The following is a 223,920-nucleotide window of genomic DNA, read 5'->3' on the forward strand; positions in this document are numbered from 1 at the left end:
AACGTCGGACGGGGCAGGGGCGATCGAACTTCCGCTTGTGCCGGGTTGTCGAGCCGCCCGCAGCGCTACGCCGGTTGCTGTTGCGTCGTACAATGGATGCCGCCGCCGCCCGCCGCGATGCCGTCGATGTTCAGCTGGATGATCTGGCGGTCCGGAAACAGATCGGACAGCACGTCGCGGGTGTTTTTGTCCGCGTCGCGGTCGCCGAACTCCGGCGCAATGACCGCCCCGTTGCAGACGTAGAAATTGATGTAGCCCGCAGCGAAATCCCGGTTCTCATAATCTTCGCGGATCTGTTCCGGCCCCGGCAGGGTGACCACCTTCAGCCGCCGGCCGCGGGCGTCGGTCGCGTCGCGCAGGATCTCCAGGTGCCTCCGCATGACGTCGTGGTCGAAGGAGTCCGGATCATTGTCCAGGCCGGCGACGACAACGCCGGCGCCGGCAAAGCGCGCGTAGAAGTCGGTATGGCCATCCGTAATGTCCATGCCGGCAATGCCGGGCAGCCAGATGATCTTTTCCAGGCCGAGGAGCCGGAACAGCTCTTTTTCGCAGGCGGCTTTGCTGACGCCCGGATTGCGGTTGGGATTGAGCACGCAGCTTTCGGTGATGATCGCCGTGCCGTCCCCGTCCACCTCGATGCCGCCGCCTTCCAGAACCAGTTCGGTCTCGATCAGGTGCGCCTCTGCCTCTTGCGTCACTAAACCGGCAACCTTGGCGTCCCTGGCGTGGCTTTGCTTCTCGCCCCAGCCGTTGAAATTGAAGTCGACGCCAGCAAGCTCGCCGGACGCGCTCTTGACGAATACCGGACCGGTATCGCGCATCCACAGATCATCGATCGGCTGGACGACGAGATTGACGCTCGGCCCGCAGAGCCGCTCGGCCAGAGCCTGGTCTTCCTCGCGAACGAGCATGTTGACCGGCTCATGCGCAGCGATGGCCTTGGCGATCTCCGCCAGGTTTTCCTGTGCGACAGACTTCAGCCGCTTGCCCCAGATCCTGTTGCTGGGGCCGAACGCCATCCAGGTTGCGGCGTGGGGTTCGCCTTCCTCCGGCATCCGCCACCGCCCCGTCTCTCCCTGTGCCCGCGCCGGGCCGCCTTCGGCGCTCGCCGTGAGCATGCCGCCTGCGGCCAGTGCGCCCTGCGCAAGTACGGCTCTGCGTGACAGCATTCTTTCCTCCAACGTGCGCGCTGCGCCTTCATAAATTGCGTCGGTGCTTTTGACGTGAACCGGAACAAAGCGGCAAAATTTCTATCGCGACGACCGCAAGCCATACGTCAACGGGTCGGTTTCAGACATGTCAGCCGGTGGGACGCCTTCAAAGCCCGAAGCATCGCCCTTTCGGGTGAGGTGCTGTTCCCAAGGGAACAGCATTCCACCGCTTGGCTGTCGCAAGTTTCAAATCGATGGATTGACAATAGTGAGGTGCCATCACAAATTCGGCATCCTCGTGGTTTGAGCCGTGCCACCGCTTGCAATTTGCCACCACAATAGTCCATGCTATAAGCTGGAGAGACAGGGATTCTCGCATGTCATTCTGGGATAGCCTCCTCAAGATCGTTACCGCCACCGGCAATGCGCTTGCCGGCGTGGTCGAGGCTGTGCGCACTCTATTTGAGGGCGACCCGGAGACACGGCGCAAGGTTGCCTTCTCCGTGGCGATGATCGCGCTTTCGGCCAAGATGGCCAAGGCCGACGGCATTGTCAGCGAGGCCGAGGTCGCCGCCTTCCGTGACATCTTCCAGTTCCCGCCCGATCAGGCGCAGAATGTGGCGCGTCTCTACAACCTCGCGCGCCAGGACGTCGCCGGCTACGAGGCCTATGCCGAGAAGATGGCGTCGCTGTGCTCGTCCTGCGAGCACAACTGCCCCATCCTCGAGGACATCGTCGACGGCCTGTTCCACATCGCTAAGTCCGACGGTGCCGTGCATGAGCGGGAGCTCGCCTTCCTGCTGCGGGTCGCCGACATCTTCGGCATGGACGAGGCGCATTTCGAACGGATCATGGCCCGTCATGTGCATGGCGACGGTCGCGACCCCTATCAGGTGCTCGGCGTTTCGCGTAAGGATGATTTCTCCGACATCCGCAAGCGCTACCGTGTGCTGGTTTCGGAAAACCATCCCGACATGCTGGTCGCCCGCGGCGTGCCGCATGAATTCCACGCGATCGCCAATGATCGCATGGCGGCGCTCAACGCCGCCTACGAGGCGATCGAGAAAGAACGCCGAGCTGCATGACTTCTAGATACTGCGACTATCCGGGGGCCCGCTTCATGCCGTCGCCGAATTTCGGCGACCGCGTCGGTGAGCGCGCCCCGGATATGATCGTGCTGCACTATACCGGCATGCCGACCGGCGCTTCGGCGCTCGAATGGCTGTGCCGGGAAGAGAGCCAGGTCTCCAGCCATTATTTCGTGCACGAGGATGGGCGCGTCGACCAGCTCGTGCCCGAGGCGCGCCGTGCCTGGCACGCGGGCAAGAGCTTCTGGAAGGGCGAGACCGACATCAACTCCTGCTCGATCGGCGTCGAGATCGCCAATCCCGGCCATCCCGGCGGATTGCCGGACTTTCCGGAAAAGCAGATCGAGGCGGTCGTCGAATTGTGTCGGGACTGTGGCCAGCGGTGGTCGATCGCGCCTGAAAGGGTGCTGGCGCACAGCGATATCGCTCCCATTCGCAAGGTCGACCCCGGAGAAAAATTTCCCTGGCACGTGCTTCATCGCGAAGGGGTCGGCCACTGGGTCGAACCGGCTGCGATCGGCGGCGGGCGCTTCTTTCAGCGCGGCGACCGCGGCCAGCCGGTGGAGGCCATCCAGTCGATGCTGTCGCTCTATGGTTACGGCATTGATGTGACTGGTGATTTCTGCGAAAAAACCGAGGGCGCGGTGGCCGCGTTCCAGAGGCATTTCCGGCAACAAAGGGTGGACGGCATCGCCGACATCTCAACCCTCGATACGCTGCACCGCCTGCTTTCCGGACTGCCGCAGTTCATCGCCTGAGGCGGAAGATTTTTTCGTCCCTATCCGGCTTCCCGGAACGTTCTTTGCGCATTTTTTTAGCTTTGCCACATGTTTACCATGATGCGCCGTTCATTTCCCGATCATTGGAACTGCAGGAGCATCAGGGCGCAAGGCTCACTTCCTGTGAATGAAACGATCGGGAAGTGAGGCTCGAAGCGGGGTGCGCTTCGCTCCATTCCCCAGACCGGAGAATTCAAACTACATGAGAATTTCGTCTGTTGCTGCGGTGGCGGCATGCCTTGGCATGTTCTTCGCCGGGATGGGTACGTCGTATGCGGGGAACGTCGACAAGACCATCAAGACCTCATCCATCCCAACCGTCACCCGGACCACAGGCTTTCCGAAACCGGACCTGCCGCAGAACGTCAAGTACACGGCCCTCATCAAGAGCTACGCCAAGCAGTACGGCGTTCCGGTCGACCTGGCGCATGCGGTCGTCAAGGTCGAGAGCAACTTCAATCCCAAGGCACGCGGCAGCGCCGGCGAAATCGGCCTGATGCAGATCAAGCCCGCAACGGCTCGCATGATGGGCTATTCCGGTTCCTCCAAGGGTCTCTACGACCCGGAAACCAACATCAAGTTCGGCATGATGTATCTCGCCAAGGCGCACGATCTGTCCGGCGGCACCACCTGCGGCACCATCCTCAAGTACAATGCCGGCCATGGCGCCAAGCGCATGAACCCGGTTTCCAAGCGCTACTGCGGCAAGGTCCAGGACATCATCGACTGAGCGGTCTGATGTCTGGCGCAGGCGAAGCTTCGCCCGCGCCGCAAAAGCTTCGTCCGCCTGCGGCCATTGTGGTCGGGGCGGGTGCTCTTGTCGGACAGGTCTCGCGTTCCGGCACTTGCAGGAAAAGGGCGCATTCGGCGCGCCGCGGTTGAATTTCTTCCACCGTCACAGTGTCATGCCGGCGACGGCGTGCTATCTCCGCTGAGCAATACGGACGGGAGAAGGGCATGTCGGAGAGCTTCGATTTCATTGTCGTCGGCAAGGGCATGATGGGCGCCGCCGCCGCCCGCCACCTGGCTTTGTCAGGCGCGCGCGTCGCGCTCGTGGGTCCGGATGAGCCGATCGACCGGGCCAGCCATTCCGGCGTCTTTTCCAGTCACTACGACAATGCCCGCATCACCCGCACGATCGACGGCGATCCCGTCTGGGCGCGGCTTGCCAGGCGTTCGATCGAACGCTACCGCGAGATCGAACGCGAAAGCAACATCCCCTTCTATCACGAGGTCGGTTGCCTGATGGCAGGACCGGCGCCCGGCTCGAGCTACGACTATATCGAGCGAGTGGAAAGAGCGCGTGATGCGCTTGGCGTCGAGGCGCCGCTCCTGGACGGGGATAGGCTCTCGCGACGTTTTCCCTGGTTCCGTTTCCCCGTGGGAACCGCAGGCATCCACGAGCGCTTCGGCGCCGGTTACGTCAATCCGCGCGCGCTCGTCGCGGCGCAGGTCGTTTGCGCCGAATGGGCAGGCGCCAGGATCGTGCGCGAAGAGGTCCGCTCGATCTCGCAGACTGCGGGCGGCGTGGTCGTCACCACGCTCAACGGCGACCGACTGGCAGCTCCCCGGGCCATCGTCGCTGCCGGTGGTTTCTCTCTATCCGATACGCTGTTGCCGCGGCCGATCGATCTGACCGTGAAGGCCCGCACGGTGTTTTTCGCCGAAGTCGCGGAAGGCGACCTGCACGACTTCGAGGGCATGCCCTCGCTGATCGGCGCGGCGCCGGAACAGGAGAAGAGCTATTACCTGCTGCCGCCGGTCGTCTATGCGGACGGCAAGAGCTACATCAAGATCGGCGGCGATCCGACGGACCGGATCCTCGACGACGAGCCGGCGATACGGCACTGGTTCCGCGGGCCGGGCGGTGCCGTGGCGGCCGAGCATCTGCGCGGGCTGCTTTGCGAAGTGATGCCTGACTTCCAGCCCGTCTCCACCCATTTTTCGCCCTGCGTCACCGCGTTTACACGGCACGGGCTGCCCTATATCGGCTTTGCCGAGGGCGATCGCATCGCCGTCGTCACGGGCGGCAACGGCCAGGCGGCAAAAAGCTCCGACGAGATCGGCAGGCTCGGTGCCGTACTCGTGCTCAACGGCCGGATCGACGAGCCCGAATACGACGCGGATTTCGCCGTCGCCTTTCGCTAGGCCGGCGGCAACGACCCAAATCACTTCGATCTGTCCTGTTGGCCGCTGAAAACGGCTGCCGTTTTTTGTGGCGCAGGGCGGAGGCTTGCGTTAAGGAGCGCCTGCCAGTTGGCCGGGCAGCCGCGCTCCGCAAGTGCCGAAAGGCCGCGGGGGGAGGAAAGTCCGGGCTCCACGGAAGCACGGTGCCGGATAACGTCCGGCGAGGGTGACCTCAGGGAAAGTGCCACAGAAAGCAAACCGCTCCGCTTGCGGAGTAAGGGTGAAAGGGTGGGGTAAGAGCCCACCGCGGACATGGCGACATGGACGGCACGGCAAACCCCACCGGGAGCAAGACCGAATAGGGATGACGCGGGCGCGCAAGCGTCCAGCCTGTTTCCGGGCCAGTCATCCGGGTGGGTTGCAAGAGGCTGCGTGCAAGCGCAGTCCCAGATGAATGGCTGCCACGTTCCGTTGCTTTCGGGCAGCGGGGCCATACAGAACCCGGCTTACAGGCCAACTGGCGATTTCTTCTCTTTCTCCGATGAGGCGCGCGTGCGTCGCGGGCCCGGTCCAATGCGGCGGCTGTTTTCAGATTGCCCAAGGGAACGCCGTCGCCTGCCGCCGGCCGGACGAGTGCCCGGATCCCGGCAATTGTTCGGTTCCGCCATCCTGATTTGGCCTCGTGCGCCACGGCGGCGCTGGCTGCGGACGCGCCCGTTTTCTTCGTCGGGCGGTTTTCCCCGCCACCTGGGCGGTGCGCGGGCTCCCTGTTTCTGCACTTTTTCTCACATTCTGATTTTTCAACGATTTGAAGCTGTTCCGCCGTCGCATTCCCGGACAGTGGGGGTCTCTTCGTAACCCTTCGTTAAACTTAACAACCTATCAATATTTGATCAGCCCGACGGCTGTTTACGATCCATTCCCATTGACGCCCATATGGTCCCATGATATCCCATAATGGCACTGCGCAGGGGCTGCTTCGCGGCCCGACATCGCAAGATTCCAGTACCTTCCGGCTTCGGAAGGTGGTCGGGCATTCTACTGTCCGGCGGGGCTGTCTTGTGTGCGTGGTGACGTGTTCTCGCGGGTCGATGATCGTGGCCCGTCAGTCTTGGGCGGCCGTTTCGCGTCATGAACCGCTTCTTGTCACATGCCACCAATCGGATCGATGCGAAGGGGCGGGTCTCCGTTCCCTCGGCGTTTCGTTCCGTGCTGTCGGATGGGGGCGTTCGGGAGCTATACTGTTTTCAGGATTTCGTCTTTCCGGCGATCAGCGTCGGCGGACCGGAACTCCTGGATCGGTTCGAGAGGCAGATGGCGGCCGAGGATCCTTTTTCCCCGGAGGCCAACGAGATGTCGCTGCTGGTTCACGGCGGCGGGGTCTTCGTGAAGCTCGATCCGGAAGGCCGGTTGATGATGACGGATTTCATCCGCGACTTCACCGGGATCTCGACCGACGTGATGTTTGTCGGGCGGGGCGATTATTTTCAGCTCTGGGAGCCGCAGGCCTTTCAAAAGGCGCAGGCGGCGGCCCGGGAAGGGCGCAAGTCACGGGGGTTGCGTCCAGAATAGAATGGAGAGAGGGAATGGTGACGGATCAAGGCGGAGGTATTCCTGAAGCCGAAGGCGGACCGGTTCGTCACATTCCCGTCCTCTTGCCGGAAGTTCTGGCGGCCCTTGAGCCTGCGCCCGGCAAGGTCATTCTCGATGGCACCTTCGGTGCCGGCGGCTACAGTTCCGCAATCCTGAAAGCCGGCGCCGACGTGATCGCGCTCGACCGCGACCCGACGGCGATTGCCGCAGGGCAGGCGCAGGTCGCCGAATGGGGCGGTCGGCTGAAGCTCATTCACGCACAGTTTTCCGAACTCGCCGACCATGCGCCCGAGGGCGGGCTTGACGGTGTCGTGCTCGATATCGGCGTCTCCTCCATGCAGATCGACGAGGCCGAACGCGGCTTTTCTTTTCAGAAGAAGGGGCCGCTCGACATGCGCATGTCGGCGTCGGGCGTTTCTGCGGCCGATGTCGTCAACCGCGCCAAGGTCTCCGATCTCATCCGCATCTTCGGTTTTCTCGGTGAAGAGAAGCAGGCGGGCCGCATCGCCCGTGCCATCGAGAAGCGCCGCGCCGAGCAGCCCTTCGAGACGACCCGCGATCTTGCCGGCCTGATCGAGGTGGTGACGCCGCGCAAGGCCAAGGACAAGATCCATCCGGCGACCCGCGTGTTCCAGGCGCTGCGCGTCTTCGTCAACGACGAACTCGGCGAACTGGCAGAGGCGCTGTTTGCCGCCGAGCAGGCACTGAAGCCCGGCGGCCGTCTCGTCGTCGTCTCGTTCCATTCGCTCGAAGACCGCATCGTCAAAGCCTTCTTCCAGGATCGCTCCGGCAAGGCCGGCGGCTCGCGCCATCTGCCGATGGTCTCGGCGCGGGCGGCAACCTTCACGCCAGTTGGCAAGCCTATGGTGGCAGCCAGCGAGGAAGAAGCGTCCCTCAATCCGCGTGCCCGCTCCGCCAAGCTGCGCGCCGGCATCCGCACGCAGGCCGCGTCGCCGGGAAACGATCTGTCCATTTTCAATCTGCCGGAACTGGCAAGCCTTGCACGGCTGGGGGGCTGACAAGACATGCTGCGAACGTTCGATATCGTTCTGATCGTCGTCATGACGGCCGCCGCGACGGTCACCTACACGATCAAGCACCGCGCCGAAAACAAGCTTGAGGAAGTCCGCAAGCTCGATGTGGCGATCAAGCTGGAAGAGGATACGATCGACCTGCTCCGCGCGGACTGGGCGCTTCTGACCCAGCCGAACCGGTTGGAGCGCCTCGTCGGCGCCTTCGGAGCCGACCTGCAGCTCGTGCCGACCCCCTCGACGCAGATCGCCCAGCCGCAGGAACTGCCGATGCTGAAGGCGGACCTGCCCGTGCCGGAGGACAAGTCGGCAAAGGACGGCGTTGCCGCCATCATCAACAAGACCGATAACATCGCAACTGGCTCGGTGGCGCGCTGATGTCGTTTCTCTCCCGCATCATGGTGTTGAAAAGCAAGGCGCATTTCTCGGCGGGCGGCAACAACCGGCCGGCCGAAAGCGGCGTCAACGTCACCTTCCAGGGGACGCGGAAGAAAACCACGAACCAGGCGAAGAACCGCGTCGCCATCGTGATTGCCAGCTTCGGCATCGTCTATGCCGTCATCGGCGGCCGCCTCGTGCAATACGGCATGGCGGCTCCCGAAACGGTTTCCAGCATCGGCCGGGCCGACAACCTGATGGCGTCGCGCCCCGACATTCTCGACCGTAACGGCGAGATCCTTGCGACCGACATCCGCACCGTCTCGCTCTATGCCGAGCCGCACAAGATCGTCGATGCCGACGAAGCGGTCGAACGGCTGTCGACGGTTCTGCCCGACATCAACGCCCGCGAGATCTACAACAAGCTGAAGTCGAAATCGCGCTTCCAGTGGCTGCGCCGCCAGCTGACGCCGAAGCAGCAGTCCGACATTCTGGCGCTCGGCATTCCCGGCGTCGGTTTCCGTCCGGAAAAGCGTCGCTTCTATCCGGGCGGCCACACGGCTGCGCACATCGTCGGCCATGTCAACATCGACAATCGCGGCGTTGCCGGCATGGAGCGCTATATCGACAGCCAGGGTCTCGCCGACCTTGCCGCGATCGGCATGACCAGCGACGCCAAGCTCGAGCCGGTCAAGCTTTCGATCGACGTGCGCGTGCAGAACATCGTGCGCGACGTCATCGACGCCGGCATGAAGAACTATCAGGCGCTCGCCGCCGGCGCCGTCGTGCTCGACGTGCATACCGGCGAAGTGCTTGCGATGGCGTCGGTTCCCGACTACGACCCGAACAAGCCGGCCGAAGGAGCGGAAGAGGGCTGGATGAACCGCATGTCGAACGGCACGTTCGAAATGGGTTCCACCTTCAAGACCTTCACCATCGCCATGGGGCTCGATTCCGGCAAGGTGACGCTCAACGACAGCTTCGACGCCTCGGCGCCGATCCGGATCGGCGGCTTCACCATCAAGGACTTCCACGGCAAGCGCCGCGTGCTGACCGTCCCGGAAATCTTCCAGTATTCGTCCAACATCGGCACCGCGAAGATCGCCGACCTCGTCGGCATCCCCGGCCACAAGGAATTCCTGACGCGCCTCGGCCTGCTTTCGAAGCTGCCGACCGAACTGCCGGAGGTCAAATCCCCGACCCAGCCGCGCGAGTGGAAGAAGATCAACTCGGTCACCATCTCCTTCGGCCACGGCGTCTCGACGACGCCGCTGCAGACGGCGGTTGCGGGCGCTGCACTCGTCAACGGCGGCAAGCTGATCGAGCCGACCTTCCTGCCGCGCACCGAGGAAGAGGCCAACGCCGTCGCCACGCCGGTGGTCAAGAAGAGCACCAGCGACGACATGCGCTTCCTCTTGCGCTGGAACGGCATTGCAGGCTCCGGCAAGCGTGCGCTGGTGCCGGGCTTCAACGTCGGCGGCAAGACCGGCACGGCCGACAAGGTGGTCAACGGTCGCTATGCCAGCGACCAGAACTTCAACGCCTTCCTCGCGGCCTTCCCGATCGACGACCCGAAATACATCGTGCTGACCTTCATCGATGCGCCGAAGACCGGCGAGGGTGGCGGGCGCACGGCAGGCTCGAACGCGGCTCCCATGGTTCGCGACATCATCAGCCGCTCCGCGCCGCTGCTCGGTGTCGAACCAAAGTTTGGAGAAGACGGTTCTGCCTTGCTTGTGTCTTATTAGACATGAAATGAGAAAGCGGACGATTCGCGATTCTTGCGGATCGAAATCGATGCGAGACGTGCGTTCATGAAGATCAAAGACCTGGCGGGACCGAACTTCCCGGAACTTTCGGCGCAACTGAGCGGCGCTGCCGCCGATATCGACGTTGCCGGACTGACGGCCGATAGCCGGCAGGTTCAGCCAGGGGATCTCTTCGTCGCGGTCACCGGCAGCAAGGCCAACGGCAGCGCCTATGTCGCCGACGCCCTGAAGCGCGGAGCGGTTGCCGTCGTCACCGAAGCCGGCTCGGACATCGACGCCGCGTCGGCACCGGTGCTGAAACTTTCTGAACCGCGCGCCTTTCTTGCGCGCGCCGCCGCCGCCTTCTACGGCCGTCAGCCGGAAACCATGGTTGCCGTCACCGGCACCGCCGGGAAGACCTCGGTCGCCTCCTTCACCCGCCAGATCTGGGCGCATTCCGGCTTCGCGGCAGCGATGATCGGCACGACGGGCGTCGTTGCCCCCGGGCGCAACGACTACGGCTCGCTGACGACGCCCGATCCGGTGTCGCTGCACAAGCTGCTCGCCGAACTCACTGACGCCGGCGTCACCCATGCGGCGATGGAAGCCTCAAGCCACGGGCTCGACCAGAGCCGGCTCGATGGTGTGCGTCTCGCCGCTGCGGCCTTCACCAATCTCGGCCGCGACCACATGGACTACCATCCGACGGTCGAGCACTACATGGCCTCCAAGATGCGGCTGTTTAATGCGCTGCTGCCCAAGGGCGCGCCGGCGGTCATCTTTGCCGACGACCAATGGTCGGAGCAGGCGATCGCGGCTGCCCGCAAGGCCAAGCTCGAGGTGCGCACCGTCGGCCGCAAGGGCGATTTTATCTCGCTGAAGCGGGTCGAGCATTTCCGCCACAAGCAATCGGCCGAGGTGCATGTCGGCGACGACATCTTCGAAATCCACATTCCGCTCGCCGGCGATTTCCAGGTGGCGAACGCGCTGGTCGCAGCAGGCCTTGCCATGTCCACCGGCATCAGCGCCAAGGCGGCCTTCTCCGCGCTCGAAAAGCTGCAGGGGGCTTCCGGCCGTCTTGAACTGGTCGGCCAGACCAGGGACGGCGCGCTCGCCTATGTCGACTACGCCCACAAGCCGGATGCACTGGAAAACGTGCTCGCCTCGGTGCGCCCGTTCACGACCGGCCGGGTCGTCGTGGTCTTCGGCTGCGGCGGCGACCGCGACAAGGGCAAGCGTCCGATCATGGGCGAGATCGCCACGCGGCTTGCCGACGTGACGATCGTCACCGACGACAATCCGCGCTCGGAAGTGCCCGAGGTAATCCGCGCCGAGATCATGGCCGCTGCCAAGGGCGCGATCGAGATCGGCGACCGCGCAGAGGCGATCCGCACGGCGGTCGGCATGCTGAAGACCGGCGACACGCTGATCGTCGCCGGCAAGGGGCACGAGGAGGGCCAGACGGTCGGCTCCGTGACGCTGCCCTTCTCGGATCATGCGGAGGTCCGCAAGGCATTGGGAGGCTTGTGATTTGAACTGGCTCTGGACAAGCAGCGATCTCCTGGCCGCCATGAATGGCCGGCCGGTCGGCAACCTGCCTGAAGGCATCTCGGGGATCTCCATCGACAGCCGCTCGATCGGCAAGGGCGAAGCTTTCTTCGCGATCAAGGGCGATCGCGTCGATGGCCACGACTATGCCGGTATCGCGCTCGCCAACGGCGCGGCGGTGCTGGTCGTCAGCGAAGGCAAGCTGCCGGCGCTCGGGCGGCTCAACGCGCCGCTGATCGTCGTCGACGACGTTCTCGAAGCGATGATCCGCCTCGGCTGTGCGGCGCGCGACCGCAGCGCCGCCAAGATCATCGCCGTCACCGGCTCGGTCGGCAAGACGACCACCAAGGAGATGCTGCGCCACGTGCTCAAGCCGCAAGGCCGCGTGCATGCGTCGGTCGCCTCCTTCAACAATCACTGGGGCGTGCCGCTGACGCTGGCGCGCATGCCCGAGGCAACCGATTTCGGCATCTTCGAGATCGGCATGAACCATCCGGGCGAGATCCGGCCGCTGACCGCCATGGTGCGCCCGCATGTGGCCATCGTCACCAGCATCGCTGCCGCCCATCTCGGCAATTTCGAGAGCCTCGACCAGATCGCCGAGGCGAAGGCCGAGATCTTCGAAGGCGTCGTCAATGGCGGTCATGCGTTGATCATTCACGACAGCCCGCAACACAAGCTGCTCGAAAACGCCGCGGCTGCAGCCGGCGTCAGCCATATCCATTCCTTCGGCGCCAATCCCAAGGCGGAATTCCGGCTGGTCGAGTTCAGCGGCGGTCCGGAAGGCTCCGTTCTCTGGGCTGGCATCGGCGGACGGACGCTGGAAGTGGCGATCGGTGCGCCCGGACGGCACATCGCCGAGAATGCCGTTGCGGTTCTGGCCGCTGTCAAACTCGCCGGCGGCGACCTCGACTATGCGGCCTCGGCGCTTGCGACCATGCAGGCCGAAACGGGCAGGGGGCGGCGCCACACGCTTTCGATCGGCGGCGGCACGCTGAAGCTGATCGACGAGAGCTACAACGCCAATCCGAGCTCGATGCGGGCGGCGATTTCGCTGCTTGCCGACAGCGAGCCGCCTGAAGGCGGCCGTCGCGTCGCCGTGCTCGGCGACATGCTGGAAATGGGTGAACACGCGGTCGACGTACATGCAGCACTCGCCCGTCCGCTCGCCGAAGCCGGCATTGCTGATGTCTGGCTGGCCGGACCACTGATGGCGCATCTGCGCGACGCGCTTCCTCCCGAGGTTTCGGTGGTCTACCGCGAGAGCGTGGAGGACCTGAAGACCTATGCGCTGGCAGCCGTCGCGCCGGGTGACGTCGTCATGATCAAGTCGTCCAAGGGGACCGGCTGCGCCAAGATCGTGCAGGCGCTGATCGAAGCCTATCCGGCAGCCGATGTCGACGCGGCCGGGGGATCGCCGGCGGATTAGGCCGGCGACGCCGCCCATGACGGCTGCGGTGGATACAGTCTGGAGTTAGGTGGGCGCGCCCTAACGCTTTCGCATGTTAGCGCGTATCGTTTTTCAGATGATTCTGTTGGACGAGTTTCGAATTCTACGGCGCCACGGGTCTCGTGAGACCAGTAAAGGCCGCTGTAACACTTTAAATTGCTGCCCCTAAACCGATGCCGGTTTAGGGAATTATGCAGGAAACCTTTGGGGAAAGGTCCCTTATGCTCATTTGGCTCGTGGAACTGGCGGACCACTTTCAGTTTTTCAATCTATTTCGCTACATCACGTTCCGCACCGGTGCGGCGCTCTTCACCTCGGCCCTGATCGTGTTCCTGTTCGGGCCGGCGATGATCGCATCGTTGCGCATCCGCCAGGGCAAGGGCCAGCCGATCCGCGCCGACGGGCCGCAGACGCATTTCAAGAAGGCCGGCACGCCGACCATGGGCGGCCTGATGATCCTGGCCGGCATCGTCGTCTCGTCGCTGCTCTGGGCCGATCTTTCGAGCGTCTACGTGGTCTCGACGCTGCTCGTTACGCTCGGCTTCGGTGCGATTGGCTTCTACGATGATTACCTCAAGGTTACGAAGCAGTCGGACAAGGGCTTTTCCGGCAAGGCGCGCCTCGGCATTGAGTTCGTGATCGCGGCGATCGCCGTGTTCTTCATGATGCAGGCCTCGCTTTCCGGCGGTGCGGCTGGCTCCACCTTCGGCTCCTCGGTCACCTTCCCCTTCTTCAAGGATCTCGTTCTCAACCTCGGCTACTTCTTCGTGCTGTTCGGCGGCTTCGTCATCGTCGGCGCCGGCAATGCCGTGAACCTGACGGACGGTCTCGACGGTCTCGCGATCGTGCCTGTGATGATTGCGGCGGCCGCCTTCGGCCTCATCGCCTATCTCGCCGGTAACGCCGTCTTCGCCAACTACCTGCAGATCCATTTCGTGCCCGGCACGGGCGAGCTTGCCGTCATCCTCGGCGCCGTCATCGGCGCCGGCCTCGGCTTTCTCTGGTTCAACGCGCCGCCGGCCGCCATCTTCATGGGCGACACCGGGTCGCTGGCGCTTGGCGGCCTGATCGGCACCGTAGCCGTTGCCGTCAAGCACGAGATCGTCATGATCATCATCGGCGGCCTCTTCGTCATGGAGACGCTGTCGGTCATCATCCAGGTCTTCTGGTTCAAGCGCACCGGCCGCCGTGTCTTCCTGATGGCGCCGATCCACCACCACTTCGAAAAGAAGGGCTGGACCGAGAGCCAGGTCGTGATCCGTTTCTGGATCATCGCCGTCATCCTGGCGATGGTCGGTCTCTCCACCCTCAAGCTGCGGTGAGCGGACGATGATCCCGGTCACCTCCTTCAAGGGCAGGAAAGTCGCTCTCTTCGGTCTCGGCGGCTCGGGGCTCGCGACCGCGCAGGCGCTCGTGGCCGGCGGCGCCCAGGTCACCGCCTGGGACGACAATCCCGACAGCGTCGCCAAGGCGTCTGCGTCAGGCGTGCCGACGGCGGACCTGCGCACGGTCGATTGGGCGGCCTTTGCCGCCTTCGTGCTGTCGCCCGGCGTGCCGCTCACGCATCCCAAGCCCCACTGGACGGTCGATCTTGCCCATGCGGCCGGCGTCGAGATCATCGGCGACGTCGAACTCTTCGTGCGCGAGCGCCGGGCGCATGCGCCCGATTGCCCCTTCATCGCGATTACCGGCACCAACGGCAAGTCGACGACGACGGCGCTGATCGCGCATATCCTCAAGGAAAGCGGCCGCGACACACAGCTAGGCGGCAATATCGGCACGGCGGTGCTGACCCTCGACCCGCCGAAGGCGGGCCGTTTCTACGTGGTCGAGTGCTCGTCCTATCAGATCGATCTGGCGCCGACGCTGAACCCGACGGCCGGTATCCTGCTCAACCTCACGCCGGATCATCTCGATCGACACGGCACCATGCAGCATTACGCCGACATCAAGGAGCGGCTGGTCGCCGGCAGCGCCACGGCCATCGTCGGTGTCGACGACAGCTTTTCGGCGCTGATCGCCGATCGCATCGAGCGCGCCGGCACCAGGACGGTGCGGATTTCGCGCCGCCACGTGCTGGCGAGCGGCCTCCATGCAGAGGGCTCGCGCATCTTCAAGGCCGAGGGTGGCACGTCCGGGCTGTTCGTCGATCTCGACGGCATCCAGACGCTGCGCGGCGGTCACAACGCCCAGAACGCGGCGGCGGCCATCGCGGCATGCCTTGCGGTCGGCGTCAGCGCGGCGGAAATCCACGCCGGCCTGAAGAGCTTCCCCGGTCTCAAGCACCGCATGCAGCCGGTCGGCCGCAAGGGCTCTGTCGTCTTCGTCAACGACAGCAAGGCGACCAATGCGGATGCGGCAGCACCGGCGCTTTCGAGCTATGACCGCATCTACTGGATCGCCGGTGGTCTGCCGAAGGAAGGGGGCATCACGACGCTTGCACCCTTCTTCCCGAAGATCGCCAAGGCCTATCTGATCGGCGAGGCCGCACCGGCTTTCGCCGCTACGCTTGGCGAAGCCGTACCCTATGAGATCTCGGGCACGCTGGAGCAGGCGGTGGCGCACGCCGCGGCCGATGCCGGCAGGGACGAGACGGGTGGTTCGGCGGTGATGCTGTCACCGGCTTGCGCAAGCTTCGACCAGTATAAGAACTTCGAGGTACGCGGCGATGCCTTCGTCGGCCATGTGCGCGCGATCGAAGGCGTGACGATGCTGATTTGATCCCTCGCCTGGCGCAATTGCGCGCCGGTCGATGCGGCAGGTGGTGCGGGAATTCGGACGTGGGCGCAATGGGCGCCGGAGAAGGGGACTGACAAGATGGTAAGCCGAGCCGAACGTGGCCCCGTGGCCGACTGGTTCTGGACGATCGACAGGTTCTTTCTGGCGACCTTCATTTTGTTGATGGGCGTCGGCTTCATGCTGTCCTTCGCCGCAAGCCCGGCGGTTGCCGAGCGCATCGGCCTCGACAGTTTCCACTTCGTCCGGCGTCATGCGCTCTTCCTCTTGCCGTCGCTGGTGGTGATGGTCGGCATCTCCTTCCTTTCGCCGCGCCAGGTCCGACGCGCGGCGATCCTGCTTCTGGCCGGCTCGCTCGGGATGATGGTTCTGGTGCTCTTCATCGGCGAAGAGGTGAAGGGCTCGATGCGCTGGATCTCGATCGGCGGCATCTCGATCCAGCCGTCCGAATTCATGAAGCCGGCCTTTGTCGTCGTCTGCGCCTGGCTCTTTTCCGAACATGCGCGCCAGCCGGAAATCCCGGGCAACCTCTTCGCCATCCTGCTTTTCGGTATCGTCGGCGCGCTCCTCGTCGCCCAGCCCGACCTTGGCCAGACGATCCTGACCACCGCCGTCTGGGGCGGCATGTTCTTCATGGCCGGCATGCCCTGGCTGTGGATCATCCTGCTCGGGGGCGCAGCCCTTGGTGGCTTCTTCGTCGCCTATACGATGCTGCCGCACGTGGCCGCACGTATCGACAAGTTCCTGACCGGCGAAGGCGACACCTTCCAGATGGACACTGCCCGCGAGGCGATCATCCGCGGCGACTGGTTCGGCCGGGGCCCGGGCGAGGGCATCGTCAAGCGTATCATCCCGGACAGCCATACCGACTTCGTCTTCTCTGTTGCGGCCGAGGAATTCGGCATCGTCTTCTGCATGGTCATCGTGCTGATCTTCGCCTTCCTGGTGATGCGCGGCCTCAACCATGCCTTCCGCGAACGCAACGACTTCAACCGGTTCGCCGTTGCCGGCCTGGTCCTCCAGATCGGCATCCAGTCGATGATCAACATCGGCGTGAACCTCGAACTGCTTCCGGCCAAGGGCATGACCCTGCCGCTGATCTCCTATGGTGGCTCGTCCATGGTGGCGATCTGCGTCACTGCCGGCTTCATCCTGGCCTTGACCCGTCACCGTCCGGAGAAGCGCGCCGTGGAGCGCAGCCTGTTTCGGTCCGGCATTGGCGTGCCGGCGGAGTAAAATATGACTAAAGGCATCATCCTGCTCGCCGCCGGCGGAACCGGCGGCCATCTCTTTCCGGCAGAAGCGCTGGCGCACGAACTGAAGGCCATGGGCTACTCGGTGCACCTCGTCACCGACAGCCGCGCCGAGCGCTATGCCGGCAAGTTCCCGGCCGACGAAGTGCATGTCGTGCCTTCGGCAACCATCGGCTCGAAGAACCCGATCAGCGTCGTGAAATCGCTGTGGACGCTGTGGACCGGCATGCGCGCCGCGCGCAAGCTGATCGCGCGGCTGAAGCCCAAGGCCGTCGTCGGCTTCGGCGGTTACCCGACCGTGCCGCCGCTGCTTGCCGCCACCGGCATGGGCGTGCCTTCGATCATCCACGAGCAGAACGCCGTCATGGGCCGCGCCAACAAGGCGCTCGCCTCGCGCGTCAAGGCGATTGCCGGCGGCTTCCTGCCGGAAGGCACCGGCGCCTTTGCCGAAAAGACCGTGACGACAGGCAATCCGGTTCGCCCGGCCGTGCTCGCCGCTGCCAATGTGCCCTACACGTCGGCTGTCGGCGACGCGCCGTTCCATCTCGTCGTCTTCGGTGGCAGCCAGGGCGCGCAATACTTCTCCAAGGCCGTTCCCCAGGCGATTTGCCGCCTCGAAGACGACGTTCGCCAGCGCTTCAAGGTCACGCAGCAGGCGCGGCCAGAAGACAAGGACGGCGTGATCGCCACCTATGAAAAGCTGGGCGTTCCGGCCGAGGTTTCGCCGTTCTTCACCGACATGGCCGAGCGCATCGCCGGCGCTCAGCTCGTCATTTGCCGCTCCGGCGCCTCGACGGTATCGGAGCTTGCGGTCATCGGCCGGCCGGCGATCCTCGTGCCCTATCCCTATGCACTGGATCATGACCAGGCGGCCAATGCGGCCGCCCTTGCCGCCAAGGGCGGTGCGCGGGTGATCGCGCAAGCGGAGCTGACCGCCGACCGTCTGGCCGGCATCCTCAAGGATGCGATCGGCAAGCCGCAATCGCTCGCCGATATGGCGGCAAATGCGCGGGAAACCGGCAAGCCGGACGCTGCAAGCTTGCTTGCATCCCTCGTAGAGGCTATTGCCAGCGGTTTGACAGTCGAGAAATTCAGGGAAACACGCTCATGAAAATGCCGAAAACCATCGGGCTGGTCCACTTCATCGGTATCGGCGGCATTGGCATGAGCGGCATTGCCGAGGTGCTGCACAATCTCGGCCACAAGGTCCAGGGTTCCGACCAGTCCGACAGCGCCAATGTCCAGCGCCTGCGCGCCAAGGGCATCGAGGTCTTCGTCGGCCACAAGGCGGAAAATCTCGGCGATGCCGAGGTGATCGTCGTTTCGACCGCGATCAAGAAGGACAATCCGGAGCTGATCGCCGCCCGCGAGAAATTCCTGCCGGTCGTGCGCCGCGCCGAGATGCTGGCCGAACTCATGCGCTTCCGCAACGCGATCGCGATCGGCGGCACGCACGGCAAGACGACGACGACCTCGATGGTCGCGGCACTGCTCGAAGCCGGCGGCCTCGACCCGACCGTCATCAACGGCGGCATCATCAACGCCTATGGCACCAATGCCCGCATGGGCGAGGGCGAGTGGATGGTGGTGGAGGCCGACGAATCCGACGGCACCTTCCTGAAGCTGCCGGCCGACGTTGCCGTCGTCACCAATATCGACCCCGAACATCTCGACCACTACGGCAATTTCGATGCGGTGCGCGCCGCCTTCCGCCAGTTCGTCGAGAACGTGCCCTTCTACGGCTTCGGCGTGCTTTGCCTCGACCACCCGGAAGTGCAGACCATGGTCGGCAAGATCGAGGACCGCAAGGTCGTCACCTACGGCGAGAACCCGCAGGCCGACGTGCGCTTCCACAACATCCGCATGGACGGCGCCACCTCCGTCTTCGACATCGAGATCCGCCGCCGCCGCACCGGCCAGGTGATCCCGATGAAGGACCTGCGCCTGCCGATGCCCGGCCGCCACAACGTCTCGAATGCGACTGCGGCCATCGCGGTTGCCCAGCGCCTGGGCGTCAGCCCGGAGGCGATCGCCAAGGGGCTTGCCTCCTTCGGTGGCGTCAAACGTCGCTTCACCCTTACCGGGGAGTGGAACGGCGTGCGCGTCTATGACGACTACGGCCACCACCCGGTCGAGATCAAGGCGGTGCTCCGCGCTGCGCGCGAGGCCTGCCAGGGCCGAATCATCGCCGTGCACCAGCCGCACCGCTACTCGCGCCTTTCGAGCCTGTTCGAAGATTTCTCCGCGTGCTTCAACGACGCCGACACGATCCTGATCGCGCCGGTCTATGCAGCCGGCGAAGACCTCATTCCGGGCGCAACGGCCGAGGAACTGGTCGATCGCATCAAGGCTGGCGGCCATCGTGATGCGCGCTATGTCTCCGGTCCGGAGGCAATCGCGCCGGTCGTCAGCAAGATTGCACAGCCCGGCGATTTTGTGGTTCTCTTGGGGGCTGGCAGCATCACCTACTGGGCGGCTGCCCTGCCTAAGGAACTCGCGGATATTTCAGGAAATTGAGCATGAAACAGGTCAACGGTCAGAAACTACTGGAATCGCTCGGAAGTGGCGTCAGCGCTGTGCGCGGCCGCATCACGCCGGATGCGCCGATGGATCGTGTCACCTGGTTCCGCGCCGGCGGCCTTGCCGAGCTGATGTTCCAGCCGCACGACACGGATGATCTCATCACCTTCCTGAAGCTCGTGCCGGCGGACGTGCCCGTCATGGTTGTCGGCGTCGGCTCGAATCTTCTCGTGCGCGACGGCGGCATTCCCGGCGTCGTCATCCGTCTTTCGGCCAAGGGTTTCGGCGATCTGGAACTTGTCGGCGAAAACCGCATCAAGGCCGGCGCCATCTGCCCTGACAAGAACATTGCGGCCATGGCGCTCGATCACGGCATCGGCGGTTTCTATTTCTACTACGGCATTCCGGGCTCGCTCGGCGGCGCACTGCGCATGAACGCCGGCGCCAATGGTGCCGAGACCCGCGAACGCGTGGTCGAGGTCCATGCGGTCGACCGCCAGGGCAACCAGCATGTTCTGTCGAATGCCGACATGGGCTACGCCTACCGCCATTCGGCGGCGGCGAAGGACCTGATCTTCACCCACGCGGTGTTCGAAGGCTATGCCGAGGACAAGAACAAGATCCGCACCGACATGGATGCGGTGCGCCAGCATCGCGAGACCGTGCAGCCGATCCGCGAGAAGACCGGCGGCTCGACCTTCAAGAACCCGGAGGGCCACTCGGCCTGGAAGCTGATCGACGAGGCCGGCTGCCGCGGCATGATGATCGGCAGCGCGCAGATGTCGCCGCTGCACTGCAACTTCATGATCAACACCGGCCAGGCGACCGGCTACGAGCTCGAATACCTCGGCGAGACCGTGCGCCAGCGCGTGCTCGAACATTCCGGCGTCCGGCTGGAATGGGAAATCAAGCGCATCGGCACCTTCATGCCGGGCTACGAGATCAAGGAATTCCTCGGCCGCGGCATCGCCTGAGGCTGGGTTGCGACGTGATCAGGGGGCCGTGGCGGAAGCGCTGCGGCCCTTTTCTTTTGGGGCGATGAGAACCGACGAGGGACCCATATCCTCCGTCATGCTCGGGCTTGAGCCGAGCATCCGTGCTCCAGCCGCGGCATGGGTTTGCCTTGGGAATGGATCCTCGGGTCGAGCCCGAGGATGACGGTGGAAGGGGCGGGGCGATCAAAGAAAACGCCCTTCACGTTACCAAACAAAAAGGGCCGCAGCGTCGCCGCTGCGGCCCTTTTTGTTCGTGATCGGCCGGCCGCTCACGCAGCCAGACCGATGTCAGGCCGAAACCTCGTCTTCCGTCGAAAGCACCAGGCAGATGAGCGTGATGGCGGCGGCGGCGAGCAGATAGTAGCCGACGTAATCCAGGCTGTAGTTGGTGGCGAGCCAGGTGGCGATATAGGGCGCCAGCGACGCGCCGAAGATGCCGGCGAGGTTGAAGGTCATCGAGGCGCCGGTGTAGCGCACCGAGGTCGGGAAGGGGGAGGCCAGCGCTGCCCCGATCGGACCGTAGGTGAGGCCCATGAGGCCAAGCCCGATGATCGAGAACAGGAACGCGCCGCCGATGCCGCCGGCAAGAAGCGGTGCCATGAACAGGCCGAAGACGCCGATGCCGATGGTGGTGATGATCAGGATCAGTCGGCGGCCGTAGCGGTCCGACAGGATGCCGGCAACCGGGATCATCAGGCCGAAGAAGACGACGCCGGTCATCTGCACCACGAGGAACTGCTCGCGGGAATAGCCGAGCTTGGCCGTGCCCCAGGAGAGCGAGAACACCGTCATCAGGTAGAACAGCACGAAGGTGGCGAGCGCCACGAAGGTGCCGAGCACCAGGCTGCGCTTGTGGAAGCGGAAGATCTCGGCGATCGGCACCTGCACGCGCTCGTGCTTGTCGACGGCCTTCTGGAATTCCGGCGTTTCGGTGATCTTCAGGCGGACATAGAGGCCGACGGCGACGAGCAGGATGCTGGCGATGAACGGCACGCGCCAGCCCCAGGCGAGGAAGGCCTCGTTGCTCATGATTTCGCCGAGGATGAGGAAGGTGCCGGCCGACAGGATGAAGCCGATCGGCGCGCCGAGCTGCGGGAACATGGCATACCAGCTACGCTTGCCCTCAGGCGCGTTTTCGGTGGCGAGCAGCACCGCGCCACCCCATTCGCCGCCAAGGCCGAGGCCCTGGCCGAAGCGGCAAAGGGCGAGCAGCAGCGGCGCTGCGACGCCGATCGTCGCATAGGTCGGCAGAAGGCCGATGACGACGGTGGAAATGCCCATGGTCATCAGCGCTGCAACGAGCGTCGCCTTGCGGCCGACCTTGTCGCCGAAATGACCGAAGATCACGGCGCCGAAGGGGCGGGCGAAGAAGGCGATCGAGAAAGTCGCGAAGGATTGCAGCATCGCCGAGGTCGGATCGGCGGAGGGGAAGAACAGGTGCGGGAAGACCAGCACCGCGGCGGTGGCGTAAACGTAAAAGTCGAAGAACTCGATGGTCGTGCCGACGAGGCTTGCGAACAGCACCCGGGCAGGGGAGTTCACTGCCGCGTGCTTTGACGCATTGTCCTTCGGCGACAGGGAGGTTGTCGCGTCTGTCATTATCATTGTTCCTATGGATGTAAGACCGTCTTGGGAGGCGGGTGCGGGCGTCTTAACGCAAGTTTCGGCATGGCGAAACCCCGAATTCGTAAGATATGCGAACGATATCGGCGCGATGCGCAGGATTATTCTGCGTGCGCATGGCCCGCTTCAGCGACGCCCCGGGCGCCTCGCTCTCGCCGGCCCGTGCTTTCGCCGCGCGCTTTCGATTTCGTCTTCCGCGTGCGCTCGAAGGAGTTCGACAACCCGGATTGACGGGAATCAAATTGTGGCAAACTCTCGGCAACTGAAGCGATCGGCTTCGTTTTTCAGGAGCGAATGCATGTTCAAAAGGCTTTCAGCGGAATTTCTCGGTACATTCTGGCTCGTTTTCGGTGGTTGCGGCAGCGCCGTGCTGGCGGCTGCCCTTCCTGAGGTCGGTATTGGCTATCTCGGCGTCTCCTTTGCTTTCGGCCTGACGGTGCTCACCATGGCCTATGCGGTCGGCGGCATTTCCGGCGGGCATTTCAATCCCGCCGTCTCTGTCGGGCTGCTGGTTGCCGGCAAGTTTCCGGCGCACAAGCTGGGCGGCTATGTCATCGCCCAGGTGCTGGGCGCCATCGCCGCCGCGGCGGTTATCTATCTGATCGCCAGCGGCAAGGGGGATTTCCAGCTCGGCGGTTTTGCCGCCAACGGCTATGGCGACCATTCGCCGGGCGGCTACTCGCTGACGGCGGCACTGGTTGCCGAGGTGGTGCTGACCGCCTTCTTCCTGTTCATCATTCTCGGCTCCACCCATGGCCGCGTGCCCGCCGGCTTCGCGCCGATCGCCATCGGCCTGGCGCTGACCCTGATCCATCTTGTCTCGATCCCGGTGACGAACACGTCGGTCAATCCGGCCCGCTCGACGGGGCAGGCGCTCTTCGTCGGCGACTGGGCGATCGCGCAATTGTGGCTGTTCTGGGTGGCGCCGATCGTCGGCGCGGCGATCGCCGGCATCGTCTGGAAGATCGTCGGCGACGACGATTGATCCAGGTTCGAATGCGGTTGCGCATGAACCCGCCGCCCCGGTTGCGGCGGGTTTTTTCATCTTTTCTTCTGTTTATGCATTAGATTCAAGATCGCTCCGCAACCCTTTGATCTCTCGCTAAAATGCCTTGTTCCACATGCGCTTGCGCCTGCGAACGGCGTTTCATTTCCTGACCAGGGTTAACGAAAGTAAACGGTTCGTTAACCTTAATGACGTTCTAGTGACCCCAATGGCACAGCTGACTCGCGAGGGCGGGAGCCAGCCAGACGCAAGGAAACCTTGCGATAGTGGCGTATTGTCTGGGGGTTTTGATGAACGGCAAGCATGTGGCTGTCCTGATGGGCGGATTTTCTTCGGAGCGACCGGTTAGCCTGTCGTCCGGGGCTGCCTGCGCGGATGCCCTTGAGGCTGCCGGCTATCGCGTCACCCGGATCGACGTCGATCGCAGCGTCGCGGAGACGTTGGCCGCCTTGCGGCCTGACGTCGCCTTCAATGCCCTTCACGGTCCGTTCGGTGAGGACGGCACGATCCAGGGTATCCTCGAATATCTGCAGATTCCCTACACCCATTCCGGCGTGCTTGCCTCGGCGCTCGCCATGGACAAGGCGCAGGCCAAACACGTTGCGGCTGCGTCGGGCATTCCGGTCGCGGATGCGCAGGTGATGGATCGTCATGCCTTCGGTCCGAAGCATCCGATGAAGCCGCCTTACGTCGTCAAGCCGGTTTCCGAGGGTTCCAGCTTCGGCGTCGTCATCGTCAAGGAAGATCAGTCGCATCCGCCGCAGGTGGTGACTTCGAGCGAATGGCGCTACGGCGACCGAATCATGGTCGAGCGTTATGTTGCCGGCCGCGAACTGACCTGTGGCGTCATGGGCGACAAGGCACTTGGCGTCACTGAAATCATCCCGCAGGGCCATGCCTTCTACGATTATGATTCCAAATACGTAAAAGGTGGTTCGCGCCACGTCATTCCGGCACAGATTTCACCAAATATTTACCAAAAAATACAAACACTCGCTCTGAAGGCGCATCAGGCAATCGGTTGCCGGGGCGTCAGCCGATCCGACTTTCGTTTCGATGACAGCTCCTCCGCCGAGGGTGAGCTCATCTGGCTGGAAATCAACACCCAGCCCGGCATGACGCCAACATCCCTGGTGCCCGAGATGGCCGCGCATGCCGGCTACAGCTTCGGTGAGTTTTTGAGTTGGATGGTGGAGGACGCGTCGTGTTTGCGTTGAGGGGCAAGAGGGGCAAGAGGGTTCGTCACCTCGATGGCGCCGCCGCCGTCGATGTGGACGGCGCGCGCGTATTGCCGCGTCCGCTCCGTCGCGTCGTTCGCTTCTTCGTCAGCCTCGGTGCCGGCCGCGTTCGCTTTCCCGCCCATACCGGCACGCTGTCGGCGCTCGCCTTTTTCGCGGCGACGGGCTTTTACGGCATGTCGCTCGGCGGCCATACGCAGAATTTCGCGCAGGCCTCGACCACGGCCGCAGGCTTTGCGATCGAAGACGTCAAGGTCTCCGGCAATGACCAGACCTCGGAGATCGACATTCTCCAGCAGCTCGGCCTCGACGGCACCACGTCGCTGGTGGCGCTCGATATCGCCGAGGCGCGCAAGCTGATTGCGGAAATGCCCTGGGTTCAGGGCGTGACGGTGCGCAAGGTCTATCCCGGCACGATCGAGGTCAGCCTCACCGAGCGCAAGGCCTTCGGCATCTGGCAGCACGGATCGGACCTGTCTCTGATCGAGCGCAGCGGCAGCGTGATCGCGCCCTTGCGCGACAACAAGTTTGCCGCACTGCCGCTCTTCGTCGGTCGTGACGCCGAGACGGCGGCTGCCGATTTCTACGACGAATTTTCCCGCTGGCCGGAGATCCGTTCGCGGGTCAAGGCCTTCGTTCGCGTGGCCGGCCGCCGCTGGGACCTGCGCCTCGACAACGGCATCGTCGTCAAGCTGCCGGAGCACGACGTCGCCCGGGCGATGAAGGTGCTCTCCGACATGGAAAGCCAGCACCAGCTCCTCGAGCGCGATATCGCTGCCGTGGACCTGAGGCTCGAAGACAGAACCACAGTTCAGTTGACGCCGGACGCAGTGACCCGGCGCGAAGTTGCCTTGAAGGCGAGGGACAAGATGCTGAAGGCGCAGGAGACCGAAAAGAAGAAAGAAGGCCGCATATGAGTCTGTTCGGTTCCTCCAGCTTTGGCCTGCCGCGCCTGAAGCCGCTTTCCTCGAAGCGGTCTCATGTCGTCTCGGTGCTGGATATCGGTTCGACCAAGGTGGTCTGCATGATCGGCCGGCTGACGCCGCGCGCCGAAAGCCAGATCCTGCCGAACCGCACGCATAGCGTCGAAATCATCGGCATCGGCCACCAGAAGTCCCGCGGCGTCAAGAACGGCGTCGTCGCCGACCTCGATGCGGTGGAAAGCGTCGTCCGGCTCGCAGTCGATGCGGCCGAGCGCATGGCCGGCCTCACCATCGACAGCCTGATCGTCAATGTTTCCGCCGGCCGGCTGCAGAGCGATGTCTATACCGCGACCATCGATCTCGGCGGCCAGGAAGTCGACGCCAACGATCTGCGCAAGGTTCTCTCCGCTGCCGGCCAGCAGTCGCTGCGCTCCGACCGCGCCATCCTGCATTCGCTGCCGACGGGCTTCTCGCTCGACGGCGAGCGCGGCATCCGCGATCCGCTCGCCATGTTCGGCGACGTTCTCGGCGTCGACATGCATGTGCTGACGGCCGAACGCGCGGCGCTCAAGAACCTCGAACTCTGCGTCAACCGCGCCCACCTTTCGGTCGAGGGCATGGTGGCGACCCCCTATGCCAGCGGTCTTGCCGCCCTCGTCGACGACGAGGTCGAGCTCGGCTGCGCTGCGATCGACATGGGTGGCGGCACGACGACGATCTCGGTCTTTGCCGAAGGCAAGCTGGTTCACGCCGACGCCGTCAGCCTCGGCGGCCATCACGTGACGACCGATCTGGCTCGCGGTCTTTCGACCCGCATCGAGGACGCCGAGCGGCTGAAGGTCGTGCACGGCTCGGCGCTGCCCAACAGCGCCGACGAACGCGACATCGTCTCGGTTCCGCCGATCGGCGAGGACGACCGCGACCAGCCGACGCATGTGCCGCGCGCGCTCGTGTCGCGCATCGTGCGCGCCCGCATCGAAGAGACGCTCGAACTCATCCGCGATCGCATCCAGCGCTCGGGCTTCAGCCCGATCGTCGGCAAGCGCATCGTTCTGACGGGCGGTGCCAGCCAGCTGACCGGCCTGCCGGAAGCGGCACGCCGCATCCTCGCCCGCAATGTTCGCATCGGCCGTCCGCTCGGGGTTTCCGGGCTGCCGGCGGCGGCCAAGGGCCCGGCCTTCTCCACGGCGGTCGGCCTGATGATCTATCCGCAGGTCGCCGACCTCGAGACCCATGCCTCCCACGGCGGCATGTTCTCGGCGCTCGGCGCCGGCAACGGCCGCATCGCCCGCATGGGCCAGTGGCTGAAGGAAAGCTTTTGAGTGAAGACCGGCGCCGACAGGGACGGGGCCGGGTGAAGATAAACTAGGACTTTGAAAGATTTGGCCGGCTCGGCAAGGCGGCCAGAAACCAGAAGGAACGGGTACTATGACTATCAACTTGCAGAAGCCGGATATCACGGAGCTGAAGCCCCGCATCACCGTCTTTGGTGTAGGTGGCGGCGGCGGCAATGCTGTCAACAACATGATCACTGCAGGCCTCCAGGGCGTCGATTTCGTCGTCGCCAACACCGACGCCCAGGCGCTGACCATGACCAAGGCCGAGCGCATCATCCAAATGGGTGTCGCCGTTACCGAAGGTCTCGGCGCCGGTTCGCAGCCGGAAGTCGGCCGTGCGGCCGCCGAAGAGTGCATCGATGAGATCATCGATCACCTCAACGGCACCCACATGTGCTTCGTCACCGCCGGCATGGGCGGCGGCACCGGCACCGGTGCGGCCCCGATCGTTGCCCAGGCCGCCCGCAACAAGGGCATCCTGACCGTCGGCGTCGTCACCAAGCCGTTCCACTTCGAAGGCGCGCGCCGCATGCGTCTCGCCGACCAGGGCATTGCCGAACTGCAGAAGTCGGTCGACACCCTGATCGTCATCCCCAACCAGAACCTCTTCCGCATCGCCAACGACCGCACGACCTTTGCCGACGCGTTCGCGATGGCCGACCAGGTTCTCTATTCGGGTGTTGCCTGCATCACCGACCTCATGGTCAAGGAAGGCCTCATCAACCTCGACTTCGCTGACGTTCGCTCGGTGATGCGTGAGATGGGCCGCGCCATGATGGGCACCGGCGAAGCTTCGGGCGAAGGCCGTGCACTGGCCGCCGCCGAAGCCGCGATCGCCAACCCGCTGCTCGACGAAACCTCGATGAAGGGCGCCCAGGGCCTCCTGATCTCGATCACCGGCGGCCGCGACCTCACCCTGTTCGAACTCGACGAAGCGGCAACCCGTATTCGCGAAGAAGTCGACCCGGATGCCAACATCATCCTCGGCGCGACTTTCGACGAAGACCTCGAAGGCCTCATCCGCGTCTCGGTCGTTGCCACCGGCATCGACCGCACGGCCGCGGAGGTGGCGGGTCGTTCCGCCGACTTTCGTCCGGTAGCAGCAAAGCCGGTCGTCCGTCCGTCCGCCGCCGTTCCGGCCCAGCAGCCGCAGCCGGTTGCCCAGCACCAGCCGGCCCCGGTTCACCAGCCGGTCATGCAGCAGCCGGTCGCCCAGCCGGTGCAGCAGCCGATGCAACCGCAGGCAACTGCCGATCACATCGCCGCTGCCATCCGCGAAGCCGAAATGGAGCGCGAGCTCGACATTGCGACCCGTGCCGCTCAGGCCCAGGCTCCGGTTCACGTTCAGCCGGCTCACGAGGATAACTTTCGCCCCCAGAGCAAGCTTTTCGCCGGTGCCGCACCGGTAGAGGCCGCTCCGGTCATGCGCCAGCCGCAGCCGCAGATGCAGCCGGCTCAGCCCCAGCCGCAGCCGGTGATGCGCCAGGAGCCCGTCGCTCCGGTGATGCGCCAGCAGCCGGAACAGGTTCGCATGCCGAAGGTCGAAGACTTTCCGCCCGTCGTGAAGGCGGAGATGGACCGCCGCGCCCAGCCGGCTGCCCCGATCGCGGAAGAACGCGGCCCGATGGGTCTCCTCAACCGCATCACCAGCTCGCTTGGCCTGCGTGAGCGCGAACAGGCCCCGGCGGCCGCCGACATGACGGCTTCCGCACCGACCGCTGCCTCTCAGCAGCGCCGGCCGCTCTCGCCGGAGGCGAGCCTCTATGCGCCGCGTCGCGGCCAGCTTGACGATCACGGTCGCGTTTCGCAGCAGGCGCGCCCGCAAGAAGATGATCAGCTCGAAATCCCGGCGTTCCTGCGCCGTCAATCGAACTGATTGGAAGGCCCGTTCCTTCACCTTGCCGAATGCCCGGGCAACTGCCCGGGCATTTTTGCGTTTTCTTCATCATTTCAGGTGTTTGTTTCCATGTTACGGACCGTCGCAAATGCGTAACAAAGCGAAACGAACAGTGATTTGGAATGGTGCCTCCAAACTCCTATTTTCAGACTCGGAATTGGGGACGCATGCGATTCGATCAAACGCTGTCTGTTCGAAACGCAGAGGATCGACCTTTGTGTCGAGACTCTCGGGCGCCTTTTTTGCGCTCTTGATAACGCTGCGTCCGCCAGCAGGTTTGGCCATCGGCCACAGGTATTGAAAGTGACGAGAATGGGAATCGAATTGCTCGGGTTTCAGACGACGATTGCAAGCCCGGTAACGCTCAAGGGAATTGGCGTTCACTCCGGTGCTGAGGTGTCCATCACCTTCCATCCGGCCGAGGCCGATGCGGGCGTCGTTTTCCAGCGCGTTCTTTCCAACGGACGGGTCAGCGAATACAAGGCGGTTTCCTCGCAGGTCGGCCCCACCGATCTCTGCACCGTTCTCGGCATGTCGCCGGCCACCTCGATCGCCACGATCGAACACGTGATGGCTGCGATCTACGCGCTCGGCCTCGACAACCTCACGGTCGAGGTGCATGGCGCCGAAATGCCGATCATGGACGGCAGCTCCGAACCCTTCATCGACGCGATCGAGCAGGTGGGCATTCGCGCGCTTGCGGTCAAGCGCCGCTATATCCGCATCGTCAAGCCGGTGCGCATCGAATCGGGCGCCTCCTGGTCGGAGTTCACGCCCTATGACGGCATGCGCTTCGAGGTCGAGATCGATTTCGATTGCCCGCTGATCGGCCGCCAGTCCTGGAAGGGCGACATGACGCCGTCGGTCTTCAAGCGCGAACTGTCGCGTGCCCGCACCTTCGGCTTCATGCGCGACGTCGAGCGCCTCTGGGCCGCCGGCTTTGCGCTCGGCTCGTCGCTCGAAAACTCGGTCGTCATTTCCGACGACAACACGGTGATCAACGTCGAGGGCCTGCGCTACACCGACGAATTCGTGCGCCACAAGACGCTCGATGCGGTTGGCGACCTTTCGCTTGCCGGCGCGCCGTTCATCGGCTGCTACCGCTCCTATCGCGGTGGCCACAAGATGAACGCCAATGCGCTGAAGGCGTTGCTCAGCGATCCGACGGCCTATGAAGTCGTCGAAACGGCGACCCCGCGCCAGCGCACCCGCGCGCGCGATATGGTTGCAGTTGCAGCTCCGGGCTTCGCGCCCTGGTCCGCATAACAAGAAAAGTCATCATCTCCTCCAGTCGCCGGCCGAAAGGCCGGCATTTTCATGATAGAGCTGCCACAAATTTGCATGAATCACCGATCATGACGTTGCGGTCTCAAGGTAACTTGCTCTAAAAGCGCATGTCTGGCGGGGTCCATGCCCGCAGAGTGGAACGGGAATATCCGATGGTTCTTGCAGTTTCTGTGGATTTGAAAAAGTCAGCGCGCGTCGCCGCCGTCATCGTCGCGGCCGTCGCCGGCAGCGCCCTGATTACCGCCTGCCAGAACGATCCCGATATCGACATCACCAAGCTGACGGCCGAGACCGATCCGCCGGAGGTGCTCTACAATCAGGGTCTTGCCAACCTCAACGCGGGCAAGACGACGGAGGCGTCGCGCAAGTTCGAAGCGCTCGACCGCCAGCATCCGTTCTCGGAATATGCCCGGAAGGCGCTGGTCATGAACGCCTTCGTTTCCTACCGCAACGGCCAGTACCAGGAGGCGATCAACGCCACCGGCCGTTACCTCAATCTCTATCCGCAGTCGGAAGACGCAGCCTACGCGCAATACATCCAGGGTCTTGCCTACACCAAGCAGATCCCGGCGGTGACGCAGGACCAGAAGCCGGCGTTCAAGGCGATCGAGGCCATGCAGGCGGTCGTCGACCGCTATCCGGACTCCGAATATGTCGACGACGCCAAGTCGAAGATCCGTTTTGCCCGCGACCAGCTCGCCGGCAAGGAAATGCAGGTCGGACGCTACTATCTGGAGCGCAAGGAATACCTTGCCGCCGTGTCGCGCTTCCGTGTCGTCGTCGAGCAGTACCCGAATACCAACCAGGTGGAAGAGGCGCTGGCGCGCCTCACCGAAGCCTACTTCGCGATGGGTGTGACCCAGGAGGCGCAGACCGCTGCCGCCGTTCTTGGCCACAACTATCCGGACAGCCAGTGGTATGCCGATTCGTTCAAGCTGCTGCAGTCGAGTGGCCTCGAGCCGCGTGAAAGCGGCAACTCCTGGATTTCGCGTGCCGCCAAGAAACTCGTCGGCGCCTGATTGTCATCGGCGCCCTTCAAGGAAGATATGACCCCGGATGCTTGCTCAGCTTTCGATCCGCGATATCGTCCTGATTGAACGGCTTGATCTCAATTTCGACGCCGGGCTCTCGGTGCTGACCGGTGAGACCGGGGCCGGCAAATCCATCCTGCTCGACAGCCTGTCGCTCGCCCTTGGCGGGCGCGGCGACGGTTCGCTTGTGCGCCATGGCTCCGACAAGGGGCAGGTGACGGCCGTCTTCGACGTGCCGGCCGGCCATCAGACGCGGCTGATGCTCAGGGAAAACGGCATCGACGACGACGGCGACCTGATCTTCCGCCGGGTGCAGTCGGCCGACGGCCGCACCAAGGCCTATGTCAACGACCAGCCGATCAGCGTCCAGCTGATGCGCCAGCTCGGCCAGACGCTGGTTGAAATCCATGGGCAGCACGACGACCGTGCGCTCGTCGATATCGACGCGCACCGCACGCTGCTCGACGCCTTCGGCGGGACTGCCGACGAAGCGGTACATGTCAGCGAACTCTATCGCGCCTGGAAAGATGCCGAGCGCGGCCTGAAGAAGCATCGCGAGCGGGTCGAGGCGGCGGCGCGCGAAGCGGACTATCTGCGCTCCTCCGTCGAGGAACTGGAAAAGCTCAGCCCCCGTGACGGCGAAGAGGACGAGCTTGCCGAGAACCGGGCGCGGATGATGAAGGCCGAGCGCATCGCCGGCGACATCAACGAGGCCTCGGAGTTCCTCAACGGCAATGCTTCGCCGGTTCCGCTGATCGCCTCGCTCGTGCGCCGTCTCGAGCGCAAGAGCCAGGAAGCGCCGGGCCTGCTCGAAGAAACGGTCGAGTTGCTCGACGGTGCGCTCAACCAGCTTTCGGATGCGCAGATGTCGGTCGAGCGGGCGCTGCGCAACACCGAATTTGACCCGAAGGAACTGGAGCGGGTGGAGGAGCGGCTGTTCGCGCTGCGCGCCGCCAGCCGCAAATATTCGGTTCCGGTGACGGAATTGCCGGCGCTGGCCGTCCGGATGATCTCCGATCTCGCCGATCTCGATGCCGGCGAGGAAAAGCTGAAGCAGCTTGAGGCGCAGGTGGGAGTGGCGCGGGTGGCGTTCGACGCTGCAGCCCGCTCGCTTTCGGAAAAGCGCCGCCATACGGCGACCGCGCTTTCCGACGCCGTGATGGCCGAGTTGCCGGCGCTCAAGCTCGAGCGCGCGCGCTTCATGGTCGAAGTTCAGAGCAATCCGTCGCTGCCAACCGTCGACGGCATCGATCTCGTCGAGTTCCACGTCCAGACCAACCCCGGCACGCGGCCGGGGCCGATCATGAAGGTGGCTTCGGGTGGCGAACTCTCGCGCTTCCTGCTGGCGCTGAAGGTGGCGCTTGCCGACCGCGGCTCGGCGCCGACCCTCGTTTTCGACGAAATCGACACCGGCGTCGGCGGTGCGGTTGCCGATGCCATCGGCCAGCGGCTGAAACGGCTTTCCGGCACGGTGCAGGTGCTGTCCGTCACCCACGCGCCGCAGGTTGCCGCGCGCGCCGCGACCCATCTCCTGATCTCCAAGGGCCCTTCGGCCGAAAAGGCCGAGATGATCGCAACCCGTGTCGCCCGCATGGACGACAAGGCACGCACCGAGGAAATTGCCCGCATGCTCGCTGGCGCCTCGATCACCGAAGAGGCGAGAGCGGCCGCCGCGCGCCTGCTTTCCGGCAACGGCTAGATCATCCTGCCGCCAGGTGGAAACATTGGCGGCCGAAGGATGCGACGTCCCTAGGGTGTTCATCCGATGCCACGGCCTTGCGCTTCCTAAGCCTTTTGGTTGAATTGTTGCACCGCTGCACCCGTGTTCTATTTCCTCTGCGGTTGGGGCACCTTGGGCATGTGGGAGAAACTGCGGCATAGGCTGGCGATCCGGTTTGCGCAGATGCGTGCGCATCCGGAACTGATCCTGCTTATCGCGCTCGCCTATGCCGGCCTCATCCTGACGATAAAGGAAGCGAACCAAAAACTGGGCGGCTTCGGCGTGTTCGCGTCCGCTGCGATCGCCGCCATCGCAATATCCCTTGTCGCAAGGCTAAGCCACGCGTCGCCGTTCGTGACGGCGCAGGAGGAGGTCGATCCCCAGCCGCCGAACGCGGAAGAGGCCTTGCCGCCGGCGCTGGTGGCGCCGTGCGCGCACGAAGGCCGTCCCTATCTGAGGCGGTCCGCAAGGCACAGTCTGTCTTTCGCAGCGATGCGGTCGGCCCTGAGGAAGACATGAAGGCTTTCCTCTCCGACCCCTACAGCCTGATCTGCCTGCAGGATCAGGACGAGCAGATCTTCGCTTTCATCGACTACTATGCGTTTGAGAGAAACCACTTCAAACTGTTTCTGCAGGGCGACTACACGTTCGACAGCCTGCTCATGGGCGGGCTGCTCGCCCACCCGCAGGCGCGAAAGGCCAAGGTCGTCTATCTCGCGACCATCCTCAACCTCAGCTTTCTGCTCGATTCCATGCGTGCCGAGCGCCGCCGCCAGAACGGTATCCTTGTCTGGGCGACGGTTTCGGCCATTCTCGAACACCACACCTTCCCGCCCGATGGCATCGACATCTACAGCATCGGCTGGGACAAGGGGGGCGCAGCGATCCTGAAGATGTTCGGCCTGCAGCCGGTGAGCCGGGTGATGCGCGGTCAGGCGGAAGGCAAATGGATCTATTGCAAGCGTGGCGTCCACAAACGGGATCTGGAGGCCATACGCTGCCGTTACCAGAAGCGCTGCGAACGCTGGTGCGAGCTCGATGTGAGGCCGCCTGCCGGGCCCGCGCCTCGGATGGCCGATGCCAGGGGCGTGTGAACGGGCGGCGCCGGGTGGTCTTTTCTTTCCCACCGGTTGCTCTACAAAACGACTCCGAATCCGGAGTCTTTGCGTATGTCCCAAGAACTGAAACCCGTCGAGAATCTCAACGAAACGGAAGCGGCAGAAGAGCTCGCGTTTCTCGCGGCCGAACTGGCGCGCCACGATGCGCTCTATCACGGCCAGGACGCGCCGGAGATCTCGGACGCGGACTATGACGCGCTGAAGCGGCGCAACGACGCGATCGAAGCGCGCTTTCCGGCGCTTATCCGCGAGGACAGCCCGTCGAAGAAGGTGGGGGCGGCGCCGTCCGTCACCTTCCAGCAGGTGGTGCACGCCCGGCCGATGCTGTCGCTCGACAACACCTTTTCCGACGAGGATGCCCGCGACTTCGTCGCTTCGGTCTATCGCTTCCTCGGGCAATTGCCCGATAATTCCATTGCCTTTACCGCCGAGCCGAAGATCGACGGGCTCTCCATGTCGCTGCGCTACGAAAACCGGCGCCTCGTGACGGCCGCGACCCGCGGCGACGGAACGACGGGCGAAAACGTCACCGCCAATATCCGCACCATCGGCATGATCCCGCAGACGCTGCCGGCAGGCGCCCCTGACATCGTCGAGGTGCGCGGCGAAATCTACATGGGCAAATCGGACTTTGCAGCACTCAACGCGGAGATGGCAGCGCAGGGCAAGCCGCTCTACGTCAATCCGCGCAACACCGCTTCCGGCTCGCTTCGCCAGCTCGACGCCAAGGTGACGGCGAGCCGCAAGCTGCGCTTCTTTGCCTATGCCTGGGGCGAGATCTCAGAAATGCCTGCCGACACGCAGATGGGCATGGTCGAGGTGTTCAAGAGCTGGGGCTTCCCGGTCAACCCGCTGATGCAGCGGCTCTCCTCGGCCGATGCGCTGCTGGAACATTACCACCACATCGAGCGTGAACGGCCGGATCTCGACTACGACATCGACGGCGTCGTCTACAAGGTCGATCGGCTCGACCTGCAGGCCCGCCTCGGCTTCCGCTCGCGCTCGCCGCGCTGGGCGACGGCGCACAAGTTCCCGGCCGAGCAGGCGTTTACGCGGCTGACGGCGATCGACATCCAGGTCGGCCGCACCGGTGCGCTGACACCGGTTGCAAGGCTGGAGCCGATCACCGTCGGCGGCGTCGTCGTCACCAATGCGACGCTGCACAACGAGGACTACATCAAGGGCCTCGGCAATTCCGGCGAGCCGATCCGCGAGGGCAGGGACATCCGCATCGGCGACATGGTGATCGTCCAGCGCGCCGGCGACGTCATCCCGCAGATCGTCGATGTCGTCATGGACGAGCGCAAGGAAGGCTCCGAGCCCTATCGCTTCCCGAGCACGTGCCCCGTCTGCGGCAGCCATGCGGTACGCGACATCAACGAGAAAACCGGCAAGGTGGATGCGGTGCGCCGCTGCACCGGCGGCTTCGTCTGCCGTGCCCAGGCGGTCGAGCACCTGAAGCACTTCGTCTCGCGCAATGCCTATGACATCGAAGGGCTGGGTTCGAAGCAGATCGAGTTCTTCTTCGAGAGCGAAGACCCGACGCTCAACATCCGCACGGCGCCGGATATCTTTACGCTGGAGAAGCGCCAGGAGGCATCGCTCACCAAGCTCGAAAACATCGACGGCTTTGGCCGCGTCAGCGTGCGCAAGCTCTACGACGCCATCAATACGCGCCGTTCGATCGCGCTACAGCGTTTCATCTACGCGCTCGGCATCCGCCATGTGGGTGAGACGACGGCGAAACTCTTGGCGCGTTCCTATGGCAACTACGAGCACTTCGGCGCGGCGATGAGCGAAGCTTCGACGTTTACCGGCGACGCCTGGAACGAGCTCAACAGCATCGACGGCATCGGCGAGGTCGTCGCCCGCGCCATCGTCGAGTTCTACAAGGAGCCGCGCAACCTCGAAGTGGTCACGCGGCTGCTCTCCGAGGTGACGCCGGAGGCGGCGGAAGCGCCGGTTGCAAGCGACAGCCCGGTCGCCGGCAAGACCGTCGTCTTTACCGGCTCGCTCGAAAAGATGACGCGCGACGAAGCCAAGGCCAAGGCCGAAAGCCTCGGCGCCAAGGTGGCGGGTTCGGTGTCGAAGAAAACCGACATCGTCGTTGCCGGTCCGGGCGCGGGATCAAAGCTCGACAAGGCGCGTGAACTCGGCGTCCAGACGATGGACGAGGACGAGTGGCTGGCGCTGATTGGCGGTTAGGGGTCGCCATCGCACTGAACACTGTCTTTTCGCGGCGCGGACGCGCCGCGGCTGGATTCCTGTGACGAGCACAGGAATGAGGGAGAGGGGGAACGGTCCCAAGCCACCGCTCGTTGTGGCAGCTGCCAGGCGACTGTCCTTGTGAACGGCAAGCCGACAATCTTGCACTCGCTCTGATCCCAAGCGAGGAGATTTCCCAATGGACGGCCCAAGCTTCGTCCCCATTCCTGTGCTGGTCACAGGAATCCAGCAGCGCGGCGTCGGCCGCGCGAGAAGCCACAGTCACGTCCGAGAAAATGCTGAGGCATCAAAAAAAACCGCCCGGAACATCCGAGCGGTTTCTGAAGCCGTGAACGCTTTGGCGATCAGCCCTGCTGCTGGGCCGCTTCCTGGTCCATCCACATGAATTCCCAGACATGGCCGTCGAGGTCCTGGAAGGAGATGCCGTACATGAAGCCGTAGTCGATCGCCGGCTTCCACGGCTTGGCGCCGGCAGCGAGCGCCTTGGCAAGCATGTCGTCGACTTCGGCGCGGCTGCCCGCGGAAAGGGCGGTGATGACTTCGGTGCCCTTCCTGGTGTCGCTGATCTCGCCGGTGATGAAGTCGCGGAACTTCGGCTCCGTTAGAAGCATGACGAAGATATTGTCCGAGATCACCGTGCAGGCGGCCGTGTCGTCGGAGAACTGCTCGTTGAAGGTGTAGCCCAGCGCGGCGAAGAACGCGCGCGAAGCCTTCAGATCCTTGACCGGCAGGTTTACGAAAATCATGCGCATGAAATGCTCCTTGGGAATGGATTTGTGTTTTACGAACTAAGGACGAATGCCGATCGGAGATCCCGACACCGGCTCAAAGATTTTTTTGAGCCGGGCTGATGTGGGGCGCAACCCTTGGTATTCAAGGGTATTCAACCGAGACTGCGGGCGACAGGCGATCGCCTGCTGGAACGGCTCGCATGATGGCCACGCCCGGTCAGCTCGCAAGAATAGACGTTGCCGGTGCACGGATGGCGGCGATGGCGACGAGTGCCGCAAGGCCGTTCGCCACCGCGCCCGCCAGGATGGGCAGTGTGTAGCTGTGGCTGACATCGAAGGCAAAACCGGCGGTGCTTGGCCCAACGAGCGTGCCGATGGCAACGCTCGTGTAGAGCGCGCCGATGATGCTGCCGACCTGGCGTCCGCCGAAATAATCCATCACGACGGCGGGCAGAATGGCGACCCATCCGCCGTAGGTGATGCCGAAGACGAGCGCGAAAATCGCAAGCGGCACGAAACTCCCGGCAAAGGCCCAGAGGGCGAGGGAGGCGGCCATGCCGGCGAACATGGCGACGAGGAAGACCCGCCTGCCAATGCGGTCGGCAAGACCACCGAGCAGGAAGCGACCAAGCGTGCTTCCGACACCGATCATTCCCAGCAGCATCACGGCAGAGGCCTGGGTGACGCCATGATCGAGCGCATAGGGCACCAGATGCACGAAGGGCACGAAGACGCCGAGGGCCGAGAGCAGGCAGGCCGCGTAAAGGCCGATGAACCGCCGGGTCCGGATGGCCTGGCGCATGGGGATGCCGGAAGGTGTCTTCGCCGTTGCCTGTACGTTGATCGGGGCGCCGTCCGGGCCGGTGCCGCGGTCTCTCGGGTCGTCGGCGATCAGGGTGGACATGCCGATGCCGACGATGGCGGCGAGCGCGCCGAGAACGAGATAGGTTTCCCGCCAGCCGAGTGAGGCGATCAGCCAGGTGGCAAGCGGCGGCATGACCAGCGTGCCGACGCCGATGCCACTGACCGCAAGCCCGGAGGCGAGCCCCCGGCGCGCCACGAACCAGCGCTGGACCGCGCCGATCGTCGGCACATAGGCAAGGCCGACGCCGAGGCCGATGCCGAGACCGTAAGCGGCGTAGACCTCGGCGATGCTGCGCGCCTGGCCGGCGAGCGCCAGACCAAGGCCGACCAGAAGCATGCCGAACATGGCAAGCGGCCGCGCGCCCCAGCGGTCGGCAAGCGGGCCGGACACGATCCCCAATGCGAAATAGAGGAAGCCCGCCAGCGAGAAGACCAGCGCCACCGAGCCGCGCGACGCGTGGAAGTCACGCTGGAGCGGCTCGACGAATGCGCTGAACGTATAGGCGCTGCCGAAGCCGACAAAGGTGATGGTGAAGGCGGCGGCGACGACCACCCAGCCATAAAAGACGCGTTTATGCGATGTGTTGGCGTGCATGTCAGATCTCCGGATGCCGCTGATGCCAGGATGTTGTCGCCTGGAAGGCGGCGCCGCCCGCCACAAGGTCGGCCTCCTTCAGGCGACCTGCCACGAGCTGAAGCCCGATCGGCATGCCGGCGTTGCTGAAACCGCCGGGAAAGGTCAGCGTCGGGTGTCCGCTCATGTCGAAAGGGCAGGTGTAACGCTGCAGCATCGCGATGAGCTCAGGTTGTTCGCCAAGCGTTGCGATGGCCTTCAGCGTCAGCGGCGCGAATGGCTGCACCGGTGTCAGCAGGAGGTCGACTGCGGAAAAGAGCGCGTCGACCGCACCGCGAAATGCCGCGCGCCGCAGCAGGATCTTCTGATAATCGAGACCGAAAAGCGCGGCGCCGGCTTCGATGACGCCGGCCAATACCGGGCCATACTGATCCCTGTGCGCGGCAAAGCTTGCCTCGTGGGCAACCGCCGCCTCGACCGCGCAATTGGGTACCCAGTCGGCGACGATCTGGGCCACGTCGGGAAACCGGACGTCGACGATCTCGGCACCGAGATCGGCAAAGACGCGCAGAGCCTCTCCCAGTGCTGCCTGCGTCTCAGGATCGACGTCGGCGCTGTTCCACGCCCGGTCGACGCCCACTCTCAGGCCACGCACGCCCGTGTCGGCGGCGGCGCGGTAGTCCGGCACCGGATCTTGAAGCGCGGTCGGATCGCGCGGGTCGCGTCCCGCGATTGCGGCGAGGACGGCGGCCGCATCGATGGTGCTGCGCGCCATGGTCCCGACGTGATCGAGCGAAGGCGCAAGCGCAAAGGCGCCGAAGCGGCTGACGCGGCCCCAGGTCGGTTTCAGCCCGGTCACGCCGTTTGCGGCCGCCGGCCAGCGGATGGAGCCGCCGGTGTCGGAGGCGAGTGCGCCGTAGCAAAGCCCCGCGGCCGTCGCCACGCCCGAGCCGCTTGAGGAAATGCCCGGCCAATAATCGTCGTTCCAGGGGTTTTTGGGCGGCGTTACCGAGGGATGGTGATCCGAGTAGGCTCCTTCGGTGAGCTCAGTCTTGCCGATCAGCACGGCGCCTGCGTCGCGCAGACGCTGGACCACGGTCGCATCCACGTCCGGTACGAAGGTCCGGTGGACCGCGGTTCCTGCGGCAGTCGGCGCGTCCTTCAGCCAGAACAGATCCTTGACGGCAATCGGGACGCCATGGAGCGGCCCGCGATGCCGCCCTGCAGCGATTTCCCTGTCGGCCTCATCGGCCTCGGCCCGGGCCGAAGCCTCGAGCACGAGGACGTAGCCCTTGAGTTCCGTGTCGCGTTCCGCGATGCGCCGAAGCTGGGATTCAACCACGTCTCGCGATGTGATTGCCCGATCTGCGATCAGGGCTCCGACCTCCACAAGGCCGAGATAGGCAAGCCCTGTGGCATTCTCTGTCGTTCCTGTCGGCGCGGGCGGCGCGCAAAGGTCCTGCGAGGTTCGCATTATATTTCCTCATTTCAGTATCAGGCTTCTGTCCGGTACGCTCATGTTGCATGAGGCTCAATATTTCGGTTATCCTGGTCGCGCACAAACCATTATTGCTACGGGTTTCAGATTAGAATTTCTAAATGATAGAGGCGAAGATCCCACCCCTGAACGCCCTTCGCGCATTCGAGGCTGCTGCCCGCCACCTCTCGGTGAAGGATGCGGCAGAAGAGTTGTGCGTGACGCCGGGTGCCGTCAGCCAGATGCTGAAGGTGCTGGAGCAGCATCTTGGTGTCAGGCTCTTCGTCCGGGTCAATCGCGGTATCTTCCTGACCGATGTCGGGCGGGACTATCTGCCGCCGGTGCGCAATGCTTTCCGGCAGATCGCGGACGCTTCAAGACGGGTCGCCGCGGCGACGGACAGCGGCGTTCTGACGGTCAGTGCCACGTCGTTCTTCGCGTCCGCCTGGCTCGTGCCGCGTATGGCCTCATTCCGCGATCGCCATCCGGAGATCGATCTGCAGGTCGTCACCAGCAATGCGCTCGTCGATTTTTCGCGCAGCGGCGTCGATGTCGCCTTCCGCCACGGCTATGGCCACTATCCGGGCCTGCGCAGCGACCATGTGCTTGCGGTCGCGATGGTGCCTGTCGCTGCACCGTCGCTGGTTGAGCGCCTGGGGCGGCCTGCAGGCCCGGCCGCGTTGGCGACCTGGCCGAAGGTGCAGGATGCCGACAGGAAGGGATGGAGCCTCTGGCTGCAGACGAACGATATGGCCGAGGCGACGTTGCCGACCGGACCGTCCTTCGACGATACGGCACTGCTCCAGCAGGCGGTGCTCGCCGGCCTAGGCGCCGGCCTGCTTCCTGCCGCGATGGTGGCGCCGGAGATCGAAGCGGGACGCCTGGTCCAGCTGGCGAGCGAAACGCATATCGAGGCCTTTGCCTATTATCTCGTCTATCCGGAAGCGAAGGCGGAGCAGCCGAAGATTGCCGCGTTTCGAGAATGGGTCCTGGAGGCCGCCCGAGCGAGCGCCGTCGGTTCTCACCCACGATAGCGCAGCGCCTCCACCATCACCGCAAAGGCGGGCGAGGACTGGCGGCGGCTGGGGTAATAAAGGTGGTAGCCCGGAAACGGGTCGCACCAGTCTTCGAGCACGCGGATGAGGCGACCCTCGGCAATATGGGTGAGCACCGATTCCTCGGGCACGAAGGCAAGGCCGAAGCCGGCGAGGCAGGCGGTGAGGCGGTGCGCGAGGCGGCTGAAAACCAGCTGTCCGTCGACGCGGACCTTCAGCTCGCGCCCGTCCTTTTCGAACTCCCAGCCATAGATGCCGCCATAGGTGGGTAGCCGCAGATTGATGCAGCTGTGCTGGGTCAGGTCCTGCGGCACGATCGGCTGCGGGTGCTTCTCGAAATAGCCGGGCGTGCCGACGACCGCCATGCGCATATCCGGTCCGATGCGCACGGCGATCATGTCCTTGGCGACCTGTTCTCCGAGCCGCACCCCGGCGTCGTAGCGCTCGGCAACGATGTCGGTGAGGCCATAGTCGATGATGATCTCGACCTTGATATCAGGGTAATCGGGCAGCAGTTTTTCGAGCTTCGGCCAGAGCACGGTTTCCGCCCCATGCTCGGCGGTGGTGATGCGCACCGTGCCTGCGGGCTTGTCCCTGATCTCGCTCAGCGCCGTCAGCTCCGTTTCCAGCTGTTCGAAATGCGGGACGAGGGTTGAGAGCAGCCGTTCGCCCGCCTCGGTCGGCGAGACGCTGCGGGTGGTGCGGGTGAGCAGACGCACGCCGAGCCGTGCTTCGAGCGCCCGCATCGCGTGGCTGAGCGCCGATTGCGATACGCCAAGCTGGGCGGCGGCCCGCGTGAAGCTGCGCTCGCGCGCAACGGCTGCGAAGGCAAGCAGATCGTTGATGTTCTCGCGCAGCATTCATGAATCCTTCTCATAGGTCCATGCCGTTTATACCATCTAATCGCAAGCGGCAGCCATGGCTAGATTGTGCACAGCAACAAGGCAGACGCCGGGTCTGCCAAGGAGAAGAAGCCATGGAGATCAAGAGAAGCGGCTCACAGCCCTCGGCCAGGGGACCGGAGGACTGGTTCAGCGGAACGGTGCGCATCGACCCGTTGTTTGCCGTCAGCGAGCCGGCGCGCGCCGCCGGCAACGCCGTCACCTTCGAGCCCGGTGCTCGGACTGCCTGGCACACGCATCCGCTCGGCCAGGTGCTGATCGTCGTTTCCGGTTTTGGTCGCGTGCAGCGCAAAGGCGGGCCGATCGAGGAAATCCGGCCCGGTGACGTCGTCTGGTTCGAGCCGGGCGAGAAACATTGGCACGGCGCCGGACCGACGACGGCGATGACCCATATCGCCATCCAGGAGGCGCTCGACGGCAAGGCGGTCGACTGGATGGAAAAGGTGACCGACGCTGAATATGGCGCCGAGGCGGAGTAGGCGTGATCATGGACATGACTTCGGCAACACAGCTCTCGTCCCGCAAGACCGCGGTGCTGGCGATCATCATCGTCAGCTACCTGATGATCGTGCTCGATATTTCGATCGTGATCACTGGCCTGCCAAAGATCCGCGACGAGTTGCAGTTCGGCGATGCCGGGCTTTCCTGGGTGCACAGCACCTATACGCTGGCCTTCGGCGGCTTCCTTTTGCTTGGGGCGCGGGCCGGCGACATTCTCGGCCGGCGCCGGATGTTCATGACCGGGCTTGCGATTTTCACGGCGGCTTCCGTGGTCATCGGCCTTGCCCCATCACCGGCCTGGCTGCTGGCCGCCCGCGCCGTGCAAGGCTTCGGCTCGGCAATCCTGGCGCCGGCGACGCTGGCGCTGATCCAGACGCACTTTTCCGAAGGGCCGGAGCGTACGCGGGCGGTCGCCTATTACAGCTCGGTCGCCGGCATCGGCGCGAGCTTCGGCATGGTGCTTGGCGGACTGCTTGCCGGCTGGCTCAGCTGGCGGGTCGGTTTCTTCATCAACCTGCCGATCGGCATCGCCCTCATGCTGGCCGCGCGCAAATATGTCGGCGAGACGGAGCGGCGCACCGGCGAGTTCGACCTTGCGGGTGCGGTGACCTCGACGCTTGGCATGACGGCGCTCGTCTTCGGCATCGTGCGCTCGGCGGAGGAGGGGGCGCATGACCCACTGACGCTTGTGACGCTTGTGCTCGGTCTTCTCCTGCTTATCGCCTTCGTCATCAACGAGCGCCGCGCGAGCCAGCCAATCATGCCGCTCAGGCTGTTTGCCAGTCGCGAACGGGTCGGGGCCTATCTGGCGCGCGTCTTGTTCCTCGCGGCGATGATCGGGTTCTTTTTCTTCTTTACCCACTATCTGCAGGGCGTTCGAGGCTTCGATCCCCTTGCCTCCGGTCTTGCCTTCATCCCGGCGACACTTGTCAATTTCGTTGCCGCGATCTCGGTTCCGAGGCTGACACCCCGGTTCGGCAACCGGCGTCTGCTTGCCTTCGGCCTGATTTCGGCGCTGGCCGGTATGATCGTCATCGGCCAGATCTCGGCCGATACGTCCTATCTCTTCGGCATGGCGCTGCCCTTGATGCTGATCGGGCTCGGCCAGGGCTTCACGCTCAGCCCGTTGACCGTTGCGGGCATTGCCGGTGTTGCGCCCGGCGATGCGGGCGCTGCCGGCGGTGTTGTCAATGTCGCCCACCAGCTCGGCAATTCGCTTGGTCTCAGCGTGCTCGTCGTCGTCGCGGCCATCGGTGCCGACGGTCTTGCAGGCAGCGCGCTGCTCGCCCACCGGGTGGATAATGTTCTCATCGGCTGCACGGCCTTGCTGGCGCTCGCACTTACCGTCGTCGCGCTGGTCGTGCGGCCTCAAACCGTGGGGCGGGTCGAGCGTTCGGCGACGGCCCGTTCACGCGCCTGCCAGAATTGCCGCTCGCCCTCCCTCGACGTCGCGGCCTGATCAAGGAGCATGACAATGCAGAAACGCAAGCTTGGAAAAAGCAATCTCGAAGTCTCGGCCATCGGCTTTGGCTGCATGGGCCTCAGCTACGGCTACGGCCCGGCAACGGAACGGTCCGAGGCGATCAAGCTCATCCGTGCCGCGCATGACCTCGGCGTCACCTTCTTCGACAGCGCCGAAGCCTATGCCGGCAACGAGGATCTGGTCGGGGAGGCGCTTGCGCCGATCCGCGACGAGGTGGTGATCGCCACCAAGTTCGGCTTCGTCAACGGCGATGTCGCCCAAGGTCTGGACAGCCGGCCGGAGCGTATCCGCGCGGTCGCCGAAGCGTCCCTGAAGCGGCTGAGGACCGACCGGATCGACCTCTTCTACCAGCACCGCGTCGACCCCAACGTGCCGATCGAAGATGTCGCGGGTGCGGTCAAGGACCTGATCGCCGAGGGCAAGGTCGGCCATTTCGGAATGTCCGAGGCGGGCGCCGCCTCGATCCGGCGCGCCCATGCCGTGCAAAAGGTAACGGCGCTGCAGAGCGAGTATTCGCTCTGGTGGCGCGAGCCGGAGGCCGAAATCCTGCCGCTGCTTGAAGAACTCGGCATCGGTTTCGTGCCTTTCAGCCCGCTCGGCAAGGGTTTCCTGACCGGTGCGATCGACGAGACCACGACCTTCGATAAAAACGATTTCCGCATGATCGTGCCGCGCTTCTCGCCCGAAGCGCGTCGGGCCAACCAGGCGCTGGTCGATCTGCTCGGCGCGATTGCCGCGGCCAAGGGCGTGACGAAGGCGCAGATCGCCCTTGCCTGGCTCTTGGCACAGAAGCCGTGGATCGTGCCGATTCCCGGCACGACGAAACTGCATCGGCTGGAGGAGAATCTCGGTGCGGCGGGTGTCGCGCTCACGGCAGAGGAGCTTGGACAGATCCAGGCGGCGCTCTCAACTGTCGAGGTGCAGGGCGCCCGCTACCCGCAACACCTGCAGCAACGCGTCGGGAAGTAGGCCGTCTGCAGCAAGGTGCGAGCGGCCCTGGACTGCCCATCTCGTCCTCGGCGCAAGCCGTCACCATCCTCCTCATTCCTGTGCTTGTCACAGGAATCCAGTCAGCCCAAGTCCTTGGGCTGAAAGGTTCTTTGACCCGACGGACGTCGGGTCGCTGGATCCCCGCCACAAGGGCGAGGATGAGGGAGAATGGGGCGCCATTCGCTCCAAACAGCCATCGTAGGGGCTTTAGGCGAGGCGCCGGGGAAAAGGGAAATACCTCGCGCCTTGCCCATTACTTCACCGTGCACACCCCATTGACGCCGCCCTTGCCGGTGTAGGAGACGCTGGGCGAGCCGTCGGGATTGACGCTCAAGGAGATGACGACGCCGGCGCCGTGCGCTTCGTAATAGGTGTCGTTGAAGACCTTCAGCCTGGCTTCCTTGCCGTTGATATAGATCGGGCCGCCTTCGTCGGCGTGGACCTCGATCTTGCCGGGGCAGGTGGCATTGACGAGCGGGATCTTGGCTTCGGCGAGACCGGCGAAGGCAAGCGTCGGGACAAGAAGGCCGAGAAGGCGTAGGCCGGGTCTTGCTCTCCAGCGAGGGTTGCAGGTGGCATCGATCACCAACCGTGACAGGCTGGCGGTGGAAGTCAACCACGGCCGAGCGTCATGAAGCTGTCATCAATCCGATTGTTTTTTTGCGCTGCACAAGATAGAGGATTGCAGCCGAATTTTATGCAAATGCCTTTTCGTGGAGCAGGTCGCGGCCAGTCTCCGAAGGCAGCGCGTCAGCATCCAAAAAGGGCAGGGCGCCGGCGCGGATTGGAGGGTCCGGAGATGAAGACGTTCACCACCATCGCCGAGCTGCGTGCAGCGCTTGCCGAGCATAGACGCGCTGGCAAGTCGGTCGGCTTCGTGCCGACCATGGGCTACCTGCATGTCGGCCATATGGAGCTGATGCGCCGGGCCCGCGAGGCAAACGACATCGTCGTCGCCAGCATCTTCGTCAATCCGCTGCAGTTCGGCGCCAACGAGGATCTCTCCAAGTATCCGCGCGATCTTGCCCGCGACCAGGCGATGCTTGAAAAGGGCAATGTCGACTATCTCTTTGCCCCGGGTGTCGCCGACATGTATCCGCGCCCGATGGAAACCGTCGTCGACGTGCCGACGCTTGGCAGCGAGCTCGAGGGTTCGGTCCGCCCCGGTCATTTCGCCGGCGTCGCCACCGTCGTCACCAAGCTCTTCAACATCGTCCAGCCGGACCGGGCCTATTTCGGCGAGAAAGATTTCCAGCAGCTGCAGATCATCCGCCGTATGGTCGACGATCTTGCCCAGCCGGTCACCGTGATCGGCGTGCCGACGGTGCGCGAGGCCGATGGGCTCGCCTGCTCGTCGCGCAATGTCTATCTGACCGCCGAGGAACGCAGTGCTGCGGCGATCGTGCCGAAGGCGCTGGACGAGGCGACGCGACTGGTCGCCTCCGGCGTCAGCGACGTGGCGGCGCTTGAAAAGGCCGTGACCGAATTTCTGGCAAGCGAACCGCTCGCCAAGCCCGAGGTCGTGGCCGTGCGCGATCCCGAGACGCTGGAGACCCTTGAGACCATCGGCGACCGACCGGTGCTGCTCCTGCTCTTCGTCCGCTTCGGCACGACCAAGCTGCTCGACAACCGCGTGATCGCCCCGAAATCCGCATCAATTGCGAAGGTTGCCTGACATGAGCGTGCAATCCCAGAAGCGCCGCCTCAGCCCCGCCAACATCGAAGCCTTGAAGGGCGAGCGCCCGATCGTCAGCCTCACGGCCTATACGACGCCGATCGCAAGGCTGCTCGATCCGCATGTGGACTTTCTGCTCGTCGGCGATTCCGTCGGCATGGTGCTCTACGGTCTCGATACGACCGTCGGCGTGACACTCGAAATGATGATCGCCCATGGCCAGGCGGTCATGCGCGGCTCGCAGCAGGCCTGCGTCGTCATCGACATGCCCTTCGGCTCCTATCAGGAATCGAAGGAGCAGGCGTTCCGCAGTGCGGCACGGATCCTGAAAGAAACCGGCTGCAGCGCAGTGAAGCTCGAGGGCGGGGCGGAGATGGCCGAGACGGTCGCGTTCCTCGTCAGCCGCGGCATTCCGGTGCTTGGGCATGTCGGGCTGATGCCGCAGCTCGTCAACACGACCGGCGGCTATCGCTCGGTCGGCCGCAACGACAAGGAAGTGGCCAAGATCCGTCGCGACGCCAAGGCGATCGACGATGCCGGCGCCTTTGGGATCGTCATCGAAGGCACGGTCGAGCCGGTTGCCCGCGAGATTACCGCCGAACTGCGCTCGCCGACCATCGGCATCGGCGCGTCGCCGGCCTGCGACGGACAGATCCTCGTCTCCGACGACATGCTCGGCCTCTTCAACGACTTCAAGCCGCGCTTCGTCAAGCACTTCGCCGAGCTGGCGCCGGCGATCTCGAAGGCTGCCGAAGACTATGCGGCCGAGGTGAAGGCGCGCAGCTTCCCGGGCATCGAGCACACGTTCCAGGTCAAAAAATAGAGAGCGGCCGTCCGCTCTGGCATACGAATTTCTGATGCAATGCGCACCGGTTTCTCGATCGGTGCGCATTTTGTTCAAGCCTTGTTCGGCCAAGGCATCATAAAATTCAATCATTGTATCAGTTGATTTGAATTGTTGCCGGGGGCGCGAGCGCCTATCAGTCCGGCACCGGCCGTATGGCGCGTCATCGCCTCGGCCGGCGGAGGTTTCCATGAAAAAAGATGAATTCTGGGAAGGGGTCCGCGGCGGCTTTCCCATCATGCTGGCAGCATCGCCCTTCGGTGCGCTCTTCGGGGCGCTTGCGGTCGACAACGGCTTCACCATTGCCGATGCGGTGTTCATGAGCGCGACCGTCTATGCCGGCGCCAGCCAGATGGTCGGCATCGAGCTCTTCGGCAATCACGTCCAGCCCTGGCTGGTGGTGCTCTCGGTCTTTGCGGTCAACTTCCGCCACGTGCTCTATTCGGCCTCGATCGCCAAATATGTCCGCCACTTCACCTTCGGGCAGAAATTCCTGGCCTTCTTCCTGCTGGTCGATCCGCAATATGCCGAGACCGAGAAGCGCGGAGAGCGCGGCCTGCCGATCACGTTTTCCTGGTATCTCGGCTTCGGCCTCGTCATCTACATTCCCTGGATCATCAACACGCTCGTCGGCGCGATCTTCGGCCAGATGATCGGCGATCCCAAGGCGATCGGCCTCGACGTGCTTTTGCCGGTCTATTTCATGGGGCTGGTCATGGGCTTCCGCAAGCGTGACCGGTTCCTGCCGATCGTCGCCGTCTCGGGGCTTGCCTCCGTTGCCGGCATGCACTTCGTCGGCTCGCCCTGGCATGTCAGCATCGGCGCGCTCGCCGGCATCGTGCTCGCCGCCTTGCTGCCGCCGAGCAATCAGGCGCCGGCACCGACCGGCATCGAGAAGGAGGCGTGAGCATGGATCCGCAACACCTCAACCTCATCTACCTGATCATCGCGGCAGCGGTTGCAACCTTCCTGACGCGCGTCGGCGGCTACATCCTGATTACCCAGATGAAACAGATCCCGCCGCGGCTGGAGGCGGCGCTCAACGCCGTTCCGGCTGCCGTGCTGACGACGCTGGTGGCGCCGGCCTTCGTCTATGGCGGGCTCGACGTGACGATCGCCATGTTCATCGCCTTTGCCATCGCGCTCGGGCTCAATCTCTCGACGCTACGCATGCTGGTCATCGGCTGGGTGGTGGTGATGGTGATCCGGCATCTGGTGATGTAGGCGCGTGATCCGTTCGCGTCGCGTCAAGGGCCGCGCGGACGGCGAGATCTGTCGCCAACATTGGCGATAGGCGTGCGCTGGTTTATTATTCCCCGGTTGCCGGAGAGGCACGCCAGCGACGCACGGCGCCAAGTGGCGCAGGTGCAATGCCGCTGCCGCATGACGCCTCCCGGCGGTGGAGGAGCGACCATGTTGACCAGGATTTCTATTGCCCTCTTGCTGGCGCTCGCGCCGGCCACGGCCTTTGCCAATCAATGCCCGACGATGATGAAGGCGATCGATGCGGCCATGCAGACCGCCTCACTGTCGCAGGCCGACATGACCAAGGTCATGGAACTGCGCAAGAAGGGCGAGGAACAGCACCAGGCCGGCGATCACGCCGGTTCGGAGGCAACGCTTGGCGAAGCGAAGAAGCTTCTGGGCATCTGAGCGAGGAACCGGGATTTCCCGAAACTGAAGCGCGTCGCGATCTTTCAGATTCGCTCCGTGCGCTTTGAGTTATTGATTTAGCGCATGTCGTTATCGCAAAACCTCTGCGCACTTTTGCGCGACATGCTCTAGGGTCTGGCAGGAGAGGGCGCTGCACGCAACCGGCAGCACGGCGCCTCGTTGTCTGGGCTCCCGCGACAGCAGGAGCCCAAGTGAGTGCATGACTCAGCGTGAGAGCGCTTCCGTCGCGGCCTTCAGCCAGTCGCGGGTCTCGTCGCTCGCAAGCACCGGCATCAGCTTTTCGCGCGTCTCGGCATGATAGGCGTTGAGCCAGCCGAGCTCCTCGTCGGTGAGCAGCGCCGGCAGCACCAGGCGGCGGTCGATCGGGCAGAAGGTGATCGTGTCGAAGCCGAGCATCGGCAGGTCGCCGCCTTCAACCGTCGCCGCCGGCTGCACAACGATAAGGTTTTCGATGCGGATGCCAAAGGCGCCGGGGCGGTAGTAGCCGGGCTCGTTGGAAAGGATCATGCCGGGCAGCAGCTCCTGGGTCGAAAGGCGGGCGATGCGCTGCGGGCCTTCATGCACCGAGAGATAGGAGCCGACGCCGTGGCCGGTGCCGTGGGCATAGTCGGCGCCCGCCTTCCAGAGCGCGATGCGGGCGAGCGGATCGAGGTCGACGCCGCGCGAGCCCTTGGGGAAGCGCGCGAGGCTGATCGCAATCATGCCCTTCAGCACCAGGGTGAAGAAGCGCTTCTGCTCTTCGGGCACGGCGCCGACAGCGATCGTGCGGGTGATGTCGGTGGTGCCGTTGATGTACTGTGCGCCGGAATCGATCAGGAACATCGTGCCCGCTTCGATCGCCTGGTCGGTGGCGGTGGTGACGCGGTAGTGCATGATCGCCGCATGGGCGCCGGCGCCGGAGATCGTGTCGAAGGAGATGTCCTTGAGCGGGTTCTGCATGCGCTCGCCGACGGTGGCGCGGGCGGCTTCGAGCTGGTTGGTGGCGCCGATCTCGGTGACCGTGCCGGGCTGCTGGCTGTCGAGCCAGGCGAGGAACTCGACCATGGCCGCACCATCCTGCAGATGGGCACGGGTCGAGCCTTCGATCTCGGCCTTGTTCTTCTGGGCGCGCGGCAGGCGGGCAGGGTCGACCGCTTCGACGATCTTGCCGCCCTTGGAACGGATCAGCTCGGAAATGGCGAAGGAGGCGAGATCGGGATCGATCATGACCGAGGTGCCGGCAGCGCCGAGCGCGCGCAGACGATCGTCGAAGGTCGACGGCGCGACGATGTCGGCGATCTGGGTGAGATAGGCCTCCTGCTCGATGCCGGTCTTGCGCTTGTCGAGGAAGAGCTCGGCGCGGCCGTCGGCGTGGATGATGGCGCGAGCGAGCGGATGCGGCGTATGCGGCACGTCGGACCCACGGATGTTGAAGGTCCAGGCGACGGAGGAGGGGTCGGTCAAGACGACGGCGTCAGCGCCTGCCTTGGAAAGGCCGGCGGCGATCGTCGCGATCTTGTCCTTGGCAAGCGTGCCGGCATGCTCGATCGGCTGGATCGTCACCTTGCCGAGCGGGGCGGCCGGGCGGTTGGTCCAGATCCTGTCGAGCGGGTTATGGTCGAGAAAGACGAGGGAGCCGCCGAGCGTGGCGAGTGCCTTCTCCAGCCGGCGAACCTCGGCGCCGGTGTGCACCCAGGGATCGATGCCGAGCTTGAAGCCCTTGGATCCGTGGTTTTCCAGCCAGAGATGCGGCGGCTCGCCGATGAGGTCGCCACCCGTAAAGACGGAGCCGTCGACCTGTTCCTTGAGCTGCGTGACGTAACGTCCATCGACGAAGACGACTGCTTCACGCTGCGTGATGAGGGCGACGCCGGCCGAGCCGGTAAAGCCCGTCAGCCACGACAGGCGTTCGGAGGAGGCGGGCACGTATTCGCCCTGGAACTCGTCGGCGCGCGGCACGAGAAAGCCGTCGATGCCAAGAGCTGCGAAGGACGCACGCAGGGCTTCGGTGCGCTCCTTGCCGAATTGCGGCGTGGAGGTGACTTCAAAAGACTGAAACATGAGGGAATTCCGGTAGATTGAGCGGCAAACCGCGGGAAAAGATGGGCCATGTTAGCGGAAATCGCCCTTGCCGGGAAAGAGGCGATATCCTGTAAAGGTGGCCCGCCCACGGTTCTCGCAATGCCTCAGGTTGCAAGCCGAGAGGAGAGCAATTGCTCATTCACCATACATATGCGCTCAGTGCATGGCACCCATGCTAAGAAAACCCTTTCTCTATCGGAATAATAGTTTATAAGCCGCCTCAACGAACACGGACGAACATCCGGTGGTTCAAAAAGCTGCGGTTCCGAGAATAGTTGGTCACTCTGTTCTCCTCCTCCCTCAAGGGTGGTCAGCTTCGGAACGGTAGACGCCCGCTCGAGCACTCCTCCTCCTCAGGCTCGCGGGCATGGTTGGTCACAAGCCAACCAGCAGGCGATGCCTCTGGCATCGCCTTAGTTTCGAAAGGCCGCCCGTCATGATAGACGAGGCGGCCTTTTCGTTTTTCCGATCTGGATTGTCACGGCAAGAAGTATCATTCCAGCCGAATCGATACGGTCGTGGGGTAGTTCGCTTGCCAAGCTTGACCTTCATACAGCTCAACGACAACTGGAACGCTGATCCGAATGTTCCGGCGGTGGAAGTCCGCGCGGCAGGAAGCGTAATCCAGCTTTGCTTTCGGCTGGCTCATTGGGGGCATCCGGCACGCGAGGATGAGATCGGTTATCTCACTTTCGACGGATGCCAAGCCTGGCGGCTCGGAGCGACCAATGACGAGGGCTGGTTTCGCGGCCAATGCCGTTACAGCAGGCTCGCGCCCAAATGGGGTGAGTTTTACGAGTTGGTGGGCGACGATCCGCTCCGCGACCAGGTATCGGGTTGGCGCCCGGCACCGATGCCGGAGCCGACGGACAGGCATTTCCTATTCTATCTTCGCGACGACACTTTCGAGTGCCTTGCGCGGCATTGGTCGTTCGAGCGTGAGACGCCGACGGTGTTGATTGAGGATGTCGTGGCCGCGCAGGATTAGCGGCCGCGCCCTCACTTCTCCAGATGAATCGTCACCCAGCCGTTGCGCCAGATGGTGCGCACGTGGCGCAGGTGCTGGCCGTTGTAGTGGGCAAGCACCTTCCAGCGCTGTTCGGCGAGGATACCTGACAGGATCACCGAACCGCCGGGGGCGAGGTTGGCGACGAGCTGCGGCGCCATCTTCATCAAGGGACGGGCGAGGATGTTGGCGATGATGAGGTCGAAGGGGCCGTTGGAGCTGAAGGCTGTCGAGTGAAAGCCGGGCGCGGTTGCAAAGGTCATGCCGGTGACGACGCCGTTGACCCGGGCGTTTTCTTCCGCCACGCGGGTGGCGATCGGGTCGATGTCGGTGGCGAGCACCGGCACGTGCATCAATTTCCAGGCGGCGATCGCCAGCACGCCGCTGCCGGTGCCAAGGTCGAGCACGTTCTTCACGGTGCGGGTGCGGGCAACAGAAGCGAGCACTTCGAGGCAGCCGGCGGTCGTGCCGTGGTGACCGGTGCCGAAGGCCTGGCCGGCGTCGATCTCGATGGCGATCTCGCCGGTCTTGACCTTGTCGCGGTCATGCGAACCGTGCACGACGAAGCGGCCGGCGCGCACCGGCGCCAGGCCTTCGAGCGACTTGGCGATCCAGTCGATATCCGGCAGCACTTCGCGCGCGATCGGAAGATGGCCGAAGTCTTGCGTGAGCGCTTCGGTGAGGCGTTCGTTCACACCCTCCTCGTCGACCGCCATCATGTAGATCGAGGCTTCCCAGATGTCGCGCTTCTCGTCGACTTCCGTCGTGCCGATCGCAAAGTCCTCTTCGCCGAAGACCTCGCTCATGCGGTCGAGCACGGCTTCCGCCTGCTTCTCGGTGGTGGTGACGAAAAGTCTGATCTCGCTCAAGGGTCCGTCCTTCGGCTGGCAAATCCGCCGCCCGCATCACCGTAGAAGACAGGCGCTCAAGCGGCGGCAATCGTGTGCTGTGCGCTATCACGATTGCCCCACAAAGGCAAAGCGCCGGACGGGGCCGGCGCTTGCAACTTCACGGTCACGAACGAAGGGCTCAGCCCTTGGTCAGGTTTTCCAGTTTCTTGACCGCGGTCTCCGGGTTCTCCTCATAGGCGATCGTGCCGGAGAACTTGCCGTTGGCGTCAAGCAGGAAGACCGACGCGGTGTGGTCCATGGTGTAGTCACCGTCCGGCTTTGCAGCGTCGACCGGAACCTTCTTGGCGTAGACGCGGAAGCCCTTGACCATCTCCATCACCTTGTCAGCCGGGCCGGAAATGCCGGTGATGCGCTTGGAGACGTTGGAGACGTACTGGCCGAGGATTTCCGGCGTGTCGCGCTCGGGATCGACGGTGATGAAATAGGCCTGCAGCTTGTTGCCCTCGGGGTCGACCTTTTCCAGCCAGCCGTTCAGCTCGAACAGCGTCGTCGGGCAGACCTCGGGGCAATGGGTAAAGCCGAAGAAGAGCGCGGTCGGCTTGCCGGTGAAGGCCTTCTCGGTGATTTCCTTGCCGTCCTGGGCAACCAGCGTGAAGGGAACGCCGAAGGGGCCGGAGGCGGCCTGCTGCTTCGACTGGGTCATTTCATAGCTCAGCCAGCCCAGGATGCCTGCCATGACGACGACGGCGGCCCAAAGGACGATGCGGATGGTTTTCATGCGTGCTACCGATTTTGTTGGGGCCGAAGACGGCCATGTCCGGTTGATCGGCCCTTGATACCGCCTTCACGGACCCCGCGCAAATGGGACAATTGCCGCAGGTTGTGGCGGCGGCTTCTCGTCGCGCCCCTCATCCCGCTGCCGCGACCTTCTCCCCGTCATGACGGCGAGAAGGAGCCGTGTGGCGATTTCCCGCTCTGACAATGAGCCCCCGGTGCCCCAACACCCACCGCAGAATAACCGCGCGGTGACGTCTCGCTCGCTCTCGTCCCTCTCCCTGCTCGCGGGGAGAGGGTTAGGGTGAGGGGCAAAACTTAGGAGCGTGGCCGCTCTAAAAACACCAGGAAAGGCCCGATTGAGCGAGGGCGAGGAACATCTCGGCGCCGTTTTCCATCCAGCCGCGGAAAGCGAGCAGGAGGACGACGGCGATGCCGGCCGCAAGGGTTGCGGCAAGAGGCAGGCGGATCGAGCGCTGGGTCTTCGTGTTCATGGACGCAATCATACCATCTCGCGCAGGAAGGGGAAGCCGGCCCGACCCCTCGCGCGTGATTGCGGCGGGCGCCGGCCCGAGACCGGGCAAGGGTGGAAAACCAAGGCTTGCCGAGCCGTTCGATTGTGCCCCTGGTTGCCGGGAAAACCGGCGCTTGCAGTAAATATGCGCGATCTCGAAAATAAGATGCTTTCCCTGGGGATCGGCGGGGCGCCTTAGCGAATGTTTAAGGTCTGTTTGACAGTGTTTTGCCAGCGCGGGGGGAGCGTTTGGCTCCGACATGACATGAGGTCATCCGGTTTGATCGAGCCCGGTTTTCCGCATCGATCCTAACGGAGGATCCGGCCCGCGCCGGGTCCGTGAGCATGGACTGTCTATGACTGCCTCGTCTTCCCCATTGAAGCGCAATCTCTCCGTAAGCCAGCGGCTTGCGACCCTTGCCGGTGCCGCTTTCGTCGGTTTCGGCTCCGTGCTCGGGGTCGGCTGGTACGAGGGCGGCCGCGCGAACGATGCGCTCAAGGGGGCGATCGCCGCGCAGAACGGCCTGACCACGGTCGACGAGATCCGGCTTGCGACCACCAATCTCGTGCTCAATGCGATGGACAGCATCATCGACCGCGAGGAGGGAGCGATCCAGCCGGCGCGCGCCGCCAGCATCGCCCAGATCTTGCAACTGCTCGAGACGAAGTCCGCCGATATCAAGGCGCTTGCTGGCCTCATCGGCCGTAGCGACGCGCTTTCGAGCTTTGACGCCGACGTGGCCGAACTGCGTCAGGCGATCGGCACCGACCTGAAGACGCTGATCGAAGGCAAGGCTTCCGCCGACGACTTCGGCAAGATCGACGACGCCATCGATGGCGCCGGCGAGCGGGTCGCCGCAGCACTTGCCAGCCTTTCCGAGGCGGCAACCACGCTGGTCCAGACACGCGTCGCCGAAGCGCGCGCGGTCTCCGACCAAGCGTTCCAGCTTCAGCTCGCCTCCGGCCTGCTCGCCATGGCGACACTGCTCTATCTGCTCTGGTTCCACGGCAGCACGCTCCGGCACGGCATCCTCGCCCTGCGCGACGGCATGCAGCGGATCCAGAAGGGCGAGCTCTCGGCCAAGGTGGAAGCGCTCGACCGTGGCGACGAAATCGGCGCCATGGCGCGCTCGGTCGATCTTTTCCGCCTGTCGGCGATCGAAAAACACTCTCTTGAGCAGAGCGCAGCGCTGAGCCGCCGCGAGATCGAGAGGGAGCGCGAACAGCAGCAGAACGAGCGCGAGGCGGCGGTGCACCGCATCCAGACGGCGATCGACAATCTCGGCCGCGCCATGACGCAGCTTGCCGATGGCAATCTGGCCGTTGCGATCGACCGGCCCTTCGACGGCAACCTTGACCAGCTCCGGCAGAACTTCAACCAGACGGTCGAACGGCTGCGCGTCGTGCTATCGAGCGTCAAGGACAATGCGCTCTCCATTGAATCGAATGGACGGCAGATGCGTACGGCCGCCGACGACCTGGCGCGCCGCACCGAGCGGCAGGCCGCTTCGCTGGAGCAGACCTCGGCAGCACTCGACGAAATCACCGTGACGGTCCGCACCGCGACCCAGCGCGCCGAAGAGGCGAGCCAGATGGTCGACCAGACCCGCACCAATGCCGAGGAGTCCGGCCGCATCGTCGGCGAGGCGATCGCCGCCATGGCGCGCATCGAGGGCGCCTCGAACGAAATCGGCAAGATCATCAACGTCATCGACGAGATCGCCTTCCAGACCAATCTTCTGGCGCTGAACGCCGGCGTCGAGGCGGCGCGGGCGGGCGAGGCCGGCAAGGGCTTTGCCGTGGTGGCGCAGGAAGTGCGCGAACTGGCGCAGCGTGCCGCCGGTGCTGCCAAGGACATCAAGGCGCTCGTCAGCCGGTCCGGCAACGAGGTCGGCACCGGCGTCAAACTGGTGCGGGCGACCGGTGAGGCGCTTGGGCGGATCGGCACCGATGTCGCCCGGATCAATGAACTCATGACGTCGATCGTGATGGCGGCGCGCGAGCAGTCGACCGGCCTCAGCGAGATCAGCACCGCCGTCGGCCAGCTCGACCAGATGACCCAGCAGAACGCCGCGATGGTCGAACAGACCAACGCCTCCAGCCATACGCTGGCGCAGGACGCCGAACGCCTGACGGATCTCGTCGGCCAGTTCCGCGAAGGCCAAACGATGCAGCGTGCCATGCCCGCTCAGACAGCGACCCCGATAGCGCCGCCGAAGATCGCATCGCCAAAGGCGACGGTTCAAGCGCCGCCGCGCGCCGCTCCGGCAGCGCCCGTCCAGCGGCCGGTCGCCAGGGGCACCAACGAAGCGGTGCCGCTGCGCAAGATCGGCGCTGCCAAAATGGCCTCGTTTCCAACTCCATCTCCCGCCAAGGCCCTGATGGGCAAGCTTGCGGGCGCATTCGGCAACAAACCGGGCTCGGTGCCGTCGACGACGGCCTCCGGTGAAAACTGGGAAGAATTCTGAACATGAGCAACGCAATCAAGCAGTCCGGCGCCTATCTCGAAATCGTGTCGTTCCACCTCGGCGACCAGGAATTCTGCATCGACATCATGGCGATCCGCGAAATCCGCGGCTGGGCGCCGGTGACGCCGATGCCGCACACGCCGCCCTACGTGCTTGGCCTCATCAACCTGCGCGGCGCGGTGATCCCGGTCATCGACATGGCGGCCCGCCTCGGCATGAAGATGACCGAACCGTCCGAGCGTTCGGCGATCATCGTCACCGACATCGCCGGCAAGCTGGTCGGTCTCCTGGTCGAACAGGTCTCCGACATGATGACGATCAAGAGCGAGGCGCTGCAGCCGGCGCCAGAGATCATTCCGGAAGCGCAGCGCGCCTTCTGCCGCGGCATCGTCGCGCTCGAAAAGACCATGGTCTGCTTCCTCAACCTCGATACGGTCATTGCCGACGAGCTGGCGCAGGCCGCCTGACGCAAACCCGTTCCTTATCAGAGAAAGCCCCGGCGCACCGGCGCCGGGGCTTTCTCGCGTTTCGGCATGATTTCAGAGCCTTTCCGCAGATACGGGAACGATAGGGTCAAGTTAAACTTCGGCAATGAACTTCACGCTTGGGCGATGCCATTGTGACAAAACGTCAAGTGGCTGGGCGGGTTACTTGTACTACTTTACCGGTGTTGCCGGGTGCCCGAACGGAGGCCGGGTGCCTGGTCCCGACAACAGGAGTTTAACCTATGACAATCTCCCCAAGGAAACTCATCGCCGCGCTCTCCGTAACGATGGTCATGGCGTCGCCGGCTCTGGCCGATAGCTACTATCAGGGCATCGACGTCAACAATCCTCCCGGAACGCAGAACACGCACAAGGCGATGACGCCGATGACGCGGCCGTCCGCAACCGTTGACAGGATGTCGACGGGCAGCATCAACAGAACGTCCACACCGACCCCTGTTTACCGCGATCGAAGCCCCTATGGTGGGTACCAGGGTGGTGATGGCGACTATTATCAGGGCATCGTTCCGCCGACGTCCTACTAGAGCATCCCGCTTTCGAGTGAAATCACCGGAGGCGGAAAGGTATTCTAGAACCAAAGTGCCAGAGCGTCGTTGGTGCGTTCGACTGAACGCACGGCGCTCTAGGAGCGATCAGGAGCGGAGTGGCTCCTCCCAGCCTTCCAACACGCACCGCTCTGATGCGGCTTTTGAAGCGCCCGTGAAGGGCGCTTCAACCGTGTTGCGGAAAGGGGGCCTTAAGCCACCAGCGATTATTGCGGCTTGCCGTTCTGCCAGGTGACGGCCTGCCCGTAGAGCGGGATGGTGGTGATCGACATCTTGGCCGAGCCATCCGTCAGTTCGCGGGAATGGGCGAGGTAGATCAGCGTGTCGTTCTTGCGGTCATAGATCCGGGTGACCAGGAGGTTCTTCCAGACCAGCGACAGCCCGGCGCGAAAGACCTCTTCCCCGTCCTTCGAAAGATCGATGTCGCCGATCTCGATCGGGCCCGTCTGGCGGCAGGCGATCGAATTGTTGGACGGATCCTCGAACCAGTTACCGTTCTTCAGCCTGTCGATGACGCTGCGGTCGAAATAGGTGACATGGCAGGTCACGCCCTTGATTTTCGGGTCGCTGACGGCATCGATCATGATGTCGTTGCCGAGCCAGTCGACGCCCACTTCGCCGACCGTTTCGGCGCGGGCGGGCAGGGCGGCAGCGGCGAGCGCGGCAAGGCCGGCAAAAAAGAACGCACGAAGCGAACGCGACATCAGTGTCCTCCTGCAGCGCCCGGCGCTTCACGCAAGGTCGCCGTAGCATCTTGAATTGCCGCATGTTTTGCCGGGGCGGCGCCCCTGAGAAACCATGCGGTCGGGCAGCGAGCTTCACATAGGTGCGGGAAATCGCTTTACAAGGCGGGGATACCGCCAGCTTCAGCCGGTGCTGCGAAGAAGCTGCGGCTCGAGGTTCCGGTTTTCGGCTGCCCGCATCTGCGCGGCGGCGGCGGCAAGCGCCCGTGCACTGGCCTCGGGCTGGAAGCGGCCGGCGATGGTGCAGCGGTCGCGGCCATCGGCCTTGGCGTCGTAGAGCGCCATATCCGCACGGATCATGATGTCGCTGATCGTATCGCCGGGCCCGGCTTCGGCAAGGCCGATGCTCACCGTCAGCCGGATCGGGCGGTCGAAGCGGCCGATCGGCGTATCGCGCACCGTGCGGCCGATCTCTTCGGCGACCGCAAACGCGGCATCCTCCGAGTGATTGGGCAGGACGATGCCGAACTCTTCGCCGCCAATGCGCCCGAGCGTGCCGCGGTTTCCGAGACAGGCGGCGACGGTGCCGGCGAAATGGCCGAGCGCGGTGTCGCCGACCGCGTGGCCATAGCGGTCGTTGATCTGCTTGAAATAGTCGAGATCGAGCAGCAGGAAGGTGACAGGCCTTTGCCGCGCGAAGCTCACCGCCAGCGCCCGCTGCCCGAGGTCGAGCAGGGCGCGGCGCGACAGGGCGCCCGTCAGCTCGTCGCGGGCGATCGCGCTCTTGAGGTCGGTGATCACCCGGTTCTGGATCATCAGGATCACGCCCAGGAACAGCACAGGCAGGTAGAAATACTTGAGGAGGACACAGGCGAAATCCCAGCGCGCCGACGCAAGCGAGGTCTCGGGCGCTGCGTGGGCGATCGGTGAGAACACCGTGATCGCCATCAGCGCCGAGCAGCCGATGGCGGCGCAGGCGATGACGCAGAGGCGCTCGATCGGACCCGGAGCCGCGCGTCGATGCTGCGAACAGACGGCGATGACCAGCACGAAGGCGGCAGCAATACCGACGGCGGAGAGGGCGTGCAATGTCGCACGCTGCGGGCCGAAGGCGGCAATGAGCAACACCACGGCGGAAACCGAGGCGGCAGCGACCAGCGGCGTCGACATCGGCCTTGCGACACCGAGCGCACGGTGAAAGCCCGAGAGCACGAACAGACAGGCGCCCGCAAGCACGACGATGCCGATCAGCGACAGCGGCTGCAGCGCCGGGATCTCGGCCAGCATCAGGAAGAAGGTCGCCGCGGCCGCAACCGCGCAGGCGGCGGCAAAGTCCGTGCCCCCCTCGACCATCGAGGCTCGCAGGGAAATCAGCACAGGGAGCATCGCCAGAAGGGCGATGATCGATATGGCAGGGAGAAAGCTCATTTCGAAACGGCCTGTCGTGCTAAAATCAACAAAGGCGGCTTGCGTCTCAGCCAGATATACAACGCCAATTGGTAGCGATGGCGCCTTAACGAAACCCGGCGAAATCCGTTGCAATTTTAGCGATTGGCGGTGTTTGGGGGCGGTTGTTCACAGCGGCGCCGGATCAACCGAAGGATGGCATGCCGGCGGGCGGGGAGGCGTGCAGGAACGGTGCTGCAGGCGACCTCGGGCAAGGCTCTTCGCGCGGCGCGATCCGCGCCGCAGTCCCGGCATGCGGGGCGTGCCTTCAGGCCCGATGTTCACGCAGGACGACGAACCGGGAGAGGCGACATGTTCACGGCAGCGTGGCTCTTCGAGGACAGGGCGGACGCCGGACGCCAGCTGGCGCGCGCGGTCGAAGGCGAGAGCCTCGACAAGCCGCTCGTCATGGCCCTGCCGCGCGGCGGCGTGCCGGTCGCCTATGAAATCGCCGCCCATATCCGGGCGCCACTGGAAATCCTGATCGTGCGCAAGATCGGCGCGCCGGGGCATTCCGAATTCGGTCTCGGCGCGCTGGTCGACGGCGAGGAGCCCGAACTCGTGCTCAACCGCCAGGCGATCCGGCTGGTCCGCCCGCCGAAAGGTTATCTGGACGCCGAAGCCGGGCGCCAGCGCGCCGAAATCCTGCGGCGCCGCGCGCTCTATTTCGGCGACCGCGTGCCGGCCTCGCCGCGGGATCGCGACGTGATCCTCGTCGATGACGGCATCGCCACCGGCGGCACCGTGCGGGCGGCGATCAAGGCGCTGAAGCGGATGGGGGCAGGGCGTCTGGTGCTCGCCGTCCCGGTGGCGCCGAAAAACGAACTCGCCGACCTTGCAAGCCAGGTCGACCGCCTCATCTGCCTCGCCACGCCCTTCGCCTTTCGCGCCGTCGGCCTGTACTATCGCAACTTCGAGCAGACGGCGGACGAGGAGGTGCTGGCGCTGATGGAGAAGGCGCGGCGGGAGAACGAGGGCTGATGCGGACGCCGGGCCAGATCGGCCCGCTGGTTGATCCGAACGCCGAACCTGTCCGAATAGTTGCGTGAAGCGCTCCGGCCATATTGCAACCACGGGCATCACGCGCCACATTCCGGCGCGAGACGTCGGCGGAGCGGCGCCAGAGGAGGCGCCGCAGAGGAGAGGCTATGGCCACGAAGCTGGAAATCGGAAGGACGCTCGAGGATTTCTGTCGTCCGGATCGCATGGCGCTTGTTGTCTATGACATGCAGGTGGGGATCACCAGCCAGGTCAAGAACGGTGCGGCGATCCTTGCCGAGGTGCTGAAGGTGCTGGCGGCGGCGCGCGCCGGCGGGTTTCCGGTGATCTTTCTTCGGCATCTGTCGATGCCGAAACCGCTGATGGGGGCGTTCCAGACGCGCCAGGCGATGACCTGGCAGCGCACCGACGACCCGGATGCGGTGCACCCCTGGTTCCTGCGCGGCACGCCGGGCTTCGAACTGGTGCCGGAACTCCAGCCGCGCGCGGACGAAGCGATCCTCGACAAGATCACGTTTTCGGCCTTCGAGGGCACGCCGCTCGCCATGATCCTGCGCGATCTCGGGCTCACCTCCTTTGCCATCTGCGGTATCGCCACCGAGATCGGCATCGACCCGACGGTGCGCCATGCGAACCGATCTTGGCCTGGTGCCCGTCGTCGTGCGCGACGCCTGCGGGGCAGGGCACCACGAGGCCGGCGAACGGTCGATGGACAACATCGTCTTCATGGGTGATGCGATCGTGACCGACGTTCAGGCGATTACCGCGGCGATGGCCAGAGGCTGAGGTCACCCAGCGCTTCGGTACGCAGCGACGCTGGCCGGCCCAGCGCCAAGCGAGCGCTGCCTCGCTAGAGCATGTCGCGCAAGAATGCGCAGCGGTCTTGCGATAACGACATGCGCCAAATCAACAACTTGAGGCGCACGGAGCGGATCTGAAAGATCGCGGCGCGCCTCAGGCGCGCCTTGTCATTCTCCAGGTCTCGGTCTCGCCGAAGCCCTTGATGTTGGCGCGTTCTCCAGGCTCGAAGCTGTATTTTTCCTCGAGCATCGCCTTGATCTGACCGGTCGTGATGATGCATCCGGCCTGGCCGATCGCCTCGAGCCGCGCTGCAAGGTTCACGGGCGCGCCCCAGATGTCATAGGCATAGCGGGTGCGACCGAGCACGCCCGCCGTCACCGCCCCCGATGCCATGCCGATCCGCAGCTCAAGGGCAACGCCATGCGCCTTGCCGACATGGCCGGCGATCTCAAAGGCGGTGAAGCCAAAGCTGGCAGCGGCTTCGACCCCGTTCGGATGGGCGCTTGGAACCCCTGCCGCCGCCAGATAGGCATCGCCGATGGTCTTGATCTTTTCCACGCCGAAGCGGGCCGATGCCGCATCGAGGGCCGAGAAGAAGGCATCGAGCAGCTGAACCGTCCGTTCCGGGCCGATCTCGTTGGAGAGCCTGACGAACTGGACGATATCGATGAGCAGCACGGTTGCCATGTCGAACTTCTTGACCGTCGCGGCATGGTCGTCGCTGTGCAGTTTCTCGACGATTTCTGCCGGCATGATCGACAGCATGAGATTGCTAAGCCGCGTCTGGGCTTCACGTGCGAGCGACAGGGCATAGTGCATTGTGGCGAACATCAGAAGCGTGACGGTGAGCATGGTCGAGGTGTTGATCAGGAGCAGGAAGCTCTCGTCGTGGTAGACGCCGGCCTGAGGCTCCGGAAAGGCGGCAATGCCGACGACGATGATGGCGGCGGAGGCAAGGCCCAGGCCGGCGACCAGTCGCCAGTGCTCGAGCCCGAGGATCGCGAACGCGACAGGCGTGACGCCGAGCAGATTGAACAAGACGCCGGACCGTCCGCCGATATGGGCGCTGATCACCGAGAGCGCCACGGCGCAGATGGCGAACTCCCAGAGGGCCGACGCGATCTTGCCAAACCGGTGCAAGAGCGGCGTCATGGTGGCTGTTGCCGCCAAGAGCACATTGCAGATCACCAGCTTCTTGAGGCTCGGCTCCTGGTAAAGCGCGTAGAGGATGGCAAAGCCGATCGAGGAAACGGCAATGACGGCCGCCGCCAGGTTTGCCACCATTATCCCTTGCCGGTCGGCCTCTCGCGTCTGCGTCAGGCCCAGTTCCGCCAGCCAGCGTGTCGTGCTTGTCCAAGACATCTCATCGCCCGCCCTCGGTCGTTGAACATCCTGTTATTTTAGGTGGGTGTAATATTCGCAATTATCGGGGGAAAAGTCAGTCGCAAAGATGCGCCTTGCGCGCAAATCCCAGATGCTGTCCGGTAAACGCCATTCGCCGCGAACGAGCAGGAACCGATATGACCGACGCCCTTTTGATCCGCCCGATATCCAGGACCGACTATGAGCAGTGGCTGCCGCTCTGGGACGGTTACAACGCCTTTTACGGTCGCTCCGGCGAGACCGCTCTCGATCCTCAGATCACCGCCATGACCTGGTCACGCTTCTTCGACGCCTACGAGCCAGTGCATGCGCTGGTGGCCGAAAGTGAAGGGCGGCTGATCGGGCTGACCCACTATCTCTTCCACCGCAGCACGACGATGATCCAGCCGAACTGCTACCTGCAGGACCTCTTCACCAATGCCGAGGCGCGCGGCAAGGGCGTCGGGCGAGCGCTGATCGAGGGCGTCTACGAGGCGGCACGGTCCGTCGGCGCGCCGCGCGTCTACTGGATGACGCACGAGACCAACGAGACGGCGATGGCGCTCTACGACAAGGTGGCGGAGAAGTCGGGCTTTCTGGTGTATCGGAAGATGTTTTGAGAGGAGATTATGACTTCGGGCGGTGGTCGCGATGGTAGGCGAGGACTAGCGCCTCTAGCTCGGCGAAACTGATCGCCAGCTCGAAGGAAGCTATGTAAATCCCTTTGAAGCTACCCAGCACGCCGCCGGCCAACATCGAGGCAATTCCCTTGCGGAGAGGACCAGTGAAGCCTGGATCTAGCTTCAGCTGGATTATCTTCCGTCTATGAATCCGGACTAGGCGGACTTCGGCGATTGCCGTCCAAGGAATTGTGCTCCGCGCCTGTCGGCGGTCACGGAAGCCTTCAGGCGAAAGAGTGACCAGAGGACCACGAAACCGGATGGCGCCGAAGAGGCCGGCCAGAATACCGGCCGGAAAGAACACCAAGCCGAAATAGCCAGCAAACTCGATGAAGCTGCCAGAGCGAACTTGAGGGGACCAGTGCAGCGCAATATCGAGCGAACACCATGACAGTCCGATACCTGCGGCCAAAATGCCGATCGTTTTTGGCCAAGACCTGGCTATTTCAACTGTCCGGGAAGTGTTGATCACATCAGGTTGGTTCGTTCCCACCAAGGAGGACACTGGACGTTGCCGCGGTCGCCCTGCCATGTCTGCGCCTCACGCCTTCTCGACAAACCCGTCGAGCACCCGCTTCTGGCCGGCGCGGTCGAAGTCGATGGTGAGCTTGTTGCCCTCGATCGAGGCGATGTTGCCGTTGCCGAATTTCATGTGGAAGACGCGGTCGCCGACTACGAAGCGTGAGGGTTCGGTGGCCGTCGATTTTGCCACCAGCTCGCCGTCGATGGTGCGGCCGCGCGGGCCGCTTTCGCCGTAGCCGATGCGCTCGACCGCGTGACCAGAGCGGGTGCCCCAGTTGTCGCGGGTGGCGTCGGAGCGGTGCTGCTGGGCGCGCTTCCAGCCGGGCGTGGAGTAGTTGTTCTGGAACGGATCGGCCTTGTCGAAGCGCGACTGGCCGTAGCCGCCGCGGCCATAACCGCCGTAGGATTGTTCGTTTTCGGCCACGTCCACATGGGCGAGCGGCAGCTCCTCAAGGAAGCGCGAGGGCATGGTCGACTGCCAGAGGCCGTGGATGCGGCGGTTGGAGACGAACCAGATGTGGCAGCGGTGCTTGGCCCGGGTAATGCCGACATAGGCAAGGCGCCGTTCTTCTTCGAGGCCGGAGCGGCCGCCCTCGTCGAGCGCGCGCTGGTGCGGGAACAGGCCTTCCTCCCAGCCGGGCAGGAAGACGGTGTCGAACTCCAGGCCCTTGGCCGAGTGCAGTGTCATGATCGAGACGGCGTCGAGGTTCTCGTTCTGCTCGGCATCCATGACCAGCGCCACGTGTTCGAGGAAGCCGCGCAGGCTCTCGAAGGCTTCCATCGAGCGGATGAGTTCCTTCAGGTTTTCGAGCCTTCCGGGGGCCTCGGCCGACTTGTCGGCCTTCCACATGTCGGTGTAGCCGCTTTCCTCGAGGATCTGCTCGGCAAGTTCGGTGTGAACCGTGGTCTCAAGCAGGGTCTGCCAGCGGCGGAAATCGGTGACGACGTCGAACAGCGCCTTGCGCGCCTTCGGCTTCAGCTCGTCGGTCTCGATGATCTCGGAGGCCGCGGCCAGCATGGGCACATCGCGGGCGCGGGCATAGTCGTGCAGCGTGCGCACGGTGGTGTCGCCAAGGCCGCGCTTCGGCGTGTTGATGATGCGCTCGAAGGCGAGATCGTCGGCCGGCTGGCAGACGAGGCGGAAATAGGCCATGGCATCGCGGATTTCGAGGCGTTCGTAGAAGCGCGGGCCGCCGATGACGCGGTAGTTGAGGCCGAGGGTGACGAAGCGGTCTTCGAACTCGCGCATCTGGAACGAGGCGCGCACCAGGATCGCCATGTCGTTCAGATTGTGCTTCTGGCGCTGGAGTTGCTCGATCTCCTCGCCGACGGCGCGGGCTTCCTCTTCGGAATCCCAGGCGGCGTGCACCTGCACCTTCTCGTCATCCGGATTGGTGCGGTCGGTAAAGAGCGTCTTGCCGAGGCGGCCCTCGTTGTGGGCGATCAGGTGGCCGGCGGCACCGAGGATATGTTCGGTCGAACGATAGTTGCGCTCGAGCTTGATCACCTTGGCGCCCGGGAAATCCTTCTCGAAGCGCAGGATGTTGTCGACTTCGGCGCCGCGCCAGCCATAGATCGACTGGTCATCGTCGCCGACACAGCAGACGTTCTGGGGCACGCCCTTCGGCCGCTGCGCCAAGAGCCGCAGCCACATGTACTGCGCGGTGTTGGTGTCCTGGTACTCGTCGACGAGGATGTAGCGGAACTTGTCGTGATAGTCCTTCAGCACGTCCGCATGCATGCGGAAGATGCGGATCGGGTGCAGCAGCAGGTCGCCGAAGTCGCAGGCGTTGAGCGTCAGGAGCCGGTTCTGATAGGCGGCATAGAGTTCGCGGCCCTTGCCGTTGGCAAAGGCGCGAGCGTCGCCCTCGGGGATCTGGGCGGGATCGAGCCCCTTGTTCTTCCAGCCGTCGATCATGCCGGCAAACTGCTTGGCCGGCCAGCGCTTGTCGTCGATGCCTTCGGCCTGGATGAGCTGCTTGATCAATCTCACCACGTCGTCGGTATCGAGGATGGTGAAATCGGACCGCAGGCCGACGAGTTCGGCGTGGCGGCGCAGAAGCTTGACGCCGATCGAGTGGAAGGTGCCGAGCCAGGGCATGCCTTCGACCGCATGGCCGACGAGCACGCCGATGCGTTCCTTCATCTCGCGCGCCGCCTTGTTGGTGAAGGTCACCGCCAGGATCTGCGAGGGGAAGGCGCGATTGGTCGAAAGGATATGGGCGATGCGCGTCGTCAGCACCCGGGTCTTGCCGGTACCGGCGCCGGCAAGCACCAGCACGGGGCCGTCGAGGGTTTCGACCGCTTCGGCCTGCTCCGGGTTGAGGCCGGAGAGATAATCCGGGCGCGGCTGGACGCGATCGCGTGCCGCCATGGCGCGCGCTGCAATGCCGCCCGTTGCCGGAATACCTGCGGGGGCGGGCTGCTGCTTGCGCGGCGCCGGCTCCTCGTCGAAGAAGGGAATATCGTCGAAACCACTCATCATGCGGCTCAATGTAGTGATTCGGTGGGGAAAGGCCAGAAAGGATGTTCTTCTTTTATTCCGTTTTCTGCGCCAGCGACACCAAGCCTGTGGAAAGACAGGCGATTTCGAGACCGCTTATTCTTGATCGCGTGGTCTATTCCTTTGTCTTGTCGAAGGCGGCATCCACAGGCACCTGCAGAGCGGTCGCCAACTGGTTGGTGCGGGCGGCAAGCGAGATCACCCGAAGCAGGTCCGCATGCTCGGCGTTCGTCATGCCCTTCGCCTTTGCCGCAGCCGCATGGGAATGGGCACAGTAGCCGCAGCCATTGGTGACGGAGACGGCGATATAGAGCATTTCCTTGACCAGCGGATCGAGCGCCGACGGCGTTGCCATCACCGCTTTCACGTCGCGCCAGGTCTGTTCCAGGAGCTCCGGGTCGAAGGCGAGCCACAGCCACATGTTGTTGATGAAATCGGACTTGCGGGTGGTGCGAATGTCATCGAACACGGCTTTGACGCGCGGATCGGCTTCCGGGTTCGGGGGCGGGGTAACGGTGCTCATAGGGCTCCTGCGAATGGTTGCCGGCGGCCTTGGCGCCGCCGGATCGGGGTGCGAGATCAGGCGAGCGCGAAGACGCGGGCCGGGCCGCCGGTGCCGCCGCGGTGCTTCGGCGCGCCGAGAATGAGCGTCGCGCCCTTGACCGGCAGCTTGTCGAGATTGGCGGCGGCCTCCAGGCCCCAGCGGCCCTCGGGCAGCCAGGCATAATGCGTGGCGAAATCGGGCGAGGGGCCATGGTCGAGCGACAGCGTGTCGACGGCAATGCCGGCAGCCTTGCTCTCTTCGATGAGATACTTCGCCGCCTCCACGTGGAAGCCGGGAAAGTGCAGCTTGCCGGCGCCATCGGCATTGCGGAACTTGTCCGTGCCCATATGCGCACCCCAGCCCGACAGCATGGCGACGCAGGCGTTTTCCGGGATCGCGCCATTGGCGGCGACCCAGGCCTTGAGGTCGTCGGGCGTCACCTGCGCATCGGCATCTTTCTCGGCCTTCTCTCTGATATCGACGATCACGAGCGGCACGACGAGCTTTTCGACCGGCAGTTCGGCGACCGAAAGGCCGTCGGCGGAGAAGTGCAGCGGCGCGTCGACATGGGTGCCGGTGTGTTCGTTCACCCTAAGCTCGAACATGTTGAACTTGTCCTTGGCGTAGTTGAACTTCTCCTCGCGGAAGAACTGCTGCTGGCCGAAGAAGGTCGGGAAATTCTCATGCAGCTCGTGGGTCAGGTCGGTGACGCTTGCATGTCCCTGGGCGAGGGCAGGAGGTGCCGCGCCAACGCTTGCGGCGGCAAGGCCCGCCGTTCCGACCGCGGCGGCTTTGAAGAAGCTGCGGCGCGAAAGCATGCGCGCCTTGACCGTTTCCATGACGCAGGCATCGCACATCGTCTTTGCTCCTTCTCAAGAGGACTGAAGTTAGTCGGCGAAATCGGCCGGAAGTCGTAGCCGGTGGTTGCAAGATAGCGCAGTCCTCGCGGCTGTAAATGTCGATTGCCCATGGAGTCTCCGTGTGAAGCTCGGCGGGCTGGCGCGCGCGATCGACACGGTGCTTCGATCGTGAATTTCTATTTTCTAATATTTCTCCGCGTGCTATTTATAGTTGCGGGTAGGGGGCGGAAATCACCTTCCCCGTGAAGCGGAGATTGCCGATGGCCAAGCGTTCCTGGTCGGACAGGGAAAGGGTTCTCCTCGTATATGGATTGGCGGTCGTATTGTTTCTTCTCTGCTTGACTCTGGCCCTTGCTGCGGTGGTTTTATCAGCGGACAGGGACATCGTTGAAAAGGCAGGCAAATTTCACACTGTTCTCAAGAACTACAATGTTTATATGTCGTGCGCTTTCAATCTGTTCGTTTCCTTTATGTATTATAGGCTCGTTGTTGAGTTCGATTCAATCAAGCTTCAAATGAAGCCGCTTGAACTGTATATGGATTTCTTCGCCTTTATTGTATTTTTTACGGCGATGGTGCTGCTGACCATGGCGATGATGTTGGTGCCGACAACCCTGCTTGCGTATCTTGTTCTTGCTCAATCGTGAGGGGCGAAAATAGGCCGGCAGTGCCAGAAGGTGCCGCTGAAGAGCCTGCAAAATCAGGGGCCGCTCACGCCCGAGGCAGGCTTGAACGCCATCATGCCGCCAACAAAATCGCTTTTATTACAATTGCGTAATGATGGCATTCGGTCATTGCCCCGACGCGCGCGAACAGGGATACTCCGCGCTAACGGAACGAACCGCCGGCCGCGCCGCGCTGGGGCGTGTTTATGCTTTATTCGGAGACTTGAATGCGGGTTTGGAAACAGCTTGCGGTGAGCGCCGCTGTGCTTCTCGTGGGCGCAACCGTCTGGGTGCGGTTCGTGCCCGGCGCCGGTGAAACGCTGGCCGCCATTGGCGTTTCGCACCCGCTGATCGATGCCTTGTCCAAGCCCGGCGCCGCAGGCGGTGCAGGCGGCGAGCGCGGCAATGGTCGCGGCCAGGGCGGCAACAATGCCATTCTCGTCATGGTCCGGCCTTCAGGCACTTCCGTCGTCAACGACCGGCTGAACGCCATCGGCAACGGCGAGGCGATCCACTCCGTCACCGTCACGCCGACGGCAACCGGCAACCTCACCGAAATTCTCGTGCGCTCCGGCGAGAAGGTGGCGCAGGGCCAGGTGATCGCCAAGCTCGACAGCGACGACCAGAAGATCGCCGCCGACCAGGCACGGCTGACGCGCGACAGCGCGCGCGAGAAGGTGGAACGCTACCGCAACCTCAGCACCGCGCGCGCGGTGACGGCCGTGGAAGTGCGCGACGCCGAAATCGCCATGCAGACGGCCGAACTGGCGCTGAAGACGGCCGAGCTCGATCTCAAGCGCCGCGACATCGTTGCGCCTTCCAAGGGCGTCGTCGGCATCATTACCGTCAATGTCGGCGACTACGTCACGACGACGACGCCGATTGCCGTCGTCGACGACCGCTCAGAGATCCTCGTCGATTTCTGGGTGCCGGAGCGCTTCGCCAACAAGATCACCGTCGGCCAGCCGGTCACGGCCTTCGCCATCGCCCAGCCGGGCAACCAGCTCGACGGTGCGATCCACGCGATCGACAACCGCCTCGACCAGGCGAGCCGGACGCTGCGCGTGCGCGCAAGGCTCGAAAACCCCGATGATATGTTGAGGGCAGGCATGTCCTTCTCCGTCACCGTCGCCTTTGACGGCGACACCTATCCGACGGTCGATCCGCTGGCGATCCAGTGGAGCTCGGAAGGCTCCTATGTCTGGCGCGTCTCGGGCGACAAGAGCGAGAAGGTGCCGGTGAAGATCATCCAGCGCAATCCGGACAAGGTGCTGGTGGATGCGGCGCTGTCGGAAGGCGACGAGGTCGTCACCGAAGGCGTGCAGCGCCTGCGCGACGGCGGCGACGTGCGCATCGCCGGCCGCGAGCGCAGCCAGGATACGGCTCAGAAGGTCGCGGAGGAAACCAAGTGAGCGGCGGCGACAGTCAGGCAAGCGGCCACGGATCTGGCCACGGCAGCGGTGGCGGCCAGATGTCGGCGCGCGAGCGCGGCAAGACCGGCTTTACCGCACTCTTCATCCGTCGCCCGATCTTCGCGCTCGTCGTCAACACGCTGATCGTCGTGGCCGGGCTTGCCGCCTGGAACGGCATCGAAATCCGCGAGCTGCCGCAGGTCGACCAGCCGGTCATTTCGGTGACGACGACGCTGGATGGAGCGGCACCCGAAACGATGGACCGCGAGGTGACCTCGGTGGTCGAAGGGGCCGTGTCGCGCGTCCAGGGCATTCGCGACATCTCGTCCACCTCCAATTTCGGCCGCAGCCGCGTGACGCTGCAGTTCTCCGACACCACCGATATCGGACAGGCCGCCAACGACATTCGCGATGCGCTCGGCCGGGTGCGCAACCAGCTGCCCGAAGACGTCGACGAGCCGAGCATCGTCAAAGCCGATGCCGACAGCCAGCCGATCATGCGCCTCGCGCTCACCTCCGACACCATGTCGATGGAAGACATGACGCTGCTCGTCGAAAACGAGATCAGCGACCGGCTGGCGGCGGTGGAAGGGGTCGCCGACGTTGCCGTCTATGGCGACCAGGAGAAGATCTTCCGCATCGACCTCGACCAGGCGAAACTTGCCGGGCGCGGGGTGACGGTGGCAAATCTGCGCACGGCGCTGGCGAATGCTTCCTACGACGTGCCGGCCGGCAAGTTGACCAGCGCCAGCCAGGACATCTCGGTGCGCGCCACGGCCGACCTGCAGACGCCGGAGCAGTTCGAAAACCTGATCCTCGTCAACAATGTGCGCCTGCGCGATGTGGCGACCGTCACGCTCGGTCCCGATACCGGCACGACGGCGCTGCGCTCCAACGGCCGCCAGGGCATCGGGCTTGGCATCGTGCGCCAGGCGCAGTCCAACACCGTCGATATTTCCGAGGGCGTGCGCAAGGTCGTCGATACGATCCAGACGCAGATCCTGCCCGAGGGCACGCAGCTCCGGATCACCAGCGACGACGCCGTCTTCATCAACGGCGCCATCCACGAGGTGGAGATTGCGCTGATCGTCGCCGTCTTCATCGTGACCTTGGTCATCTACCTGTTCCTGCTCGACTGGCGGGCGACGCTGATCCCGACGATCTCGATGCCGATTGCGCTGATCGGCACGGTGGCGGCGATCTATCTCGCCGGCTTCTCGATCAACATCCTGACGCTGCTCGCCATCGTGCTTGCGACCGGGCTTGTCGTCGACGACGCGATCGTGGTGCTCGAAAACATCGTGCGCCGCCGCGCCGAGGGGTTGGGGCCGCGGGCGGCGGCCGTGCACGGCACGCTCGAAGTGTTCTTCGCGGTGCTGGCGACGACGGCGACACTGGCGGCTGTCTTCGTGCCGCTCTCCTTCCTGCCGGGCCAGACCGGCGGTCTCTTCCGCGAGTTCGGCTTCGTGCTCGCCTTCGCGATCCTGCTTTCGTCCTTCGTGTCACTGACGCTCTGCCCGATGCTCGCCTCGCGCATGCTGACGAAGGAGACACATGACGTTCCGGGGCCGATGGCGCGCTTCGGGGCGCGGGCGGCCGGCTTCTACCGGGTGACGCTCCGAGCCTGCCTCAACTCGCCGCTGCTCGTCTTCGTCGTCGCGGGCTTCTTCACCGTCATGGGGGGCGCCGGCTTCCTGACGCTGAAATCGGAACTGACGCCGACGGAAGACCGTTCGCAGATCATGATGCGCATCAACGCGCCGCAGGGCGTTTCGCTCGAGTACGCGCAGGCGCAGATGCGCCGCATCGAGGACGGCCTGCAGCCGCTCGTCAAGTCCGGCGAGATCGACAATATTTTCTCGATTTCGGGGCAGGGCGGTTCGGTCAACAGCGGCTTCATGGTACTGACGCTCGCCCCCTGGGAAAAGCGTGACCGCAGCCAGCAGGAGATCGTCGCCGACATCAATAGGATGACGGGGCGGATTCCGTCGGTCCGGGTCTTTGCGATCCAGCCGAACAGCTTGGGCATTCGCGGCGCCGGCAGCGGCCTGCAGGTGGCGCTCGTCGGCAACGACTACAACAAGCTCGGCGATGCGGCGGCAAAGCTGGTGCGCCAGATGGAAGACACCGGCCGCTTCGAGAACGTCCGCCTCAACTATGAGGCCAACCAGGCGCAGCTTTCGATCACCATCGACCGCGAGCGTGCCTCCGACATGGGCGTCGATATCGGCGGCCTGGCCTGGGCGCTGCAGGCGATGCTCGATGGCAACAGCGTCGTCGACGTCTATGTCGACGGCGAATCCTATCCGGTGAAGCTGCTGTCCTCGACCAACCCGGTCAACGACCCGACCGACCTGCAGAACATCTTCCTCAAGGCCGGCGACGGCAAGATCGTGCCGATGTCGACGATCGCCAGCGTCGAGGAGATGGCGGTGGCGCCGCAGCTTTCGCGGGAATCGCAACTGCGTGCCGTGTCGCTTTCGGCCGGCCTCAAGTCCGATCTGGCGCTCGGCGAGGCGCTGACCATGGTCGAGCAGATGGCAGAGCCGCTTCTGCCGCCGGGCTCGCGCATCATGCCGCTTGCCGAAGCCGCGACCCTCAACGAAAACGCCAACGGGCTGTTCGTCACCTTCGGCTTTGCGCTCGTCATCATCTTCCTGGTGCTTGCCGCCCAGTTCGAAAGCTTCGTCAGCGGCTTCATCATCATGTCGACGGTGCCGCTCGGGCTTGCCTGCGCGGTCTTTGCGATGATCATGACCGGCAATACGCTCAACATCTACAGCCAGATCGGCCTCGTCATGCTCGTCGGCATCATGGCGAAGAACGGCATCCTGATCGTCGAATTCGCCAACCAGCTGCGCGACCGCGGTGAGGACGTGCGCTCGGCGATCGAGAACGCCGCCAATATTCGTCTGCGTCCCGTCATGATGACGATGATCGCCACCATCGTCGGCGCGGTGCCGCTGGTGCTCGCAAGCGGAGCAGGCGCGGAAGCGCGCATCGCGCTCGGCTGGGTGCTCGTCGGCGGTCTTGGCCTCGCGGTGATCGTCACGCTCTACCTGACGCCGGTCGCCTATCTGGTGATCGCGCGCTTCACCAAGCCGCACGCGGACGAGGAGCGCAAGCTGCACGAGGAAATGGACGCGGCGGCGGCGCTGGAGGCGCGCTAACCCGAGGGGCTGTCCCTTCTATGTTTCGAGGGCGGCGGCAATGAGATAAATCGCTGCCGCCAACCCGCCGAGCGCGCTGCGCCCGGCGTGAAGCCTGCCCCAAAATTGAAGCAGCTCGCGGCTGGCGTCGCCGGCGTCCTCCGGCCGGACTGCCTCCAGCTGGCGATTGACCGGCATGACGAAGAGCAGCGTGTAGGGCCAGTTCATGATGATGATCGCGGCGCCCAGTCCCCAGAGCACGTGGCCGGTCTGACCCCAGGCGCCGGCGCCGAGCAGGCCCGAGACGAGCGCGAGCGTCGCCTGCATCTCGAAGCCGCGGCGATACGATGGGAGCCACTGCACGAGTGCTGCCCGATCATCGAGATGCAGCCTTGCCGGCTGCTCGGCCCAGGTGATGTAGATGGCGGCGCCGAAAAAGACCGACGCGGTGAGCAAAGCGGTGAGACCGATCATTTGCCCCTCCTTCCTTCCCGCAACCATCATAATCCAAGGCCGGCGAAACGGCAGGTGTTTTCTGGCGCTTCGCTCTCATACGTAGCAATGTTTTCCGGTCCGCAGGGCAGAAGGGCGGGGCTGGCGAGCGCCCGGATGCGAAGGGCGAAAGATTGCCGCGGGCCAGCACGAGGCAGGATCTTGGCGGCGTTCGACGCATGGAGGGGGCTTCCCGCGTCAGTGAAACTGATTCCGATTGATGCGACAGTGTCTTGAAATGGAATGGCTTTTCGGTCCTGACGGTGTCAGTCACGGCGTTGCGCCAGGCCTGCGACGATCGTTGCGAGACCCTGTTCGAACGTGGCGTCCGGGCCGGCCCGGTCAAGCTCCGCCATTGCCGCGGCAAGCAGCGGCGCGTCGGGCATGGCTGCCGGTTTGGTCCCGGTTCCGTCGTCCGCCGCTTCCTCGGCCGTCTGCTGCTCCAGCACCGAGCCGACGACGAAGTGGCTGACCAGGAGAAGCGACGAGGCGGCATCGGCTGGCGCAAATCCGGCCTCGTGCAAGAGCGTCATCTGCGCTTCCACCGCCGTCATCTGTGATGCACTCGGCCTTGTGCCGGCGTGGATGCGGGCACCGTCGCGATAGGCAAGCAGGCTTCTGCGGAAACTGCGAGCATTGGCGGTGAGAAAGGCGCGCCAATCCTCGCCCGGCTGCGGCAAGGCGTGATCGTGGTTTTCCGCCATCATTGCTTCGGCAAGTGCGGCGATCAGCGCCTGCTTGCTCCTGAAATGCCAGTAGAGCGCCGGCTGCTGCACGCCGAGCCGCTCTGCCAGCCGCCGGGTCGTCAGCCCGTCCAGTCCCACCTCGTTGAGCAACGTCAGGGCGGCCCGCACCACCGCGTCTCTTTGCAGTTTCGTCATCTCTCGCTCCATCCGTCGCTTGACAATTTATCATCGATAAGTTTCCTGTGCATTAATTTATCAATGATAAGGAATCGTGACATGACGCAGGGGGCTACGAAGGCCGCGACCGGGATCGAAACCGGCCGTGGCGCAAGGGCGGGGCGCAAGGCGCTCTCGGCGCTGTTTGCGGCGGTGGCACTCGATGCGTTCGGCATCGGCCTCGTCATGCCGGTTCTGCCGGGCCTCCTGCACAACCTTGCCCATGCCGACGATGTCGCCGGGCACTACGGCGTCCTGGTCTCGCTCTATGCGGTCATGCAGTTCGCCTTCGCTCCCGTGCTCGGCCTCCTTTCCGATCGTTATGGCCGGCGGCCGGTGCTGCTCGTATCGCTCGCCGGTGCGGCGATCGACTATGCGGTGATGGCGAGCGCGCCGACGCTGACGATCCTCTATCTCGGCCGCATGATCGCCGGCATTACCGGGGCGACCGGCGCGGTCGCCGGTGCGGCCATTGCCGACACGACCGAAGGGGAGGCGCGGGCGCGGCACTTCGGTACGCTCGGGGCCTGCTTCGGTATCGGCATGATCGCCGGGCCGGTCGTCGGTGGGGTGCTCGGTTCCCTCGGGCCGCATGCGCCCTTCGCGGCTGCGGCTGTTCTGAGCGGCCTCGGATTTCTCATGGCCTTGCTGTTCCTGCCGGAAAGCCGGCGGCCGATCGTGGCGGGCGAAGCGGCAAGCACGCTCGATCCGCTTGTCGGATCATTCGCAGGGCCGCTGGCGGGGCTGCGCCGGACCTTCGGTGCCCCACTCCGGAAGTCGCTTCTGGCCGTGTTCTTCATCGTGCAGCTCGTCGGCCAGGTGCCGGCGGTGCTCTGGGTCATCTTCGGCGAGCGCCGTTTCGGTTGGGATGCGACGGCGACCGGGTTTTCGCTTGCCGCTTTCGGCCTGCTGCATGCGCTGGCGCAAGGGGTGGTCGCCGGGCCGGTCGCGACACGGCTTGGCGAAAAGCGGGCGCTGCAGCTCGGCATCGTGCTCGACAGTCTCGGCTACGGGCTGCTGGCGCTTGCCACGGAGAGCTGGATGGTATTGCCGATCGTGCTGCTGCTTGCCGGCGGCGGCATCGGCACGCCCGCTTTGCAGGCGCTTTTGTCGCGCGCCGTCGACGAGGCGGGCCAGGGCCGGCTGCAGGGCGCGCTTGCCAGCCTTGCCAGCCTGGCTTCGATCATCGGCCCGCTGCTTTTCGTCGGCCTCTATTCGTGGACGCTCGCCTCCTGGGACGGCTGGGTGTGGATTGCCGGCATCGCGCTCTATCTCCTCTGCGTGCCCGTGTTGAGGCGCCTGCCGGGGTGAAAGCCGGCCGTTTTCCACGCTCTCATGCAGTCTTGTGACACTCCGGTCTCACGTCAGGCGTTTTCCTGCGCTACTGTGACCGGGAAGTGCGCGAGCGTCTGGACAAAGTGATTCCGATTTGCACAGTAGCGCCTTGAAATGACTGCGCTTCCCGGGCGTTTCCCCCAAGGCTAAGGCGCAGATGCAAGAGGAAGGGCGTTTTCCGTGGCATTGAAGGCAATCAGGGCTGGCGTGAAAAATGAGACCGGCATAACGGCGGCGAAGGCGGACCTTTCCGCTCGCTTCGGCGATCGGTTCCAGACGGGCGAGGCGATCCGCGCCCAGCATGCCCACACCACCACCTATATTCCGGCGCAGCTTCCCGATGGCGTGGTGTTTGCCGAAAGCTCCGAGGACGTGCGCGAGATCGTCGCGATCGCCGCCCGCCACAAGGCGCCGCTCATTGCCTTCGGCACGGGCTCGTCGCTGGAAGGGCATATCAACGCGCCCCATGGCGGCATCTCCGTCGATCTCTCGCGCATGAACAAGGTGCTCGAGGTCAATGCCGAGGATCTCGACTGCCGCGTCGAGCCGGGCATCACCCGCGAGGAGCTCAACACCTATCTGCGCGACACCGGGCTGTTCTTCCCGATCGATCCCGGCGCCAACGCCTCGATCGGCGGCATGGCCTCGACGCGGGCGTCGGGCACCAATGCGGTGCGCTACGGCACGATGAAGGACAATGTGCTGGCGCTGACGGTGGTGACAGCGGACGGCCGCGAGATCCGCACCGCCCACCGGGCGCGCAAGTCGTCCGCCGGCTACGACCTGACGCGGCTTTTCGTCGGCGCGGAAGGCACGCTCGGCATCATCACCTCGATCACGCTCCGGCTGCAGGGCATTCCGGAGGTGATTTCCGGCGGCGTCTGCCCGTTCCCGACGATCGAAGACGCCTGCAACGCGGTGATCCTCACCATCCAGTCGGGCATTCCGGTGGCGCGCATCGAACTTCTCGATGCGCTGCAGATGAAGGCCTGCAACGGCTATTCCGGCCTTTCCTATCAGGAGACGCCGACACTCTTCGTCGAGTTCCACGGCAGTCCCGAAAGCGTTGAATTGCAGGCGCGCCAGTTCGGCGAGATCGCCTCGGAGTTCGGCGCCAGCGATTTCCTGTGGACCACCAATCCGGAGGAGCGGGCGCGGCTCTGGAAGGCCAGGCACAATGCCTACTGGGCGCAAAAGAGCCTGATCCCGGGCGCGGCGATCCTGTCGACCGACGTCTGCGTGCCGATCTCGCGGCTGGCGGAATGCGTGGCGGCAACCCAGGAAGACAGCGCCGCCCATGGACTGACTGCGCCGATCGTCGGTCACGCGGGCGACGGGAATTTCCACGTCGGCTTGCTGTTTGACGACAAGGATCCCGCCGACGTCGCGCGCGCCGAGGCCTTCGTCGACCGTCTCAATGCGCGGGCGCTTGCGATGGATGGAACCTGCACCGGCGAACATGGCATCGGCCAGGGCAAGATGCCGTTTCTTCAAGCCGAACTCGGCGATGCGCTGGACCTGATGCGGCAGGTCAAGCGCTCGCTCGATCCGGACAACATCTTCAACCCCGGCAAGATCTTCGCCTGAGGCGGATGAGGGACGCGGCCGTCGGGCGTTGCGCTTTTTGGGGCGATGCGCCGGGGCCAAAGTGTGATACTGCATAGTTCCGATGTCGGCATGGACGCCCGGCGAATTATGCGGCAAATCAAGATGCTACAGTGCCAGAGATGGTGCTGTCAGCGGGCGCCAGGTCCTGGCGTTCCAATCGATGCGCGGCGCGGGCATGCGCCGCTGAACGGAATGGGAATATAGGCACGGTGCTTTCGCGAATTCTGCTTGGCTTCGGTGGACTTGTGGTCGTTGCGCTCTTTGCGGCGCTGATCGCCCCGTGGTTCATTGACTGGACGGACTTCCGCAAGGAATTCGAACGCGAGGCGAGCCGCATCATGGGCAAGCCCGTCGTCGTGCACGGCAGCGTCGATGCGCGGCTGATCCCGTTCCCGACGGTGACGCTCAACGACGTGCGCGTCGGCGCTGCCGAGGACGGCGAACCGCTGATCCAGGTGGCGCAATTCTCGATGAGCGCCGAGCTTGCACCGTTCCTGAGCGGCGAGGCGCTGATCTTCGACATGAAGCTCGACCGTCCGCGGGCCAAGGTGCGCCTGTTGCCCGATGGCACGCTTGACTGGGCGCGGGGCCGCCGGGCGTCGATCCCGGCCAAGACCGTCGTGCTTGAAAACGTCGAGATCTCCAATGGCCAGATCGAGTTCGTCGACGAGCAGACCGGCCGCACCCGCCGCGTCAGCGACCTTGCCGCCGACGTGTCGGCCCGCTCGCTCGCCGGGCCCTGGAAGGTCGAGGGGCGCGCAGCACTCGATGGCGAAGCCGGCAGCTTCTCCTTCACCAGCAACGAGGTGGACCAGGCGGGCGCGCTCAGCCTGAAGGCGCGGGTGACGCCGGACAAGCGCCCCTTTGGCGTCGAGACCGACGGTTCGCTGCGGATCGTCGATTTCAGGCCGGTCTATAGCGGCCGCTTCACGCTGACGGAGAACCGGCCGCAGGGCGAGGCCAAGGAGGCGGACCAGAGGGCGCCGCTGCGCATCAACGGCGACTTCCAGCTGACCAACGAGAGCATCCGTGTTCCGGAGTACCGCTTCGAAATCGGCCCGTCGGACGATCCCTACGTCGTCACCGGCGAGGCGACGCTCGATACCGGCAAGGACCAGAAGTTCCTGCTGATCGCCGACGGCCAGCAGATCGACGTCAGTCGTATCGGCCCGAGCCGCAACAACAAGACCGGCCGCGATCCGGCGATTTCGATGCGCCAGCGCCTCGAAGCGATGCTGACGATCGTCGCCGACATTCCCATCCCGCAGGTGCCCGGCCGCGCCAGCCTGAAACTGCCGGCGATCGTCGTCGGCGACACGACGGTGCGTGACGTGCGCATCGACGTGCAACCCGACGGCCCCGGCTGGGTGATCGACAATGTGGTGGCGCTCCTGCCGGGGCGCACGCAACTGGAGGCCAAGGGGCGGCTGAACCTGAACGGTCAGCGCAGCTTCCGCGGCGACCTCTTGCTCGCCTCCAACCAGCCTTCCGGCCTTGCCAACTGGCTGGCGGGCTCGGTCGATCCGGCGATCCGCAAGCTGAAGACGGCCGGCTTTTCGGCGAGGGTCAACCTCACCGACACGCTGCAGCAGTTCGAAAACCTCGAAGTCGCGGCCGACGAGGCAAGCCTCAAGGGGCGTCTTGAGCGGCAATCCTTCGCCGACCAGCAGCCGAACCTCTCGCTGCAGCTCAAGGGCAACCGCATCGACTTCGAGGCGCTGCAGGCGCTGACAGGCCTTGTGGCCGGTGATGCTTCCACCGAAACGCTGCTGCAGCATGCCATTGCCGCCGATCTTTCGGCCGATCAGTTTTCCGCCTTCGGCGAGGAAGCGCAGGACGTGCAGGCGGTTCTGACCCTGAAGAACGGTCAGTTGCAGGCCGAGCGCCTGGCGATCGGCTCGCTCGCCGGCGCTCAGCTCGCCTTTTCCGGCAGGGCCAGCGGCGATCTGGATAAGCCCGTCGTTTCGGCCAAGATGAAGCTTGCCGCCAAGAACCTGACGCCGTTCCTGGAAATGATCGGTCGCCATGCGGTCGATCATCCGGCGCTGAGGCAGCTGATCAAGGCCGGCCCCTACTACAGCGACACGGCCTTCGACGTGACGCTGACGGCCGGCAACAAGGAAGGCAATGCGCCGGCGACCTTCGGCATCTTCGGAACCGCCAACGGCACCAAGATCGCCGCCAGCTACCAGGCGCCCGACATTGCACAGGCGCTGACTGGCAAGGCGATGCTCTTGGAAGCGACGCTCGAAAACCCCGAGACGCGCCTGCTTCTCGGCCAGACGGGCTTTGATCCCCTGCCTTTCGATGCGGATGCCAACGGCATTCTCTCGATCAAGCTGCAAAGCACCGACGGCCCGACGGCCAACGGCACGGTCACCTTTACCACCGAAAAGACGTCGCTCGCCGCCAAGGGCAACGTCGATCTTTCCCGCGACCATTTCCTCGAAGGTCAGGCCAAGCTGACGCTGCAGACCCAGGATCTCGAGCCTTACCTCCTGCTTCAGGGCGTGGCGCTGCCGCAGATGGGCAGCGGCCTGCCGCTGACGGTCTCGGCCGATGTCGCCGCCACGCCGGAAACGATCGCGCTGACCACTGTCGAGGGCAAGGCCGACCACAACGGCTTTACCGGCAATCTGACGATCGACCGCAAGACGCCGGGGGCGGCCAGCGGACAGCTGACGCTCGACACGCTCGATCTGGCGTGGCTCGGCGAGGGTGTCCTCGGCCCGATCGAGGATACGAACGGGGCCTTCTCGAAGGGGGCTCTGGCGCAACCTGCCTGGACCGGGCTCAACGTGGCACTGGACGTGCAGGCGCAGAAATTCTGGCCGGGCGTCTACGGCGCGGTCACCAGCTTTGCCGGCAAGATGGAATGGAAGGGCGACGAGATTTCGTTGACCGATGCGACCGGCGACTGGCTGGGCGGCAAGCTCGCCGGGCGGGTGCAGATCGGCAACGCCAACGGTTCGGGCTTCCTGCGTTCGCGCCTGGACGTCAAAGCCGGGGACCTTGGCCAGGCGGGATGGACCCATGCGGGCGCGCCTGTGGCGACCGGGACCTTCGACCTTTCGGTTGCGCTTGAGGCCTCGGGCGCGACGCCGGAGGCGATGGCGCATTCGGCAAGCGGTTCGGGCACTGCCACCTTCAACGGCATGACGCTTGCCGGGATCAACAGTGCGGCGCTGCCGCAACTGATCGCAGCGGCCGATGCGCTGAAGACGCAGATCTCGGCGGACGCGATCCGAAGTGCCGCGGAAGCGGCCGTATTTTCCGGCCAATCGCTTGTCGGCGTCGTCAAGGCGCCGTTCAGCATTGCCGGCGGGGTGCTCAGAGCGCAGAATGTGACGGCCGGCGACGGTAATGCCGCGATGACCGGCGAGGCTTCGCTCGACCTTGCGGCGGGCCGTATCGACGCCGGCATCGACCTGACCTTCCGGGCCGGAGACGAGGCGCTTGCGGGCGCCGAACCGCGTGTGCACATCGGTTATGCCGGCCTGCTGGACGCACCGGGCGTCGATCTCAACGTTGCCGATCTCGCGAATTTCCTGTCGCTGCGGGCTTTCGAGCGTGAGCGCCGGCGCGTCGAGATCCTGCAGGCGAACGTGCTGGAGAAGCAGCGACTGCGGCGCGAACTCGCGCTCTACAAGGCGCGGGCCGAGGCAAGGGAACTGGAACGCAAGCGCGCGGTCGCCGAAGAGCGCCGGCGCGCGGCGGCAACTGCCGAGGCCGCACGCGTCAAGGCGGAGGCCGAAGCGCGGGCAGAAGCGGAACGCAAGGCAGAGGCGGAGCGCAGGGCCGAGGCGGAGCGACAGGCAGAAGCCGCACGCCGGGCGGCAGAGGCCGTGCGCGGAGCGGGCCAGGGCCAGTCGATCCCGCAGGCCGGGCCGGATGGCGCGACCGGCGGAGGCGCCGGTGCCACCCCCGGCCAGAAGCTCAACTTCGACGTTCTGCCCGACGTTACGGTGCAATAGCCGGCGATCACTTCTCAAGCATCACGGTTCCGGCGCTCAGCGACCGGAGGGAGCGCCGTCGTTTGCGCATGCGAACGCCCGTGCCGTGATCCGTTCCATCGATGGCGACGCCTTCACACTACGACGTGCCTGGCGGCGGGCCGGCGTCAGGCCGGTTCCCTCGGCATAGTGGCGAAAAAGGGGGATCGGCAGAGTTTTAACGAATTCTGAAGCACATATTCCACCATTGAGCTCTAAATTAGCGATTTGCACTGAATGAGGCAGGGGGATGCGGCTTGCGAGCCGCGTTTTCGTTCGGCGCATGGGAACGATGACGTTGACCGCTCCGGAGCCACCCGAGCGGAGGCGCCGCCGTCTGCTGAGGGGGCAATGATCAGAGATGCGCTACCATATGAAGGAGACGGCCGCTCGTATCCTTGGGGACGAGAACGGCAACTTTACCGTCCTGACCGCGCTGATCGCGGTGCCGCTGCTGGGCGCCGCGTCGATCGCCATCAACCTGGCGCGCATGAACCTGGAGGCCGCCAAGATGCAGGCGGCGCTCGATGCGGCCGCGTTCTCCGCGGTCAAATCCTACGGCGAGGGTGAGACCGAGGCCGGCGCCAGGGATCTGGCCAACAATGTCTTCCTCGCGAATTTCGGCCTGCCGGAGATCGTCGATCCGGTCACCCCGGAAAGTGGCGTGTCGGTGGCGGCCGGGCCGATCCAGGTCGCCTTCGGCGCTGCCGGCGTCGAGACCACGGCGACGGCCGCTTACGCGCTGACATACAATCCGCTCTTCTTCGGGCTGCGACCCTATACGATCGGCCGGGAAAGCGTCGCTGCACGCATGCCCGGGCGGGAGGCCTGCATCCTGGCGCTGCACCCGACGGCAAGCCGGGCCTTCGAGGTCAGCGGTGGGGCGAGTGTCGATACATCAGGCTGCACGATCACATCCAACTCGACCGATACGCAATCGATCTATCTCAGCGGCTCGGCCACGCTCAAGGCGGAATGTCTCTATGCCGCCGGCAAGGTGTCGGCGACGCTCGCCAATCTGGCGCTTGCCTGCGGCCATGCCGTGGAGGACGTGGCGCCGCTTGCCGACCCATTCCGGTCAAAGAAGATGCCGGCGACGGCAGGTTGGGTGAGCCTTGCCGGATGCGGGCAGAACTTCGTCGGCGGCGGTGGCGGCAATGGGGACTGCAACGGCACCGGCAAGACGCCGAACAATGCGCCCGACAGCTACCGTGTCGAGCTGAAGCCCGGCACCTATGGTAGCCTCGAAATCAAGGGCAAGGTTCTTCTCCGGCCGGGCAACTACATCGTCGATGGCGGCAATCTGAAGTTTACCAGTCAGTCGGTGGTGACGGCGGACGGGGTTACCTTCTTCCTCCTGAACGGCGCCCAGCTCGACATTCACGGTGGCGCTACCTTCCACGTCAGCGCGCCGACGACAGGCGACTGGGCCGGATTCTCGATCGTCGCCGGCCGCAACAACACGGCGACCGCCACCATCAACGGCAACAGCGCCTCGTCGCTCGCCGGCATCATCTACATGCCGGCGTCGCGCGAGATCCAGTATGCCGGCAATGGCGTCACCGGAGGCGAATGCGTGCGGGTCGTCGCCCAGGAGATCACCATGATCGGCAACAGCAGCTTCAAGCTGGATTGCAAGGCGGTGCTCGCCAACACCACCATCAACAATCCCGGCGCAATCCGTCTGGTCCGATGACCAAGGGACGCGTCTTGCCATCGGGGTGGCCGGCGGCGCGATGGCCGGCTTGCCCCGCGATGCGGTCTGCCTTCAGAAGCGGATGGAAAGTCCGAGGATCGGGCCCTGCTGCACCACGTCGAAGATGAAGCCGTCATTGTCGTAGTCGACGCCAAGGGCCCGATAGCCGGCAATCGCCGAGATCGTGTCGTTGAAACGGTAGCCGAGGCCAAGGCCGACGTCCCAGTCGATGTCGGCGCCGCCGCCGCCGACCATGCCCCAGCCGGTCAGGTAGATCTCCGGGGTGAAGAAATAGTTGCCGCGCACGCCCACCATGCCGTCGACCCAGGTCTTGCTGTCACTGCGGCTGACACCGTCGAGCGGGCCGCCCTGGAAGGATATGGTGGTGTCGACGGACCAGACCTTTACGCCGCCGACGACATCGAGATGCGATTGCTGATCTTCAAACACCGTGTAGCCAACGCCGATGAGGCCGGCGAAGGTCTCGGATTCCACATCGACCGTATCGGTGAGGATGCCGCGCGCTTCGCCGTCGCCGGAGAGTTTCGTGTAGATGAGGTCGCCAAAGATGCTGAACCGGTCCTTGCGCGCCTCGACGATTGCCATGGCGGCGAAATCGAGATTGCTCCAGATGTCGCTGAAACTGGAGTCGATATGAACGGTCGGAAGCCCGAATTGCGCGGTGTCGCCCGACAGGCCCGCCATCCAGAAATAGGGCGCGAAGGTGAATTGCCAGCCGCTTTCGGTTTCTTCCACGGGGGCCGCGGGGGCCATCAGCGGCGTGATATCGGCCGCATGAACAGGCAGAAAGGGAACCAGGCTCAGGCAGGCCGCAAGGCCCAGTCGCGTAGAGATACTCATGAAACGCCTCCCGCTGTGCAGTTCCCAGGAAAACCACTTGCGCGTTTTCCGTTCGGTCCCGCTTACTCTCAGAGCTATGCGTGTCGACGGCAGAAGCCGCCGCCTCCAACACAGTGATCATTATATAAGCGATGACGAAAACAACCGATTTCGACCGATAGTGGAATCCGGGGCAGACGAAATGGCTGCTGCTGTTGCATGCGCCACACAGTCACGCGGTCTGGCTCAGCCGTATCTGGCCGTGATCGCCGGTATTGCTTCGGGGTCAGCGCGGCTCGGAAGAGGGGGCGGCAGATAGCTTCGACTTCAGCCATTCGAGCACGTGGACCCGCAGCGCCGAAGAGAGGTTGCTGTCGGGCGTGCGCTGGTCGTCGATCTCGGCGATCAGTTGCGCAAGGGGGATCGCCCGCGCCTCGGCGATCGCCTTCAGTTCATGCCAGAAGGCATCTTCGAGCGAGAAGCTGGTGCGGTGGCCGTGGAGCGTCGCGGAGTGCTTACGGATCATCGCCCGGCCTTACAAAAATGATTCAAGGAGTTGGCGTTTCGATTCCGGACGTTGCCGCAAGTCCTTGCTCCGGAATCGCTTTTGGCTGGGCTCAGTCCTTGCCGGCGTCGCCTTCGTCTGCGGCAGGGCGCTCGATGCGGCCCTGATCGAGGCGGCTGTCCGCCTTGTCGTTCAGCGCCTTCGTCAGGGATTTTTCGGCCTTGGTGCGGCCGAAGGAGATGCGGTTCTGCTCGGCCTGCTTTTCCTTTTCCGTGCGCTCGCGGCGCTTGCGGAACTGGCGCAGATTGACGACATCGCCGGTCATGGTCCGAGGCTCCTTAAGGCGCGGCGCGATCCGTCAGATTCGCTCCGTGCGCTTGAAGTTATCGATTTGTCGCATGTCGTTCTCGCAAAACCGCTGCGCAACATGCTCTCGCCTTGCGCGTCCGCCTGGACACGCAAGGCGGCGCTGTATCAGTTCTTCTTGCGGAAGGAATCGAGCGAGACGACGGAGCCGCCGCCATTCTTCGGCTCGGTGGGCTTGTCGTCCTTTGCCGCGGTCTCGGCATTTTCCTCAGGCACCGGGTAGGCGGTGATCTCAGCCGATTCCTGTTCTTCTTCCTCGCCGGCGGCCACGTCGAACTCCAGCTCGAAATTGACCGAGGGATCGTAGAAACCGCGAATCGCGTTGAACGGAATGACCAGCCGCTCGGGCGTGTCGGAGAAGGAAAGGCCGATTTCGAAGCCGGCTTCGGTCACCTTCAGCTCCCAGAACTGGTGCTGGACGACGATCGTCATCTGCTCCGGATATTTCGCCTTGAGATGCTGCGAGATGCGTACGCCGGGCGCGCCGGTGAGGAAGGTGATGAAGAAATGGTGCTCGCCCGGCAGGTGGCCGGTGGTCGCGACCTCAGACAGAACCTTGCGGATGACGCTGCGGAGCGCGTCCTGTGCCAGAATGTCGTAGCGGATATGGTCCTGGCCCATGAGCGTCCCGTCTTTCCTCGAACTCAATCTTACTTGTCTGCTGCCGGCGCGACGTCTTGCCGTCGGCTTTTCATTGCCCGTCTGAAGCAGACGAGTCAATTATTCAAGCATCTATAGACCATTTCGAAGCGGGGGAGAAGGTGAAGGCTTCTGTTGCCAGGTGCCTTCGGACCCCGCCTTACGGTGCTACCCGGAAGGACTTGATTTGAAGTGTCGCACCGCGATTAAGCAGCGAGACGTGCTTCAGCATAGTTGTCGTTTGCAACTATAAGTTTAGCCCGATAACGGTGGTACAATGCCGAGCAAAAAGTCGATCTTTACGCCCTTGTCGATCCTATTTCGCCCCCATCAAAAGCCGATCGGAAGAGATCGGTTTTTGGTGGAGGCGCCGGGTACCGCCCCCGGGTCCAATGGGTTTATTTCATCGCCCGTTTATTGCCATAGCCGCCCGAAGACGGCACCGTTCATATAGGTCTTTCCGGCGTCCAAGAAAAGGGGGATGTGTCGGATATATGACTTTCTCCCGGGCGGCGCGGCGCTCAACTGCCTTGACTTGCCCGGCATCCATGAAAAACTCCCGCTGCTCCCACGCGGCCGGCGTAATCCGGCCGCCGTTTCGAAAAACAGACAAGCTGGAGGCATCATGACGGACTACCTCGCAGACGTGCAGAAATACGACAGCGGCGCCGACGAAGCGATCGTGAACAAGATCGTGCGTCATCTCGGCATCGCGCTGCGCAACAAGGATTCCTCGCTCGTTTCGGCGACCGATCCGAAGGAGCTTGAGCGGGTCAGGGAAAAATGGTGCGAGAAGAAGCTCGGCATCAGCGGTGCGGACGCGGACAAGGCGATCGAGGCCACCGTCAAGGCGATGTCGGCCGACCGGTCGAAATCGCGCGTTACCTTCTACTATCTGGTGGCGAAGAACCTCGGCAAGCTGCAGACCTTGTAAACTCCCGCCGAATTATCCGGGATAATCCGCCCTTGGTCATTGGTTCGCCGCCGGCTTCGTCCTAAATTTGAGGAAAGTACGAATCGGCGGCGCCAGACCATGCAGCAATATCTCGACCTTCTCGACCATGTGATGACCAACGGATCCGACCGGGGCGATCGGACGGGAACGGGCACGCGCTCGGTCTTTGGCCACCAGATGCGCTTCGACCTCTCCGAGGGCTTCCCGGTGCTGACGACCAAGAAGCTGCACCTGCGCTCGATCATCCATGAACTGCTGTGGTTCCTGAAGGGCGATACCAACATTCGCTACCTCAAGGAAAACGGCGTCACCATCTGGGACGAGTGGGCCGACGAGAACGGCGACCTCGGCCCGGTCTACGGCTACCAGTGGCGCTCCTGGCCGGCGCCGGACGGGCGCCATATCGACCAGATCGTCGGTCTGGTCGAAAGCCTGAAGACCAACCCGAATTCGCGCCGGCACATCGTTTCGGCCTGGAACCCGGCGCTGGTCGACGAGATGGCGCTGCCGCCCTGCCATTGCCTGTTCCAGTTCTACGTCTCCGACGGCAAGCTCTCCTGCCAGCTTTACCAGCGCTCGGCAGACATCTTCCTCGGCGTGCCGTTCAACATCGCCTCCTACGCACTCCTGACGATGATGGTGGCGCAGGTGACGGGCCTGAAACCCGGTGATTTCGTGCACACGCTCGGCGACGCGCATATCTACCACAACCACTTCGAACAGGCCCGCCTGCAGCTCACCCGCACGCCGAAGGCGCTGCCGCGGATGGAGATCAATCCTCAGGTGAAGGACCTGTTTTCTTTCCGCTTCGAAGACTTTACGCTCGTCGGCTACGAAGCCGATTCAACCATCAAGGCGCCGATTGCCGTCTGATCCGGGCGGTCCAGCCGACGCAGCAGGCCGCAATCGGGCTGTCGGGTGGCTGGCCGGCGTGGCGAGGTCGCCGGCGCATTGCCCGCCTGTTGATGCGCCGCGTGCGGCCCCGTGACGGATGGGGTGTGCAGGAACGGCGCAAAGCCGCTGGGCGGCAGATGCAGCGGAGGGCCTTGCCGGGGAGGGCGGCCTTCGAGGAGGTATTGATGCTCACATTGATTCATGCGCCGCTTTCCCGCTCGTCGCGCATCGTCTGGCTGCTCGAGGAACTGGGCGCGGAATACGAGATCCGCTACGTCTCCATCCGCCGCTGGGATGGCTCCGGCGCACCCGACGACAGCAATCCGCACCCGCACAAACAGGTGCCGGCGCTCATCCACAACGGGACGGTGATCTGGGAGTCGGCGGCGGTCGTGCAGTATCTCACCGATCTTTATCCCGATTGCAGCCTGGGGCGCCCGCCGGGGCATAAGGAGCGCGGCGCCTATCTTTCCTGGCTTGCCTATTATGCCGGGGTGATCGAGCCGACGGCGCTCGCCCACATCTCCGGCGCCACCATCAACAATCCGGCGCAGGCGCGGCTCTACAGCGAAATGTGCGCCCATGTGATCGACGTGCTCACCCGCCGGACCTATCTGCTCGGCGAAACCATGAGTGCTGCCGACCTGCTTCTGGCAAGCGCGCTGCAGTGGATGCGCAAGATCCTTCCCGAAAGCACGGTGGTCGATCGCTACATTCGCGTCGTGACCGACCGGGCGGCCTATGACCGGGCGCGCGAAATCGACAGCAAGCCGCAGGGTTTCCATGACTGAAAAGAGTTCCATGACCGAGACGAAGACCAACCATCCGAAGATATCGATCGTCGTTGCCGTTGCCGCCAACGGCGTCATCGGTCGCGACGGCGATCTGCCCTGGCGGCTTTCAACCGACCTCAAGCGCTTCAAGGCGCTGACGATCGGCAAGCCCGTGATCATGGGGCGCAAGACCTGGGCGTCGCTCGGGCGGCCGCTGCCCGGCCGCTTGAACATCGTCATCACCCGCAACGCCGATTTCGTCGCCGACGGCGCAAGCGTCGTGCCGTCGCTCGACGCCGCGATCGCGCTTGCGGGCCGTGAAGCGGCGGCGGCGGGCGTGGACGAAATCTGCGTGATCGGTGGCGGCGAGATCTATCGCCAGTCGATCGCGCAGGCCGATGTCCTGCATGTGACCGAAGTGCAGGCGACGGTGGATGGCGATACGCGCTTTCCCGATATCGATCCCGAGCGCTTCGAGAAGGTGTTCGAAGAGGATCTGCCGCAGGGCGAAAAGGACAGCCACGCCATGCATTTCGTCACCTACAGGCGGCGTGCGACAGCCTGACGCGGCGGATCGTCAACTATTTTGAACCATTTACGGTGAACTCGGGTCTATCGCGTTGAAAGCGGTGCGGGGGATACCTATAACGGTTTCACATCATGAACGACCGTGCGGTGGCGCGGCCGTTCTGCGTGAGAAGTATTCAACAGAGAGGTTTTGATGCCCTGGAGCAATCAGAATGGCGGCGGCGGTGGCCCATGGGGCGGCGGCGGCGGTGGCAATCAGGGAGGGCCCTGGGGCCAGGGGCCGAACCGGCCGCGCGGTGGCGGCAAGGGCGGCCCGCCGGATCTGGAAGAGATCATTCGCCGTGGCCAGGACCAGCTTAAGAACGTCGTTCCCGGCGGCTTCAACGGCGGCGTCTTCGCCATTGTCGGCCTGCTGATCGTCGGCTTCGTGCTGATCAATTCGATCTACACCGTCCAGCCGGACGAGCGTGGCGTCGAAATGCGCTTCGGCAAGCCGAAGGACGAGATCTCGATGCCGGGCCTGCACTATCATTTCTGGCCGTTCGAGACCGTCGAATTCGTCAAGATCACCGAGCAGCAGCAGAACATCGGCGGCCGCTCCAGCGGCCAGTCGAATTCCGGCCTGATGCTCACCGGCGACCAGAACATCGTCAACGTCCAGTTCTCGGTTCTCTATTCGGTCACCGACCCGAAGGCTTATCTCTTCAACGTCGAGAATCCGTCCGACACGCTGCAGCAGGTCGCCGAAAGCGCGATGCGCGAAGTCGTCGGCCGCCGTCCGGCACAGGACATCTTCCGTGACAACCGTCAGGCGATCGCTGCCGACGTGAAGAGTACGATCCAGGCAACGATGGACACCTACGGTACCGGCGTTTCCGTCAACACGGTCGCGATCGAGGACGCCGCACCGCCGCGCGAAGTGGCCGACGCGTTCGACGAAGTACAGCGCGCCGAGCAGGACGAGGACCGCTTCGTCGAAGAAGCGAACCAATATGCCAACCAGGTGCTCGGCAAGGCACGCGGTCAGGGCGCGCAGATCCGCGAAGAGGCAGCCGCCTACAAGGACCGCGTCGTCAAGGAAGCGCAGGGTGAGGCGCAACGCTTCGTCTCGGTCTATGACGAGTACTCCAAGGCACCTGACGTGACCCGCAAGCGTCTCTATCTCGAAACCATGCAGGGCGTTCTCGGCAAGTCGAAGAAGGTCATCATAGACGAGAAGAACGGGCAGGGCGTTCTGCCGTACCTGCCGCTGAACGAAATCGGCCGTCCGACCACGTCGGGTGCCGCAGCAGTGTCGGGAGCAGCCCAGTGATCAACAACCGTACCTCCGTTATCCTGATCCTGCTCGCCGTCGTCTTCGTCGGCATCTATTCCTCGGTCTTCGTCGTCAACGAGCGCCAGCAGGCGATCGTTGTGCGCTTCGGTCAGATCAAGGACGTCAAGAGCGAGCCCGGCCTCTACTTCAAGCTGCCGTTTGCCTTCATGGATGCTGACCGCGTGCAGTATGTCGAAGACCAGGCGCTGCGCTTCGACCTCGACAACATCCGCGTCCAGGTCTCGGGCGGCAAGTTCTATGAAGTCGACGCCTTCGTCGTCTACAAGATCTCCGATCCCCGTCGCTTCCGCGAAACGGTCTCGGGCGATCGCGATGCCGCTGAATCGCGCCTCAGGACCCGTCTCGACGCATCGCTGCGTCGCGTCTACGGTCTTCGTGGCTTCGAGGCCGCGCTCTCGGACGAGCGCGCGTCGATGATGCGTGAAGTGCGCGCCGACCTCAAGAACGATGCCGAGTCGCTCGGCCTCAACATCGAGGACGTCCGCATCCGTCGCACCGACCTGACGCAGGAAGTCTCGCAGCAGACCTACGACCGCATGAAGGCCGAGCGCCTGGCGGAAGCGGAACTCATCCGCGCCCGCGGTAACGAAGAAGGCCAGCGCCGCCGCGCGATTGCCGACCGCCAGGTCGTCGAGATCGTCGCCGACGCCCAGCGCGATTCGGAAATCCTGCGCGGTGAAGGCGAAGCCGAACGGACGAGGACCTTTGCCGACGCCTTTGCGCGCGATCCGAAGTTCTTCGAGTTCTATCGCTCGATGAGCGCCTACACGCAGTCGATCGGCAGCCCGGACACGACGCTCGTTCTGTCGCCGCATTCGGAATTCTTCCGTTACTTCAATAATTCGGAAGGCACTGCGCCGGCTGAAGCACCTCAAGCAGCGACCGGAAACTAGGCGGGCGATGTCAGACTTTCTGACAGGATTTGCTTTCTTCCTGATCATCGAGGGGCTGGTGTACGCACTGGCCCCTTTGGTTTTGGTGGAAATGGCGAAGCGTTTGCCGTATGTCCCCGAACATCAGCTTCGACTGGCGGGGCTCGTTTCAGTGGCTGCCGGGGTCGGACTTGTATGGTTGCTTCGAGGATAATGCGAAATGCCACGTAAACTGCTGATCCGCTTGGTCGATGCCGAATATGCCATCACCCGTCTCAACATCGGCTCCAGCATACCGGAATGGTTGCCGGGGCCCGGCTTCTGGACCGTGTCGAGCTCGCGCGAAGAAATGACGCTCGTCTGCCGCGCCGCGCGCGTGCCTTCCAGCGTCCAGAGTTCCCTCGGCTGGCGCTGCTTCCGGATCGAGCAGCACTTTGCCTTCGACGTGCCGGGTGTCCTTGCCTCGGTGCTTCAGCCGCTTTCGGATGCCGGCGTCGGCATCTTTGCCAACTCGACCTTCAGCACCGACTACATCTTCGTTGCCGGCTCCGACCTCGACAAGGCGGTACGCGCACTGAAAGAGCATGGCCACGAACTGACGACCTGAGCGGCCACGTCCTCCTTTTCATGAATGCGTGCCGGCATCTTTGAGACCTTTCGCGCCGTAGCGCGAAAGGATCAGGAAATCGTGTTTGGACGCTTCCGAATTCCGCCTTATCCTGCAGACAAGATCAGGTGTCGCGGGATCGATGAATTGTGTCGAGGATCGCGCCGCCCACGCGCCGCCACGGTTTCGACCGAGGCGAAAGTGTGCGAAATCAAAGTGCTATGGCGCAGGTGGGCCATAGGCAGGAGAGGTGGCGGCCAGAAGCGGTTGCCCGCTGAACAGCCAGAGGAGCTTAAGCGAATTGTCCACGCGAACGAAATCCCGAGCTCACTCGCTTGGCACCACCCTGGGCGTTCTGGCGCTCGCAGGCACGCTCGCTTTCAGCAGCACGGCGCTTGCCCAGAACACGGCGATCCGTCCGCCGACCAATGGCCCGGCCTCCGTTGCCGATCTTGCCGCAGGCCTGCTTGACGCCGTCGTCAACATCGCGACCTCGCAGAAGGTCAAGAACGACGACGACGCGCCGGCGCCGCAGGTGCCGGAGGGATCGCCCTACCAGCCCTATTTCGACGAATTCTTCAAGGGCCAGCGCGACCAGAGCAACCGCCAGCGCACGGTCGAATCGCTCGGCTCCGGCTTCGTCATCGACCCGACAGGCTTCATCGTCACCAACAACCACGTGATCGAGGGCGCCGACGACATCGAGATCAACTTCGCCAATGGCAGCAAGCTGAAGGCCAAGCTCGTCGGCAAGGACACCAAGACCGATCTAGCGGTGCTGAAGGTCGAGCCGAAGGCGCCGCTGAAGGCCGTGCCTTTCGGCGATTCCCGCAAGATGCGCATCGGCGACTGGGTGATGGCGATCGGCAACCCGTTCGGCCTTGGTGGCTCGGTCTCCGTCGGCATCATCTCGGCGCGTGGCCGCAACATCAATGCCGGCCCCTATGACAACTTCATCCAGACCGACGCGGCGATCAACCGCGGCAACTCCGGCGGGCCGCTGTTCAACATGGCCGGCGAAGTCATCGGCATCAACACGGCGATCATCTCGCCGACGGGCGGCTCGATCGGCATCGGTTTCTCGGTGCCGACGGAGCTTGCCGCCAATGTGGTGCTGCAGCTCAAGGACTTCGGCGAGACCCGGCGCGGCTGGCTCGGCGTGCGCATCCAGCCGGTGACCGACGACATCGCCGAGAGCCTGAAGATGGAGGCGCCGCGGGGTGCGCTCGTTTCCGGCATCATCGAAGGCGGACCGATCGCCCATGAGGAAATCAAGGCCGGCGACGTGATCGTCAAGTTTGACGGCCGCGACATCGGCGAGATGCGCGACCTGCCGCGCGCGGTTGCCGAAAGCCCCGTGGGCAAGGCGGTCGACGTGGTGGTGATCCGCGACGGCAAGGAACAGACGGTCAAGGTGACACTCGGGCGTCTCGAGGATGGCCAGCTTGCAAGCGCGCCGGCAGCAACCGGCGAAGACCAGCCGAAGGCGGACAAGCCGGAGGCAGCACCGCTTCCTGCGACCGACGTCGTGCTCGGCATGAAGCTTTCGACGCTCAACGAAGAGGCGCGCAAGAAATACGGCATCGACGAGGGTGTGGATGGCGTTGTCATCACCGAGGTCGCTCCGAACTCTGTGGCGGCCGAACGGCGGGTGGAACCCGGCGACGTCATTGTCGAGGTCAGCCAGGAGGCGATGGGTACGCCCGACGACGTGGCCGACCGGGTCGAGGAGCTGAAATCCAGCGGCCGGCACAATGCGCAGCTGTTGCTCGCCAACAAGACCGGCGAGCTGCGCTTCGTGACGGTCAGGGTGGATTAGGGCGCATTGCACCTTTCCTGATCCTGCGGTCGCGGCAGTGAAATCGGTGTCGCGACGCCGCCTTGCTCGGAAGGCGATTGCCTGAATCTTTTCAAGGCTATCGCCTGCGGGGCTCAGAAGCCGAATCCGTTTCTTCAGGTTTTGATTCAGGCGCCGGCTTCTGCCGCTCTTGCCAAGGGATGGGTGCGCGCGGCCGCCGCTCATCCCGCTGCCGCGACCTTCTCCCGCAGGCGGGCAGAAGGGACATTGCCGCAGCCGCTCGCGATCCTGCCGCAGCCTCCCCATTTTTCCGTCGCCGAACGGAATTCAGGACGATGGAAAGCCGTGTCTCGCGCTCCCTCTCCCCGCGGGCGGGGAGAGGGCCAGGGTGAGGGGAAAAGCTTGGGAGACATGTGGGAACCGCCCGCACCGGAATTGGCATCAGATCTCATGGCTCGGGCAGGCTGCCACGCGCGGGTGTGGCCTGCGCACCGGCTGGAAGGTCGCCAGCCGCAGCGCTTCGAACAGGATTTCGATGATCGCAAGCATGGCTGCACCTCCTTTCTGACCGCCATTTCACTCCACTTGCCGGCACCCCTCAAACGAGTTTACAGTCATTTTCGGATAACTTGAGGTTATGCATGAAGCGCGGCCGGCTGCCCCTGACAGCGTTGCGGAGTTTCGAGGCGGCCGGGCGGCTGGAGAGTTTCACGCTGGCTGCATCGGAGCTTTTCGTCTCGCAGGCGGCCATCAGCCGGCAGGTGCGCGAACTCGAGGAGTTGATCGGCCGACCACTGTTTGAAAGGCTCCACCGCGGCGTGCGGCTGACGGACGATGGCCAGGCGCTGCTCGGCACGCTGACTGCCGCCTTCGACATGGTCGGCGAAGGCCTGGATGCGCTCTCGGGGCGGCGCCAGTCGCAGACGCTGAAGGTCAGCGCCGAACCGTCCTTTGCCGGCTGCTGGCTGGTGCCGCATCTGCAGGAATTTCAGCAGGCGCATCCGGAGATCGATCTGGTGATCGATGCGGAGTCGCGGCTCGCCGAATTCCGCGGCGGAGACGCCGATATCGCCATCCGCCACAGCCTTACCGCCCGCTCCTGGCCACGGGTGGAGACGCGGCCCCTGGCCGAGGTGGAAATGGTTCCGGTGATCGCGCCGCCGCTCGCCGCCGCCGGGCGGCCACTTCATCGGCCTGACGACCTGTTGCAGCATCCCTTGCTGCACGAGGACAACCGTGCGCTCTGGGAGCAGTGGTTTTCGGCCGCCGGCTCTCCGCCGGTCAAGCTTGCGCGCGGCGCCATCTTCGCCGACGGCTCGATGGTGCTGCAGGCGACGCTGCGCGGCAGCGGCGTCGGCCTGATCGACCGCGATCACGCCCGCGACGACATTATCGCCGGCCGGCTGATCCAGCCCTTCGATGTCTCGGTACCCTATGGCGCCTTCTTCCTCGTCGCCCGGCGTTTCGAGGCGCTCTCGGATGCGGCGAAGGCCTTTGTTGGCTGGATCGAACGGAGCTACCCGGGGGCGGGGCGGGCCAGTTGACGACGCGGCACATGCCCGTTGCACTGCCACTGCCACTGCGACGGTCCGCGCATGAGCACGGGTACCGTCAGATCCGTCAGCGGAACAGTTGCAAGATCGCCTGCGGCGTCGTGTTGGCAATCTGCAGCGCCTGAATGCCCAGTTGCTCCTGCGCCTGGAGTGCCTTCAGTCGGGTCGACGTCTCGTTCATGTCGGCATCAACCAACTGCCCGACACCTTTTTCGAGGGCGTCGGAACGCTTCTGGTTGAACGCGTCATAGGCTTTTAGGCTTGACGTGAATGCGCCGATCGTTGCCATGCGATCGACGAGCCGTTCGATTGTGCCGTCAAGCGACGATATGGCCTCGTCGTAACGTGATGCGCGAAGGGCGGGATCATTCTGGACGTTGAACTCGATGGTCGCGAGCAAAGATGTGCTTGGTCCGAGCGGTTCTGTTTGTCCAATGCCGGGATAGAGATGGTACTTCAGCGGAGGCAGCGAGTAATAGTGGCCGGGATAGGTAATCGCCGCGTCGAGTAACCCCATCGTCCCGAGGGCGCCGGCCGGAAAGTTCTGCAGATTGGCGTTATAGAGTGTCGTGTCGGCCCGATCGATACGGGCGGTCTGAACGGCGCCGTCCGCGTATCCGACGACAAAATCGAGATGCGAGTAGCTTGTCTCTGTATCGTCGTAAGAGTTCACGAGCAGGTTGACGCCGTTGAAGCTCGAGGACTTGGCAATGGTCCACGTGGCGGCCGCGTGCTGGTCGATTTCCGCGTCGATCTTGGCGAGCGTGCTGCCTTCGAAAGCCCGCAGGAAGTCGCTGAAGCTCAAGGGGGCGCCGTTTGATGTACTGAGCGGCAGATCGCGCGCGGTGATGAGATTGTTCTTGAGCGCTTCTAGATGCGTTCGCACGCCGTCCATGCCCTGGTATGCGGTGTCGAGAATTGCCTGGCCGATTGCGATGCTGTCGCCGACGGCCGATAGCGCCTTGTTGTCCGATCGCATGGTTGTTGCGATCGACCAATAGGCCGCGTTGTCGGACGCCCTGTTGACGCGCAAACCGGTGGCGAACTGATCCTGAACTCTGACCATGTCGGAATTGATCGACCGCAATGTGTGGAGCGCAGATATCGCCCCAGCGTTCGTAAGAATGCTGGACATTATGAAACTCTAAATCAGGGAAGGTGCCCTTCATGGGCGAATGGAGCAGGGCATTTCAACCATAAATCTGGTTAACAAACTATGGTTAATCTCTGTCATTCGCGCCGAGAAGGAGGCGGCGACGGGATGCGGGCGCCGCCGGGCTTCGACCTAGGGGAGCCGGTGCGTTTCCCATTCCCCGGCGCTGATCGCATAAAGCACGTGTCTCACCAGCGCCGGCTGGTCGGTTGGCACACGCGGATGGTCGAAATCGCGGCTCGGATCGCGGCGCATGCCGAGCCGCTGCATCACCGCGGTCGAGCGGGTATTGGCCGCGACGGCGAAGGAGACGACCTCCCTCAACCCCTTTTCCTCAAAGCCGTAGCGCAGCAGGTCTGAGGCTGCTTCGGTGATGTAGCCCTTGCCCCAGTAGGGTGGGGCCAGTCGCCAGCCGATTTCGACCGTTCCTTTGGGCAGGTGCGGTTCCAGATCCGTGAGCGCCAGGCCACAGAAGCCGATCGGCCGGTCGTCGCCCTTGAGTGCCACGGCGAAGAAGCCGAAGCCGGTTTCGGCGATGCCCTTGCCGACGCGGTCGAACAGCGCGTCCGATTCCGCGCGGCTGCGGCGGAAGGGAAAGAATTCCATCACCGTGGGATCGCTGTTGATCGCGAAGAAGAGATCGCGATCGCTTTCCTTCCAGGCGCGAATGCGCAGCCGCTCGGTCTCGCAGATGATCATCCGACGAAATCCGTCTTGCGGTAGCCCTGGAGATAGAGAAGGGCGGTGAGGTCGCCGTGGTCGATGCGGACCTTCGCCTGCTCGGCGACGACGGGCTTTGCGTGCAGCGCAACGCCGGTGCCGGCAAGCTGGATCATGCCGAGATCGTTGGCGCCGTCGCCGACGGCAAGAGCCTCGTCCGTCGCGATACCGAGGCGGCCGGCGATATCGATGAGGGCGTCGACCTTGGCCTGCTTGCCGAGAATGGGGGAGGCCACTTCGCCCGAGAGGATGCCATCCTCCGCTAGCAGCGTATTGGCGCGGTTCTCGTCGAAGCCGAGCATCTCGGCGATCGGGCCGGTAAAGACGGTGAAACCGCCGGAGACGAGCGCGGTGTAATGCCCCTTGCTCTTCATCGTCGCGATCAGCTGCTTGCCGCCCGGCGTCAGCGTGATGCGCTTGGAAATCACCTCGTCGACGACACCAAGCGGCAGGCCCTTCAGAAGGGCCACGCGTTCGATCAGCGCCGGCTCGAAGGCAATCTCGCCGTTCATGGCGCGGGCGGTGATTGCGGCGACCTTGTCCTTGAGGCCGACTTCGGCGGCCAGTTCGTCGATGCATTCCTGGCCGATCATGGTCGAATCCATGTCGGCGATCAAAAGCCTCTTGCGGCGGCTTTCGGCGTCCTGCACGGCGACGTCGATTGCGGCGTTTCCGATCACACCGCGCAGCAGGGCTTCTGCGGCATCCGGGTCGGTGCCGTCGACAAGCGCGATGTCGCAGGCGACGCCATCGGCGAGCCAGTAGAGGCCGGATGCCTTGACGGCGTCTGCCGCGGCTTCCGCGAGTGCTGGCGTCAGAACAGGATTTGACGGATTGGCGATAAGCGTGGCAACGAGAGCCATGGACAACAACCTTGATACCGAGAGCGACGCGATCCTGATAACCGGGCCGACCGCCAGCGGCAAGTCTGCGCTTGCCGTCGAACTGGCGCGGCGGCACGGCGGCGTGGTCGTCAATGCCGACAGCATGCAGGTCTATGACACGCTGCGACTGTTGACGGCCCGGCCGGACGTCTCCGAGATGGGCGGCATCGAGCACTGTCTTTACGGCCATGTGCCGGCGACATCAGCCTATTCCACCGGGGCCTGGGTGCGCGAGGCGCAGGCGCTGGTCGCGCGGCTCAAGGGCGAAGGCCGCCTGCCGGTCTTCGTCGGAGGCACCGGGCTTTACTTCAGGGCGCTGACGGGTGGTCTCTCGGACATGCCGGAGATCCCGGCCGCGATCCGTGAGCGCTTGCGCGAGCGGCTGAAAATGGAGGGGCCGGAGGCGCTGCATCGCGACCTTGAGGCCAGGGACCCGGAAACGGCGGCGACGCTGAAGCCCGGCGATGGCCAGCGCATCGTGCGGGCGCTCGAGGTGGTGGAGGCGACCGGCAAGCCGATCCGCTTCTTCCAGAAGCAGACCGGGCCTATGATCGTCGATCCGGACCGGGCCGCAAAATACGTGGTGCTGCCGGAGCGCAAGCTCCTGCACGACCGCATCAATCGCCGCTTCGGGCTGATGCTGGCCGGAGGCGCGATCGACGAGGTCAAGGCGCTGCTTGCGCTCGATCTTCCACCGGAGATGCCCGTGATGAAGGCGATCGGCGTCAGCCAGATCGCCGCACTTCTAAGGGGCGAGCTCGACGAGGCCGAGGTGATTGAGCTGGGTGCCGCGGCGACGCGACAATATGCCAAGCGGCAGATGACCTGGTTTCGCAACCAGCTCGACGAAAGCTGGCAGCGCATCGAGAGCGGAGAGGCCGTGTTGTCGAGGGGAGGAGCCGGCGCCCGACCATGAACAACGAGCAGGAATCACGACCCGACAGCGCGGAGATCCGCCTTTCTCCCGATGAAGCCCTCGTACTTTTCGACCTTCTTTCCCGTTGGTGCGAGGAGAATGATGCTCCGACGCCAGCTGCGGAGTGCTTCGAAAGCACCGCTGAATGCGCGGTGCTGCACGGGCTGCTTGCGGATCTGGAAAAGCAACTGGTAGCACCTTTTCGGGCAGGCTACGCCGACGCCGTCAAAGGGGCCCGTCTCCGGCTTGCGGCATCGTGGGACTATGCCGATTTGAGGGGCTGACGCTTCAGTCTCGCTCGACGGGGCTGCGATCAGTCCGCCAGGTTCAACTGCCAGGACACGCCGAAGCGGTCGTTGACCCAGCTGAAGCGCTGGCTGAAGCCGTAGTTGTCGAGCGGCATCAGTACCGCGCCGCCTTCGGCGAGCATGCCTGAGAGCGTGATGATCTCGTCCTCGCTCTGGCATTCGACGAAGAAGGAGAAGGACGGCGTGAAATCGAAGGCGTGCCTGACGGGGCTGTCGATGCATTTGACCCTTTGCGCGCCGAGCCGGAAAAGCGCCACCTTGACGCTGCCTTCGGGCCCCTGTTCGTCCGGGCCATAGCGCTCGACCTCCAGCACCTCGGCATTCGGAAACAGCGAGATGTAGAAGGCCATGGCGGCGTCGGCGACGCCCTCCTGGAACATCAAAAAAGGGGTGATGCTTGTGACCATGGCGCGCTCCCGTCTTCGTCGGTCGTTCGGCAGACCTTTTGAGCGATCCTACCCCAAGGTGTCGCCACGACAACGGGCGGCTTGCCCGATTGTTCCCGCGTTGCTCCCGTCCACTGCAATCAGGCCAGAAGCGGCCACAGCATCAAGGCGATGCCGAGGATGCTGACCGCAAACAGGATCGAGCGGAGCACCGGGATGCCGATTGCATAGACCAGCCAGAAGGCGAGCCGCGCCGAAAGCCAGACGATCGCGCCGATCGCTGTCGTCGCGTTGCCCGCGCCGGTGATTTCGACCGCAAGCAGCGCGGAGGCGGCGAAGGGAAATGTCTCGAGGAAGTTTGCCTGCGCGCGTTTCAGCCGCCCGACCAGGGGTGTCGGCGGCGGTACGGCCGCTTCGCGCGAGGAGAGCGACCAGGCCAACCCGTTCTGGCGGGTCTGGAGTTGGGCTGCGACGAAAACCTGGACGATGCCGAAGATGCAGCCGAGCGAAAGAACGGTCATCTCCACACTCATGGCCGCGCTCCGAAAACCGTCTCGAACCGCGCCTTTCCGAGTGCCAGTGCCGTTGCAGCCATCGTGCTTTCCTCCCGCATTGATTGCTGAAAGCACGCTAACTCTCTGGTACGATATCGTAAATACGGACAAAAAGGATAGTATGGAGGGTAAGCGGCATGACGGAACAAGCCGTGGCACCGGACCGGGGCGTCGGGCCCAAAGTCTCCAGCCTGACCGGTCTCGACATGCGCCATATCCGGCTCTGCCCTGCCATCGCCTTCAACCAGATCGTCGGGGGGCGCTACAAGCTCCACATCCTCTGCGTGCTCGAAGGCGGCACGCACCGCTATGGCGAAATTGGACGCTCGCTGCTTCGCGGTGGGCTCGGAAAGCCGATCACCCCGCGCATTCTCAGCCGAGAACTGCGGGAACTGGAGGAGCGCGGCCTGATCAGCCGCCGGGACTATCCGGTGGTTCCGCGCAAGGTGGAGTACAGCCTGACCGAAAAGGGGCGGGCGCTGATGCCGATCCTTGCCGAGATCGTGCGCTGGGGCGCAACCGGGGCGCACGAGCAAATCCTCGGGATATGATTTCCTCCTGCCGGCCCCTAATGCGCTTTCACAGCCGAGAACCAACCGAAAGCGCTTCGGCGTCGGCGACTGTGAGCCCGACGCACCCATCGGTCATTGTCCGCAAATTGTGGGTGTCCGAAACGGCAAATTCTGCGACTTTGCGAAAGTCAGGGAAACAAGTTTTGCTTTAATCAGGATTTTTGCGATACCACCACAAGTTAGGTACTCTCTCAATCGCGATTACAAATCGACGAGAGGAACGACAATGACCGATCAGCAAGCAAACGCCCCATTTGATGGCCCTCAAATGCAGGGAACGCGTTACGAGCGTGCCGATATGTCAGGCGCTAACTTCGATGGCGTAAATCTCGCAGACGCACGATTTTACGCTGTTTTGACGAACGCGAAATTCATCGACACCAATTTATGCGAGGCGGAATTTGACGATGTGAACCTTGCGGGGGCACGCTTTGATAACGTCAATCTGTCTGGAGCCGCCGTCACGAATGCAAACCTATCGCGATTGACCATAAGCGGTGTCACATTGGCAGATTCGGACATCAAAGATGCCGATTTGACCGGAACGCGGATCAATGGCGTTCTCGTTACCGATCTATTCGAGGCCTATAATCAGGCGAAAAGCTGAGGGTCAGTTGCTAGGTCGACGATAGGCAAAGCTCGAAAGTGACATTTCGGAGCAATCTGAAACATGATCAGCTCACGCAGTGTGATCCCAAAGCCGGGTAAGGAAAGTGGCTTGCTTGATCCGTCCCGGTTGGTAGCAGCCTAAACCGCGCAGTTTTGCGGCTAATTTTTGCGACGCCCAATGTCCGCAATGGGCCAGAAGCGGACACCGGTGGCATTTGCTACATAATCCCGTAATTGTGCGCGCCCGTTGAGGCGTCGACGGGCGATGTCCAGAAGACCGGCGCTCCCAGAGTTGTTCACGCACTGCCGCCCGCAGCGCATGTCTAGACGAAACGCTTTTACATCTCTGGTTGTCATCGGGCAAATGGAGCGCCCGCCGTTTCACGCCTTCGCTGCCTAGGGCTTGCGGATGATGCTGCCGAGGGGCCGCTTCAACAGGCTTTCGCGCAGCGACCCTTGGCGTGGCCGTTCGCCGGACGCCGGGTCGGCCGGCGGCGGACGGCGTTGCGCCTGATCGGTCGCCGGCGGCTCGTTCAAGAGCTGCTGGCGGATCTGGTTGAAGCGTTCCAGTTCCGGATTGACGGGGGCAGCGGCGCGCGGAAGCATGTCCGGCCGATAGGGCTCGATCTCAGGCTGCGGCTCGCTGAAGCCCTGTTCCGGCTCCTCCTCTGCCGCTGCGCCGAGTTCCGTCTCCCAGCGCTGCGCCTCGCTGACGCTCTGCGCCGCCAAGTAGCTCTGCTGGAAGCTCGAGATGTCCGGCCCGTTGATGGCGCGCATGCGGCTGACGATCGCGCGCAGGTCGACGGTCGGCGGGTGGTCTTCGTCGATGCGGTCGGTGATCCCGTGGGCGCGCGGCAGCCGCTCCTCGGCGATGCGGGAAAAGCGCATGCGCATCGGTACGGAGACGGCTTCGCCGAAGGCGATCGCTTCGCCGTTGCCGATCGAGGAGATGAAGCTGGTGGTCGATGTCGACGAGTTCGGAATGGCCGAGCGGATGATGTCCTGGTCGCGGTCGTTGGCAAGCCGCATGGCAAAGACCGTCGAGCACTGCGACAGGATCGTCGGGTCGAGTTCGCCGGGGCGCTGGGTGACGATGCCGAGCGAGACGCCGTACTTGCGGCCTTCCTTGGCGATGCGGGCGATCGCCTGGCGCGTCGGCAGGAAGCCGAGCGAGGGGTCGGCGGGCACGTAGCGATGCGCCTCCTCGCAGACGACGAGCATATGGATGCCGCCATTGCTCCAGAGCCCGATTTCAAAGGCCATGCGGCAAAGAACGGAGGCGACGGAGTTGACGACTTCCGAGGGGATGCCTGCGAGCTGGAAGGTGGCGATCGGCCGGCCGTCGCCGGGGATGCGGAACACCCGGGCGATCGTGTCCTGGATGGTGTCGGTGATCGTGTTCGAGGAGAACATGAAATGATAGCGCGGGTCGTTGATCGCCGAGGCGATCCTGACCTTGAGCGAGCGCAGATGCGGCTTGTCGTTGCGCCCCTCGAGACGGCCGATGCGTTCGTCGATCAGCGCCAGGAGATCGGCGATGCGGTAAGGCACCGGCGTGTCGGCGGTGATCGAGCTCTTTTCCGTCTGACGCCGCACGATGCCGGCTTCGCCGCCGCCGCCGCGGAAGGCCTTCTTGGCCTCGGGAATGAGGTCGCGCAGCATGTCGAGTTCATCCGGCGGGGCCGGGCGGCCGCGGAAGATCACCTCGGCGAATTCTTCCAGACGGAAGAACCAGAAGGGCAGGTCGAGCGTGTCGGTGTCGATGACGACGGCAAGGTCGGGAAAGGCGGCGGCGAACTCGTTGTGCGGGTCGAGGATCAGCACGCGCAGCTTGGGATCGGCCGCTATCGCCCGGTTGAGCAGCAGTGTGACGGCGGTCGACTTGCCGACGCCCGTCGTGCCGACGATGGCGAAATGCTTGGCGAGCATCGAAGGCACGTGAATGGTCGCATCCAGGCTCTCGTCCTGGGTCAGCTTGCCGATGATGCAGCTGTCGCTGCGGCCGGAATCGTAGATGCGCGCAAGGTCGGCGGCGCGGATACGGTGGGCGATGGCGCCGAGATAGGGGTACTGGCTGATGCCGGCGGAAAACTCTTCGCGCCCGTCGGGCCCCTTGTGGACCTCCCCCATCAGCTCGACCTCGATGCGGAAGGTGTTGTTGGCCTCTTCGCCCCATTCGCTGGAGGCGGTCTGCATCGAATAGACCAGCGCTACCACGCGGTTCCGGCCGACGGAAATGGAGATCAGGCGGCCGACGGACCAGAGCTCGGTCAGCGACGTCTCGCCGCTCTCGGCTATGGCGGCAATGGTGGCGCGCGCGCCGTTGCAGGCAACCACGCGCCCGAGGAAGCGGTTACCAGGCTTCAGGCCGTCACGGCGATCCTGCTCTCCGGCACGGATCGAGGAATGAAGTTCATTGTTCAGCAACGCAGGAAACCCCGGCAATACGGCCCCTTATCTTAGCTCCAGGGGATTTAATAAGTGGTTTCGAGATGTTGCCGCGGCAAAGCGGCGGCAACTGAGCCGGCGCTCGGCACGTCATCGTCAGCCGTTGACCGCGCGGCTTGCGCTTTCATGGGCGGCGCCCGCGACAAACGACCGGAACAGCACGCGCCCTTCCGGCCAGTCGCCCAATCCACTCCTGCCGTTGATGTGACCAAGGGCACCGACCTCGACCAAGCCGCTTCCCCATTGCGCGGCCCGCATCTGAGCGTAGCCGACACTGCCAAAGGGGTCGTTGGAGCTGGCAACGACAAGCGAAGGGAAACGGAATCGTTCCGCCGGAACCGCGGCAAACCCGGCAGCCTCGGCCGGAAAGGCCGGGCATGCGGGGTCGGGAACCGCAACCAGGAAGGCGCCGGCGACGGGCAGCACGGACGCCTTCTGCCAATGGGCGACGAGCAAACAGGCGAGGCTGTGGGCGACGAGAAGGGGCGGTTCGTCGGCCGAGGCAACGGCGCTGTCGAGTGCGGCGATCCAGTCTGCGAGGTTCGGTCTATCCCAATCGCTCGGCTGGAAGCGGCGCAGGTCGGGGTTCGCCCGTTCCCAGTGGCTCTGCCAATGGGTCTCGCCGGAGTTGCCGATGCCGGGCAGAATGATGATATCGCGCATGTTTTCCTCTCATTTTAGATTTTCTCGAAATTGACCGCTTCCACCGCGGGCGTGAATGGGAAATCATCGGAAAGAGCCCGCGTTTGCCGATGGATTAAAGGTGAGATCTGACTATGGCCCGTATCGATCAATTTCCCCTCGACCCGACCGACATCGCCATCGTCGAAATCCTGCAGGAGGACGGTCGCATCGCGGTCTCGGAGCTCGGGCGCCGCATCGGCCTGTCGCAGCCGGCAACTTCGGAGCGGGTCAAGCGGCTGGAGGAGCGCGGCGTCATCTCGGGCTATGGCGCGCGCATCGATGCGGCACGCCTCGGCCTTGGCATGATGGCGGTGATCCGGCTGAAGACGACGCACGAGCATATCCGCGCCTGCCTCAAGCAGTTTTCGCAGATGCCGCAGGTGATCGAAGTGCTGCGGCTGACGGGCGAGGATTGTTTCCTCCTCAAGGTGCTGGTGCCGACGCCGGGCGAACTGGAGACGATCGTCGACACGATCGCCCGCTATGGCGCGGTGACGACGTCGCTGGTCTTGAGTGGCGAGCCGCCGAAGCCGATCGGGCGGGCGCTGATCCAGCGCGTCTGAGGCTCGGCCGATGCGCTGAAAGCATCGCTGTCATCACTTGACGAAAATCAATGCGCATCGGCTCTGCACGCGGGATAATTTGCGCATCGACCAGCCACGGCTGCCCGCGTGGTTCTCAGAGGTGTTGCTGGTCACCAGTGCTCAAGGGGCGGGGGAAGCCATGAGCAATGCGATTGCCACTATCATCCGGACGCCCATTCTCTGGCTGCTGATCTTCGTGCCGATTGCGATCGCCGGCGAACATCTTTGGCCGGATGCCCATACACTGCTCTTCCTGCTGTCGGTGGCGGCGATCGTGCCGCTGGCCGCGCTCCTGAGCCAGGCGACCGAAGCGGTGGCTGCGCGCACCGGCGACACGGTCGGCGCGCTCTTGAATGCCACGCTCGGCAACCTGACCGAACTGGTCATCGCGTTGATGGCGCTTGCCGCCGGGCAATATCTGCTGGTCAAGGCTTCGCTCGCCGGTGCGATCGTCACCAACACGCTGTTCATGCTGGGTGGCTCGTTTCTCCTGGGCGGGTTGAAGTTTCACCTGCAGGAGTTCAACCGCGTCAATGCGCGCTTTCTGGCGAGCCTTTTGTTCATGGCGACGATCGCCGTGCTCGTGCCTTCGCTGATCGAGGCTGCCGACGGCCTGCCGCAGGCCGCCTTCACCCAGCAACTGAGCGCCGGCCTCTCCATTGTCCTCATCATCGTCTACGGGCTCTGGATGCTGTTTTCGCTGAAGACTCATAGCGAACTGTTCGTCTCGGCCGCCTCGGAGCATGGCGGCGACGAGGCGCATTGGCCGCTTTCGGTCGGCATCATCGTGCTGCTGGTGGTGACCGTGCTGGTGGCGCTCGTCAGCGAAGTCTTCGTCGGCTCGGTGCAGGTGGCGGCCGAGGAGCTGGGCATGACGCCTGCCTTCGTCGGCTTCGTCGTCGTCGCGCTCGTCGGTGCTGCGGCCGAGATGGCGACGGCCTTCTCCGCGGCGCGCAAGGATCGGCTGGACCTGAGCGTCGGCATTGCGCTCGGCAGCGCCGTGCAGATCGCGCTTTTCGTCGCGCCGCTCCTGGTGCTCTTGAGTTACGTGCTCGGGCCGCAGCCGATGGACCTGCAGTTCTGGCCGGGCGCCATCGTGATGATGCTGGTCGCGACCATGGCCGCAACGCTGCTTTCGAACGGTGGGCGCTCCGCCTGGTACATGGGCGTGCTGGCGCTGACCGTCTATGTGATCTTCGCCATGACGCTGTTCCTGCTGCCGCCGCAGGTGCCTTGAGGCAGGCTCTCGTCAGCGCCCTGCGGTCCGGATCAGGCGCCTGTCTTGATCAGGTCCGTTTTGATGAGGCTATGGGCGCAATCGAGCACCGTCGTGCTCACCGGCCGCGGCGAAAAGCCGAGCATGCGCCGGGCCTTGTCCGATGTCAGCGCGAACTTGCGACCGAGAAGCGGCGCCAGCGGCTTCAAATCGGGGCTGAGCGGGGCAAGCAGACGCACCAGCGCCGTCGGCAGTCGACGTGTCGGCACCTTGCGGCCATCGGTGCCGAGGCCCGTTCGCAGCGTTGCGGCGATGTCCTCCATCCACTGGAAATCACCGGCGGCGATGAAGCGCTCGCCGGCGGCCTCAGGCGCGGTCATCGCGGTCACGTGCAGGTCGGTGAGATCGCGCACGTCGACCACCCAGAAGCCGAGGCGCGGCAGGAATCGCGGCCGGCCGGCGACGAGGTCGCCGATGATCTTCACGGAGCCGAGGTTCTCGCTCGAAAGCACCGGCCCGAAGACGGCGCCGGGAAGCACGGTGGTAAACTCCGTCGCCTTGCCCTCCATGAATTTCCAGGCGGCGCGCTCGGCAAGGATCTTGGAAACCCGGTAATGGTCGAACTGCGGGTCATCCGGATCGGCCCAGCGCGTCTCGTCGCTGATGAGGCCGGATGCGAGCGGCGGCCGGGTCGTGGCGGCGGCAGAGGTCATCACCACGCGCCGGACGCCGGCATCGACGGCGGCGGCAAGCACCCGCAGCGTGCCTTCTCGCGCAGGCCCCACATAGGCGTCGCGGCCGCCACCAGCCACGCTGCCAAGCGGCGAGGCGACGTGCAGGACATAGGTGCAGCCTTCCATCGCCTCGGCCCAGCCGTCATCTCCGGTCAGATCGGCCCTGGCGAAGGACAGCGGGTCAGTCGCATCGCTGACGGTAGCGATCGAGCGCCTGACGGCCTCGGTTTTTCCAAGGTCGCGCAGGGTCGCACGGACGTAGTAACCGCGCTTGAGCAGGGAGGCGATGCACCAGCGGGCGACGAAGCCTGTGCCGCCGGTGACGAGAACCGTTTCCTTCATCTTCTTCTTCTTTCGTTATGTCAGCCGCGAGGCCCGAACATGCCCGCCAGGCTTGAAGGTTGGCGCCGGCTGATCCGGTAGACGGAGGCCGGCGGGAAGTTTCGGATGGTGCCGCCCACACGCTTGGCGCGCAGCCCGAGCCGGTCGAGCAGCGGCCGCGGGATCGGGCAGCGCGGCCCATAGGTAAACTGGTAGAGCTGGCCGCCCGGCCGCATGTGGAGGAAAATGCCCGCAAGGATTGCGATAACCTTGCGGGGCGGCATGGAGAGGAGCGGCAGGCCGCTGACAGCAGCGCCGATGCCCGCGGAAATTTCGGGCCGACCTTCGGCAAGGCGTGCCGCATCGATTGAAAGAATGGTGGAGGCGGGAAAGCGCTCTTTCAGCACGGCTGCGAATTCGGTGCCGCATTCGACGAGAACCAGATCCTCCTCGCGCACGCCGCGCTCGATCAGTGCGCGGGTGAAGACGCCGGTGCCGGGGCCAAGTTCGAGCACCCGGCCGTCAGCAGCCTCCCGCGTGATCAGCCGGGCAAGCGAGCGGCTGGACGGCGTGACCGAGGCGACGCGGAGTGGATCTGAAAGCCAGGAACGGAAGAAATTGAGGCTATCGCTATAGATGCAGATGCTGGTCACCGGGAGCTCCGTCGGATGGAACGAGACTGCCTGCCGAGGGCGTTGCGGCAGAATGTCTGCATCCGTATACTTTCGATTCATGTCTATGTCTACAGGTGTATACTAAGGAGAGGCCATGCCTGGTGAAAAGGGGCCCGCTGATAAGGGGCCTGCTGAAAAGGACGCGCGTCGCCGCGACGCGACCGCCACGCGCGCTGCAATCCTGGCCTCCGCGCGGTCTGCCTTCATCGCTTCGGGCTATGAGGGTGCCGGGGTGCGCGAGATCGCCGAAGGGGCGGGGGTCACGGCGATGCTGATCAACCGCTATTTCGGGTCGAAGGAGGGATTGTTTGCCGAGGTGCTTTCGACCGCCAACCAGCGGCCGATCATCGCCACGCCGGAGACGCTGTCAGCGCCTGACCGGGCGGCGCGTATCAGCAAGGCGCTCCTGAAGGTGACGGAGCCGGAGGCAACCGCACTCGACGGCTTCCTCATCATGCTGCGCTCGATTTCCAACGAGCGTGCGGTCGAGATTGCGCGGGCGGTGGTGGAAAGCCATCACCAGAAGAATGTGACCGAGGCGCTTTCAGGCCCGGATGCGGCCGAGCGGGCGGCGCTGTTGATGTCGCTCGTGGCCGGCGTGCAGATTATGCGCCAGGTGGTGGGGCTTGATGCACTCGGCAGGGATCGCGACGCGCAGCTCGAGCGCCTGCTCGGCGATCTCGTCGCTCGGCTTGTCAATGAATAGGGGGATGCCTCCGCGCGGTCCGGGACGGATCGCAGAGTCTGCACGGAGGCAGACTTGAGGGCGGACTATTTCGGGGCGTTCATGTCGAACACGACCCAGCGGAAGAACAGGTAGATCGCGCCGAAACTGAGGAGGAGGGGAGTAAGCAGAGGGAGGTCCAGCATCTCATTGCCTTTGGTTTTAAAGCTGCCTCATGCAGCCATGCTAATTTGCCATGGCAAGTGTTAATGCCGCGTGCACGAGCGCGCGGAGATCCCTGAAAATTCTCTGGTTTCTGCGACTTGACCTCAACTGCGCTTGAACTCTTACAAGCCTCTCCATGGCGTTCGCCTGAACGCCATCTCCCCCTCTCGAATCCGGCCCGGGGAGCCAGCGACACGCGACATGGAGGACGCATGACCGAGCAACTGCTGTTTCGGAACCTGATGAGGATCACTCCTGGCCACCTCGACGCATTTTGCGAGGCGGTCGGGCGCGCCATCGCCTTCGTCGAAGAGCACGCGCCGCAACTGATGGTGCAGACCTTTATCGACGAGAAAGAGATGCGGGCGGTAAGCTTCCAGCTTTACCGCAACTGCGACGACGTGCTTCGCCACTGGCAGATCTCGGATGCGCATATCAACGACGTCTCCGCCCATTGCACGGTAGAGCGGCTCGAAGTCTACGGCAGTCCGAGCGAGGCCGTGGCTCAGGGCATTGCCCCGTTCATCACCGATGGACGCGGCTTCATCATGCCGCCGCTTGCGGGGTTCTCGAGGTTCTAGCGATAGGGTGGGGACGCGCCGGAAAGCCGGCGCGTCGCGGGGTGATCAGCCAGCCTGCGCCAAAGCCCGCCGCCGCGATGCTTGCCACAGCACCAGCATCGCAACGGCGAGCAGCAGCGCCTCGGCCGCGGGCGTGGCGAACCAGATGCCCCGTTCACCGAAGCTCGACGCGAGGAACACGACGAGCGGCATGGTGAAGAGATAGGGTTTGGCAAGTCCCAGGATCGCGGCCCGGCCGGCATCGCCGATCGTCTGGAAATAGCTGCCGAGCATGATCAGTGGCCCGGAAAAGGCATACATCGCCACCATCACCGGCATGATGCGCGCGATGGCGGCGATGACCGCGTCGCTATCGACGAAGGCCGCGCCGATCGGCCGGGCAAAGCCGACGAGCAGCACTTCGATGACGAGGCAATAGAGGAACGCGACGAGCACACCGAGCCGCAGCATCCTTGCCGCCCGATCCTTCAGGCCGGCGCCGACATTGTTGCCGACGATCGCCTGCATCGCCTGGCTGAGGCCGAGGAGCGGCAGGAGCGCGAAGGTCATGATGCGCGTGATGATGCCGTAGGCGGCGATCGTGGTGTCGTAGCTCTCGGTAGCCGTTCTCTGCAACGCCGCCATGATAGTCACCGAAACCAGCGCCATGCCGATGAAACCGAGGCTTTGCGGGCTGCCCAGCGCGATCATGCGGCTCCATCCGTTCAGCGGGTTGTGCCGGAAGAGGGCGGAAAGCCGAAGCTCCGTGCGTCCGAACAGGCGGAAAAGGGCGATCAGGCCAAGCGCCAGGACCTGCGCCAGCACGGTGCCGGTCGCCGAGCCCGCAACGCCCATGTCCAGGAGCGCAATCAGCACGTAGTTGAGGGCGAGGTTCGCCACCGAGACCAGCAGGCTGAGGCCGGCCATCAGCCCGGCGCGCCCCTCGCAGCGAAGCGCATCCGATTGCACCGCCAGCAGGAACTGGACGGGCGCGCAGACGATGATGATCGCGATGTAGCGCTCGGCCATGGCCGCCAGCGGACCCGGACCATTGGCGAGCATCAGCACCAGTCGGTCGCCAAGCCCCAGGAACAGAACGATCAGCGCAGCGGCGATCGTCAGCGCCAGCATGTGGGCGCTGGCGAAGGTGCCGCGGGCTTCGACAAAGCGGCCGGCGCCGAGATGGCGGGCAAGCACGCTCGCCATGCCGCCGACGACGAGCGTCGCCAGTGCCACCGTGAGGATGAAGATCGGGAACACCGTGGTCACGGCGGCGACGGCGTCGGTGCCGACATAGATGCCGAGCATGATCGCATCGACGACGGTCAAAAGCCCGTTCATGCTCATGACGAAGATGATCGGCAGCGCCGTCTTCAAGAAGATCGCGCCAAGCGGCGCGGTCAGGAATGCACTCTTTCTGGAGGTGTCTTCAGACATCTCACGCTCCTGGTCTTCGCATTTCGATCAAGAAGAGGAGGGGCTCGCATTGCCTGCCACACGAAATGCGTTCGGGGCGAGAGGGTATCGTCAGATGTCAGATTTCACCGGGACTTGATGTCTGCGAGCGGCGGGGATCTGAAGCCCGGAGACCGACGTAGCGCCAAGCCGCGCGGCCGTCAAGCCGGGCTCTGATTGCCTTTGGAGGTTGCAGGCGGGCGGCGCCGCGCCGTTGCCGCCAGGCCTTGGACCGCATGGCTTTCCCGGTGGCTTCCGGGGCGAGTGCTTCGATCGCGCGCAACAAAGTTCCGCTCTGAAGCCCGATCGTGTAACTAAAAGCCGTTGACGCCCCGGGCATTTGTGTTTATCAACTCGGCCCATGAAAAATTTTGCGGTTATTCTTGTGGTGGGACGGCGCATGGGCAGGATGGTGTAACCATCCGGCGGTAGCCACCCATGCGCTGAACGAGGCTCCTGACGGGGCCTTTTTTTATGCCTTCAAACAAGCTAAGCACCCAACTGGGAAAAGGGACGGAAGCAAGTCAATGAGCGGTACAGAAAACCAGATGACAGGCGCGGAGATCGTTCTCCAGGCACTGAGAGACAACGGCGTCGAGCATATCTTCGGCTATCCGGGCGGCGCTGTGCTTCCGATCTATGACGAAATCCACCAGCAGGACGATATCCAGCACATCCTCGTTCGCCACGAGCAGGGCGCCGGCCACATGGCCGAAGGTTATGCCCGCTCCACCGGCAAGGTCGGCGTCATGCTGGTCACGTCAGGCCCCGGCGCCACCAATGCGGTGACACCGCTGCAGGACGCGCTGATGGATTCGATCCCGCTCGTCTGCATCTCCGGCCAGGTTCCGACCTCGCTGATCGGCTCCGACGCCTTCCAGGAATGCGACACCGTCGGCATCACCCGTCCGTGCACCAAGCACAACTGGCTGGTCAAGGACGTCAACGATCTCGCCCGCATCATCCATGAGGCTTTCCGCGTCGCCCAGTCGGGCCGCCCGGGTCCTGTCGTCGTCGACATCCCGAAGGACGTTCAGTTTGCGACCGGCACCTACACGCCGCCGTCGGCGGTCCCGACCCAGAAGAGCTACCAGCCGAAGAAGCAGGGCGATCTGAAGAAGATCGAGGAAGCGGTCGAGCTGATGCGCAACGCGCGCCAGCCGATCATCTATTCCGGTGGCGGCGTCATCAATTCCGGCCCGGAAGCCTCGCATCTGCTGCGCGAGCTGGTCGAACTGACGGGCTTCCCGATCACCTCGACGCTGATGGGCCTCGGTGCCTATCCGGCCTCCGGCAAGGCCTGGCTCGGCATGCTCGGCATGCACGGCACTTACGAGGCCAACATGGCGATGCACGATTGCGACGTCATGGTCTGCATCGGAGCCCGCTTCGACGACCGCATCACCGGCCGCCTCAACGCGTTCTCGCCCAATTCCAAGAAGATCCACATCGACATCGACCCGTCGTCGATCAACAAGAACGTCCGCGTCGACGTGCCGATCCTCGGCGATGTCGGCACGGTTCTGGAAGACATGGTCCGCCTGTGGCGCGCAGCCTCCAAGTCGGCCGACAAGGCACGGCTCTCGGACTGGTGGGAGACGATCACCAAGTGGCGTGCCCGCAACTCGCTCGCCTATGCGCCGAACGACGACGTCATCATGCCGCAATACGCGATCCAGCGGCTCTATGAGCTGAGCAAGGACCGCGACACCTACATCACCACGGAAGTCGGCCAGCACCAGATGTGGGCAGCCCAGTTCTTCGGCTTCGAGCAGCCGAACCGCTGGATGACCTCGGGTGGCCTCGGCACCATGGGCTACGGCTTCCCGGCCGCCATCGGCGTCCAGGTCGCGCATCCCAACAGCCTCGTCGTCGACATCGCCGGCGACGCCTCGATCCAGATGTGCATCCAGGAAATGTCCTGCGCCGTACAGTACGGCCTGCCGGTCAAGATCTTCATCCTCAACAACCAGTACATGGGCATGGTGCGGCAGTGGCAGCAGCTGCTTCACGGCAACCGCCTGTCGCACTCCTACACCGAGGCCATGCCTGACTTCGTCAAGCTGGCCGAAGCCTATGGCGGCGTCGGCATCCGTTGCGAAAAGCCGAGCGAGCTCGACGCTGCGATCCGCAAGATGATCGATACGCCGGCGCCTGTCATCTTCGACTGCCGCGTGGCCAACCTCGCCAACTGCTTCCCGATGATCCCGTCGGGCAAGGCCCATAACGAGATGCTGTTGCCCGACGAAGCCACGGACGAAGCGGTCGCCAACGCGATCGACGCCAAGGGCCGTCAGCTGGTCTGAGACAGGTAGAGGAACCAATCGAAATGAACGCACACCTTCAACCGACCGGCTCCGCCTACTTCATCGCCAAGGAGACCGAGCTCGCCGAAACACACACGCTTTCGGTCCTCGTCGACAACGAGCCGGGCGTCCTTGCCCGCGTCATCGGCCTGTTCTCGGGCCGCGGCTACAACATCGAAAGCCTCACGGTTTCCGAAACCGAGCACGAGGCGCACCTGTCGCGCATCACCATCGTGACGCGCGGCACGCCGCACGTGCTCGACCAGATCAAGAACCAGCTCGAACGACTGGTTCCGGTCCACCGCGTCGTCGATCTGACGGTGCGTGCCGGCTCGCTCGGCCATGACCGGCCGATCGAGCGCGAACTGGCGCTCGTCAAGGTGCATGGCTCGGGCGACCACCGGGTCGAGGCGCTGCGTCTCGCCGACGCCTTCCGCGCCTCGGTCATCGACGCCAATATCGATCACTTCGTCTTCGAGATCACCGGCAAGCCGTCGAAGATCGAACAGTTCATCGCCATCATGAAGCCGCTCGGCCTCATCGAGGTCTGCCGCACCGGCATTGCGGCCATGAACCGCGGCCCGCAGGGCATGTGATTTTTTGGGAGGGGCGGCTCACGGGGCCGCCCCTTCCGCTTTGTGGCGACTTTGACGTCACGATGGGCGGCACTTCACGCTTCTGATCTGCCCCTCACACTTCGGTAGGTTTGCCCCTCTCCTCGGGTTTAACCCGAGGACTAACCCTCTCCCCGCAGGCGGGGAGAGGGGACTGGCGCCGAGCGTGCTGCATCTTCCCAAATCATCCAGAAACCCCCAAATCATCCAGAAACCAAAGTCTCGAGAATCGCCGTGGTGCATTTGTGCCGGGCGGGTCGATGCACGTTTCCTTCTCCCCGCAAGCGGGGAGAAGGTGGCCGGCAGGCCGGATGAGGGGCGCCACTCGCCGGGTGATCCGAGGGGTAGGCGGCTAAAGCCGACGGACACGGGCACTCTGTTGACTCCGCCGGCATTTCTCGCCGACTAATCGCGGACAGAGACCGAGAGATATCAGGTGCCGGATGAGCGCGACGACGATGCAGGCATTCGTTCTGACACGGTATGGCGGCCCCGACGCCGCCGAGCTGCGGGAGGTGCCGCGTCCACGAGCCGCGCGTGGCGAGGTGCTTGTGCGGGTGCAGGCCGCGGGGCTTAATCCTGTCGATTACAAGACGCGCGAAGGCATGCTCAAGGTCGTCCAGCGCTATCCGCTGCCTGCCGTCATGGGCAACGAACTCTCGGGCGTCGTCGAGGCGCTCGGAGACGGCGTCACGTCTTTCCAACCTGGAGACCGGGTCTTTGCCCGCATGCCGAAGGGGGCCATGGGCGGTCTCGCCGAATACGCCGTCGTGCCCGATAAATTCCTGGCGAAGATGCCCGCGTCCACGGATTTCAACACGGCGGCCGGCGTGCCGCTCGCGGGTCTCACGGCCTTGCAGGCGCTGCGCGACGAGCTTCATGTCAGCCGGGGAAGCCGCATCTTCATACCCGGTGGTGCCGGCGGCGTCGGCACCTTCGCCATCCAGCTGGCGAAATGGCTGGGTGCGGAGGTGACGACCACGGCGTCGCCCCGTGGGCGGGCGCTTGTCGAAGAGCTCGGCGCGGACGTGGTCATCGACTACACGAAGGAGCGCTTCGAGGAACATCTGCGCGGCATGGACGGCGCCTTCGACCTGCTGGGCGGCGAAACGCTCTTAAGATCATTCGGCGTCGTCAAGCCCGGCGGCAAGGTGGTGTCCATCGCCGGCATGCCCGAGCCCGAAACGGCGCGCAAGGATCTCGGTCGCGGCCTGTTGCTCAGCACGCTTTTCTGGTTTGCGTCCTACAGGATACGGGCAGTCGCCCGGAAGCATGGCGTCGCCTACCGCTATCTCTTCATGCATCCCGATGGTGCCGAGCTTGCCGAACTCGCCGCTCTCATCGACGCCAGGACGGTGAGGCCCGTCATCGACCGGGTATTTGCGCTGAAGGATGTCGCCGAAGCCTTCGCCTATCTGGAATCCGGTCGCGCCAAGGGCAAGGTCGTGATGGAAATCGCGGGCCGCCCTGACTGATAATATCAACCGCGCACGCAGGCGGACCGCGTCTAAGGTGATTTCGTGCGAGCGCAAGGTTCACGCGGGCTATGCCGTCGAGCCGCCCCTCACCCTAACCCTCTCGCCGCAGGCGGGGAGAGGGGACGAGGTTGCCGCTGACATACACTCCAGACGTCCGGCGGAGGAACGCTTCTCTTGCCGCGCCGATGAGGGCGCATCGCTCACGGCGCGCGGCTGCTCTCAACCGTTCTTCGCCTTGGCTTCGCTCTCCCGCTTGAGCGGTCGGCTGACGGGGCAGACCTCCTGGGCAAAGCCGTTCAGCGTGTTGATCAGGTTGTTGGTCACGATCGTGTAGTGAACGAACTGGCCGCGCTTTTCCTTGGCGATCAGGCCGGCGTTTTCGAGAACGGTCAGATGTTGCGACACCGAGGGCTTGCTCATGTTGAAGCGCTCGGCGATCTCGCCCGCCGTCAGGCTGGAGGCCGAGAGATAGGCCAGGATCTTGCGCCGATGCAGCGAGGACAGGGCGTTGAACACGCGCTGTGCCGATCCGCCTGCATCGGGGTTGAGCGTGTCGTCGTTCACAAGGCCTCCTTTGTCGCGGCAGTTTGACCGATAGATAATTAGGACATTGCCTAAATACCTATTCGCAGATAAACATGTAGTTAGTTTATTTCCTAATTACCTTCTGCGCCGATTGTTTTCAACCGGATCCTTCAGTGTTGCCTGAAATCTGGTCCGGGTTTTGTCATTCCGGGTTTTGTCAAGGAGGGGGGCATGGACGTCGTATCGACTGGCAGAATGATTGCGCAGCCGGGTAGCGACCCGGTGAGCGGCAAGGTCGTGTGGGTTCCCGGCAAATCGCTCTGGGTCGCCGCAATGACGCTGGTGGCGGTCATCGGCGGTCCAATGACGTTTTCGCCGGGTGCGCTCGCGGTCTTCACCGTCCTGACGGCGCTGACGATCTGCCTTGGTCATTCGGTCGGCATGCACCGCCTGCTGATCCATCGCTCCTTCGAAACGCCGCTCTGGCTCGAGCGTAGCCTCGTCTACTTCGGCGTGCTTGTCGGCATGGCAGGGCCGTTCGGCATGATCCATGCGCACGACATTCGCGACTGGGCGCAGCGCCAGGAGGCTTGCCACGATCTCTTTGCGCACCGCCGCGGGTTCTTCAAGGACGCATTCTGGCAGATGCACTGCGCCGTTGCCCTTGACCACCCGCCGCGGTTCTTCATCGAAGAGCGTGTCGTGCAGGATCGCTTCTATCGCTTCCTCGAGGCGACGTGGATGTGGCAGCAGGCGCCTTTGGCTGTCCTGCTCTTTGCCTTCGGCGGAATTTCCTGGCTGGTCTGGGGCGTGGCCGTACGGGTCTCCGTTTCGCTGACCGGGCATTGGCTGGTCGGTCACTTCGCCCATCGCGGCGGCGAACAGGGGTGGAGGGTCGATGGCGTTGCCGTGCAGGGCTACAACCTGCCGCGTTTCGGCCTGGTGACCTTCGGCGAGGCCTATCACGGCAACCACCACGCGTTTCCGGACTCCGCCCGGCTCGGCATCGAACCCGGGCAGGTCGATCTCGGGTGGTGGTTCATCCGCCTGCTTTCGCATCTAAGGCTCGCCTCGGCGATCAGGCTGCCGTCCAATACCGGACGGCGCGTGGGCCTCAGGCGCGTCGCCGCGATGCCGGAGCAGCCGGTCGCCCGTGGCAGGAGCTGTCCGGTCCTGCGTGGGCTGCTGCGCTAGATCATCTCCAGCGAGCGCTTGCGCTTTGGCGGCGGGAAGGCGCGGTCGAGATCGGCGAGATCTGCCGCCGTCAGGTGGGTGTCCATGGCGTCGCGGTTTTCGCGGGCGCGGTCGGCCGAGCCGGTCTTCGGGATCGAGATCACGCCGGGTAGGGTCTTGAGGAAGGCAAGCGCGATCTGCGCCGGCGTTGCCTGATGCGCCTTGGCGATGTGGATGAGATCCGGATTGCGCAGCAACCGACCCTCGTCGAGCGGCGAATAGGCCATGATGGCGATGCCGCGCTTCTGGCACCAGGGCAAGAGGTCGAATTCGATACCGCGGCGGGAGAGGTTGTAGAGCACCTGGTTGACGGCAACGTTCTTTCCGTCCGGTACCGACAGCAGTTCCTCCATGTCGTCGACGTCGAAATTGGAGACGCCCCAGGCGCCGATCTTGCCTGATTTCTTCAGCGCCTCGAAGGCCGCGACCGTTTCCGCCAGCGGATAACCGCCGCGCCAGTGCAGCAGATAGAGATCGATATGGTCGAGCCCAAGATGTTTCAGGCTGCGCTCGCAGGCGGCTTCGGTGCCGATGCGGCTGGCGTTCGAGGGCAGCACCTTGCTGACGATGAAGGCCTCGTCGCGCCGCCCGCGCACCGCTTCGCCGACCACGCGCTCCGAGGCGCCGTTGCCATACATTTCGGCCGTGTCGATCAGCGTCAGGCCGAGATCGAGGCCGAGTTGCAGGCTCTTCACCTCATCGGCCTTGCGCGCTGCGCTGTCGCCCATGCGCCAGGTTCCCTGGCCGAGAACGGGGATCTTGCGGCCGTCGGGCAGGGTCGTCGTCGGGATCGGATCGTGCATGCTGTTCTCCTCGCAGTCGAAAGTGCCCGCAGCGGGCGCCTCTTTCAAGATACGCCTGAAACCCTGTAGCACTTTGACGTGCGCCCTGTTGCTATCCGTAAAAGCGGAAACGCTTTCAGGAAATTCCGCGTAGCGGGCAATCTAGCGCATCCCCGCGGCCTTTCGAGCCATGGCCGGTCATCCGGCAAGCCGCCCGCGTTCCCTCTCCATGCGCTGCAGGATCTCGACGAAGGCACGCACGCGCGCCGGGCGGAAATGCGATGGCGGATAGACGACATGGATACCGCCCGAGGGCAGCGACCAGTCAGTGAGCAACCGCACCAACCGGCCTTCGGCGATGTCGGTTCGCACCTGGTAATCCGGCAGCACCGCAAGGCCGATACCGGCGACCACGCAGCAATGGGCGGAATCGGTGCTGTCGGCGGTCACCAGCGCCCTGCCGACGATCGACGCTTCCTGCCCCGTGGCGTCCGTGAAGGTCCATTCGAGCGGTGCCTTCAAGGCGCCATTGGCGATCCAGTCGGCCTCGGCCAGTTGTCTTGGATCGGTGATGTCACCGAGCCTTGCGGCATAGGCGGATGCTGCGACCAGGTGTTGCTGGAACGTGCCGATGCGTTTTGCCCGTTCGCTGGAATCGACGAGCCAGCCGGCGCGGATGGCGAGGTCGAGGCGCTTCTCGATCATGTCGAGCACGGTGTCGCCGAAGCTGAGCTCCACCCGCATGGCGGGATAGGTGGCGAGATAGGCGGCGACGGCGTTGGTCACGACCTTGGCGCCATAGTCGAGAGGTGCCGTCAGCGTCAGCGTGCCGCTCGGGACGTCGGTTTCGGCCGAGACCGCGCCGACGGCCTCGTCGGCATCGCGCAGGATCAGCGAGCAGCGCTCGTAGAAGCGCTGGCCGGTGGCCGTCGGGCTCAGCCGCCTTGTGGTGCGCACGAGGAGCGTCGTGCCCAACTCCTTCTCGAGCTGGGCGACCTGATGGCTGACCGCCGCTTTGGCAAGTCCCAGCCGCTCGGCTGCGGCCGTGAACGAGCCGCTTTCGACGACGGCAACGAAATGCGACAGTCGATTTAGGTTTACAGTCATCGCCAATTCTTTGTGATTGTCTGAAACTATCAGACAGCCTGTCCGGATCGACGGGCTTTTTCAAGCGGGCGCCTGCCGTCATCCTGTCGGGCAAGATCCAAGCCCAAGGAGACCCCATGCAGATCCAGTTGACCCGGCGGACCGCGCTGAAGACCATGGCGGCGGCCAGCGCCGCCATCCTCATCCAGCCGATCGGCAGCCGCCTTGCCACGGCCGCCTCGACGCTCGAATGGCGCTACTTCCAGGCGGATGACGCCGGCTTCAACCGCACGCCGGTGCTTCTGACGGGAAAGAGCGAGGCGATCCTGATCGATGGCGGCTTCACGTTTTCCGATGGCCGCGCCGTTGCCGAGGCGATCAAGGCGACGGGCAAACGGCTGACGACGATCTATGTCAGCTGCAACGACCCGGACTTCTACTTCAGCCTGAAACCCATCGTCGAGGCTTTCCCGGATGCCAAGGTGATCGCCGCTTCGGCGACCGTCGAGGCGATCAAGGCCAATGTTGAGGGCAAGCTTGAGACCTGGGGGCCCCAGCTTAAGGACAATGGCCCGCAGACGCTCGCCGACGTGGTGATGCCGATGCCCGACGATCGCACGTCGCTGACGCTCGAGGACGGCACGATCGAGATCGTGACGATCGCAGGAATGAAGGACCGGCGCTATCTCTTCGTGCCGGAACTGCAGGCGATCTTCGGCGGCGTGCTCGTCTATTCCGGCTCGCATGTCTGGGTCGCCGACGAGGCGACCGCGGAAGGCCGGCAGAAGTGGATCGAGGCGCTCGACGCCATGGCAGCGCGCAAGCCCGAGATCGTCGTGCCGGCGCACAGGAGCGAAAGCGGGCCGGAAGGTCTCGAAGCCATCCGCTTCACCCGTGATTATCTCGTGGCCTTCAACGAGGCGGCGGCTGCCGCCAAGGACAGCGCCGAGCTGATCGCGGCGATGACAAAACGCTATCCGGATCTGCCTGGTGTCTCCACGCTCGAACTCGGCGCCAAGGTTGCCAAGGGCGAGATGAAGTGGGGATAGGGCCGGCCACCCGCTGATCGGGCAACGGCTTTGTCGGCGCGCCCGGCAAAGTCCCTTGAGCAGCGCCACGCTCACATCCTCGTCCGTGTGGCAGGGATGTGAGCGACAGTTCCTTCGGCCCGAGGAGGCGGACCATCGGTTGTCCGGAAAGGGCGCGCTGCATTGCCAAGCAGGCTGTATCAGGCGGTTTGGGCGTCGCACCGAACCGGCACTGGGCCGCCGCAACACCCGGCCCCGGACGTCCGGGGTCACCACCAGCAATTGTCACCATGACAAGTTCGCGGCTGGTACCGGTCATTAGGTCAATTATGCTGACCCAATTGATCGGGAGGAAACCATGCAGGCCGATACGCTGCTGGCGCTGTTTTTGTTCGCATTCACCACCTCGATCACGCCGGGGCCGAACAACATGATGCTGTTCGCGTCGGGCGTGAATTTCGGTTTCGTCCGCACCATTCCGCATATGCTGGGCATCGGTGCCGGCTTCTTCGCGCTTCTGATCGCCGTCGGTTTCGGTCTCGGCGCGCTGCTTCACTCCGTGCCGCTCGTCTACACGGCGCTGAAGTTTGCCGGTGGCGCCTATCTCGTCTGGATCGCCTGGAAGATCGGCACCTCGCGGTCGCTTTCCGACGGCAAGGCCGGCGCGCAACCGATGAGCTTCATCGGGGCTGCCGCGTTTCAATGGGTCAACCCCAAGGCGTGGGTCATGGCGGTGTCAGCGATGGCGACCTATACCAGCAGCGACAGCTATCTCTTCAGCGTGCTCGTTGTCGGCGTCGTCTTTGCGCTCGTCAACGTGCCGAGCGTCTCCACCTGGGCGGGCTTCGGCTCGGCGCTACGCCAATGGCTCTCGGAGCCGTCGCGGCTGAAATGGTTCAACATCACCATGGCGGTTCTGCTCGTCATCAGCCTCTGGCCGATGCTAAAATAAGACGAATTGCGGCTTCACCAGCATCAGCCAAAAGATGCCGGTGACCGCGAAGAAGGCGGGAAAACCGCAGGCAAACCAGATGGCATAGAGGCGGTCGAACTCTGCTGGCAGCGGCGCCCCGCTTGCCGTTGCGAGGCGAGCGAGATCGCGTAGTCGCAGCTGGATCCATACCACCGGCAGCCAGAAGAGGCCGGTGATCACGTAGAGGATCAGCGACAGCACGATCCATCCTTCCGTCAGCGACCAGCCGATACTCTTCGCCAGCAGGTAGCCGGTCATCGGCTGGAGCAGCACGGCGGTGGCCGTGAAAACCGTATCGGCGATGACCACCGTTCCCGCGACATGGGCAATCAATCGCGCATCACGCGTGCGCCTGGCCACGACCATGAAGAAGGCGATGCCTGCGCCGGTGCCGAAGAGCACGGCAGCGCCGATCACATGGGCGAGGCGCAGCAGGTCTTCCTGAAGCATCAGCGTTCATCCAGAATGGCCAGCGCCGAAAGCGTGGCAAGCAGCGACGGCAGGACCTTGACGAGCGGTCCGAGCGGATCCGCCCAGAGTGCGGGTTCGAAGAGGGTGGCGGAGGTGAGGTAGGCGGCGCTCAGTGCGAGCATGCCGAAGAGCGCGCGCCTAGCAATAGGGCGGACCAGGACGGCGATTCCCAACGCGACATCGGCAAGGCAGGTGGCAAGCGTCAGGGCCGTTGCCGGGCCTTGCGCCAGAAACCGCAGCAAATGCTGCCGCGCGTCATCGAAGGCAAAGAGCGGAATGATCCCCGACAGCAGCCAGAAGAGCGAAAGACCAACGATCAAAACCGGCTTCAGGACGTAAAGGCGCGCAAACCAGAGATCCTGCACGCCGGATGGGTTGGCTGAGAGGCTGCGGCTGGCGGACAGGAATGGTCCCCGGGCCCGGTTCCCGCCTGCAGCAGAGACCCCGCCGGCCATGACCGCAAGGGCGGTCGAGCGCAGCGGGGAACGCCAGCCGAGCCTTCCGGCAACATCGGCGGCAAGGCCGACGGGCGCGGCGAAGAGGGCCGGCAGACGGACGACGGCGGCGGGCGGCAGCCCGAGCCATTGGCGATGCAGCGCCACGAGTTCGGCAAGCGTCGGCGGAGCCTCGTGGCCGAGCACGAGATCGCTTGCCTCCGGCATCAGGCCGGCGACGGCGGCGCTGACCGCGTCGGCGACATCGCTCAGGGCCACGGTCTCGACGCGGGCATTTGCATGGACGAGCGGTATGACGAAGGGCAGGGCTGCGAGTGCGCGCAGAAGCGCCGAGCCGCCATGGGCGTTGCGGCCGAGCACGAGAGCCGGCCGCAATATGACATGCGCAACGCCGCTTGCCGCCAGTGCCTCGTCGGCGCGAAACTTGGTGGCGAGGAAGGAACTGTCGCTGCCCGTTTCGCCACGTGGCGCAGAGATCTGGACGATGCGGACGGGCGATGCCTTCGCCGCCGCATAAAGCGCCAGCATCGCTGTTTCCTGCGTTGCGGCCACATCGTCGGCAAGACCATCTTGCAGCGCGCCGGCGCAATTGACGACGACATCATGGCTCTCGACGAGAAGCTTCCAGTCGTTGGCGTCATGCATGCGCGCCAGATCGGCCGCAAGCCATTGCGCCTCTGGCCGCATCAGCCGGGCGCGGGTGACATTGCGGCCAAGCCCGGTCACCCGGTGTCCGTCGCTTGCCAGTCGATCGAGGAGGGCCGAGCCGATGAAGCCGGTGGCGCCGAGAATCAGAACTTTCATCGTGCTAGAATAGAGGAGGCGGTTGCATGCGACAGCACCATATGCCGTCAAAGTTTAGCCGGCCAAGTCCGTTTCTAAAGAGGCCAGCCCGACTTGTCACGGTGACAATTGCGGGCACCCGCAGACGTTGAAATCGATTTCGAATCCGGGGTTTATGCGCTACGACTTTAAGAGGAGGCAGCGCCATCTTTGTGCCTGTGATGGCACGGCGTTGCGAGGAGCCAGGCAATGTCCGAACACCATCACGATCACCACGATCACGACCATCACCACGACAACCATTTCACCGACATGGAAGCGCGGGTGAAGGCGCTGGAAACGGTGCTGACGGAGAAGGGGCTGATCGATCCGGCGGCGATCGATGCGATCGTCGAGACCTATGAGACGAAGATCGGGCCGCGCAACGGCGCCCGCGTGGTCGCCAAGGCCTGGGTCGATCCGGACTTTGCCGAATGGCTGAAGCGCGATGCGACCGAGGCGATCGCCAGCCTCAGCTATACCGGCCGGCAGGGCGAGCATATGCGCGCCGTGTTCAACACGCCCGACACCCATAACCTCGTCGTCTGCACCCTCTGTTCCTGCTATCCCTGGTCGGTGCTCGGGTTGCCGCCGGTCTGGTACAAGGCGCCGCCCTACCGTTCGCGCGCCGTCATCGACCCGCGCGGGGTGCTTTCAGAGTTCGGGCTCGCGCTTCCCGAAACGACCCGCATCCGCGTCTGGGATTCGACCGCGGAGCTGCGCTACCTGGTGATCCCCGAGCGCCCGGCCGGGACCGACGGTTTCAGCGAGGAGGAGCTTGCCGAACTGGTGACGCGCGACTCCATGATCGGTACCGGGATTGCCCTTTCCGCGGAGGCGCTTCGATGAACGGTCCGCACGATCTCGGCGGTGCCCACGGCCTCGGCCCGGTGGCGCCGGAAAAGGACGAGCCTTATTTTCATGCCGATTGGGAAAAGCGGGCGCTCGGCGTCACGCTCTCCTGCGGCGCCTTCGGGGCCTGGACGATCGACGAAAGCCGGCATGCCCGCGAAAACCTGCCGCCGGCGACCTACCTCTCGGCGAGCTATTACGAGATCTGGACGCGGGCGCTGGAAACGCTCCTCAAGCGCCACGGCTTCGTGACCCAGGCCGAGCTCGATGGCGGCCACATGCTGGAAAAGGGCGCTGCGCCCAAGCGGGTGCTGAAGGCCGAGATGGTGGCGGGCGTGCTTGCCAAGGGCGGCCCCTGCGACCGCCCGGTCGAAGCCGTACCGCGCTTTGCCGTCGGCGACCGGGTGAAGACGAAGAACTTCAATCCGGAGACCCACACGCGGTTGCCACGCTATGCCCGCGCCAAGCGCGGCCGGGTGGAAGCGGTGCAGGGCTCCTTTGTCTTTCCGGATGATAACGCCCATGGTCGCGGCGAAAATCCGCAATGGCTCTATACCGTCGTCTTCGACGGGCCCGAGATCTGGGGCGAGGGCGCCGACCCGACGCTATCAGTCTCGATCGATGCCTGGGAGAGCTATCTTGAGCACGTGTAAGGTGACGTCACCGCTGATTGCCTCGGCCGAACTGCCGAAATCGCCGGAGGGCGACCCGGTCTTTGCCGAACCCTGGCAGGCAAACGCCTTTGCCATGACGGTGCGGCTGCACGAAAGGGGCGTGTTCTCCTGGCCCGAATGGGCCGAGGCGCTTTCGGCCGAACTCTACAAGCCCGGCCGCAAGGCGGACGCCAGCGACTATTACGATTGCTGGGTGGCCGCACTTTCGCGCCTCGTCACCGAGCTTTCGTTGGCCTCCGGCCGCGAACTGGAAGACCTGACGCTCAGCTGGCAGCGCGCGGCGCAGGCAACGCCGCATGGGCAACCGATCGTGATCGAGAACGATCCGCTGCGGTGAGGCAGCCTGCCGGTTCCTCATACGGCAAGTCGGCGCGCTGCCATGCAATTCTATTGCGCAGGCTGCGCGGCGCTCTTCGCCCGGCGGGCTTCGAGATCGGTGAAGAGCGCGTAGGCGACATAGTATTTGTAGATGTTGCCGACATACTGCACCGTCTCGCGGCCGATTATCCTTGCCGCTCCGTTCTCCGCATTGCCGAACCAGATGTTGGGATCGAGCCCCATCTCTCGGGTGGCCCGGCGGATCTTGCGCAGGTTTCCGGGGCCGGCATTGTAGGCGGCGAAAGCAAGCAAGGTCCGGTTGACGGGATCGAGGCCCGGCTCATCGATATAGGTTGAAATCAGATAGCGCATGTATTTGGCGCCGGCCTCGATGTTGCGGTTGGCGTCCTTGTCCACATCGCTGATGGCGATCGATCTGTCGGCCGCCGTCGTCGGGAGCAATTGCATGATGCCGACGGCGCCGCGCGGGCTGCGCTTGCTCTGGTCGAGTTGCGATTCCTGGTAACCCTGCGCGGCAAGCAGCAGCATGTCGAAGTCGTAGGTGGTGGCGTGCGTCTCGAAGAAGGCAAGCAGCGTGCGATATTTTTCAAGCTCGGAGCGCTCATAGGCGGAGCGCACCACCTTTTCGTTCTGGTAGTAGCGCTTCTTCAAAATGTTGCCGAAGGTGGTTCCGACCTTGTGTGTCTTGACGAAGGCATTCAGGGTCGCCGCGAGCCTCGGGCTGTCCTTGCGAATTGCCCAGGCGATCTCGCCTTCCTCGGCAACCGCGATATCCTCATGCAGGACGACGTGATCGAACACGGTCGCCCATATGCGCGCCTTGTGATCGTCGACGACGCACCAGGGAAGCAGGCCGGCATTGACCATCTCCATCAGGTCCTCGTCTTCGAGATTTTCGTCGATTGGCCGGATATCGATCACGGCCTTGCCGGATGCCTTGAGGCGGGCATTCAGCACGCCGAGATGTTCGAAGTAGCTGCTGCTCTGCCGCACAAACACTGTCTTGCCGCCGAGGTCGTCGAGGGTTGCGATCGCCTGGGCCGACGGACCCGTCACCAGTACTTCCTTGACCTCTGTTGCGAGCGGATCGGTAAAGTCGACGACCTCCTTGCGCGAGGGCGTGATCGTCAGGTTGGCGGCGACGATGTCGCCGCGACCCTCGACAAGGGCCGCGAGCAACCGATCCCGGCTCGTGGGTACATAGACGATCCTGATCTTGTCGATCTCCTTTTTCTGCCCCTTGTTGAGTTCGTCTGCAAGCGCATTGCCGGTCTCGACGGCCGTGCCCAGCTGCTCGCCACGGTCGATGAAGTAGATCGTCTTGCTGAAGGGCACGAGAATGCGGATCAGGCGACGTTGCTGCATGCCGTCGAAATCGCCCGTCCAGGCCCGATAGCCGGGCGCCTGCTCCTGAGCGTGGGGGTTGCCGGGCGTGAGGCCCGCAAGGCCTATTGCGAAAAGGATCATGAAGGCGCGCGCCAATCCCGCCCGCGCGACGACAGCGAGAAGCGTAAACATTGCCCAGCCCCAACAAGTTGGTCTCCAGCGGCCACAGGACCCAGCTTGCCACGGGCTGGACCAGCCCGTGGACTGGATCGGTAGAGGATACGCCCCCTGCAACCGTTCGCAAGCAGTTTGGAATATATGTCTTCAGGTGCTGCTGTTTCGACGAGCACCGTCAAATGCTGCAACCCGTCGCTTAGACGTTCTCGACATCTCCCGCTGCGTAATAGCCTGGCTGGTCCAGATCGCTCAGCAGGCCCGGACCAGATGGGCGCCAGCCGAGCAAGGCGCGGGTACGGGCGCTGGAGGCGGCCATGTTTCCGCCGGCCATGTTTGCAAACCAGCCGAAATGCGCGCGCGGGCGGGCTTCGACCGGCAGGCGGAGATTTCGACCGATGATCTCGGCGATCTGCCTGAAGGGCACCTTTTCGTCCGCCACGGCGTGGTAGACGCTCTCGGACGTGCCGCTTTCGAGCGCAAGCCGATAGACCCGCGCGGCATCATCACGGTAGACGCCGGACCAGGAATTGCCGCCGTCTTCGAGATAAGCCGAAACGCCGGTCTGGCGCGCTAGGCGCACGAGGATGGGGATGAAGCCGTGATCACCCAGGCCGTGAACCGAAGGCGCGAGCCGGACCGTTGCCGCACGCACGCCGCGTTCGGCCAGGGTGCGGGCGGCGCTTTCCGATTTGCGTGGTACGACGGCGCTCGGCCGGTCGGCCTCGGTTGCACCGAGCGGCAGCCCGGCGAGACCGGAGGTTACCAAAAGGGGCCGATCCGATCCGGCGAGAACCTCGCCCAGAAGCGCGATGACGCGCTGATCCTCGGCCGCACTTTCCATGAAGCTGGAAAAATCCTGGTCGAGGGGGCCATGGACGAAGTCGTGCCGGAAGGCCGTGTGGATGACGGCATCGGCTTGCCCTGCGGCCCGTTGCAGGATTGCCGCGTCGCCAAGACCGCCTTCGACGGCGCGAGCTCCGGTCGCGGCCAGGGCGGCGGCCTTTTCCTTCGAGCGTGCAAGGCCGGAAACCCTGTGTCCCGCCTCGATCAGGTCCTTGACCACGGCCGATCCGACCCAGCCGGTCGCGCCCGTTACGAATATGTGCATTGATGTTCTCCTTGATGTGGCCGCCATCAGCGGGTCACGCGTCGTCGGTCCATGAAACGATGGTGCCGATCAGGCGAGGCGCATCGTCACTTCGATGTCGTCGGCAAACGGGGTCGACAGGAAGGTGCCGGGGCCCGAGCGGATGTAGTCGAGATATTCGGGGCAATTGTCGGCGTCGTCGGCGATGATCAGGGCGCCTGGACGCAGTCGGGGTTCGATCAGCTTGAAGACGTCGAGGTAGATCGGTTTCGCTCCGTCGAGCAGCACCAGGTCGATGGCATCAGGAAGATCGGCGAAGGTCTTAAGCGCGTCGCCTTGGCGGATCTCGACGAGATCTCCGAGGCCGGCCGCGGCGAGGTTCTGTCCTGCCCGTGCCACTTTGGAGGGTTCGAATTCGCTGGTGATCAGCTGGCCGCCGCCATTGTCGCGTAGCGCCGCTGCGAGAAAGAGCGTCGAAATGCCAAAGGACGTCCCGAACTCGACGATCCTGCGGGCGCGGCTCGTGCGGGCGAGCATATAGAGGAGGTTTCCGGTCTGGCGTGAGACCGGAAGCCACAGGTCCCGCAGCAGGCCGTAGAGCTGCAGATAGTCGGTCTTGCTGTGAAGCAGCCGTTCGCGCTCGCTGGCAGGCATTTCGCCGATTGCGGGTCCGGTCGCGGCATCGGCCTCGTCGAACAGGCGATCGAGAAGGCCCTTGAGCGGCTGGCTGGTAAGCGTGGTCATCGGATGTTCCTTCGTTTTCGATGGGCTTGCGTTCACGGAGGAAAATACGAATAATTCGTCGCATTCGCTAATCGCATTGCAGGCGGCCCCGATGCCAAGCAGACCAAGTGCCGGTATTTCTTCAAGAAAAGCGCCCAGGCAAGCACGCTCGAACGAGCTGGTGAAGGCCATTCTCCAGGCGGCTGTTCAGGTTTTGGAGGAGGAAGGCGCGCAGCGATTTACCACGGCCCGCGTCGCGGAGCGGGCGGGCGTCAGCGTCGGCTCGCTGTATCAGTATTTTCCCAACAAGGGCGCGATCCTCTTTCGCCTGCAAAGCGACGAGTGGCGGCAGACGTCAGGCCTGGTTGCGACGATCCTCAGCGACGGGTCGCGGTCGCCGCTCGACCGGCTGCGATCCCTGGTTCACGCCTTCCTGCGCTCGGAATGCGAGGAAGCGGCCGTTCGAGGCGCGCTCGGCGACGCGGCGCCGCTCTATCGCGATGCGCCCGAAGCGCGGGAAGCGAAGGAGGCCAATGATCCGCTCATAGATCGGTTCATGACCGAGCTGCTTCCGGATGTGCCCGCCGATACGCGGGACCTTGCCGGTGACCTGATCATGACGACGATGGCGACGGTCGGGAAGGATTTTTCGGGAACGGCACGCAGCGAAGGCGAGATCGAAGCCTATGCGGAGGCCATGGCGGACATGTTTTGCGCGTATCTGTCGAGATATGGCACCGGCAGGTGAGGCGTCCCGTCAGCCGTGAGCGTGTCGCGGATCCGGGTCGGGCGTCTCGGATCACGTAAGGTGAGGTGACAGTGCGGAGCCGACCATAACCCTCTGAAGTACATTGGTGGGAACGCGGATCAGCTCTTCGTTGCCTCGCTCTTTTCGAACTGCCGGTAGCACTCGTCGGCCACCTGCTGCAGCAGTTCACGCGGCACCTCGCCGGTGACAGCGTAGCCGATGGGGCCGTCGATCCAGTAGAAGGTTTCGACGCCGTTGGCGCTGTCGATGCGGAAGCTGGTTTCGCGGTTGTCATCGTTGCGGCCGAGAAGCACGGTCAGCCGTTGCCCGGTGCCATCCTCGTACATGAACATCGCGCCGGCCCTGCCGTTGACCGGCAGCAGCCTGCCGCCGACGAGCGAGAAGCCGAGCGAGGAGAGATCGGGGATCGACAACGGATGGTCGAGGCGTTTGCCGAGCCAGGTGGCAAGATGGCTCTGCTCGTCGGCCCCGACTTCGACCGCATGGCGCACCTCGCTGGCATAGACCAGGAACGCCGATTGCGCCTGGCGCGGCAGGCTGTCGGCAACGGCGATCGGCCGGATCTCAGTATCGGCGGTCAGCAGGGCGGGCGCGTAGAGACCCGTAAGCGTGCCGGCGGCAAAAAGCGCAAGGCCGGCGGCGATGGCGCGCATGCGGCGGCCGAGGTGGGGCGCGACCCTGTCAGGCGCCGGCTGCGCGTTGTCCCCCTGCGCGGCGCGCGAAAGCAGCGCCCGGTCGCGCACATCGCTGCGGGCGTAGCCTGCAAAGTGCGCCCGAAGCTCGACCGCCTGCGCCTGCCATTGCCTGACCTCCTCGGCGCGCGCCGGGTTCCTTTCGAGCCATTTTTCGATCCGCGCCCGTTGCTCGGGGCTCAGGACGCCGTCGACATAGGCGTTGAGGTCGTCGTCGGAGACGGTGTTGAAGTCGTCCGTCATTTCGGTCTCCGCATGCTGATCACATTGTCGTCCTTCATGGCTTCTGCGAGCTGGCGCCGCGCGCGCGACAGGCGCGACATCACGGTGCCGATCGGAATGGCCATCATCTCGGCCACGTCCTGGTAGCGGTATCCTTCGATCACCACGAGCATCAGCACCGAGCGGTTTTCCGGGGAAAGGCCGTTCAGCGCCCGTTCCAGCCGCGAACGCTCCAGGGGATCGCTCTCGCGATCTTCCGCCTGCAGGCCCAGATCCTCGTCCAGCGCCACCTGCGGATGCATCGCGACATAGCGGTGCCGGTTGCGGCCAAGATTGGTCATGATGGTGAAGGCCCAGGCGCGCAGGTTGACGCCGCGCCACTGCGCGCGGCGCGAAAGCACCTTCTCGACGCAATCCTGCAACAGGTCCTCGCCATCCGGGTCCGAGCGCACGAGGCTGCGGGCATAGCGCCGCAGCGCCGGCACCAGCGCCAGCACATCCTCCTCGAAGCGATCGGATGCGGGGTGTTCCCCCGCATCCTCGTCGTCGCCATTACGGCTTTGCGACATCCCATTCGCCCTTTACGCCGTCACCGGTAATGTCACCCATCTTCTTGTCCTTGACGAAGAAATAGAGCGGCATGCCGTCCTTGGCCCATTGCTTCTTGCCGTCCTTGCGCTCGACGAGCGTATAGGCACCGTCGGCCTTGGCGCTGGCTTCCGCGAGGAAAGGTGGCCAGTTCTTGGCGCAATTGTCGTAGCATGAGGACATGCCGCCATGATCGTCCTTGTAGGTGTAGAGCGTCATGCCGTTTTCGCCGGCCAGTACCTTGCCCTTGGCCGACTCGACTTCCTTGACCGGCGGCGCGGCGAAGGCCGTGGCGCTGGCTGCAAGCAGCATGGCGATCGTCAGTCCAAACGTTCTCATGGCAATTGTCCTTCCTCAAGATGGTTTACCTGTCCGGAAGCGGGCGGAAAGCCTCCACGTCCCGATTCCGCAAGAGCCGCGTGATGCAGATCCAACCGTAAGACACGGCAGGGACAGGATTTATTCCCGGAAAACTGGTGCGCGTGCTGCGCATGTCGTCCTGTTTCGTGGCGCATCGCCAGCCGCCGAGAACGCCTCAAGGCGGCGCATGCCGTCGAAGCCTTTCTCGATCCGGCCAGAACGGCCGGGTCTCCTGAGGATATTAGGCCCGGTCGGCGACGAAGCGGGCGAGCGTCGGGCCGATCATGGTGATGATCAGGAGGCGGGCGGTTTGCAGCGCCATGACGAAGGAGAGGTCGACATTGCTCGAGGCGGCAATCACCGCGATCGAATCGAGACCGCCGGGGCTGGTGGCGAGATAGGCGGTCAGCGGGTCGATGCCGACCATCTCGATCAGGAGCAGGGCGAGCAACCCGGAGAACGAGATCAGCACGACGATCGAGACGATCGTCGGCACCAGGGCGCGGCGTGCATGGATCAGGATCTGGCGGGTGAAGCCGAGGCCGATGTTCCAGCCGAGAGCCGCAAAACAGATCGCCAGCAGCCATTGCGGCAGAACGGTGGTCATGACGCCCGAGACATTGAGCACGGCGCCAAGGAGGAACGGCAACAGGAAGGCGCCGGCCGGCACGCGCAGGAAGCGGCCGGCGAGCGCTGCGCCAAGCCCGACGGCGATCGTCTCGAGGAAGAGCAGGCCATCGATCGGCGCAAACCAGTGGGTCGTCTGCTCGGCCTCAGTGCCGGTGACCCACATATGCGCAACCACGGTTGCGGTGCTGGCGACGAAGATCACCCGCAGATACTGCATGAAGGCGACGAGACGCGCATCGGCGCCATAGGCGTCGGCCATCAACAGCATGGTCGAGGCGGCGCCCGCCGACGAGCCCCAGATGGCCGTCGTTCCCGGCAGGATGCGCATGCGGGTGATGACCCAGCCGCAGAGCGTGCTGACGGCGATGACCGAGAGGATCACGGCGAGAAACAAGGGCCAGTTGCCGGAGAAGGTGACGAGCATTCCGGGCGTCATGGCGCCGGCGATCATCATCGCCAGGATGAACTGGACGCAGAAGAACAGCTGGCGCGGCAGGCGGATCGTGCCGCCGTTCATGCCGACGAGCACTGCGGCAAGCATCGGGCCCATGAGCAGCCCGGCGGGAAGGCCGATGAATTCGAAGATGGAGGCAAGGACGATGGAAACCGCCAAAAGCAGGCTCCATTGCAGCCAGGGCGCGAGCCGTCCGATGCCGACCTTGTCCGGAGTGGGCGGCGCTGCGGGCTTGTCGGTTGTCACGGGCACTCTCCGGCATGACCCGGAAAGGCAGAAGCGGCCATCGGGGCCGGCCTTGACGGGCTCAAGCGATGGTCTTCGCCAGCCAAAGCGCGGGCGCCATCACGTCACGCTCGTTAGCAACAATGCGACGTTGCATTCAAGGGGCAGAGCAAGAAAGTGCCACAGGATCGACAGCGCAGAGCGCGCGCGCCGTCGAGGCAGGAGGCGAAATGAGAAAAAAACGTGAACAAATTCTGCGTGGCGACAGCCGCGGCGGCAAGGGCGGTGACGCGGTGCGGCCTTGATTTTGCGGGGTAATTTTGCGCGGACGGGTGCCTGTTGCGAGGCTGGCGGCTCCTGGTACTCCGGTGGGGCGGCAATTCCGGGCTTGCGTGTGTCGCCCGAATCCTGACACTCAGCCCCATGCAATTCGCACCGCAACAGGACGAGGCCCTGAAGGCCGTTTCGCAATGGCTGAAAGAGGGTCGCTCGCCGCTCTTCAGGCTGTTCGGCTATGCCGGCACCGGCAAGACGACGCTTGCGCGCCATTTCGCCGAGCATGTCGACGGCGACGTGCTGTTTGCCGCCTTCACCGGCAAGGCGGCGCAGGTTCTGCGCTCCAAGGGCGCGAGCAATGCCAAGACCATCCACTCGCTGATCTACCGGCCGCGCGGCGAGGAGGAGGTTTCCGACGAGGAAACCGGCAAGACCTCGATCGCGCCGATGTTTTCGATCAACCGCCAGAGCCCGGTCGCCAAGGCGGCGCTCATCATCGTCGACGAATGCTCGATGGTCGACGAGGCGCTCGGCAAGGACCTGATGAGCTTCGGCACGCCGATCCTGGTGCTCGGCGACCCCGGCCAGCTGCCGCCGGTCTCGGGTGGCGGCTTCTTCACCAACCAGGAGCCGGACTATCTGCTGACGGACATTCACCGCCAGGCGCGCGACAACCCGATCATCCAACTCGCCATGCAGGTGCGCGAAGGCGAGGAGATCATGCATGGCGACTATGGCACCACGCAGGTGATCGGTCGCTCGCAGGTGAACCAGGAACTGGTGCTCGAAGCCGACCAGGTGCTGGTCGGCACCAACAAGACCCGCCGGCGCTACAACCAGCGTCTGCGCGAACTGAAAGGCTTTACCAGCGAGTATCCGCAATCGGGCGACAAGCTCGTGTGCCTCAGGAACGACCCGGCCAAGGGCCTGCTCAACGGCTCGCTGTGGCAGGTGATGAGTTCGTCGAAGGAAACGGTCAAGCCCGGGATCAACCTGATGATCCGGCCTGAAGACGACGACATGGATCGCGGTGCCGCCAAGATCAAGCTGTTGAAGACGGCCTTCGAGGACGTCGAGGGCGAGATCCCCTGGACGACGCGCAAGCGTTACGACGAGTTCGACTACGGCTATGCGCTGACGGTGCACAAGGCGCAGGGCTCGCAGTGGAACAATGTCGTGCTGTTCGACGAAAGCTGGGCCTTCCGCGACACGCGCGAGCGCTGGCTCTATACGGCGATCACCCGGGCTGCGGAGCGACTGACCATCGTTCGCTGACCGTTGGGAAAGCCAAAGCACGTGCTGGCTGTGCCATGAAATGGCGGGTGCAGGACGCAGCGTTACCGTTTCGTCGCCATCCACAACACATGGCGGGCGCCGCCGCGTTTGCCGTTGGCGCGCACCTTGACCTCGTCGGTGGCAAAACCGACTTCGCGCAGGCGGCGGGTAAAGGCGCTGTCGGGCGCCGACGACCAGACGGAAAGCACGCCACCGGGGCGAAGCGCGCCTTGAGCGGCGCGAAGGCCGGTATGGCTGTAGAGGCTGTCGTTGGAGGGGCGGGTCAGGCCGTCGGGGCCATTGTCGACATCGAGCAGGATGGCGTCGTACGCCGCCTTCTTCGAACGGATCAGCGCGCCGACATCGCCGACATGGATCTCGACACGGGGATCGTCGAGCGTGCCCTTGTGCAGATCGGCCATCGGTCCGCGCGCCCAGTCGACGACAGCCGGCACCAGTTCGGCGACCACCACCCGGGCATCGGCGGGAAGCACGCCGAGGGCTGCCCTCAGCGTGAAGCCCATGCCGAGGCCGCCGATCAGCAGGCTCATGCTTTTCCGGCCGGCGATGCGCTCGTGGGCGAGCGTCGCCAAGGCCTCTTCCGAGCCGCTCAGCCGGCTGTTCATCAGCTCGGTCGAGCCGAGCATGATCGAGAATTCCTGCCCGCGCTGCTTCAGGCGCAATTCATCGCCGTCGCCGGGAATGGTTGCGCGGTCCAGTTCTATCCAGGGAAGCATCGGGGCATCTCGCTCAAGGTCGTTTCAGCGCCTCGTACCATGGGCGCGGCAGCGAAGACATCCCATTATCGGCGGGCTCGGGAGAAACCTTGCCGCGGTCCTCGTCTTGCCGGAGGCCTCCGGGGTCTCCGCTCGTCCCTTTGCCGGGCGGCTGACGAATGTCGGAGCAGCCGGCGGCGAGCAGGGGGCGGTGGCTGGTTATTCCGCCGAGATCATGCCCGACAGCACGGCCTTGGCGATCGCCTGGAAGCGGTTGTTGGCGCCGAACTTGCGGATGATGCCGGCTTCGAGCGTCAGCGCCGCCGCCACGTCCATGTCCATCAGCCCGGCTATGCGCGCGGCGGGGTAGCCGTCGGCCATGAAGGTCAGGCATTCGCTTTCGATCGGCGAGAGGTGGACATGGCCATCCGCGTCGGTGGCCTCGTTGCCTCCGTTGGTGGTTTCGAGCAGCTCGGAAATGCGTTGCATCTGCCGGCGCAGGTTGGCCTGCTGGGCGGCGAGTTCGCGGCGCCTTGCGAGCAGCGCGTCGCGAAACAGCCGGTCGGCCTCGGCCTGCTCCTCGGTGCCGGCGAGCCCGGTCAGGAGCTCCAGGATGGTCGAGATCGGCATGTCGATCTCGCGGCAGGCGTTGATGACGGCCATGCGGCGGATGTGATCTTCGTTGTAGACCCGCATCGGTCCCATGCGGGCGGCAGTCAGCAGCCCCTTTTCCTCGTAGAAATGCAGCGTTCGATGGGTGACGCCAAAGGCGTCCGCCATGTCGGCGATCGCAAGCGGAGTGCTCGGGTCGTGGTGGGGAAGAGGCAGGTCGGGCAGGAAGCCGACGCGATCCGGCGCGGCCAGCACGCCCTCGAATTTCCAGTGGTCTCGCGGCATGTCGATGGTCCCCGGTCTACAGCCTGCGCGTCTGTCGGCGCGCTGTTTCTGCACGTATCCTGAATCGAGGCCGACCCAGGGGTGCGCGCAATCCGCGTCCGGAAGCGGTGGCGATCGCCGGGTCTCAAAGGTGCGGACGGATCCGCGCGGTGAGGCACTCGTTGATCGTCAACGACAATACCTGCTGCTCGGTTGGGGCACCCCGCGCGAAAGGCGCGGCTTACTCAGGACAAGGATGCTTGCCTGACGAGCACCCAGGCACCCATTCCCAACGCATGCGTGCACCGTATACGCGAATCGCTAATATGGCCAGACCCCAGTATGGCAGACGAATGTGGCGGACCGGGGATCGCAGCCGCTTCATGCGGGCCGGCCTTTGCCGGCCCCACCGCGCACGCTCAGTGTCCGATCACCTTGAGCGGGCTGTTGGAGCTCAGGATGAACAGCGGCTCGTCGCCGCGCAGCGGCGAGAGTTTTTGCTGGCAGCTCCAGGCGGTCTCGAAGGTGTCGCGGGTGAGATGCTTGCGATAGCGCTGGGTGGCGGCCATGCAGCCCATCAGCGGGCTTTCGATCTGCTCTTCGCGCGCGTGCTCGTAGATCTCGCCATCGAGCGAGAACAGTTCGGCGGCGAGCGACATGCTCTCGAAAAGCAGGTCCGGTTCGGTCTCAAGCCGCTTCCAGGTGATGAAGTCCTGGCGCATCGGCACGTTCTCGCCGTCATGGGAAAGCGTGACGCGAATACCCTGGGCCGGCGCGTCGTACCAGGTTACCTGGACGGTGAAGGAGAGGGCGGAGTTGCGCGACACGGGCCGGCCGGTGTCGCCGTCGGTGGCGCGCGCCAGCGTCTTGTGGCGCTGGGCGGCGAGCCGAAGCGCGGTCGCAAAGGCCTTGGCGTCGCTGTTTTCGGCGCCGATGAGCTTCACGGTCACCGACGGCAGGACCCGTTCGGTCGCGTGGCGGGCGTTGAAAAGCTTGGCCTGGGCGTCGAGGTCCAGCGTCATTTCCTGGGACGGCATCGGCGCAAAGAGCAAGAGCGGCAGGACGCTCAAGACGGACAGCGGCGAAGAGAACGGTGCCGGCGGCCAGGCGGGGCGATGCCCGGCAAAGCGCCGCTTTGCCGGCTTCGGCTGGCGCGCCGCGGGCACGGCCTCCGCTGTGACTTCCGTCAGCACGTGGCGGTATTCCGGAACATAGGTTCCCTTGGGAATGGCGATGCGCCATTCCTCATCGGCGCCGTCGCCCTCGTAGAACGCCTTCAGGAGCTTGCGCAGCTTGCCGGCGTGCACACGCACCAGCGGGTCGCTGTCGGCGTTGAAGGCCTGCGGCCGGTCGAAGACGTCGATGGCGATCGAGTAACCCTTGAGCTGAGGGCCTTCGCCGATCATCTCCTTTTCGACGACATAGGCGAGGAACGCCCTCAGGCGTTCGGAGCGCGCGAAAGCCTTGCTTTCGAGGATGCGACGGAGCGTCCGCCGTATCGTCTCATCGCAGGGTCTTCCGACCGTCATCATCGGTGTTTGCTCCAGGGTCATGTGATCTAAAATCTATGAAGGCGATCGCGGCGCGGGCCAGGGCCATTCGATCTGATTCGGAAACTTAAGGCCAAAAATGGTGGTTGTCAGGGGTATTAGACGCCAAATTTGAGTTTTTTCTGAAATAATCGTAAAAATTGCGTCCGGTTCCCCTTGAAAGATCTGAGCGGCAACCGTTCGCGTTGCCGCGAACGGTCTCGGGGGCGAAGTTTCGCCCTTTCTGCTTGAGCTTTCCTGCATATTAGAAAGATCGATTGTCAAGATTCGATCAAGGCAAGACGGGCAAACGCCCCGCGTTCAATCGTCGCGGCCGTCGGCGCGGTACTCCTTGGAATTGCTTCATAATCTCGATCTCAAACCGTTTCTGCTTTCCGTAAATATGCAGTAGAACATTGCATCCACATTGCCCGCATCCGGGCCGTGACCGGCCCCGCCTCTGGAAAGTTCAGACATGCCTGCAAAACTGTCCGTGAATCTGAATGCCGTCGCAATGCTTCGCAACCGGCGCGATCTTCCCTGGCCCTCCGTTACCGCGCTCGGGCGCATCGCGCTCGAGGCAGGTGCCGCCGGCCTGACGGTGCATCCGCGGCCCGACCAGCGCCATGTCCGCTTTTCCGACCTGCAGCCGATCCGCGACCTGATCGACGGCGCATTCCCGGAGACGGAATTCAACATGGAGGGCTACCCGAACGAGGAGTTCCTCGGTCTCGTCGAAGCCCACCGGCCGGAACAGGTGACGCTGGTGCCCGACGATCCGGCGCAGGCGACCTCCGACCACGGCTGGGACTTCCGCAAGAATCACAACCTGCTCGGCCACGTGGTCGGCCGGCTGAAGAAAAAGGGTTTTCGCGTTTCGCTGTTTGCCGATGGCGATGAGGACCAGGAGGCGTTGCGCATCGCCAAGGAAACGGGCGCCGACCGCATCGAGCTTTACACCGGTCCCTATGGCGGCTGCTATGACGATCCTGAGAAAGCCGAGAAGATTGCCGGCGAACTCGGCCGCACGGCGGCGATGGCAGCCGAACTCGGTCTCGACGTCAATGCCGGCCACGACCTGACGGTTGCCAACCTGCCGCTCCTGGCCCGGCACATCCCCAACCTTGCCGAAGTGTCGATCGGCCACGGCCTGACCGCGGACGCGCTCGAATACGGCATGGCCGAGACGGTGCGCCGCTTCCGCCGCGCCTGCGGCCAGGAGGTCTGACATAGCCTCCGTCTTGAAGGAGCTCTTCGTCGTCACCCATACGGAATCCGTCCATCATGTCGAGGGCAGGGTGGGCGGCTGGTACGACACCGGCCTGACGGCGCGCGGCCGAGGGGACGCGGTGGCGACGGCGGAGCGCCTGGCGGCTCTCGTTGGCGACGGGGACGTCGAGATCTTCAGCTCGGACCTTTTGCGTGCCGCGGAAACGGCGGCGGCGATCGGCAACCGCCTTGGTCGCCCTGTGACCCCAAGCGCCTCTCTCCGGGAAATCAGCTATGGCGTGGCGGGCGGCAAGCCGCAGGCCTGGCTCGACGCGCGCTACGTGCCGGCGCCGGATGACGACAGGCTCGATCACCCCTGCGGCATCGAGGGCGCCGAAACCCGCCGCGACGTGGCGCTCAGGGTCTTTCCCTGTGTCGAGGCGATCGTCGCCAGGCCATGCCAGACGCAGATCATCGTCACCCACGGCTTCACGCTGACGCTGGTGATCGCCGCCTGGATGAAGGTTCCGGTCGAGGCCACCGGTTTCTTGAGCTTCCCGGCGAAATCCGGAAGCATCACCCATCTGCGCCAGGACGACTTTTTCCGGAACCGGGCGGTCGTCAGCCTGGCGGATGCCTCGCATCTGCGGCCTTAGGCCGGAGACGGTGGTGGCGTTTCAAGTCATTGATTAAAAATAGTTTCTCAAGAGTTTGCGGGGTGGTTTGCGGCCGGCCGATCTCGACCGGAAGCAGCAGACGCGGACAAAACGATCGAGGAGATCGAAGTGACTTCACTGACAACGGGCAATGCAAAACAGTACGGCAACAGCCAAAACCTCGCGGCACGAGCGCGGCTTCAATCCCAGTACACCGTATCTGATCGCCCGTGGTTCCCATGGATCGCAAGCCATCTGCCCTTGAAGGCCGGCGACAAGATCGTCGATGTCGGTTGCGGTCCGGCATGGTTCTGGGAGGCGGTGGCGGACACGGTCCCTCACAATCTCGATCTCACCCTGACCGATCTGTCCCAAGGCATGGTCGACGAGGCCATGCAACGCTGCGCGTCGTTGCCGTTCGTCTCGGTGAATGGCAGTGTGGCGGATGCGGCGGCGTTGCCGTTTGAGGATGAGCGTTTTGACGGCGTTGTCGCCATGCACATGCTCTATCACCTGGCCGATCCGGCGAGGGCGGTCGCCGACATGTTTCGCGTTCTGAAGCCTGGAGGTTTCCTCGCCATCACGACCAACGGCACGAACAATATGCGCCGCCTCTACGCGTTGACGACTGTATTCGGCGGCACGCCCCACGATCCGGCCGCTGCCGCCTTCGGCTTCACGCAGGCCGAGAAGCTGCTTCAGGAGCAGTTTGGCAATGTTAAGTGCTACGTTCATCCCGCCCATATGGTCGTGACCGATCCGAACGACGTGTACCTGGCCCTGACCTCCTTTCCGCCTGGAGACCAGGCCGGCGACGATCAGCTTTCCGCCTTCAAGGAAGCGATCCGCTCTGCCTTCGCCGAAGACGGGGGCGTATTGAACGTGCAGAAGGAAAGCGGCCTGTTTCTTGCCGTCAAAGGCTAGACGTGCGCTCCCGTGCTCGGGTGGTCGATACGCTAGCTTGTTGTTTTTACGCACGCCCTGGCAGGAAGCTGCTCAAAAAATATTGCGGTCGCCGCACGCATCTGGCGGCAGGACTGCTATAGGTTGAGCCCTCAGTTCTCCGATATGTGCGGCCAATGACATCTCAATCCAGTTTTCGCGAGCGCATCGTTCTCTACGCGCTCTTGACCTCGCTCACCTCCATCAGCATCGACGCGCTGCTGCCGGGCCTGCGCCAGATCGGCGTCGATCTCGGCGTTGCGCCGCCGCTTTCCACCCAGCACATCATTTCGCTGTTCATCTTCGGCATGGCCTTCGGCGAGCTGCTGCTCGGGCCGCTCTCCGACGCGATGGGGCGAAAGAAGGCGCTGGTGCTTGGCCTTGGCGTCTACGCGCTCGGCACTGTCATCGCGATGGTGGCCGGCTCGCTCGAAATGGTCATCCTCGGCCGTTTCCTGCAGGGGGTCGGCGTTTCCGGGCCGAAGATTGCGACCAGGGCGATGATCCGCGACCAGTTCGAGGGCGACGCCATGGCTCGCGTCATGTCCTTCATGTTCACGCTGTTCATCCTGGTGCCGATGCTGGCACCGACGCTCGCGCAGGGGATCATCACCGTTGGCGGCTGGCGCAGCGTCTTTGCGGTCTATCTCGCGGCAGCCGGTCTTCTCGGCCTGTGGCTGGTGATGCGGCAGCCGGAAACACTGCCGGCCGACAAGCGCATTGCCTTTCGCCCACGACTGCTCTTGTCGAACGGCCGGCGCATCCTGTCGAACGGCCGTGTGACGCTGCTGATCGTCGCGACCGGGCTCGTCTTCGGGGCGCAGCTCCTCTATCTGAGCACGGCGGCCGACCTCTTCTTCGACGCCTACGGCATCGGCCAGACCTTCCCGCTCTATTTTGCCCTGCTCGCCACCGGCATCGGGCTTGCCTCGTTTCTCAACGCGAAACTGGTGCAGCGCTTCGGCGCCGAGACGATGGCGCGCCACGGCTTCATCGGGCTCGCCGCGGCGGGGCTTGCAATGCTCGTGGCATCGAGCCTCTGGGGCGGACGGCCGCCGCTCACCGTGCTCCTGGCGCTCGGCTTTGCCGCCTTCTTTGCGATCGGGGTGCTGTTCGGCAATCTCAACGCCATGGCCATGCGCTCGCTCGGGCAGGTGGCGGGGCTCGGTGCGTCGCTGATCGCTTCGGGGTCGAGCCTGATCGCGACGCTCTTTGCGATCGGCATTGGCGCCTTTTATGACGGCACGACGCTCAACCTCTCGGCCGGCTTCTTCGTCGCCGGTATCAGCGCGCTGGTTCTCTCGCAGATCGCGCTTAAGGCAGATGCCGCACCGGTGGAGGCGGTCAGGTAGGCGAGGCGAAATCCGGGCGGACCGTGCGGCAGGCGCGGCTCCTGCGCACGGTCCGTCCAGACGCCCTGGGAAACAAGCCCAGGAGACCCGCCAGGGCACGGTCGCGATCCCTCAGTTTCGCGTCCTGCGCCCCGGACTTCGATCCTTGCACGTCGTTTTCGCAAACCGGCCCGAATTGTCGCGCTGGCAAAGCAAAAGCGTGTCGATCCTTGGGATCGCTTGGTGCGCTTTAAATTGCTGGTTCGTCGCAGGTCGTAATCGCCAAACCCGCCGCGCACTTTGGTGCGACATGCCCTAGCCGTTGTAGACGACCGAGATCTTGTTTCCGGATGGGTCGCGCATGTAGGCGGAGTACCAGTCAGGCCCATAATGCGGGCGCGGCCCGGGCGCGCCTTCGTCCGCTCCGCCACTGGCCATGGCGGCCTGGTAGAAAGCATCCACCTCGGCGGGCGACTTGGCCATGAAGCCGACCATGGAGCCGTTTCCGGCGGTTGCCGGCTCGCCGTCGAAAGGTTTGCAGACCCACAGGACAAAGCCCTTGCCGCTCCCGCCTTCGGAATAGGCGCGCCAGTCCGGAAATTCGACGTGCTTCATCCATCCGATGGTCGCGAGGATTGCGTCATAGAAGGCATTCGAGCGGGCGCAGTCCAATGCACCCACGGTCACATAAGCGCTCATGATGTTCCCTTTCTCCGGTGGTGAAGGTGGGGAAATGCATAGCGCACAAACGTGAACATAACAAGAACAAAAAAGCCGCGGCAGCGACGAGCAAAGCCCTTTTGCCGGGGTTGAAAGGTGCAATCGGCGTCTCCCGCTTGCCGCTTGATGGCCCGGCACGAACGGCCGGGCCCTCGCGGTTTCAAGCGTGCCGATCAGCCGGCAAGCGCCGCCTTGCTCGCGCCGAGGAACGCGGCGAGCCTGGCCGGGGATTGGCCGGTCAGCGTCGAGAGGTCATCGGTCACCATGCCGATATGGCCCTCGCGCGTGTTGGCATCGAAGGAAACGACGATCGGAACCAGAAAATCGGGCAGGCCGGCGCTCTTCAGGCCGCCGGCGAGCGCCTCGTCCGAGATATGCACGACCTCAAGCGGCTTGCCGGTCGCCGCGGCAACGAGGGCGGCGAGTGCGGCGGCCGCGGCCCTGGCGGCATCGGCGCGGGCGATGTGGGCGAGGCGGCCTTCGCCCGACGAGGAATACCAATGGCCGGTCTCAAGCGCATGCGGCAGCGCCATGAACAGGTTCTCCATGTACCAGCCGTTGCGCAGGATCGTATAGGGAATGCCGGTCGCCTTGATGGCGTTCTCGGTGCCGAGATGATCGGGCGCGAAGGGGATGACGGAGGTCTCCGGGCTTGGCATCGAGGTGTAGAGGATGTGCCTGGCGCCGGCCTTTTTGGCGGCGGCGACCGCGGCGAGGTGCTGCTTCAGCCGCTTGCCCGGCTGATCCAGGGCGTCGGTCGAGATGATCAGGATGCGGTCGGCGCCGGCGAATGCCGTGTCGAGCGAAGCCGGGTCGTCGAAATCGGCAATGCGGGTCTGAACACCCTTGGCGGTGTAATCGGCGAGCTTGGTGATGTCGCGGCTGGTGGCGATGATGCGGGCCGGCGCGATGCCGGATGCCAGCAGTTCTTCGAGCACGAGTTTGCCGAGCTTTCCGGTTGCGCCGGTGACGAGCAATGTATCGGACATGTCTTTTCCTTTTCTCTTCTGAACCGGGACAGGGATGCGCGGGGAGCGCCCGTCCATTCCTCTCCCGCCTTGACGCCGCCGCCTGGGAGGGAGCGTTGGCACATGGTCTCTTTTTGAGACTTGCTCTTATCCCGTAATCGCAGTAGGGCTGTAAAGGAGGCAGTTTTTTCTCTCGTGGTTACAAGAAGGGTACCGCCGATGAACAAGGTGACAGGCGAGGTGAAGGGCAAGCGCGTGGCGATCGTCTGCGGCGTGCCGATGGATATGGAAAACTGCCCGGTCCGCGATGTCATGGACAATATCGGCGGCAAGTGGAATTCGCTGATGATCCTGTCGCTCGCCGACGGCCCCTTGCGTTTCTCGCAGCTCCGGCGGCTGATCCCCGACATCTCCCAGCGCATGCTGACGCAGACGCTGCGCGACCTGCAACGCGACGGCTATATCCACCGTACCGTCTACCCGACGCAACCGCCGAGCGTGGAATATGCGCTCACCGATCTCGGCCGCTCGCTGCTCGGCCTGCTCAAGCATTTCGTCGACTGGTCGGTGGAAAACCACGGCGCAATCCGCGCGGCACGCGAGGTCTATGACGCGGTGGGGTAGGGCGTTCGTAGCGGCGGCGCACCACCCGTGCGCCGCGGGTTCGTGCGCACTCTGGCGCGCCCGCCATTTTTTTTCCGCTGATCGTGAGCCGGCCTTGCCCCTCTCCTCGGGTTTAACCCGAGGACTAACCCTCTCACCGCAGGCGGGGAGAGGGGACGTGCCCCGCTCGGAGCGTTGCCGAACGGAGCCGCCGTCAGGGGCGTGGGCGCATGCGATATTGATGACGGGCGCGTGCCACGTTGATGTAACGGCCACAGCCGAGCGCGTGGGTGAAGCGAGTGCGCGCGCTACATGCAACGGCGCCACAGATTGAGCGTGACGGTGAAGCGAGCGGGCGCCGCGCGTCGCCTTCGCCCCGCTTGCGGGGAGAAGGTGGCCGGCAGGCCGGATGAGGGGCGGTCGTTCCCGCGCGTTCCTTGCGTCAAGCGTCATGCGCGACGCCATGTCCCACCGTGCGACCTTGCCCTAGCGCCTTGATTTTCCCTATAGTTTCGCCGATCAGTTGCGTCACGTCGGGGAACCATGAAGACACTTCACATCGGCATAGCAGGCGCCGGCCCGGCGGGGTTGGCCGCGGCGCTGATGCTGTCGCGCCGCGGCCATCGGGTGGAGCTGCTCGAGCGTTTCGACGCGGCCTCGCCGGTCGGTTCCGGGCTGATGCTGCAGCCGACGGGCCTGACGGTCCTGAACACGCTCGGCCTGCTGCAGCCGATGCTGGCCCTCGGCAGCCGGATCGACAGGCTGCATGGCGCCGACGCCAGGTCCGGACGCACCGTGCTCGATGTGCGTTATAACGCGCTCGCCAGCGGGCGCTTCGGGCTGGCGGTGCAGCGGGCGGCCCTGTTCAATACGCTTCACGACGCCGCGGTCGCGGCGGGGCTGACGATTAGAACCGGCGTCACGCTGACCGACGTGCGGATGGCAGGCGGCAAGGCCGTGCTGGTTGATGCGGAAGGTCGCGAGGCGGGCGCCTATGATCTGGTGATCGATGCGAGCGGCGCACGCTCGGCGCTGGCCGCCGGTTCCAGCGTCGCGCCCAGGGTGCGCGAACTCGTCTACGGCGCCTTCTGGGCGACGCTCGACAGCGACGGCCTTCACCACGATCGCCACGCGCTGATGCAGCGCTACGACCGGGCGAAGGTGATGATCGGCATCTTGCCTGCCGGCCGGGCGCGGGCGGGCGAGCGGGAGCGCATCGCCTTCTTCTGGAGCCTCAAGGTGGCGGACGCGGATGCGATAAGACAGGCCGGGCTCGATCACTGGAAGGCGGGGATCCTCGCCTACTGGCCGGATTGTGCGCCTGTGCTCGACCAGATCTCCGACTGGGAGCAACTGACGCTGGCGCGTTATGCGCATCGCACCATGCGCCGGCCAGCCTCCGGCCGTACCGTCTTTGTCGGCGACAGCGCCCATTCGACCAGCCCGCAGCTCGGGCAGGGCGCGAACATGGCGTTGCTCGATGTCGCGGCGCTCGTGCATGCGCTCGACACGTCGCCCGACCTTGATGCCGCGCTTGCCGCCTATGCCGCCGCCCGCCGCAACCACGTCGCGCTGTTCCAGCTGCTGTCGCTCCTCTTCACGCCCTTCTACCAGTCGGACTCGGCGGCGCTCGCCTGGCTGCGCGACAAGCTGGTCGCGACCGTCGCGCGCACGCCGCCGATCAGGGCGCTGCTTGCCTCGATCGTTTCGGGCACGCTGGTCGACCCGTTCAAGCCGGCAGGACTTGGCGAATGCGACTGGCAGGCGATGGCGGTCGGCTCGGACGAGGGCGGCCAAGCGGTCGCCCCGGCGATTTCCGCCTGAGACGGCAGCGAATCCTGTATCAAGGCGATCCGGATGGCGGATGGAGAGTTCTGATGACGGACGGCGTGGCGGCCATTCTGGTGCATGTTGCCGATACGCAGGCGGGTCTTGCCTGGTATCAGCGCGCATTTCCTGACGCTGAACGCCGGTTTCTTGCCGCCTTTGATTTTGCCTATCTGCGGATCGGCGCTATCGACCTTGAAATCGTTCAGGCCGACGAGAAGGTGGCAAGCGGCGCTGCCGGTTCCGTCGTCTACTGGGCAGTCGCCGATCTCGATCGGGCGCTCGCCCATTTCCAGGTGCTCGGCGCGCCTCTCTATCGCGGGCCGATGGCGATCCAGGAGGGGCTTTGGATGTGCCAGGTGCGCGACCCCTGGGGCAATTGCATCGGCCTGCGAGGGCCTCGCCAAGGAGAGGGCGGCATCGTAGACGGGACGGGGCTCTGAATGGCGACGCGGGTGGAGATCGTCGCCTATGACCCGGGCTGGCCGCAACGCTACCGGGAGAGCGAACGGGAGCTGCGACGTATCCTCGGCGCGCTGGCGATCGCTGTCGATCATATCGGCAGCACCGCCGTTCCCGGCATGGCGGCAAAGGCCATCATCGATATTGATGTCACCGTGAAGAGCCTGGCCGACGTCGCCGCCGCCAGTGCCTTGCTGGTCGAGGCCGGCTATCAGGCGCGCGGCAACCGATACGACGACGATGTCTGGGCCTTCCTGCTGCAGGATGTCGAGCCGAAGCTTCGGGTCTATCTCTGCCCGCCGGACAACGAGACGCACCGACGGCGCCTGTTGTTCCGCGACCATCTGCGCAGCCATGAAGACAACGCCTCAGCCTACGCGGCGCTGAAGGCACGTCTCGCCGACGCCCATCGATATGACGGCGATCGCTACACCACTGAAAAGAGCAGCTTCGTCAACGCGATCGTCGATCGTGAAGACCGGATGACAGGAGATCAGTGCGCTATGGCGCAAGCAACAGTCACCTGCGAAATCCGCTACCGGCTGAAGCCGGGCCGCCTGGCGGATTTCGAGGCCTATGCGCAAACCTGGATGACGCTGATCGAGCGGCACGGCGGCACGCATCACGGCTATTTCATACCGCGCGAAAAACCCGCCGGCGTCGGTACCAGCTTTCCGGGGGTGGGCGAAGACGGCGCCGGCGACATCGCCGTCGCGCTCTTCACCTTTGCTGATGAGGTCGCTTATCTGCGTTATCGCAGCGACGTGGCCGCGGACCCGGACGGGATAGCGGCGAACGCGCTTTACGCCGACGATCCGCCGTTCGTGAGCTACGAGCGCGTCTTTCTGCAGCCGCTTGCGCGTGGCCGATAGCCGCTACGTGGCGGCGTAGCCCCATGCGCGGCTGTTCAGGCCGCCCGCTTGAGGCAAGTCCCTTCCAGTGCGAACTCCACGGCTGCTTCGGCGTGGATCGCGGTGGAATCGAAGCCCGGAAGCGGCAGGGCTCTGGGGTCGAGGGTCAGGCAGATCTCGGTGCAGCCGAGGATGACGGCATCGGCACCTTGCGCTTCGGCCTTGTCGATCAGCTCGATCAGCGCCCGGCGGGACGAACGCAGCACCTTGCCGGCGCAAAGCTCGTCGAAGATGACATCGTGCACGAGGGTGCGACCGTCGGCGTCCGGCACCAGGATGTCGATGCCGTGGCTCCTCATGCGCTCGGCATAAAAACCGTGCTCCATGGTGTAGCGGGTGGCAAGCAGCAGCGGCCGGCGGCTGCCGGCGGCCTTCAGGCGCGCTGCCGTCTCGTCGATGATGTTGATGAGGGGCACGTCGATGGCCGCCTGAACCTGATCGGCGATCAGGTGCATGGTGTTGGTGCAGATCAGCACGCAGTCGGCACCCGCCGCTTCGAGGCCCTGGGCGACAGCGGCAAGCCGCTTGGCGGCGTCTTCCCAGCGCCCGGCTTTCTGCAGGTCGACGATCGACTGGAAATCGACGGAGTGCAAAAGCACCTCGGCCGAATGCAGCCCACCCAGGCGCTCGCGAACGGCCTCGTTGACCATGCGATAGTAGACTGCCGAGCTTTCGAAGCTCATGCCGCCGATAAGACCGATCTTGCGCATAACCATTCCTCTCTGTCCGCTTTCGCCGCTGTCCGGTGCGACCGCCGTTTGATGGGAGGAACTATGCCGCAGGGGCGGCGGCAATGGTTCGCTTTGATCTGAGCAAAAGCGGCCGTGTGCGCGAACTATTTGCGCATCAGTAAGCAAATGTGCAATTATGTGGCGTACAGATTTCGGATCATGGGAGGGATCGGCGTGCTCGACGATAGGGACAGGAAGCTTTTGGCGCTGTTGCAGCAGGATGCGAGTGTGGCCGTCGGCGAACTGGCGGAGCGGGTGAACCTGTCGCTTTCGGCCTGTTCGCGCCGCATCCAGCGGCTGGAGGAGGCGGGCTATATCGCCAGGCGCATCGTCGTGCTCGATCGCGAGCGCATGGGCGTGCCGACCACCGTCTTTGCGCTGATCAAGACGGCGCATCACTCGGACGAATGGATCGAGACCTTCCGCCGGGCGATCAGCGATATCCCCGAAATCGTCGAGGCCCATCGTCTGACCGGAAATCATGACTATATCGTCAAGGTCGTGCTGCCGCGGGTTGAGCACTACGACGTGGTCTACAAGCAGATCGTGCGAAAGGTCGAGCTGTTCGACGTTTCCGCCTCGATCTCGATGGAAATCCTGAAGAGCGGCACGGCGGTGCCGGTCGATTATGCGGTGTGAGGCGAAATGACGAGTGACGCAGTGAGCAAAGCGGTAGGCGGTGCCGATGCGCTGGTGGTTGTCGATGTGCAGCGGGCCTTTATTTCAGGACCGGAAGCCGTGCCCGGACATGTCGACCTGCAGCGCGCCATCGGCCTGCTTTTGCAGAATGCCCGTGCGGCGGGCGTGCCGGTGATCTTCCTGCAGAACGATGGGCCCGAGGGCGCCGTCGACGAACCGGAGACCGACGGGTGGCAGCTGTTCTTTCCCGCCGGAGCGGGAGAGGTGGTGGTGCGCAAACGGAACGACGACGGCTTCGACGGCACCGATCTCGAAGACCGGCTTCGGGCGCGCAAGGTCGAGACGATCGCGATCTGCGGCATGCTTTCGGAGATGTGCCTGGCGGCGACGGCCCGCACGGCAATGGCAAAGGATTTTACCGTGATCCTCGCCAATGACGCACACGCGACCTATGACGTGCCGCCCGGTCCCGGCCGCTCGCCGATGGTGCCGGCGCGGCTTGCCGCACGCGCGGCCGAATGGTCGCTCGGCGACGAGATCGTGCTTACGGATGCGGTGGAGGATATCGCCTTCGCGGCCACGTCTGCGTCCTTGTAGGCTTCTCCTGCGGGTTTCGTCCGTCGGGGCGGACCGAAGCGCGCCGCATAGTCCGACGGAGCGATGCCCTTGCGGCGCTGGAAGGCGCGGCGCATGCGTTCGGCGTTGCCGAAGCCGAAAAGCAACGGGGCGAGGGAAACGGACACGTCGCCGCGCTCGATCGCCTCGCAGGCCGCGTCGACCCGCAAGTCCTCGACGAACTGCGCCGGGCTTGCCCCAACCTCCCGCGTGAACAGGCGGGAGAAATTCCGCTCGCTCATGCGCGCCATCTCCGCAAGCCGCGGCACGGAGAGGTCGGCTGCAAGTTCCAAGCGGATCTCGGCCACCAGCGCATCGAAGCGGTCGCCCCGGCTCGTCATCTGCTGGTGCAGGGCGGCGCTGAACTGGCGCTGGCCGCCGGTGCGCCTGACGTAGAGCACCAGGGAGCGCGCGAGCCGCAGGGCCTCGCTGCGGCCGAGGTCCTCTTCGACCATCGCAAGCGCCATATCGATGCCTGCGGTGACGCCGGCGGAGGTCCAGATGCCGCGATCCTCCTCGAAGATCGAATCCTCGCGCACCTCGATATCAGGGAAATCCTGCTGCAACTGGGCGCAATCTTCCCAATGGGTCGTGGCGCGCCGCCCATTGAGATGGCCGCCGCGCGCGAGAATGAAGGCGCCGAGGCAGATGGAGCCGAGGCGCCGGCATTGACCGGTCATGGCCGAAAGGAATGCCTGGAGCGCCTGCGAATTCGCCGCTTCGAGCGCGCTCTGCCCGCCCGAGACGATGAGGGTGTCGGGCGCGGCGCAATCGGAAAAGGGGCGGGTATCGAGCGCAAAGCCCGTGTCGGTTGCGACCGGTCCGCCGAACTCGGAGACCAGGGAAATAGAATAGGCCCGCCCACCCGACGCGGTGCGGGCGTCGTTGAAGACCTGCAGCGGGCCAGTCACGTCGATCAGCTTGGTGCGATCGAAAAGCACGATCGCGACGGTTCGCGCGGCATTCTCGGGTTTGGCGTAAAACGAGGGCATATTGTCATTTATGCCAAAGGCTTTTCATGGGAGCAAGCGGGACATCATCCGCCACCCTTGGAGCCAACCATGCTTGAACTCAGACCGAACTGCGAACTGTGCGACCGCGACCTGCCGCCGGCATCTGCGGACGCGCGCATCTGCTCTTACGAATGCACCTATTGCGCAAGCTGCGTGGAGACGGTGCTTCACAATGTCTGCCCGACCTGCGGCGGCGGATTTGCGCCGAGGCCGATCCGGCCCATGCGGTCCTTTCGCCCGGAAAAGCGGCTGGGTCTCGGCTTCGATCCGGCAAGCGAGGTACGCCGCCATTCGCCGTATACGGCAGAAGACATTCAGGCGCATGTGGCGCGGATCCGGCATCTCGCGCCGGACGAGCGCTGACGGCTGCGCACCGGTTCCGCCGCCGTTCTTGACTTTTTGCAAGGGTGACATGAGGTGGTTGCGCTTGTCCTTGGCCGTCACAACCCCAATGTTGTGGCATGTCCAACGGAAGGCCGGTCGCAAAGCCGACTGGAAAGAACATGCAGGACAGGCATCACGTGGTCGTCGTCGGCGGCGGGTTCGGCGGATTGCAGCTCGTCAAGGGGCTCGCCGGCGCGCCGGTCAGGATCACGCTCATCGACCGGCGCAACCATCATCTCTTCCAGCCCTTGCTCTACCAGGTCGCAACGACGCTGATCGCGACCTCCGAGATCGCCTGGCCAATCCGCAGCCTCTGGCGCGACCGGCCCGAGGTGACGACGCTGCTTGGCGAAGTGAGCGATGTCGATGAGGCCGGGAAGGCCGTGGTGCTGAAGGGCGGCCAACGGATCGGCTATGACACGCTGGTGCTGGCGACAGGCGCGACGCACGCCTATTTCGGCCATGACGAATGGGAACCCTTCGCGCCCGGCCTGAAGACGCTGGAGGACGCGACGACGATCCGCCGCCGGGTGTTGCTCGCCTTCGAGCGCGCCGAACTGGAAGAGGATCCTGATGTTCGTGACGCGCTCCTGACCTTCACCGTCATCGGTGCCGGCCCGACCGGCGTCGAGCTTGCCGGCATCATCGCGGAGATGGCGCACCGGACGCTTCCCGACGAATTTCGCCGTATCGACACGCGCAAGGCGCGGGTGATCCTGGTCGAAGCCGGCCCGCGTATCCTCGCCGCGTTCAGCGAAGATCTTTCGACCTATGCGGTCAAGGAGCTTGAGCGGCTCGGCGTCGAGGTGCGCACAGGTACGCCCGTGACATCCTGCACGGAAGAGGGCGTTGTCATCGGCGACCAGTTCGTCGGCAGCCGCACGCTCGTCTGGGCCGCAGGTGTACAGGCCTCGCCCGCCGCCCGCTGGCTGGATGTCCCGGCCGACCGCGCCGGCAGGGCGATCGTCGGCGCCGATCTCACGGCTCCCGGCCATCCCGATGTCTTCGTCATCGGGGACACGGCTTCGGTCACCTATGACGGCGGCAAGCCGGTGCCGGGCATTGCGCCCGCCGCCAAGCAGCAGGGCGCCTATGTGGCCGACGTCATCCGCGCGCGGCTTGCCGGCGACAAACCGCCCGAAGATTTCCGCTATCGCCACCAGGGCAGCCTCGCCACCATCGGTAGGCGCGCCGCTATCATCGATTTCGGCCGCTTCAAGCTCAAGGGCGCGCTCGCCTGGTGGATCTGGGGCATCGCCCATATCTACTTCCTGATCGGCACCCGCAGCCGCTTCGCCGTCGCCTGGAGCTGGTTCTGGACCTATCTGAGCGGCCAGCACAGCGCCCGGCTGATCACCCAGAAGGAGACGCTGAAGGAGAAGGGGTAGTCGCCTCGAACTACACTTTCTAGATGGTGTTCTGATGGCTATTTTCCCCTCTCATTCGCAGAGATTCGGAGATCCACATGACGAAGTATGAGGTTTCGGGCCGCGCCTTTGCCATTGCCTTGGTGCTTGGCGCTTGTGGTGGGCCCGCCGCCGAGGCCGCCCAATCTTGTCCGGAGGTCAGCTATCCGGTGGAACGGGCGCGCCTGAGTAAGCTGCTCGCGGCAAACGCGTTTTCACGCGAGGAAAGCACCTTCCTTCTTAAGGGCGTGGACCAGCGGTTGAGGGAGCTGCCACAGGGTCGACTGAACGCACAGGGCGCCGAGTGCGGCATTCAGGCCGTGCGCGCGTTTATTCTTGGCTGCGTGAACGAAACCCTGCCTGACGCCCTAAAGTCCGTGCGCATGCCGAGCGCAAAATCCGGACAGGCCGATTGGGGCAAGGCGAACGTCAGCCGTCGCGAAGCAGGCGCAATCGGCATGGTTTATGCCTGCCGGGCGGCAGCTATGGAGACCTTTCTCTCCCCCTGAAGCCGCCATAGCCGACTAGCCAGCCTACTTCTCAACCTTCACGATCAGGATCATCGGCCGATCGACTTCCTCCTCAAGCGCCGGGATCTCGGCGATCTGCTCTTTGCTCGGGCGCCATTCCTGAACATGGCGGATGGCAAAGCCCGCCCCAATCAGCGTGTTCAGCGTCGTGCCGATCGTGCGGTGGTGCTTGATGACGCCTTTGGCGAGCCAGTCGGTCGTGCGCGGGCCTTCGGCCGAGTAGTGATCGACCGGCCAGGTGCGCTCGCCATTTTCGATGCGCCAGCCGGGATTGTGCGAGGCCATGTAGATCGGGTGCTCGATGGTGAAGACGAACTGCGCACCGGGCACGAGCGCCCGGTGAATGGTGGCGACCAGCCGGCCGAAATCCTCGACATAGTGGAAGGCAAGCGAGCTGTAGGCGAAGTCGAAGCTTCCTTTGGGCAGGTCGAGCTGGTCGAGATCGGCTATTCTGTAGTCGATCGCCGCATCCGACGTGTCGGCCCTGGCGCGGGCGATCATCTTCTCCGAGAGATCGAGCCCGAGCACACGGGCAGCGCCAGCCTCGCGGGCATAGCGCGAGAACCAGCCGTAGCCGCAGCCGAGATCGACGACGCTGTTTCCTGAAAGATCCGGCAAGAGCGCGCGAATCGCCGGCCATTCGGCGGCACCCGCAAGACCATGCACCGAGCGCCCGAGCTGGCTGTAGCCTTCGAAGAATTCCGGTTGATCGTAGACGTTCTGCGCCATTGGCGGTCTCCTTCCGGCGGTCATGCGCAGGGCTCTCAGCTACCGCCCAGTATGACGCGGGTGCCTGCGCGCCTTAGGGCGAGCCGTCATGCCATGCCGTTACCGCGGGAACAGCATGTGCCTTTCGATCCTGCTCGAAACCGGCGGCCCTTCAAGCTGCCGGCGGGCCGATTTGATAGGGCGTGCGGCACTGCAAGGTCAAGTTGCGGTTGACGTGCAAGCTTTTGTTTTTGTTTTCTAGTGGTGTGCTAATGTACGATTCTCGTGGTCCAGTCCGATATGCGGAGGCGTAATGTCCGAAGCCATCCATCCTGCTGCCATTCATCATCTTCCAGGCTTTATCACGGCGCCCGGTCAGTCCGACTGGCTGCTCAGTGCGGTCGCCATCTTCCTGATCGTTGCGGTCTTCGCGCTCGGCACGCTCTATCTCCGGCTTCACTCGCTGCCGGAGGTCATGGCGCACAAGACCAACAAGATCCAGCTGGAGCTGGTGGCGGTTCTGGCGCTCCTGTCGCTGCTCACCCACAACAACATCCTGTGGGGTGCGGCCCTCATCCTGGCGCTGATCGATTTTCCCGATTTCTCCTCGCCGCTTTCATCGATCGCCGGCTCGCTGGAGAAGATTGCCGGCAAGGTGGTTGACCAGCCTGCCGCTGCGGAGCGGCCCGTGGCCGAAGCCGAAGAGGCCGCGACCGAGCCGCATCCGCTGCCCCGCGCGTTGCCCGGCCACGGCCACGGCCACGCGTCACCCGCTCAGCCGTCGACGGAAGGGAAGGCATAAACCATGTTCGAGTTCATCCTTTGCTCGATGCTGACCATCCTGCCCGACTATCTCTTCCGCCGCTACGGCCAGGGAAAACGGATCGGGCGCGAGATCACCATCTATTCGGTCTGGTTCGAACTGCGCTGGGGCATTACCGCCTGCATCGTGCTGACCATCTCCCTGATCACGCTGATCTTCTACTTCCACCCGTCGACGAAGAACGTGACCGCGGCTTTCCGTACGGTCGCCGTGCTGCCGGAGACCAATGGTCGTGTCACGGAGATTTACGCCACGCGCTTTGAGAAGGTGAAGGCCGGCCAGCCGCTGTTCAAGCTCGACAGCTCGGAGGAGGAAGCGGCCGCCGAGGTCGCCCGCCGCCAGATCGCCGAGGTCGACGCCGAGCTGACCGTCGCGCGCACGGAGCTCGTTGCCGCCGATGGCGTGATCGTCCAGGCGCAGGCCGCCGTCCAGCAGGCGCAGGACGAATACGACACCCAGGTCGAGCTCAACAGGCTCAACCCCAATGTCGTCGCCCGCCGCGAGATCGAACGCCGCCAGGTGGCGCTCGAAGGACGCAAGGGCGCGCTGACGGCGGCGCAATCCAACAAGCAGACGCTGGAGACGAAGCTAACGTCGCTGCTGCCGTCGCAGAAGGCGAGCGCCGAGGCGGCGCTGACGCAGGCGGAGGTCGATATATCGAAGACCACCGTGCGCGCCGGCGTGTCCGGTACGCTGCAGCAGTTCACGCTTCGGGTCGGCGAAATCGTCAACCCGCTGCTGAGACCGGCGGGCGTGCTCGTGCCGGAAGACGCAGGCCGCGCGCGGCTGGTCGCCGGCTTCGGGCAGATCGAGGCACAGGTCATGAAGCCGGGCATGATCGGCGAGGCGACCTGCGTCGGCAAGCCGTTCACGATCATCCCGCTCGTCGTCACCGAGGTGCAGGACGTGATCGCCTCCGGTCAGGTGCGCGCCAGTGACCAGCTGATCGACGTTGCGCAGATCTCGCAGCCGGGAACGCTGACCGTGGTGATGGAGCCGCTTTATCCCGGCGTGCTCGACGATGTGCCGCCCGGCAGCAGCTGCATCGCCAATGCCTATACCAGCAACCACGACGAACTGGACAAGCCCGGGATCAGCACGCTGCAGTGGGCCTATCTGCACGGGGTCGATGCTGTTGGCCTCGTGCATGCGGCGATCCTGCGCATCCAGGCGCTGATGCTGCCCGTGCAGACGCTGGTGCTCGGCGGGCATTAAGCATGAAGACATCCGGCCGGGGTTCCCGATCCCGGCCGGCGCGCCTATCGCGCGCAGATCTTCTTCTTGATGCGGGCCACGGCTTCCTTCAGCCTCGCGCGATCTGCCTGCAAATTCTCAGCCTCGTCCTTGCCGACCGGACCGATCCGCCAGCGCCAAAGCCCGCGCGGGGCATCCTCGCGGTTAAAGCGCTCGCACGTGCCTTCAAATTGCGATGCGAGGCAGCGCATCTTCACTAGGGCTGCGCGACAGCGCCGGCGCGTCGCTGGCGGGGAAAGGGGTGTCCAAAAATGATTGAGCCCCCGTTGTGACGGAGGCTCAAGCGCGCAATCAAATTAATAAAGCAACTGCACCGCAATATAACCGCAAGCATGCATACTCTTCCGGGGATTGCATACTTCCGTGGCGCAATCGCAAGTACAGTGTGGCAAAAGCGTGGCCTGAAAGCAATGGATTTTAAGGGGATTTTAATAGTCAATTTGGGTTACGGGAAAATCCCCAGCTTTTTCACCCAATCGGGTCAGGATTTTCCTGACGGTAGCCCGCAGGGACAAGGTCAGACACCGGACGCTTCCTGGCCGTCATCCTCTGTCTGGATCAGCAGCGTCCAGGGCTCCCAGATCGCATCGAGTTTCGCGCCCTGGCGCCGGTAGAAGCGCTTCGCAGCGTCATTGCTCGCAAGCACCGACCATTCGATGCGCGGCGCGCCGATCGCTGCGGCGCGGCGCTTCAGGGCGTCGATCAGCGCCGCGCCGGCGCCGAGGGAACGCGCTGTTTCATCGACGAAAAGTTCCTTCAGCACCAGCGTCGGCTTCAGGTCGTAGGTCCAGGGAATGATGTAATGCACGGCGATGCCGACGGCGCGACCGCCGAGATCTGCGACCAGCACGCCGAAGCGCGGGTTGTCGCCAAGCCCGTGCTCGATCAGGTCCCGCTCGGTCACACGGAACTCGTCGATGTAGCCTTCGAACACCGCAAGGTCGCGCATCAGCCGCAGCACGTCGGCGACGTCCTGACGGTCAAAGGGCCTGACGGTGAGGGGTGATGCGTGCATGTCGATAACTCGTGCAAAGGGGTTAGCGTGCTGGCATGGCCACGAAACGCCGGTGAGAGGCCGGCCGAACCGCATCCTTTGCCTCAATCGCGATCGATTTCAGGGCGAAATCAAACGCGATCAAAAATGCTGCAGTGCCGCGCATTCCGCAAGGCGCGCGGCACTGCAAAAGGGTCTTCGCGCCTGCTCAGGCGGCGAGCAGTGCCTGCGCTTCGCCGGGGGCAGAACCGGTCGCAAAGGCAAGGCCTTCGTCTTCCCAGCCGGTGATGCCGCCGATCATGATCTTCACCGGCCGGCCGAGGTGGGCGAGCTTGAGTGCCGCCTGGTCGGCGCCGTTGCAATGGGGGCCGGCGCAATAGGCGACGAAGAGGGTATCCTCGGGCCAGTCGGCCATGCGCTCGGCGCTGATCTGGCGGTGCGGCAGGTGGATCGCGCCCGGCACGTGGCGGCGGGCATAGGCGGCATCCGAGCCGACCACATGCAGGAGCACGAAATCCTGCTCGCCGCTCTTCAGCGCATGGGCGACGTCGGCGCAATCGGTCTCGACGCTCAAGCGCCCGGCGAAATGGGCAATGGCGATCTCGGGCGATGCGGCGGGGATATCGGTAACAGTGCTCATCGGGCTCTCCTCGGGCTGTGGCGTGTTGACGAGGAGATATGTAGCAGCGCGCGGTAAGGTCTGGCAGTTGGCAGCTTTGCCATATATGCTCAAGATCATGCCAAAGTCATTTTCCGCTGCCCAGCCGCTCCAGAACCCGCTCGTCGTGGCGCTTGCCTATGACGGGCTCTGCACCTTCGAATTCGGCGTCGCCGTCGAGATGTTCGGCCTGCCGCGACCGGAAATGGGCGAGGGCTGGTATCGTTTCGCCGTCGCCTCGGTCGATCCCGGCGAACTCAGGGCCACCGGCGGCGTGCGCTTCGTTGCTGATGGCGGCATCGAGCTTTTAGGCAAAGCCGGCACGATCATCGTGCCCGGCTGGCGCGGTGCCGATCAACCGGTGCCGGAGGCGGTTTGCGCGGCGCTGCGCGATGCCCACCAGCGCGGTGCACGCGTGCTTTCCATCTGCTCCGGCGTCTTCGTGCTGGCAGCGGCCGGGCTGCTCTCGGGCCGCAGGGCGACCACCCATTGGCGCTACACCGACAAGCTTGTGGCGCTCTATCCCGACATCGAGGTGGTGCCGGATGTGCTCTATGTCGATGCCGGCCAGGTCTTGACCTCGGCGGGCAGTGCGGCCGGCATCGATCTCTGCCTGCACCTGATCCGCCGCGATTTCGGCAGCGAGGCGGCTAACCGCGTCGCGCGCCGCCTCGTCGTGCCGCCGCACCGCGACGGCGGCCAGGCGCAGTTCATCGAGCGGGCCGTGCCTGATGTGCACGAGAGCGCGAGGCTCGGGCCGCTGATTGATCGGATGCGCGGACGGCTCGGAGAAGATTTTTCGATTGCGGCTCTCGCCAAGGCCGCCGGCATGAGCGAGCGCACCTTCCTGCGCCGCTTCGAGGCGGCGACCGGTACGACGCCGGCGCGCTGGCTGCTGGGGGAAAGGCTGTCGCGGGCCCGGCAATTGCTGGAGGAGACCGCACTCGGCATGGAGCAGGTGGCGGAAGCCTCGGGCTTCGGCTCGACCCAGACGCTGCGCCACCACTTCCGCCAGCAGCTTTCGACGACGCCGGCCGCCTACCGCGCCGCCTTCGGGCGGATGCCCGGGCCAGCACCGGTTGCAGCGGCCGCGGCGGAGTAGGGCCGCCGCGCGCCTTGGTGGGGCAGGCTCACGCCTCCGACAGGGCCGGCTCGCCACCGTCCTTGCGGAAGAAGGAGCGGAAGAACAAGGCGTCCGGCGCCGAGGCGACCACCCGGGCGACGATGGCCGTGGCGACGATCGCAAAGACCAGCCGGCCGAAGAAGACGCTGGTGAAATCCGCGCCGAGCGCGACCACCACCAGGGTGTCCTCGATGAGGCTATGTCCGAAACCCATGAAGACGCAGGCGAGGAACACCTGGCGCGGCTCGACATTGGCCTCGCGCGCCTCGCGGATCAGAAGAGCGCCGCCATAGGAAATTCCCAAGAGCACGCCGACGGCGGCAAAGGGCACGGTCTCGGTCTTGACGCCGGCAAGCCGGAAGAGCGGCGCCATGCCCCGGTTCAGCAAGCCGAGGATGCCGACGAGCTTCAGGATCTCGATCGTCCAGCTCAGGGCCAAGAGCACGACGAGCATGGTGGCGAGCGTCTTCAGCGTGCTCCAGGCGAAGCCGGTCCAGGTGGCGGTTTCGTTCGCCGGTATCCAGCTCGGCGCAAGCGGCGTCGAAAGCCAGCCGGTGATGGCGAAGAGTTGGTGCAGCAGTGCAGCGAAGACCAGGCCGCCGCCGATCCGGATCGCGGCCGTGGCGAGGAAGCTCGGGCCGGCCTTCTGGATGATGCGCTGCTCGATCGGAATCGCGTGGGCAACGAGCATCAGCGCCGAAAACACGGTCATGTCGGCGGTCGTCAGCTCCGAAACCGGAACCAGCGCGAAGACGACGACGACGGCCCCCCAGATACCGACGAGCAGGCCCGTCAGCCAGGCAAAGGCCAGCTCGGGCGGCAGGCCGACGAGGGTCATCAGCGGCTCGAAGACGGGCGCGACGGCGCGGATGACGCCAAGCTCCTGCAGCACATGGGTGGCGATGGTGACGGGAACGATGATGCGCACGAGATCGAGATAGACTTCGAGCGTGGCGAGGGTCTTGCGGTAGAGAATGATCAGAACGGTCATGGCGGTCTCTCCTTGGGGTGTTGTCCAAGGACTAGCGCGAGGCCCTTCGCAGTTGTGGTCAAAATATGCACTTTCGTGCAATAAAATTGCAAATGACCGCAACAGGAGGACGGACGGAGATGGACAAGATCGACAGCAAGCTCTTGAGGCTCTTGCAGCAGGACGCGTCGCGCACCAATGCCGAGCTTGCGGAAGTGGTCGGCCTTTCGCCGTCGAGCTGCCTGCGCCGCATCAGGCGGCTACACGAGACCGGCGTCATCGACAGGATCGTGGCGGTGCTCAATCCCACAAAGGCGGGTCGCACGATGAAGGCGATCATCACCGTCGAGCTTGAGCGTCACGGCGAACAGTACATCCGCCGCTTCCTCGACATGGCGGAAAAGGAGCCGGCGGTGATCCAGGCCTATAGCGTCAGCGGCGAGACCGACGCCATTTTGATGCTGCGGCTGAAGGACATGGACGAGCTCGACGCGCTCACCGAACGGCTTTTCCGCGAGGAGACCAATGTCGCGCGCTACTACACCGCCTTCGTGATCCGCACGGGCAAGGAGACGACGGAGATCCCGGTGTGAGGGTCGTCGCCGCAGCCGCGGCGACGACCCGAGACGGCGGGTGCCGGACCGACATGGGATGATTGCGGTCGGGGTGCCATCCTGCCGTTGCCTCGACCGTCATTGGCGCGGAAAACCCTGTCACATGTTCTCGGCGAGATAGTCGCGCAATCTGCTCTTCAAACTCTCGACGACATCAGGGTGGTCCAGGAAGTCGGTGATCGACATGATTGCCCACTGCTGGCCCTCGTCGCCAAACCTTATCGGCCCGAAGCCATCTTCGAGCTTTCCGACAAGGAAGTAACTTCCAGGGTCGGTCGTGATCCGCGCCGGGTAGTAGCGCTCCCACACAATCCACGCTGGATCGATTGTGATGTTGAATTCCTCGCCGGTCTCCCTGATCGCGCATTCCACCGGGCTTTCATCGTTTTCCCGCCCACCCCCAGGAAGATCCCACATCCCGGGAAAGGGGATCTCCGGTTTCTGGTCGCGCTGGTAGGCAATCAACTGCCCCTGAAAGAGCAATGCGATTTTTGCGCCTTTGAAGGGGATGAAGGCCATTTGCGAAACCCTGCGTTTTCTGGATGAAGCGCGACGCTCGTCGTCGATGAAACCTGACTGTTGCAAAGCCGAAGATTGGCGAATTTGGCAACGCACGCAATGATTGTTTCCGGCGTGCTGGGCCCGCCGTTTCCCCTGCGCCCCCAGACAGGCGTGGGTTTGTCAGGATCGGCCCCCGGCCGAGATCCATGAGCAGTCCTTTGGGACAGCGCGCAAAGGTTGGAAAAATTGGTGACCGGGGGCTGCAATGAGAGGGCCGCCCCCGGGGTTTGAGCGGGCGCCTACTTCACCGCAGCATTGCCACCATCGGCAAAGAGTGCTGCGCCCGAGACGAAGCTTGCCATCGGGCCGGAGAGGAAAAGCGCTGCCTGGGCGATTTCTTCCGGCTGGGCGATGCGCTTCATCGCGTGCAGGCCGGCGGCCCATTCCTTGTTCTCCTTGCTGCCGGCAGCCGGGGTGTCGACGCCGCCGGGCAGCAGCGCATTGGCGCGGATGCCCATCGCGCCGTAATCGGCGGTGATGCCCTTGACGAGGCCCATCAGCCCGGCCTTGGGGGCGCCATAGGCCGCCATGCCGGGAATGCCGACGCTGGTGCCGACGAAGGTGGAGGTGAAGACCAGCGCGCCGCCGCCGCGGGAAAGCATGGCCGGGATCTGGTGGCGGGCGCCGAGGAAGGCGGAAGTGAGGTTGGTCGCAAGCGACTGCTGCCATTCGGCAGCGGTGATCTCGGCGATCGGCTTCATGGCGTGGACGGCACCGGCATTGTTGACGGCGATATCGAGGCCGCCGAAGCGGCCGACGGCCGTTTCCACCAGCCGCATATGGGTTTCTTCGGCAGTGACGTCGCCGCTGATCGCAACGGCCTTGCCGCCCTTGCCACGGATTGCCTCGACGACGGCTTGCAGCGGCGCTTCGCTGCGGGCGTTGAGAACCACCCTGGCGCCTTCGGCGGCGAAAAGCTCGGCGATCGCGCGGCCGATGCCGGACGACGCGCCGGTGATGATGGCGATCTTGTTTTCAAGCATGGACATGGACTTGCTCCTCTTGGTTGAGGCGCCCTGACTACCGGCGGCAGACACGAGCGCCCACCCGATTTCCGCCCGTTCAATTTCGCAGGCAGGTTGAGGCGTGCCGATTTTCAATCTTTGAAGGCGATGGCATAGTTCGTGCCGAAAAAAGGGGCAGGGAGCGGATGCTGAGGACCTACACGGGGAGCTGCCACTGCGGCGCAGTGCGCATCGAGGCGGATCTCGACATCAGCGCCGGCACGGAGAAGTGCAATTGCACGATCTGCGTGAAGATGCGGCTCTGGTGCGTGGCGATCCGGCCCGAGGCCTTCAAGCTGGTTTCAGGGGAAGAGGCGCTGACGGATTACCGCGGCCGTAACGCGGTCGCGCATCATTACTTTTGCAGCCGTTGCGGGGTCAGACCGTTCGAGCGGATCGATGCGCCGAACATGACCAACGAGACCTATTACAACATCAACGTCGCCTGCCTCGACGATGTCGATATCGACGCGTTGATCGCTGCTCCGGTCACCTGTCGCGACGGGCTCAACGACAACTGGGGCGCGACGCCTGACGAGGTAAGGCATCTATAGCGCCTGCCGCGAGCGCAGTTATGCCTATTTCTGGCGTTGGTTTCTCTAGACGTCATCCAGGTTCGCCAATGTCCTCAATGCGGAGAGCGTCTCGCGCAACGCGCGATCGAGCCGCTTGTCGCGGCGAAGCACCAGGGCGGATCGGCGCGCGAAGGGTGGCGACACCTCCCGCACCTCAAGCCGTTCGCGATCCCCGGCGCGCAGCGCGATCTCCGGCACAAGTGCGGCGCCAAGGCCGGCGGCAACCATTTCCTTGATCGCATCGACACTGCCGAACGACATCAGCGGCCTGACGTCCGCGCCGCCCGATAGCAGCCACTCGTCGGTGATCCGGCGGGTGTTGGCGCCCGGTTCGTAGAAAATCATCGGATACGCCGCCAGGTCTTGTGCCGTCACGCTCTCGGGCAGTTCGGTTCCCAAAGGCGCGATGGCGACGAAGCGCTCGTCGAAAAGCGGCGCGACATCGAAGATGCGCCCGGTGACCGGAAGCGTCACGAGCCCGATATCGAGCAGGTTCTCGTCCACCGCGCGCACGATGTCGGCGCTGTTGCCTGTCGTCACCGTGATGTCGAGGTCGGGAAAGCGGCGCTTGAGATCGGCCAGAAGCGGCGGCAGCAGGAAGGCGCAAGGGGTGGCGCCGGTGCCGATGCGCACGCGGCCGAGCACGCCTCTCGCATGGCGCGAAACGGCCTCGATCGCCCGGCTGGTGGCGGCCTCGATGCTGCCGGCATGGGCAAGCAGTTCCTCGCCGGCGGCACTCGGCCGCGCCGTGCGGCCGACCCGTTCGACCAGGCGTACGCCGAGCTGTTTTTCCAGTGCCCGCACCTGCAGGCTGATCGCCGGCTGCGTCAGCCCGAGGCGCTCGGCGGCGGCCGAAAAGCTGCCGAGTTCGGCGACCAGAGCAAAAGTCTTGAGATAGTCGAGATCGAGCGCGCCCATACCAAAGTTTCTCTTATGCGTGGAATAGGAATGCTAAGCTTCTTTTAGGAAATGTCGAGGCGCAGACTGTGTCCATGATTGGAAGCGAAACATGGATGTTCGACATGATCCGGGAACTCGGTCTCTATCTCGTCGCCTCGCCGCGCTCGCGGTACTGGCAATTGCAGCAGTTGCGCGAACTCGATGCGGAGCATCTGGCCGATATCGGCGTGACAGCCGGGGAGGCCGAGCTTGGACGGCGCAAGGCTGCGCCGGTTCCGGCGCGCAAGAGCACAGCCGCCGTGCGGCATGCGGAGGCCGCGCAAGCAGGGGCGATGTGACGTCGGGCCTGTGACGTTGGCGAGTGACGTTGCTGGCTTCAGCGCCGGCCGGTTACCGGTCCCAGCGCTCGATCGTCAGGCCCGGCCAGAGGGCGCGCCAGCGATTGACCTTGCGCTCAAAAATCTCGCGCGTGATCTGGCTCTTGTTGGCGCGCACGACGAGCGACAGGAGGTCGGCAAGGCCGAAGGGCGCACAGATCTCCAGCCCGCAGGTTTCTGGCCCGCAGACTTCTGGCCCGTCGTGCGAAGGGCGTATGCCGATGGCGGTTGCCGTCGTCGGGAATGTCGCGATCGCTGCCGGTGTCGAGGCATAGGGGCGGATCGGACGGCCGAACTTTTCTTCGTACCAGAGATGGACGCGCGCCTCGTTCTTGACGTCGATCCGCACGGGCAAGGCGGCAAACAGGCTTCCGATCCGGACTGCATGTCCGGCTTCCGCTTCTTCCGAGAGGTCGTCGCCATCGAAATAGACGATGTCGATGTCGCCGATGCCATGCGTCGGCGGCATTGCGAAGGCGTGGTTCCAGACGGTCTGGGCGATTGCGCCGGCCGCTAGCCAGGCATCGGGCAGAGCCACGTGGTTCCAATGATCGAGGACCGCCGTGAGCAGCGGGCTCTTCCGGATGATGGCTTGCAATTCCATGTGCTGGTGGCGGGTCAAATGACACCTTCCGGGTCTTGGGATTTCGGGGCGGGCGACTGGAATGGCCATCTCAAGCCTTGGCTATCGAGAAACCGTCAAGGTTGATGTCGTCAGGTGTCCGCACGGCACCACCCGAGATCCACAGGGGCTCTCCAAAACACTCGACCCGACTGCCTGTGACGACAACGCCGTCGCTGTCGTTGCACGCAAGGATCGGCCGCGAGGTCGACATGCTGTAGCGCAGCAGCGCGGGCAGGTAGGTGTCGTCGTCGCCGAGATGCGGGAAGAACTCGAAGGGCGCAAGAGCGAGCGCGTCGGCGTCCATTACGTCCTCCGGCCGCTTGCCCACGAAGGGTCCATCGGTCGCGATCGTCGGCCCCATGAGAATGGCGCCGGCACTGACGCCGATGAGAACACCGCCTGATCGCGCAAAGCCGCGGAGCGGCGCGAGCATGCCGCTGCGCTTCAGCCGTTCGAGAAAGCCGCCGGTGTGGCCGCCCGAGAGGTGGATGGCGTCCGAGGCGAAGAGGGCGGTCGTGGCTTCCCCGGACTGCGGTTCGTCGAGATCGAAGAACAGGCTAAGGTCGAGGCCGTATCGGCCGTAATAGGACCGGGCAGCAAGGAAGAAACTGCGGTCCGGCTCCGGGCCGGAGGCGACATAGGCGATGCGATTGCCGGCGCTGTGCGCCTTCAGCAGCTCCACGAGCCTCCGATCGATCGCCGCGCAGTCGGGGTGGATCTGGTCGCTGTAAAGGACGAGGTTGAGCATGTCGCGCTTGCCTTGGAGGGGCGTTCGGAAGGCCGTTCGCCCGTCAGCTTGAGGAAGGATGACGCTTCACGCGGGCAGCATAGCGCCAGACACCAAGCCAGCCATAATAGGCAAGCGCCAGGGCGGCGGCATAGAGTGCCGCCATTGCGGCCAGCTCGCTCCACGCAGAATTGGCGATGCCGAGGGACAGGATCATCCAGGCGGTGCCGACGAGATAAAGAGCGGTCCAGAAGGTCAGGACTCGTGCGAAAGGTGGCCAGAAGGCCGACGGCAGAAGGTCCTTGTCAAAGGCGTAGCAGACGACGCCGATGGATGCCGGCACCGATAGGACCAGGCTGATCAGGTCGATCACGTTGACTTCGCCTGGCGCCTGTTCAGAAACAATGAGCGCAAACCAAGTGAAGGCGGCTACGGTCAGCCCGCATGTCAGAACAGCAAAGATCTTCCACATCGGCAATCATATCTCCTGGCAGCAATGCGTCTAACTGGGGCGACAGCGCACGCCCTGTGAACCCGAGGCGCGCCCTAGGCGAGGACCGACACGCGGCGGCTATAACGCCAGACGCCGAGCCAGCTGAAATAATTGACGAGCACAAACAGGAAAAGCCAGAGCAGACTGACGAGATCATCGCCCCCTTCGAACTGACCGGCAAATCGAACGACGCCGATCAGCGACAGTCCTGCGAGAAGGATGCCGAGCAGCCAGCTGTAAGGCCGCCAGAACCCGAACGGAGGGACCTGCAGGTTAAAGGCGTAAGCGACGAGGCCGATCGCCGTTGCCAGCGCCATGACCAGGCTGACGCTGCCGAGGATCTTGATCCCGTATGCCATCTCGTCCCACAAGCCCAGGAGCAGCGTCGCGCCTATGACCAGGCCGAAAGCAAGGCTGAGCACGTAGAAAATTGCGAATGCCTTCCACATCGCGAATCATCCTGTATCTGCGTTGGTGCCAGTTTGGGTGGTGAAGAGCGCCTTGTCTATCGTTCGACGGGCGAGATGGTCGCAAGGCCTTACACCCGGCCTGCATGCCGCCGGCTGTCGCATTCGTTCCCCGGAGTGCGTGGCGTGCGGGCGTTCCACCCTTAGCCAGTGGGGGCCGGCTGCTGCTCTGTTTGGCGGCCATAACGCCAGACGCCGAGCCAGGCGAAATAGTTGAGAAGAAGCAGGAGCAGCAGGCCGAAGACGGCTGACACCAAGCCTTCGTCTCCGGGTTTCGGGCTGGTGATGAGCATGGCGACGTCCCAGGCCTTGTCCAGCGACGTGTAGAGACACCAGCCTGCAAGAGCCCAGCTGAATGGCCGCCAAAATGACGAGGGCGGGACTCTCAGGTCGAAGGCGTAGGCAAAGGCGCCTATCATGGCCGCAAATTCCACGGCCAGGCCCGCATAGAACAGGGCTCGGTCGGCGGAAGACAGCTGCACCGCGATTTCAGGGGGCAGCGTGACGAAAGCCAATGACAGCCCGAAAATGAAAATCAGCCCGTAGAGAACGGCAAACGCCTTCCACATCGCGAATCAACCCCCAAGCGTGCAGCGTCTGCTATCTTGGGTCGTGTCGAGACACTTGTCTGCCGTCTGGCGGGCAGGAGCGTCGCTCTTGCCTAGTCCGCGCTCAGCGCCACCGCCGGCTGCAGGCGCGAGGCGTTGCGGGCAGGCAGAAAGCCGAAGACGAGGCCGGTGAGGAAGGCGCAGGCAAAGGCGAGCGCGACCGGGCCGAGCGTGAAGGAGACCGGCATGCCGAACTGGCCGGCAAGCGCCCCGGTGCCGAGCCCGAGTGCTACGCCGAGCGTGCCGCCGATAGCCGAGACGACCAGCGCCTCGATGATGAACTGCAGGAGGATATCGCGCTGGCGGGCGCCGGTCGCCATGCGCACGCCGATCTCGCGGGTGCGCTCGCTCACCGAGACGAGCATGATGTTCATGACGCCGATGCCGCCGACGAGCAGCGAGATCGCGGCGACCGAGGCGAGGAACAGCTTCAGCGTGTTCGAGGTCTCGGTGAAGGCCTCGCGCACGGAGGACATGTTGGTGATCTGCGTGTCCTGGCGCTTGTGGCGCTGGTCGAGCAGCGCCTGGATCGTCTGCTGGGTGATGTCGATCGCCGAACCGTCCTTCACCTGGACGGTGATGGTGCGGATGTTGCGCTGGCCGAAAAGGCGGATGCTGCCGGTGGTCAAGGGCACCAGCACGACGTCGTCCTGGTCGTTGCCGAAGGAGGTGGCGCCCATTTCCGCCATCACGCCGATCACCTGGAAGGGGATCTTGTTGACGAGCACATATTGCCCGATCGGATTGTCGCCGTCGGGAAACAGCGTCTTGACCACCGTCTGGCCGAGCACGGCCACCGGTGCGTAGGTGTCCATGTCGTTCTGGTTGATGAACTCGCCCTTGGCCATCTTCCAGGATTTGGCGGTGGTGAACTGCGGCACGGTGCCGTTGGCGGTCGTCTGATAGTCGACATTGCCGCGGCGAAGCGTGACGGAGCTCGTCATCTCCGGCACGGCGAAAGCGACATTCGGCACCTCGAGGATCGCATCCGCATCGGCCGGCACCAGCGTCACGTTGCTTCCGCCCGCGCTGCCGCGGAAATTCGCCATGCTCGGGCGCACGACCAGCAGGTCCGAGCCCATGGAGGAAATGCGGCTCAGAACCGAATCCTGCGCTCCGGTGCCGATCGCCAGCATCGCGACGACCGAGCCGACGCCGATGACGATGCCGAGCAGCGTCAGGATGGTGCGGAAGAGATTGGCCTTCAGCGCCCGAAACGCCATCTTGACCGCTTCGGTGACGTCGGCGATCGCCGCCGAGCCTTCGCTGACATGGCGGGCGAGGGCGGCAGCACCCTCGGCATTGACGCGGGCTTTCCTGGCGCGGTCGGCGACGATGCAGCCGTCATGGATCTCGATCAGCCGGTCGGCCTGTTCGGCGACCTCGCGCGAATGGGTGATGACGATGACCGTGTGGCCCTGGTCGTTCATGTCGCGCAGCAGCGCCATCACGTCGGAACCGCTCTGGCTGTCGAGCGCGCCGGTCGGCTCGTCGGCGAGGATCACCCGGCCGCCGTTCATGAGCGCGCGGGCGATGGAAACACGTTGCTGCTGGCCGCCGGAGAGCTGGCTTGGCCGGTGGTCGAGGCGCTCGCCGAGTTTCAGCGCGTCGAGCAGCGCCTCGGCACGGTCGTGCCGGTCGCGGGCCGACATGCCGGCATAGACGGCCGGGACCTCGACGTTCTCCTTGGCGCTTGCGGTCGGGATGAGGTTGTAGCTCTGGAAGACGAAGCCGAAGGTACGGCGGCGCAGCGCCGCCAGCTCGTCGCTGTCGAGGGTTGCGACACTCTCGCCATCGATCAGGTAATCGCCGCCGGTCGGCTGGTCGAGGCAGCCGAGGATGTTCATCAGCGTCGACTTGCCCGAACCCGACTGGCCGACGATCGCCACGAACTCGCCCGCCTCGATATCGAGCGACAGGCCATGCAGGACCTCGACGGCGAGGTCGCCGTTGAAATAGGTCTTGCTGACGTGCCTGAGCGAGAGGAGCGGAGCCATGGCCAGTCTCTAAAGCCTGATCAGAACATCGGCGGCATGCGCATGCCGCGCTGGTTTCGGTTGTCGCGGGTGTTGCCGCTGCCTGTGGAGCCGGTGCTGACGACCACCTTCTCGCCCTCTTCGAGGCCGCTCTTGATTTCCGCGCTGACGCGGTTGCGGATGCCGACCTCGACGTCGCGGGTTTCGAGCGCGCCGGAGGCGGTGACGACGGTCACCTGCGCCTTGCCGCCTTCGCCGCGTTGGCTGTTCCTCTGGCCGTCACGCCGGTCGCTGCCCTGGCCGGCGGCATCGCCCGCGCCCTTGGCCGGGTGGCTCAAGGCGCCGCTCGGCACGATCAGCACATCCTTGGCCGCCGCCTGGACGAAAAACACCTGGGCGCTCATCGACATCATCAGCTCGCCTTCGGGATTGGGCACGTCGAAGAGCGCGTAATAGAGCACGACGTTGTTGGCGGTGTCGGGCATCGGCTGGATCTGCCGCAGCCTGCCGGCGAAGTGCTTGCCGGGCTGGCCGAGCAGGGTGAAATAGGCGTCCATGCCGACCTTCAGCCGGGTGACGTCGGCTTCCGACACCTGCGCCTTGACGGTCATGGTGGAGAGGTCGGCGATGGTGACGATGGTCGGTGTCGTCTGGTTGGCGTTGAGCGTCTGGCCGGCCTTGGCCGGATTGGCGACGATGGTGCCCGAGATCGGCGCGTAGATCTTGGTGTAACCGAGATCGACCTTGTCGCCGGCAAGCGTCGCCTGCTGCTTGCGGATCTGCGCCTCGATGGCGTTGACGTCGGCTTCAGCCGCGGCGAGATCGGCGATCGCCTGGTCGAGCGTCGATTGCGCCACGCTCCGGGTTTCGACGAGATTGCGCTGGCGGTCGATATTGGCCTGTTTCAGAACGAGCTGCGCCTTCTTGGAGATCAGCTGGGCCTGGAGATTGGCAAGCTCCGCCTGATCGATCTCGATGCGGTTCTCGATCGTGGCCGGGTCGATTTCCGCGACCAGCTGGTCTTGCGTGACCTTGTCGCCGATCGTCACATGCAGCGCCTTCAGCTGGCCGGAGACCTGCGCGCCGGCATCGACGGAATTGACCGCATCGAGGGTGCCGACGGCCGTCACGCTGTTTTCGATGTCGCCGCGGGCCACCGCTTCGGTCACCATTGCGGTCGAGGCGGGGTTTTCGCCATACCGCGTCCAGCCATACCAGGCGGCACCGGCAACGGCGAGCACCACCGGCAGCCAGAGCCAGGACCGCGAGCGGCGCCTGCGCCTCACCTTTTTGACCGCACCAGGAATGAAGGTGACATTGGGCGCCGCCTCTTCGCGGGGCGCGGTGTCGGCTCTGGCCGTCTTGATCGTCTTGTTCATCGCTTGCGCCTTGTCCGGCAAATTCCCCTGTTAAAAATAGAAGGGAACGGGGCGAGCGAAAAGCATTGAGATCATTATATTTTCGTAATGTTGCGCGGCGGCGGGGCCGCCGCACCTGGCCGGTGCCCTGCCGATGTGGGCAAAGGGCTGCCTATCCGCCGAAGCCTGCGACCGTCAGGAAGGTGCCGAGCACCGGCAGGCCGTTCAGCATGCCGTGGCCGATAATGGCGCACCAGGTGCTTTGGCGGCGGAGCGTAATCCAGGCGAGAAGCAGGCTTGTCGGCAGGATGGCCGGCAGTACATGGAACCAGAACCAGTGAAAGGCCGTCCACTGCAGGCCGTTCAGCGCCCACGCATAGGTGTGGCCGAAACGCTCCTGACGCGGCAGCAGGTAGCCGCGAAACAGCAGCTCCTCGCCGAAGATGTTGAGGGCAAAAAGGACGAGGTGCAGCGCCAGGAAATCCCAGCGGCCAAGGCCCGGAGCGCCGAACACGGTGCCGGAGCTTTTCAGGATATCGAGGAACCATTGCGGCGGCCGCATCGGGACGCTGGCGAGGATGAAATCCTGCACGTAGCCCTCTACGAGGACGACGGAGGCGATCATCGACAGGCCGAGTGCAACGCCCCAGCCGATGTCGCCCGCCGACGGACGGGTGAGCCGCAGCCGTTCCTTCCAATCGGCCATGGCGCCTTCGGACCTGAGCCCGACATAGGTGAAGGCGAACATCAGCAGGAAGCCGGCGCCGAGCGGGACCGTTACGGCATAGGGGCCGCTCCAGCCGCGTGCGAGGAGCGCGGGGATGAGGAGATAGATGAAGGCGCCCACGACCAGCGAAAGGGCCATGAAGATCGCCCAGGAATGGCGGGCAGCGAGGGCGGGCGGATGGGATTGGGAGGCAACGGGCATGAATGAAACTCCATAAAACGAACGATCGTTTTTTATGGAGCATTGACAGATTCGTCAATCCTATGAGAACAAACGTTCGTTTTAGATGGGGAGGCAGGCTTGCCACGCATTTCCAGCGACAGGGCCGACGAGCGCCGGCAGCATATTCTCGCTGCGGCGATGCGCGCCTTCATAACATCCGGCTTTTCGGCCACCTCGATCCGCGACATCTGCAAAGAGGCCGGCATGAGCATTGGCGGCGTCTACGTGCATTTCGACGGCAAGGAGGCGATCGTCGAGGGGCTTGTCGCCGAACTTTTGCCCGATCACGCCTTTCCACTGACCGCCGCCAGCGATCCCCTCGGCCTGGAGGACGCGCTGATCGCCGACCACGTCGCGTCGATCAGGGACTGGAACGCCGGCGAGGCGGCGGTATGGCTCGAGATCGTTGGCGCCAGCCACCGCAGCCCGCGCATCGCCGCGATCTTTTCCGCGCGGCTGGAGCGGGCGACCGACGCTCTGACGGCGGTCCTCGCGCGCATCGGCGGAGAGGCGATCGGCGCGGGCGAGGCACGCGACCGCGCGCGGGCGCTGCTTGCCGCGCTGGAGGGGCTGACGCTGGTGCGGCTCATGCAGCCGTCGCCTGACGACAGGGGGCTGGCGCAGGCGGCGCGCATCCTGGTGCGTGGCGTGCTTGGTCCTATCGGCAAAGCCGGTTGAACCTATCCGGCGACCTCGGCGTCGCCGAAGTTCAAAGCCGATAGGCAAGAACCTGACATGAATGGCCTGCCAGAGCGTTGTGATTGCTGAACCTTGCCGTTCCTGCGGAGCCGTGCCGCGGCCGCCCGCGACACGGGCGGCCAGGTTTCTCCCTGGCCAATGGCGAGGTCAGCGCTGCGCCGTCAACACGGCGACATCGACGACGGCGCCGTGGTGGTCGGCAAGGCCGGCGAGTTCGGCCTCGTGCAGGGCGCGGGCTGAAATCGTGCCTGATGCCGATGGCAGGTCGCGGGTGGTGCAGGCGTCGGCTGCAATGGTGATGCCGTAGCCGAGATCCTTGGCGGCGCGGGCGGTGGATGACACGCAATTGTGGGTCATGAAGCCGGCGAAGATGATCGGGGTCCCGGCCGGGCCAACCACTTCGGCAAGGTTGGTGTCCGAGAAGCCGTTCGGCCGGGTCTTTTCGACCACCGTTTCGCCCGCAAGCGGCGCCAGCGCGTCGACGATGGCGCCGCGATGCGCTGCCCGGTCGAACATGCCGCCGGCTGAACCGCGATGGGCGACATGGATGATCTTCGCGCCGGCTTCGCGGGCTGCCACCAGCAGCTGCCGCGCCTTTTCGATCGCCGCTTCCGGCTCGACGAGGCGCAACGGGCCGGCGAGATATTCGTTCTGGTAGTCGATCAGGACCAGCGTCGCCGCGCCAAGCGGCGGCGGGGAAAGGGTGACGCCGGCGAGCGTGAAGAGGGTTGCGGCGGGGGCTGAAATGGACATGGGCAGGTTCCTTGTTGCGTGCGGATGGGGTTGTCGAGAGGGTTGATGGAAGGCGGGGCAGTGGAAGGCGGTTCTGGTTGGGCGGTGGGTTCCGAGCCGTGACCCTGGGATTGGCTCGTCGAAGCGCACTGTCCATGGGCTTGATCTTAGCGGCTGCATCACTGCAGAGTGATCCGAAGTTTTCGGAGGAAGAGCTGCATGAATGCAGGATGGGCGGATCTCGAACTGCTGGATCATCTGGTGCGCGGCGCAACGCTCAGCCAGGCGGCGCGCTCGCTCGGCGTCGACCAGACGACGGTTTCCCGCCGGCTTGCCGCGTTGGAGCGGCGGGTGGGAGCGGCGCTGTTCGACCGTATCGACGGCCGGCTGACGCCGACGCCGGTGCTCATCCCGGTCGTCGATCGGCTGCGAACGATATCCGAGGAGGCGTCGCTTTCGCTTGCGACGCTGTTGCGGACCACGGCGGAGCTTAAAGGGCAGGTCAGGGTGACGAGCGTCGGCTTCGTCCTGAGCGCGATCCTTGCGCCGGCGCTTTCCCGGCTCGAACAGCGCCATCCGGGCCTGACGCTCGATCTTGTCGCCGACAACCAGATGCTCAGCATCGAGCGGCGCGAGGCCGACATCGCCATCCGCATGGCGCGCACCGGCGAGGACAGCGTGCGGGTGAAGAGCCTCGGCACGCTGCGCTTCCGCCTGTTCCGGCCGAAGGGGCAGGCGGCGGGATCTTGCCCGATCGTCCGCTACGGTCCGGCGCTCGCCCACGTGCCGGAGATGCAGGTGCTCGACCGGCTTCGGCCAGATGCGCGCGTGGCGCTGACGGCCGACAAGCTGGAGATCCTGATGGAGGCGGCCCTTGCGCTTGGCGCCGAACTGATGCTGCCTGAGGTCTCGGGCTTGCGCGATCCTCGCTTCGAGGCAGTGGACGAACCGGAGACGGCAGCCGAGCGTCCGGTCTACCTGATGATGCATCCGGAACGGGCACGCGTGCCGAGCGTGGCGGCCGTGGCAGCCTTCATCGAGGAGACGATGCGCGGCTGGAGGTAGGCGATCTGCTTGTTTTCTCGCGCAACCTTTACGGGTCTGGCTTGAAAATCTCATGTCAAATGAGAGTATATCCTTCGCGCGTGGCAGGAGACGCGTCTGGACGGTACACGGCAATGGACATCAACACTCCGGTCGGCATGCTTGCCGCACTCTCTTTTATGGTGTTCTGGTTCCTGTCGGCGATCCTACTCTTTGGCGCTGCCCGCGTTGGGCTCGGCGCCGGGCCCGGCGACGAAGACCTGTCGCGCGCGCGGGATCGTTCTGAAGGAAAAGTAACCCGGCATCTGAACGAAAATGTCCGACAAGCGGGGGCGGCAGGTCGAGCTATCGAGGCGAAGGCCGGTGCCTATTTCGCGCGCCGCATTGGCAAACTGCACCTGGCAGCGCTGGCGTTCTTCGCCCTGTCGACCTTGTTTCTGGCACTTTGGGCTCTGCATGAGGCCAAGTTACAGCGGTCGCATCAAATCCAGGTCCCATCCAATTGGAGGACCGAGGTCGCGCGCCTGCTCACGGGGCGGCGGTCATCGCCTCCTGCTGTTCAGGCGTCGAGACGATGCACGAACCCGGGCGACTGCCGGGATGCCTCATGATGCAGCCGGAGCGGGCACGCAAGTTTTGCCCGCGCAGGCGGGAGAGGGGACGTGGACGACGGCCGCCCTTCCAGGTGGGGCTCTGTCGGCGAACGCACCGCCCAACTCCGGGTGGCGCCGCTGCCGAGCGCCCATCCGCTCTCTCCAGCTGGGGCCACCCATGGCTCAAGCGGCCATGCTTGCTCGGCCGAAAACGCCTTCACCAGAGCGCCGAGGCAAGCGAACCGGCAGGCCGTATGTCGCTCACCACGTTCCGGCGAGCGCGGTGACGGCCAGAAGCACGCCGGTCAGGATGTTCGCCAGAAACAGGCGATAGCTGATCTCGGGACGATCGAGGTCGAAGCGCCAGGCTTGCCATGCAAGATGAGCCGCGATCACCACCATGCCGATGGCATAGAGGCCCGACATCCCGAGCATCCAGCCGCCAACGGACCAGGCGGCCACGGTCAGGCCGTAGAACAGGGCGATCAAGGCCTTGCCGTGCGCGCCGAACAGGATTGCCGTCGATTTCAGGCCGAGGCGCTTGTCGTCGCGCACATCGACATAGGCATAGGCCGTGTCATAGCCGATCTGCCACGCGACGGCGCCTGCCCACATCATGACGGCGCCGATCGGAACATGTCCGGCGACCTGCGTCCACGCCATGAGCATGCCCCAGTTGAAGGCCGCGCCCAGAACCGCCTGCGGCCAATGGGTGAACCGCTTGCAGAAAGGATAAAGGAGCACGAGCGGCACGACTGAGACGGCCAGAAGGCGGCTGTCGGGGGTCAGAAAGACAAGGAGCGAAGCGGCCAGTGCAAATTGCACGATCAGGAAGAGTATCGCTCGCGGCAGGCCAATCTCGCCATTGGCGAGGGGGCGGAACCGCGTTCGCTCGACATGTCCGTCGAACTTGCGGTCGGCAATGTCGTTGATGGTGGAACCGGCACTGCGCATGAGCAGCGCGCCGAGCGTGAACATGAGAAGATCGCGAAGCCCGGGAAGGCCATGTGCGGCCTGAAAAAGGGCTGCCCAACAGGGAAAGAGCGTCAGCCAGATGCCAACCGGCCTGTCCAGCCGCGCAAGACGGGTATAGGGCCGCATTGCCTGCGGCAATCGCCGGTCTACCCAGTCGCCCCTGTGAATGTCTGTCAGATCGGGGCGGCTCGCTGCGGTCATGTGGCGGACAATCCAAAGGCGCGGCCAGCGCCTGTCGCTGCCGCAAGACGGCGGCACTATAGGGGCTGGGGCAGCCGCAGGTAATGCGGAAACTGTCGCACCCGGTCGAAAGGCAGGTCGCGGTAGTTTGGGCGGCCCGGAACCCATGGGGCGCATTTTCTTCGCGGTCACCGCCGAAACTTCGCCGGCTGTCATCGCGGTCAGGGCGCGCCGTTTTCGAGCAGGAATTGCGTCTTCTCGTCGATGGCCGCAAATGTCGAATTGTCACCCGTTGTCGGTATTTATTCCGGTTTTTGCGCCGTGTTATCGTGGCTGTACCCGTTCATCTTGGGGATCTGAGGTTGCGCAATGGCCACGAAATCCTGGACGGACGAAGAGCAGGGCGTCATCACTTCCGGAATCATCATGGTGTTAGGGCTGCTGGCCGCAACCATCGCCATCTTCTTGCTCGCGGTGCGGACGGACAATTCGGTCGTTGCCGAATTTGTCAGCATTCGCCCGCATTACAAAGAGCTGAAATTCAAGGCCCTGTGGTGCATGCTCTTTGTCGCCTGGGGCTGTTTTGCCTATTCGCAACTCTATTTTCGATTTGACTATCTGAAGAAGAGTTCGAAACGTGTTGAAGCAACTATGACCTTCGTCAATTTCCTGAGATTGATGACCGCCGCCACCGTTCTGATGATGACGACGGCGGTTTCATTTCTGATGCCCTTTGTGTTCTTCATGCTGAGCTAACGCCCCGAACAGCGCTATCGGCGGCTCCTGCCTGGAGCAGGCTCCTGTTCAAAGAGCATCGACATCACCGGACCCGACTGTAGTTCCGATGCGCACCGCCGAAATTTTGCCGCTTCTTGAGAATCGTCTTGACGCCACGGGGACGCTTCACTAGAAGAATGCGAACCGTACCGTACGGTACTGATTGGGAGCGAGGCGACGTGCAGATGACTGCGGCGATGAGGGAGGCGAATGCCGGGGAGGGGCTGACGGAACGTCAGGGCGCCGTTCTCGAGCAGGCATTGCGGCTTCTCGTCGACGGCGGCGAAAAGGCGCTGACGACGGCCGGCATTGCGCGCGCGGCCAATTGCTCCAAGGAAAGCCTCTACAAGTGGTTCGGCGATCGCGACGGCCTGATCTCGGCGATGATCGGCTTCCAGGCGAGCAAGGTGCGCACGCAGGATGTTGCCGCCCGCGCGCTCGACGCCGAGAGCCTTGAGCGGCATCTGATCGTGTTTGCCAAGGATCTGCTCGAGGTTCTCGCCGGTGACGTGTCGCTGGCGCTCAATCGCCTGGCGATCGGCCAGGCGAGCCGCGACGGCTCCAAGCTCGGGCACATGCTGCAGGAGCGCGGGCGCCGGCAGATCGGCCGGCGGGCGGCGGCGCTGCTCGAGGCCGGCCGCAAGGCGGGACTGCTGGCGTTCGACGATGCCGACGAGGCCTATGGTGCGCTCTACGGGCTCATCGTCTCCGACTGGCATCTGAAGATGCTGCTCGGCGAAGAGGCCGGCGAAATGAAAAAGGGTTTTGGCCGCAAGGCGGAGCAGGCGGTTTCAGCCTTCCTTTCGCTTTACGGCACGAAGAGGTAACGGCCCGCAGCGCCGCGCTTCGAAGAAGCGCAAAGGTCGCTGCGGCAAAGAAAAGTCACAGCGCCGCGCTTCGAAGAAGCGCAAAGGTCGCTGCGACGCCAGGAATTGCTGCATGGCCCCGGATCTCCGGGGCGATGGGGCGGAAGCAACTGACAAGCAACGGGAAGGACCACTAAAATGCGCGTCTATTACGATCGTGATGCCGATATCAACCTGATCAAGTCGAAGAAGGTCGCCATCGTCGGCTACGGCAGCCAGGGCCGCGCCCATGCGCTGAACCTGAAGGATTCCGGCGCCAAGGAAATCCGCATCGCGCTGAAGCCAGGTTCGGCAACGGCTGCCAAGGTCGAGGCCGACGGCCTCTCGGTACTGTCGGTTGCAGAAGCCGCCAAGTGGGCCGACCTCATCATGATGGCGACGCCGGACGAACTGCAGGCCGAAATCTACAAGGCCGAAATCGCCGGCAACATCCGTGACGGCGCTGCGATCGCATTCGCCCACGGCCTCAACGTTCACTTCGGCCTGATCGAGCCGAAGGCTTCGCTCGACGTCGTCATGATCGCGCCGAAGGGCCCGGGCCACACGGTTCGCGGCGAATACCAGAAGGGCGGCGGCGTTCCCTGCCTCGTTGCCGTTCACCAGGACGCTTCCGGCAACGCTCTCGACCTCGCGCTCTCCTACGCCTGCGGCGTCGGCGGCGGCCGTTCGGGCATCATCGAAACCAACTTCAAGGAAGAGTGCGAAACCGACCTCTTCGGCGAACAGGTCGTTCTGTGCGGCGGTCTCGTCGAGCTCATTCGCGCCGGCTTCGAAACGCTGGTCGAAGGTGGCTACGCGCCGGAAATGGCCTATTTCGAGTGCCTGCACGAAGTGAAGCTGATCGTCGACCTGATCTATGAAGGCGGCATCGCCAACATGAACTACTCGATCTCCAACACCGCCGAGTGGGGCGAATACGTCACCGGCCCGCGCATCATCACCGAAGAAACCAAGGCCGAGATGAAGCGCGTCCTCAAGGACATCCAGACCGGCAAGTTCACCTCCGAGTGGATGCAGGAGTACAAGTCGGGTGCCGCCCGCTTCAAGGGCATCCGCCGCGTCAACGACAGCCACCAGATCGAGGAAGTCGGCGCCAAGCTGCGCGGCATGATGCCCTGGATCGGCAAGAACAAGCTGGTCGACAAGGCGAAGAACTAAGCCTTATCGAACGGTTGAATGAAGAAAGCCGGGGCGTTAGCTCCGGCTTTTTTCGTTTCGGGATGCCGGTGCGATCCACTCACAGCGCCGCGCGTCTGGTCAGGTGCGCAAGCTCCGGGGCCACGTGGAAACGGCGGTCGGGAAGCAAGCCCGCTAACCCGAACGGCTCAGAACTCCTGCCAGGCCTGCAATCTTTCAACCGTCGTCGTTGCGCCGCCGCAGGCGATGATGAGGATGGTCTGGTGCTCGGCCAGACGGTCGGCATGGGCATAGGCAACTGCAAGGGCTGCACCGCAGGCGGGTTCGACCAGCACGCGGTGATCGTCGAGAAAGCGGATGCAGGCTGAAGCGGCATCCGCGTCGCTGACGACGATGCTTTCGACGGGGCGGGTCCGGCTGAGTTCGAAGGCGCGCTCGCTCACCTTGCGGGCGGCAAGCGAGGTGGCGATGCCGCTGACCGAGGCAAGCTCGACCAAGGCGCCGGCCTCCATGGAGGCGGCGAGCGAGGCGGTGCCTTCGGTCTCGACCGCGAAGATCGGCACGTGCCGCAGTCCGTTGCGCTCAAGCCCCTCGGCAACGCCGGCAAAGAGCCCGCCACCGCCGACCGACACGACGACTGCATCGAAGGACAGGCCGGATTGCGCGACCTCGTCGATCATGGTCGCATGTCCGCTCCACAGCAGTGGGTCGTCGAAGGGGTGGATGAAGGCGGTGTCGGCATCGAGGGAGGCAAGGGCGGCGGCGTTGGCCTCATCCCAGGCGGCACCGTGCACGATGACGTCGGCGCCCTGCTGGCGGATCAGGCCCTTCGCGCGCTCGGTCGTCGTTTCGGGGACGAAGACGGAAACAGGGATCGAAAGCATACGCCCGGCATAGGCGACCGCCATGCCGGCATTGCCGCCGGAGGAGGAGACGAAGCGCCGTTTGCCGGCGCGCGCGTGGTGCTCGCAGGCAGCACCGACCCCGCGGATCTTGAACGAGCCCGGTGGCTGCAGCGCTTCCATCTTCAGAAAGATCGAGCGACCCGAGGCGAGGCCCAGCGACAGGGATTCGATCAGAGGGGTTTGGAGGTGAAGTGCCATGGGGTGTTCCGTTCAGCGCGCAATGCCGGGTTGGTGTGACGGAGCCTCGAAGAGAATCCTCAGGCAATTTGCCCCCAACCACCACCTCGGCGCAACACGGGGGACGCGTGCCGCCGCCGATGGCCAGGTGTCATGTCACGGAACAGGATGGATTGGCGGCGGCCGTCACCACAGGAGACCGCTCAACGTCATGAGCGCGACGAAGAGCAGGGAAAGGACGAGCGACGCCTTGATCGCTGCCAGGGTGTAGTCGTATCGGCGAAGTCTGCGTGTGACCGTGTGGAACATGGGTTCCTCCAATCGTCAGAGAGTTGCGGTTCAGTGCCGTTCGTTCAAACGGGTGCGGCGCCGGTAAATCGGTAGGGGCGAGGATAGCTGCCCGGGCCAGGAGGTTTGCCTTCCGCCGATCATGCGGCTCGCCTTCGCGCGGATCCCGCGCACGCACGGCTGTCGATAAAGGAGGAGATTGGCGGGTCGAGAGCCCCACACACCGCGATAAGCCAAGTCGGCCAATGTCGATCGTCAAACCATGCGCCTCAAAAGCGTCCGGCACAAGAAAGATCGCCTTCGGGGCATCCTCCGACGTAGCCGCAAGCAGGCCTCATCCGGATTTCACGCCCTTGCCGGCAGGCGGTGCCGGGCCCTGGGCGGGCATTGCCTCGGACTGCGGGAGGCGTCGGGCACTGGTGTAGCAGGTAACGACGCTGTGCCTCTGCGGCGCGCCTCCGTCGTTCTCCCACTGTTCGAGATTTGCGGTTTCGATCTGCCGCGGCGTGCGCAGCCCATTCCGCCGCTGCAATTCGGAAAGCAGGGTGTCGGCCGCGGTAACGCCCGCCTGGAACCTCCTGATCAGAAAGACGGCGGCAAGACGAAGGCTGTCCTGGTCGTCGCGGTCCACGTGCTGGTGAAAGCCCGCGCGCCGCAATACGCCGTCGAGCATTGCGAGGTCCGAGGGAGCCAGCGGATGTCGCTCCGCGGATGACATGATGCCCCTCCTGTTGACGAGGATGTCGCTTACGCCACGCATCGGCCCGATTGCGCGGAGAGCGTTCCAGCAATTCTACTCCTGGAGCGTCGTTCCGTCTGCGATAAACCGCCCGGAGCGGGCATGGCCCTTTTGGCTCGCACAACGGCTCTGCCGGTGTCTGGCGCCTGCGTGTTTCGACGTCGGCCTCAGTCACGGCCGGCGCGTTTTCCGGGTCGGCTTGCTTGCGGGCGTCTCCGCAGCCGGTTCGGCTGCGGCGCGCTCAAGGCGCTGTGCCTTGAGCTTTTCGGTCTTCTTGTCGCGCGCGAGTTTTTCGGCGGCAACGATGGCTCTCGCCGTGTGGTCGGTCGCCGCCGCCTTGTCGCTTGCGGAGGTCTTGGCCGGCTTGGAGGCTGCGCCTTGCGAGGGAGTCATGTCGTGTCTCCTTTCAGCGGCGGGCTTGCCGGCCTCGACGATCAGCGCGTGCGCGCTGCGCGCTTGGGCGCGGGCAGGAGGCCTTCGCGCTGAAGCTTCTTGCGAGCGAGCTTGCGCTGGCGCCGGATCGCTTCCGCCTTTTCACGGGCACGCTTTTCCGACGGCTTTTCGTAGCTCGTGCGCGCCTTGAATTCCCGGAACAGGCCCTCGCGCTGCATCTTCTTCTTCAAGACGCGCAATGCCTGATCGACGTTATTGTCCCTGACGAGTACCTGCAAAAAATGTTCTCCTGTTGTTGGCCGGCGCAAAATCGGCGCCGGCATGCCTATCTCCCGTAGCGAGAAATGTAGGGTCCAAAGACGCAAAAAGGTCGGGTTGTTCCCCGACCTCTTCCCGTCATTCAAGCGCCTCCCTGCCAGTACATCCGTGGTCAGAGGAGGGCGAATGACAAATTATGCCGACCGCAGATTGTCAGCCGAGCTCTTGCCCGTCTTGCGGTCACTGACGACGTCGAACGTCACCTTCTGGCCGTCGGACAGCGAGCGCATGCCAGCGCGTTCTACCGCGGAGATGTGCACGAACACATCGGTGCTGCCGTCATCCGGCTGAATGAAGCCGAAGCCCTTGGTGGCGTTGAACCATTTTACCGTGCCTGAAGCCATGATGATTTCCTTCAATCGTTGAGAGTACCAGAGAATATTTCCCCGGCGTTGATCGATATTTGAGAGGAGATCTGGCCACGCGAAAGCGCAGTGTCAAAGGTCACAAGCAATATTCGATGACCTGATATATAGACGATACTTTTTGAAACTCAACGAAAATGTTGGATTATTTAATTTCGGGCAGCTGTATAAATCTCGGCAAAGGCCTGAAAATGCGGGTTTTCCGTGCCTCTATTTTTCTTTTATTGAAGCCCCTGAACCCGGCAACCGGCAACGGAGATCCGGCGCACGCGCCAGCCGGCAGCGTGGCCGCTGATGGCGGTCGTGCAAGAGGTGATTGCTATCGGAAGGAGGCTGGCTTGGCCTTCCGCGCCGGGGCTTGAGGAACCATATCGGTTCGCGCCGGACAGCGGTGGCAGGGGAAGGTCAGGCGGCGGCACGCTTTATTCTGTCGCGCACCGCCTCCGCTTTTTCAGGTGAAGGTCTGCGGCGAGACCTGCAGTGCGGCGGCGATGCGCTGCAGCTTGGCGGGATCGGTATCGGCGCCGAGCTCGATCTTCGATATTTCGATTTCCGTCAGGCCAGTCGTGACCGACAGATCGTCCACCGAATAGCCGGCGGTTTCACGCGAACGCTTGATTGCGGCTCCGACTTTGACGCGGGACAGATTTGCGCCGGGGGCCTTGGTTAGGTCTTTCTTAAAGGACATGAAGTGTCTCCTTCGTTGGTCCACCGGCAAAGAACGCTGCCGGTTGAAGGGGGCCCAAAACTGAAATGCGACTCAAGGCAGATGAGCGCGAACCTAGGGCGTCGCTAATATAAGCGAGAAGTCCGCAGGCGCAAGTTTGCGGCCGAACTTTTGTGAAATTACAATCTGAATCAATGGGTTATCCTGTGATTTGCGGGTTCTGGACCGTGCCTTTTCCGGCAATTGGTGTTCCCGCGCACGCTCGCGCACCGCTGCCCGATCCGGTGCGAAAACGGCGCCGAAATTTACGCCAGGCGGGCTTCGATCAGGAACGGTCCGCGCCGCGACAGGGCGGCTGAAAAGAGCGCGGCGAACGCTTCGCAGGAGGTGGCGACGGCCGCCTCGACGCCAAGGCCGCGGGCGAGCGAAACCCAGTCGAGGGTCGGGTTGTCGAGGTTGAGCATCTGCCGCGCATTGGCGCCGATCTCCTCGACGCCGACATTGCGCATCTCGGCATGCAGGATGGCATAGGTGCGGTTGGAGAAGATGACGGTGACGACGTCGAGATTTTCGCGCGCCTGGGTCCACAAGCCCTGAATGTTGTACATGGCGCAGCCGTCGGCCTCAAGGCAGATCACCTTGCGGTCGGGGCAGGCGATCGCAGCCCCTGTCGCAAGCGGAATGCCTTCGCCGATGGCGCCGCCGGTCTGCATGATGACGTCGTGCGGCGCCGAGAAGGCCGAAAGCGCGAAGTAGCGGCGGGCCGAGGTGGCCGCCTCGTCGCAGACGATGGCATTCTCCGGGACCTTATGGGCGACAATGACGGCGATCGCGTCTTCGGTGAGCGTGCCGGACGGCTCGCCTTCGTCGACGGGCACCCCTGCTGCGGGAAGGGGGTGGGTCGGGCTGATGCCGAGTTCGTCGCGCAGCGCTTCGAGCGACGCCTTGAGGTCTTCACCGTGGCCGGCGAGCGTGACCACCGTGCAGCCTTCCGGCACCAGGCGGCCGGGTTTTCCCGGATAGGCGAAGAAGGCCACCGGCTCCGGTGCGCCGACGAGGATCAGAACCTTGACGTCGCGCAGCGCCTCGAGCGCCATGTCGATCGGATAGGGAATGCGTCGCGGCGCCACCCGCCCGCGACCGCGCTGGGTGTGGGCGACAAGCACCTCGTTGAAAAGCTGGACGTTGCAGGCCGCCGCGATCCGCCCGGCGATGGCGAGGTTTTCGGCCTGGGCCGCCGTCCCGCTGAGAACCATGGCGGCCCCTTCAGGGTTGGCGCGGATGAGGCTCGCCACCTCGCGCAGGGTCTCAGGGCTTGCGGGCAGGGGCGCTTCGACATGGACCTTCTGCGGCGGCGCGTCGAGCGATACGGCGCCCCAGGACGCGTCCGCCGGCAGGATCATGGTGGCGACGCCGGGGGGCGTCAACGACGCGCGATAGGCAGCGGCCGCCGTCGGACCGACATCGCCGGCCTCCTTCACCCGTCCGACCCAGTTCGACATCGGGCCCGCCAGCCCCTCGATATCGCTGGTGAGCGGCGCATCGAGTGCCAGGTGATGGGAGGCGTGGTCACCGACGATGTTGAGAACAGGCGTGCGGGCGCGGCGGGCATTGTGCAGGTTGGCAAGCCCGTTTGCGAGCCCCGGGCCGGTGTGGAGAAGGGTAGCTGCCGGGCGGCCGGTCATGCGCGCATAGCCGTCGGCAGCACCGGTGACCACGCCTTCGGCAAGGCCGAGAATGCAGCGCATCTCAGGCTTTCGATCGAGGGCGGCGACGAAATGCATTTCCGATGTGCCGGGATTGGCGAAGCAGACGTCGACGCCGTTTGCAAGCAGCGTGTCGACAAGCACGTCCGCGCCTGTGCTCAGAATTCGTTGGCCGCCTTCTCCCATGCGCGTATCCCCCGATGGCCCTTCGGGCATGATAGCGGCAACTTCTGCCGCTGCAACGGGGGCATGATCAGGCGTCCGGGGCAAAACCAGTCGGCGGTGGTACGCGTCGCTTCAGCTTCGCGGCATCAGGTGCGCTGCAAGGCGAGATGTGCGCCGAGCCCGATCAGCACCGTGCCGCCGGCGCGCTGCATCAGGCGCTGCGCCCGGCCGGAACGGCGCATCCTGGAAACGACGGCGCCGGCGAGAAACACGCAGACGAGGTCGGCCGAGGAAAACATCAGGTTGGCGAGGGCGCCGAGCAGCAGGAACTGCACCCAGATCGGGAAGGCGGCCGACGCATCGGTGAACTGCGGCAGGAAGGCGACGAAGAAGATCGCGGTCTTCGGGTTCAATACCTCGACGGTGATGCTTTCGAAGAAGGCGCGGCGCGCCGATTTCGCCTCGACCAGGGGCTGGCCGCCGTTGCCGCCCGTCTTGGCGCGCATCAGCGTGAAGCCGAGCCAGACGAGGTAGGCCGCACCCGCAAGCTTCACCGCGAGATAGAGCGTCGGCACCGCATGAAACAGGATCGAAAGACCGGCAGCCGCAGCAATGACGTGCACGTAACAGCCGAGATGGATGCCGAGCGACGCCATCAGTCCGGCAATGCGGCCGCGCGCCATGGTCTGCGCGGCGGCATAGAGCATGGCCGGGCCCGGGATATAGGCGAAGATCGCCGTGGTGACGAAGAAGGTGAGGAGAATGTCGAGCGATGGCATGCGGTTACACCTCGTCTGCTGCTGCGCGGCCTCTTGCGGGGACCTTTGTAGGGGCTGCGCGGGAAAGTTGAAGGAAAATCACGAGCGCCGCAAGCGGTCATGCGGCAGGCGACGGGGCACGGGACTGTCGGGCGTCAGGCCGGGATCTCCCCGGCGAGGAGACGATCCTCGGGACGGGGGCTGGCCGCAAGCCCGGCCGAGACGCCGGCGCGGTCCTCGGTGCTGCGGTTCTGGCTCATCTTGCGCTTGCCGTCGAGGCGGTCGATCGGCAGCCGGATGCCGATGATGCCGCGAAGCTGCGCGTTGACGAAAGCGGTCGGGGCGTCGCTCACCTGCCAGGGCTCGGTGCGCGCCTTCTCGTGACGGTTGGTCAGCCGCGTGACGACGTCGAGAAGGCGGTCTTCGTCGGTGAAGAACTCGGCCGCGCCATAGGCGTGTACGGCGACATAGTTCCAGGTCGGCACGACCTTTCCGTGCTCGCGCTTGGCGGCGTACCAGGACGGCGAGACATAGGCGTCCGGTCCCATGAAGGTCGCCAGTGCCGCACCGATTGCCGGCGTCGTTCCTTGCGGATTGGCGCGGGCGACGTGGCCGTAGAGCGTGCCATGAGGGCCCTCGTCGCGATCAAGCAGCAGCGGCAGCGGGGTCGCCAGCAGCCCATCGGCGGTGGCGGTGACGAAGGTCGAGAGCGATGCGGCGTCGATGATGTCGTGCAGCACGCTCAGCGTTTCTTCCTTGAAGGCAGGCGGTGTGTACATGATTTCGCTCCTTGTGCCTGTCCCGTCATAGAGGCAAACTGGACGGACAAGAATATCCAGTTTTCGCATAAATGTGTGGGCCAGCTGGTGGCGATGAAGGACGAGACTGCGGTCGGGACCACCCGGCGGATCTATGCGGCGCTGAAGGCGCAGATCCTTGAGGGCACCTATGGCGCCGAGGCGCTGCTGCCGTCGACGCGGGCGCTCGCCGCCGAGCTTGGCGTTTCGCGCACGACCGTGACGGCGGCTTACGAACAGCTCCTTTCCGAGGGGTTTCTGGAAAGTCGCCAGGGCGCGCGGTCGCGGGTGGCGCGGCTTGCGGATCGGCACGGCACCGGTTCGGCGGCCACCTCCGGGCGGCAGGCGGGCCATCGGGTTCAAGAGGAGGGGCGGCCCCCGGATGTGCGCCTGTCGCGCCTTGGCGCCGCCCTTCGCGACGGGCCTGTCTGGATGCCGTCCGCCTCCTCGCGTCTCATCGCCGATTTTCGCTACGGCGACCTGTCGGCCACGGATTTTCCCGACAAAGCGTGGCGGCAGGCGGTCAACACGACGCTCCGCCGCCGAAGGCCGCGGCTTGCCTATGAGCACCCCGCCGGCTCTTCCAGCCTGCGCTCTGCCTTGCAGGCCTATCTCTGGCGGGCGCGGGGGCTTCGCTGCGAAGCCGAGCAGATCGTCGTCGTCAACGGCTCGCAGCAGGGGCTGGATCTTGCGGCGCGCGTGCTCGTCGATCCCGGCGACCGCGTGGCGATCGAGGATCCGGGCTATGTCATGGCGCACCGGGTGTTTGCGGCTGCCGGCGCCGAGGTGATCCCCGTTGCCGTCGACGCGGAGGGGTTGAGGACCGATGCTCTCGAAAGGGTGGCGGACGCCAGGCTCGCCTATGTCACGCCGTCGCATCAGTTTCCGCTCGGCAGCGTGCTTGCGGCGCGTAGGCGGCAGGAACTCCTTGCCTGGTCGCGTCGGACCGGCGCCTATGTGCTCGAAGACGATTACGACGGCGAGTATCGCTACGACATCCGGCCGATCCCGCCGCTCCAGACCATGGCGCCGGCGGAAAACGTGCTCTATCTCGGCACGATCTCCAAGAGCCTGTCGCCGATGCTCCGGCTCGGCTATCTCGTCGTGCCGCCGCCGCTCTTTCCGGCCTTTGCGGCCGCCAAGCAACTGATCGACCGCCATTCGCCTGTTCTCGAACAGGAGGCGCTGGCGGCAATGATTGCAAGCGGCGCCTATGAGCGGCACATCCGCAAGAGTCGTCGCAACAACGGCCGCCGGCGCGAGGCACTCTTGACGGCGCTCAAGGCCGAATTCGGCGACCAGGTGACCATATCCGGCGCCGATGCCGGCCTGCACGTGGTCGTCTGGTTCGAACGGCTGGAAAAGACGGAGGAAAGCGCCCTCGTCGCAGGGGCAAGGGCCGCGGGCGTCGGCCTTTATCCGGTCTCGCCGCTCTATGCGGCGGCCGATGCCGGCCACCGGCCGGACCGGGCTGGCATCGTCATGGGGTATGCGAGCCTCGAGGCGGCGGAGATTGCGAAGGGCGTGGCAGCCCTTGCCGAAGTTCTGCGGAACTGCACGACCGCGCCGCTGATCGCGTGACGCGGGCATAGGTCGCTTCGGCGGAACCTGTGGCGGTTCGGCCTCTACCCCCGCGCGTTACCGTTACCTGCTTGCAGCCTGGCTACGTCCGTTCATAGTGGCCACCATCCCGTCCGGCGCCCCTTGTGATCCCTGATGAAAACTCTTCGCATCCATCCCCACCTGCACGATGTCTTCGGTGAAGAACAGCCGCTCGTCTATCTCGCGGCAATCCTCCTGTTCGGCGTCGGTGTTGCCGTCGTGTTCGCCATGGCGGCCTTTCCGCTGCTTGCGGAGCTCGCCTGGTGGCGGACGGCGCTGGCGCTTGTCCTCGTACTCGACATCGCCGCCGGCTGCGTCGCCAATTTCACGCCGTCGACCAACGATTTCTATGCCGCCCGGCCGCGCAACCGCCGGGTCTTCATCGCCATCCATTTTCACATCATTCTCGTCGCGCTGCTTGTCGGCACCGGCATTTCAGCCGCGGTCGCCGTCTGGGCCTATACGATCGTCGCGGCCGCGCTCGTCAACCTTTTGGCGGGGCGAAGCGCGCAGACCTTCGTCGGTGGGCTGCTGCTGGCGATCGGCCTGACCGGCCTGCCGCTTCTGCCCGGCCTGCCGCCGGCGCTGATGGCGGTGTCCGGCCTCTTCATGCTCAAGGTGCTCTTCAGCTTCGCCGTCGACCACTACCGCACGGTCCCATCCAGGGATGGGGACGCGTCCAAAAATGGGGGACGCGGCTGACATCCTTGCCTTGCATGGCGGTCTTCATTAGCCTTCGGAAAAGCAGGCTCAGGGGGAGACTCGATGGCAGTTTCAACGGCGGACGAGGCATTGCGCATTCCGACATTCGACGACGTGCAGCTTGCCCGAAACCGTATCGCCGGGGTGGCGCATCGGACGCCGGTCCTGACCTCGCGCACGGCCGATGCCGCAACCGGCGCGCGGCTGTTCTTCAAGGCGGAAAACGTCCAGCGCGGCGGCGCCTTCAAGTTCCGCGGCGCCTATAACGCCATCGCCGCGCTGAAGGAAAAAGGGTCACGGCAGGGCGTCGTCGCCTTCTCCTCCGGCAACCATGCCCAGGCGATCGCCTATGCCGCGCGGCTGCAGGGCGTGGCGGCGACGATCGTGATGCCCGCCGATGCGCCCGACATGAAGGTGGCGGCGACGCGCGGCTACGGCGCCGACGTCGTGTTCTACGACCGCTACAAGGAGGACCGCTCCGCCATCAGCGCGCGGCTCGCGGCCGAGCGCGGCGCCGTCCTGATCCCGCCTTTCGACCACCCCGATGTGATCGCCGGCCAGGGCACGGCCGTCCTCGAACTGATCGAGGAGGTCGGCGAACTCGACCTGATCATCACGCCGCTCGGCGGCGGCGGGCTGCTTGCCGGCACGGCGCTTGCCGCCAGGGAACGCTCGCCCGGCGCGACCATCGTCGGCGTCGAGCCGGAGGCCGGCAATGACGGCCAGCAGTCGCTGCGCCAGGGCAGGATCGTCGAAATCGCCATTCCGAAGTCGATTGCCGACGGCGCGCTGACGCCCAGCATCGGCGTCCACAACTTTCCGATCATCCAGCGCACCGTCGCCGACATTGTCACGGTCAGCGACGCCCAGCTGGTCGAGACCATGCGGTTCTTCGGCGAGCGCATGAAGATCGTCGTGGAGCCGACCGGCTGCCTTGCCGCTGCCGCCGTGCTCGAAGGGGTGATCGCCTGCGCCGGCAAGCGCGTCGGCATCGTCCTGAGCGGCGGCAATGTCGACCTGGCGACCTACGGGGCGCTGCTGCGCTAGAGATTGCCATTCAGGCGACCGCCGCCACCCTGGCGTGTCTGGCGCGAGCCTTGGCCATTCGTCGTCTTTCCGGTTGCCTTAAACGGCAAAAGTGGCAAACTGGGCGTCGCGCCAATTGCGACGGGCGTCCGGACGGGCCTGCAACGGTTACTGTAACAATTTGATTTTCCAAGTATTATTTTCCTGCTGCCATCGTCAGGGCGGAGCATGGAACGTGGAAGAAACCAGAGACTTACAGCGGACCTTTCAATGCCCGACGGGGACGCCGCGTTGCCAAAAATCTCAGCGCTGCCACCGCACCGGAAGGGTGCGGTGCATACACAACTGGAGGGTATCGTGACGCTTGCAATCAATGACCTCGCACCGGACTTCGAGGTCGGGACGACCGACGGCACGATCCGGTTTCACGACTGGATCGGCGACTCCTGGGCGGTGCTGTTTTCGCACCCGAAGGACTTTACGCCCGTCTGCACCACCGAACTCGGCTACATGGCGCGCATCAAGCCGGAATTCGACCGGCGCGGCGTCAAGATCATCGGCCTGTCGGTCGATCCGCTCGACCGCCATGCCGGCTGGGCCGCCGATATCGAGGAAACACAGGGCCATGCGCCGAACTTCCCGATGATCGCCGACGTCGACTACACCGTGTCGAAGCTCTACGGCATGCTGCCGGCGCCGGTCTCGGGCGACCCGACCAAGCGTACGCCCGCCGACAACCAGACGGTGCGCAACGTCTTCGTCGTCGGCCCGGACAAGAAGATCAAGCTGATCCTCATCTACCCGATGACGACCGGCCGCAACTTCGACGAGGTGCTGCGCGTCATCGACTCGCTGCAGCTGACGGCCAAGCACAAGGTGGCGACGCCGGTGAACTGGCAGCAGGGCGAAGACGTGATCATCGCCGGCTCGGTCACGGACGAGGATGCCCGCAAGGTCTATCCGGAGGGCTGGAAGGCTCCGAAGCCCTATATCCGCATCGTGCCGCAGCCGAAGGGCTGAGGCACCAGATCGGCAAGGCGGTATCCGTGCGGTGAGGGCCGTGGCCCTCATCCGCCTGCCGGCACCTTCTCCCCGCTCGCAGGGAGAAGGAGACGCGCGGGACCCGCTCGGCTCTTCGGGCACCGATGTTCCGGAGTTCCGGCTGAAGAGCCTGGTGCCCCATCTGGTCGGTGGTTTAGGCCGAAAGGCGGCGAGGAAACTCGGGATGCAGCAACGCCCCTCGGTTGCAAGAGTGCAGAGGGAAACGCGAGAGCGCGGCACCGTGCCTTCGCCCCGCCTGCGGGGAGAAGGTGCCGGCAGGCGGATGAGGGGCGTTTCCCTCACCGTACGGCTGAGGGGCGAGGCCCATCGCTGCCACGACCTCTCGATTGGACGCCGCGTTATCCTGTGCAACGGAGTCGCCGATGATCTTCCGTCAATTGTTCGACAGCGTGTCCGGCACCTATACCTACCTGATTGCCAGCCGCCAGGGCGGCGAGGCGCTGATCATCGATCCGGTGCTGGAAAAGGTCGAGCGCTACCTGCAGCTCGTGCGCGAACTTGACCTGCGCCTGGTCAAGGCGGTCGATACCCATCTGCATGCCGATCACATCACCGGGCTCGGGGCGCTGCGCGACCGGACCCATTGCATCACCGTGATGGGCGAACAGACGGCGGCCGATGTCGTTTCGATGCGGGTGGCGGAGGGCGACCGGGTGGCGATCGAGGGCCTGAGCCTCGACGTGCTCTATACGCCCGGCCACACGGACGATTCCTATTCGTTCCTGATGGCCGGGGACATGGGCCGGCGGGTCTTCACCGGCGATACGCTGCTCATCCGCGGCACCGGCCGCACCGATTTCCAGAACGGCGATCCGCGTCAGCAATATGACTCGATCTTCAACAAGCTCTTGAAGCTGCCGGACGAGACGCTGGTCTATCCGGCACATGACTACAAGGGCGACACGGTCTCGACCATCGGCGAGGAGAAGTGCTTCAACCCGCGGCTCAGGGTCAAATCCGTCGACGAATATGTCGACCTGATGAACAACCTCAACCTGCCGAACCCGAAGATGATGGATGTGGCGGTCCCGGCAAACATTCATGTCGGCCTGCACCAGGACGAGATCGCCCGGCGCGGCTGGGCGCTTTCGGCGAAGGAAGCCCTGGTGCTGTGCGGCCATGCGAAGATCGCGCTGGTCGACCTGCGCGAAAAGGCCGAGCGCGAAAAACACGGGCTCATCCCCGGCTCTTTGCATGCGCCCTATCCGGAGCTCCAGGACAATATCTCCGCCGGCGGCATGCTGCATGAGCTGGCGGAAGCGACCGGCAAACGCATCGTCTTCTACTGCGCCTATGGCGAGCGCTCGGCGATGGCGGTGGAGGCCGCGCAGGCGGCCGGCCTCACCAGCGCCTGCCATATCGAGGGCGGCCTTGCCGCCTGGAAAATGGCGGACGGGCCAGTAACGCGTTGACGCCGACGCATTGATGCCCGCGCATTGACGCCGGCTGAACGCGCGCCATCTCATATCTCAGCCAGCAGGCGGTCGAAACGAGCAAGGGGACAGAGGGACGATGAAGACGTTCTCCGTCAGCGTTACCAGGGAATTCGAGGCCGACAACGCCGAGGAGGCAGCGCTCCTGATGTACCAGTTTCTGACCCGGGAGGCGGCGCCGCTCGACTATGCCGTCACCGACGATCAGAAGAAAGCCACCAGCCTGACGCTCGACCGGGAGAGCGCCGACGAATTCGCCAGCATCGATCATACCGCGGACCCGGGCAACTGGTAGCACCGGCCGACCGCGGCGGCGTGGGCAATAGCCGCGTGTCCAACTTTTAGGCAGGAGATCCTTGATCCTTCGCGTCCGCATTTGAGGCGCGAGGGACGGAGTTGCGCTTGGGTAGGAGACGTGCCGGCGGTCCGTAAGCCCCGGTATCTGAACGTCCTGCTGCACCGGAGCTTTGCGCTCGAACCTATGATCTGGCTGGTGGCCGGCGACCTGGGCTAGGCGATTTCAGGACGCCGCGCGCAATCGGGACAGGGGGAGCCTGAGCGCGAAAGCCCAACAATCATAGGGGTTCGGTCGCTTTCGAAAACGATCGCTTAAGGAATTTATCATACGAATAGCTACAATTCGCATGTATCCCTTTTCGATTTGTTAGCTATAGGTCCCGCTCCCATGACTGGCCTGCCGTCTCTTTTTGCCTCCGATGCCAAAGCCATGCTCGACGCGATCAACCGGTCGCAGGCGATCATCGAATTCGATCTTTCCGGCACGATCCTGACAGCCAACGAGAATTTCTGCCGTGCGATGGGCTACGAACTCAGCGAGATCGTCGGCCGGCATCACCGTATGTTCGTGCAGCCGCAGGAGGCTGCATCGAGCGCTTATGCCGATTTCTGGGCGCGCCTTGCCCGCGGCGAATATGACAGCCAGCAGTACCGTCGCATCGGCAAGGGTGGGCGCGAGATCTGGATCGAGGCCTCCTACAACCCGGTGTTTCGCGGCCGCAAGCCCTACAAGGTGGTGAAGTTCGCAACCGACATCACCGCGACGAAGGCGAAGAGCACCGACGACCAGGGCAAGATCGATGCCTTGTCGCGCGCCCAGGCGATCATCGAATTTTCGCCCGCGGGCGAGATCATCACCGCCAACGAGAATTTTCTTTCGGCGATGGGCTACGCGCTTCACGAGATTGTCGGGCGGCACCATTCCATCTTTTGCGAGCAGGACTACGCCCGCTCGCCAGACTATGCCGCCTTCTGGCGCGATCTTTCGGCCGGGCGCTTCGTCACCGACCAGTTCAAGCGCATCGGCAAGGGCGGCAAGCCGGTCTTCATCCAGGCTTCCTATAACCCGATCCTCGACGATGCCGGTCGGGTATCGAAGGTGGTGAAATTCGCCGTCGACGTTTCCGATCGCGTGCTGGCGGTTGAGCAGATCGGCGCCGGGCTCGGACGTCTGGCCGAGTGCAACATCCGCATGACGCTGGACGAGCCTTTCGTCGGCGAGCTCGAAACCCTGCGGCGCGACTTCAACACCTCGATCGGCATGTTCCAGGAAACGCTGTCGGCGGTGCTCAGCCAGACCCGCGACCTCAATTCCAACAGCCACGAGATGAAAGATGCGGCCGAGCATCTGGCCGATCGCACGCGCCAGCAGGCAGCGGCGCTGGAGGAGACCTCGGCGGCGCTGGAGCAGGTCACGGTCACCGTGCGCACCTCGACGGAAAATACCCAGCAGACCCGTTCGCTCGTGCAGAACGCGCGGCAATCGGCGCACAATTCTTCCGGCGTCGTGCGCGATGCGGTGACGGCAATGCAGCGCATCAAGGCCGCGTCCGAGGAGATCAGCCAGATCATCGGCGTGATCGACGAGATCGCCTTCCAGACCAACCTTCTGGCGCTCAACGCCGGCGTCGAGGCGGCACGTGCAGGCGAGGCCGGCAAGGGCTTTGCGGTCGTCGCCTCGGAGGTGCGCGAGCTTGCCCAGCGCTCGGCCAAGGCTGCCAAGGAGATCAAGGCGCTGATCCAGAATTCCGTCTCGGAGGTCGCCGAAGGCGTGCGCCTCGTCGGCGATACCGGCAGCGCGCTGAAGGAGATCGAAAACTATGTCGAAGCGATCGACACTCGCATCGAGGCGATTGCGACGGCTGCGACCGAGCAGACGGCCGGCCTGAGCGAGATCAGTGTCGCCGTCAACGACATCGATGCTACGACGCAGAAGAATGCCAGCATGGTGGAACGCACCGCCGATGTCAGTGTTCGTCTCGCCGAGGGGGCGCAGCGGCTGACGGAACTCGTCAACCGCTTCCAGCTCAACCGCCGCACCGAGCGGCGCGAGCCGGGCACGGCGGCGGCAAGGGGCGGCATCGGCGACCGACGCCGGGCAACCGACGCCCAGGCCGCCTGAGGCGACAGACAAGGCCGGGATGCGCGGGGTGTTTGTGCCCTGCCACCGGCGGAAGGCGGGCCGGGGGTGTGGCCCGCCTCATCTTTTTCCTGGAGGTGGCCAGCCGGGCGACGCACAGCGCCACACGCCGCAATGCGGAGGCAGGCCGTCCTGGCGATCGTGCAGGACGTTGTCGCCTGAATGCTGATCGAGAAGCCTTCCGTGCAACGCAGGGTGCAGCCTGATCGTTGACGAAGGCTGCCGTTCTATGCATCCTGCCGGCCAAGACGTCAGGAAATCGACAAACCAAGATGCCGGTCGACGGCACAAGGGAACTCCCGGGGGTGATACCGGCCGCCTGACAGCGCGGCGGTCTGTCACCTCGCAGCACGACGCATTCCATACGCATTCACGACATCATTCGCATCGATTGCTCGAGGACGGAGGGGATTGTGAAGGGAAAGCCGAGGTTTCTGCCAGCGGTGCTGGCTGCCGTTCTCACTGCATCCGTGGCCCCGCCGGTTGCGGCCGCCGATCTGGTGATCGCCATGCCGAACTGGCCGTCGGGCCAAGCAACGGCCAATATCCTGAAAGTCGGCATAGCCAAGAAGTTCGGGCTCGATGCGGAGGTCAAGGAACTCGGCACGCTCAATGCCTTCGTCGGTTTCGAGGTGGGCACCGTCGATATCCAGCCGGAGGTCTGGCGGCCGAACTTCGAGGACGTCGTGCGCAAATACGTGACCGACAAGAAGGTCGGCCAGCTGACCGAGCGCAGCGTTCCGGCCTGGCAGGGGCTCTGCGCCACGCCGGAGGCGGCCAAGACGATCAAATCGGCGGCCGATCTCAGCGATGCCGAAAAGACGAAGATCCTCGACACCGACGGCGACGGCAAGGGCGAGATGTGGATCGGCGCTGCCACCTGGCTTTCGACCGGCATCGAGCGGGCGCGTGCGGCCGGCTACGGCTATGGCAAGACGCTGACTTTGTTCGAGGCGGAGGAGGAGGTGGCGATGGCGGCGGTCGATGCCGCGGTCGCGACCGAGCGGCCGATGGTGTTCTATTGCTATGCGCCGCATCATGTCTTCGAACTGCACCAGATCGTCCGGCTTGAAGAGCCGCCGCACGATGCCGCCAAGTGGAAGATCCTGCCGCCGAGCGACCCGCTCTGGGTGTCGAAATCCAGTGCCTCGACCGCGTGGGAAGCGGCGCATTTCCAGATCGCCTATGCCACCGCCTTCGGCAAGAAGCACCCTGATGTCGCGAAGTTCCTGGAGAAGGTGGATTTCTCGCCGGAGGAAGTGACGAAGATGAGCTATGCGCTTGAGGTCGAGCGGCAGGCGCCGGCGGACTATGCGAAGAAATGGGCCGAGGACAATGCGGCCCGCATCGACGGGTGGGCCAAGCCATGACGAAAACCGCTGACGACAGCCGCCTCGATGCCAAAGCTCGCCCGGCCTTCACGCGGCGCGGGCTCGGCGCCGGCATTCTTGCCGCCGCTCTCTGCCTCGGGCCGCTCGCCGCCCTGGCGCAGACGCAGATCTACGACGCCCGCACCAAGAAATGGGTGAATTACGACAAGAAGAAAGCCCGGCAATATTTCGCCCGCAACAACCAGTTGCCCGAAGCCTTCCGTCGCCAGGTGGTGACCTTCCGCACGGCGGAAAAGCCGGGCACGATCATCATCGACGGCAACCAGCACTTTCTCTATCTCGTCCAGCCCGGCGGCCAGGCGATCCGCTACGGCATCGGCGTCGGGCGCGAGGGTTTCGGCTGGGCCGGCATCGTGCGTGTCGGGCGCACGGCGGAATGGCCGACCTGGACGCCGCCGGCCGAAATGGTGGCGCGCGACCCGAACGCGGCAAAATGGGCGGCCGGCATGCCCGGTGGGCCGGACAATCCGCTCGGCGCCCGCGCGCTCTATCTCTACGAGGGCGACCAGGACACGATCTACCGCATCCACGGCACGGTGGAGCCCTGGACGATTGGCCTCGACGTCTCCTCCGGCTGCATCCGCATGAACAATGACGACGTCATCGACCTGCATTCGCGCATCGAGATCGGCGCCAAGGTGATCGTGCTGATGCAGGGAGCGGCGCTCTACAAGGGCGTGTGAGAAGACGCAGACAAGGTGGGCCGCGCGAGCGGCGCGCCGGCGCAGGCGCCTGCGAGCGCCGGGACAATAGCGATCGGCCGCCGGGGACACGAGCGGCCGATCGACCGAGAAAACCAGGGACAGAAGATCCGAAGGGGAGGATACGTGGTGGACGAGGGGATATTGCGTATGAAAGGCCTTGTTCTGACGCTTGCGGCGCTCGCCGCATTGAGCGGCTGCCAGTCGTCGCAGCCCAAACCCGAAGACATGGCGCGCACCAGCCTGCAGACGGCGCCAGCCGACCTGCAGCTTCTGTGCGCTCATGCGGTCGCCGGGGCGGCCCAGGTCGACAGCGCCAAGGTGCTGCCGACCAGTTCCCGGGCGCTTGACGCCGCCTCCTACAGCGTCGACCTCGACGCCGCCGGCCGCAAGTTCACCTGTGTCGTCGACACCGCCGGCAGCGTGAAATCGGTGACGCCGGCCGGTTAGCTTGCGCACGGAAGACGTGCGACAGCGCCGCCCGTGCAAGCGGACGCGCAAGGCTATCGTGCGTACAAATGCACGCATCGCGACCCATGAGCCGGCGCCTGGCACGCGCCTGCTTCAGTCGCGCGGAGGTAGCAAGCATCCGCGCAGGGGAGCATTCGGTGCGGTAAGGCCTGATGCTTCCGCAAAAATCTTGACTCAATAAATCATATTAAGTAACTGCGCGGAATGTTTGAATTTTCGCGACTGCGCCAGTGCCTGGGCGGATCATGTGGGATCTAGCCAATCTGTTCCGGAGATACAGCCGGGAACTGCAGGGGTATCTTCGCAGGCGCGGCGTTACGGCCGATACGGCGGCTGACCTGAGCCAGGATGCGTTTGTGCGTTTGGCGCAGCTCGTGGACAAGACGCCGATGGGCGAACTGCCCTCCAACGGCCGGGCCTATCTCTACAGGACCGCGATCAATCTGCAGATCGATGCGCAACGGCGCGTTCGCATCGTCGCTCCGGCCGGGGAGATTGATCTCGACGCGATCGTCGATCCCGCACCGCAGCCAGACGAGCTGCTGATTTCTGCCGAGCAACTGCGTCTCCTGGAGCGCGCCCTGATGGACGTGCCGGAAGGGCCAAGGCTGGTCTACGACCTTCGCATGGAAGGTCTGACATTTGCCGAGATCGCCGAGCGACTCTCCATTCCCCTGCAAACCGCCTATAGCCGCCTCGCTTCCGTGCTGATGCATCTGCAGACGCAACTGCGCAAGGCAAACGAGGGCGGAAAAAGGTGGCCCCGATGACGACCAGGAAACATCAGGATGGCCAGGACGAGTGGGCAGACGAGGCATCGCAGTCGCTCGATCCGGTGCAACGGGACGCGATCAAGTGGTTCACGGTCATAAGCGACGGCCAGGCCGCGCCGGAGACGCTGGCGGCGCACGAGCGCTGGATGCAGGCATCGCCGGACCATGCCGCATGTTATGCCGAGATCGAAGCGCTGTGGACGAGCGCCGCCGGGCTTGAGGCGGGCCGACAGAAGAAGAAGGGCAGCCGTTCGCCCACCCGCCGGCAGTTGATGCACCTGGCGGTGCTGGCATTCGCGTCATCGGCCGGCTATGGCGCCTATCGCTCCTCGATCGGAAACCAGCTGCAAACCGCGCGGGGGGAAAGGCGCACCGTCGTGCTCGATGACGGCACGCGGGTGGAGATGTCGGGCGGCACCAGCCTGTCGGTGCATTTCACGATGGCCGAACGCAAGGTTACCCTCGATCGGGGCGAGGCCTACTTCACGGTTGCAAAGGACGCGCAGCGGCCGTTTGCGGTTGACGCGAATGGGGGCAGGGTGGTGGCGCTCGGAACCGCGTTCAACCTTTCCATCCTTAGCGACCAGCTGGAGATCGTCGTCTCGGAAAGCGCCGTGATGGTCGACTATGGCGGCCGGTCGCTCCGGCTCGACGAGGGGCAGCAGCTGACCTGTCGCGCCGGAGAGATGGGAACGGCCCGGCCTTCCGATGTCGAAACCGATCTCGCCTGGCGAAGCGGCAGGCTCGTCTTTCTCGGCAGGCCGTTCGGCGAGGTCATCGACGTGCTCAACCGCTGGACGCCGCAACGGCTGATCCTGATGGATGACCGGCTCTCTCGCCTCCATGTGACGCTGGTCGCGCGGATCGACGAAATCGACGTGGTCCTTCCGCAACTCGCGCGGGTGCTGCCGATTTCCACCCGGCATATCCCCCTATGGGGAACGCTGATCTATCGCGCGGATCGGATTGTTTAAAAAAATCTGAAGGCCGGATCAGAAAGGAAGCGGCAACCGGCGTCTTACCTCCGACAGCAGGCTCCTGCGCGGCGATCAATGTCGCGCCCGGCCTGCGCAGCATTCGGAGTGACATGCAATGACGACCTTCAATACCTTAAGCGCCGCCACCTTGGGCAGGATCCTGTTGTGCTCGTCCGCGATCGCCATTCTTGCCCCGGCCTTGCCGGCATACGGGCAAGCCCAGGATAAAACGGCGCGAAGGGTTGAGGAGCGGACGGTCGAATTTGCCATCCCGGCGTTGCCGATCGCGGCGGCGATCGCAAGATATTCCGCTCAGAGCGGGGTCAACGTTCTCGCCGGCGGCGTGCTGCCGCCTTCCGTGCGAACCTCGCCCGTCAACGGGCGCTTCACGCCCGCCGAGGCCCTGGATCGAATGCTGGCCGGCACCGGCTACAGCTATGGCGCGGAAGGCTCGAACTCGATCGTCCTGATCGGAGCGGGAGCGGCGGCGCCCTCGGACGACGGCGCCACCCGCCTGAAGGCGATCAGCGCCCACGCCAGGATGCCGACGCTTGGCGGCCTGGTTGCCGGCAAGGACGCGCCTTACGAAACGGCAGCCGCCGCTTCGTCGATGGATGGCGAGACACTTCAGGAACGCTATGCGGGAAACGTCGACAACGCGCTGCGGTCGGGCGCCGGCACGTTCACGCGCAAGGCGATGTCGGGCGCCGGCGTGGCCGTCAACATCCGCGGCATGGAAGGCTATGGCCGCGTCAACATGACGATCGACGGCGCGCGCCAGAACATCCGCGTCATGGGGCACGGCGTTTCCGGCGGCTCCACCTTCGTGGATAGCGATCTCCTGGCCGGCATGGACATCGGTCGCGGAGCGCTCGGCGGCGCAGCGGGCGTCGGGGCACTGGGCGGCGCTGCCAATTTCCGCACGCTTGGCATCGACGACGTCGTTGAGCCCGGCAGGACCGCAGGCGCGCTCAGCACCGTCAAGTTCGGCAACAACGAGTATGGCTGGTCGACCATGGCGGCGGCGGGCATGCGCACCGACACCGGGATCGGCTTCATGGGCGCGTTCAACCGCCGTGATTCCGGCTCTCCCTTGAGCGGGGTCGATGACCGTGGAAGGCGCATCATTGCCACCGATCTTGCCGAAGACCTGAAGTCCGGGCTCGTCAAGCTCGAGCTTGGCAACGGCGACGATCACAGGCTCTTGCTGGGCGGCGTGTGGTACAACAATCACTCGAGCATTCGCGCCGAGCCGCAGGTCTATCGGAACCAGACCTATACGGCCCGCTACGACTATGCGCCGGGCGACGATCTCGTGAACCTGACGGTCAACGCCTATCTCAACGACTCCTCCGTCCGCTTCGTCGAAGGCAGCTACAAGGGCCGCTTCACCCGCGATCGCGGCCTTGGCATCGACGTGACCAATCGCAGCGAACTTTCGCTCTCCGACGATGTCGCCCTGGCGCTGAGCTATGGTGGCGCGTACTACCATGACGACGTGTCGAACGGACAACCCTGGGGCACGGGTGGGCCTGGAGACGGTCAAATCGGCGTCGGCAGCCTCTTTGCCGATGCCACCTTTACCTATGGCATCTTCGAGCTGACCCCCGGCTTCCATTTCGACACGTTCGATTTGCGCGGGGACGTGGCCAAGCGCGTCGGCAGCCAAAATGCCATCGAGCGCATCGAAAGGAGCGAGAACAGCTTCAATCCGCGGGTGACGCTGGCGGCCACGCCATGGGATGGCATCCAGTTCTACACCCGTTATGCCAAGACCTCGCGCCCGCCATCGGTCACCGAAACCTTCTTTCCCGGCGCCCATGGCAGCACGCCGAACCCGACCAGCCCCAACCCGAACCTCAAGGGCGAAACGAGCCTCGGTTGGGAGGTTGGCGTCAATATCCTCAGCGACGGGCTGCTCAGCGAAGGCGACAGCCTGCGCGTGAAGGCGAACTACTTCAGCAACGACGTTGAAAACTACATCACCTCGGCGGCGCGCCCCAGTGGTCCGCCATACGTGGCGATGCTGCAGTTCGTGAACGTGCCGGGCAAGACGCGCATCGAAGGTTTCGAACTCGAAGCCCAGTACGATACCGGACAGATCTTCGGCGGGATCACCTATTCCAACACGAAGACGCATCTGCCCTACGGCATGTGGTCCGACGGTTTCGGCGTCGGCGAGATCAATGGGCTGCCGGAAGACACGCTGACCATCAACGCCGGCTTCAGGGCGCTGGGTGAGAAGCTGACGGTCAGCGGACAGGTGCGCCACTCGGCAAGACAAAGGGGGTCAAGCCGCCGATGGGCCCCGATCTGATCGAGTTCGACAGCTATACGCTCGTCGACGCCTTTGCGACCTACAAGTTCAACGACAACGCCACCCTGTTCCTGAACGTCGAGAACCTGGCGAACACGGCGTACAAGCCCGCCCATTACCTGGACAAGCGCCTTGTCGGGCGCGGGCGAACGGTGATGGGCGGACTGACGGTGAAATTCTAGTCCTGCTGCGTGTCCCTCGATCGTCGTCGGCCAAGGGACACAGGCACCGGCAATGCCGGGTGCCGGAGTGCGGGTTCGTGGGAACGCACCGCGCTAATCGCCGAGACTGAACAGCGTCGACGGATCGGCGACGATGGGCGGTGCGTAGAATGTCAATCGTGCGGCGTCCATCAGCAGCAGCGGCTGGTCCATCTCGCCGGCAAGGCTGGTGATCCAGTCCTGGAGGTCGCGCACCCGGTCGGCATGGTCGGCCGAAAGGTCGCGCGCCTCGGACGGGTCGGCGGAAAGGTCGAAGAGTTCGACCTTCTGCGGCAGCGTCGCTTTCCAGACGAGCTTCCAGTTGTCCCGGCGCACGGCGCCGCCCATGGGGTCGACGTTGTAGACCAGCTCCCTGCGCGCCGACGGCTTGCCTTCACTCAAGGACGGCCAGAGGTTGATGCCGTCGAGCGGCTGGTTCTTGTCGAGTGCTGCGCCGGCGATCGCCGCCAGCGTCGGATACATGTCGACCACATGGACCATGCCTGCGACCTTGCCGGGCGTGATCTTCTTCGGCCAGTTGGCAAGAGCCACGACGCGGGTGCCGCCCTCATAGAGCGTGCCCTTGCCGTTGCGGTAGGGGCCATTGTCGGCCGGCAACCCGCCGCTCACCTTGCTGTCTCCGGCAAAGAGCGAGCTCGTCACGCCGCCATTGTCGCTGTGAAAGACGATCAGCGTGTTGTCGCGCATGCCGCGTTCTTCGAGCGCGGCGAGCAGCCTGCCGACGCCGTCGTCGAGCACCGAGATCATCGCCGCATAGGCGCGCCGGTTCTCATCGGCAATGTGCTTGTAGCGATCGAGATAGTCTTCCGGCGCCTGGAAGGGCGTGTGCGGCGCGGTGAAGGCGAGATAGAGGAACAGCGGGCTGGCGGGGTCGTGGCTCTCGACCACCCGTGCCGCCTCGTTGCCGAAGAGCGTGTTGTCGAAGCCGGCTTCCTCGAGCGGCTTGTTGCCGCGATACCAGTCCTTCACCCCATGGGAGGAATGCTTGAAGTGGTCGATCTCGCCAACCAGCGCGCCGTAGAAGGTGTCGAAGCCGCGCTGCTTCGGCCAGTAATCCGCCTTCGCATGGCCGAGATGCCATTTGCCGATGAGCGCGGTCCTGTAGCCCGCGTCCTTCATGACCTGGGGCAGCAGATATTCGTCGAGCGCCAGCCCGTAGGAGCCGGGCGAGGGGATCACGCCGGTCTGCAGGCCATAGCGCAGGGGGTAACGACCGGTGAGGAATGCGGCGCGCGTCGGCGTGCACATCGGCTGGGTGTAGAATTCGTCGAAGGTCACGCCCGTTTCGGCGAGCTTGTCGAGGTTGGGCGTCTTGATGTCCGAGCCGCGGAAGCCGACATCGCCCCAGCCGAGATCGTCGGCGATGATGTAGACGATGTTCGGCGGTGCCGCGCCATTGGCCAGCGCCGGGCTCGAAGAGAGCGCGGCAAGGCCCGCCGGCAGCCCGGCGGCAGCGGCAATCGCCGCCGTGCTCATCAGCATCTCGCGCCGCGTCAGACCCTTGCCCCGACCAGCGCCAGCAGGCTCGCCGCCGCCTGCGTTTGCACGGGCGTCACTCGCTTGCAGTTCAGACATGCGCACCCCCTGGAAAAGCCATCCGACCGGTCGGCGGGATATTTATTCGGTAGTTCTAATATCTGCATCTTCCGGTAGCGCCGTCAAATTAACTTTGTCGTGTTGACGGGGGCGGAACGCCTGATGCCAAAGCGATCTATCGCCGGCTGCACTGTGCAGAAAATCCACGCGTTGATTTCGCAAGGAAATGCCGTTGTGCAGTGCAAGGGAATGTTATTGCAGTGCAAATAGTGTTTGGCCCGGTTGTCCCGGGGAAATAGTATATTTCTGAATTTCCCTTCCAACTTCAGGGAATCTGTGCTCTCATAGGTTTAGTTGGAAGGAGGAAATGCCATGCTCTCATTCTTCGAGCATTTTGCACTTTTCGACGCCTTGATCGTTGCGGCGATCTGCACGCTTCTGATCTTGAGTTACTTCAGCCGAGAGGCCTGAGGGGGGCGCAGGGGTTGCGGGATACTTTCCGATCGTGACGGATCGGCCGCCGGCGCCTGGGCGCCTCAAGCGGCCTGGAGCGCGGTCACGTGCAGCCAGCGCGTCGGCTCGCCGTCATAGCCGCCGCCATCGGCCTCGGCGATCGCGATGTTCGACCAGCCCGCTTCTTCGAAACAGCCGCGCAGCCACGTCGCTGACGGATAGTTGAAGTAGCGGCCGAAGCGGTCGTGGCCCTCCGAACTCCCGGCCTTGAAGCTCGCCTGAATGAAACCGCCTGGCCTCAGCGCCAGCCGAATGCGGTTGAGGACATCGGCCAGTTCTGCGCGTGGCACATGCAGGAGCGAGGCCTCGGCCCAGATGGCGTCAAAACGCGCCTGCCAGTCGATTTCCTGGAACCTGACGACGTCCACCGTGCGGCCGATCAGCGCTTCCGCCTCGCGCGCAAGCTCGGCCGAGCCGTCGCAAGCGGTGACGTCGAGCCCATGCTCCAGAAGGATGAGACTGTCCTGGCCGCCGCCGCAGCCGAGATCGAGCACGGCGGCGCCCGGGGGCAGCCGACCGATGAAGGCGGCGAGGCGCGCGGTCGGCGGCTTGCGTTCGCGCGCCGCGTAGGTGGCGGCGTTGTCGCGGTAGAAGGCGAGAGTCTCGTCGTCTGGCTTTGCCATGAATGCTCCTCGTTGGCGGTACTGGGCGCGGGCGCAGGCGCGAAAGACAAGTGCGCTACCCGCGTGTCACCTCCAATCGTGGCCGAGTAAAGGAAAAACATGCAGGAATTCATAGTGCTGCAGCGTTTTTCGCGCGCCTGACAGGACGCGCGGCGCTGCGGGCAGGGGCTGGGCTGGCCGCTCCGCTGACTTCTCCCTGCCGATCAGCGGCAGCGCGCGCAGCATGTCGCGGATGGCGATCGCGTCCCAGGGTAGGTGTTCGGTGATGCCGAGCCCGACGACCTCGACTTGCGCGGCCACGTCGTTCAGCAGGCGGACGAACGGGGGGATCGGCTCGGTGGCGCTCGGTTCGGGCACGGTCGGGCAGGCGCTCTACCGTTTGCCGCGGCTGCTTGTCTGGCAGCAGCGCTTCACCGGCGTCGTCACGCTTGCGCTCGGTTCCAGCTGCTGTTTTCAGGTCACGCCAGCGCGCCGGCCGTTAGACCATAAACCGTCATTGCCTCGCCGATGCGAGGATCGCGCGCGTGGCTTGCCGCAACGGGCAGAGCGTGTCCGGCCAAGGGCCGGGCTCTGCCTCGTCGTGTTGTGGCCGGGTGTGAGGCCGGTGTTCTCAAGGTCTCACTTGGCGGCCTGGGTGGCGCCGAGCACGTAGTCTCCGTCCCAGTGCCAGATCTGCTTGTCGTCGACCGTGACCTTCACGATCGCCTGGAAACCGGAAAGCGTGCCGCTGCCGGCGTGGAAGGCGCAGGTTCCAAGCGGCGGCTTGGCCGTATCGTAGACGACGCAGTATCCGACCGCCGAGTCGCCATTGCCGACGGCGATGACCGCGGTGCTGCTGGAGAACAGCGGATTGGCAACGACCGGCCCGTAATAGAGGATCTTGGTGCCCGCCGGGATCGCCTCGAGGTTGGATTCCGTGATGGTGCAGAAGCTCGGCGTGTCGCCGGTGAACTGGCTGCACTCCTTGGCGATCTTGAGGGGTTGCGTTGCGGGTGGCGTGGATGCCGCATACGCCGTTGATACCAGCGCCAGGGTGGCGCCAGCCGACAGGATAAACAGTCTGCTCATGGCCTAGTCCCTCCGGTCGAAATGAGGCGCGAGAATCTCTTCTCCGCCTCCTGTGTCCGCAATTTCCCGCGTTGATACGTCGGGTTAGCGGATTTCGTGGTTCTCGCCGCCGCCGGCCCGTTCTGAACGTCAAGGGTCGCGCAGTGCCCCGGACAATCATGCGGGCGCCAGCGAAACGCCATCCCGCAAGGTGCTGCCCCGCGGGATGGCGGCGGCGAGGGGCATCGTCTCTACTGCTTCGCGTTCGACAGCTTGCCCATCACCTCATCGAGATTGAAGCTCGCCGGCTTCTGGCGGATCGGGAACTCCTTGAAGCTTTCGAGCCACTTGGCGACGAGCGCCTGCGAGGGCACGAGGATGAAGGCACGCTCGGCCATCCAGCGGTCGTATTCGAAGGATTCCGGGCCGCGCTCGAACGGATCTGCTCTCAGGTTGAAGATCAGCGGGATGCGCAGGTTGCTGAACTCGCGCTGCCAGACGCCGATGCCGGTGTGTTCCTGGATCTTGAAGTTGAGCTTCCAGTCCAGCACCCGGACCGCGACCAGTTCGCCGTCGTCGTTCCAGTAGAGGAAATCGCGGCGCGGGCCATCGGCGACCTCGCCGCGGAAGAAGGGCATCAGGTTGTAGCCGTCGAGATGGACCTTGAAGGTCTTGCTGCCGGCCTGATAGCCGGTCAGGCATTTGGCGACGACATCCGGCTCGCCGGCCGCCGCACAGAAGGTCGGGATCAGGTCGTAGTGCGAGAACATGTCGTTATAGACCGTGTTCGGCTTGATCACGCCCGGCCAGCGGATCAGCATCGGCACCCGGTAGCCGCCTTCCCAGTTGGTGGCCTTTTCGCCGCGGAAGGGCGTCGAGCCGCCGTCCGGCCAGCTCATGACCTCGGCACCGTTGTCGGTGGTGTAGACGACGATGGTGTTGTCGAGAACGCCGAGATCGTCGAGCTTCTTCAGGAGTTCGCCGACCATGCCGTCATGTTCCACCATGCCGTCGGGGTAGAGACCCTTGCCGGTCTTGCCCTGGGACTCGGCCTTCAGGTGGGTGAAGATGTGCATGCGGGTCGAGTTGAAGTAGCAGAACCAGGGTTTCTCGGCATTGTTCTGGCGGTCGATGAAATCGAGGGCGGCGGCCAGGAACTCGGCATCGACCGTCTCCATCCGCTTCCTGGTCAGCGCGCCCGTATCCTCCACGCGGCCATCGGCATAGGAGTGGATGACGCCGCGCGGGCCGAAGCGCTTCTTGAATTCCGGGTTTTTCGGATAGTCGGGGTTTTCCGGCTCCTCCTCGGCGTTGAGGTGATAGAGGTTGCCGAAGAACTCGTCGAAGCCGTGATTGGTCGGCAGGAACTCGTCCTTGTCGCCCAGGTGGTTCTTGCCGAACTGGCCGGTCGCATAACCCTGCGCCTTCAGCAATTCGGCAACGGTCGGATCCTCCGGCTGCAGGCCGATATCGGCGCCGGGCAGGCCGACCTTGGTGAGGCCGGTGCGGATCGGCGACTGGCCGGTGATGAAGGCGGCGCGGCCGGCGGTGCAGCTCTGCTCGCCATACCAGTCGGTAAACATCGCGCCTTCGTTGCCGATACGGTCGATGTTGGGGGTGCGATAGCCCATCAGGCCACGGTGGTAGATGCTGGGGTTAAACCAGCCGATATCGTCGCCCATGATCATCAGAATGTTGGGCTTGCTGCTGCCGGCCGCAGGTGCGGTGGATTGCTGCGCCTGGGCGGCGGTTGCCGAAACCGTAAGGGCGGCTGCGGCAAGCGCGCTGCCGCCGAGCAGCAGGTCGCGGCGGCTGACGCTCAAGTGGTCGTTTTGCGGTTCGTTCTGTCTGATATCGCTTACCGGATGCTTGCTCATGACACTACGCTCCATATCGCCGTGGATGACCGAGGCTTGGGCTGATGAAAAGGCAATCGGTGATTGGCAGGGACTCTGCGCCGCCCGCGCGCAGGGAGCAAGGACGTAACAGTTACGGTGCATCCCGCATCGCTGCCGGGGGTAGGAACGGTGCCTAAGTTGACGCAACGTGAGGCATTTGACGCTGCGTCAAAGGCCGAAAAGTGCACGAAATTTAGGTCAATAATGTTGACATAAATTGGCCGCCGTGATCCTGTCGAGTGACCGTCTGGAGCATTCCGTTTTCAAGTGGGTCGCTTGGCGCGAAAAGATGCACTAGAACGACAAGACCAGAGCATCCTTCGTCCATTCATGGTAACGCATGGCGCTCTAAACGACGTGGAGGAAGCGGAGAACCGCTTTCCGCATATAATCTCTGAGGAAACACCCCATGCTGGATTGGGAACATATCTTCGCGACGCGCTCGAGCCGGATGCGCGCCTCGGAAATCCGCGAACTCCTGAAGCTGCTCGACCGTCCGGACATCATTTCGTTCGCCGGCGGCATTCCTGATCCTGCGCTGTTTCCGGATGCGGAGTTCAAGGACGCCTATGCCGAGATCTTTTCCGGCCCGGCCGTGAGTGCGGCGCTGCAGTATTCGGTCAGCGAAGGCTACAAGCCGCTGCGCGAATGGCTTGCCAGGCAGATGGCCGATCTCGGCATTCCCGCCGGCGTCGACAACATCTTCATCACGTCAGGTTCGCAGCAGGGCCTCGACTATCTCGGCAAGCTGTTCCTGTCGCCGAAGGACACGGCGCTCGTCACCTGGCCGACCTATCTCGGCGCGCTGCAGGCCTTCAACGCCTATGAGCCGACCTACGACCAGCTGAACCCCAATGGCAACCGCACGCCGGAAGCCTACCGCCAGGCGGCAGGCGAGGCGGGTGGCCGCGTCAAGTTCGCCTATCTCTCGGCCGATTTCGCCAACCCGACCGGCGAGACCGTCGACCGTGCCGGACGCGAGCGCGTGCTGGCACTGGCCGAAGAGCTCGACATCGCCGTCATCGAGGATGCCGCCTACCAGTCGCTGCGCTATGACGGCGAGCCGGTCCCGCCGATCCTGGCGCTCGAAATCGCCAAGAAGGGCGACATCAACAACACCCGCACGATCTATTGCGGCTCGTTCTCGAAGACGCTGGCACCGGGCCTTCGCGTCGGCTGGGTCGTCGCCTCGGACAAGGTCATCCGCAAGCTCGTGCTCTTGAAGCAGGCGGCGGATCTGCACTCCTCGACCATCAACCAGATGGCGATCTGCACCGTTGCCGAGCGTGGCTTCGATGAGCAGGTGGCAAAGATCCACCGGGTCTACAAGCAGCGCCGCAACGCCATGCTCGCAGCCCTTGAGAAGTACATGCCGGCGGGCGTCACCTGGACCAAGCCGGAAGGCGGCATGTTCGTCTGGGTCACGCTGCCGAAGGGCATGGACGGTGCCGCACTGCTCGCCAAGTCGATCGAGACGGCCAAGGTCGCCTTCGTTCCCGGCCGCGCCTTCTTTGCCGATGGCTCGGGCGAAAACACGCTGCGCGTCTCCTTCTCCTGCGCCAACGACCAGATGATCGACGAGGGCATCCGCCGCCTCGGCGATCTCGTCCGTGGCGAGGCGGCGCTGGCGGCCTAAGGCCCACGCCTTTGCGGTTTTCGGATCAACGCGCTCGCACCCGTGGGCGCGTTTTTCTTTTGCCTGGAAAAACCTTCTTTTTTTGGTCAAGATGACGCATTGATCGAAGCGGGCCGTTCCGGTAGACAGATTTCCGTGACATGGCCGGGCGTATCCCGGCCACGTAAGCGTTAACGTCACTCAACGCGTATGATCGAACGGCCAGAGGCGGCTTCGATCTGCGCGACTGTGTCCTGCGGATCGAGCTTTCGAGGCCTTCCAGAAGGATGCAAATGGACAATTCCCCCACCTATTCCCATCTCCCGACGCCGCGCATCGAGCGTGTTCGCCACGAACTCAAGCGCCGGTCGCTCGTCGTCTCCGGTATCGAGCGGGTGACGCCGGGCATGCTGCGGATCACGCTGTCCGGCGAGGATCTCGCAGATTTCGTCAGCCTCGGTGCCGATGACCACATCAAGATCTTCGTGCCCGGCGCCGACGGCACGGTCGAGCACCGTGACTATACGCCGCGCCGCTACGACACCGACGCGCGCATGCTGGCGCTCGATTTCGCGCTGCACGAGGCAGGCCCCGTCACCGCCTGGGCGATGAAGGCCGCGGTCGGCGACCAACTCGAAATCGGCGGGCCGCGCGGCTCGGCGGTCGTTTCCGGCGATTTCAGGCGCTGGCTCCTGATCGGCGACGAGACGGCGCTGCCGGCGATCGGCCGGCGGATCGAGGAGACGCCTGCCGGCCACCAGATCACGTCGATCGCCGTCGTCACCGGGCCGGAGGAGCGGCAGGTCTTCCGCACCGAAGCGGCGCTCACCACCCATTGGGTCTATCGCCCGCTGGAGAAGGCGAACGATCCCGCAGCGCTGCTGTCGCGCGTGCGCGAAGTGCCGCTCGAACCCGGCACCTTCGTCTGGATCGCGGCCGAAGCGGCGGTGACCCGGGCGATCCGCACTCATTTCGTCGAGGAGCGCGGCCTGCCGCTCACCTGGCTGAAGGCGTCGGGCTACTGGGTAAAGGGCAAGGCCGACAGCACCGAGAAGTTTGACTAGGCGCTAGAGGCAAGCCGATCGCCGGGACATCCCGGCGACCGGCCCGATTGCTTTGCCGCGGCTTCAGCCGCGCCGGCTGATCAGCTGCGCAAGCAGGGTCAGGACGGCGAAGGCGAGGATGACGAAGACGCCGGGATAGAGCATCGAGAGCGTCGTGCCGGGCATGATCGTGGCGGTGACGACCGCAAGGCCGCAGGCGCCGCCCACCTGCAGCGAGCTGTTGAGCAGGCCGGCGGCCAGTCCCTGCTCCTCGTCGGCCACGCCGCTGGTGCCGGCGACCATGAGGGCCGAGATGCTGAGCGCAAAGCCGATGCCCGAGAGCAGCGCGGCCGGCAGAAGCACCGTCCACAGGTCGGGCGTCGGGCCGATCCTAAGCATCAGCAGATAGCAGGGCAGGAAGGCGGTAAGGCCGACCATCAGCACGCGGTCGACGCCGAAACGGTTCATCAGTGCGCCGAGCTTCGGCCCGAGAAGGACGACCATGAGGCCGGCCGGCAGCAGCACCAGCGCCATGTGCAGCGGCGTCCAGCCGTTGAGGTTCTGCAGGTAGAGCGCGATCAGGAACTGGAAGCCCATGGCGCCGCCATAGAGCAGGGCGGCGCTGACATTGGCGGCCACCAGGCTTCTGTTGCGAAAGATGCCGAGCCGGATCAGCGGCTGCTCGACATGCCGCTCGATCGCCACGAAGGCGACGAGGAGGAGGGCCGAGAGGGAAAGACCACCGATCGTGCGCAGCGACGTCCAGCCGGAATCGGCGGTCGAGGCGATGGTGAAGACGAAAAGCAGCATGCCGGCAACAAGCGTGACGGCACCGGCGAGATCGGGCCTGAGGCGTTCCGTGCGCGGCGGGTCCTTCGGCAGGAAGCGCAGGGCGGCGATCATCAGCAGTACGGCGATCGGCGCCGGCAGCACGAAGATGTAGCGCCAGTCGAGCGCGGCAAGCAGGCCGCCGACGATGAGGCCGGAGGAGTAACCCGAGGCCTCGAAGAGGTTGAAGATGCCGAAGGCCCTGTTGCGGTGCGGGCCTTCGGGGAAGGTGGTGGTGAGCAGCGACATGGCGGCCGGCCCGGTAAAACCCGCCGTCATGCCCTTGATGAAGCGCGAGACGATCAGAAGCACGGGATCGTTGGTGACCATGCCGAACAGCGACACGACGGCAAAGACGCCGAGGCCGGCGACCAGCACGCGCCGGCGGCCAAAAAGGTCCGCACAGCGACCGCCAAGCAACAGGAAGCCACCGAAGGCGAGGATATAGGCGCTGACCAGCCATTGCGCGGTTGCGGCGCTGATGCCGAACTCCGCCTGGATTTCGGGGATGGCCACGGCGATCATCGACATGTCGAGACCATCGAGCAAGATCACCCCGCTGAAGATGAAGAGCGCAACCCAAAGGCGCGGCGGCCATCTGAGTGCGTCGCTGGTGTCGATCGACGGGGCGCCAAGGGTCCGCTCGTCGCTCGGGGTCAAGCCAACTGACATCTATGTTTACTCCATGGATTTGGCATCGCGCTGCGGACTTCCGCGGTTGCGATGGCCCGGATCATCAATGCCTTCGATCATTCCCGATTGATCGATCTTTGAAAAACAAGTAGTTCTGGATCGATCATTAAACTGGACTTGAAGATCCATGGGCCGAATGCTGCCAGGAACGCGTGCGCTGCGGACATTCGAGGCTGCCGGCCGCCATCTCAATTTCACCCGCGCGGCCGACGAGGTGGGGCTGACGCCGGCGGCGGTCAGCTACCAGATCAAGGAAATCGAGGACCAGCTTGGCCTCGTGCTGTTTGCCCGCAGCAGCCGCAGCATCCAGCTGACGCCGGCGGGCGCCGTCGTGTTCGAGGCGACCGTCCAGGCGTTGGAGGCGCTGCAGGGTGCGGTCGGGCGCGCCCGCCGCATGGCGCGCGGCGCCCGGGAGCTTCGCGTGTCGCTGACCCCCCGTTTTGCCACCAACTGGCTGCTGCCACGGCTGTCGCAGTTTCGCGCCGCCCATCCGGCGATCGAGTTGACATTCGACATCAACGACGAGGTGAGGGATTTCGATGCGGACGATGTCGATCTTGCCATTCGCTTCGGCTCGGGCCGGTATCCGCAGCTACACGCGGAGCGCCTGTTCGAGGCGGTGATCGCGCCGGTGTGCAGCCCGAAGCTGATTTCGGCCGGCGGCGAGCCCAAGAGCCCGGATGCGCTGTTCGATCACACGCTCTGCCATGTCGAGTGCTACACCGAAGGCATGCTCTGGCCGAACTGGCGCATGTGGATGGCGGCTGCCGGCATCGACGCGTTCGACGACAGCCGCTGCGTCGCCTTTAGCGACACAAGCCATGTGGTGGAGGCGGTGACCGACGGCGGCGCGGTCGGGCTCGTCGATCTCGCGATGATCAAGAACGAACTGGCGGAGGGGCGGCTGGTGCGGCTGTTTGACATCGGCGTCAGCCTTGGCGGCGACTATGCCTATCACCTCGTCTACCCCGAAAGCGCAAGCCAGGACCCGCGGATCCTCGCCTTTAGCGACTGGATGCTTTCGGAAGTCGGCCGGGCGAACTCGGCACCGCTTGCAAACACGGCCGGCTGACGCCGCCGCCACGACCGGCTCGCGTTCGCACAACAAATCCGGGAAAACCGGGATAGGCCGTTGCCGCTGCGATTGCCTTGCCTGGCAGAGTCGGATCATGTCTCCCCTTCGATGCGCCGTTCCTTCATCGGGGTCGCGCCGGGGGATGGAACGGAATTGGACCTGGAAGACGAGACGGAGCAAAAGGACCAGCCGACGCCGCGCATGTATGCCTGGGCGCGCAATTCGGCGGCCTATCGGCTCGCGCGGCAGATGCTGACGGAAAAGCAGCTGTTCGACGCCATTTCGCGCAAGGCGCGGGAGAAGTTCGAGGATATCAGCGTCACCCAGGTGGAGCTGCTGGCTGCCGCCGCCGTGACCTTCGCCTATGACAATGGCGCGCTCAACGACCGGGCCTATGCGGAGATCAAGACCCGTTCGGCCATGCGCGGCGGCAAGTCGAAGCGGGCGATCGCACAGAAACTGTCGGAGAAGGGTGTGGCACGGGACGCCGTCGCGGCGGCCTTGGCCGAGGCCGACGATCTTTATGCGGCGGTCGTGCTGGCGCGAAAGCGTGCTTTCGGGCCGTTTCGCAAGGCCGAGCTCGACGAAAAGCGAACGGCGAAGGAGCTTTCCGCCTTTGCCAGGGGCGGCTTCAGCTTCGAACTCGGCAAACGGGTGTTTGCCATGTCGTGCGAAGAGGCCGACGACATCCTGATGGCGGGCCGCTCGCTCTGACGGTCTCCTGTCTCAGGGAAAGCGCCGCGATCGCCTTCGCCGCCCGGATCTTGCGGCCGACGCGGATATCCGGACCTTGACACCGGTCTTCGGCATGGGCGGGGCAGCACTGTTCCGCGGCGAAGAGGTGACGCTGTGGCAGGGTGCGGGCACGCCGATCATTCTCGCTTCCGTTGCCGCCTCTTGGGCGGCGCGGAAGTGACGCGGATGCTCGGCGCGGGAATGCCGGGATCGGCTGCCCGAAGGCGGCCGGGACTACCCCCGCTTCAGCGCGGGGTCGTCGAGCGCCGGATTGTAGAAGAGCGACAGCGTCAGGCTGCGGGCGATGCGTTCGGCCGTTGCCATGAACCAGGCCTTGGCCTCCGCGTTCGGGGCGATGTCGTCGAGCGTCGTCGAGAACAGCGCCAGCCACTTCGGGAAGAGATCGGGCGTCATGTTGGCGACGCCGATATGGGCCTGCACGGGCTTGCCGCCATAGCTGCCGTTGCGAAAGGCGACGGCCGACCAGAAGCTCTTCATCTTGTCCATATGCTCCGGCCAACGGCCTGAAAGCCTGGCGTCGAAGACGGGGCCGAGCTCGGGATGGGCAAGCACGCGGGCGTAGAACGTATCGACCAGCCGGCTGATGAAGGCGTCATCGATGCCGATCGTCTTCATCTCCGCTTCCGCCCGCTTGGCGATCGCGGCGACATGGGCGGCGCGGCCCTTGAGGTCGTTGTCGTCCATTTCAATGCCCTTCTCTGGCGGCCTTGGCCGCAACGCTTGTCCTTTGGCGCCTTGCATATAGGCACGCGGCGATGTCCTGCCAAAGGCCGAAGGCCCGGTTGCGGCAATCTGTCAGGGCAGCCGTCGCACCGGCTGAATGTCCCTGACGCGCGACGCGGTAACGGTTGCAGGCGGGCACACCGTAACTGTTACGTACTTGGACAGGTCCCCTCCGAGCGGCATCATCCACACGGTCCTAATTGAGAGTTACGTTTCCGATCGCCTTAACAGGGAGAGTACGATGAGCATGCGTGACGATAGCAAGGCCACATCCGCAATGGCCGAAGGGGTAACGGACGTCAGCCGCCGTGACCTGCTTTTGAGCGGGACGATCTTTGCGGCCGCCTCGCTGGTGGCATCCGGCGCGTCGGTGAGCCCGGCCAGAGCCCAGCAGTCCACCTCTTCGAGCGGCAAACCGCCGAACATCCTCGTCATCTTCGGCGACGACATCGGCATCCCGCAGATCAGCGCCTATACGATGGGCCTGATGGGCTACCGCACGCCGAACATCGACCGCATCGCCGCCGAAGGGGCGATCTTCACCGATAGCTACGGCCAGAACAGCTGCACGGCCGGCCGCGCCTCCTTCATCCTCGGCCAGGAGCCGTTCCGCACGGGGTTGCTCACCATCGGCATGCCGGGCGACCCCCATGGCATTCAGGACTGGATGCCGACGATCGCCGATGTCTTGAAGACCAAGGGCTATTCGACCGGCCAGTTCGGCAAGAACCATTTGGGCGACCGCGACGAGCACCTGCCGACCAAACACGGCTTCGACGAATTCTTCGGCAACCTCTACCATCTGAACGCCGAGGAAGAGCCGGAAGGCTACTTCTATCCGAAGGATCCGGAGTTCAAGAAGCGGTTCGGGCCGCGCGGGGTCATCAAGTCGAGCGCCGACGGCAAGATCGAGGATACCGGTGCGCTCAACACCAAGCGCATGGAAACGATCGACGAAGAATTCCTGACGGCGGCCAAGGATTACATCGACCGTCAGGTGAAGGCCGACAAGCCGTTCTTCTGCTGGTTCAACTCGACCCGCATGCACGTCTTCACACACCTCAAGCCGGACTCACTCGGCAAGACAGGCAAGGGCATCCATGCCGACGGCATGGTCGAGCATGACGGCCATGTCGGCCAGCTCCTGCAGCAGCTCGACGATCTCGGCATCGCCGACAACACCATCGTGCTCTACACCACTGACAACGGTGCCGAACTGGCGCTGTGGCCGGATGGCGCGCAGACGATGTTCCATGGCGAAAAGGGCACCACCTGGGAAGGCGGCTTCCGCATTCCGATGATGGTGCGCTGGCCGGGCGTGGTGAAGCCGGGCTCGCAGATCAACGACCCGGTGACGCTGATGGACTGGTTGCCGACATTTGCTGCGGCCGCCGGCATCGGCGACGTCAAGGAGGAGATGAAGGCGGGCTTCAAGGGCACGTCCAAGACCTTCAAGGTGCATCTCGACGGCTACGATCTGACGGCGCTGCTCAAAGGTGAGGCGAAGGAGCCGCCGCGCGACTCCGTCTATTACTTCGACCAGGGCGGCAACCTTAACGCCATCCGCTGGAACGACTGGAAGCTGAGCTTCGCCCAGGCGAGCCACGGCAATATCGCGACGGCCACCCGCGAGGTACCGAGCTGGGCGGTCATCGCCAACCTGCGCATGGATCCCTATGAACGCGGCATGGAAGACGGCGGCGGAGCGATCGAGTTCCTTGCCCGCAATATGTGGCTGCTGGTGCCGATCCAGGGCAAGATCAAGGAGTTCTTCCAGGACTTCAACGATTACCCCTACCAGGCCGGCAGCACACTGAATGCCAGCGGCATCAACTACGGTTGGTTGGCGCAGCAGGCAGCGATGAAGCGGCTCGGCGAACTGGAAAGCCTGGCGCCGCGGTAGGGCGAAACGCCCCGTCGCTGGCCTCGGCTGGCGGTGGGATGGACGACGATCACGCCAGACCGGAAGGCGAGACCAGGGTTTGGATCTCCTTTTCGGCCTGGCGTTTTGCTGCCCCACACCATGCGAGAAGCCGATGGATTTCCTCATTTCGCTTGCTGAAATCAGCGTGCTGATCTTCGCGCTGGTCTTGCTGTTCATCCAGCTTGCCGCCCACGAAATCGGTTATCGCTTCGGTGTGCGCAGCAAGGAGCGGGCCGGTGGCCAGACCGAAAACGTCGGCGTCGTCGTTGCCGGCATGCTCGGGCTGCTCGCCTTCGTGCTGGCGCTGACGCTTTCCTTTTCGACCACGCGCTTCACCGAGCGGCGGCAGGGCACGCTGGCTGAAGCCAACGCCATCGGCACCGCCTGGCTGCGGGCCAAGGCGATCGGCACGCCGGAGGCGCTCGATATCGCCAAGCTTCTGGAAGATTACACCAAGGCGCGCGAGGACTTCGTGCGGGCAGGGCGCAACAGCGATGCGCTTGCCAAGGCCAACACCGACACGTCCGCCCTGCAGCAGCAGATCTGGCAGCGGGTGACGACGATCGTCCAGCAGGACCCGGATCCCGTATCCGCGTCGCTGATGGCGGCCGTCAACGAAACCTTCGACGCGAGCACGGCCGAACGCTACGCGCTCGGCATTCGCCTGCCGTGGCAGATCTTCTGGCTGTTGCTCGGCGTCATGGTGTTGAGCATGGGCGCGCTCGGTTACCAGTTCGGCCTCAAGGGCAGGCCGGTGCGCTTCCTGATCGTGCTTCTGACGCTGGTCTGGACGGCGATCATCGTCAACATTCTCGACCTGGCCTCGGCGCGCGTCGGCAATTTCCGCACGGATACGTCCGTCTATCAGTGGACGCGGCAAGGGTTCAGCGGGAACAGCCCGCCGCAATAAACGCTCACGCGACTTCCGTGCAGACGAAATCGCTGAACTGTTCCAGCGGATAGGCCACGATCAGGGCAGAACGGATCGTCTGCGCGTCGGTGCCGGGCGCGTCGACGACGGCGACGCCCATCTCCAGTGCACGTTCGAACGGTAATCGGCCGTGAATCAACTCCTCGGCCGCCGCTTGCGACATCACAAGAATATTGTCGCGAATGCCGTTCTCGTCCGGCGCGACGCGCGGTGGCGACGGGTTCGCGTTGGCGTCAAATCCCCCCAAGGCCGGGTGGAAATAGCCCCAGGTCCGACTTTCGATCATCAGCACGTAGAAGTCCGGAAGTCTGGCAAGCCGCGATGCCGACAGCACCTGTTCGATGCGCTGCTGGATCGTGGTGAGGAGCACAGTCGCGTTGTGGCGCGACTGTGCCAAGTCAATTTCCGACTGCGGATCGAGTTCGGGCAGGGGGCCGGTTTCGATCGCCTCTCTTGTCGCTACCGCAACCGCAAGCGCGTCCGGATGCTCGACGGCAAACTCGATCGTCAGTGTGCAGATCGTGCACATGGCCTCCTGCTCTCCCTCTCAAGCGGTGACGATGTTGAACCAGAACTCGAAGTTGTCGAGCAGGCCGACGAACTCCGAGAGCTTCTTCGGATCGCCCGTCAACTTCGCCTTTCCTTCGACCACCTGCTTCTCCATGGTGGAGATGCCGAGCATGACGTCGTTCAGATCCGCCCGCGTGGTGACGATCGAGACATCGGCATTCTGGTCGCTCTTGTCCTTGGAATAGTGGATCGCCGAGTTTTCGACGCCGACGGCATATTTCTCCTTGGTGTCGGTCAGCTCCATGTTGATGGTGATCGTCTTGCCGGCGGCGCGATCGCCGTTGAGGCGCACGCCGAGGAAGTCGAAGAACATCTCGAGCGGCATGGCCTTGATCGTGTCGGGGCTTGCCGTGTTCGGCGTCGGCAGTTGGGTGACGCCTTCACGCAGTTCACGCGCGCCGGTCAGGTAGAAATTGCGCCAGGGACCGGATTCCGACTGGTAGCCAAGCTGCTCGTAAGTGTCGGCAAGCAATTGCTTGGCGGCGGTGTTGTTGGCGTCCGAGAAGACCACGTGGTTCACCACCTCGGCCACCCAGCGGTAGTCGCCCTTGTCGAACGAGACCTTCGCCTGCCTCAACACATTGTCGGCGCCGCCCATGAAGTCGACGTAGCGTCGGCCGGCTTCCGTTGGGGGAAGCTGGTGCAGGTTGGACGGAACGCCGTCGAAGAAGCCGAGGCGCAGGTTATATTGCGCCACCGCGTCGTGATAGACGGTGCCGTAATAGCTGCGGCAGGCCCAGGTTGTCGCTAGCCCCTCCGGCAAGCGGATCACCTCGCCGATCTCCTTCGGCGTCATCCCGCTATTGGCCATGCGCATGACCTGGTCGTGCAGATAGCGGAACAGGTCGCGCTGCTTCTTGATGTGCGTGACGACGCGCTCGTTGCCCCAGGTCGGCCAATGGTGCGAGGCAAACAGCACTTCCATTTCGCCGCCGAACATGTCGAGCGCCTGCTGCAGGTACTTCGACCAGAGCAGGCCATCACGAACCTTGGCGCCGCGCAGCGTGTAGAGATTGTGCAGCGTGTGGCAGGCGTCTTCCGCGGCGCAGAAGGCCTTGTATTTCGGAATGTAGAACATGAATTCCGAAGGCGCTTCCGAGTTCGGCGCCATCAGCACGTGAAGTTCGAGACCGTCGACGACGATCTTCTGCCCGGTTTCGGTCGCCCAGTCCGTCGGAAGGGCAAGCCCGATCTCGCCTGCCGAAGTCGATTTGCCGAGGCCCCCATCGACTTGGCCTTGCGGACCACGGGACAGGAGGTTGCCGTACATGTAGCTGGCGCGCCGGCTCATGGCGTTGCCGGCGATGATGTTTTCGCCGACGGCGGCTTCGGTGAAATCGGCGGGCGCGATGATCTTGACCTTACCGGCGTCGATATCGGCCTGGCTGACAAGACCGCGGACGCCGCCGTAATGGTCGACGTGGCTATGGGTATAGAGCACCGCGACGATCGGCTTGTCGCCAAGCTTCGGGATGACCAGCTCTTTCCAGACAGCTGCCGCGGTTTCCGAGCTGACGAGCGGATCGATCACCAGATAGCCGGTATCGGTTCGAAGGATACTCATGACCGACAGGTCATAGCCACGCGCCTGATAGACACCATCAGCCACCACCTCGAACAGGCCGTGGATCATGTTGAGCTTGGCCATGCGCCAGAGGCTGGGGTTGACCGTGTCGGGCGCGTCGTCGGCTTCGGATGTGCCGAGAAACTGGTACACGCTCAAATCCCAGACCGGTACGCCGTCAGCATTCTTGATGATCACCGGGTCCGGCAGGGAAGCCAGCAGGCCTTTGCGCGAATCCACGAAGTCCTGAACGTCGTCGAAGGGCAGGCCGTTGCGATACATCGCGTTGTATTGAAGCGTTGCCTCCGTCGCCGGTTTTGCCTTGGCTCCGGTCTGCGGCACCGGTGGCGCATCCTGTGCCGTGGCCGTCCCGGCTTTTCCGACGAAGGTAACGGCAAGACCTGCCGATGCAACGCCGCGAAGAAAATCTGCTCTGCTGATACCGCTGCTGTCCGACATGCTCTGAGGCCTCCGACCTTTGGTTTCAGGAAAATCGGTTCAACTTTCTATGGACGGGCCGTCGCGAGGAAGTACGTAACGGTTACTTCGGGCGTCCGGCGCGATCACGGTGACGTGAGCGTCGCCAGGCGCGCTGGGGCAGAGGCGCCGGTGACGCGCCCCAAAACCTCACTTCACCTTCACCAGATCGTCCGGCTTCCAGGTCTGGTCGTAGAATTCGACTCCGGTTCCATAGAGCCGCACGGTGGCGATGAAATTGCGATCGGGCACCGTCTGGATCCAGTTGCTGTCGTCGGCCCCGGTGGGCTTGCTCGCCCCGAAATAGAGGTCGACGGAACCGTCTTCATTCACCTTGACCTTGTTGAAGGCATTGATCGAAGGCAAAAGCTTCGGCGTCTCCACCATGGTGCCGTCGGTGACGTTGTAGGCCGTCACCGCCCAGAAAAGCTTGGCCGGCGGGTTTGGCGGCAGGTGCAGCCTGTAGCCGTTGGAGCCGTTCAGGAAATCGCCATCGGCGTCACGAAGCGCGGTCGGGTATTTCGAACCGGAATCGATCGTGTGCATGGCCATGGCCGGCGCCGAGGAATAGGCGACCTGGAAGAAGCCGGCACGCTGGTTCACGTCGAGATAGCTTTCCTGGAACCATTCGGCCGTCGAGCCGGCCCAGACGTTCTCGTACTGCCGGTCCTTGTAGTAGAGGTTGCGTCCGTCGGGTCGGCCGCCCTGGCGCAGCGCCATGATCATCCGCGGTGCGGTCTCGACCGCCTTCTTGAGGAGCGCCTGCTGTTTCGTGGTCGGCTTGAACGGCTGGCCCTTGATGATGCCGATGGAGGCGAGCACACCGCGAAGCTCCGGCGTGATGGCCGAGACGGGCTCGTAGTCGACGAAATCCTTGAGCTTGGTCCAGTAGGTGCTGTCGACCGGGTACATCATGTTGATGCGCTTGCCCGAGCCGTTCGGGAAGTCCATCGGCTTGGCGTCCTTTTCGGTCGCGTAAAGCGGGTAGATGCGGGTCTGTTCGGCATTGGCGACGGCCGGCGCCGGATCCGGCCCGTTTTCGCCCTTGCCCATGATCGTGCGGAAGAACAGGAAGACGTTGTAGGTCGATGACGTGAAGGTGAAATAGCCCTTCGGCACCTCGCCGTCATAGCCCGGCGGCAACAGCAGGTAGAGGCCGCCGCGCGCCCGGTCCGGGCCGATCGCGCCCACGTCGGTAATGGTGCGCTGGAAGAAATCGGTGAACATGCCGATGACGTTCGGCGGGGCCGCAATCACCAGCGGCCCGGTTTCCTTGAGGTCCAGATAGTTCATCGAATAGATGACGTCGGCGTTCGGCGTCGGCACCCAGGCACGCGCATCCATGCGATCCTTCCAGATCGGCAGCACGTTGTAGCCCTTGCCGAATTCGGCCTCCGACCCGTCGCGCATGCCGATCACGTTCAGCGCCGGCAGCATGGTCATGTAGGCGTGGATGGCGCGCTGGTAGAAGAGTTCGTCCAGCAGGCTTTCGGCCTCCGCCTGGTCCAGCCACTTGCCGTTGTTGATCTGCTCGACCAGGGGCGGTGCCTCGACCGCGTCCTGGGCGATTGCCGGCGATGTCAAGGCGATCGTGGTCAGCGCGGTCGCTGCTGCCGCAAGGTAGGCGAAACGGCGGGTCATCCTCTTCTCCTCGGGCTGGGCGGGTGCTCGGCTTCGAGACGAAGGAACACCGCCGTTGGAAGCATCCTGGTTTTCACTGGCGCCGCGACGGCGCCCTGCCGTGTCCCGGCAGGCATGGTGCTGGCGCCCATAGCTGGCCCTGGGCCTGCGGACGCAACGCTTCAATCTGTTGGAGCTGCCACTAGGCGCAGGAAAGTCGGCGAACGGTAAGTACGTAACTGTAAATGGCCGCGTTAAAGACGGGGTCCTGTCGCTGCTTCACGGATTGCGCGCGCCGGCCGATCATCCTAGTTTCCCGCCAAACTTGCCGGGAGCTGCAACCATGCGAATTCGACCTGCGGTCAAGGACGACCATAAGGCGCTCTGCGCGATCGACGCGATCGCGGCCAGCGATCCGAAGCGATGCGCCGACATTGCCGGCTGGATCGAAGAGGGGTGCTGCCATCTGGTCGAGATCGAGGGGGAGGTTGCCGCCTATGGCGTGCTGACCCACCACTTCTTCGGCCATGGCTTCATCGAGATGCTGATGGTGGGCGCGCCTTGGCGCCGGCGCGGCCTTGGCGCCGCGCTGATCGCCCGCTTTCAGTCCATGGCGTCGGGCGAAAAACTCTTCAGCTCGACCAACATGTCGAACCGTCCGATGCAGGACCTGCTGGTCAAGGCCGGGTTCCGGCCAAGCGGCTACATCGACAATCTCGACGAGAACGATCCGGAGATCGTGTTCTACAGCCCCCTCAAGCCGGCCGGATAGCGTGGGGCTCAGGCGGCCGCGCCGAGTTCGGCGAGGTGGCCGGCGAAATCCGTGCCTTTGCCGCCGGCGTTGATCGTGTCGAAATATTCGTGCCAGCCCGATTGGGCGATGCCGGAAACGAGCGCCTCGAGCGCCGTCGCATCCGGGCAGCGCCAGACCGCAAAGAAGGTCTGCGACGCCGCATGCAGTTTCGACTGGTCGACCTTGCCGAAGGTGATGAGCTCGACGCCGATCGCCGACAGCGCCGGCATGGCGGAACCGATGGCGGTGAAGAACTGCTGGCGGCCCTGGCGGGAAAGGGCGAGCCAGGCCGGCTTGGCGCTGTAAAGTTCGGTCAGGTAGTGAGGCATGGTCTGCTTTCTTCTTGTCAGTCTTATGGTTACGCACTTCCGGTTGGGCGGTTTCACGCGTTTCCGGAACTGGATTTCTTGGGGATGGAGCGGAGTGCGCGCCGGCAGATGCGCGCCGTCGCCGGCGCCGGGCTTTCGGCCGACCAGCGGTCGCAGAGGGCCTGGACCCAATCCGGCCGGTCCTTGGCTGCATCGTTCAGCAAGTTGCCGACTGAGTCCTGCACGTAAGGCGAGGGATCGGCGCGCAACGGCTCGAGCACCGCAAGCGCGCGTTCGGGTTCCCTCCTGAGGGCTGCGATATGGGCGCACCAGACGCCGCGCGGGCGGATCGCTTCCGAGGCGAAACGGCGGACGCGCTCGGATGGATCAGGCGTCCAGCCCGCCGCAAGCAGGGCGATCGCCTGATCCAGGTCGGCGGCGAGATGCGGGCGGATGGCGATCCAGGCCCATTCGCGAACGCCGAAATGGCCGTCGTCGGCAAGGGGCCGGATTGTGGCCAGCCGGTCGGCAAGGGGCAAGTCTTCGGCGGCCGCAACCATGAAGCATGCCCAGCCGCGCACCGTGTCCGAGGAATGATGCTTGAGCGTCTCGAAAGTCGAGGGGCCGAGGCGCTCCGCGATCAGCCGGGCGGCAAGCGGCATACGCCTGGAGATGCCGGCCGAGGCGGCTTCTCTCATCTCGGCGATGGCGTCGTCGCCGATCCCAGGCAGGGCGTTGCCGAGGAGCGCCGCAAAATCGACCGCGAGGCATTCGGTCAGGGTCGCCGCTTCCGCGCCGGCGTTCAGTTGCGCCAGGCGCTCGGCGGCGATGGCGCCGCCGCCGCGGGCCTTGGTCTTCACCTTGCTCACGTCTCGACTTCCGGCGTGTGCTTCGGCGTCGCGCCGCTTCCAAGATTTTGCCAGATGCGCCCAAGCAGCCGGTGGAAGGTCTGGTGTTCCTCGGCGCTGAAGCCGGCAAAGAGCGAGGCGATCCAGGCGCTGTGCTCGCCAAGCAGGTCGCTGGCAGTCCTGCGGCCGGTTTCGGTGAGCACGACCGCGATTTTCCGCCGGTCATGAAGGCCGGAGCGGCGCTCGACGAAGCCGTCGCGCTCCAGCCCGTCGAGGAGCCCGGTGATGGTGGCGCGCGTCACGCCGGCGCGATCGGCAAGCTCATGCGGCGACAGGCCGTGCGGTTGATCGGTCAGCAGGAAGAGGATAACGAACTTGCCTTCCGAGAGCCGGTAGGGTGCCAGTCTTGCGGCGCAGTCCCTGTCGATCGCGCCCGAGAGCGCCAGCAGTTCGAAGCAGGCGCGCATGTTGCCGGTCTCGGCGACCGCGCGACGCTCGGCTTCCTGCAACAGGGCCCGGTGCTTTTGTTCCATTGTCATGAGGCGACAGATAATAAGGCGCCTAACTGGAGTCAACGCGCCGGCGGCCATTCGCTGTGGATAGAAGGGCTGCACTCGGTCCTTGCTACTTCCCGATCATGCGCTCCTGCATCTCCTCGCCGATGAAGCAATTGTAATCCTTGCCGAACTGGGCGGGGCGCACGGTGGCCGGCGACAGGCGGCTTATCTCCAGGCCGGAGATTTCGGTGACCAGTTTGCGCAGGATGGCGCTCGCAAACGCGCCGCTGTCCGTCACCTTGACGAGAAAGGCGCCGTCGCCGCCGATCACGCAGTCGCGGTAATAGGCGTCGAGATCGGGGATCGAGGCAGAGTCCGAGGCGACATGCGTCTTCAGCATGATCGGCAGGCCGTCGATGGTAATGCCGCGGGCGACGGTGGAGTTGCGCGCGACGGGGGCGGGGACGCCGGAATTGTTGGGTCCGTCGCCGGAGATATCGATGACGCGACGGCTGCCCTCAAAGGGGCTGTAGTCGAACAGGCGCCGGGTGAAGGCCAGCGTGTTGGAAATCGAGGTGAAGGCGATGCGCCGGATCGGCTGCCGGCTGAGAAGCTCGGAATATTGCGCCGCCGTGCCGCGACCGTCGATCAGCGTCCAGGGGGTGACCTGCACCGCCGCGCCGCCCCATTCGACATAGGTGATGGCGATGCGGCCGAAGGGGCCGCTCTCGATCGCCTCAATCAGCGCCGGCGCGAGGAAGGCGGCGACATAACCCTGCCGCTGCAGCCGCTGCTCGTCGAGTTCCATGGAGTAGGAGACGTCGACGGCGAGCACCAGTTCGAGATCGACACGCAGCGGCTCGGCGGAGGTGCTTCCGCCAAGCAGGCAGGCGCAGGCAAGAAGGACCGATCTGAGCGTCATTGCAGCCGACACGGGAAGGCAAGTAGAGCATTCATGCTACGCCCAAACGGGTTTTGCGCAATCAAGCGCGTCGGCCGTCGCCTCAGTTCCTCAGCTTTTGCAGAAGCGGTTCCAGGGCGTCGATCAGCGGATCGGGCGAAACCGGTTCGCCGCCCGCCGACCAGACGTTCTGAAACTCGGCGATTTCCAGCCCAACGACCTCGCTCCTGGCAAGAACTGCACAGGTTGCACGCAGGTCATCGAGCGACAGCCCATCCTCATGCTGGTAGTCGGTGGGCACGATGCCTGGGTTCAGCACGTCGCAGTCGAGGTGGATGTAGACCGGCCGGCCGGCGACGGCTTCGGCGAGCTTCTGCGCAAGATCGGTGCCGGGGCGGATATGCGGGATCTGCTTCGCCTCGATGAGCTCGGCCTCGAAGGGGTCGAGGTCGCGCTGGCCGACCAGCACAACATTGGCGATGGAGAGCCCGTCGCCGAGGCCGGACTGCCAGAGGCCGCAGGGGCCCGAGAGCGCCAGTCCGCCGAGATAGCCGGTGCTGCTGGCCTCGGGCGTGTTGAGGTCTCCATGCGCATCGAACCAGACGACGACCGCGTCCTCATGGTGTTTCGCCACGGCGGGCAGCGTTGCCAAAGAGACGGCGCAACGGCTCGTTGCCGCCAGCGAGGCTGATCCCGAGGCGTAAACCGCGTCGAAGCGATCCTGCATGCGCCTGAGCGCCGGCATCGCGGCTTCAAGTTCGACCGTCCAGTCGCCGTTCAGCGCCGGTTCCGGGTCTCCGATCGTGACGGCTTCGAGGCCGAGTTTTCTGGCGAGATGGGCGGCGATCGATTTTGCGCCGGGAGTCCCGAGGTCATTGTGGTCGCCGGCGCGACCCTGGAAGCAGGTGAGGGCTATTGGCATCTGTCACTCCAACTTACATTTGGACCGAACGAAGCACAGGGGCCGCTGACTTGACAAGGTTGGAGGCCGAACGGCGCGGGGCGTGTGCGCCGTTCGGTCGGTCGGTCCTGCTGTCGCAGGGCGGCCTCGCCGACTTCTATCCGAAGACCAGCGAGCGGTGCAGCTGCGCGCCGGCCCAGGCGCCATCGCCGACGGCGAGCGAGACGGAGTGGGGAACGCGACCGACGTCGCCGCAGGCATAGGCGCCGGGGACGGTGGTTTCCTTCGCGCCCGTTGCCCGGATCTGCAGCCCCATCGGCGTTTCCTCGATCTCGCAGCCGAAGCGTTCGGCGATGTCGCTTGCGGGCGTGGTGCGGGTGGCGACGAAAATGCCCGCAAACGACAGGCGGCGGCCGTCCGTCAGAGCCACGTCGGCATGGCCTTCGAGCCTTGCGACCGGAGTTTCGTCGAGGGTGACGCCACGTCTTTCGAGGTCGGCGCGCGCTTCGGCGTCCAGCGTGAGTGCACCGTTGGTGAAGAAGGTGACCTTGCCCCATTCCGGAATGAGCTGGGCCTGGTGGATCGACATCGGGCTTGAGGCAATGACGGCGATCTCGCCCTCGTTCAGCTCGTAGCCGTGGCAATAGGGGCAATGGAAGACGCTCTTGCCCCAGCGCTGAGACAGCCCCTCGATCGCGGGCAGGCCGTCCTTGACGCCGGTTGCAAAGAGCAGGCGCCGGCCTTCAAAGGAGGCGCCGTCGGCGGTCGTGACGATGAACGCATCCTGCTTGCCGCTGGCCTTTTCGGCGCGGCCGTCGATCCAGGTGAGTGTGGGATAGGCAAGAAGCTGCTTGCGGGCGCTTGCTGCGATTTCGCCGGGGTCGATGCCGTCCTGGCCGAGGAAGCCATGGGAGTGGCTGGCAAAGCGATTGCGGCGAATGCCCTCGTCGATGATCAGCACACGCCGGCGGGCACGCAAGAGCTGAAGGGCGGCGGCCATGCCGGCATAGCTGCCGCCGATGATGATGACGTCCTGTTGCATGGGGTCTTCCTTTCGGTTGGGCGCAGGTAAGCCCACCGGCTTTTGAAACAGTGTCTCGACCCGGGCCTTGGGCAATAGGGTTCCGGCCGGGAAACCGCGATCTAAGCGGTTCCGGGAGCGCCGGATGGATCGGGATCGATCACGTCAGGACGTGGATCGACGGGCTGCTGTCATTGCGATCGAAGCCGGTGCCGCCGTGCGAAATCCTCGGCGAGGTCGGCGAGCGTCACATGAGCGAAGCGGTCGAGCAGCAGCGCCTCGGCCTCGGCAAAGGCGGTATCGAGTGCAGCGTTGACCGCCTGCTCGACGAGGCATTCCGGCATTTCCTGCTTGTTGCCGATGGCAAAGATCGCAGGCTCGCCGAGCGTTTCGTGCAATTGCCTGAGCGTCACGGTCTTGAGGTCGGCGGTGATCGCCCAGCCGCCGGCATGGCCGCGGGCGGAGGAGACGATGCCGGCATCCCTGAGGAAGCCCATGGTGCGGCGGACGACGACCGGATTGGTGCGCATGCAGAGCGCAAGCTCGTCCGAGGTCAGGGGTTCGTCGCGCTCGGCCATGTGCAGGAGCGCGTGCAGGACGGAGGAAAGGCGACTGTCTTTTTTCATGTAACTTCAATTATTACGAATCGCGGCGCGATGCAAGAGGGGCGGACGGCGGGCCTGACGGTTTCGAAATCCGGCTTGCGATTCAAGTCGCGCGGTGTGGAAAGGCATTTCCGCGGCCCGAGGGGTACTTCCGGCAGGGCCGAAAGGCGTCGCGCCGGGATCGCATATCCCGCCGCGCCGACGCGCGGCTGCTGGATCTCTGTGACAAGCACAGAGATGAGGGTGGGTGGGAGACCTCACGCCAGGCCGGCCAGAAACTTTGGGCGCCACTGACGCCAACAACGCCTCCCTCATTCCTGTGCTCGTCACAGGAATCCAGCCAGCCCAAGTCTTTGGGCTGAAGAGATTTTTTCGCGCCGCAGGCGCGGCGCTGCTGGGTCTCTGTGACAAGCACCGGATGAGGACGGCATTTGCCAAACCCAACTATGACGCCAGATGGATGGCCCCAAAGGGATTGTACTTGAAATCGTCCTCGTCATAGGCGTCGACCGGCAGCAACTTGGCGCCGCGGCGGGTCAGCACCGTCTCGACGCCGTCGCTGAAGACCTCATCGGCAACCGCGTCGATGATCGCGCTCAGCGCCAGTTCGTCGTCAGACAGGCTGCGTGGCGCGTAGACGTCGGGTATCCCGACCAGATG

General features: G+C 64.3%; 224 protein-coding genes, 2 other RNA genes and 1 pseudogene (1 of these 227 cut by a window edge). 127 read left to right on the forward strand and 100 right to left on the reverse strand.

The features are described from left to right. Positions 1-65 precede the first annotated feature (65 nt). Entirely contained in the window at positions 66-1,169 is a 1,104-nt protein-coding gene (locus C1A35_RS03980; protein WP_104663059.1) for an agmatine deiminase family protein, read from the reverse strand. 359 nt (positions 1,170-1,528) lie between these two features. On the opposite strand from C1A35_RS03980, the gene C1A35_RS03985 reads away from it, so the two are divergent. From C1A35_RS03985 to murB, 17 genes are all read left to right on the forward strand, one after another. Continuing rightward, positions 1,529-2,236, forward strand: a complete 708-nt coding sequence (locus C1A35_RS03985) for a J domain-containing protein (RefSeq protein ID WP_104663060.1) — start codon at positions 1,529-1,531, stop codon at positions 2,234-2,236. After that, positions 2,233-2,997, forward strand: a complete 765-nt coding sequence (locus C1A35_RS03990; protein ID WP_104663061.1) for an N-acetylmuramoyl-L-alanine amidase — start codon at positions 2,233-2,235, stop codon at positions 2,995-2,997. Before C1A35_RS03985 ends, C1A35_RS03990 begins: the two co-directional genes overlap by 4 nt. A gap of 223 nt (positions 2,998-3,220) precedes the next feature. Further along, positions 3,221-3,748 carry a lytic transglycosylase domain-containing protein gene (locus C1A35_RS03995; protein ID WP_104663062.1) on the forward strand — a complete coding sequence of 176 codons (528 nt, stop codon included), beginning with the start codon at positions 3,221-3,223 and terminating at the stop codon, positions 3,746-3,748. A gap of 227 nt (positions 3,749-3,975) precedes the next feature. Then, the gene (locus tag C1A35_RS04000; RefSeq protein ID WP_104663063.1) at positions 3,976-5,166 is read left to right on the forward strand and encodes an NAD(P)/FAD-dependent oxidoreductase; all 1,191 of its coding nucleotides are present in this window, start codon (positions 3,976-3,978) and stop codon (positions 5,164-5,166) included. 104 nt (positions 5,167-5,270) lie between these two features. Further along, an RNA gene (gene rnpB / locus C1A35_RS04005) (RNase P RNA component class A) lies at positions 5,271-5,670 on the forward strand. Between the two features lie 606 nt (positions 5,671-6,276). After that, entirely contained in the window at positions 6,277-6,717 is a 441-nt protein-coding gene (gene mraZ, locus C1A35_RS04010; RefSeq protein ID WP_060515924.1) for a division/cell wall cluster transcriptional repressor MraZ, read from the forward strand. Between the two features lie 14 nt (positions 6,718-6,731). After that, entirely contained in the window at positions 6,732-7,757 is a 1,026-nt protein-coding gene (gene rsmH, locus C1A35_RS04015; protein ID WP_104663064.1) for a 16S rRNA (cytosine(1402)-N(4))-methyltransferase RsmH, read from the forward strand. Positions 7,758-7,763: 6 nt separating this feature from the next. After that, a complete protein-coding gene (gene ftsL / locus C1A35_RS04020) occupies positions 7,764-8,147 on the forward strand; it encodes a cell division protein FtsL (protein WP_104663065.1) in 384 nt (127 codons plus the stop codon). Further along, on the forward strand, positions 8,147-9,895 hold the full coding sequence (locus tag C1A35_RS04025) for a peptidoglycan D,D-transpeptidase FtsI family protein (protein ID WP_104663066.1): 1,749 nt from the start codon (positions 8,147-8,149) through the stop codon (positions 9,893-9,895). Before ftsL ends, C1A35_RS04025 begins: the two co-directional genes overlap by 1 nt. 66 nt (positions 9,896-9,961) lie before the next feature. Beyond that, positions 9,962-11,425 (forward strand): UDP-N-acetylmuramoyl-L-alanyl-D-glutamate--2,6-diaminopimelate ligase, encoded by a 1,464-nt coding sequence (locus tag C1A35_RS04030; protein WP_104663432.1) that lies wholly within the window; start codon positions 9,962-9,964, stop codon positions 11,423-11,425. A gap of 1 nt (position 11,426) precedes the next feature. Further along, complete coding sequence (locus tag C1A35_RS04035; RefSeq protein WP_104663067.1) at positions 11,427-12,872, forward strand: UDP-N-acetylmuramoylalanyl-D-glutamyl-2,6-diaminopimelate--D-alanyl-D-alanine ligase; 1,446 nt, start codon at positions 11,427-11,429, stop codon at positions 12,870-12,872. A 242-nt stretch (positions 12,873-13,114) separates the two neighbouring features. Then, positions 13,115-14,215, forward strand: coding sequence for a phospho-N-acetylmuramoyl-pentapeptide-transferase (gene mraY, locus C1A35_RS04040; RefSeq protein WP_104663068.1), 1,101 nt, complete (start codon positions 13,115-13,117; stop codon positions 14,213-14,215). 7 nt (positions 14,216-14,222) lie between these two features. Then, positions 14,223-15,614, forward strand: a complete 1,392-nt coding sequence (gene murD, locus C1A35_RS04045) for a UDP-N-acetylmuramoyl-L-alanine--D-glutamate ligase (RefSeq protein WP_104663069.1) — start codon at positions 14,223-14,225, stop codon at positions 15,612-15,614. Positions 15,615-15,710: 96 nt separating this feature from the next. After that, positions 15,711-16,865 carry a putative lipid II flippase FtsW gene (gene ftsW, locus C1A35_RS04050; RefSeq protein ID WP_104663070.1) on the forward strand — a complete coding sequence of 385 codons (1,155 nt, stop codon included), beginning with the start codon at positions 15,711-15,713 and terminating at the stop codon, positions 16,863-16,865. A 3-nt stretch (positions 16,866-16,868) separates the two neighbouring features. Further along, complete coding sequence (gene murG, locus C1A35_RS04055; protein ID WP_104663071.1) at positions 16,869-17,993, forward strand: undecaprenyldiphospho-muramoylpentapeptide beta-N-acetylglucosaminyltransferase; 1,125 nt, start codon at positions 16,869-16,871, stop codon at positions 17,991-17,993. Continuing rightward, positions 17,990-19,399, forward strand: coding sequence for a UDP-N-acetylmuramate--L-alanine ligase (murC, locus tag C1A35_RS04060; RefSeq protein WP_104663072.1), 1,410 nt, complete (start codon positions 17,990-17,992; stop codon positions 19,397-19,399). Before murG ends, murC begins: the two co-directional genes overlap by 4 nt. Before the next feature lie 2 nt (positions 19,400-19,401). Further along, complete coding sequence (gene murB, locus C1A35_RS04065; protein WP_104663073.1) at positions 19,402-20,376, forward strand: UDP-N-acetylmuramate dehydrogenase; 975 nt, start codon at positions 19,402-19,404, stop codon at positions 20,374-20,376. A gap of 309 nt (positions 20,377-20,685) precedes the next feature. Here the strand turns inward: murB and C1A35_RS04070 are convergent, their stop codons facing one another. Then, entirely contained in the window at positions 20,686-21,996 is a 1,311-nt protein-coding gene (locus tag C1A35_RS04070) for an MFS transporter (RefSeq protein ID WP_104663074.1), read from the reverse strand. Between the two features lie 322 nt (positions 21,997-22,318). Here C1A35_RS04070 and aqpZ point away from each other — a divergent pair, with 322 nt between their 5' ends. The 11 genes from aqpZ (at position 22,319) to ligA (ending at position 35,782) form a co-directional block, all read left to right on the forward strand. Further along, the gene (gene aqpZ / locus C1A35_RS04075) at positions 22,319-23,005 is read left to right on the forward strand and encodes an aquaporin Z (RefSeq protein ID WP_104663075.1); all 687 of its coding nucleotides are present in this window, start codon (positions 22,319-22,321) and stop codon (positions 23,003-23,005) included. Between the two features lie 311 nt (positions 23,006-23,316). Then, the gene (locus C1A35_RS04080) at positions 23,317-24,243 is read left to right on the forward strand and encodes a D-alanine--D-alanine ligase (protein ID WP_104663076.1); all 927 of its coding nucleotides are present in this window, start codon (positions 23,317-23,319) and stop codon (positions 24,241-24,243) included. Beyond that, complete coding sequence (ftsQ, locus tag C1A35_RS04085; protein ID WP_104663077.1) at positions 24,231-25,181, forward strand: cell division protein FtsQ; 951 nt, start codon at positions 24,231-24,233, stop codon at positions 25,179-25,181. The genes C1A35_RS04080 and ftsQ overlap by 13 nt, the downstream gene beginning before the upstream one ends. Then, positions 25,178-26,509, forward strand: a complete 1,332-nt coding sequence (ftsA, locus tag C1A35_RS04090) for a cell division protein FtsA (RefSeq protein ID WP_034792498.1) — start codon at positions 25,178-25,180, stop codon at positions 26,507-26,509. Before ftsQ ends, ftsA begins: the two co-directional genes overlap by 4 nt. A gap of 106 nt (positions 26,510-26,615) precedes the next feature. Then, positions 26,616-28,400 carry a cell division protein FtsZ gene (gene ftsZ / locus C1A35_RS04095; protein WP_104663078.1) on the forward strand — a complete coding sequence of 595 codons (1,785 nt, stop codon included), beginning with the start codon at positions 26,616-26,618 and terminating at the stop codon, positions 28,398-28,400. Positions 28,401-28,733: 333 nt separating this feature from the next. Beyond that, a complete protein-coding gene (gene lpxC / locus C1A35_RS04100; RefSeq protein ID WP_104663079.1) occupies positions 28,734-29,687 on the forward strand; it encodes a UDP-3-O-acyl-N-acetylglucosamine deacetylase in 954 nt (317 codons plus the stop codon). 173 nt (positions 29,688-29,860) lie between these two features. Continuing rightward, the gene (locus tag C1A35_RS04105; RefSeq protein ID WP_104663080.1) at positions 29,861-30,727 is read left to right on the forward strand and encodes an outer membrane protein assembly factor BamD; all 867 of its coding nucleotides are present in this window, start codon (positions 29,861-29,863) and stop codon (positions 30,725-30,727) included. 37 nt (positions 30,728-30,764) lie between these two features. Further along, positions 30,765-32,438: a DNA repair protein RecN gene (gene recN / locus C1A35_RS04110; protein ID WP_104663081.1), complete on the forward strand. Its 1,674-nt coding sequence runs from the start codon at positions 30,765-30,767 to the stop codon at positions 32,436-32,438. 159 nt (positions 32,439-32,597) lie between these two features. After that, a complete protein-coding gene (locus tag C1A35_RS04115; RefSeq protein ID WP_158664962.1) occupies positions 32,598-32,978 on the forward strand; it encodes a hypothetical protein in 381 nt (126 codons plus the stop codon). Continuing rightward, positions 32,975-33,553, forward strand: a complete 579-nt coding sequence (locus C1A35_RS04120; protein ID WP_104663083.1) for a hypothetical protein — start codon at positions 32,975-32,977, stop codon at positions 33,551-33,553. Before C1A35_RS04115 ends, C1A35_RS04120 begins: the two co-directional genes overlap by 4 nt. Before the next feature lie 75 nt (positions 33,554-33,628). Beyond that, the gene (gene ligA / locus C1A35_RS04125; RefSeq protein WP_104663084.1) at positions 33,629-35,782 is read left to right on the forward strand and encodes an NAD-dependent DNA ligase LigA; all 2,154 of its coding nucleotides are present in this window, start codon (positions 33,629-33,631) and stop codon (positions 35,780-35,782) included. Between the two features lie 365 nt (positions 35,783-36,147). Here ligA and C1A35_RS04130 read toward each other — a convergent pair whose 3' ends face one another. The 3 genes from C1A35_RS04130 to C1A35_RS04140 form a co-directional block, all read right to left on the reverse strand. Then, entirely contained in the window at positions 36,148-36,555 is a 408-nt protein-coding gene (locus tag C1A35_RS04130) for a VOC family protein (RefSeq protein WP_104663085.1), read from the reverse strand. Between the two features lie 196 nt (positions 36,556-36,751). After that, complete coding sequence (locus tag C1A35_RS04135) at positions 36,752-37,993, reverse strand: MFS transporter (protein ID WP_104663086.1); 1,242 nt, start codon at positions 37,991-37,993, stop codon at positions 36,752-36,754. Between the two features lies 1 nt (position 37,994). Next, on the reverse strand, positions 37,995-39,446 hold the full coding sequence (locus C1A35_RS04140) for an amidase (protein ID WP_104663087.1): 1,452 nt from the start codon (positions 39,444-39,446) through the stop codon (positions 37,995-37,997). A gap of 125 nt (positions 39,447-39,571) precedes the next feature. Between C1A35_RS04140 and gcvA the strand changes: the two genes are divergently transcribed. Continuing rightward, positions 39,572-40,483, forward strand: a complete 912-nt coding sequence (gene gcvA, locus C1A35_RS04145) for a transcriptional regulator GcvA (protein WP_104663088.1) — start codon at positions 39,572-39,574, stop codon at positions 40,481-40,483. Here gcvA and C1A35_RS04150 read toward each other — a convergent pair. Beyond that, the gene (locus C1A35_RS04150; protein WP_104663089.1) at positions 40,471-41,364 is read right to left on the reverse strand and encodes a LysR family transcriptional regulator; all 894 of its coding nucleotides are present in this window, start codon (positions 41,362-41,364) and stop codon (positions 40,471-40,473) included. The genes gcvA and C1A35_RS04150 overlap by 13 nt on opposite strands. Before the next feature lie 116 nt (positions 41,365-41,480). Between C1A35_RS04150 and C1A35_RS04155 the strand changes: the two genes are divergently transcribed. The 3 genes from C1A35_RS04155 to C1A35_RS04165 are packed head-to-tail and all read left to right on the forward strand — an operon-like array spanning position 41,481 to position 44,359. Continuing rightward, a complete protein-coding gene (locus tag C1A35_RS04155) occupies positions 41,481-41,885 on the forward strand; it encodes a (R)-mandelonitrile lyase (RefSeq protein ID WP_104663090.1) in 405 nt (134 codons plus the stop codon). A gap of 8 nt (positions 41,886-41,893) precedes the next feature. Further along, on the forward strand, positions 41,894-43,366 hold the full coding sequence (locus C1A35_RS04160) for an MFS transporter (RefSeq protein WP_199772854.1): 1,473 nt from the start codon (positions 41,894-41,896) through the stop codon (positions 43,364-43,366). 15 nt (positions 43,367-43,381) lie between these two features. Beyond that, the gene (locus C1A35_RS04165) at positions 43,382-44,359 is read left to right on the forward strand and encodes an aldo/keto reductase (RefSeq protein ID WP_104663091.1); all 978 of its coding nucleotides are present in this window, start codon (positions 43,382-43,384) and stop codon (positions 44,357-44,359) included. A 274-nt stretch (positions 44,360-44,633) separates the two neighbouring features. On the opposite strand, the gene C1A35_RS04170 is transcribed toward C1A35_RS04165, so the two are convergent. Continuing rightward, positions 44,634-44,996 (reverse strand): hypothetical protein, encoded by a 363-nt coding sequence (locus C1A35_RS04170; RefSeq protein WP_234822731.1) that lies wholly within the window; start codon positions 44,994-44,996, stop codon positions 44,634-44,636. Positions 44,997-45,179: 183 nt separating this feature from the next. Between C1A35_RS04170 and panC the strand changes: the two genes are divergently transcribed. From panC to C1A35_RS04195, 5 genes are all read left to right on the forward strand, one after another. Further along, positions 45,180-46,055 (forward strand): pantoate--beta-alanine ligase, encoded by an 876-nt coding sequence (panC, locus tag C1A35_RS04175; protein ID WP_104663092.1) that lies wholly within the window; start codon positions 45,180-45,182, stop codon positions 46,053-46,055. Between the two features lies 1 nt (position 46,056). Beyond that, positions 46,057-46,878, forward strand: coding sequence for a 3-methyl-2-oxobutanoate hydroxymethyltransferase (panB, locus tag C1A35_RS04180; RefSeq protein ID WP_104663093.1), 822 nt, complete (start codon positions 46,057-46,059; stop codon positions 46,876-46,878). A gap of 211 nt (positions 46,879-47,089) precedes the next feature. Further along, positions 47,090-47,806, forward strand: coding sequence for an AzlC family ABC transporter permease (locus C1A35_RS04185; RefSeq protein WP_104663094.1), 717 nt, complete (start codon positions 47,090-47,092; stop codon positions 47,804-47,806). A 2-nt stretch (positions 47,807-47,808) separates the two neighbouring features. Further along, positions 47,809-48,123, forward strand: coding sequence for an AzlD family protein (locus C1A35_RS04190; protein WP_104663095.1), 315 nt, complete (start codon positions 47,809-47,811; stop codon positions 48,121-48,123). A 189-nt stretch (positions 48,124-48,312) separates the two neighbouring features. Continuing rightward, positions 48,313-48,552, forward strand: coding sequence for a hypothetical protein (locus C1A35_RS04195; protein WP_104663096.1), 240 nt, complete (start codon positions 48,313-48,315; stop codon positions 48,550-48,552). Between the two features lie 225 nt (positions 48,553-48,777). Here the strand turns inward: C1A35_RS04195 and C1A35_RS04200 are convergent, their stop codons facing one another. Further along, positions 48,778-50,613 (reverse strand): aminopeptidase P family protein, encoded by a 1,836-nt coding sequence (locus C1A35_RS04200; RefSeq protein ID WP_104663097.1) that lies wholly within the window; start codon positions 50,611-50,613, stop codon positions 48,778-48,780. 562 nt (positions 50,614-51,175) lie between these two features. Between C1A35_RS04200 and C1A35_RS04205 the strand changes: the two genes are divergently transcribed. Then, the gene (locus tag C1A35_RS04205; RefSeq protein ID WP_158664963.1) at positions 51,176-51,622 is read left to right on the forward strand and encodes a hypothetical protein; all 447 of its coding nucleotides are present in this window, start codon (positions 51,176-51,178) and stop codon (positions 51,620-51,622) included. 11 nt (positions 51,623-51,633) lie between these two features. Here the strand turns inward: C1A35_RS04205 and C1A35_RS04210 are convergent, their stop codons facing one another. The 3 genes from C1A35_RS04210 to C1A35_RS36315 all read right to left on the reverse strand — a co-directional run bounded on the left by C1A35_RS04210 (position 51,634) and on the right by C1A35_RS36315 (position 53,759). Further along, positions 51,634-52,509, reverse strand: coding sequence for a 50S ribosomal protein L11 methyltransferase (locus C1A35_RS04210; RefSeq protein ID WP_104663099.1), 876 nt, complete (start codon positions 52,507-52,509; stop codon positions 51,634-51,636). Positions 52,510-52,669: 160 nt separating this feature from the next. Continuing rightward, positions 52,670-53,269 carry an SCO family protein gene (locus C1A35_RS04215; RefSeq protein ID WP_104663100.1) on the reverse strand — a complete coding sequence of 200 codons (600 nt, stop codon included), beginning with the start codon at positions 53,267-53,269 and terminating at the stop codon, positions 52,670-52,672. A gap of 331 nt (positions 53,270-53,600) precedes the next feature. Further along, the gene (locus C1A35_RS36315) at positions 53,601-53,759 is read right to left on the reverse strand and encodes a hypothetical protein (protein WP_199772855.1); all 159 of its coding nucleotides are present in this window, start codon (positions 53,757-53,759) and stop codon (positions 53,601-53,603) included. A gap of 376 nt (positions 53,760-54,135) precedes the next feature. Between C1A35_RS36315 and C1A35_RS04220 the strand changes: the two genes are divergently transcribed. The 3 genes from C1A35_RS04220 to C1A35_RS04230 all read left to right on the forward strand — a co-directional run bounded on the left by C1A35_RS04220 (position 54,136) and on the right by C1A35_RS04230 (position 57,277). Then, positions 54,136-56,247, forward strand: a complete 2,112-nt coding sequence (locus C1A35_RS04220; protein WP_104663101.1) for a methyl-accepting chemotaxis protein — start codon at positions 54,136-54,138, stop codon at positions 56,245-56,247. A 2-nt stretch (positions 56,248-56,249) separates the two neighbouring features. Further along, positions 56,250-56,714 (forward strand): chemotaxis protein CheW, encoded by a 465-nt coding sequence (locus tag C1A35_RS04225; RefSeq protein WP_034792537.1) that lies wholly within the window; start codon positions 56,250-56,252, stop codon positions 56,712-56,714. 260 nt (positions 56,715-56,974) lie between these two features. After that, complete coding sequence (locus tag C1A35_RS04230; RefSeq protein WP_104663102.1) at positions 56,975-57,277, forward strand: hypothetical protein; 303 nt, start codon at positions 56,975-56,977, stop codon at positions 57,275-57,277. A gap of 227 nt (positions 57,278-57,504) precedes the next feature. Here C1A35_RS04230 and C1A35_RS04235 read toward each other — a convergent pair whose 3' ends face one another. Together C1A35_RS04235 and C1A35_RS04240 are read right to left on the reverse strand one after the other, a co-directional pair. Next, positions 57,505-58,002 carry a CreA family protein gene (locus C1A35_RS04235; RefSeq protein WP_104663103.1) on the reverse strand — a complete coding sequence of 166 codons (498 nt, stop codon included), beginning with the start codon at positions 58,000-58,002 and terminating at the stop codon, positions 57,505-57,507. A gap of 162 nt (positions 58,003-58,164) precedes the next feature. Beyond that, entirely contained in the window at positions 58,165-59,409 is a 1,245-nt protein-coding gene (locus tag C1A35_RS04240; protein WP_199772856.1) for a GGDEF domain-containing protein, read from the reverse strand. A gap of 330 nt (positions 59,410-59,739) precedes the next feature. On the opposite strand from C1A35_RS04240, the gene C1A35_RS04245 reads away from it, so the two are divergent. Beyond that, positions 59,740-60,408 (forward strand): phosphoribosyltransferase, encoded by a 669-nt coding sequence (locus C1A35_RS04245; RefSeq protein ID WP_104663104.1) that lies wholly within the window; start codon positions 59,740-59,742, stop codon positions 60,406-60,408. Positions 60,409-60,575: 167 nt separating this feature from the next. After that, positions 60,576-61,160, forward strand: a complete 585-nt coding sequence (locus C1A35_RS04250) for a cysteine hydrolase family protein (RefSeq protein ID WP_234822732.1) — start codon at positions 60,576-60,578, stop codon at positions 61,158-61,160. Positions 61,161-61,380: 220 nt separating this feature from the next. Here the strand turns inward: C1A35_RS04250 and C1A35_RS04255 are convergent, their stop codons facing one another. Further along, positions 61,381-62,589 carry an adenylate/guanylate cyclase domain-containing protein gene (locus C1A35_RS04255; RefSeq protein WP_104663105.1) on the reverse strand — a complete coding sequence of 403 codons (1,209 nt, stop codon included), beginning with the start codon at positions 62,587-62,589 and terminating at the stop codon, positions 61,381-61,383. 158 nt (positions 62,590-62,747) lie between these two features. On the opposite strand from C1A35_RS04255, the gene C1A35_RS04260 reads away from it, so the two are divergent. Then, positions 62,748-63,209 (forward strand): GNAT family N-acetyltransferase, encoded by a 462-nt coding sequence (locus C1A35_RS04260; protein WP_104663106.1) that lies wholly within the window; start codon positions 62,748-62,750, stop codon positions 63,207-63,209. 7 nt (positions 63,210-63,216) lie between these two features. On the opposite strand, the gene C1A35_RS04265 is transcribed toward C1A35_RS04260, so the two are convergent. The 4 genes from C1A35_RS04265 to C1A35_RS04280 all read right to left on the reverse strand — a co-directional run bounded on the left by C1A35_RS04265 (position 63,217) and on the right by C1A35_RS04280 (position 67,695). Beyond that, positions 63,217-63,741 carry an STM3941 family protein gene (locus tag C1A35_RS04265; RefSeq protein ID WP_158664964.1) on the reverse strand — a complete coding sequence of 175 codons (525 nt, stop codon included), beginning with the start codon at positions 63,739-63,741 and terminating at the stop codon, positions 63,217-63,219. A gap of 69 nt (positions 63,742-63,810) precedes the next feature. Further along, positions 63,811-66,276 carry an ATP-dependent helicase gene (locus tag C1A35_RS04270; RefSeq protein WP_104663108.1) on the reverse strand — a complete coding sequence of 822 codons (2,466 nt, stop codon included), beginning with the start codon at positions 66,274-66,276 and terminating at the stop codon, positions 63,811-63,813. A gap of 133 nt (positions 66,277-66,409) precedes the next feature. Then, complete coding sequence (locus tag C1A35_RS04275; RefSeq protein WP_104663109.1) at positions 66,410-66,817, reverse strand: carboxymuconolactone decarboxylase family protein; 408 nt, start codon at positions 66,815-66,817, stop codon at positions 66,410-66,412. A 56-nt stretch (positions 66,818-66,873) separates the two neighbouring features. After that, positions 66,874-67,695, reverse strand: a complete 822-nt coding sequence (locus tag C1A35_RS04280) for a cyclase family protein (protein ID WP_104663110.1) — start codon at positions 67,693-67,695, stop codon at positions 66,874-66,876. Between the two features lie 263 nt (positions 67,696-67,958). On the opposite strand from C1A35_RS04280, the gene C1A35_RS04285 reads away from it, so the two are divergent. The 3 genes from C1A35_RS04285 to C1A35_RS04295 all read left to right on the forward strand — a co-directional run bounded on the left by C1A35_RS04285 (position 67,959) and on the right by C1A35_RS04295 (position 72,945). After that, on the forward strand, positions 67,959-68,345 hold the full coding sequence (locus C1A35_RS04285; protein WP_104663111.1) for a hypothetical protein: 387 nt from the start codon (positions 67,959-67,961) through the stop codon (positions 68,343-68,345). 245 nt (positions 68,346-68,590) lie between these two features. Beyond that, positions 68,591-69,775: an efflux RND transporter periplasmic adaptor subunit gene (locus C1A35_RS04290; RefSeq protein ID WP_104663112.1), complete on the forward strand. Its 1,185-nt coding sequence runs from the start codon at positions 68,591-68,593 to the stop codon at positions 69,773-69,775. A 59-nt stretch (positions 69,776-69,834) separates the two neighbouring features. Further along, positions 69,835-72,945 carry an efflux RND transporter permease subunit gene (locus C1A35_RS04295; RefSeq protein ID WP_104663436.1) on the forward strand — a complete coding sequence of 1,037 codons (3,111 nt, stop codon included), beginning with the start codon at positions 69,835-69,837 and terminating at the stop codon, positions 72,943-72,945. Between the two features lie 18 nt (positions 72,946-72,963). On the opposite strand, the gene C1A35_RS04300 is transcribed toward C1A35_RS04295, so the two are convergent. Both C1A35_RS04300 and tetR read right to left on the reverse strand, forming a co-directional pair. After that, positions 72,964-73,398 (reverse strand): DUF1772 domain-containing protein, encoded by a 435-nt coding sequence (locus tag C1A35_RS04300; RefSeq protein ID WP_104663113.1) that lies wholly within the window; start codon positions 73,396-73,398, stop codon positions 72,964-72,966. Positions 73,399-73,682: 284 nt separating this feature from the next. Beyond that, entirely contained in the window at positions 73,683-74,297 is a 615-nt protein-coding gene (tetR, locus tag C1A35_RS04305) for a tetracycline resistance transcriptional repressor TetR (protein WP_104663437.1), read from the reverse strand. Positions 74,298-74,504: 207 nt separating this feature from the next. On the opposite strand from tetR, the gene tet reads away from it, so the two are divergent. The 4 genes from tet to C1A35_RS04325 all read left to right on the forward strand — a co-directional run bounded on the left by tet (position 74,505) and on the right by C1A35_RS04325 (position 82,949). After that, a complete protein-coding gene (gene tet / locus C1A35_RS04310) occupies positions 74,505-75,629 on the forward strand; it encodes a Tet(A)/Tet(B)/Tet(C) family tetracycline efflux MFS transporter (protein ID WP_234822782.1) in 1,125 nt (374 codons plus the stop codon). A gap of 204 nt (positions 75,630-75,833) precedes the next feature. After that, positions 75,834-77,240 carry an FAD-binding oxidoreductase gene (locus tag C1A35_RS04315; protein WP_104663115.1) on the forward strand — a complete coding sequence of 469 codons (1,407 nt, stop codon included), beginning with the start codon at positions 75,834-75,836 and terminating at the stop codon, positions 77,238-77,240. Positions 77,241-77,506: 266 nt separating this feature from the next. After that, positions 77,507-81,235 carry an AsmA family protein gene (locus C1A35_RS04320; protein WP_440271499.1) on the forward strand — a complete coding sequence of 1,243 codons (3,729 nt, stop codon included), beginning with the start codon at positions 77,507-77,509 and terminating at the stop codon, positions 81,233-81,235. Between the two features lie 379 nt (positions 81,236-81,614). Further along, complete coding sequence (locus C1A35_RS04325; protein ID WP_199772857.1) at positions 81,615-82,949, forward strand: TadE/TadG family type IV pilus assembly protein; 1,335 nt, start codon at positions 81,615-81,617, stop codon at positions 82,947-82,949. Positions 82,950-83,021: 72 nt separating this feature from the next. On the opposite strand, the gene C1A35_RS04330 is transcribed toward C1A35_RS04325, so the two are convergent. The 5 genes from C1A35_RS04330 to ssrA form a co-directional block, all read right to left on the reverse strand. Further along, positions 83,022-83,723, reverse strand: coding sequence for a hypothetical protein (locus C1A35_RS04330; RefSeq protein WP_234822784.1), 702 nt, complete (start codon positions 83,721-83,723; stop codon positions 83,022-83,024). Between the two features lie 352 nt (positions 83,724-84,075). Next, positions 84,076-84,315 carry a ribbon-helix-helix domain-containing protein gene (locus C1A35_RS04335; protein ID WP_104663118.1) on the reverse strand — a complete coding sequence of 80 codons (240 nt, stop codon included), beginning with the start codon at positions 84,313-84,315 and terminating at the stop codon, positions 84,076-84,078. 91 nt (positions 84,316-84,406) lie between these two features. Further along, positions 84,407-84,619 carry a DUF4169 family protein gene (locus C1A35_RS04340; RefSeq protein WP_104663119.1) on the reverse strand — a complete coding sequence of 71 codons (213 nt, stop codon included), beginning with the start codon at positions 84,617-84,619 and terminating at the stop codon, positions 84,407-84,409. 149 nt (positions 84,620-84,768) lie between these two features. After that, positions 84,769-85,281, reverse strand: coding sequence for an SspB family protein (locus tag C1A35_RS04345; protein ID WP_104663120.1), 513 nt, complete (start codon positions 85,279-85,281; stop codon positions 84,769-84,771). Positions 85,282-85,420: 139 nt separating this feature from the next. Next, positions 85,421-85,779: a transfer-messenger RNA gene (gene ssrA / locus C1A35_RS04350) on the reverse strand. A 145-nt stretch (positions 85,780-85,924) separates the two neighbouring features. Between ssrA and C1A35_RS04355 the strand changes: the two genes are divergently transcribed. The 10 genes from C1A35_RS04355 (at position 85,925) to C1A35_RS04400 (ending at position 94,606) form a co-directional block, all read left to right on the forward strand. Beyond that, complete coding sequence (locus C1A35_RS04355) at positions 85,925-86,233, forward strand: DUF2853 family protein (RefSeq protein ID WP_104663121.1); 309 nt, start codon at positions 85,925-85,927, stop codon at positions 86,231-86,233. A 99-nt stretch (positions 86,234-86,332) separates the two neighbouring features. Continuing rightward, the gene (locus tag C1A35_RS04360) at positions 86,333-87,127 is read left to right on the forward strand and encodes a thymidylate synthase (protein ID WP_104663122.1); all 795 of its coding nucleotides are present in this window, start codon (positions 86,333-86,335) and stop codon (positions 87,125-87,127) included. Between the two features lie 206 nt (positions 87,128-87,333). After that, the gene (locus tag C1A35_RS04365) at positions 87,334-87,939 is read left to right on the forward strand and encodes a glutathione S-transferase family protein (RefSeq protein WP_104663123.1); all 606 of its coding nucleotides are present in this window, start codon (positions 87,334-87,336) and stop codon (positions 87,937-87,939) included. Between the two features lie 10 nt (positions 87,940-87,949). Next, positions 87,950-88,486: a dihydrofolate reductase gene (locus C1A35_RS04370; RefSeq protein WP_104663124.1), complete on the forward strand. Its 537-nt coding sequence runs from the start codon at positions 87,950-87,952 to the stop codon at positions 88,484-88,486. 156 nt (positions 88,487-88,642) lie between these two features. Further along, a complete protein-coding gene (gene hflK / locus C1A35_RS04375; protein WP_104663125.1) occupies positions 88,643-89,761 on the forward strand; it encodes an FtsH protease activity modulator HflK in 1,119 nt (372 codons plus the stop codon). Beyond that, a complete protein-coding gene (gene hflC / locus C1A35_RS04380) occupies positions 89,758-90,678 on the forward strand; it encodes a protease modulator HflC (RefSeq protein WP_104663126.1) in 921 nt (306 codons plus the stop codon). The genes hflK and hflC overlap by 4 nt, the downstream gene beginning before the upstream one ends. Before the next feature lie 7 nt (positions 90,679-90,685). After that, positions 90,686-90,871: a DUF2065 domain-containing protein gene (locus C1A35_RS04385; protein ID WP_077960550.1), complete on the forward strand. Its 186-nt coding sequence runs from the start codon at positions 90,686-90,688 to the stop codon at positions 90,869-90,871. A 6-nt stretch (positions 90,872-90,877) separates the two neighbouring features. Then, complete coding sequence (locus C1A35_RS04390) at positions 90,878-91,264, forward strand: ACT domain-containing protein (protein ID WP_104663127.1); 387 nt, start codon at positions 90,878-90,880, stop codon at positions 91,262-91,264. A gap of 301 nt (positions 91,265-91,565) precedes the next feature. Next, positions 91,566-93,083, forward strand: coding sequence for a DegQ family serine endoprotease (locus C1A35_RS04395; protein WP_440271492.1), 1,518 nt, complete (start codon positions 91,566-91,568; stop codon positions 93,081-93,083). A 620-nt stretch (positions 93,084-93,703) separates the two neighbouring features. Beyond that, positions 93,704-94,606 carry a LysR substrate-binding domain-containing protein gene (locus tag C1A35_RS04400; protein WP_104663128.1) on the forward strand — a complete coding sequence of 301 codons (903 nt, stop codon included), beginning with the start codon at positions 93,704-93,706 and terminating at the stop codon, positions 94,604-94,606. Positions 94,607-94,682: 76 nt separating this feature from the next. Here C1A35_RS04400 and C1A35_RS04405 read toward each other — a convergent pair whose 3' ends face one another. The 3 genes from C1A35_RS04405 to serB form a co-directional block, all read right to left on the reverse strand. Continuing rightward, the gene (locus C1A35_RS04405) at positions 94,683-95,750 is read right to left on the reverse strand and encodes a flagellin N-terminal helical domain-containing protein (protein ID WP_104663129.1); all 1,068 of its coding nucleotides are present in this window, start codon (positions 95,748-95,750) and stop codon (positions 94,683-94,685) included. A gap of 150 nt (positions 95,751-95,900) precedes the next feature. Then, positions 95,901-96,467: a GNAT family N-acetyltransferase gene (locus C1A35_RS04410; protein ID WP_104663130.1), complete on the reverse strand. Its 567-nt coding sequence runs from the start codon at positions 96,465-96,467 to the stop codon at positions 95,901-95,903. Continuing rightward, positions 96,464-97,351 (reverse strand): phosphoserine phosphatase SerB, encoded by an 888-nt coding sequence (serB, locus tag C1A35_RS04415; protein ID WP_104663131.1) that lies wholly within the window; start codon positions 97,349-97,351, stop codon positions 96,464-96,466. Before serB ends, C1A35_RS04410 begins: the two co-directional genes overlap by 4 nt. Between serB and miaA the strand changes: the two genes are divergently transcribed. Together miaA and C1A35_RS04425 are read left to right on the forward strand one after the other, a co-directional pair. Beyond that, a complete protein-coding gene (gene miaA, locus C1A35_RS04420) occupies positions 97,350-98,288 on the forward strand; it encodes a tRNA (adenosine(37)-N6)-dimethylallyltransferase MiaA (RefSeq protein ID WP_199772858.1) in 939 nt (312 codons plus the stop codon). The two genes, serB and miaA, sit on opposite strands and share 2 nt — an antisense overlap. Next, positions 98,285-98,572 carry a hypothetical protein gene (locus C1A35_RS04425; RefSeq protein WP_104663133.1) on the forward strand — a complete coding sequence of 96 codons (288 nt, stop codon included), beginning with the start codon at positions 98,285-98,287 and terminating at the stop codon, positions 98,570-98,572. The genes miaA and C1A35_RS04425 overlap by 4 nt, the downstream gene beginning before the upstream one ends. 29 nt (positions 98,573-98,601) lie before the next feature. Here the strand turns inward: C1A35_RS04425 and C1A35_RS04430 are convergent, their stop codons facing one another. Both C1A35_RS04430 and C1A35_RS04435 read right to left on the reverse strand, forming a co-directional pair. Continuing rightward, positions 98,602-99,003, reverse strand: a complete 402-nt coding sequence (locus tag C1A35_RS04430) for a VOC family protein (protein WP_104663134.1) — start codon at positions 99,001-99,003, stop codon at positions 98,602-98,604. 119 nt (positions 99,004-99,122) lie between these two features. After that, the gene (locus C1A35_RS04435) at positions 99,123-99,515 is read right to left on the reverse strand and encodes an MAPEG family protein (protein ID WP_104663135.1); all 393 of its coding nucleotides are present in this window, start codon (positions 99,513-99,515) and stop codon (positions 99,123-99,125) included. A gap of 158 nt (positions 99,516-99,673) precedes the next feature. Between C1A35_RS04435 and C1A35_RS04440 the strand changes: the two genes are divergently transcribed. Both C1A35_RS04440 and C1A35_RS04445 read left to right on the forward strand, forming a co-directional pair. Next, positions 99,674-100,087, forward strand: a complete 414-nt coding sequence (locus C1A35_RS04440; protein ID WP_234822734.1) for a winged helix-turn-helix transcriptional regulator — start codon at positions 99,674-99,676, stop codon at positions 100,085-100,087. A 247-nt stretch (positions 100,088-100,334) separates the two neighbouring features. Next, a complete protein-coding gene (locus tag C1A35_RS04445; protein WP_104663136.1) occupies positions 100,335-100,715 on the forward strand; it encodes a pentapeptide repeat-containing protein in 381 nt (126 codons plus the stop codon). Between the two features lie 398 nt (positions 100,716-101,113). Here C1A35_RS04445 and C1A35_RS04450 read toward each other — a convergent pair whose 3' ends face one another. Next, on the reverse strand, positions 101,114-103,144 hold the full coding sequence (locus C1A35_RS04450; RefSeq protein WP_104663137.1) for an ATP-binding protein: 2,031 nt from the start codon (positions 103,142-103,144) through the stop codon (positions 101,114-101,116). A 117-nt stretch (positions 103,145-103,261) separates the two neighbouring features. Beyond that, positions 103,262-103,828 (reverse strand): RBBP9/YdeN family alpha/beta hydrolase, encoded by a 567-nt coding sequence (locus C1A35_RS04455; protein ID WP_104663138.1) that lies wholly within the window; start codon positions 103,826-103,828, stop codon positions 103,262-103,264. A gap of 113 nt (positions 103,829-103,941) precedes the next feature. Here C1A35_RS04455 and C1A35_RS04460 point away from each other — a divergent pair, with 113 nt between their 5' ends. Both C1A35_RS04460 and cax read left to right on the forward strand, forming a co-directional pair. After that, positions 103,942-104,412: an Lrp/AsnC family transcriptional regulator gene (locus C1A35_RS04460; RefSeq protein ID WP_104663139.1), complete on the forward strand. Its 471-nt coding sequence runs from the start codon at positions 103,942-103,944 to the stop codon at positions 104,410-104,412. Positions 104,413-104,572: 160 nt separating this feature from the next. Next, positions 104,573-105,670 carry a calcium/proton exchanger gene (gene cax / locus C1A35_RS04465; protein WP_104663140.1) on the forward strand — a complete coding sequence of 366 codons (1,098 nt, stop codon included), beginning with the start codon at positions 104,573-104,575 and terminating at the stop codon, positions 105,668-105,670. A gap of 32 nt (positions 105,671-105,702) precedes the next feature. Here cax and C1A35_RS04470 read toward each other — a convergent pair whose 3' ends face one another. Together C1A35_RS04470 and C1A35_RS04475 are read right to left on the reverse strand one after the other, a co-directional pair. Continuing rightward, positions 105,703-106,725 carry an NAD-dependent epimerase/dehydratase family protein gene (locus C1A35_RS04470; RefSeq protein WP_104663141.1) on the reverse strand — a complete coding sequence of 341 codons (1,023 nt, stop codon included), beginning with the start codon at positions 106,723-106,725 and terminating at the stop codon, positions 105,703-105,705. A gap of 20 nt (positions 106,726-106,745) precedes the next feature. Continuing rightward, positions 106,746-107,357, reverse strand: a complete 612-nt coding sequence (locus C1A35_RS04475) for a class I SAM-dependent methyltransferase (RefSeq protein WP_104663142.1) — start codon at positions 107,355-107,357, stop codon at positions 106,746-106,748. A gap of 115 nt (positions 107,358-107,472) precedes the next feature. On the opposite strand from C1A35_RS04475, the gene C1A35_RS37010 reads away from it, so the two are divergent. Both C1A35_RS37010 and C1A35_RS04485 read left to right on the forward strand, forming a co-directional pair. Then, positions 107,473-108,084: a TetR/AcrR family transcriptional regulator gene (locus C1A35_RS37010; protein WP_104663143.1), complete on the forward strand. Its 612-nt coding sequence runs from the start codon at positions 107,473-107,475 to the stop codon at positions 108,082-108,084. Positions 108,085-108,479: 395 nt separating this feature from the next. Continuing rightward, positions 108,480-108,848 carry a hypothetical protein gene (locus C1A35_RS04485; protein WP_104663144.1) on the forward strand — a complete coding sequence of 123 codons (369 nt, stop codon included), beginning with the start codon at positions 108,480-108,482 and terminating at the stop codon, positions 108,846-108,848. A gap of 45 nt (positions 108,849-108,893) precedes the next feature. Here the strand turns inward: C1A35_RS04485 and C1A35_RS04490 are convergent, their stop codons facing one another. Continuing rightward, positions 108,894-110,264 carry an MATE family efflux transporter gene (locus tag C1A35_RS04490; protein ID WP_104663145.1) on the reverse strand — a complete coding sequence of 457 codons (1,371 nt, stop codon included), beginning with the start codon at positions 110,262-110,264 and terminating at the stop codon, positions 108,894-108,896. A gap of 545 nt (positions 110,265-110,809) precedes the next feature. On the opposite strand from C1A35_RS04490, the gene C1A35_RS04500 reads away from it, so the two are divergent. The 3 genes from C1A35_RS04500 to C1A35_RS04510 all read left to right on the forward strand — a co-directional run bounded on the left by C1A35_RS04500 (position 110,810) and on the right by C1A35_RS04510 (position 114,677). After that, a complete protein-coding gene (locus C1A35_RS04500) occupies positions 110,810-112,588 on the forward strand; it encodes an acetolactate synthase 3 large subunit (protein WP_104663146.1) in 1,779 nt (592 codons plus the stop codon). Positions 112,589-112,611: 23 nt separating this feature from the next. Further along, complete coding sequence (ilvN, locus tag C1A35_RS04505) at positions 112,612-113,184, forward strand: acetolactate synthase small subunit (protein WP_104663147.1); 573 nt, start codon at positions 112,612-112,614, stop codon at positions 113,182-113,184. A 476-nt stretch (positions 113,185-113,660) separates the two neighbouring features. Continuing rightward, the gene (locus C1A35_RS04510) at positions 113,661-114,677 is read left to right on the forward strand and encodes an NADP-dependent oxidoreductase (RefSeq protein WP_104663441.1); all 1,017 of its coding nucleotides are present in this window, start codon (positions 113,661-113,663) and stop codon (positions 114,675-114,677) included. Positions 114,678-114,899: 222 nt separating this feature from the next. On the opposite strand, the gene C1A35_RS04515 is transcribed toward C1A35_RS04510, so the two are convergent. Next, a complete protein-coding gene (locus C1A35_RS04515) occupies positions 114,900-115,244 on the reverse strand; it encodes a metalloregulator ArsR/SmtB family transcription factor (RefSeq protein WP_104663148.1) in 345 nt (114 codons plus the stop codon). A gap of 192 nt (positions 115,245-115,436) precedes the next feature. Here C1A35_RS04515 and C1A35_RS04520 point away from each other — a divergent pair, with 192 nt between their 5' ends. Then, positions 115,437-116,399 carry an acyl-CoA desaturase gene (locus C1A35_RS04520; protein WP_158664965.1) on the forward strand — a complete coding sequence of 321 codons (963 nt, stop codon included), beginning with the start codon at positions 115,437-115,439 and terminating at the stop codon, positions 116,397-116,399. Here the strand turns inward: C1A35_RS04520 and C1A35_RS04525 are convergent. After that, positions 116,396-117,241 carry an aldo/keto reductase gene (locus C1A35_RS04525; RefSeq protein ID WP_104663149.1) on the reverse strand — a complete coding sequence of 282 codons (846 nt, stop codon included), beginning with the start codon at positions 117,239-117,241 and terminating at the stop codon, positions 116,396-116,398. The two genes, C1A35_RS04520 and C1A35_RS04525, sit on opposite strands and share 4 nt — an antisense overlap. A 177-nt stretch (positions 117,242-117,418) precedes the next feature. Beyond that, positions 117,419-118,327: a LysR family transcriptional regulator gene (locus tag C1A35_RS04530; protein WP_337441990.1), complete on the reverse strand. Its 909-nt coding sequence runs from the start codon at positions 118,325-118,327 to the stop codon at positions 117,419-117,421. A gap of 116 nt (positions 118,328-118,443) precedes the next feature. Here C1A35_RS04530 and C1A35_RS04535 point away from each other — a divergent pair, with 116 nt between their 5' ends. Next, positions 118,444-119,355 carry an MBL fold metallo-hydrolase gene (locus tag C1A35_RS04535; protein ID WP_199772859.1) on the forward strand — a complete coding sequence of 304 codons (912 nt, stop codon included), beginning with the start codon at positions 118,444-118,446 and terminating at the stop codon, positions 119,353-119,355. Positions 119,356-119,692: 337 nt separating this feature from the next. Continuing rightward, positions 119,693-120,286: a LysE family translocator gene (locus C1A35_RS04540; protein WP_104663151.1), complete on the forward strand. Its 594-nt coding sequence runs from the start codon at positions 119,693-119,695 to the stop codon at positions 120,284-120,286. Here C1A35_RS04540 and C1A35_RS04545 read toward each other — a convergent pair. Further along, complete coding sequence (locus C1A35_RS04545) at positions 120,278-120,757, reverse strand: DUF2269 family protein (RefSeq protein WP_104663152.1); 480 nt, start codon at positions 120,755-120,757, stop codon at positions 120,278-120,280. The genes C1A35_RS04540 and C1A35_RS04545 overlap by 9 nt on opposite strands. Beyond that, entirely contained in the window at positions 120,757-122,037 is a 1,281-nt protein-coding gene (locus C1A35_RS04550; RefSeq protein WP_104663153.1) for an SDR family oxidoreductase, read from the reverse strand. Before C1A35_RS04550 ends, C1A35_RS04545 begins: the two co-directional genes overlap by 1 nt. Positions 122,038-122,265: 228 nt before the next feature. Here C1A35_RS04550 and nthA point away from each other — a divergent pair, with 228 nt between their 5' ends. Genes nthA through C1A35_RS04565 form a run of 3 tightly spaced genes read left to right on the forward strand, consistent with a single transcriptional unit; the run spans position 122,266 to position 123,918 of the window. Continuing rightward, on the forward strand, positions 122,266-122,904 hold the full coding sequence (nthA, locus tag C1A35_RS04555; protein WP_104663154.1) for a nitrile hydratase subunit alpha: 639 nt from the start codon (positions 122,266-122,268) through the stop codon (positions 122,902-122,904). Continuing rightward, complete coding sequence (gene nthB / locus C1A35_RS04560) at positions 122,901-123,560, forward strand: nitrile hydratase subunit beta (RefSeq protein ID WP_104663155.1); 660 nt, start codon at positions 122,901-122,903, stop codon at positions 123,558-123,560. Before nthA ends, nthB begins: the two co-directional genes overlap by 4 nt. Next, a complete protein-coding gene (locus tag C1A35_RS04565) occupies positions 123,529-123,918 on the forward strand; it encodes a nitrile hydratase accessory protein (protein ID WP_104663443.1) in 390 nt (129 codons plus the stop codon). Before nthB ends, C1A35_RS04565 begins: the two co-directional genes overlap by 32 nt. Positions 123,919-123,968: 50 nt before the next feature. Here C1A35_RS04565 and C1A35_RS04570 read toward each other — a convergent pair whose 3' ends face one another. From C1A35_RS04570 to C1A35_RS04580, 3 genes are all read right to left on the reverse strand, one after another. Next, complete coding sequence (locus C1A35_RS04570; protein WP_234822735.1) at positions 123,969-125,438, reverse strand: lytic transglycosylase F; 1,470 nt, start codon at positions 125,436-125,438, stop codon at positions 123,969-123,971. A 181-nt stretch (positions 125,439-125,619) separates the two neighbouring features. Beyond that, on the reverse strand, positions 125,620-126,531 hold the full coding sequence (locus C1A35_RS04575; protein ID WP_104663156.1) for an SDR family oxidoreductase: 912 nt from the start codon (positions 126,529-126,531) through the stop codon (positions 125,620-125,622). Positions 126,532-126,600: 69 nt separating this feature from the next. After that, a complete protein-coding gene (locus C1A35_RS04580; RefSeq protein ID WP_104663157.1) occupies positions 126,601-127,254 on the reverse strand; it encodes an O-methyltransferase in 654 nt (217 codons plus the stop codon). A 91-nt stretch (positions 127,255-127,345) separates the two neighbouring features. On the opposite strand from C1A35_RS04580, the gene C1A35_RS04585 reads away from it, so the two are divergent. After that, a complete protein-coding gene (locus C1A35_RS04585) occupies positions 127,346-127,981 on the forward strand; it encodes a TetR family transcriptional regulator (protein WP_104663445.1) in 636 nt (211 codons plus the stop codon). Positions 127,982-128,100: 119 nt separating this feature from the next. Here C1A35_RS04585 and C1A35_RS04590 read toward each other — a convergent pair whose 3' ends face one another. The 4 genes from C1A35_RS04590 to C1A35_RS04605 form a co-directional block, all read right to left on the reverse strand. Then, positions 128,101-128,937 carry an anti-sigma factor family protein gene (locus C1A35_RS04590; RefSeq protein ID WP_104663158.1) on the reverse strand — a complete coding sequence of 279 codons (837 nt, stop codon included), beginning with the start codon at positions 128,935-128,937 and terminating at the stop codon, positions 128,101-128,103. Then, entirely contained in the window at positions 128,934-129,485 is a 552-nt protein-coding gene (locus C1A35_RS04595; protein WP_104663159.1) for an RNA polymerase sigma factor, read from the reverse strand. The genes C1A35_RS04590 and C1A35_RS04595 overlap by 4 nt, the downstream gene beginning before the upstream one ends. After that, positions 129,469-129,843: a COG4315 family predicted lipoprotein gene (locus tag C1A35_RS04600; protein WP_104663160.1), complete on the reverse strand. Its 375-nt coding sequence runs from the start codon at positions 129,841-129,843 to the stop codon at positions 129,469-129,471. The genes C1A35_RS04595 and C1A35_RS04600 overlap by 17 nt, the downstream gene beginning before the upstream one ends. 262 nt (positions 129,844-130,105) lie before the next feature. Continuing rightward, on the reverse strand, positions 130,106-131,194 hold the full coding sequence (locus C1A35_RS04605; protein ID WP_104663161.1) for an AbrB family transcriptional regulator: 1,089 nt from the start codon (positions 131,192-131,194) through the stop codon (positions 130,106-130,108). Positions 131,195-131,596: 402 nt separating this feature from the next. Here C1A35_RS04605 and C1A35_RS04610 point away from each other — a divergent pair, with 402 nt between their 5' ends. After that, the gene (locus C1A35_RS04610) at positions 131,597-132,724 is read left to right on the forward strand and encodes an ATP-dependent DNA helicase (protein WP_104663162.1); all 1,128 of its coding nucleotides are present in this window, start codon (positions 131,597-131,599) and stop codon (positions 132,722-132,724) included. Between the two features lie 62 nt (positions 132,725-132,786). Here C1A35_RS04610 and C1A35_RS04615 read toward each other — a convergent pair whose 3' ends face one another. The 3 genes from C1A35_RS04615 to C1A35_RS04625 form a co-directional block, all read right to left on the reverse strand. Continuing rightward, a complete protein-coding gene (locus C1A35_RS04615; RefSeq protein ID WP_104663163.1) occupies positions 132,787-133,461 on the reverse strand; it encodes a spermidine synthase in 675 nt (224 codons plus the stop codon). A gap of 198 nt (positions 133,462-133,659) precedes the next feature. Next, positions 133,660-134,337: a MerR family transcriptional regulator gene (locus C1A35_RS04620; protein WP_104663164.1), complete on the reverse strand. Its 678-nt coding sequence runs from the start codon at positions 134,335-134,337 to the stop codon at positions 133,660-133,662. Positions 134,338-134,735: 398 nt separating this feature from the next. Next, positions 134,736-135,848 carry a hypothetical protein gene (locus tag C1A35_RS04625; protein ID WP_104663165.1) on the reverse strand — a complete coding sequence of 371 codons (1,113 nt, stop codon included), beginning with the start codon at positions 135,846-135,848 and terminating at the stop codon, positions 134,736-134,738. 472 nt (positions 135,849-136,320) lie between these two features. Between C1A35_RS04625 and C1A35_RS04630 the strand changes: the two genes are divergently transcribed. From C1A35_RS04630 to C1A35_RS04645, 4 genes are all read left to right on the forward strand, one after another. Then, positions 136,321-137,073, forward strand: a complete 753-nt coding sequence (locus C1A35_RS04630; protein ID WP_104663166.1) for a pyridoxine 5'-phosphate synthase — start codon at positions 136,321-136,323, stop codon at positions 137,071-137,073. A gap of 13 nt (positions 137,074-137,086) precedes the next feature. Beyond that, positions 137,087-137,710, forward strand: coding sequence for a histidine phosphatase family protein (locus C1A35_RS04635; protein ID WP_104663167.1), 624 nt, complete (start codon positions 137,087-137,089; stop codon positions 137,708-137,710). Between the two features lie 129 nt (positions 137,711-137,839). Continuing rightward, on the forward strand, positions 137,840-138,634 hold the full coding sequence (locus C1A35_RS04640) for a class I SAM-dependent methyltransferase (RefSeq protein WP_104663168.1): 795 nt from the start codon (positions 137,840-137,842) through the stop codon (positions 138,632-138,634). Between the two features lie 155 nt (positions 138,635-138,789). Further along, positions 138,790-140,004 carry a multidrug effflux MFS transporter gene (locus tag C1A35_RS04645; protein WP_104663169.1) on the forward strand — a complete coding sequence of 405 codons (1,215 nt, stop codon included), beginning with the start codon at positions 138,790-138,792 and terminating at the stop codon, positions 140,002-140,004. 294 nt (positions 140,005-140,298) lie between these two features. Here the strand turns inward: C1A35_RS04645 and C1A35_RS04650 are convergent, their stop codons facing one another. Continuing rightward, positions 140,299-140,682: a VOC family protein gene (locus tag C1A35_RS04650; RefSeq protein ID WP_104663170.1), complete on the reverse strand. Its 384-nt coding sequence runs from the start codon at positions 140,680-140,682 to the stop codon at positions 140,299-140,301. Between the two features lie 194 nt (positions 140,683-140,876). Next, positions 140,877-141,692, reverse strand: a complete 816-nt coding sequence (locus tag C1A35_RS04655; protein WP_104663171.1) for an NAD(P)H-binding protein — start codon at positions 141,690-141,692, stop codon at positions 140,877-140,879. A 198-nt stretch (positions 141,693-141,890) separates the two neighbouring features. On the opposite strand from C1A35_RS04655, the gene C1A35_RS04660 reads away from it, so the two are divergent. From C1A35_RS04660 to C1A35_RS37195, 4 genes are all read left to right on the forward strand, one after another. Continuing rightward, entirely contained in the window at positions 141,891-142,295 is a 405-nt protein-coding gene (locus tag C1A35_RS04660; RefSeq protein WP_104663172.1) for a winged helix-turn-helix transcriptional regulator, read from the forward strand. A 522-nt stretch (positions 142,296-142,817) separates the two neighbouring features. Then, positions 142,818-144,098, forward strand: a complete 1,281-nt coding sequence (locus tag C1A35_RS04665; protein WP_104663173.1) for an FAD-dependent oxidoreductase — start codon at positions 142,818-142,820, stop codon at positions 144,096-144,098. A 53-nt stretch (positions 144,099-144,151) separates the two neighbouring features. Beyond that, positions 144,152-144,544, forward strand: a complete 393-nt coding sequence (locus C1A35_RS04670; RefSeq protein WP_104663174.1) for a glyoxalase/bleomycin resistance/dioxygenase family protein — start codon at positions 144,152-144,154, stop codon at positions 144,542-144,544. After that, positions 144,545-145,435 carry a GrpB family protein gene (locus C1A35_RS37195; RefSeq protein WP_104663175.1) on the forward strand — a complete coding sequence of 297 codons (891 nt, stop codon included), beginning with the start codon at positions 144,545-144,547 and terminating at the stop codon, positions 145,433-145,435. 35 nt (positions 145,436-145,470) lie between these two features. Here the strand turns inward: C1A35_RS37195 and C1A35_RS04680 are convergent, their stop codons facing one another. Beyond that, entirely contained in the window at positions 145,471-146,190 is a 720-nt protein-coding gene (locus tag C1A35_RS04680; RefSeq protein WP_104663176.1) for an aspartate/glutamate racemase family protein, read from the reverse strand. A 189-nt stretch (positions 146,191-146,379) separates the two neighbouring features. Between C1A35_RS04680 and C1A35_RS04685 the strand changes: the two genes are divergently transcribed. Then, a complete protein-coding gene (locus C1A35_RS04685; RefSeq protein WP_043622517.1) occupies positions 146,380-146,844 on the forward strand; it encodes an Lrp/AsnC family transcriptional regulator in 465 nt (154 codons plus the stop codon). Between the two features lie 21 nt (positions 146,845-146,865). Further along, positions 146,866-147,441 (forward strand): isochorismatase family protein, encoded by a 576-nt coding sequence (locus C1A35_RS36610; RefSeq protein WP_234822737.1) that lies wholly within the window; start codon positions 146,866-146,868, stop codon positions 147,439-147,441. A gap of 53 nt (positions 147,442-147,494) precedes the next feature. Here the strand turns inward: C1A35_RS36610 and C1A35_RS04695 are convergent. After that, positions 147,495-148,451 (reverse strand): annotated as a pseudogene (locus C1A35_RS04695) (GlxA family transcriptional regulator); the annotation flags it as partial. A gap of 69 nt (positions 148,452-148,520) precedes the next feature. Here C1A35_RS04695 and C1A35_RS04700 point away from each other — a divergent pair. The 3 genes from C1A35_RS04700 to C1A35_RS04710 all read left to right on the forward strand — a co-directional run bounded on the left by C1A35_RS04700 (position 148,521) and on the right by C1A35_RS04710 (position 150,771). Next, positions 148,521-148,835, forward strand: a complete 315-nt coding sequence (locus C1A35_RS04700) for a DUF1272 domain-containing protein (protein ID WP_104663178.1) — start codon at positions 148,521-148,523, stop codon at positions 148,833-148,835. Between the two features lie 140 nt (positions 148,836-148,975). Then, complete coding sequence (locus C1A35_RS04705; protein ID WP_104663179.1) at positions 148,976-150,244, forward strand: NAD(P)/FAD-dependent oxidoreductase; 1,269 nt, start codon at positions 148,976-148,978, stop codon at positions 150,242-150,244. A 77-nt stretch (positions 150,245-150,321) separates the two neighbouring features. Then, the gene (locus tag C1A35_RS04710; RefSeq protein WP_104663180.1) at positions 150,322-150,771 is read left to right on the forward strand and encodes a hypothetical protein; all 450 of its coding nucleotides are present in this window, start codon (positions 150,322-150,324) and stop codon (positions 150,769-150,771) included. A 24-nt stretch (positions 150,772-150,795) separates the two neighbouring features. Here the strand turns inward: C1A35_RS04710 and C1A35_RS04715 are convergent, their stop codons facing one another. Then, a complete protein-coding gene (locus C1A35_RS04715) occupies positions 150,796-151,521 on the reverse strand; it encodes a class I SAM-dependent methyltransferase (RefSeq protein WP_104663181.1) in 726 nt (241 codons plus the stop codon). Between the two features lie 292 nt (positions 151,522-151,813). Between C1A35_RS04715 and C1A35_RS04720 the strand changes: the two genes are divergently transcribed. Continuing rightward, complete coding sequence (locus C1A35_RS04720; protein ID WP_104663182.1) at positions 151,814-152,302, forward strand: hypothetical protein; 489 nt, start codon at positions 151,814-151,816, stop codon at positions 152,300-152,302. Between the two features lie 3 nt (positions 152,303-152,305). Further along, positions 152,306-153,538 carry an HlyD family secretion protein gene (locus C1A35_RS04725; protein WP_104663183.1) on the forward strand — a complete coding sequence of 411 codons (1,233 nt, stop codon included), beginning with the start codon at positions 152,306-152,308 and terminating at the stop codon, positions 153,536-153,538. 44 nt (positions 153,539-153,582) lie between these two features. Here C1A35_RS04725 and C1A35_RS04730 read toward each other — a convergent pair whose 3' ends face one another. The 3 genes from C1A35_RS04730 to C1A35_RS04740 form a co-directional block, all read right to left on the reverse strand. Further along, entirely contained in the window at positions 153,583-153,774 is a 192-nt protein-coding gene (locus tag C1A35_RS04730; RefSeq protein ID WP_104663184.1) for a hypothetical protein, read from the reverse strand. 320 nt (positions 153,775-154,094) lie between these two features. Further along, the gene (locus C1A35_RS04735; protein ID WP_158664966.1) at positions 154,095-154,592 is read right to left on the reverse strand and encodes a GNAT family N-acetyltransferase; all 498 of its coding nucleotides are present in this window, start codon (positions 154,590-154,592) and stop codon (positions 154,095-154,097) included. A gap of 187 nt (positions 154,593-154,779) precedes the next feature. Continuing rightward, positions 154,780-155,211: a rhodanese-like domain-containing protein gene (locus tag C1A35_RS04740; RefSeq protein ID WP_104663186.1), complete on the reverse strand. Its 432-nt coding sequence runs from the start codon at positions 155,209-155,211 to the stop codon at positions 154,780-154,782. 97 nt (positions 155,212-155,308) lie between these two features. Between C1A35_RS04740 and ftrA the strand changes: the two genes are divergently transcribed. Then, positions 155,309-156,331, forward strand: coding sequence for a transcriptional regulator FtrA (ftrA, locus tag C1A35_RS04745; protein ID WP_104663446.1), 1,023 nt, complete (start codon positions 155,309-155,311; stop codon positions 156,329-156,331). A gap of 28 nt (positions 156,332-156,359) precedes the next feature. On the opposite strand, the gene C1A35_RS04750 is transcribed toward ftrA, so the two are convergent. Beyond that, positions 156,360-157,343, reverse strand: coding sequence for a nucleoside recognition domain-containing protein (locus C1A35_RS04750; protein WP_104663187.1), 984 nt, complete (start codon positions 157,341-157,343; stop codon positions 156,360-156,362). A 119-nt stretch (positions 157,344-157,462) separates the two neighbouring features. Here C1A35_RS04750 and C1A35_RS04755 point away from each other — a divergent pair, with 119 nt between their 5' ends. Further along, positions 157,463-157,915, forward strand: a complete 453-nt coding sequence (locus C1A35_RS04755) for an Lrp/AsnC family transcriptional regulator (protein ID WP_104663188.1) — start codon at positions 157,463-157,465, stop codon at positions 157,913-157,915. Positions 157,916-158,035: 120 nt separating this feature from the next. Here the strand turns inward: C1A35_RS04755 and C1A35_RS04760 are convergent, their stop codons facing one another. Beyond that, positions 158,036-158,455 (reverse strand): NUDIX hydrolase, encoded by a 420-nt coding sequence (locus tag C1A35_RS04760; protein WP_104663189.1) that lies wholly within the window; start codon positions 158,453-158,455, stop codon positions 158,036-158,038. Between the two features lie 281 nt (positions 158,456-158,736). Continuing rightward, positions 158,737-159,486, reverse strand: coding sequence for an SDR family oxidoreductase (locus C1A35_RS04765; protein WP_104663190.1), 750 nt, complete (start codon positions 159,484-159,486; stop codon positions 158,737-158,739). Positions 159,487-159,647: 161 nt separating this feature from the next. Between C1A35_RS04765 and C1A35_RS04770 the strand changes: the two genes are divergently transcribed. Further along, the gene (locus tag C1A35_RS04770) at positions 159,648-160,055 is read left to right on the forward strand and encodes a GFA family protein (RefSeq protein WP_104663191.1); all 408 of its coding nucleotides are present in this window, start codon (positions 159,648-159,650) and stop codon (positions 160,053-160,055) included. Positions 160,056-160,100: 45 nt separating this feature from the next. Here C1A35_RS04770 and C1A35_RS04775 read toward each other — a convergent pair whose 3' ends face one another. Then, positions 160,101-160,994 (reverse strand): LysR family transcriptional regulator, encoded by an 894-nt coding sequence (locus C1A35_RS04775; RefSeq protein ID WP_104663192.1) that lies wholly within the window; start codon positions 160,992-160,994, stop codon positions 160,101-160,103. Between the two features lie 95 nt (positions 160,995-161,089). Here C1A35_RS04775 and C1A35_RS04780 point away from each other — a divergent pair, with 95 nt between their 5' ends. After that, a complete protein-coding gene (locus C1A35_RS04780; RefSeq protein WP_158664967.1) occupies positions 161,090-161,314 on the forward strand; it encodes a hypothetical protein in 225 nt (74 codons plus the stop codon). Between the two features lie 52 nt (positions 161,315-161,366). Here C1A35_RS04780 and C1A35_RS04785 read toward each other — a convergent pair whose 3' ends face one another. The 8 genes from C1A35_RS04785 to C1A35_RS04820 all read right to left on the reverse strand — a co-directional run bounded on the left by C1A35_RS04785 (position 161,367) and on the right by C1A35_RS04820 (position 168,535). Beyond that, on the reverse strand, positions 161,367-161,975 hold the full coding sequence (locus C1A35_RS04785; protein ID WP_234822739.1) for a nucleotidyltransferase family protein: 609 nt from the start codon (positions 161,973-161,975) through the stop codon (positions 161,367-161,369). A 52-nt stretch (positions 161,976-162,027) separates the two neighbouring features. After that, positions 162,028-162,726 carry a Type 1 glutamine amidotransferase-like domain-containing protein gene (locus C1A35_RS04790; protein ID WP_104663195.1) on the reverse strand — a complete coding sequence of 233 codons (699 nt, stop codon included), beginning with the start codon at positions 162,724-162,726 and terminating at the stop codon, positions 162,028-162,030. Positions 162,727-162,769: 43 nt separating this feature from the next. Beyond that, positions 162,770-163,177, reverse strand: coding sequence for a hypothetical protein (locus tag C1A35_RS04795; protein ID WP_104663196.1), 408 nt, complete (start codon positions 163,175-163,177; stop codon positions 162,770-162,772). Between the two features lie 74 nt (positions 163,178-163,251). After that, on the reverse strand, positions 163,252-163,647 hold the full coding sequence (locus tag C1A35_RS04800; RefSeq protein ID WP_104663197.1) for a hypothetical protein: 396 nt from the start codon (positions 163,645-163,647) through the stop codon (positions 163,252-163,254). A gap of 161 nt (positions 163,648-163,808) precedes the next feature. Continuing rightward, positions 163,809-164,234, reverse strand: a complete 426-nt coding sequence (locus C1A35_RS04805) for a hypothetical protein (protein WP_104663198.1) — start codon at positions 164,232-164,234, stop codon at positions 163,809-163,811. A gap of 92 nt (positions 164,235-164,326) precedes the next feature. After that, complete coding sequence (locus tag C1A35_RS04810) at positions 164,327-166,270, reverse strand: MacB family efflux pump subunit (RefSeq protein ID WP_104663199.1); 1,944 nt, start codon at positions 166,268-166,270, stop codon at positions 164,327-164,329. 20 nt (positions 166,271-166,290) lie between these two features. Continuing rightward, the gene (locus C1A35_RS04815) at positions 166,291-167,628 is read right to left on the reverse strand and encodes an efflux RND transporter periplasmic adaptor subunit (RefSeq protein ID WP_104663200.1); all 1,338 of its coding nucleotides are present in this window, start codon (positions 167,626-167,628) and stop codon (positions 166,291-166,293) included. Positions 167,629-167,779: 151 nt separating this feature from the next. After that, complete coding sequence (locus tag C1A35_RS04820; protein ID WP_104663201.1) at positions 167,780-168,535, reverse strand: CPBP family intramembrane glutamic endopeptidase; 756 nt, start codon at positions 168,533-168,535, stop codon at positions 167,780-167,782. A gap of 99 nt (positions 168,536-168,634) precedes the next feature. Here C1A35_RS04820 and C1A35_RS04825 point away from each other — a divergent pair, with 99 nt between their 5' ends. Beyond that, entirely contained in the window at positions 168,635-169,234 is a 600-nt protein-coding gene (locus C1A35_RS04825; RefSeq protein WP_104663202.1) for a TetR/AcrR family transcriptional regulator, read from the forward strand. 168 nt (positions 169,235-169,402) lie between these two features. Here C1A35_RS04825 and C1A35_RS04830 read toward each other — a convergent pair whose 3' ends face one another. Further along, positions 169,403-170,008: a cysteine hydrolase family protein gene (locus C1A35_RS04830; protein WP_104663203.1), complete on the reverse strand. Its 606-nt coding sequence runs from the start codon at positions 170,006-170,008 to the stop codon at positions 169,403-169,405. Between the two features lie 198 nt (positions 170,009-170,206). Here C1A35_RS04830 and C1A35_RS04835 point away from each other — a divergent pair, with 198 nt between their 5' ends. Together C1A35_RS04835 and C1A35_RS04840 are read left to right on the forward strand one after the other, a co-directional pair. Then, positions 170,207-171,052, forward strand: a complete 846-nt coding sequence (locus C1A35_RS04835) for a LysR family transcriptional regulator (RefSeq protein ID WP_104663204.1) — start codon at positions 170,207-170,209, stop codon at positions 171,050-171,052. A gap of 113 nt (positions 171,053-171,165) precedes the next feature. After that, a complete protein-coding gene (locus tag C1A35_RS04840) occupies positions 171,166-171,642 on the forward strand; it encodes a hypothetical protein (protein ID WP_104663205.1) in 477 nt (158 codons plus the stop codon). A 243-nt stretch (positions 171,643-171,885) separates the two neighbouring features. On the opposite strand, the gene ubiA is transcribed toward C1A35_RS04840, so the two are convergent. Further along, positions 171,886-172,800, reverse strand: a complete 915-nt coding sequence (gene ubiA, locus C1A35_RS04845) for a 4-hydroxybenzoate octaprenyltransferase (RefSeq protein WP_104663206.1) — start codon at positions 172,798-172,800, stop codon at positions 171,886-171,888. 348 nt (positions 172,801-173,148) lie between these two features. Between ubiA and C1A35_RS04850 the strand changes: the two genes are divergently transcribed. The 3 genes from C1A35_RS04850 (at position 173,149) to ilvC (ending at position 175,580) form a co-directional block, all read left to right on the forward strand. Then, on the forward strand, positions 173,149-173,535 hold the full coding sequence (locus C1A35_RS04850; protein ID WP_104663207.1) for a hypothetical protein: 387 nt from the start codon (positions 173,149-173,151) through the stop codon (positions 173,533-173,535). A 200-nt stretch (positions 173,536-173,735) separates the two neighbouring features. After that, a complete protein-coding gene (locus tag C1A35_RS04855) occupies positions 173,736-174,383 on the forward strand; it encodes a TetR/AcrR family transcriptional regulator C-terminal domain-containing protein (protein ID WP_104663208.1) in 648 nt (215 codons plus the stop codon). 177 nt (positions 174,384-174,560) lie between these two features. Continuing rightward, on the forward strand, positions 174,561-175,580 hold the full coding sequence (gene ilvC, locus C1A35_RS04860; RefSeq protein ID WP_104663209.1) for a ketol-acid reductoisomerase: 1,020 nt from the start codon (positions 174,561-174,563) through the stop codon (positions 175,578-175,580). Between the two features lie 167 nt (positions 175,581-175,747). On the opposite strand, the gene C1A35_RS04865 is transcribed toward ilvC, so the two are convergent. The 10 genes from C1A35_RS04865 to C1A35_RS04905 all read right to left on the reverse strand — a co-directional run bounded on the left by C1A35_RS04865 (position 175,748) and on the right by C1A35_RS04905 (position 182,819). Beyond that, positions 175,748-176,662: a pyridoxal-phosphate dependent enzyme gene (locus tag C1A35_RS04865; RefSeq protein ID WP_104663210.1), complete on the reverse strand. Its 915-nt coding sequence runs from the start codon at positions 176,660-176,662 to the stop codon at positions 175,748-175,750. A gap of 165 nt (positions 176,663-176,827) precedes the next feature. Further along, entirely contained in the window at positions 176,828-176,950 is a 123-nt protein-coding gene (locus tag C1A35_RS37015) for a hypothetical protein (protein WP_268802267.1), read from the reverse strand. Between the two features lie 313 nt (positions 176,951-177,263). Beyond that, the gene (locus C1A35_RS04870; protein ID WP_158664968.1) at positions 177,264-177,647 is read right to left on the reverse strand and encodes a hypothetical protein; all 384 of its coding nucleotides are present in this window, start codon (positions 177,645-177,647) and stop codon (positions 177,264-177,266) included. Between the two features lie 192 nt (positions 177,648-177,839). After that, positions 177,840-178,061 (reverse strand): hypothetical protein, encoded by a 222-nt coding sequence (locus C1A35_RS04875; RefSeq protein ID WP_104663212.1) that lies wholly within the window; start codon positions 178,059-178,061, stop codon positions 177,840-177,842. Between the two features lie 41 nt (positions 178,062-178,102). Beyond that, positions 178,103-178,339, reverse strand: coding sequence for a 30S ribosomal protein S21 (gene rpsU, locus C1A35_RS04880; protein ID WP_043612663.1), 237 nt, complete (start codon positions 178,337-178,339; stop codon positions 178,103-178,105). A 174-nt stretch (positions 178,340-178,513) separates the two neighbouring features. Next, positions 178,514-178,723: a cold-shock protein gene (locus tag C1A35_RS04885; RefSeq protein WP_104663447.1), complete on the reverse strand. Its 210-nt coding sequence runs from the start codon at positions 178,721-178,723 to the stop codon at positions 178,514-178,516. 472 nt (positions 178,724-179,195) lie between these two features. Continuing rightward, the gene (locus tag C1A35_RS04890) at positions 179,196-179,432 is read right to left on the reverse strand and encodes a helix-turn-helix domain-containing protein (RefSeq protein ID WP_104663213.1); all 237 of its coding nucleotides are present in this window, start codon (positions 179,430-179,432) and stop codon (positions 179,196-179,198) included. A gap of 284 nt (positions 179,433-179,716) precedes the next feature. Then, positions 179,717-181,303 (reverse strand): acetolactate synthase large subunit, encoded by a 1,587-nt coding sequence (locus C1A35_RS04895; RefSeq protein ID WP_104663214.1) that lies wholly within the window; start codon positions 181,301-181,303, stop codon positions 179,717-179,719. A 125-nt stretch (positions 181,304-181,428) separates the two neighbouring features. After that, entirely contained in the window at positions 181,429-182,061 is a 633-nt protein-coding gene (locus C1A35_RS04900; protein WP_104663215.1) for a LysE family translocator, read from the reverse strand. A gap of 134 nt (positions 182,062-182,195) precedes the next feature. After that, positions 182,196-182,819, reverse strand: a complete 624-nt coding sequence (locus C1A35_RS04905) for an FMN-binding negative transcriptional regulator (RefSeq protein ID WP_104663216.1) — start codon at positions 182,817-182,819, stop codon at positions 182,196-182,198. Between the two features lie 93 nt (positions 182,820-182,912). On the opposite strand from C1A35_RS04905, the gene pdxR reads away from it, so the two are divergent. The 14 genes from pdxR to C1A35_RS37020 all read left to right on the forward strand — a co-directional run bounded on the left by pdxR (position 182,913) and on the right by C1A35_RS37020 (position 197,911). Further along, positions 182,913-184,418, forward strand: a complete 1,506-nt coding sequence (gene pdxR / locus C1A35_RS04910) for a MocR-like pyridoxine biosynthesis transcription factor PdxR (protein WP_104663448.1) — start codon at positions 182,913-182,915, stop codon at positions 184,416-184,418. Positions 184,419-184,553: 135 nt separating this feature from the next. Beyond that, positions 184,554-185,141: a hypothetical protein gene (locus C1A35_RS04915; RefSeq protein WP_104663217.1), complete on the forward strand. Its 588-nt coding sequence runs from the start codon at positions 184,554-184,556 to the stop codon at positions 185,139-185,141. 63 nt (positions 185,142-185,204) lie between these two features. Then, a complete protein-coding gene (locus C1A35_RS04920) occupies positions 185,205-186,188 on the forward strand; it encodes a threo-3-hydroxy-L-aspartate ammonia-lyase (protein WP_104663218.1) in 984 nt (327 codons plus the stop codon). 336 nt (positions 186,189-186,524) lie between these two features. After that, a complete protein-coding gene (locus C1A35_RS04925) occupies positions 186,525-187,187 on the forward strand; it encodes a peroxiredoxin (RefSeq protein ID WP_104663449.1) in 663 nt (220 codons plus the stop codon). A 404-nt stretch (positions 187,188-187,591) separates the two neighbouring features. After that, the gene (locus C1A35_RS04930) at positions 187,592-188,641 is read left to right on the forward strand and encodes an MBL fold metallo-hydrolase (RefSeq protein ID WP_104663219.1); all 1,050 of its coding nucleotides are present in this window, start codon (positions 187,592-187,594) and stop codon (positions 188,639-188,641) included. Positions 188,642-188,741: 100 nt separating this feature from the next. Then, on the forward strand, positions 188,742-188,957 hold the full coding sequence (locus C1A35_RS04935; RefSeq protein WP_104663220.1) for a hypothetical protein: 216 nt from the start codon (positions 188,742-188,744) through the stop codon (positions 188,955-188,957). A 390-nt stretch (positions 188,958-189,347) separates the two neighbouring features. Continuing rightward, positions 189,348-191,081, forward strand: coding sequence for a methyl-accepting chemotaxis protein (locus tag C1A35_RS04940; RefSeq protein ID WP_104663221.1), 1,734 nt, complete (start codon positions 189,348-189,350; stop codon positions 191,079-191,081). A 431-nt stretch (positions 191,082-191,512) separates the two neighbouring features. Continuing rightward, positions 191,513-192,469 carry an ABC transporter substrate-binding protein gene (locus C1A35_RS04945; RefSeq protein ID WP_440271493.1) on the forward strand — a complete coding sequence of 319 codons (957 nt, stop codon included), beginning with the start codon at positions 191,513-191,515 and terminating at the stop codon, positions 192,467-192,469. Beyond that, positions 192,466-193,173 carry a L,D-transpeptidase gene (locus C1A35_RS04950; RefSeq protein ID WP_234822740.1) on the forward strand — a complete coding sequence of 236 codons (708 nt, stop codon included), beginning with the start codon at positions 192,466-192,468 and terminating at the stop codon, positions 193,171-193,173. Before C1A35_RS04945 ends, C1A35_RS04950 begins: the two co-directional genes overlap by 4 nt. Before the next feature lie 168 nt (positions 193,174-193,341). Next, positions 193,342-193,641 carry a hypothetical protein gene (locus C1A35_RS04955; RefSeq protein ID WP_234822742.1) on the forward strand — a complete coding sequence of 100 codons (300 nt, stop codon included), beginning with the start codon at positions 193,342-193,344 and terminating at the stop codon, positions 193,639-193,641. A 266-nt stretch (positions 193,642-193,907) separates the two neighbouring features. Next, positions 193,908-194,432: an RNA polymerase sigma factor gene (locus C1A35_RS04960; RefSeq protein WP_104663222.1), complete on the forward strand. Its 525-nt coding sequence runs from the start codon at positions 193,908-193,910 to the stop codon at positions 194,430-194,432. Next, the gene (locus C1A35_RS04965) at positions 194,429-195,409 is read left to right on the forward strand and encodes a FecR family protein (protein ID WP_104663223.1); all 981 of its coding nucleotides are present in this window, start codon (positions 194,429-194,431) and stop codon (positions 195,407-195,409) included. Before C1A35_RS04960 ends, C1A35_RS04965 begins: the two co-directional genes overlap by 4 nt. Before the next feature lie 118 nt (positions 195,410-195,527). Beyond that, the gene (locus C1A35_RS04970; protein ID WP_104663224.1) at positions 195,528-197,729 is read left to right on the forward strand and encodes a TonB-dependent receptor; all 2,202 of its coding nucleotides are present in this window, start codon (positions 195,528-195,530) and stop codon (positions 197,727-197,729) included. Then, a complete protein-coding gene (locus C1A35_RS37020) occupies positions 197,714-197,911 on the forward strand; it encodes a TonB-dependent receptor (protein WP_104663225.1) in 198 nt (65 codons plus the stop codon). Before C1A35_RS04970 ends, C1A35_RS37020 begins: the two co-directional genes overlap by 16 nt. A gap of 93 nt (positions 197,912-198,004) precedes the next feature. Here the strand turns inward: C1A35_RS37020 and C1A35_RS04980 are convergent, their stop codons facing one another. The 5 genes from C1A35_RS04980 to C1A35_RS05005 all read right to left on the reverse strand — a co-directional run bounded on the left by C1A35_RS04980 (position 198,005) and on the right by C1A35_RS05005 (position 203,546). Continuing rightward, a complete protein-coding gene (locus tag C1A35_RS04980) occupies positions 198,005-199,525 on the reverse strand; it encodes an arylsulfatase B (protein ID WP_104663226.1) in 1,521 nt (506 codons plus the stop codon). 497 nt (positions 199,526-200,022) lie between these two features. Then, positions 200,023-200,622 carry a class I SAM-dependent methyltransferase gene (locus tag C1A35_RS04985; RefSeq protein ID WP_104663227.1) on the reverse strand — a complete coding sequence of 200 codons (600 nt, stop codon included), beginning with the start codon at positions 200,620-200,622 and terminating at the stop codon, positions 200,023-200,025. A 66-nt stretch (positions 200,623-200,688) separates the two neighbouring features. Beyond that, positions 200,689-200,979 carry a hypothetical protein gene (locus tag C1A35_RS36615; protein ID WP_234822743.1) on the reverse strand — a complete coding sequence of 97 codons (291 nt, stop codon included), beginning with the start codon at positions 200,977-200,979 and terminating at the stop codon, positions 200,689-200,691. A 261-nt stretch (positions 200,980-201,240) separates the two neighbouring features. Then, positions 201,241-201,690 (reverse strand): hypothetical protein, encoded by a 450-nt coding sequence (locus C1A35_RS05000; RefSeq protein ID WP_104663228.1) that lies wholly within the window; start codon positions 201,688-201,690, stop codon positions 201,241-201,243. Positions 201,691-201,920: 230 nt separating this feature from the next. Then, a complete protein-coding gene (locus tag C1A35_RS05005; RefSeq protein ID WP_104663229.1) occupies positions 201,921-203,546 on the reverse strand; it encodes an arylsulfatase in 1,626 nt (541 codons plus the stop codon). Positions 203,547-203,976: 430 nt separating this feature from the next. On the opposite strand from C1A35_RS05005, the gene C1A35_RS05010 reads away from it, so the two are divergent. Beyond that, the gene (locus C1A35_RS05010; RefSeq protein ID WP_104663230.1) at positions 203,977-205,203 is read left to right on the forward strand and encodes an aminotransferase-like domain-containing protein; all 1,227 of its coding nucleotides are present in this window, start codon (positions 203,977-203,979) and stop codon (positions 205,201-205,203) included. Positions 205,204-205,475: 272 nt separating this feature from the next. Next, positions 205,476-206,246, forward strand: a complete 771-nt coding sequence (locus C1A35_RS05015; protein ID WP_104663231.1) for a siderophore-interacting protein — start codon at positions 205,476-205,478, stop codon at positions 206,244-206,246. A gap of 63 nt (positions 206,247-206,309) precedes the next feature. Here C1A35_RS05015 and C1A35_RS05020 read toward each other — a convergent pair whose 3' ends face one another. Further along, positions 206,310-207,725 carry an MFS transporter gene (locus tag C1A35_RS05020; protein ID WP_104663232.1) on the reverse strand — a complete coding sequence of 472 codons (1,416 nt, stop codon included), beginning with the start codon at positions 207,723-207,725 and terminating at the stop codon, positions 206,310-206,312. Positions 207,726-207,873: 148 nt separating this feature from the next. Here C1A35_RS05020 and C1A35_RS05025 point away from each other — a divergent pair, with 148 nt between their 5' ends. From C1A35_RS05025 to C1A35_RS37025, 3 genes are all read left to right on the forward strand, one after another. Then, positions 207,874-208,818, forward strand: a complete 945-nt coding sequence (locus C1A35_RS05025) for a LysR substrate-binding domain-containing protein (RefSeq protein WP_104663233.1) — start codon at positions 207,874-207,876, stop codon at positions 208,816-208,818. A gap of 162 nt (positions 208,819-208,980) precedes the next feature. Next, entirely contained in the window at positions 208,981-209,535 is a 555-nt protein-coding gene (gene recX / locus C1A35_RS05030; protein ID WP_104663453.1) for a recombination regulator RecX, read from the forward strand. Positions 209,536-209,611: 76 nt separating this feature from the next. Further along, complete coding sequence (locus C1A35_RS37025; RefSeq protein WP_272939248.1) at positions 209,612-209,737, forward strand: hypothetical protein; 126 nt, start codon at positions 209,612-209,614, stop codon at positions 209,735-209,737. A 53-nt stretch (positions 209,738-209,790) separates the two neighbouring features. Here the strand turns inward: C1A35_RS37025 and C1A35_RS05035 are convergent, their stop codons facing one another. Continuing rightward, complete coding sequence (locus tag C1A35_RS05035; protein ID WP_104663234.1) at positions 209,791-210,261, reverse strand: group III truncated hemoglobin; 471 nt, start codon at positions 210,259-210,261, stop codon at positions 209,791-209,793. 286 nt (positions 210,262-210,547) lie between these two features. Between C1A35_RS05035 and C1A35_RS05040 the strand changes: the two genes are divergently transcribed. Next, complete coding sequence (locus C1A35_RS05040; protein ID WP_104663454.1) at positions 210,548-212,203, forward strand: arylsulfatase; 1,656 nt, start codon at positions 210,548-210,550, stop codon at positions 212,201-212,203. A gap of 133 nt (positions 212,204-212,336) precedes the next feature. Beyond that, a complete protein-coding gene (locus C1A35_RS05045) occupies positions 212,337-213,134 on the forward strand; it encodes a hypothetical protein (protein WP_104663235.1) in 798 nt (265 codons plus the stop codon). 4 nt (positions 213,135-213,138) lie between these two features. Here C1A35_RS05045 and C1A35_RS05050 read toward each other — a convergent pair whose 3' ends face one another. The 3 genes from C1A35_RS05050 to C1A35_RS05060 form a co-directional block, all read right to left on the reverse strand. Next, positions 213,139-213,684, reverse strand: a complete 546-nt coding sequence (locus C1A35_RS05050) for a hypothetical protein (protein ID WP_104663236.1) — start codon at positions 213,682-213,684, stop codon at positions 213,139-213,141. Between the two features lie 18 nt (positions 213,685-213,702). Then, positions 213,703-215,748: an alkyl/aryl-sulfatase gene (locus C1A35_RS05055; protein ID WP_104663237.1), complete on the reverse strand. Its 2,046-nt coding sequence runs from the start codon at positions 215,746-215,748 to the stop codon at positions 213,703-213,705. 168 nt (positions 215,749-215,916) lie between these two features. Further along, entirely contained in the window at positions 215,917-217,407 is a 1,491-nt protein-coding gene (locus C1A35_RS05060; protein ID WP_104663238.1) for a DUF1254 domain-containing protein, read from the reverse strand. A 322-nt stretch (positions 217,408-217,729) separates the two neighbouring features. Between C1A35_RS05060 and C1A35_RS05065 the strand changes: the two genes are divergently transcribed. Then, positions 217,730-218,158: a GNAT family N-acetyltransferase gene (locus tag C1A35_RS05065; protein WP_104663239.1), complete on the forward strand. Its 429-nt coding sequence runs from the start codon at positions 217,730-217,732 to the stop codon at positions 218,156-218,158. Between the two features lie 8 nt (positions 218,159-218,166). Here C1A35_RS05065 and C1A35_RS05070 read toward each other — a convergent pair whose 3' ends face one another. From C1A35_RS05070 to C1A35_RS05110, 8 genes are all read right to left on the reverse strand, one after another. Next, positions 218,167-218,508 (reverse strand): DUF6616 family protein, encoded by a 342-nt coding sequence (locus C1A35_RS05070; protein ID WP_104663240.1) that lies wholly within the window; start codon positions 218,506-218,508, stop codon positions 218,167-218,169. A gap of 53 nt (positions 218,509-218,561) precedes the next feature. Next, a complete protein-coding gene (locus C1A35_RS05075; protein WP_104663241.1) occupies positions 218,562-219,356 on the reverse strand; it encodes a DNA alkylation repair protein in 795 nt (264 codons plus the stop codon). Further along, positions 219,353-219,874 carry a MarR family winged helix-turn-helix transcriptional regulator gene (locus C1A35_RS05080; protein WP_199772862.1) on the reverse strand — a complete coding sequence of 174 codons (522 nt, stop codon included), beginning with the start codon at positions 219,872-219,874 and terminating at the stop codon, positions 219,353-219,355. The genes C1A35_RS05075 and C1A35_RS05080 overlap by 4 nt, the downstream gene beginning before the upstream one ends. Before the next feature lie 85 nt (positions 219,875-219,959). Then, positions 219,960-220,754, reverse strand: a complete 795-nt coding sequence (locus tag C1A35_RS05085; RefSeq protein WP_104663243.1) for a DUF1194 domain-containing protein — start codon at positions 220,752-220,754, stop codon at positions 219,960-219,962. 82 nt (positions 220,755-220,836) lie between these two features. Then, complete coding sequence (locus C1A35_RS05090; protein ID WP_104663244.1) at positions 220,837-221,655, reverse strand: arginase family protein; 819 nt, start codon at positions 221,653-221,655, stop codon at positions 220,837-220,839. A gap of 136 nt (positions 221,656-221,791) precedes the next feature. Continuing rightward, positions 221,792-222,676 carry an NAD(P)/FAD-dependent oxidoreductase gene (locus C1A35_RS05095; RefSeq protein ID WP_104663245.1) on the reverse strand — a complete coding sequence of 295 codons (885 nt, stop codon included), beginning with the start codon at positions 222,674-222,676 and terminating at the stop codon, positions 221,792-221,794. A gap of 170 nt (positions 222,677-222,846) precedes the next feature. Further along, the gene (locus C1A35_RS05100; protein WP_104663246.1) at positions 222,847-223,281 is read right to left on the reverse strand and encodes an Rrf2 family transcriptional regulator; all 435 of its coding nucleotides are present in this window, start codon (positions 223,279-223,281) and stop codon (positions 222,847-222,849) included. Positions 223,282-223,704: 423 nt separating this feature from the next. Beyond that, positions 223,705-223,920, reverse strand: the final stretch of a protein-coding gene (locus C1A35_RS05110; protein WP_104663248.1) for a hypothetical protein. Its footprint extends 516 nt past the window's final position; the window shows 216 of its 732 coding nt (coding positions 517-732); its start codon lies off the right edge, out of view; its stop codon occupies positions 223,705-223,707.

The sequence above is a fragment of the Ensifer adhaerens genome, from assembly GCF_002940685.1.
In the GTDB taxonomy this organism is placed as follows: domain Bacteria; phylum Pseudomonadota; class Alphaproteobacteria; order Rhizobiales; family Rhizobiaceae; genus Ensifer; species Ensifer adhaerens_E.

Bases quoted from the DNA above. Each gene is read 5' to 3' on its own strand.
- C1A35_RS03980 (WP_104663059.1), bottom strand. From the start codon at position 1,169: ATGCTGTCACGCAGAGCCGTACTTGCGCAGGGCGCACTGGCCGCAGGC.
- C1A35_RS03985 (WP_104663060.1), top strand. From the start codon at position 1,529: ATGTCATTCTGGGATAGCCTCCTCAAGATCGTTACCGCCACCGGCAAT.
- C1A35_RS03990 (WP_104663061.1), top strand. From the start codon at position 2,233: ATGACTTCTAGATACTGCGACTATCCGGGGGCCCGCTTCATGCCGTCG.
- C1A35_RS03995 (WP_104663062.1), top strand. From the start codon at position 3,221: ATGAGAATTTCGTCTGTTGCTGCGGTGGCGGCATGCCTTGGCATGTTC.
- C1A35_RS04000 (WP_104663063.1), top strand. From the start codon at position 3,976: ATGTCGGAGAGCTTCGATTTCATTGTCGTCGGCAAGGGCATGATGGGC.
- mraZ (WP_060515924.1), top strand. From the start codon at position 6,277: ATGAACCGCTTCTTGTCACATGCCACCAATCGGATCGATGCGAAGGGG.
- rsmH (WP_104663064.1), top strand. From the start codon at position 6,732: ATGGTGACGGATCAAGGCGGAGGTATTCCTGAAGCCGAAGGCGGACCG.
- ftsL (WP_104663065.1), top strand. From the start codon at position 7,764: ATGCTGCGAACGTTCGATATCGTTCTGATCGTCGTCATGACGGCCGCC.
- C1A35_RS04025 (WP_104663066.1), top strand. From the start codon at position 8,147: ATGTCGTTTCTCTCCCGCATCATGGTGTTGAAAAGCAAGGCGCATTTC.
- C1A35_RS04030 (WP_104663432.1), top strand. From the start codon at position 9,962: ATGAAGATCAAAGACCTGGCGGGACCGAACTTCCCGGAACTTTCGGCG.
- mraY (WP_104663068.1), top strand. From the start codon at position 13,115: ATGCTCATTTGGCTCGTGGAACTGGCGGACCACTTTCAGTTTTTCAAT.
- murD (WP_104663069.1), top strand. From the start codon at position 14,223: ATGATCCCGGTCACCTCCTTCAAGGGCAGGAAAGTCGCTCTCTTCGGT.
- ftsW (WP_104663070.1), top strand. From the start codon at position 15,711: ATGGTAAGCCGAGCCGAACGTGGCCCCGTGGCCGACTGGTTCTGGACG.
- murG (WP_104663071.1), top strand. From the start codon at position 16,869: ATGACTAAAGGCATCATCCTGCTCGCCGCCGGCGGAACCGGCGGCCAT.
- murC (WP_104663072.1), top strand. From the start codon at position 17,990: ATGAAAATGCCGAAAACCATCGGGCTGGTCCACTTCATCGGTATCGGC.
- murB (WP_104663073.1), top strand. From the start codon at position 19,402: ATGAAACAGGTCAACGGTCAGAAACTACTGGAATCGCTCGGAAGTGGC.
- C1A35_RS04070 (WP_104663074.1), bottom strand. From the start codon at position 21,996: ATGACAGACGCGACAACCTCCCTGTCGCCGAAGGACAATGCGTCAAAG.
- aqpZ (WP_104663075.1), top strand. From the start codon at position 22,319: ATGTTCAAAAGGCTTTCAGCGGAATTTCTCGGTACATTCTGGCTCGTT.
- C1A35_RS04080 (WP_104663076.1), top strand. From the start codon at position 23,317: ATGAACGGCAAGCATGTGGCTGTCCTGATGGGCGGATTTTCTTCGGAG.
- ftsA (WP_034792498.1), top strand. From the start codon at position 25,178: ATGAGTCTGTTCGGTTCCTCCAGCTTTGGCCTGCCGCGCCTGAAGCCG.
- ftsZ (WP_104663078.1), top strand. From the start codon at position 26,616: ATGACTATCAACTTGCAGAAGCCGGATATCACGGAGCTGAAGCCCCGC.
- lpxC (WP_104663079.1), top strand. From the start codon at position 28,734: ATGGGAATCGAATTGCTCGGGTTTCAGACGACGATTGCAAGCCCGGTA.
- C1A35_RS04105 (WP_104663080.1), top strand. From the start codon at position 29,861: ATGGTTCTTGCAGTTTCTGTGGATTTGAAAAAGTCAGCGCGCGTCGCC.
- recN (WP_104663081.1), top strand. From the start codon at position 30,765: ATGCTTGCTCAGCTTTCGATCCGCGATATCGTCCTGATTGAACGGCTT.
- C1A35_RS04115 (WP_158664962.1), top strand. From the start codon at position 32,598: ATGTGGGAGAAACTGCGGCATAGGCTGGCGATCCGGTTTGCGCAGATG.
- C1A35_RS04120 (WP_104663083.1), top strand. From the start codon at position 32,975: ATGAAGGCTTTCCTCTCCGACCCCTACAGCCTGATCTGCCTGCAGGAT.
- ligA (WP_104663084.1), top strand. From the start codon at position 33,629: ATGTCCCAAGAACTGAAACCCGTCGAGAATCTCAACGAAACGGAAGCG.
- C1A35_RS04130 (WP_104663085.1), bottom strand. From the start codon at position 36,555: ATGCGCATGATTTTCGTAAACCTGCCGGTCAAGGATCTGAAGGCTTCG.
- C1A35_RS04135 (WP_104663086.1), bottom strand. From the start codon at position 37,993: ATGCACGCCAACACATCGCATAAACGCGTCTTTTATGGCTGGGTGGTC.
- C1A35_RS04140 (WP_104663087.1), bottom strand. From the start codon at position 39,446: ATGCGAACCTCGCAGGACCTTTGCGCGCCGCCCGCGCCGACAGGAACG.
- gcvA (WP_104663088.1), top strand. From the start codon at position 39,572: ATGATAGAGGCGAAGATCCCACCCCTGAACGCCCTTCGCGCATTCGAG.
- C1A35_RS04150 (WP_104663089.1), bottom strand. From the start codon at position 41,364: ATGCTGCGCGAGAACATCAACGATCTGCTTGCCTTCGCAGCCGTTGCG.
- C1A35_RS04155 (WP_104663090.1), top strand. From the start codon at position 41,481: ATGGAGATCAAGAGAAGCGGCTCACAGCCCTCGGCCAGGGGACCGGAG.
- C1A35_RS04160 (WP_199772854.1), top strand. From the start codon at position 41,894: ATGGACATGACTTCGGCAACACAGCTCTCGTCCCGCAAGACCGCGGTG.
- C1A35_RS04165 (WP_104663091.1), top strand. From the start codon at position 43,382: ATGCAGAAACGCAAGCTTGGAAAAAGCAATCTCGAAGTCTCGGCCATC.
- panC (WP_104663092.1), top strand. From the start codon at position 45,180: ATGAAGACGTTCACCACCATCGCCGAGCTGCGTGCAGCGCTTGCCGAG.
- panB (WP_104663093.1), top strand. From the start codon at position 46,057: ATGAGCGTGCAATCCCAGAAGCGCCGCCTCAGCCCCGCCAACATCGAA.
- C1A35_RS04185 (WP_104663094.1), top strand. From the start codon at position 47,090: ATGAAAAAAGATGAATTCTGGGAAGGGGTCCGCGGCGGCTTTCCCATC.
- C1A35_RS04190 (WP_104663095.1), top strand. From the start codon at position 47,809: ATGGATCCGCAACACCTCAACCTCATCTACCTGATCATCGCGGCAGCG.
- C1A35_RS04195 (WP_104663096.1), top strand. From the start codon at position 48,313: ATGTTGACCAGGATTTCTATTGCCCTCTTGCTGGCGCTCGCGCCGGCC.
- C1A35_RS04200 (WP_104663097.1), bottom strand. From the start codon at position 50,613: ATGTTTCAGTCTTTTGAAGTCACCTCCACGCCGCAATTCGGCAAGGAG.
- C1A35_RS04215 (WP_104663100.1), bottom strand. From the start codon at position 53,269: ATGAAAACCATCCGCATCGTCCTTTGGGCCGCCGTCGTCGTCATGGCA.
- C1A35_RS36315 (WP_199772855.1), bottom strand. From the start codon at position 53,759: ATGAACACGAAGACCCAGCGCTCGATCCGCCTGCCTCTTGCCGCAACC.
- C1A35_RS04220 (WP_104663101.1), top strand. From the start codon at position 54,136: ATGACTGCCTCGTCTTCCCCATTGAAGCGCAATCTCTCCGTAAGCCAG.
- C1A35_RS04225 (WP_034792537.1), top strand. From the start codon at position 56,250: ATGAGCAACGCAATCAAGCAGTCCGGCGCCTATCTCGAAATCGTGTCG.
- C1A35_RS04230 (WP_104663102.1), top strand. From the start codon at position 56,975: ATGACAATCTCCCCAAGGAAACTCATCGCCGCGCTCTCCGTAACGATG.
- C1A35_RS04235 (WP_104663103.1), bottom strand. From the start codon at position 58,002: ATGTCGCGTTCGCTTCGTGCGTTCTTTTTTGCCGGCCTTGCCGCGCTC.
- C1A35_RS04240 (WP_199772856.1), bottom strand. From the start codon at position 59,409: ATGAGCTTTCTCCCTGCCATATCGATCATCGCCCTTCTGGCGATGCTC.
- C1A35_RS04245 (WP_104663104.1), top strand. From the start codon at position 59,740: ATGTTCACGGCAGCGTGGCTCTTCGAGGACAGGGCGGACGCCGGACGC.
- C1A35_RS04250 (WP_234822732.1), top strand. From the start codon at position 60,576: ATGGCCACGAAGCTGGAAATCGGAAGGACGCTCGAGGATTTCTGTCGT.
- C1A35_RS04255 (WP_104663105.1), bottom strand. From the start codon at position 62,589: ATGTCTTGGACAAGCACGACACGCTGGCTGGCGGAACTGGGCCTGACG.
- C1A35_RS04260 (WP_104663106.1), top strand. From the start codon at position 62,748: ATGACCGACGCCCTTTTGATCCGCCCGATATCCAGGACCGACTATGAG.
- C1A35_RS04270 (WP_104663108.1), bottom strand. From the start codon at position 66,276: ATGATGAGTGGTTTCGACGATATTCCCTTCTTCGACGAGGAGCCGGCG.
- C1A35_RS04275 (WP_104663109.1), bottom strand. From the start codon at position 66,817: ATGAGCACCGTTACCCCGCCCCCGAACCCGGAAGCCGATCCGCGCGTC.
- C1A35_RS04280 (WP_104663110.1), bottom strand. From the start codon at position 67,695: ATGTGCGATGCCTGCGTCATGGAAACGGTCAAGGCGCGCATGCTTTCG.
- C1A35_RS04285 (WP_104663111.1), top strand. From the start codon at position 67,959: ATGGCCAAGCGTTCCTGGTCGGACAGGGAAAGGGTTCTCCTCGTATAT.
- C1A35_RS04290 (WP_104663112.1), top strand. From the start codon at position 68,591: ATGCGGGTTTGGAAACAGCTTGCGGTGAGCGCCGCTGTGCTTCTCGTG.
- C1A35_RS04295 (WP_104663436.1), top strand. From the start codon at position 69,835: ATGTCGGCGCGCGAGCGCGGCAAGACCGGCTTTACCGCACTCTTCATC.
- C1A35_RS04300 (WP_104663113.1), bottom strand. From the start codon at position 73,398: ATGATCGGTCTCACCGCTTTGCTCACCGCGTCGGTCTTTTTCGGCGCC.
- tetR (WP_104663437.1), bottom strand. From the start codon at position 74,297: ATGACGAAACTGCAAAGAGACGCGGTGGTGCGGGCCGCCCTGACGTTG.
- tet (WP_234822782.1), top strand. From the start codon at position 74,505: ATGCCGGTTCTGCCGGGCCTCCTGCACAACCTTGCCCATGCCGACGAT.
- C1A35_RS04325 (WP_199772857.1), top strand. From the start codon at position 81,615: ATGCGCTACCATATGAAGGAGACGGCCGCTCGTATCCTTGGGGACGAG.
- C1A35_RS04330 (WP_234822784.1), bottom strand. From the start codon at position 83,723: ATGGCCCCCGCGGCCCCCGTGGAAGAAACCGAAAGCGGCTGGCAATTC.
- C1A35_RS04335 (WP_104663118.1), bottom strand. From the start codon at position 84,315: ATGATCCGTAAGCACTCCGCGACGCTCCACGGCCACCGCACCAGCTTC.
- C1A35_RS04340 (WP_104663119.1), bottom strand. From the start codon at position 84,619: ATGACCGGCGATGTCGTCAATCTGCGCCAGTTCCGCAAGCGCCGCGAG.
- C1A35_RS04345 (WP_104663120.1), bottom strand. From the start codon at position 85,281: ATGGGCCAGGACCATATCCGCTACGACATTCTGGCACAGGACGCGCTC.
- C1A35_RS04355 (WP_104663121.1), top strand. From the start codon at position 85,925: ATGACGGACTACCTCGCAGACGTGCAGAAATACGACAGCGGCGCCGAC.
- C1A35_RS04360 (WP_104663122.1), top strand. From the start codon at position 86,333: ATGCAGCAATATCTCGACCTTCTCGACCATGTGATGACCAACGGATCC.
- C1A35_RS04365 (WP_104663123.1), top strand. From the start codon at position 87,334: ATGCTCACATTGATTCATGCGCCGCTTTCCCGCTCGTCGCGCATCGTC.
- C1A35_RS04370 (WP_104663124.1), top strand. From the start codon at position 87,950: ATGACCGAGACGAAGACCAACCATCCGAAGATATCGATCGTCGTTGCC.
- hflK (WP_104663125.1), top strand. From the start codon at position 88,643: ATGCCCTGGAGCAATCAGAATGGCGGCGGCGGTGGCCCATGGGGCGGC.
- C1A35_RS04385 (WP_077960550.1), top strand. From the start codon at position 90,686: ATGTCAGACTTTCTGACAGGATTTGCTTTCTTCCTGATCATCGAGGGG.
- C1A35_RS04390 (WP_104663127.1), top strand. From the start codon at position 90,878: ATGCCACGTAAACTGCTGATCCGCTTGGTCGATGCCGAATATGCCATC.
- C1A35_RS04400 (WP_104663128.1), top strand. From the start codon at position 93,704: ATGAAGCGCGGCCGGCTGCCCCTGACAGCGTTGCGGAGTTTCGAGGCG.
- C1A35_RS04405 (WP_104663129.1), bottom strand. From the start codon at position 95,750: ATGTCCAGCATTCTTACGAACGCTGGGGCGATATCTGCGCTCCACACA.
- C1A35_RS04410 (WP_104663130.1), bottom strand. From the start codon at position 96,467: ATGATCATCTGCGAGACCGAGCGGCTGCGCATTCGCGCCTGGAAGGAA.
- miaA (WP_199772858.1), top strand. From the start codon at position 97,350: ATGGACAACAACCTTGATACCGAGAGCGACGCGATCCTGATAACCGGG.
- serB (WP_104663131.1), bottom strand. From the start codon at position 97,351: ATGGCTCTCGTTGCCACGCTTATCGCCAATCCGTCAAATCCTGTTCTG.
- C1A35_RS04425 (WP_104663133.1), top strand. From the start codon at position 98,285: ATGAACAACGAGCAGGAATCACGACCCGACAGCGCGGAGATCCGCCTT.
- C1A35_RS04430 (WP_104663134.1), bottom strand. From the start codon at position 99,003: ATGGTCACAAGCATCACCCCTTTTTTGATGTTCCAGGAGGGCGTCGCC.
- C1A35_RS04435 (WP_104663135.1), bottom strand. From the start codon at position 99,515: ATGAGTGTGGAGATGACCGTTCTTTCGCTCGGCTGCATCTTCGGCATC.
- C1A35_RS04440 (WP_234822734.1), top strand. From the start codon at position 99,674: ATGACGGAACAAGCCGTGGCACCGGACCGGGGCGTCGGGCCCAAAGTC.
- C1A35_RS04445 (WP_104663136.1), top strand. From the start codon at position 100,335: ATGACCGATCAGCAAGCAAACGCCCCATTTGATGGCCCTCAAATGCAG.
- C1A35_RS04455 (WP_104663138.1), bottom strand. From the start codon at position 103,828: ATGCGCGATATCATCATTCTGCCCGGCATCGGCAACTCCGGCGAGACC.
- C1A35_RS04460 (WP_104663139.1), top strand. From the start codon at position 103,942: ATGGCCCGTATCGATCAATTTCCCCTCGACCCGACCGACATCGCCATC.
- cax (WP_104663140.1), top strand. From the start codon at position 104,573: ATGAGCAATGCGATTGCCACTATCATCCGGACGCCCATTCTCTGGCTG.
- C1A35_RS04470 (WP_104663141.1), bottom strand. From the start codon at position 106,725: ATGAAGGAAACGGTTCTCGTCACCGGCGGCACAGGCTTCGTCGCCCGC.
- C1A35_RS37010 (WP_104663143.1), top strand. From the start codon at position 107,473: ATGCCTGGTGAAAAGGGGCCCGCTGATAAGGGGCCTGCTGAAAAGGAC.
- C1A35_RS04485 (WP_104663144.1), top strand. From the start codon at position 108,480: ATGACCGAGCAACTGCTGTTTCGGAACCTGATGAGGATCACTCCTGGC.
- C1A35_RS04490 (WP_104663145.1), bottom strand. From the start codon at position 110,264: ATGTCTGAAGACACCTCCAGAAAGAGTGCATTCCTGACCGCGCCGCTT.
- C1A35_RS04500 (WP_104663146.1), top strand. From the start codon at position 110,810: ATGAGCGGTACAGAAAACCAGATGACAGGCGCGGAGATCGTTCTCCAG.
- ilvN (WP_104663147.1), top strand. From the start codon at position 112,612: ATGAACGCACACCTTCAACCGACCGGCTCCGCCTACTTCATCGCCAAG.
- C1A35_RS04510 (WP_104663441.1), top strand. From the start codon at position 113,661: ATGCAGGCATTCGTTCTGACACGGTATGGCGGCCCCGACGCCGCCGAG.
- C1A35_RS04520 (WP_158664965.1), top strand. From the start codon at position 115,437: ATGGACGTCGTATCGACTGGCAGAATGATTGCGCAGCCGGGTAGCGAC.
- C1A35_RS04525 (WP_104663149.1), bottom strand. From the start codon at position 117,241: ATGCACGATCCGATCCCGACGACGACCCTGCCCGACGGCCGCAAGATC.
- C1A35_RS04530 (WP_337441990.1), bottom strand. From the start codon at position 118,327: ATGACTGTAAACCTAAATCGACTGTCGCATTTCGTTGCCGTCGTCGAA.
- C1A35_RS04535 (WP_199772859.1), top strand. From the start codon at position 118,444: ATGCAGATCCAGTTGACCCGGCGGACCGCGCTGAAGACCATGGCGGCG.
- C1A35_RS04540 (WP_104663151.1), top strand. From the start codon at position 119,693: ATGCAGGCCGATACGCTGCTGGCGCTGTTTTTGTTCGCATTCACCACC.
- C1A35_RS04545 (WP_104663152.1), bottom strand. From the start codon at position 120,757: ATGCTTCAGGAAGACCTGCTGCGCCTCGCCCATGTGATCGGCGCTGCC.
- C1A35_RS04550 (WP_104663153.1), bottom strand. From the start codon at position 122,037: ATGAAAGTTCTGATTCTCGGCGCCACCGGCTTCATCGGCTCGGCCCTC.
- nthA (WP_104663154.1), top strand. From the start codon at position 122,266: ATGTCCGAACACCATCACGATCACCACGATCACGACCATCACCACGAC.
- nthB (WP_104663155.1), top strand. From the start codon at position 122,901: ATGAACGGTCCGCACGATCTCGGCGGTGCCCACGGCCTCGGCCCGGTG.
- C1A35_RS04565 (WP_104663443.1), top strand. From the start codon at position 123,529: ATGCCTGGGAGAGCTATCTTGAGCACGTGTAAGGTGACGTCACCGCTG.
- C1A35_RS04570 (WP_234822735.1), bottom strand. From the start codon at position 125,438: ATGTTTACGCTTCTCGCTGTCGTCGCGCGGGCGGGATTGGCGCGCGCC.
- C1A35_RS04575 (WP_104663156.1), bottom strand. From the start codon at position 126,531: ATGCACATATTCGTAACGGGCGCGACCGGCTGGGTCGGATCGGCCGTG.
- C1A35_RS04580 (WP_104663157.1), bottom strand. From the start codon at position 127,254: ATGACCACGCTTACCAGCCAGCCGCTCAAGGGCCTTCTCGATCGCCTG.
- C1A35_RS04585 (WP_104663445.1), top strand. From the start codon at position 127,346: ATGCCAAGCAGACCAAGTGCCGGTATTTCTTCAAGAAAAGCGCCCAGG.
- C1A35_RS04590 (WP_104663158.1), bottom strand. From the start codon at position 128,937: ATGACGGACGACTTCAACACCGTCTCCGACGACGACCTCAACGCCTAT.
- C1A35_RS04595 (WP_104663159.1), bottom strand. From the start codon at position 129,485: ATGTCGCAAAGCCGTAATGGCGACGACGAGGATGCGGGGGAACACCCC.
- C1A35_RS04600 (WP_104663160.1), bottom strand. From the start codon at position 129,843: ATGAGAACGTTTGGACTGACGATCGCCATGCTGCTTGCAGCCAGCGCC.
- C1A35_RS04610 (WP_104663162.1), top strand. From the start codon at position 131,597: ATGCAATTCGCACCGCAACAGGACGAGGCCCTGAAGGCCGTTTCGCAA.
- C1A35_RS04615 (WP_104663163.1), bottom strand. From the start codon at position 133,461: ATGCTTCCCTGGATAGAACTGGACCGCGCAACCATTCCCGGCGACGGC.
- C1A35_RS04620 (WP_104663164.1), bottom strand. From the start codon at position 134,337: ATGCCGCGAGACCACTGGAAATTCGAGGGCGTGCTGGCCGCGCCGGAT.
- C1A35_RS04625 (WP_104663165.1), bottom strand. From the start codon at position 135,848: ATGATGACGGTCGGAAGACCCTGCGATGAGACGATACGGCGGACGCTC.
- C1A35_RS04630 (WP_104663166.1), top strand. From the start codon at position 136,321: ATGCCTGCAAAACTGTCCGTGAATCTGAATGCCGTCGCAATGCTTCGC.
- C1A35_RS04645 (WP_104663169.1), top strand. From the start codon at position 138,790: ATGACATCTCAATCCAGTTTTCGCGAGCGCATCGTTCTCTACGCGCTC.
- C1A35_RS04650 (WP_104663170.1), bottom strand. From the start codon at position 140,682: ATGAGCGCTTATGTGACCGTGGGTGCATTGGACTGCGCCCGCTCGAAT.
- C1A35_RS04655 (WP_104663171.1), bottom strand. From the start codon at position 141,692: ATGTCCGATACATTGCTCGTCACCGGCGCAACCGGAAAGCTCGGCAAA.
- C1A35_RS04660 (WP_104663172.1), top strand. From the start codon at position 141,891: ATGAACAAGGTGACAGGCGAGGTGAAGGGCAAGCGCGTGGCGATCGTC.
- C1A35_RS04665 (WP_104663173.1), top strand. From the start codon at position 142,818: ATGAAGACACTTCACATCGGCATAGCAGGCGCCGGCCCGGCGGGGTTG.
- C1A35_RS04670 (WP_104663174.1), top strand. From the start codon at position 144,152: ATGACGGACGGCGTGGCGGCCATTCTGGTGCATGTTGCCGATACGCAG.
- C1A35_RS37195 (WP_104663175.1), top strand. From the start codon at position 144,545: ATGGCGACGCGGGTGGAGATCGTCGCCTATGACCCGGGCTGGCCGCAA.
- C1A35_RS04680 (WP_104663176.1), bottom strand. From the start codon at position 146,190: ATGGTTATGCGCAAGATCGGTCTTATCGGCGGCATGAGCTTCGAAAGC.
- C1A35_RS04700 (WP_104663178.1), top strand. From the start codon at position 148,521: ATGCTTGAACTCAGACCGAACTGCGAACTGTGCGACCGCGACCTGCCG.
- C1A35_RS04705 (WP_104663179.1), top strand. From the start codon at position 148,976: ATGCAGGACAGGCATCACGTGGTCGTCGTCGGCGGCGGGTTCGGCGGA.
- C1A35_RS04710 (WP_104663180.1), top strand. From the start codon at position 150,322: ATGACGAAGTATGAGGTTTCGGGCCGCGCCTTTGCCATTGCCTTGGTG.
- C1A35_RS04715 (WP_104663181.1), bottom strand. From the start codon at position 151,521: ATGGCGCAGAACGTCTACGATCAACCGGAATTCTTCGAAGGCTACAGC.
- C1A35_RS04720 (WP_104663182.1), top strand. From the start codon at position 151,814: ATGTCCGAAGCCATCCATCCTGCTGCCATTCATCATCTTCCAGGCTTT.
- C1A35_RS04725 (WP_104663183.1), top strand. From the start codon at position 152,306: ATGTTCGAGTTCATCCTTTGCTCGATGCTGACCATCCTGCCCGACTAT.
- C1A35_RS04735 (WP_158664966.1), bottom strand. From the start codon at position 154,592: ATGCACGCATCACCCCTCACCGTCAGGCCCTTTGACCGTCAGGACGTC.
- C1A35_RS04740 (WP_104663186.1), bottom strand. From the start codon at position 155,211: ATGAGCACTGTTACCGATATCCCCGCCGCATCGCCCGAGATCGCCATT.
- ftrA (WP_104663446.1), top strand. From the start codon at position 155,309: ATGCCAAAGTCATTTTCCGCTGCCCAGCCGCTCCAGAACCCGCTCGTC.
- C1A35_RS04750 (WP_104663187.1), bottom strand. From the start codon at position 157,343: ATGACCGTTCTGATCATTCTCTACCGCAAGACCCTCGCCACGCTCGAA.
- C1A35_RS04755 (WP_104663188.1), top strand. From the start codon at position 157,463: ATGGACAAGATCGACAGCAAGCTCTTGAGGCTCTTGCAGCAGGACGCG.
- C1A35_RS04760 (WP_104663189.1), bottom strand. From the start codon at position 158,455: ATGGCCTTCATCCCCTTCAAAGGCGCAAAAATCGCATTGCTCTTTCAG.
- C1A35_RS04765 (WP_104663190.1), bottom strand. From the start codon at position 159,486: ATGTCCATGCTTGAAAACAAGATCGCCATCATCACCGGCGCGTCGTCC.
- C1A35_RS04770 (WP_104663191.1), top strand. From the start codon at position 159,648: ATGCTGAGGACCTACACGGGGAGCTGCCACTGCGGCGCAGTGCGCATC.
- C1A35_RS04775 (WP_104663192.1), bottom strand. From the start codon at position 160,994: ATGGGCGCGCTCGATCTCGACTATCTCAAGACTTTTGCTCTGGTCGCC.
- C1A35_RS04780 (WP_158664967.1), top strand. From the start codon at position 161,090: ATGTTCGACATGATCCGGGAACTCGGTCTCTATCTCGTCGCCTCGCCG.
- C1A35_RS04790 (WP_104663195.1), bottom strand. From the start codon at position 162,726: ATGCTCAACCTCGTCCTTTACAGCGACCAGATCCACCCCGACTGCGCG.
- C1A35_RS04795 (WP_104663196.1), bottom strand. From the start codon at position 163,177: ATGTGGAAGATCTTTGCTGTTCTGACATGCGGGCTGACCGTAGCCGCC.
- C1A35_RS04800 (WP_104663197.1), bottom strand. From the start codon at position 163,647: ATGTGGAAGGCATTCGCAATTTTCTACGTGCTCAGCCTTGCTTTCGGC.
- C1A35_RS04805 (WP_104663198.1), bottom strand. From the start codon at position 164,234: ATGTGGAAGGCGTTTGCCGTTCTCTACGGGCTGATTTTCATTTTCGGG.
- C1A35_RS04810 (WP_104663199.1), bottom strand. From the start codon at position 166,270: ATGGCTCCGCTCCTCTCGCTCAGGCACGTCAGCAAGACCTATTTCAAC.
- C1A35_RS04815 (WP_104663200.1), bottom strand. From the start codon at position 167,628: ATGAACAAGACGATCAAGACGGCCAGAGCCGACACCGCGCCCCGCGAA.
- C1A35_RS04820 (WP_104663201.1), bottom strand. From the start codon at position 168,535: ATGCCCGTTGCCTCCCAATCCCATCCGCCCGCCCTCGCTGCCCGCCAT.
- C1A35_RS04830 (WP_104663203.1), bottom strand. From the start codon at position 170,008: ATGTCCATTTCAGCCCCCGCCGCAACCCTCTTCACGCTCGCCGGCGTC.
- C1A35_RS04835 (WP_104663204.1), top strand. From the start codon at position 170,207: ATGAATGCAGGATGGGCGGATCTCGAACTGCTGGATCATCTGGTGCGC.
- C1A35_RS04840 (WP_104663205.1), top strand. From the start codon at position 171,166: ATGGACATCAACACTCCGGTCGGCATGCTTGCCGCACTCTCTTTTATG.
- ubiA (WP_104663206.1), bottom strand. From the start codon at position 172,800: ATGACCGCAGCGAGCCGCCCCGATCTGACAGACATTCACAGGGGCGAC.
- C1A35_RS04850 (WP_104663207.1), top strand. From the start codon at position 173,149: ATGGCCACGAAATCCTGGACGGACGAAGAGCAGGGCGTCATCACTTCC.
- ilvC (WP_104663209.1), top strand. From the start codon at position 174,561: ATGCGCGTCTATTACGATCGTGATGCCGATATCAACCTGATCAAGTCG.
- C1A35_RS04865 (WP_104663210.1), bottom strand. From the start codon at position 176,662: ATGGCACTTCACCTCCAAACCCCTCTGATCGAATCCCTGTCGCTGGGC.
- C1A35_RS37015 (WP_268802267.1), bottom strand. From the start codon at position 176,950: ATGTTCCACACGGTCACACGCAGACTTCGCCGATACGACTACACCCTG.
- C1A35_RS04870 (WP_158664968.1), bottom strand. From the start codon at position 177,647: ATGTCATCCGCGGAGCGACATCCGCTGGCTCCCTCGGACCTCGCAATG.
- C1A35_RS04875 (WP_104663212.1), bottom strand. From the start codon at position 178,061: ATGACTCCCTCGCAAGGCGCAGCCTCCAAGCCGGCCAAGACCTCCGCA.
- C1A35_RS04885 (WP_104663447.1), bottom strand. From the start codon at position 178,723: ATGGCTTCAGGCACGGTAAAATGGTTCAACGCCACCAAGGGCTTCGGC.
- C1A35_RS04890 (WP_104663213.1), bottom strand. From the start codon at position 179,432: ATGTCCTTTAAGAAAGACCTAACCAAGGCCCCCGGCGCAAATCTGTCC.
- C1A35_RS04895 (WP_104663214.1), bottom strand. From the start codon at position 181,303: ATGGGAGAAGGCGGCCAACGAATTCTGAGCACAGGCGCGGACGTGCTT.
- C1A35_RS04900 (WP_104663215.1), bottom strand. From the start codon at position 182,061: ATGCCATCGCTCGACATTCTCCTCACCTTCTTCGTCACCACGGCGATC.
- C1A35_RS04905 (WP_104663216.1), bottom strand. From the start codon at position 182,819: ATGTACACACCGCCTGCCTTCAAGGAAGAAACGCTGAGCGTGCTGCAC.
- pdxR (WP_104663448.1), top strand. From the start codon at position 182,913: ATGAAGGACGAGACTGCGGTCGGGACCACCCGGCGGATCTATGCGGCG.
- C1A35_RS04915 (WP_104663217.1), top strand. From the start codon at position 184,554: ATGAAAACTCTTCGCATCCATCCCCACCTGCACGATGTCTTCGGTGAA.
- C1A35_RS04920 (WP_104663218.1), top strand. From the start codon at position 185,205: ATGGCAGTTTCAACGGCGGACGAGGCATTGCGCATTCCGACATTCGAC.
- C1A35_RS04930 (WP_104663219.1), top strand. From the start codon at position 187,592: ATGATCTTCCGTCAATTGTTCGACAGCGTGTCCGGCACCTATACCTAC.
- C1A35_RS04935 (WP_104663220.1), top strand. From the start codon at position 188,742: ATGAAGACGTTCTCCGTCAGCGTTACCAGGGAATTCGAGGCCGACAAC.
- C1A35_RS04940 (WP_104663221.1), top strand. From the start codon at position 189,348: ATGACTGGCCTGCCGTCTCTTTTTGCCTCCGATGCCAAAGCCATGCTC.
- C1A35_RS04950 (WP_234822740.1), top strand. From the start codon at position 192,466: ATGACGAAAACCGCTGACGACAGCCGCCTCGATGCCAAAGCTCGCCCG.
- C1A35_RS04955 (WP_234822742.1), top strand. From the start codon at position 193,342: ATGAAAGGCCTTGTTCTGACGCTTGCGGCGCTCGCCGCATTGAGCGGC.
- C1A35_RS04960 (WP_104663222.1), top strand. From the start codon at position 193,908: ATGTGGGATCTAGCCAATCTGTTCCGGAGATACAGCCGGGAACTGCAG.
- C1A35_RS04965 (WP_104663223.1), top strand. From the start codon at position 194,429: ATGACGACCAGGAAACATCAGGATGGCCAGGACGAGTGGGCAGACGAG.
- C1A35_RS04970 (WP_104663224.1), top strand. From the start codon at position 195,528: ATGACGACCTTCAATACCTTAAGCGCCGCCACCTTGGGCAGGATCCTG.
- C1A35_RS37020 (WP_104663225.1), top strand. From the start codon at position 197,714: ATGGGCCCCGATCTGATCGAGTTCGACAGCTATACGCTCGTCGACGCC.
- C1A35_RS04980 (WP_104663226.1), bottom strand. From the start codon at position 199,525: ATGTCTGAACTGCAAGCGAGTGACGCCCGTGCAAACGCAGGCGGCGGC.
- C1A35_RS04985 (WP_104663227.1), bottom strand. From the start codon at position 200,622: ATGGCAAAGCCAGACGACGAGACTCTCGCCTTCTACCGCGACAACGCC.
- C1A35_RS05000 (WP_104663228.1), bottom strand. From the start codon at position 201,690: ATGAGCAGACTGTTTATCCTGTCGGCTGGCGCCACCCTGGCGCTGGTA.
- C1A35_RS05005 (WP_104663229.1), bottom strand. From the start codon at position 203,546: ATGAGCAAGCATCCGGTAAGCGATATCAGACAGAACGAACCGCAAAAC.
- C1A35_RS05010 (WP_104663230.1), top strand. From the start codon at position 203,977: ATGCTGGATTGGGAACATATCTTCGCGACGCGCTCGAGCCGGATGCGC.
- C1A35_RS05015 (WP_104663231.1), top strand. From the start codon at position 205,476: ATGGACAATTCCCCCACCTATTCCCATCTCCCGACGCCGCGCATCGAG.
- C1A35_RS05020 (WP_104663232.1), bottom strand. From the start codon at position 207,725: ATGTCAGTTGGCTTGACCCCGAGCGACGAGCGGACCCTTGGCGCCCCG.
- C1A35_RS05025 (WP_104663233.1), top strand. From the start codon at position 207,874: ATGGGCCGAATGCTGCCAGGAACGCGTGCGCTGCGGACATTCGAGGCT.
- C1A35_RS05035 (WP_104663234.1), bottom strand. From the start codon at position 210,261: ATGGACGACAACGACCTCAAGGGCCGCGCCGCCCATGTCGCCGCGATC.
- C1A35_RS05040 (WP_104663454.1), top strand. From the start codon at position 210,548: ATGCGTGACGATAGCAAGGCCACATCCGCAATGGCCGAAGGGGTAACG.
- C1A35_RS05045 (WP_104663235.1), top strand. From the start codon at position 212,337: ATGGATTTCCTCATTTCGCTTGCTGAAATCAGCGTGCTGATCTTCGCG.
- C1A35_RS05050 (WP_104663236.1), bottom strand. From the start codon at position 213,684: ATGTGCACGATCTGCACACTGACGATCGAGTTTGCCGTCGAGCATCCG.
- C1A35_RS05055 (WP_104663237.1), bottom strand. From the start codon at position 215,748: ATGTCGGACAGCAGCGGTATCAGCAGAGCAGATTTTCTTCGCGGCGTT.
- C1A35_RS05060 (WP_104663238.1), bottom strand. From the start codon at position 217,407: ATGACCCGCCGTTTCGCCTACCTTGCGGCAGCAGCGACCGCGCTGACC.
- C1A35_RS05065 (WP_104663239.1), top strand. From the start codon at position 217,730: ATGCGAATTCGACCTGCGGTCAAGGACGACCATAAGGCGCTCTGCGCG.
- C1A35_RS05070 (WP_104663240.1), bottom strand. From the start codon at position 218,508: ATGCCTCACTACCTGACCGAACTTTACAGCGCCAAGCCGGCCTGGCTC.
- C1A35_RS05080 (WP_199772862.1), bottom strand. From the start codon at position 219,874: ATGACAATGGAACAAAAGCACCGGGCCCTGTTGCAGGAAGCCGAGCGT.
- C1A35_RS05085 (WP_104663243.1), bottom strand. From the start codon at position 220,754: ATGACGCTCAGATCGGTCCTTCTTGCCTGCGCCTGCCTGCTTGGCGGA.
- C1A35_RS05090 (WP_104663244.1), bottom strand. From the start codon at position 221,655: ATGCCAATAGCCCTCACCTGCTTCCAGGGTCGCGCCGGCGACCACAAT.
- C1A35_RS05095 (WP_104663245.1), bottom strand. From the start codon at position 222,676: ATGCAACAGGACGTCATCATCATCGGCGGCAGCTATGCCGGCATGGCC.
- C1A35_RS05100 (WP_104663246.1), bottom strand. From the start codon at position 223,281: ATGAAAAAAGACAGTCGCCTTTCCTCCGTCCTGCACGCGCTCCTGCAC.